Origin of the sequence: Microbacterium testaceum, assembly GCF_029761935.1 — a bacterium.
Classification (GTDB): Bacteria; Actinomycetota; Actinomycetes; order Actinomycetales; family Microbacteriaceae; genus Microbacterium; species Microbacterium testaceum_A.
Genome location: NZ_CP121699.1, coordinates 963,654 through 1,184,581, shown reverse-complemented (window position 1 = coordinate 1,184,581; position 220,928 = coordinate 963,654). Strand labels below are relative to the sequence as shown.

At 70.1% G+C, this 220,928-nt stretch carries 228 protein-coding genes and 1 tRNA gene (2 of these 229 cut by a window edge); 170 read left to right on the top strand and 59 right to left on the bottom strand.

The genetic code is table 11. The features are described from left to right. From QBE02_RS05820 to QBE02_RS05780, 9 genes are all read left to right on the top strand, one after another. A protein-coding gene (locus tag QBE02_RS05820; RefSeq protein ID WP_279367492.1) for an arginine--tRNA ligase crosses the window boundary here: on the top strand, positions 1-578 show its end. 1,087 nt of this gene lie to the left of the window's left edge; the window shows 578 of its 1,665 coding nt (coding positions 1,088-1,665); its start codon lies beyond the left edge, outside the window; the stop codon is at positions 576-578. Positions 579-581: 3 nt separating this feature from the next. Then, the gene (locus tag QBE02_RS05815; RefSeq protein WP_279367491.1) at positions 582-1,352 is read left to right on the top strand and encodes an LmeA family phospholipid-binding protein; all 771 of its coding nucleotides are present in this window, start codon (positions 582-584) and stop codon (positions 1,350-1,352) included. Between the two features lie 157 nt (positions 1,353-1,509). Next, a complete protein-coding gene (gene lysA / locus QBE02_RS05810; protein WP_279367490.1) occupies positions 1,510-2,940 on the top strand; it encodes a diaminopimelate decarboxylase in 1,431 nt (476 codons plus the stop codon). Beyond that, positions 2,937-4,292 carry a homoserine dehydrogenase gene (locus QBE02_RS05805; protein WP_279367489.1) on the top strand — a complete coding sequence of 452 codons (1,356 nt, stop codon included), beginning with the start codon at positions 2,937-2,939 and terminating at the stop codon, positions 4,290-4,292. Before lysA ends, QBE02_RS05805 begins: the two co-directional genes overlap by 4 nt. Before the next feature lies 1 nt (position 4,293). After that, positions 4,294-5,376, top strand: a complete 1,083-nt coding sequence (gene thrC, locus QBE02_RS05800; RefSeq protein ID WP_279367488.1) for a threonine synthase — start codon at positions 4,294-4,296, stop codon at positions 5,374-5,376. Beyond that, a complete protein-coding gene (gene thrB, locus QBE02_RS05795; RefSeq protein ID WP_279367487.1) occupies positions 5,373-6,305 on the top strand; it encodes a homoserine kinase in 933 nt (310 codons plus the stop codon). The genes thrC and thrB overlap by 4 nt, the downstream gene beginning before the upstream one ends. 153 nt (positions 6,306-6,458) lie before the next feature. Further along, positions 6,459-8,591, top strand: coding sequence for a transcription termination factor Rho (gene rho, locus QBE02_RS05790; protein ID WP_279367486.1), 2,133 nt, complete (start codon positions 6,459-6,461; stop codon positions 8,589-8,591). Between the two features lie 18 nt (positions 8,592-8,609). Next, complete coding sequence (gene prfA, locus QBE02_RS05785) at positions 8,610-9,686, top strand: peptide chain release factor 1 (RefSeq protein WP_279367860.1); 1,077 nt, start codon at positions 8,610-8,612, stop codon at positions 9,684-9,686. 9 nt (positions 9,687-9,695) lie between these two features. Further along, on the top strand, positions 9,696-10,289 hold the full coding sequence (locus QBE02_RS05780) for a GrpB family protein (protein WP_279367485.1): 594 nt from the start codon (positions 9,696-9,698) through the stop codon (positions 10,287-10,289). Positions 10,290-10,398: 109 nt separating this feature from the next. On the opposite strand, the gene QBE02_RS05775 is transcribed toward QBE02_RS05780, so the two are convergent. Genes QBE02_RS05775 through cysK form a run of 3 tightly spaced genes read right to left on the bottom strand, consistent with a single transcriptional unit; the run spans position 10,399 to position 13,358 of the window. Next, a complete protein-coding gene (locus tag QBE02_RS05775) occupies positions 10,399-11,799 on the bottom strand; it encodes an amidase (protein ID WP_279367484.1) in 1,401 nt (466 codons plus the stop codon). Positions 11,800-11,848: 49 nt separating this feature from the next. Then, a complete protein-coding gene (epsC, locus tag QBE02_RS05770) occupies positions 11,849-12,418 on the bottom strand; it encodes a serine O-acetyltransferase EpsC (protein WP_144782146.1) in 570 nt (189 codons plus the stop codon). A 1-nt stretch (position 12,419) separates the two neighbouring features. Next, positions 12,420-13,358 carry a cysteine synthase A gene (gene cysK / locus QBE02_RS05765; RefSeq protein ID WP_056227115.1) on the bottom strand — a complete coding sequence of 313 codons (939 nt, stop codon included), beginning with the start codon at positions 13,356-13,358 and terminating at the stop codon, positions 12,420-12,422. Between the two features lie 98 nt (positions 13,359-13,456). On the opposite strand from cysK, the gene prmC reads away from it, so the two are divergent. From prmC to QBE02_RS05680, 17 genes are all read left to right on the top strand, one after another. Next, positions 13,457-14,350: a peptide chain release factor N(5)-glutamine methyltransferase gene (gene prmC, locus QBE02_RS05760; protein ID WP_279367483.1), complete on the top strand. Its 894-nt coding sequence runs from the start codon at positions 13,457-13,459 to the stop codon at positions 14,348-14,350. Between the two features lie 39 nt (positions 14,351-14,389). Beyond that, positions 14,390-15,127 carry an L-threonylcarbamoyladenylate synthase gene (locus QBE02_RS05755; RefSeq protein WP_279367482.1) on the top strand — a complete coding sequence of 246 codons (738 nt, stop codon included), beginning with the start codon at positions 14,390-14,392 and terminating at the stop codon, positions 15,125-15,127. Continuing rightward, a complete protein-coding gene (locus tag QBE02_RS05750; RefSeq protein ID WP_056227121.1) occupies positions 15,124-16,296 on the top strand; it encodes an MraY family glycosyltransferase in 1,173 nt (390 codons plus the stop codon). Before QBE02_RS05755 ends, QBE02_RS05750 begins: the two co-directional genes overlap by 4 nt. Continuing rightward, positions 16,293-16,781: a hypothetical protein gene (locus QBE02_RS05745; protein WP_056227123.1), complete on the top strand. Its 489-nt coding sequence runs from the start codon at positions 16,293-16,295 to the stop codon at positions 16,779-16,781. The genes QBE02_RS05750 and QBE02_RS05745 overlap by 4 nt, the downstream gene beginning before the upstream one ends. Before the next feature lie 355 nt (positions 16,782-17,136). After that, positions 17,137-17,805 carry a F0F1 ATP synthase subunit A gene (atpB, locus tag QBE02_RS05740; protein ID WP_400377686.1) on the top strand — a complete coding sequence of 223 codons (669 nt, stop codon included), beginning with the start codon at positions 17,137-17,139 and terminating at the stop codon, positions 17,803-17,805. Between the two features lie 44 nt (positions 17,806-17,849). Further along, entirely contained in the window at positions 17,850-18,083 is a 234-nt protein-coding gene (atpE, locus tag QBE02_RS05735; RefSeq protein ID WP_043360904.1) for a F0F1 ATP synthase subunit C, read from the top strand. A 35-nt stretch (positions 18,084-18,118) separates the two neighbouring features. Beyond that, complete coding sequence (locus QBE02_RS05730) at positions 18,119-18,676, top strand: F0F1 ATP synthase subunit B (RefSeq protein ID WP_279367481.1); 558 nt, start codon at positions 18,119-18,121, stop codon at positions 18,674-18,676. After that, a complete protein-coding gene (locus tag QBE02_RS05725) occupies positions 18,676-19,464 on the top strand; it encodes a F0F1 ATP synthase subunit delta (RefSeq protein ID WP_279367480.1) in 789 nt (262 codons plus the stop codon). The genes QBE02_RS05730 and QBE02_RS05725 overlap by 1 nt, the downstream gene beginning before the upstream one ends. A gap of 62 nt (positions 19,465-19,526) precedes the next feature. Beyond that, positions 19,527-21,158 carry a F0F1 ATP synthase subunit alpha gene (atpA, locus tag QBE02_RS05720; RefSeq protein WP_056227128.1) on the top strand — a complete coding sequence of 544 codons (1,632 nt, stop codon included), beginning with the start codon at positions 19,527-19,529 and terminating at the stop codon, positions 21,156-21,158. A gap of 24 nt (positions 21,159-21,182) precedes the next feature. Beyond that, on the top strand, positions 21,183-22,082 hold the full coding sequence (locus QBE02_RS05715; RefSeq protein WP_056227129.1) for a F0F1 ATP synthase subunit gamma: 900 nt from the start codon (positions 21,183-21,185) through the stop codon (positions 22,080-22,082). Positions 22,083-22,104: 22 nt separating this feature from the next. Then, complete coding sequence (atpD, locus tag QBE02_RS05710; protein WP_056227133.1) at positions 22,105-23,553, top strand: F0F1 ATP synthase subunit beta; 1,449 nt, start codon at positions 22,105-22,107, stop codon at positions 23,551-23,553. A 1-nt stretch (position 23,554) separates the two neighbouring features. Beyond that, positions 23,555-23,815, top strand: a complete 261-nt coding sequence (locus QBE02_RS05705; protein ID WP_056227136.1) for a F0F1 ATP synthase subunit epsilon — start codon at positions 23,555-23,557, stop codon at positions 23,813-23,815. Between the two features lie 72 nt (positions 23,816-23,887). After that, entirely contained in the window at positions 23,888-24,637 is a 750-nt protein-coding gene (locus QBE02_RS05700) for a YaaA family protein (protein WP_279367479.1), read from the top strand. A 107-nt stretch (positions 24,638-24,744) separates the two neighbouring features. Further along, complete coding sequence (locus tag QBE02_RS05695; RefSeq protein WP_279367478.1) at positions 24,745-25,443, top strand: DUF5684 domain-containing protein; 699 nt, start codon at positions 24,745-24,747, stop codon at positions 25,441-25,443. A gap of 76 nt (positions 25,444-25,519) precedes the next feature. After that, positions 25,520-26,500 carry an aldo/keto reductase gene (locus tag QBE02_RS05690; protein WP_279367477.1) on the top strand — a complete coding sequence of 327 codons (981 nt, stop codon included), beginning with the start codon at positions 25,520-25,522 and terminating at the stop codon, positions 26,498-26,500. A gap of 118 nt (positions 26,501-26,618) precedes the next feature. Next, on the top strand, positions 26,619-27,392 hold the full coding sequence (locus tag QBE02_RS05685; RefSeq protein WP_056227148.1) for a PP2C family protein-serine/threonine phosphatase: 774 nt from the start codon (positions 26,619-26,621) through the stop codon (positions 27,390-27,392). Between the two features lie 43 nt (positions 27,393-27,435). Then, positions 27,436-28,968, top strand: coding sequence for an APC family permease (locus tag QBE02_RS05680; RefSeq protein ID WP_279367476.1), 1,533 nt, complete (start codon positions 27,436-27,438; stop codon positions 28,966-28,968). A gap of 36 nt (positions 28,969-29,004) precedes the next feature. Here the strand turns inward: QBE02_RS05680 and QBE02_RS05675 are convergent, their stop codons facing one another. Continuing rightward, on the bottom strand, positions 29,005-29,988 hold the full coding sequence (locus tag QBE02_RS05675; protein ID WP_056227154.1) for an asparaginase: 984 nt from the start codon (positions 29,986-29,988) through the stop codon (positions 29,005-29,007). 300 nt (positions 29,989-30,288) lie between these two features. On the opposite strand from QBE02_RS05675, the gene QBE02_RS05670 reads away from it, so the two are divergent. The 4 genes from QBE02_RS05670 (at position 30,289) to QBE02_RS05655 (ending at position 35,921) form a co-directional block, all read left to right on the top strand. After that, complete coding sequence (locus QBE02_RS05670) at positions 30,289-31,848, top strand: RICIN domain-containing protein (protein WP_279367475.1); 1,560 nt, start codon at positions 30,289-30,291, stop codon at positions 31,846-31,848. Between the two features lie 26 nt (positions 31,849-31,874). After that, on the top strand, positions 31,875-34,793 hold the full coding sequence (locus tag QBE02_RS05665) for a LamG-like jellyroll fold domain-containing protein (RefSeq protein ID WP_279367474.1): 2,919 nt from the start codon (positions 31,875-31,877) through the stop codon (positions 34,791-34,793). A 124-nt stretch (positions 34,794-34,917) separates the two neighbouring features. Further along, the gene (locus QBE02_RS05660) at positions 34,918-35,388 is read left to right on the top strand and encodes an OsmC family protein (protein WP_279367473.1); all 471 of its coding nucleotides are present in this window, start codon (positions 34,918-34,920) and stop codon (positions 35,386-35,388) included. A 53-nt stretch (positions 35,389-35,441) separates the two neighbouring features. Further along, positions 35,442-35,921: a hypothetical protein gene (locus QBE02_RS05655; protein ID WP_279367472.1), complete on the top strand. Its 480-nt coding sequence runs from the start codon at positions 35,442-35,444 to the stop codon at positions 35,919-35,921. A 95-nt stretch (positions 35,922-36,016) separates the two neighbouring features. Here the strand turns inward: QBE02_RS05655 and glpK are convergent, their stop codons facing one another. From glpK to QBE02_RS05640, 3 genes are all read right to left on the bottom strand, one after another. Further along, positions 36,017-37,528, bottom strand: coding sequence for a glycerol kinase GlpK (gene glpK, locus QBE02_RS05650; RefSeq protein WP_074694199.1), 1,512 nt, complete (start codon positions 37,526-37,528; stop codon positions 36,017-36,019). Between the two features lie 87 nt (positions 37,529-37,615). Beyond that, entirely contained in the window at positions 37,616-38,371 is a 756-nt protein-coding gene (locus QBE02_RS05645) for an MIP/aquaporin family protein (RefSeq protein WP_279367471.1), read from the bottom strand. 121 nt (positions 38,372-38,492) lie between these two features. Then, positions 38,493-40,211: a glycerol-3-phosphate dehydrogenase/oxidase gene (locus tag QBE02_RS05640; RefSeq protein WP_279367470.1), complete on the bottom strand. Its 1,719-nt coding sequence runs from the start codon at positions 40,209-40,211 to the stop codon at positions 38,493-38,495. Positions 40,212-40,323: 112 nt separating this feature from the next. Here QBE02_RS05640 and QBE02_RS05635 point away from each other — a divergent pair, with 112 nt between their 5' ends. Then, positions 40,324-41,289, top strand: a complete 966-nt coding sequence (locus QBE02_RS05635; RefSeq protein ID WP_056227175.1) for a sugar-binding transcriptional regulator — start codon at positions 40,324-40,326, stop codon at positions 41,287-41,289. An 18-nt stretch (positions 41,290-41,307) separates the two neighbouring features. On the opposite strand, the gene dhaM is transcribed toward QBE02_RS05635, so the two are convergent. The 4 genes from dhaM to QBE02_RS05615 form a co-directional block, all read right to left on the bottom strand. Continuing rightward, the gene (gene dhaM, locus QBE02_RS05630; protein WP_279367469.1) at positions 41,308-42,039 is read right to left on the bottom strand and encodes a dihydroxyacetone kinase phosphoryl donor subunit DhaM; all 732 of its coding nucleotides are present in this window, start codon (positions 42,037-42,039) and stop codon (positions 41,308-41,310) included. Further along, complete coding sequence (dhaL, locus tag QBE02_RS05625) at positions 42,036-42,671, bottom strand: dihydroxyacetone kinase subunit DhaL (RefSeq protein ID WP_279367468.1); 636 nt, start codon at positions 42,669-42,671, stop codon at positions 42,036-42,038. The genes dhaM and dhaL overlap by 4 nt, the downstream gene beginning before the upstream one ends. Continuing rightward, positions 42,668-43,663, bottom strand: coding sequence for a dihydroxyacetone kinase subunit DhaK (gene dhaK, locus QBE02_RS05620; protein WP_279367467.1), 996 nt, complete (start codon positions 43,661-43,663; stop codon positions 42,668-42,670). The genes dhaL and dhaK overlap by 4 nt, the downstream gene beginning before the upstream one ends. A 102-nt stretch (positions 43,664-43,765) precedes the next feature. After that, the gene (locus tag QBE02_RS05615; RefSeq protein ID WP_279367859.1) at positions 43,766-44,467 is read right to left on the bottom strand and encodes a lysophospholipid acyltransferase family protein; all 702 of its coding nucleotides are present in this window, start codon (positions 44,465-44,467) and stop codon (positions 43,766-43,768) included. Between the two features lie 204 nt (positions 44,468-44,671). Between QBE02_RS05615 and QBE02_RS05610 the strand changes: the two genes are divergently transcribed. Together QBE02_RS05610 and dxr are read left to right on the top strand one after the other, a co-directional pair. Next, positions 44,672-45,664, top strand: coding sequence for an FKBP-type peptidyl-prolyl cis-trans isomerase (locus tag QBE02_RS05610; protein ID WP_279367466.1), 993 nt, complete (start codon positions 44,672-44,674; stop codon positions 45,662-45,664). 13 nt (positions 45,665-45,677) lie between these two features. Beyond that, a complete protein-coding gene (dxr, locus tag QBE02_RS05605; protein WP_279367465.1) occupies positions 45,678-46,760 on the top strand; it encodes a 1-deoxy-D-xylulose-5-phosphate reductoisomerase in 1,083 nt (360 codons plus the stop codon). A gap of 210 nt (positions 46,761-46,970) precedes the next feature. Here the strand turns inward: dxr and QBE02_RS05600 are convergent, their stop codons facing one another. Then, positions 46,971-48,635 carry a Mur ligase family protein gene (locus tag QBE02_RS05600; protein WP_279367464.1) on the bottom strand — a complete coding sequence of 555 codons (1,665 nt, stop codon included), beginning with the start codon at positions 48,633-48,635 and terminating at the stop codon, positions 46,971-46,973. An 87-nt stretch (positions 48,636-48,722) separates the two neighbouring features. On the opposite strand from QBE02_RS05600, the gene QBE02_RS05595 reads away from it, so the two are divergent. Further along, positions 48,723-50,039, top strand: a complete 1,317-nt coding sequence (locus tag QBE02_RS05595) for a M50 family metallopeptidase (protein ID WP_279367463.1) — start codon at positions 48,723-48,725, stop codon at positions 50,037-50,039. A 144-nt stretch (positions 50,040-50,183) separates the two neighbouring features. Here the strand turns inward: QBE02_RS05595 and QBE02_RS05590 are convergent, their stop codons facing one another. Then, the gene (locus QBE02_RS05590) at positions 50,184-52,163 is read right to left on the bottom strand and encodes an anthranilate synthase family protein (RefSeq protein ID WP_279367462.1); all 1,980 of its coding nucleotides are present in this window, start codon (positions 52,161-52,163) and stop codon (positions 50,184-50,186) included. Between the two features lie 242 nt (positions 52,164-52,405). On the opposite strand from QBE02_RS05590, the gene ispG reads away from it, so the two are divergent. The 8 genes from ispG (at position 52,406) to QBE02_RS05550 (ending at position 59,984) form a co-directional block, all read left to right on the top strand. Beyond that, on the top strand, positions 52,406-53,536 hold the full coding sequence (gene ispG, locus QBE02_RS05585; protein ID WP_056228466.1) for a flavodoxin-dependent (E)-4-hydroxy-3-methylbut-2-enyl-diphosphate synthase: 1,131 nt from the start codon (positions 52,406-52,408) through the stop codon (positions 53,534-53,536). A gap of 74 nt (positions 53,537-53,610) precedes the next feature. Then, the gene (locus tag QBE02_RS05580) at positions 53,611-54,798 is read left to right on the top strand and encodes a benzoate/H(+) symporter BenE family transporter (protein WP_279367461.1); all 1,188 of its coding nucleotides are present in this window, start codon (positions 53,611-53,613) and stop codon (positions 54,796-54,798) included. Between the two features lie 55 nt (positions 54,799-54,853). Then, complete coding sequence (locus tag QBE02_RS05575; protein ID WP_279367460.1) at positions 54,854-55,090, top strand: type II toxin-antitoxin system Phd/YefM family antitoxin; 237 nt, start codon at positions 54,854-54,856, stop codon at positions 55,088-55,090. Next, entirely contained in the window at positions 55,087-55,476 is a 390-nt protein-coding gene (locus QBE02_RS05570; RefSeq protein ID WP_268103611.1) for a type II toxin-antitoxin system VapC family toxin, read from the top strand. The genes QBE02_RS05575 and QBE02_RS05570 overlap by 4 nt, the downstream gene beginning before the upstream one ends. Before the next feature lie 105 nt (positions 55,477-55,581). After that, positions 55,582-56,112 (top strand): RNA polymerase sigma factor, encoded by a 531-nt coding sequence (locus QBE02_RS05565; RefSeq protein ID WP_279367459.1) that lies wholly within the window; start codon positions 55,582-55,584, stop codon positions 56,110-56,112. Then, complete coding sequence (locus tag QBE02_RS05560) at positions 56,109-57,227, top strand: hypothetical protein (RefSeq protein ID WP_279367458.1); 1,119 nt, start codon at positions 56,109-56,111, stop codon at positions 57,225-57,227. Before QBE02_RS05565 ends, QBE02_RS05560 begins: the two co-directional genes overlap by 4 nt. 47 nt (positions 57,228-57,274) lie before the next feature. Next, a complete protein-coding gene (locus QBE02_RS05555) occupies positions 57,275-59,071 on the top strand; it encodes a proline--tRNA ligase (RefSeq protein WP_279367457.1) in 1,797 nt (598 codons plus the stop codon). Positions 59,072-59,162: 91 nt separating this feature from the next. Beyond that, positions 59,163-59,984: an aldo/keto reductase gene (locus tag QBE02_RS05550; protein WP_279367455.1), complete on the top strand. Its 822-nt coding sequence runs from the start codon at positions 59,163-59,165 to the stop codon at positions 59,982-59,984. 9 nt (positions 59,985-59,993) lie between these two features. Here the strand turns inward: QBE02_RS05550 and QBE02_RS05545 are convergent, their stop codons facing one another. Continuing rightward, positions 59,994-60,803, bottom strand: a complete 810-nt coding sequence (locus tag QBE02_RS05545) for a DUF1206 domain-containing protein (protein WP_279367454.1) — start codon at positions 60,801-60,803, stop codon at positions 59,994-59,996. A 174-nt stretch (positions 60,804-60,977) separates the two neighbouring features. On the opposite strand from QBE02_RS05545, the gene QBE02_RS05540 reads away from it, so the two are divergent. The 6 genes from QBE02_RS05540 to rbfA all read left to right on the top strand — a co-directional run bounded on the left by QBE02_RS05540 (position 60,978) and on the right by rbfA (position 69,486). Next, positions 60,978-63,473, top strand: coding sequence for a glycogen/starch/alpha-glucan phosphorylase (locus QBE02_RS05540; RefSeq protein WP_279367453.1), 2,496 nt, complete (start codon positions 60,978-60,980; stop codon positions 63,471-63,473). A 311-nt stretch (positions 63,474-63,784) separates the two neighbouring features. Then, on the top strand, positions 63,785-64,387 hold the full coding sequence (locus QBE02_RS05535; RefSeq protein ID WP_279367858.1) for an HD domain-containing protein: 603 nt from the start codon (positions 63,785-63,787) through the stop codon (positions 64,385-64,387). 215 nt (positions 64,388-64,602) lie between these two features. Next, positions 64,603-65,592 (top strand): transcription termination factor NusA, encoded by a 990-nt coding sequence (gene nusA, locus QBE02_RS05530; RefSeq protein WP_074694211.1) that lies wholly within the window; start codon positions 64,603-64,605, stop codon positions 65,590-65,592. A gap of 34 nt (positions 65,593-65,626) precedes the next feature. Next, complete coding sequence (locus QBE02_RS05525; RefSeq protein ID WP_074694212.1) at positions 65,627-65,878, top strand: YlxR family protein; 252 nt, start codon at positions 65,627-65,629, stop codon at positions 65,876-65,878. A 93-nt stretch (positions 65,879-65,971) separates the two neighbouring features. Next, the gene (gene infB, locus QBE02_RS05520; RefSeq protein ID WP_279367452.1) at positions 65,972-68,782 is read left to right on the top strand and encodes a translation initiation factor IF-2; all 2,811 of its coding nucleotides are present in this window, start codon (positions 65,972-65,974) and stop codon (positions 68,780-68,782) included. A 212-nt stretch (positions 68,783-68,994) separates the two neighbouring features. Further along, on the top strand, positions 68,995-69,486 hold the full coding sequence (gene rbfA, locus QBE02_RS05515) for a 30S ribosome-binding factor RbfA (RefSeq protein WP_056227240.1): 492 nt from the start codon (positions 68,995-68,997) through the stop codon (positions 69,484-69,486). Positions 69,487-69,630: 144 nt separating this feature from the next. On the opposite strand, the gene QBE02_RS05510 is transcribed toward rbfA, so the two are convergent. Next, positions 69,631-70,509, bottom strand: coding sequence for an A/G-specific adenine glycosylase (locus QBE02_RS05510; RefSeq protein ID WP_279367451.1), 879 nt, complete (start codon positions 70,507-70,509; stop codon positions 69,631-69,633). A gap of 184 nt (positions 70,510-70,693) precedes the next feature. Between QBE02_RS05510 and QBE02_RS05505 the strand changes: the two genes are divergently transcribed. Genes QBE02_RS05505 through QBE02_RS05485 form a run of 5 tightly spaced genes read left to right on the top strand, consistent with a single transcriptional unit; the run spans position 70,694 to position 73,866 of the window. Continuing rightward, a complete protein-coding gene (locus tag QBE02_RS05505; protein ID WP_279367450.1) occupies positions 70,694-71,197 on the top strand; it encodes a hypothetical protein in 504 nt (167 codons plus the stop codon). After that, positions 71,197-72,090, top strand: a complete 894-nt coding sequence (gene truB / locus QBE02_RS05500; RefSeq protein ID WP_279367449.1) for a tRNA pseudouridine(55) synthase TruB — start codon at positions 71,197-71,199, stop codon at positions 72,088-72,090. Before QBE02_RS05505 ends, truB begins: the two co-directional genes overlap by 1 nt. After that, a complete protein-coding gene (locus QBE02_RS05495; RefSeq protein WP_279367448.1) occupies positions 72,087-72,455 on the top strand; it encodes a hypothetical protein in 369 nt (122 codons plus the stop codon). Before truB ends, QBE02_RS05495 begins: the two co-directional genes overlap by 4 nt. A gap of 50 nt (positions 72,456-72,505) precedes the next feature. Continuing rightward, positions 72,506-72,925: a hypothetical protein gene (locus QBE02_RS05490; RefSeq protein ID WP_279367447.1), complete on the top strand. Its 420-nt coding sequence runs from the start codon at positions 72,506-72,508 to the stop codon at positions 72,923-72,925. Beyond that, the gene (locus QBE02_RS05485) at positions 72,922-73,866 is read left to right on the top strand and encodes a bifunctional riboflavin kinase/FAD synthetase (protein ID WP_268103625.1); all 945 of its coding nucleotides are present in this window, start codon (positions 72,922-72,924) and stop codon (positions 73,864-73,866) included. The genes QBE02_RS05490 and QBE02_RS05485 overlap by 4 nt, the downstream gene beginning before the upstream one ends. A gap of 150 nt (positions 73,867-74,016) precedes the next feature. Here the strand turns inward: QBE02_RS05485 and QBE02_RS05480 are convergent, their stop codons facing one another. Then, positions 74,017-75,384, bottom strand: coding sequence for an MFS transporter (locus QBE02_RS05480; RefSeq protein ID WP_279367446.1), 1,368 nt, complete (start codon positions 75,382-75,384; stop codon positions 74,017-74,019). A 130-nt stretch (positions 75,385-75,514) separates the two neighbouring features. On the opposite strand from QBE02_RS05480, the gene QBE02_RS05475 reads away from it, so the two are divergent. The 4 genes from QBE02_RS05475 (at position 75,515) to QBE02_RS05460 (ending at position 82,725) form a co-directional block, all read left to right on the top strand. Further along, complete coding sequence (locus tag QBE02_RS05475; protein ID WP_279367445.1) at positions 75,515-77,914, top strand: heavy metal translocating P-type ATPase; 2,400 nt, start codon at positions 75,515-75,517, stop codon at positions 77,912-77,914. A gap of 269 nt (positions 77,915-78,183) precedes the next feature. Next, positions 78,184-80,343 carry a DEAD/DEAH box helicase gene (locus QBE02_RS05470; protein ID WP_279367444.1) on the top strand — a complete coding sequence of 720 codons (2,160 nt, stop codon included), beginning with the start codon at positions 78,184-78,186 and terminating at the stop codon, positions 80,341-80,343. A 210-nt stretch (positions 80,344-80,553) separates the two neighbouring features. After that, positions 80,554-81,582: a 6-phosphofructokinase gene (locus QBE02_RS05465; protein ID WP_279367443.1), complete on the top strand. Its 1,029-nt coding sequence runs from the start codon at positions 80,554-80,556 to the stop codon at positions 81,580-81,582. 747 nt (positions 81,583-82,329) lie between these two features. Beyond that, positions 82,330-82,725, top strand: a complete 396-nt coding sequence (locus QBE02_RS05460; protein ID WP_279367442.1) for a hypothetical protein — start codon at positions 82,330-82,332, stop codon at positions 82,723-82,725. A 184-nt stretch (positions 82,726-82,909) separates the two neighbouring features. Here QBE02_RS05460 and QBE02_RS05455 read toward each other — a convergent pair whose 3' ends face one another. Continuing rightward, the gene (locus QBE02_RS05455; RefSeq protein ID WP_279367440.1) at positions 82,910-85,024 is read right to left on the bottom strand and encodes a S9 family peptidase; all 2,115 of its coding nucleotides are present in this window, start codon (positions 85,022-85,024) and stop codon (positions 82,910-82,912) included. Between the two features lie 210 nt (positions 85,025-85,234). Here QBE02_RS05455 and QBE02_RS05450 point away from each other — a divergent pair, with 210 nt between their 5' ends. From QBE02_RS05450 to QBE02_RS05435, 4 genes are all read left to right on the top strand, one after another. Continuing rightward, entirely contained in the window at positions 85,235-86,452 is a 1,218-nt protein-coding gene (locus QBE02_RS05450) for an inorganic phosphate transporter (RefSeq protein WP_056227283.1), read from the top strand. Further along, positions 86,452-86,781 carry a peptidase gene (locus QBE02_RS05445; protein WP_268103631.1) on the top strand — a complete coding sequence of 110 codons (330 nt, stop codon included), beginning with the start codon at positions 86,452-86,454 and terminating at the stop codon, positions 86,779-86,781. Before QBE02_RS05450 ends, QBE02_RS05445 begins: the two co-directional genes overlap by 1 nt. Positions 86,782-86,832: 51 nt before the next feature. After that, positions 86,833-87,735, top strand: a complete 903-nt coding sequence (locus QBE02_RS05440) for a phosphodiesterase (RefSeq protein ID WP_279367439.1) — start codon at positions 86,833-86,835, stop codon at positions 87,733-87,735. 193 nt (positions 87,736-87,928) lie between these two features. Next, on the top strand, positions 87,929-89,392 hold the full coding sequence (locus QBE02_RS05435) for an aspartate ammonia-lyase (RefSeq protein WP_056227293.1): 1,464 nt from the start codon (positions 87,929-87,931) through the stop codon (positions 89,390-89,392). Between the two features lie 63 nt (positions 89,393-89,455). On the opposite strand, the gene QBE02_RS05430 is transcribed toward QBE02_RS05435, so the two are convergent. Next, on the bottom strand, positions 89,456-90,322 hold the full coding sequence (locus tag QBE02_RS05430) for a fumarylacetoacetate hydrolase family protein (protein ID WP_279367438.1): 867 nt from the start codon (positions 90,320-90,322) through the stop codon (positions 89,456-89,458). An 83-nt stretch (positions 90,323-90,405) separates the two neighbouring features. Between QBE02_RS05430 and QBE02_RS05425 the strand changes: the two genes are divergently transcribed. From QBE02_RS05425 to QBE02_RS05415, 3 genes are all read left to right on the top strand, one after another. After that, the gene (locus QBE02_RS05425) at positions 90,406-91,566 is read left to right on the top strand and encodes a PrsW family intramembrane metalloprotease (RefSeq protein WP_279367437.1); all 1,161 of its coding nucleotides are present in this window, start codon (positions 90,406-90,408) and stop codon (positions 91,564-91,566) included. Positions 91,567-91,739: 173 nt separating this feature from the next. After that, positions 91,740-92,105 (top strand): FKBP-type peptidyl-prolyl cis-trans isomerase, encoded by a 366-nt coding sequence (locus tag QBE02_RS05420; protein ID WP_268103636.1) that lies wholly within the window; start codon positions 91,740-91,742, stop codon positions 92,103-92,105. 150 nt (positions 92,106-92,255) lie between these two features. Continuing rightward, positions 92,256-92,816 carry a YceI family protein gene (locus QBE02_RS05415; RefSeq protein WP_056227302.1) on the top strand — a complete coding sequence of 187 codons (561 nt, stop codon included), beginning with the start codon at positions 92,256-92,258 and terminating at the stop codon, positions 92,814-92,816. 96 nt (positions 92,817-92,912) lie between these two features. On the opposite strand, the gene QBE02_RS05410 is transcribed toward QBE02_RS05415, so the two are convergent. Further along, complete coding sequence (locus QBE02_RS05410) at positions 92,913-93,830, bottom strand: DMT family transporter (protein ID WP_279367436.1); 918 nt, start codon at positions 93,828-93,830, stop codon at positions 92,913-92,915. A 116-nt stretch (positions 93,831-93,946) separates the two neighbouring features. After that, positions 93,947-95,281, bottom strand: a complete 1,335-nt coding sequence (locus QBE02_RS05405) for an MFS transporter (protein WP_279367435.1) — start codon at positions 95,279-95,281, stop codon at positions 93,947-93,949. A gap of 168 nt (positions 95,282-95,449) precedes the next feature. Between QBE02_RS05405 and rpsO the strand changes: the two genes are divergently transcribed. After that, positions 95,450-95,719, top strand: a complete 270-nt coding sequence (rpsO, locus tag QBE02_RS05400; protein ID WP_056227311.1) for a 30S ribosomal protein S15 — start codon at positions 95,450-95,452, stop codon at positions 95,717-95,719. A 270-nt stretch (positions 95,720-95,989) separates the two neighbouring features. Here the strand turns inward: rpsO and QBE02_RS05395 are convergent, their stop codons facing one another. Then, a complete protein-coding gene (locus QBE02_RS05395) occupies positions 95,990-97,006 on the bottom strand; it encodes an isopenicillin N synthase family dioxygenase (protein WP_279367434.1) in 1,017 nt (338 codons plus the stop codon). Between the two features lie 216 nt (positions 97,007-97,222). Between QBE02_RS05395 and efeU the strand changes: the two genes are divergently transcribed. The 6 genes from efeU (at position 97,223) to QBE02_RS05365 (ending at position 103,760) form a co-directional block, all read left to right on the top strand. Then, positions 97,223-98,221, top strand: a complete 999-nt coding sequence (gene efeU / locus QBE02_RS05390; protein WP_279367433.1) for an iron uptake transporter permease EfeU — start codon at positions 97,223-97,225, stop codon at positions 98,219-98,221. A gap of 61 nt (positions 98,222-98,282) precedes the next feature. Continuing rightward, positions 98,283-99,512 carry an iron uptake system protein EfeO gene (gene efeO / locus QBE02_RS05385; protein ID WP_279367432.1) on the top strand — a complete coding sequence of 410 codons (1,230 nt, stop codon included), beginning with the start codon at positions 98,283-98,285 and terminating at the stop codon, positions 99,510-99,512. Between the two features lie 20 nt (positions 99,513-99,532). Next, entirely contained in the window at positions 99,533-100,810 is a 1,278-nt protein-coding gene (gene efeB / locus QBE02_RS05380) for an iron uptake transporter deferrochelatase/peroxidase subunit (protein WP_279367857.1), read from the top strand. A 163-nt stretch (positions 100,811-100,973) separates the two neighbouring features. After that, the gene (locus QBE02_RS05375; protein WP_056227324.1) at positions 100,974-102,206 is read left to right on the top strand and encodes an LLM class flavin-dependent oxidoreductase; all 1,233 of its coding nucleotides are present in this window, start codon (positions 100,974-100,976) and stop codon (positions 102,204-102,206) included. A 1-nt stretch (position 102,207) separates the two neighbouring features. Further along, positions 102,208-102,852: an FMN reductase gene (locus QBE02_RS05370; RefSeq protein WP_279367431.1), complete on the top strand. Its 645-nt coding sequence runs from the start codon at positions 102,208-102,210 to the stop codon at positions 102,850-102,852. A 305-nt stretch (positions 102,853-103,157) separates the two neighbouring features. After that, positions 103,158-103,760: a class I SAM-dependent methyltransferase gene (locus QBE02_RS05365; protein WP_279367430.1), complete on the top strand. Its 603-nt coding sequence runs from the start codon at positions 103,158-103,160 to the stop codon at positions 103,758-103,760. A 62-nt stretch (positions 103,761-103,822) separates the two neighbouring features. Here the strand turns inward: QBE02_RS05365 and QBE02_RS05360 are convergent, their stop codons facing one another. After that, the gene (locus QBE02_RS05360) at positions 103,823-104,605 is read right to left on the bottom strand and encodes a DNA/RNA non-specific endonuclease (protein WP_279367429.1); all 783 of its coding nucleotides are present in this window, start codon (positions 104,603-104,605) and stop codon (positions 103,823-103,825) included. A gap of 46 nt (positions 104,606-104,651) precedes the next feature. On the opposite strand from QBE02_RS05360, the gene QBE02_RS05355 reads away from it, so the two are divergent. After that, positions 104,652-105,413 (top strand): fructosamine kinase family protein, encoded by a 762-nt coding sequence (locus QBE02_RS05355; RefSeq protein WP_279367428.1) that lies wholly within the window; start codon positions 104,652-104,654, stop codon positions 105,411-105,413. Positions 105,414-105,528: 115 nt separating this feature from the next. Here QBE02_RS05355 and QBE02_RS05350 read toward each other — a convergent pair whose 3' ends face one another. Then, on the bottom strand, positions 105,529-106,140 hold the full coding sequence (locus tag QBE02_RS05350) for a DedA family protein (protein WP_279367427.1): 612 nt from the start codon (positions 106,138-106,140) through the stop codon (positions 105,529-105,531). A 133-nt stretch (positions 106,141-106,273) separates the two neighbouring features. Here QBE02_RS05350 and QBE02_RS05345 point away from each other — a divergent pair, with 133 nt between their 5' ends. Beyond that, positions 106,274-108,241 (top strand): GDSL-type esterase/lipase family protein, encoded by a 1,968-nt coding sequence (locus QBE02_RS05345; protein WP_279367426.1) that lies wholly within the window; start codon positions 106,274-106,276, stop codon positions 108,239-108,241. 81 nt (positions 108,242-108,322) lie between these two features. Here the strand turns inward: QBE02_RS05345 and QBE02_RS05340 are convergent, their stop codons facing one another. Continuing rightward, positions 108,323-109,576 (bottom strand): hypothetical protein, encoded by a 1,254-nt coding sequence (locus QBE02_RS05340; protein ID WP_279367425.1) that lies wholly within the window; start codon positions 109,574-109,576, stop codon positions 108,323-108,325. Positions 109,577-109,878: 302 nt separating this feature from the next. On the opposite strand from QBE02_RS05340, the gene QBE02_RS05335 reads away from it, so the two are divergent. The 5 genes from QBE02_RS05335 to QBE02_RS05315 all read left to right on the top strand — a co-directional run bounded on the left by QBE02_RS05335 (position 109,879) and on the right by QBE02_RS05315 (position 115,442). Then, complete coding sequence (locus QBE02_RS05335) at positions 109,879-112,176, top strand: polyribonucleotide nucleotidyltransferase (RefSeq protein ID WP_056227345.1); 2,298 nt, start codon at positions 109,879-109,881, stop codon at positions 112,174-112,176. 233 nt (positions 112,177-112,409) lie between these two features. Next, on the top strand, positions 112,410-113,435 hold the full coding sequence (locus QBE02_RS05330) for an aldo/keto reductase (RefSeq protein WP_056228473.1): 1,026 nt from the start codon (positions 112,410-112,412) through the stop codon (positions 113,433-113,435). 79 nt (positions 113,436-113,514) lie between these two features. Then, on the top strand, positions 113,515-114,117 hold the full coding sequence (locus tag QBE02_RS05325; protein ID WP_056227348.1) for a histidine phosphatase family protein: 603 nt from the start codon (positions 113,515-113,517) through the stop codon (positions 114,115-114,117). Positions 114,118-114,180: 63 nt separating this feature from the next. Beyond that, positions 114,181-114,993 (top strand): 4-hydroxy-tetrahydrodipicolinate reductase, encoded by an 813-nt coding sequence (gene dapB / locus QBE02_RS05320; protein WP_279367424.1) that lies wholly within the window; start codon positions 114,181-114,183, stop codon positions 114,991-114,993. After that, the gene (locus QBE02_RS05315) at positions 114,990-115,442 is read left to right on the top strand and encodes a hypothetical protein (RefSeq protein WP_279367423.1); all 453 of its coding nucleotides are present in this window, start codon (positions 114,990-114,992) and stop codon (positions 115,440-115,442) included. The genes dapB and QBE02_RS05315 overlap by 4 nt, the downstream gene beginning before the upstream one ends. A 116-nt stretch (positions 115,443-115,558) precedes the next feature. Here the strand turns inward: QBE02_RS05315 and QBE02_RS05310 are convergent, their stop codons facing one another. The 4 genes from QBE02_RS05310 to QBE02_RS05295 all read right to left on the bottom strand — a co-directional run bounded on the left by QBE02_RS05310 (position 115,559) and on the right by QBE02_RS05295 (position 118,005). Continuing rightward, positions 115,559-116,479, bottom strand: a complete 921-nt coding sequence (locus QBE02_RS05310; RefSeq protein ID WP_279367422.1) for a TIGR01777 family oxidoreductase — start codon at positions 116,477-116,479, stop codon at positions 115,559-115,561. Next, entirely contained in the window at positions 116,472-116,897 is a 426-nt protein-coding gene (locus tag QBE02_RS05305) for an OsmC family peroxiredoxin (protein WP_056227360.1), read from the bottom strand. The genes QBE02_RS05310 and QBE02_RS05305 overlap by 8 nt, the downstream gene beginning before the upstream one ends. 105 nt (positions 116,898-117,002) lie before the next feature. Further along, positions 117,003-117,575, bottom strand: coding sequence for a DUF4395 domain-containing protein (locus QBE02_RS05300; RefSeq protein WP_279367420.1), 573 nt, complete (start codon positions 117,573-117,575; stop codon positions 117,003-117,005). Beyond that, positions 117,568-118,005, bottom strand: a complete 438-nt coding sequence (locus QBE02_RS05295) for a TlpA family protein disulfide reductase (RefSeq protein ID WP_268103656.1) — start codon at positions 118,003-118,005, stop codon at positions 117,568-117,570. The genes QBE02_RS05300 and QBE02_RS05295 overlap by 8 nt, the downstream gene beginning before the upstream one ends. 151 nt (positions 118,006-118,156) lie before the next feature. Between QBE02_RS05295 and QBE02_RS05290 the strand changes: the two genes are divergently transcribed. The 3 genes from QBE02_RS05290 to QBE02_RS05280 are packed head-to-tail and all read left to right on the top strand — an operon-like array spanning position 118,157 to position 120,220. Further along, positions 118,157-118,966, top strand: a complete 810-nt coding sequence (locus QBE02_RS05290; protein WP_268103657.1) for a thymidylate synthase — start codon at positions 118,157-118,159, stop codon at positions 118,964-118,966. Beyond that, entirely contained in the window at positions 118,963-119,463 is a 501-nt protein-coding gene (locus tag QBE02_RS05285) for a dihydrofolate reductase (protein ID WP_279367419.1), read from the top strand. Before QBE02_RS05290 ends, QBE02_RS05285 begins: the two co-directional genes overlap by 4 nt. 1 nt (position 119,464) lies before the next feature. Continuing rightward, a complete protein-coding gene (locus tag QBE02_RS05280; protein WP_279367418.1) occupies positions 119,465-120,220 on the top strand; it encodes an SDR family NAD(P)-dependent oxidoreductase in 756 nt (251 codons plus the stop codon). Positions 120,221-120,240: 20 nt separating this feature from the next. On the opposite strand, the gene QBE02_RS05275 is transcribed toward QBE02_RS05280, so the two are convergent. Continuing rightward, positions 120,241-120,777 (bottom strand): NUDIX hydrolase, encoded by a 537-nt coding sequence (locus tag QBE02_RS05275; protein WP_279367417.1) that lies wholly within the window; start codon positions 120,775-120,777, stop codon positions 120,241-120,243. Between the two features lie 95 nt (positions 120,778-120,872). Between QBE02_RS05275 and dapA the strand changes: the two genes are divergently transcribed. From dapA to QBE02_RS05225, 10 genes are all read left to right on the top strand, one after another. Beyond that, positions 120,873-121,850, top strand: a complete 978-nt coding sequence (gene dapA / locus QBE02_RS05270) for a 4-hydroxy-tetrahydrodipicolinate synthase (RefSeq protein ID WP_056227377.1) — start codon at positions 120,873-120,875, stop codon at positions 121,848-121,850. 76 nt (positions 121,851-121,926) lie between these two features. Further along, positions 121,927-123,603 carry a ribonuclease J gene (locus QBE02_RS05265; protein WP_279367416.1) on the top strand — a complete coding sequence of 559 codons (1,677 nt, stop codon included), beginning with the start codon at positions 121,927-121,929 and terminating at the stop codon, positions 123,601-123,603. Between the two features lie 82 nt (positions 123,604-123,685). Next, the gene (locus QBE02_RS05260) at positions 123,686-124,177 is read left to right on the top strand and encodes a GNAT family N-acetyltransferase (protein WP_279367415.1); all 492 of its coding nucleotides are present in this window, start codon (positions 123,686-123,688) and stop codon (positions 124,175-124,177) included. 50 nt (positions 124,178-124,227) lie between these two features. Beyond that, positions 124,228-126,957, top strand: a complete 2,730-nt coding sequence (locus tag QBE02_RS05255) for an FtsK/SpoIIIE family DNA translocase (RefSeq protein WP_279367414.1) — start codon at positions 124,228-124,230, stop codon at positions 126,955-126,957. Then, on the top strand, positions 126,957-127,544 hold the full coding sequence (gene pgsA, locus QBE02_RS05250) for a CDP-diacylglycerol--glycerol-3-phosphate 3-phosphatidyltransferase (RefSeq protein ID WP_279367413.1): 588 nt from the start codon (positions 126,957-126,959) through the stop codon (positions 127,542-127,544). Before QBE02_RS05255 ends, pgsA begins: the two co-directional genes overlap by 1 nt. Beyond that, on the top strand, positions 127,541-128,068 hold the full coding sequence (locus tag QBE02_RS05245; RefSeq protein WP_144782061.1) for a CinA family protein: 528 nt from the start codon (positions 127,541-127,543) through the stop codon (positions 128,066-128,068). Before pgsA ends, QBE02_RS05245 begins: the two co-directional genes overlap by 4 nt. Before the next feature lie 171 nt (positions 128,069-128,239). After that, complete coding sequence (locus tag QBE02_RS05240; RefSeq protein WP_055835145.1) at positions 128,240-128,548, top strand: helix-turn-helix domain-containing protein; 309 nt, start codon at positions 128,240-128,242, stop codon at positions 128,546-128,548. Between the two features lie 12 nt (positions 128,549-128,560). Further along, entirely contained in the window at positions 128,561-128,785 is a 225-nt protein-coding gene (locus QBE02_RS05235) for a DUF3046 domain-containing protein (protein ID WP_144782060.1), read from the top strand. Between the two features lie 280 nt (positions 128,786-129,065). Further along, the gene (gene recA / locus QBE02_RS05230; RefSeq protein ID WP_056227400.1) at positions 129,066-130,118 is read left to right on the top strand and encodes a recombinase RecA; all 1,053 of its coding nucleotides are present in this window, start codon (positions 129,066-129,068) and stop codon (positions 130,116-130,118) included. A 272-nt stretch (positions 130,119-130,390) separates the two neighbouring features. Continuing rightward, entirely contained in the window at positions 130,391-131,017 is a 627-nt protein-coding gene (locus tag QBE02_RS05225) for a regulatory protein RecX (RefSeq protein ID WP_279367412.1), read from the top strand. A gap of 117 nt (positions 131,018-131,134) precedes the next feature. On the opposite strand, the gene QBE02_RS05220 is transcribed toward QBE02_RS05225, so the two are convergent. After that, the gene (locus QBE02_RS05220) at positions 131,135-133,690 is read right to left on the bottom strand and encodes a helix-turn-helix transcriptional regulator (RefSeq protein WP_279367411.1); all 2,556 of its coding nucleotides are present in this window, start codon (positions 133,688-133,690) and stop codon (positions 131,135-131,137) included. 198 nt (positions 133,691-133,888) lie between these two features. Here QBE02_RS05220 and miaB point away from each other — a divergent pair, with 198 nt between their 5' ends. The 4 genes from miaB to dapF all read left to right on the top strand — a co-directional run bounded on the left by miaB (position 133,889) and on the right by dapF (position 137,730). Further along, positions 133,889-135,436 (top strand): tRNA (N6-isopentenyl adenosine(37)-C2)-methylthiotransferase MiaB, encoded by a 1,548-nt coding sequence (gene miaB, locus QBE02_RS05215; protein ID WP_279367410.1) that lies wholly within the window; start codon positions 133,889-133,891, stop codon positions 135,434-135,436. Beyond that, the gene (gene miaA, locus QBE02_RS05210) at positions 135,433-136,362 is read left to right on the top strand and encodes a tRNA (adenosine(37)-N6)-dimethylallyltransferase MiaA (RefSeq protein ID WP_279367409.1); all 930 of its coding nucleotides are present in this window, start codon (positions 135,433-135,435) and stop codon (positions 136,360-136,362) included. The genes miaB and miaA overlap by 4 nt, the downstream gene beginning before the upstream one ends. Beyond that, positions 136,353-136,808 carry a GNAT family acetyltransferase gene (locus QBE02_RS05205; protein ID WP_279367408.1) on the top strand — a complete coding sequence of 152 codons (456 nt, stop codon included), beginning with the start codon at positions 136,353-136,355 and terminating at the stop codon, positions 136,806-136,808. Before miaA ends, QBE02_RS05205 begins: the two co-directional genes overlap by 10 nt. Before the next feature lie 67 nt (positions 136,809-136,875). Then, positions 136,876-137,730, top strand: a complete 855-nt coding sequence (gene dapF / locus QBE02_RS05200) for a diaminopimelate epimerase (protein WP_279367407.1) — start codon at positions 136,876-136,878, stop codon at positions 137,728-137,730. 159 nt (positions 137,731-137,889) lie between these two features. Here dapF and QBE02_RS05195 read toward each other — a convergent pair whose 3' ends face one another. Then, complete coding sequence (locus QBE02_RS05195; RefSeq protein ID WP_279367406.1) at positions 137,890-138,534, bottom strand: class I SAM-dependent methyltransferase; 645 nt, start codon at positions 138,532-138,534, stop codon at positions 137,890-137,892. A gap of 86 nt (positions 138,535-138,620) precedes the next feature. Between QBE02_RS05195 and hflX the strand changes: the two genes are divergently transcribed. After that, positions 138,621-140,138: a GTPase HflX gene (hflX, locus tag QBE02_RS05190; protein ID WP_056227420.1), complete on the top strand. Its 1,518-nt coding sequence runs from the start codon at positions 138,621-138,623 to the stop codon at positions 140,136-140,138. Between the two features lie 59 nt (positions 140,139-140,197). Here the strand turns inward: hflX and QBE02_RS05185 are convergent, their stop codons facing one another. Next, positions 140,198-142,096 carry a S9 family peptidase gene (locus QBE02_RS05185; protein ID WP_279367405.1) on the bottom strand — a complete coding sequence of 633 codons (1,899 nt, stop codon included), beginning with the start codon at positions 142,094-142,096 and terminating at the stop codon, positions 140,198-140,200. A 122-nt stretch (positions 142,097-142,218) separates the two neighbouring features. Then, positions 142,219-142,908 carry a transcriptional repressor LexA gene (gene lexA, locus QBE02_RS05180; protein WP_279367404.1) on the bottom strand — a complete coding sequence of 230 codons (690 nt, stop codon included), beginning with the start codon at positions 142,906-142,908 and terminating at the stop codon, positions 142,219-142,221. Positions 142,909-143,165: 257 nt separating this feature from the next. On the opposite strand from lexA, the gene QBE02_RS05175 reads away from it, so the two are divergent. Genes QBE02_RS05175 through QBE02_RS05150 form a run of 6 tightly spaced genes read left to right on the top strand, consistent with a single transcriptional unit; the run spans position 143,166 to position 147,492 of the window. After that, positions 143,166-143,516: a LysM peptidoglycan-binding domain-containing protein gene (locus tag QBE02_RS05175; RefSeq protein WP_144782050.1), complete on the top strand. Its 351-nt coding sequence runs from the start codon at positions 143,166-143,168 to the stop codon at positions 143,514-143,516. Positions 143,517-143,562: 46 nt separating this feature from the next. Beyond that, positions 143,563-144,657, top strand: a complete 1,095-nt coding sequence (locus QBE02_RS05170) for a histidinol-phosphate transaminase (RefSeq protein ID WP_279367403.1) — start codon at positions 143,563-143,565, stop codon at positions 144,655-144,657. Continuing rightward, a complete protein-coding gene (gene hisB / locus QBE02_RS05165) occupies positions 144,654-145,268 on the top strand; it encodes an imidazoleglycerol-phosphate dehydratase HisB (protein ID WP_279367402.1) in 615 nt (204 codons plus the stop codon). Before QBE02_RS05170 ends, hisB begins: the two co-directional genes overlap by 4 nt. Next, positions 145,265-145,915 carry an imidazole glycerol phosphate synthase subunit HisH gene (gene hisH, locus QBE02_RS05160; protein WP_056227436.1) on the top strand — a complete coding sequence of 217 codons (651 nt, stop codon included), beginning with the start codon at positions 145,265-145,267 and terminating at the stop codon, positions 145,913-145,915. The genes hisB and hisH overlap by 4 nt, the downstream gene beginning before the upstream one ends. A gap of 46 nt (positions 145,916-145,961) precedes the next feature. After that, complete coding sequence (priA, locus tag QBE02_RS05155; protein WP_056227439.1) at positions 145,962-146,708, top strand: bifunctional 1-(5-phosphoribosyl)-5-((5-phosphoribosylamino)methylideneamino)imidazole-4-carboxamide isomerase/phosphoribosylanthranilate isomerase PriA; 747 nt, start codon at positions 145,962-145,964, stop codon at positions 146,706-146,708. Next, positions 146,692-147,492, top strand: coding sequence for an SseB family protein (locus QBE02_RS05150; protein ID WP_279367401.1), 801 nt, complete (start codon positions 146,692-146,694; stop codon positions 147,490-147,492). The genes priA and QBE02_RS05150 overlap by 17 nt, the downstream gene beginning before the upstream one ends. Positions 147,493-147,684: 192 nt before the next feature. On the opposite strand, the gene QBE02_RS05145 is transcribed toward QBE02_RS05150, so the two are convergent. After that, positions 147,685-148,110, bottom strand: coding sequence for a DUF1844 domain-containing protein (locus QBE02_RS05145; protein WP_371129300.1), 426 nt, complete (start codon positions 148,108-148,110; stop codon positions 147,685-147,687). 225 nt (positions 148,111-148,335) lie between these two features. Between QBE02_RS05145 and infC the strand changes: the two genes are divergently transcribed. The 30 genes from infC to QBE02_RS04995 all read left to right on the top strand — a co-directional run bounded on the left by infC (position 148,336) and on the right by QBE02_RS04995 (position 178,070). Beyond that, positions 148,336-148,980 (top strand): translation initiation factor IF-3, encoded by a 645-nt coding sequence (gene infC, locus QBE02_RS05140; RefSeq protein WP_279367856.1) that lies wholly within the window; start codon positions 148,336-148,338, stop codon positions 148,978-148,980. A 47-nt stretch (positions 148,981-149,027) separates the two neighbouring features. Continuing rightward, positions 149,028-149,222 (top strand): 50S ribosomal protein L35, encoded by a 195-nt coding sequence (gene rpmI, locus QBE02_RS05135; RefSeq protein ID WP_013583375.1) that lies wholly within the window; start codon positions 149,028-149,030, stop codon positions 149,220-149,222. A gap of 29 nt (positions 149,223-149,251) precedes the next feature. Beyond that, the gene (gene rplT, locus QBE02_RS05130) at positions 149,252-149,635 is read left to right on the top strand and encodes a 50S ribosomal protein L20 (RefSeq protein ID WP_056227445.1); all 384 of its coding nucleotides are present in this window, start codon (positions 149,252-149,254) and stop codon (positions 149,633-149,635) included. 112 nt (positions 149,636-149,747) lie between these two features. Beyond that, positions 149,748-150,545, top strand: coding sequence for a TrmH family RNA methyltransferase (locus QBE02_RS05125; RefSeq protein ID WP_268103685.1), 798 nt, complete (start codon positions 149,748-149,750; stop codon positions 150,543-150,545). Positions 150,546-150,620: 75 nt separating this feature from the next. Further along, complete coding sequence (locus QBE02_RS05120; protein ID WP_094733475.1) at positions 150,621-151,379, top strand: amino acid ABC transporter ATP-binding protein; 759 nt, start codon at positions 150,621-150,623, stop codon at positions 151,377-151,379. A gap of 132 nt (positions 151,380-151,511) precedes the next feature. After that, on the top strand, positions 151,512-152,429 hold the full coding sequence (locus QBE02_RS05115; protein ID WP_279367400.1) for a glutamate ABC transporter substrate-binding protein: 918 nt from the start codon (positions 151,512-151,514) through the stop codon (positions 152,427-152,429). Positions 152,430-152,506: 77 nt separating this feature from the next. Continuing rightward, the gene (locus QBE02_RS05110; protein WP_279367399.1) at positions 152,507-153,157 is read left to right on the top strand and encodes an amino acid ABC transporter permease; all 651 of its coding nucleotides are present in this window, start codon (positions 152,507-152,509) and stop codon (positions 153,155-153,157) included. Then, positions 153,154-154,077 (top strand): amino acid ABC transporter permease, encoded by a 924-nt coding sequence (locus tag QBE02_RS05105; RefSeq protein WP_279367398.1) that lies wholly within the window; start codon positions 153,154-153,156, stop codon positions 154,075-154,077. The genes QBE02_RS05110 and QBE02_RS05105 overlap by 4 nt, the downstream gene beginning before the upstream one ends. Before the next feature lie 55 nt (positions 154,078-154,132). Further along, entirely contained in the window at positions 154,133-155,173 is a 1,041-nt protein-coding gene (gene pheS / locus QBE02_RS05100; protein WP_279367397.1) for a phenylalanine--tRNA ligase subunit alpha, read from the top strand. Next, positions 155,173-157,683 carry a phenylalanine--tRNA ligase subunit beta gene (gene pheT / locus QBE02_RS05095; protein ID WP_279367396.1) on the top strand — a complete coding sequence of 837 codons (2,511 nt, stop codon included), beginning with the start codon at positions 155,173-155,175 and terminating at the stop codon, positions 157,681-157,683. The genes pheS and pheT overlap by 1 nt, the downstream gene beginning before the upstream one ends. A 511-nt stretch (positions 157,684-158,194) precedes the next feature. Further along, the gene (gene argC, locus QBE02_RS05090; protein ID WP_279367395.1) at positions 158,195-159,244 is read left to right on the top strand and encodes an N-acetyl-gamma-glutamyl-phosphate reductase; all 1,050 of its coding nucleotides are present in this window, start codon (positions 158,195-158,197) and stop codon (positions 159,242-159,244) included. Then, complete coding sequence (gene argJ, locus QBE02_RS05085; RefSeq protein WP_279367394.1) at positions 159,241-160,398, top strand: bifunctional glutamate N-acetyltransferase/amino-acid acetyltransferase ArgJ; 1,158 nt, start codon at positions 159,241-159,243, stop codon at positions 160,396-160,398. The genes argC and argJ overlap by 4 nt, the downstream gene beginning before the upstream one ends. Next, complete coding sequence (gene argB / locus QBE02_RS05080) at positions 160,395-161,297, top strand: acetylglutamate kinase (RefSeq protein ID WP_056227473.1); 903 nt, start codon at positions 160,395-160,397, stop codon at positions 161,295-161,297. Before argJ ends, argB begins: the two co-directional genes overlap by 4 nt. Continuing rightward, positions 161,294-162,541 carry an acetylornithine transaminase gene (locus QBE02_RS05075; protein WP_279367393.1) on the top strand — a complete coding sequence of 416 codons (1,248 nt, stop codon included), beginning with the start codon at positions 161,294-161,296 and terminating at the stop codon, positions 162,539-162,541. The genes argB and QBE02_RS05075 overlap by 4 nt, the downstream gene beginning before the upstream one ends. Next, entirely contained in the window at positions 162,538-163,461 is a 924-nt protein-coding gene (gene argF / locus QBE02_RS05070) for an ornithine carbamoyltransferase (protein ID WP_144782038.1), read from the top strand. Before QBE02_RS05075 ends, argF begins: the two co-directional genes overlap by 4 nt. Next, complete coding sequence (locus tag QBE02_RS05065; protein ID WP_279367392.1) at positions 163,458-164,612, top strand: heparan-alpha-glucosaminide N-acetyltransferase domain-containing protein; 1,155 nt, start codon at positions 163,458-163,460, stop codon at positions 164,610-164,612. The genes argF and QBE02_RS05065 overlap by 4 nt, the downstream gene beginning before the upstream one ends. A 10-nt stretch (positions 164,613-164,622) precedes the next feature. Beyond that, positions 164,623-166,053 (top strand): argininosuccinate lyase, encoded by a 1,431-nt coding sequence (argH, locus tag QBE02_RS05060; RefSeq protein WP_279367391.1) that lies wholly within the window; start codon positions 164,623-164,625, stop codon positions 166,051-166,053. Between the two features lie 51 nt (positions 166,054-166,104). After that, on the top strand, positions 166,105-166,752 hold the full coding sequence (locus QBE02_RS05055; protein WP_279367390.1) for a SatD family protein: 648 nt from the start codon (positions 166,105-166,107) through the stop codon (positions 166,750-166,752). After that, on the top strand, positions 166,749-167,462 hold the full coding sequence (locus tag QBE02_RS05050; protein ID WP_279367389.1) for a hypothetical protein: 714 nt from the start codon (positions 166,749-166,751) through the stop codon (positions 167,460-167,462). The genes QBE02_RS05055 and QBE02_RS05050 overlap by 4 nt, the downstream gene beginning before the upstream one ends. Before the next feature lie 59 nt (positions 167,463-167,521). Continuing rightward, positions 167,522-168,403 carry a DUF2510 domain-containing protein gene (locus tag QBE02_RS05045; protein ID WP_279367388.1) on the top strand — a complete coding sequence of 294 codons (882 nt, stop codon included), beginning with the start codon at positions 167,522-167,524 and terminating at the stop codon, positions 168,401-168,403. A 53-nt stretch (positions 168,404-168,456) separates the two neighbouring features. Next, the gene (tyrS, locus tag QBE02_RS05040; RefSeq protein ID WP_279367387.1) at positions 168,457-169,770 is read left to right on the top strand and encodes a tyrosine--tRNA ligase; all 1,314 of its coding nucleotides are present in this window, start codon (positions 168,457-168,459) and stop codon (positions 169,768-169,770) included. Between the two features lies 1 nt (position 169,771). Next, the gene (locus tag QBE02_RS05035; RefSeq protein ID WP_279367386.1) at positions 169,772-170,563 is read left to right on the top strand and encodes a DUF4184 family protein; all 792 of its coding nucleotides are present in this window, start codon (positions 169,772-169,774) and stop codon (positions 170,561-170,563) included. Positions 170,564-170,678: 115 nt separating this feature from the next. Continuing rightward, positions 170,679-171,581 carry a ParA family protein gene (locus QBE02_RS05030; protein WP_279367385.1) on the top strand — a complete coding sequence of 301 codons (903 nt, stop codon included), beginning with the start codon at positions 170,679-170,681 and terminating at the stop codon, positions 171,579-171,581. Further along, positions 171,565-172,503, top strand: a complete 939-nt coding sequence (locus tag QBE02_RS05025) for a segregation and condensation protein A (RefSeq protein WP_279367384.1) — start codon at positions 171,565-171,567, stop codon at positions 172,501-172,503. Before QBE02_RS05030 ends, QBE02_RS05025 begins: the two co-directional genes overlap by 17 nt. Continuing rightward, positions 172,493-173,119 carry an SMC-Scp complex subunit ScpB gene (gene scpB, locus QBE02_RS05020; RefSeq protein WP_279367383.1) on the top strand — a complete coding sequence of 209 codons (627 nt, stop codon included), beginning with the start codon at positions 172,493-172,495 and terminating at the stop codon, positions 173,117-173,119. Before QBE02_RS05025 ends, scpB begins: the two co-directional genes overlap by 11 nt. Continuing rightward, positions 173,116-173,919: a pseudouridine synthase gene (locus QBE02_RS05015; protein ID WP_056227512.1), complete on the top strand. Its 804-nt coding sequence runs from the start codon at positions 173,116-173,118 to the stop codon at positions 173,917-173,919. The genes scpB and QBE02_RS05015 overlap by 4 nt, the downstream gene beginning before the upstream one ends. 52 nt (positions 173,920-173,971) lie before the next feature. After that, positions 173,972-175,105, top strand: a complete 1,134-nt coding sequence (locus tag QBE02_RS05010; protein WP_279367382.1) for a prephenate dehydrogenase — start codon at positions 173,972-173,974, stop codon at positions 175,103-175,105. After that, positions 175,098-175,853, top strand: coding sequence for a (d)CMP kinase (gene cmk, locus QBE02_RS05005; RefSeq protein ID WP_279367381.1), 756 nt, complete (start codon positions 175,098-175,100; stop codon positions 175,851-175,853). The genes QBE02_RS05010 and cmk overlap by 8 nt, the downstream gene beginning before the upstream one ends. After that, positions 175,843-177,366 (top strand): ribosome biogenesis GTPase Der, encoded by a 1,524-nt coding sequence (gene der / locus QBE02_RS05000; protein ID WP_056227518.1) that lies wholly within the window; start codon positions 175,843-175,845, stop codon positions 177,364-177,366. The genes cmk and der overlap by 11 nt, the downstream gene beginning before the upstream one ends. Positions 177,367-177,632: 266 nt before the next feature. Then, the gene (locus tag QBE02_RS04995; protein ID WP_279367380.1) at positions 177,633-178,070 is read left to right on the top strand and encodes a DUF805 domain-containing protein; all 438 of its coding nucleotides are present in this window, start codon (positions 177,633-177,635) and stop codon (positions 178,068-178,070) included. A 166-nt stretch (positions 178,071-178,236) separates the two neighbouring features. On the opposite strand, the gene QBE02_RS04990 is transcribed toward QBE02_RS04995, so the two are convergent. Next, a complete protein-coding gene (locus tag QBE02_RS04990; protein ID WP_279367379.1) occupies positions 178,237-178,650 on the bottom strand; it encodes a GNAT family N-acetyltransferase in 414 nt (137 codons plus the stop codon). 80 nt (positions 178,651-178,730) lie between these two features. Between QBE02_RS04990 and QBE02_RS04985 the strand changes: the two genes are divergently transcribed. Next, positions 178,731-179,633: an NUDIX domain-containing protein gene (locus QBE02_RS04985; protein ID WP_279367378.1), complete on the top strand. Its 903-nt coding sequence runs from the start codon at positions 178,731-178,733 to the stop codon at positions 179,631-179,633. A gap of 140 nt (positions 179,634-179,773) precedes the next feature. Here the strand turns inward: QBE02_RS04985 and QBE02_RS04980 are convergent, their stop codons facing one another. Together QBE02_RS04980 and QBE02_RS04975 are read right to left on the bottom strand one after the other, a co-directional pair. Continuing rightward, positions 179,774-180,157: an RNA-binding S4 domain-containing protein gene (locus QBE02_RS04980; RefSeq protein ID WP_056227533.1), complete on the bottom strand. Its 384-nt coding sequence runs from the start codon at positions 180,155-180,157 to the stop codon at positions 179,774-179,776. Between the two features lie 42 nt (positions 180,158-180,199). Continuing rightward, positions 180,200-180,778 (bottom strand): GNAT family N-acetyltransferase, encoded by a 579-nt coding sequence (locus QBE02_RS04975; RefSeq protein WP_279367377.1) that lies wholly within the window; start codon positions 180,776-180,778, stop codon positions 180,200-180,202. Between the two features lie 124 nt (positions 180,779-180,902). Between QBE02_RS04975 and QBE02_RS04970 the strand changes: the two genes are divergently transcribed. Beyond that, positions 180,903-180,976 (top strand) — tRNA-Pro (locus QBE02_RS04970). A gap of 93 nt (positions 180,977-181,069) precedes the next feature. Here the strand turns inward: QBE02_RS04970 and QBE02_RS04965 are convergent. Next, positions 181,070-181,312 (bottom strand): hypothetical protein, encoded by a 243-nt coding sequence (locus QBE02_RS04965; protein WP_279367376.1) that lies wholly within the window; start codon positions 181,310-181,312, stop codon positions 181,070-181,072. Positions 181,313-181,391: 79 nt separating this feature from the next. Between QBE02_RS04965 and QBE02_RS04960 the strand changes: the two genes are divergently transcribed. Beyond that, positions 181,392-181,898, top strand: coding sequence for a hypothetical protein (locus QBE02_RS04960; protein ID WP_279367375.1), 507 nt, complete (start codon positions 181,392-181,394; stop codon positions 181,896-181,898). A 4-nt stretch (positions 181,899-181,902) separates the two neighbouring features. On the opposite strand, the gene QBE02_RS04955 is transcribed toward QBE02_RS04960, so the two are convergent. Genes QBE02_RS04955 through QBE02_RS04930 form a run of 6 tightly spaced genes read right to left on the bottom strand, consistent with a single transcriptional unit; the run spans position 181,903 to position 187,355 of the window. Then, the gene (locus QBE02_RS04955; RefSeq protein WP_279367374.1) at positions 181,903-182,535 is read right to left on the bottom strand and encodes a hypothetical protein; all 633 of its coding nucleotides are present in this window, start codon (positions 182,533-182,535) and stop codon (positions 181,903-181,905) included. Beyond that, entirely contained in the window at positions 182,532-183,002 is a 471-nt protein-coding gene (locus tag QBE02_RS04950) for a hypothetical protein (RefSeq protein ID WP_279367373.1), read from the bottom strand. The genes QBE02_RS04955 and QBE02_RS04950 overlap by 4 nt, the downstream gene beginning before the upstream one ends. After that, entirely contained in the window at positions 183,002-184,213 is a 1,212-nt protein-coding gene (locus tag QBE02_RS04945) for a hypothetical protein (protein ID WP_279367372.1), read from the bottom strand. Before QBE02_RS04945 ends, QBE02_RS04950 begins: the two co-directional genes overlap by 1 nt. Next, positions 184,213-184,536 (bottom strand): hypothetical protein, encoded by a 324-nt coding sequence (locus QBE02_RS04940; RefSeq protein WP_279367371.1) that lies wholly within the window; start codon positions 184,534-184,536, stop codon positions 184,213-184,215. The genes QBE02_RS04945 and QBE02_RS04940 overlap by 1 nt, the downstream gene beginning before the upstream one ends. A 12-nt stretch (positions 184,537-184,548) precedes the next feature. Then, positions 184,549-184,893, bottom strand: coding sequence for a hypothetical protein (locus tag QBE02_RS04935; RefSeq protein WP_279367370.1), 345 nt, complete (start codon positions 184,891-184,893; stop codon positions 184,549-184,551). Further along, positions 184,890-187,355 (bottom strand): phage/plasmid primase, P4 family, encoded by a 2,466-nt coding sequence (locus QBE02_RS04930; RefSeq protein ID WP_279367369.1) that lies wholly within the window; start codon positions 187,353-187,355, stop codon positions 184,890-184,892. The genes QBE02_RS04935 and QBE02_RS04930 overlap by 4 nt, the downstream gene beginning before the upstream one ends. A 29-nt stretch (positions 187,356-187,384) precedes the next feature. Here QBE02_RS04930 and QBE02_RS04925 point away from each other — a divergent pair, with 29 nt between their 5' ends. Beyond that, positions 187,385-187,684, top strand: coding sequence for a hypothetical protein (locus QBE02_RS04925; RefSeq protein WP_279367368.1), 300 nt, complete (start codon positions 187,385-187,387; stop codon positions 187,682-187,684). A gap of 44 nt (positions 187,685-187,728) precedes the next feature. On the opposite strand, the gene QBE02_RS04920 is transcribed toward QBE02_RS04925, so the two are convergent. The 14 genes from QBE02_RS04920 to QBE02_RS04855 form a co-directional block, all read right to left on the bottom strand. Next, positions 187,729-187,938: a hypothetical protein gene (locus QBE02_RS04920; RefSeq protein WP_279367367.1), complete on the bottom strand. Its 210-nt coding sequence runs from the start codon at positions 187,936-187,938 to the stop codon at positions 187,729-187,731. Beyond that, on the bottom strand, positions 187,935-188,639 hold the full coding sequence (locus tag QBE02_RS04915) for a site-specific DNA-methyltransferase (RefSeq protein ID WP_279367366.1): 705 nt from the start codon (positions 188,637-188,639) through the stop codon (positions 187,935-187,937). Before QBE02_RS04915 ends, QBE02_RS04920 begins: the two co-directional genes overlap by 4 nt. Further along, a complete protein-coding gene (locus QBE02_RS04910) occupies positions 188,636-188,977 on the bottom strand; it encodes a DUF4406 domain-containing protein (protein WP_279367365.1) in 342 nt (113 codons plus the stop codon). Before QBE02_RS04910 ends, QBE02_RS04915 begins: the two co-directional genes overlap by 4 nt. 50 nt (positions 188,978-189,027) lie before the next feature. Continuing rightward, positions 189,028-189,723, bottom strand: coding sequence for a hypothetical protein (locus QBE02_RS04905; RefSeq protein ID WP_279367364.1), 696 nt, complete (start codon positions 189,721-189,723; stop codon positions 189,028-189,030). 24 nt (positions 189,724-189,747) lie between these two features. Further along, positions 189,748-190,782, bottom strand: coding sequence for a hypothetical protein (locus tag QBE02_RS04900; protein ID WP_279367363.1), 1,035 nt, complete (start codon positions 190,780-190,782; stop codon positions 189,748-189,750). Further along, complete coding sequence (locus QBE02_RS04895) at positions 190,779-191,204, bottom strand: hypothetical protein (protein WP_279367362.1); 426 nt, start codon at positions 191,202-191,204, stop codon at positions 190,779-190,781. The genes QBE02_RS04900 and QBE02_RS04895 overlap by 4 nt, the downstream gene beginning before the upstream one ends. A 64-nt stretch (positions 191,205-191,268) precedes the next feature. Next, a complete protein-coding gene (locus tag QBE02_RS04890; RefSeq protein ID WP_279367361.1) occupies positions 191,269-191,652 on the bottom strand; it encodes a hypothetical protein in 384 nt (127 codons plus the stop codon). Continuing rightward, positions 191,649-192,281 carry a hypothetical protein gene (locus tag QBE02_RS04885; RefSeq protein ID WP_279367360.1) on the bottom strand — a complete coding sequence of 211 codons (633 nt, stop codon included), beginning with the start codon at positions 192,279-192,281 and terminating at the stop codon, positions 191,649-191,651. The genes QBE02_RS04890 and QBE02_RS04885 overlap by 4 nt, the downstream gene beginning before the upstream one ends. Positions 192,282-192,293: 12 nt before the next feature. After that, a complete protein-coding gene (locus QBE02_RS04880; RefSeq protein ID WP_279367359.1) occupies positions 192,294-192,824 on the bottom strand; it encodes a hypothetical protein in 531 nt (176 codons plus the stop codon). Positions 192,825-192,829: 5 nt separating this feature from the next. Next, positions 192,830-193,504 (bottom strand): hypothetical protein, encoded by a 675-nt coding sequence (locus QBE02_RS04875; RefSeq protein ID WP_279367358.1) that lies wholly within the window; start codon positions 193,502-193,504, stop codon positions 192,830-192,832. After that, complete coding sequence (locus QBE02_RS04870; RefSeq protein WP_279367357.1) at positions 193,501-193,698, bottom strand: hypothetical protein; 198 nt, start codon at positions 193,696-193,698, stop codon at positions 193,501-193,503. Before QBE02_RS04870 ends, QBE02_RS04875 begins: the two co-directional genes overlap by 4 nt. Positions 193,699-193,763: 65 nt before the next feature. Continuing rightward, on the bottom strand, positions 193,764-193,997 hold the full coding sequence (locus QBE02_RS04865) for a hypothetical protein (protein ID WP_279367356.1): 234 nt from the start codon (positions 193,995-193,997) through the stop codon (positions 193,764-193,766). Beyond that, a complete protein-coding gene (locus QBE02_RS04860) occupies positions 193,994-194,248 on the bottom strand; it encodes a helix-turn-helix transcriptional regulator (RefSeq protein ID WP_279367355.1) in 255 nt (84 codons plus the stop codon). Before QBE02_RS04860 ends, QBE02_RS04865 begins: the two co-directional genes overlap by 4 nt. Next, positions 194,248-194,496 (bottom strand): helix-turn-helix domain-containing protein, encoded by a 249-nt coding sequence (locus QBE02_RS04855; protein ID WP_279367354.1) that lies wholly within the window; start codon positions 194,494-194,496, stop codon positions 194,248-194,250. Before QBE02_RS04855 ends, QBE02_RS04860 begins: the two co-directional genes overlap by 1 nt. Positions 194,497-194,631: 135 nt before the next feature. Here QBE02_RS04855 and QBE02_RS04850 point away from each other — a divergent pair, with 135 nt between their 5' ends. Genes QBE02_RS04850 through QBE02_RS04840 form a run of 3 tightly spaced genes read left to right on the top strand, consistent with a single transcriptional unit; the run spans position 194,632 to position 197,071 of the window. Next, the gene (locus tag QBE02_RS04850) at positions 194,632-195,303 is read left to right on the top strand and encodes a helix-turn-helix domain-containing protein (protein WP_279367353.1); all 672 of its coding nucleotides are present in this window, start codon (positions 194,632-194,634) and stop codon (positions 195,301-195,303) included. Continuing rightward, a complete protein-coding gene (locus QBE02_RS04845) occupies positions 195,300-195,758 on the top strand; it encodes an ImmA/IrrE family metallo-endopeptidase (RefSeq protein WP_279367352.1) in 459 nt (152 codons plus the stop codon). Before QBE02_RS04850 ends, QBE02_RS04845 begins: the two co-directional genes overlap by 4 nt. Further along, on the top strand, positions 195,758-197,071 hold the full coding sequence (locus tag QBE02_RS04840) for a tyrosine-type recombinase/integrase (protein WP_279367351.1): 1,314 nt from the start codon (positions 195,758-195,760) through the stop codon (positions 197,069-197,071). The genes QBE02_RS04845 and QBE02_RS04840 overlap by 1 nt, the downstream gene beginning before the upstream one ends. 17 nt (positions 197,072-197,088) lie before the next feature. Here QBE02_RS04840 and QBE02_RS04835 read toward each other — a convergent pair whose 3' ends face one another. Beyond that, positions 197,089-198,006, bottom strand: coding sequence for a hypothetical protein (locus QBE02_RS04835; protein ID WP_279367350.1), 918 nt, complete (start codon positions 198,004-198,006; stop codon positions 197,089-197,091). A 668-nt stretch (positions 198,007-198,674) separates the two neighbouring features. Here QBE02_RS04835 and QBE02_RS04830 point away from each other — a divergent pair. From QBE02_RS04830 to QBE02_RS04680, 31 genes are all read left to right on the top strand, one after another. Continuing rightward, complete coding sequence (locus QBE02_RS04830) at positions 198,675-198,971, top strand: hypothetical protein (protein WP_279367349.1); 297 nt, start codon at positions 198,675-198,677, stop codon at positions 198,969-198,971. A gap of 2 nt (positions 198,972-198,973) precedes the next feature. Further along, complete coding sequence (locus tag QBE02_RS04825) at positions 198,974-199,147, top strand: hypothetical protein (RefSeq protein ID WP_279367348.1); 174 nt, start codon at positions 198,974-198,976, stop codon at positions 199,145-199,147. A 67-nt stretch (positions 199,148-199,214) separates the two neighbouring features. Then, positions 199,215-199,595 carry a hypothetical protein gene (locus tag QBE02_RS04820; protein ID WP_279367347.1) on the top strand — a complete coding sequence of 127 codons (381 nt, stop codon included), beginning with the start codon at positions 199,215-199,217 and terminating at the stop codon, positions 199,593-199,595. Then, entirely contained in the window at positions 199,592-199,939 is a 348-nt protein-coding gene (locus QBE02_RS04815; protein WP_279367346.1) for a hypothetical protein, read from the top strand. The genes QBE02_RS04820 and QBE02_RS04815 overlap by 4 nt, the downstream gene beginning before the upstream one ends. A gap of 118 nt (positions 199,940-200,057) precedes the next feature. After that, positions 200,058-200,423: a hypothetical protein gene (locus QBE02_RS04810; protein ID WP_279367345.1), complete on the top strand. Its 366-nt coding sequence runs from the start codon at positions 200,058-200,060 to the stop codon at positions 200,421-200,423. Positions 200,424-200,444: 21 nt separating this feature from the next. Then, positions 200,445-202,058, top strand: coding sequence for a hypothetical protein (locus QBE02_RS04805; protein WP_279367344.1), 1,614 nt, complete (start codon positions 200,445-200,447; stop codon positions 202,056-202,058). 11 nt (positions 202,059-202,069) lie between these two features. Then, positions 202,070-203,335, top strand: coding sequence for a phage portal protein family protein (locus QBE02_RS04800; protein ID WP_279367343.1), 1,266 nt, complete (start codon positions 202,070-202,072; stop codon positions 203,333-203,335). After that, positions 203,332-204,651, top strand: a complete 1,320-nt coding sequence (locus tag QBE02_RS04795; RefSeq protein ID WP_279367342.1) for a head maturation protease, ClpP-related — start codon at positions 203,332-203,334, stop codon at positions 204,649-204,651. The genes QBE02_RS04800 and QBE02_RS04795 overlap by 4 nt, the downstream gene beginning before the upstream one ends. Position 204,652: 1 nt before the next feature. After that, on the top strand, positions 204,653-205,012 hold the full coding sequence (locus tag QBE02_RS04790; protein ID WP_279367341.1) for a capsid cement protein: 360 nt from the start codon (positions 204,653-204,655) through the stop codon (positions 205,010-205,012). A 16-nt stretch (positions 205,013-205,028) separates the two neighbouring features. Further along, on the top strand, positions 205,029-205,952 hold the full coding sequence (locus tag QBE02_RS04785) for a hypothetical protein (RefSeq protein WP_279367340.1): 924 nt from the start codon (positions 205,029-205,031) through the stop codon (positions 205,950-205,952). Between the two features lie 2 nt (positions 205,953-205,954). Then, positions 205,955-206,305 (top strand): hypothetical protein, encoded by a 351-nt coding sequence (locus QBE02_RS04780; RefSeq protein ID WP_279367339.1) that lies wholly within the window; start codon positions 205,955-205,957, stop codon positions 206,303-206,305. 174 nt (positions 206,306-206,479) lie between these two features. Continuing rightward, positions 206,480-206,851: a hypothetical protein gene (locus QBE02_RS04775; protein WP_279367338.1), complete on the top strand. Its 372-nt coding sequence runs from the start codon at positions 206,480-206,482 to the stop codon at positions 206,849-206,851. Then, positions 206,848-207,174 carry a hypothetical protein gene (locus tag QBE02_RS04770; RefSeq protein ID WP_279367337.1) on the top strand — a complete coding sequence of 109 codons (327 nt, stop codon included), beginning with the start codon at positions 206,848-206,850 and terminating at the stop codon, positions 207,172-207,174. Before QBE02_RS04775 ends, QBE02_RS04770 begins: the two co-directional genes overlap by 4 nt. 11 nt (positions 207,175-207,185) lie before the next feature. Next, entirely contained in the window at positions 207,186-207,500 is a 315-nt protein-coding gene (locus QBE02_RS04765) for a hypothetical protein (RefSeq protein WP_279367336.1), read from the top strand. Continuing rightward, positions 207,493-207,915: a phage tail terminator protein gene (locus QBE02_RS04760; protein WP_279367335.1), complete on the top strand. Its 423-nt coding sequence runs from the start codon at positions 207,493-207,495 to the stop codon at positions 207,913-207,915. The genes QBE02_RS04765 and QBE02_RS04760 overlap by 8 nt, the downstream gene beginning before the upstream one ends. After that, positions 207,912-208,712 (top strand): IPT/TIG domain-containing protein, encoded by an 801-nt coding sequence (locus QBE02_RS04755; protein ID WP_279367334.1) that lies wholly within the window; start codon positions 207,912-207,914, stop codon positions 208,710-208,712. Before QBE02_RS04760 ends, QBE02_RS04755 begins: the two co-directional genes overlap by 4 nt. Before the next feature lie 2 nt (positions 208,713-208,714). Beyond that, entirely contained in the window at positions 208,715-209,182 is a 468-nt protein-coding gene (locus tag QBE02_RS04750) for a DUF7426 family protein (protein ID WP_279367333.1), read from the top strand. Further along, a complete protein-coding gene (locus tag QBE02_RS04745) occupies positions 209,179-209,442 on the top strand; it encodes a hypothetical protein (RefSeq protein WP_279367332.1) in 264 nt (87 codons plus the stop codon). Before QBE02_RS04750 ends, QBE02_RS04745 begins: the two co-directional genes overlap by 4 nt. 3 nt (positions 209,443-209,445) lie before the next feature. Further along, on the top strand, positions 209,446-212,280 hold the full coding sequence (locus QBE02_RS04740; RefSeq protein ID WP_279367331.1) for a phage tail tape measure protein: 2,835 nt from the start codon (positions 209,446-209,448) through the stop codon (positions 212,278-212,280). Between the two features lie 14 nt (positions 212,281-212,294). Further along, a complete protein-coding gene (locus QBE02_RS04735; protein ID WP_279367330.1) occupies positions 212,295-213,128 on the top strand; it encodes a hypothetical protein in 834 nt (277 codons plus the stop codon). Further along, positions 213,119-214,339: a hypothetical protein gene (locus tag QBE02_RS04730; RefSeq protein ID WP_279367329.1), complete on the top strand. Its 1,221-nt coding sequence runs from the start codon at positions 213,119-213,121 to the stop codon at positions 214,337-214,339. Before QBE02_RS04735 ends, QBE02_RS04730 begins: the two co-directional genes overlap by 10 nt. Beyond that, positions 214,339-214,761 (top strand): hypothetical protein, encoded by a 423-nt coding sequence (locus QBE02_RS04725; RefSeq protein ID WP_279367328.1) that lies wholly within the window; start codon positions 214,339-214,341, stop codon positions 214,759-214,761. Before QBE02_RS04730 ends, QBE02_RS04725 begins: the two co-directional genes overlap by 1 nt. Before the next feature lie 8 nt (positions 214,762-214,769). After that, positions 214,770-215,723, top strand: coding sequence for a hypothetical protein (locus QBE02_RS04720; protein ID WP_279367327.1), 954 nt, complete (start codon positions 214,770-214,772; stop codon positions 215,721-215,723). A gap of 1 nt (position 215,724) precedes the next feature. Then, entirely contained in the window at positions 215,725-216,726 is a 1,002-nt protein-coding gene (locus QBE02_RS04715; RefSeq protein ID WP_279367326.1) for a hypothetical protein, read from the top strand. Continuing rightward, positions 216,723-217,145: a hypothetical protein gene (locus tag QBE02_RS04710; protein WP_279367325.1), complete on the top strand. Its 423-nt coding sequence runs from the start codon at positions 216,723-216,725 to the stop codon at positions 217,143-217,145. Before QBE02_RS04715 ends, QBE02_RS04710 begins: the two co-directional genes overlap by 4 nt. Next, positions 217,132-217,623 carry a hypothetical protein gene (locus QBE02_RS04705; RefSeq protein ID WP_279367324.1) on the top strand — a complete coding sequence of 164 codons (492 nt, stop codon included), beginning with the start codon at positions 217,132-217,134 and terminating at the stop codon, positions 217,621-217,623. Before QBE02_RS04710 ends, QBE02_RS04705 begins: the two co-directional genes overlap by 14 nt. Then, on the top strand, positions 217,623-217,913 hold the full coding sequence (locus QBE02_RS04700; RefSeq protein WP_279367323.1) for a hypothetical protein: 291 nt from the start codon (positions 217,623-217,625) through the stop codon (positions 217,911-217,913). Before QBE02_RS04705 ends, QBE02_RS04700 begins: the two co-directional genes overlap by 1 nt. Before the next feature lie 25 nt (positions 217,914-217,938). Further along, positions 217,939-218,382, top strand: a complete 444-nt coding sequence (locus QBE02_RS04695; protein ID WP_279367322.1) for a hypothetical protein — start codon at positions 217,939-217,941, stop codon at positions 218,380-218,382. A gap of 98 nt (positions 218,383-218,480) precedes the next feature. Then, a complete protein-coding gene (locus tag QBE02_RS04690; RefSeq protein ID WP_279367321.1) occupies positions 218,481-218,744 on the top strand; it encodes a hypothetical protein in 264 nt (87 codons plus the stop codon). 2 nt (positions 218,745-218,746) lie between these two features. Then, complete coding sequence (locus tag QBE02_RS04685; RefSeq protein ID WP_279367320.1) at positions 218,747-220,306, top strand: hypothetical protein; 1,560 nt, start codon at positions 218,747-218,749, stop codon at positions 220,304-220,306. Between the two features lie 38 nt (positions 220,307-220,344). Further along, positions 220,345-220,928 carry the 5' end (the start) of a hypothetical protein gene (locus QBE02_RS04680; RefSeq protein ID WP_279367319.1) on the top strand. Its footprint extends 733 nt past the window's final position, so the window shows 584 of its 1,317 coding nt (coding positions 1-584); it begins with the start codon at positions 220,345-220,347; its stop codon lies off the right edge, out of view.

Genomic DNA, 220,928 nt, shown 5'->3' with positions numbered 1-220,928 from the left:
ACATCGAGGTGCTCATCGGTCAGCTCGTGTCGATCAACGGCGCGCGCCTGTCGAAGCGGGCCGGCAACATCGTCGAGCTCGACGACCTGCAGGCCTGGCTCGGCACCGACGCCCTGCGGTACTCGCTCGCGCGCTACCCGGCCGATTCGCCGCTGACGCTCGACCCCGAGATCCTGCAGAAGCGCACGAACGACAACCCCGTCTTCTACGTGCAGTACGCGCACGCCCGCACCCACAACGTGGCCCGCAACGCCGCCGACTCGGGTGTCGACCGGTCGGAGTTCGCCCCCGAGCTCCTCGCCCACGAGACCGAATCGGCTCTGCTGGGCGCGCTGCAGGAGTACCCGCGCATCGTCGCGTACGCCGCCGAGGTGCGCGAGCCGCACCGCGTCGCGCGCTACCTCGAGGAGCTCGCGGGTCTGTACCACCGCTGGTACGACAACTGCCGCGTCATCCCGCTCGGCGACGCCCCGGTCGAACCCGTGCACCGCACGCGTTTGTGGCTCAACGACGCCACCGGGCAGGTGCTGCGCAACGGCCTCGACCTGCTCGGCGTCAGCGCTCCGGAGCGGATGTAGAGCATGACGGATGCCACGGCTCCCCGTCGCCGGACGGGCCGCTGGATCGCGGTGCTGGTGGTGGCCGTGGTGCTGCTCGCCGTGGCCGCCGTCGCCGCCGAGTTCATCGCGCGCTCCGTGGTGACGAGCACGGTCCGTTCGCTCGTCGTGAAGAACGTCGGTCTCCCCGACGATCAGAACGTCGACGTGTCGGTCGCCGGTCTCGTGCTGCCGCAGCTCATCGGCGGACGCCTCGACGAGGTCGCCGTCTCGTCGAACGATGTGACCCTCGGGCCCATCACCGGTGACGTCCGCGTCGACTTGCGTGGAGTGCCCGTCTCGGGCGGCGGGGCGGCCGACGGCGGCGTCGCGTCGGTCCGCCTCGACCAGGACCAGCTGAAGGCCCTGCTGGCCGAGGTCCCCGACTTCCCGGCGAGCACGATCACCGTCTCCGCCCCCGACGTCAAGCTCGACACCTCGCTCTCGCTCTTCGGCATCGCGATCCCCGTGGGCGTCGGAGTGACCCCGGGCGCGGCCGCGGGCGACCTGACGTTGACCCCGTCGTCGTTCCAGGTGGGCGGCAACGCGATCGACGCCGACACGCTGCGCGGCCAGTTCGGCGGCATCGCCGATTCCCTCCTCGCGGAGCGGAGCCTGTGCATCGCCGACCGCCTGCCGAAGGGGCTGACCCTCACCTCGGCCACCGTGCAGGGACAGGACCTCGTCGCGACGTTCGATGTGGCCGGTGGCATCCTGAACGATCCGGCGCTGCAGAGCGACGGCACCTGCGGCTGATCGACGCGAGGTGGGTCGTCCGCCCCGAGCGACGTGGGAAAGGGGCGGCATACGACGTGCCCTAGACTGCAAGGACTGCCCGCCGCGTGACTCTCCGCGCGGGTGGGAGCCGTGATCCGCGGCCGTCGCGTCGCCGCAAAACCCGATTGGTCCCCCTGTGTCCGCCTCGCACTCCGCGCTCGTGCCCGCCTGGCTCACCGCCCCGGCCGAAGCGAACGAGCTCGTCGCCTCCGTCTGGCCCTCGTCCGCGCATCGTGTCGCGGACGGCTCCGTCGAGGTCGGCGGCGTTTCGGTCTTCGACCTGCGCGACCGCTTCGGCACCCCCCTGTACGTGCTCGATGAGAACGAGGTGCGCGACCACGCCCGCCGTGCGCGCGCCGCCTTCGACGCCGCAGCCGCGCGCCACGGCATCCGGGCCCGCGTCTACTACGCCGGCAAGGCGTTCCTCTCGACCGAGGTCGTGCGCTGGGTCGTCGACGAGGGACTCGCCGTCGACGTCTGCACGCGCGGTGAGCTCGAGGTCGCGCTCGCCGCGGGTGCCGACCCGGCACGCCTGGGCTTCCACGGCAACAACAAGAACGTGTCCGAGCTCGAGCGCGCCGTCGAGGTGGGCATCGGCTCGGTCGTCGTCGACAGTCCCATCGAGATCGAGCGTCTCGCCGCCATCGCCGAGCGCCGCGGCGCCGTGCAGTCGGTGCTCGTGCGCGTGCGCACCGGCGTGCACGCCGAGACCCACGCGTTCCTCGCCACCGCCCACGAAGACCAGAAGTTCGGTTTCTCGCTCGAGGGGGCGGCCGAGGCCGTGGCTCGCATCCGCGAGCTGTCGAGCCTGCGCTTCGTTGGTCTGCACGCCCACATCGGCTCGCAGATCTTCGACTCCTCCGGCTTCCGCGAGTCGGCGGCGCGCCTGGTCGACCTGCACGCCGACCTGCTCGCCGGGGGAGAGATCCCCCTGCTCAACGTCGGCGGCGGCTTCGGCATCTCGTACACCGCGGTCGACGACCCCAAGCCCATCGAAGAGATCGCCGACGGCATCGTCGACGCCATCGCCGACGAGTGCGCGGTGCGCGGCATCCCGATGCCCGACGTCGCCACCGAGCCCGGTCGCGTCATCGTCGGCCAGGCCGGCGTCACCCTCTACGAGGTGGGCACGGTCAAGACGGTCACCGCCGGCGAAGACCTCGACCGCGCCTACGTCAGCGTCGACGGCGGCATGAGCGACAACGCCCGGCCCGCCCTCTACGGCGCCGACTTCTCGGCGCGGCTGGTCTCGCGCACGAGCTCCGCGACCCCGGCCCTCGCGCGCGTCGTCGGCCGGCACTGCGAGTCGGGAGACATCGTGGTGGATGCCGAGTACCTCCCCGCCGACGTCACCCCCGGTGACCTGCTGGCCGTTCCCGCCACCGGCGCCTACTGCTTCTCGCTCGCGAGCAACTACAACTACACGCCGCGCCCCCCGGTCGTCGCCGTGCGCGACGGACAGGCCCGCGTGATCGTCCGCGGCGAGAGCATCGACGACCTCCTCGCGCGCGACGCCGGGATCCCGGCATCCGCTCCTTCCGCTACACCCCACGGAGACACCGAATGACCGACTACCGCACGCTCCGCGTGGCGCTCCTCGGCGCCGGCGCCGTCGGCTCGCAGGTCGCCGACCTGCTGCTCAAGCACGGCGACGAGCTCGCCGACCGCGCGGGCGCGAAGCTCGAACTCGCCGGCATCGCCGTGCGCGACCTCGACGCCAAGCGCGACGTCGACCTGCCGCGCGAGCTGTTCACCACCGACGCCGACACCCTCATCGTCGGCAGCGACATCGTCATCGAGCTCATGGGCGGCATCGAACCCGCCCGCACGCAGGTGCTGCACGCGATCGCCTCGGGCGCCGACGTCGTCACCGCCAACAAGGCGCTGCTGGCCACGCACGGCTCCGAGGTCTTCGAGGCCGCCGACCAGGTGGGCGCCGAGGTGTACTACGAGGCCGCCGCCGCCGGTGCGATCCCCATCATCCGGCCGCTGCGCGACTCGCTCGCCGGTGACCGCGTCGTGCGCATCATGGGCATCGTCAACGGCACGACGAACTACATCCTCGACCGCATGGACACCGAGGGCGCCGACTTCGACGACGTGCTCGCCCAGGCGCAGGCGCTCGGCTACGCCGAGGCCGACCCCACCGCCGACGTCGAGGGCTACGACGCCGCGCAGAAGGCCGCGATCCTCGCGAGCCTCGCGTTCCACACGACGGTTCCCCTCGATGCCGTCCACCGCGAGGGCATCACCTCGGTCGATGCCGCGATGATCGAATCGGCGCGGCACGCGGGGTACGTCATCAAGCTTCTCGCCGTGTGCGAGCGGCTCGCCGCCGAGGACGGCGGCACCGAGTCGATCTCGGTGCGCGTGTACCCGGCCCTCGTCGAGCGCACCCACCCGCTGGCGAGCGTCCACGGCGCGAACAACGCCGTCTTCGTCCAGGCCGAGGCCGCGGGCGACCTGATGTTCTACGGCGCCGGCGCCGGCGGGGTGCAGACCGCGTCGGCCGTGCTCGGCGACGTCGTCTCGGCCGCGCGCCGCCACATCGCCGGGGGAGTGGGCGTCGGCGAGTCGACGCGCGCGAACCTCCCCGCCGTGCCGATCGGTCACGTCATCACGCGCTACCAGATCACGCTCGAGGTCGACGACCAACCGGGAGTCCTCGCCACCGTCGCGGGCATCCTCAGCGAGGGGCGCGTGTCGATCGCGACCGTCGAGCAGACCGTCATCGAGCAGACTCCGGATGCCGACGACTCGGCATCCGCGGCAGGCTCAGCGACCGGAGCGGGATCCGCCCGCCTGGTCATCGGAACACACAAGGCCCGCGAGCAGGATTTGAGCGAGACCGTCGAGCGTCTCGCCGCGAGCGGCGTCGTCGAGCGCGTGGTCTCCGTGCTGCGTGTGGAAGGGAACTGACATGGCACACCTCTGGGGCGGAGTCCTCCGCGAATACGCCGACCGTCTGGGTGTCACCGACGCCTCCACCGTCGTCACCCTGGGCGAGGGCGGCACGCCGCTGCTGCCCGCACCCGCGCTGTCGCGTCGCACCGGCGCCGACGTCTGGGTGAAGTACGAGGGCATGAACCCGACGGGCTCCTTCAAGGATCGCGGCATGACCGTGGCCCTCTCGCGCGCCGTCGAGCACGGCGCGAAGGCCGTCATCTGCGCCTCGACCGGCAACACCTCGGCCTCGGCCGCGGCCTACGCCGCCCACGCGGGCATCACCGCCGCGGTCCTCGTACCCGAGGGCAAGATCGCGATGGGCAAGCTCAGCCAGGCCGTGGCGCACAACGGCCGACTCATCCAGATCCGCGGCAACTTCGACGACTGTCTCGAGATCGCGCGCGAGCTCGCCGACCACTACCCGGTGCACCTGGTCAACTCGGTGAACCCCGACCGCATCGAGGGGCAGAAGACCGCCGCCTACGAGGTCGTCGAGGTTCTGGGCGACGCCCCCGACTTCCACTTCATCCCCGTCGGCAACGCGGGCAACTACACGGCGTACTCGCGCGGCTACCGCGAAGAGGCCGCCCGCGGCGTCGCCACGCGCGTGCCTCGCATGTTCGGCTTCCAGGCCGCCGGTTCCGCCCCCCTCGTGCGCGGCGAGGTCGTCAAGCAGCCCGAGACCATCGCGAGCGCGATCCGCATCGGCAACCCCGCGTCGTGGGAGCTGGCTCTCGAGGCCCGTGACGCCACCGACGGCTACTTCGGCGCGATCGACGACGCCGGCATCCTCGAGGCGCAGAAGATCCTCGCCGGCGAGGTGGGCATCTTCGTCGAGCCCGCCTCGGCCATCAGCGTCGCGGGTCTGCTCGAGCGCGCCGAGTCGGGCGTCGTGCCCGCCGGCGCGAAGGTCGTCCTCACCGTCACCGGCCACGGTCTCAAGGACCCCCAGTGGGCCCTGCGCCGTGCCGACGGCACCGACGTGTCGCCCACGGTCGTCGACGCCGCCACCTCGGAGGTCGCCTCCGTGCTCGACCTGCAGCCGGTGACCGCGTGAGCTCAGGCCCCGGTCGTCGGGTCGCCGTCCGCGTTCCCGCCACCAGCGCGAACCTCGGGCCCGGCTTCGACACCCTCGGCCTCGCGCTGAGCGTCTACGACGAGCTCGTCGTCGAGCAGCTCGACGGCGACCGGCTCGAGATCCAGGTCGAGGGGGAGGGGACGGCGGACGTCCCCCGCGACGCCTCGCACCTCGTGGTGCGCGCGATGGCGCACACGTACGCCTCGGTCGGTCGTTCCCTGCCGGGGCTGCGACTGACGGCGCACAACGTGATCCCCCACGGGCGCGGCATGGGGTCGTCCGGGGCCGCCGTGGTCGCCGGCATCCTGGCCGCGAAGGGGCTGCTCGAGGGAGAGGTCGCTTTGAGCGACGTCGATCTGCTGCGGTTGGCCACCGAGATGGAGGGCCACCCCGACAACGTCGCGCCCGGCCTGTTCGGCGGACTCACCATCGCGTGGATGGATGCCGCCGGCCCCCAGCACAAGCAGCTCATCGTCCACCGCGGCGTCTCTCCGCTGGTCTTCGTCCCGAGCTTCACCATGTCGACCGCGGTGGCGCGGAGCCTGCAGCCCCTGCAGGTGCCGCGCGAGGATGCGGTGTTCAACGTCTCGCGTTCGGCTCTGCTGATCGCGGCGATGACGCAGAGTCCCGAGCTGTTGATGGCGGCGACCGAAGACAAGCTGCACCAGAACTATCGCGCGCAGGCCATGCCCGAGACCGATCGGCTCGTGCGGGCCCTCCGCGCGGAGGGGTACGCGGCGGTCGTGTCGGGAGCCGGGCCCAGCGTGCTGGTGCTGGCCGACGGGCCGGGGCAGCGACTCGAGGCGGCGGATCTTATGGCATCCGTGGTCGACACCCCGTGGCAGGCGCTCATGCTCGCCGTCGACGTCAAGGGTGGTACAGTGAAAAACGCAGAGGGTTCCGCGTAACTTCGCGAATCTGAGCCTCTGCACCACCTGCGAAATCCGCAACACATCGCGAACCCGGTATCGGCTGCAGTCTCCCGAACCGCTGGTGTCCTTCGTCTGCGTTCTGCACGGCGAAGCGCGATCTGATCACGTTTCATTTTCTGAGGAGCACTCGTGGAGTCCATCTCCGAGACCCAGCCCGTCGACGCGCCCGAGGGCGCCGAGACCCCCGCCGACGAGCAGCCCACGGCTGCGGCGGAGGGCACCGACACCGAACAGACCCCCGAGGGCGCCGACGCCCCCGCGGCCGAGGAGCCCGCTGAGGCGGCCGCCGACGCGCAGCCCGAGGCGCTGTTCACCGACGACGCCCTCGCCGCGCAGGCCCCGGCCGAAGCGGTCGCGGACGCGCCCGCCGCCGATGCACCCGCTGCCGATGCTCCCGCCTCGGAGGCGCCTGTCGCCGCTGCTGCCGCGGAGCCCGCCGCCGAAGAGGCGGCCCCGGTCGAGAAGCCCGCACGCGCCCCGCGCAAGCGTGCCCCGCGTCGCGCCAAGAGCGCGACCGCCGAAGAGACGGCCGCCGCCGAAGCCGCCGCCGCCGAAGAGAAGGCCGCCGCTGACGCCGCCGCCGCCGAGGCGCCCGCCGCCGAGGCCGCGACCGACGAGTCCGCGACGACCCCCGTCACCACGGCCGCCGACGTGGCCGCCGACGCCGAGACAGAGACCCCCGCGGTCGCCGCTGACGCGTCCGCCGCCGAGGCGCCCGCCGCCGACACCGCGCCCGCCGAGGGCGACGCCGAGCAGGCCGACGCCGCGCCCGCCGACGGTGCCGCCGAGCAGGCCGACGAGGCCCCGGCCCGCGGCCGTGGCCGCAGCCGCTCGCGCAACCGCAACCGCAACAAGACCGACGCCGACAAGGCCGAGGCTCCGGCCCAGCCCGCCGCCGACGAGGCCGAGGCCCCGCAGCAGCAGGGCGGCCAGCGCGACAACGCCCAGCGCGACAACGCCCAGCGCGACAACGCCCAGAACGGACAGCAGGCCCAGCAGCAGCAGGGCGGGGCGGCAAACAGCCGCAACCGTCAGCGCAACAAGCGCCGCGGCCAGAGCACCACGGGCGACGAGTTCGAGACCGAGATCGGCGAAGACGACGTGCTCGTCCCCATCGCCGGTGTCCTCGACGTGCTCGACAACTACGCCTTCGTCCGCACCACCGGCTACCTGCCCGGCCCCAGCGACGTCTACGTTTCGCTCGGTCAGGTCAAGAAGTACAACCTCCGCAAGGGCGACGCCGTCGTCGGCGCCATCAAGCAGCCCCGCGAGGGCGAGCAGCAGGGCCGCCAGAAGTACAACGCCCTCGTGCAGGTCGACTCGATCAACGGTCTGTCGGTCGACGACGCCGCCACGCGCGTCGAGTTCAACAACCTCACGCCCCTGTACCCCCAGGAGCGCCTGCGCCTCGAGACCGGTCCCGAGAAGCTCACGCAGCGCATCATCGACCTGGTCGCCCCGGTCGGCAAGGGTCAGCGCGGCCTGATCGTCGCGCCCCCCAAGGCCGGTAAGACGATCGTGCTGCAGCAGATCGCCAACGCGATCGCGACGAACAACCCCGAGGTCCACCTCATGGTCGTGCTCGTCGACGAGCGCCCCGAAGAGGTCACCGACATGCAGCGCACCGTGCGCGGCGAGGTCATCGCCTCGACCTTCGACCGTCCGGCCGAAGACCACACCACCGTCGCCGAGCTGGCCATCGAGCGCGCGAAGCGTCTCGTCGAGCTCGGTCGCGACGTCGTCGTGCTGCTCGACTCGATCACGCGCCTCGGCCGCGCGTACAACCTCGCCGCCCCCACCTCGGGCCGCGTGCTCTCGGGCGGTGTCGACGCCTCGGCGCTGTACCCGCCGAAGCGCTTCTTCGGCGCCGCGCGCAACATCGAGAACGGCGGATCGCTCACGATCCTCGCGACGGCCCTCGTCGAGACCGGCTCCAAGATGGACGACGTGATCTTCGAGGAGTTCAAGGGCACCGGCAACAGCGAGCTGCGCCTGAACCGTCAGCTCGCCGACAAGCGCATCTTCCCGGCCGTCGACGTCAACGCGTCGAGCACCCGCCGCGAAGAGATGCTGCTGTCGAACGACGAGGTCAAGATCACCTGGAAGCTGCGTCGCGCGCTGGCCGGCCTCGAGCCCCAGCAGGCCCTCGAGGTCGTGCTCGGAAAGCTCAAGGAGACCCAGTCGAACGTCGAGTTCCTGGTGCAGATGCAGAAGTCGATCCCGGCGCCCGCGCGCGGCGGTGACGACAACAGCATCCGCTGAGCCGTGTCCGACTCCGGCATCTTCGAGTCCGTCCGCGGGCTGCTCGACGAGCACCGGGAGGTCGAGCTCGAGCTGAACGACCCCGCGGTCCACGCTGACGCCGCGCGCGCCAAACGGGTGAACCGGCGCTACGCCGAGCTCAGTCGCATCGTGCACGCCTACGAGGCCTGGCGCGCGGCATCCGACGATCTGGATGCCGCGCGCGAACTCGCCCGCGAGGACTCCGCGTTCGCCGAGGAGGTCCCGGCTCTCGAGGAGCGCGTGGCCGAGACGCAGGAGCGCCTTCGGCGTCTGCTCATCCCGCGCGACCCCGACGACGCCCGTGACGTGATCATGGAGATCAAGGGCGGCGAGGGCGGCGCCGAGAGCGCCCTCTTCGCGGCCGATCTGCTGCGCATGTACCTGCAGTACGCGGCATCCATGGGCTGGAAGACCGAGCTGCTCGAACGCACCGAGTCCGACCTCGGCGGCTACAAGGACGTCCAGGTCGCGATCAAGGGCTCCTCGAGCGACCCCGCGCAGGGCGTGTGGGCGCACCTGAAGTACGAGGGCGGAGTGCACCGCGTGCAGCGCGTGCCCGCCACCGAGTCGCAGGGGCGCATCCACACCTCCACGACCGGCGTCCTCGTCTTCCCCGAGGTCGACGAGCCCGAAGAGGTCGCGATCGACCCGAACGACCTGAAGATCGACGTTTTCCGCTCGTCGGGCCCCGGCGGTCAGTCCGTCAACACGACCGACTCCGCGGTGCGCATCACGCACGTTCCCACCGGGATCGTCGTCTCGATGCAGAACGAGAAGTCGCAGCTGCAGAACCGCGAGGCCGGCATGCGCGTGCTGCGCGCCCGCCTGCTCGCCAAGCAGCAGGAGGAGCGCGACGCCGTCGCCGCCGATGCGCGCAAGTCGCAGATCCGCGGCATGGACCGCTCCGAGCGCATCCGCACCTACAACTTCCCCGAGAACCGTATCGCCGATCACCGCACCGGGTACAAGGCGTACAACCTCGACCAGGTGATGGACGGCGCCCTCGGCCCGATCATCGAGTCGGCGATCACCGCCGACGAAGAAGCGCGCCTCGCGGCCCTCGCCGACTCCTAAGCTCGGGTGGTGCTCACCGCCGCTCAGATCGTGTCGTTCGACGACACCCCGCCCCCGCCCGGACTCTCACCGTGGGTCGGCCCCGCCGAGCAGGTGCGACAGATCGAGATCGTGGATCCGGATGCCGCCTGGCACGGCGTCTTCGAGATGCTCCGCTCCCGGATCGACGACGCCCTGGGCGACCGTGTGCTCGAGATCGAGCACGTCGGCTCGACATCGGTGCCGGGGTTGGCCGCCAAACCCGTCATCGACATCGACCTGACGGTCGCCGACACCGACGATGAGGACGCCTACGTGCCGGCCCTCGAGGCGCTCGGGTTCGTGCTGCGCGTGCGCGAGCCGTGGTGGCTCGGGCACCGCTGCCTGGTCTCGGCCGAGCCGGCCGCCAACCTGCACGTGTGGCCGCCCGACAGTCCCGAGGCCGCGCGGCACCGCCTCTTCCGCGACTGGCTGCGCGCCGACGAGTCGGATCGACAGCGGTACGCCGCGGTCAAGCGCGAGGTCGCGGCCGACGGCCTGATGAGCGAGTACAACGCCCGCAAAGAGGGCGTGATCCGCGAGATCTACGCGCGCGCTTTCACCGCGGCGGGCCTGTTGCCCTGACGGCCGCCCTTCCGAGACCACAACGCAGGATCCACGGCCGTGACCCGTCCGTGGAGCGGCGTCGGCGCTTAGGCGCGGGCGGATCTCCTGCGCTGTGAAGCGATGAGCGTCAGGCGTCCCAGGCGGGCGGGTGGGGGAGCGGGCCCCGGCGCGCCTCGAGCTGAGCGGCGAGCGACAGCAACGTGGCCTCGCCCCCGGGGCGGCCGACGAGCTGCACCGATACGGGGTGGGCCGCGGCATCCGTCGTCACCGGCACGGTGATCGCGGGCAACCCGGCGACATTGACGAAGCTGGAGTACGGCGCGTACTCGACCTGCATCGCGAACGTGCGCTCGGGGCTGTGCCCCGCGTACGAGCCGATCGGCTGCGGGGGCTGCGCGAGAGCGGGGGTGAGCACCGCATCGAAGGCCGAGAAGTCAGCGATGATGCGGCGCTCGAAGGCCCGGGCGGCCGCGAGTCCGCCGAGCAGCTCGAGCGCCGACAGGCGTCGCCCCTCCTGCACGAGCCACGCGGTGAGGGGCTCGACGAGCTCGGCATCGGCGTCGCTCAGCGGGATGCGCGCGGCACTCGCCCGCCAGAGCACGCGGAACAGCTCGGCATACCCGAACGGATGCCAGTCGGCATCCTTCACCGCGTGCCCGGCGTCGTCGAGCCAGGCGGCGGCGGTGTCGAAGGCGGCGCGCGCGTCGGCGTCGAGGACGATGTCCTCGTCGTCGTCCCACGGCGAGACGGTGGTGATCCCGAGGCGCAGTCGACCGGGGTCGCGGCGCGCGGCGTCGACGAAGGGGCCGGCGCCGGGCGCGGCTGTCGCGTACGAGAAGGGGGCGAGCCCGACGAGGGCGTCGAGAAGGAGACCGGCGTCTTCGACCGAGCGCGCGATCGGTCCCGTGACCGACAGGCCGTCGGGGGAGTCGAAGCCCGAGCCGATCGGCAGCCGCCCGCGCGAGGGTTTCAGGCCCACGACGCCCACGGTCGCCGAGGGGATGCGGATCGAGCCGCCCCCGTCCGACCCGACGGCCGCGGGGAGGAGTCCCGCAGCGACCGCCACCGCCGCGCCACCGCTCGAGCCCCCCGCGCCGGCCGCGGGCCGCCACGGGTCGCGCGCCGGGTCGTGGATCAGCGGTTCGGTGAAGCCGGTAAGACCGAACTCCGAGGTGCTGGTCTTGCCGACGTTGATCGCTCCGGCGGTGTCGAGGGCCGCGGCGAGGGGATCGGATGCCGCGGGCACGTGGTTCATCCGTGAGCGCGAGCCGTAGCGCGTGGGGACTCCGGCGCGGGCGACGAGGTCCTTGTCGGCCAGGGGGACGCCCCACAGCGACCCGTCGGCCGGTCGAGGGAGATCGGCCGCACGTCGGAGCGCGGCATCCCGGGTCACCTCGGAGAAGGCGCCGAGACCGCGGTGGCGGTCGATGCGGTCGAGATAGCGGCTCGTCAGCTCGGTGGGCGAGAACTCGCCGCTGCGGAGCCCGTCGATCTGGGCCACGAGCGAGAGATCGTGCAGTCGGGGCATTGTCCGAGCCTACGGCGGGCCGGCCGAACGGAAACAGTCGCCGCGGCGGTCAGATCCAGTACTCCGGGGTGGTCAGCAGCGCGCGGGTGTCCTCGCCGTTGCGGCGCGTGCGCGCCTTGGCCGGGACGCCCACGAGCACGCTGTCGGCCGGTGCATCGCGGGTGACCACGGCGTTCGCCCCCACGACTGACCGCGCACCGAGCGTGATCGGCCCGAGGATCTTGGCCCCCGCGCCCACCGCCACCCCGTCGTGCAGGGTCGGGTGGCGTTTGCCGCCCTCGCGCTGACGACCGCCCAGGGTGACGCCGTGGTACAGCATCACGTCGTCGCCGACCTCGGCCGTCTCGCCGACCACGACACCCATGCCGTGATCGATGAAGAAGCGTCGACCGATCGTGGCGCCGGGGTGGATCTCGACCCCGGTGAGCCACCGGGTCACCTGCGACAGGGCCCGCGCCGGAAAACGCAGGCCCCGTCGCCAGAGCCGGTTCGCGATGCGGTACGACCACACGGCGTGAAGCCCGGGGTACAGCAGGGCGATCTCGAGGCCGCCGCGCGCCGCGGGATCGCGGAGCTTGGCGGAGGAGATGTCTTCGCGGACGCGGGAGAGGGCCCCCACGTCAGTCTTCGCGCAGGTGCTCGTAGAGCGCCGTCGAGAGGTACCGCTCGCCGTACGAGGGGATGATGACGACGATGTTCTTGCCCGCCGCCTCGGGGCGACGCGCGACCTCGAGGGCGGCCCAGATGGCCGCGCCCGACGACATCCCGACGAGGATGCCGTCCTTCGCCGCGGTCTCGCGGGCGAGGCGGATGGCGTCGTCGAACTCGACGTCGATCACCTCGTCGATGATGTCGCGATCGAGGATCGCGGGCACGAAGTTGGGGCCGATGCCCTGGATCTTGTGCGGGCCGGGGTGGCCCTTGGTGAGCACGGGGGAGTCGGCGGGCTCGACCGCCACGACCTTGACCCCGGGCACGCGCTCCTTCAGCACCTGGCCCACACCCGTGATGGTGCCGCCCGTGCCGATGCCGGCCACGAAGTAGTCGACCTTGCCCTCGGTGTCGCGCAGGATCTCCTCGGCCGTCGTCTTGCGGTGGATAGCGGGGTTCGCCTCGTTCTCGAACTGGCGGGCCCACACCGCACCGGGGGTCTCGGCGACGATGCGCTTGGCCTCGTCGACGGCGTGCGACATGCCCTTGGTCGGGTCGGTGAGAACGAGCTCGGCGCCGAACGCCTTGAGCAGGATGCGACGCTCCTTCGACATCGAGGCGGGCATCGTGAGGATGACCTTGTACCCGCGCGCGGCGCCGACCATCGCGAGGGCGATGCCGGTGTTGCCGCTGGTCGACTCCACGATCGTGCCGCCGGGCTTCAGCTCGCCCGAGGCCTCGGCCGCGTCGATGATCGCGATGCCGAGGCGGTCCTTGACGCTCGAGGCGGGGTTGTAGAACTCGAGCTTGGCGAGGATCTGGCCGCCGACGCCCTCCGCGACGCGGTTCAGCCGCACCAGCGGCGTGTCGCCGAATGCAGAGGTGATGTCGGAGTGGATGCCGGGCATGGCTCGCCTTTCGCCGTCGGTCGGGACGCGTTCATTTTAGGTGAGCCCTCCGACACCGCCGGCTGTGTGACGCTGCGCGACTAGGCTGGGCTCCCGTCATGTCAGGAACCGTCCCGCCTCCCGCCCCCACGGCCGTTTCGGTCGCCGACACCGTGCGCGCGGCCGCTCACCGACTGAACGCGGCGGGTGTTCCCGACCCCCAGGTCGACGCCGAACTGCTCGTGGCCCACGTCCTCGAATCCACCCGCGGGGGCGTCCAGGCCGCCGCGATCCGCGGAGACGGGATGCCGGAGCCCGCCGCCCGCGCCCTCGCGCCGCTCGTAGATCGCCGCGCCGCCCGCGAGCCGCTCCAGCACCTCACGGGTCTCGCCCCGTTCCGATCGATGGAGCTCGCGGTCGGACCGGGGGTCTTCGTGCCCCGTCCTGAGACCGAGATGGTGGCTCAGCTCGCCATCGACGCCCTGCGTTCGGCGGCGTCGGAGGCTCCGATCGCCGTCGACCTCGGCACGGGCAGCGGAGCGATCGCGCTGGCGCTGGCGACCGAGGTGCCCCACGCCCGCGTCTTCGCCGCGGAGAACTCGGTCGACGCGTTCGTCTGGACCAAGCACAACGTCGCCCGGATCGGCGCGGACAACGTCACGCTCGCGTTCGTCGACCTCGCCGACGCCTTCCCCGAGCTCGACGGAACCGTGTCCGTCGTGGCATCCAATCCTCCCTATGTTCCCGACGACGCGATACCCCGCGATCCCGAGGTGCGCCTCTACGACCCACCCGCGGCGCTCTACGGAGGACCGGACGGGCTGGATGCCGTGCGCCACCTCAGTCGCGTGGGCCTGCGGCTGGGCCACTCCGGCGCGACGATCGTCATCGAGCACGGGGAGTGGCAGGGCGCGGCCATCCGCGAGATCCTCACCGCCGACGGCTGGCGATCGGCGGCGACCCACCCGGACCTCACGACCCGGGATCGCGCTACGACCGCCGTGCGCCCCTGACGACGCGGGCGGTGGCGCGCGACTAGACTGGCGCGCGTTATGTCACCCGTCTACGACTGCCGTGACGAGTCGCAGCTGCTGTCCGGAATGCGCCACGCGCGTCAAGCGATCGGCCGAGGCGAACTCGTCGTGCTCCCCACTGACACCGTCTACGGAATCGCCGCGGACGCGTTCAACGCGCGCGCCGTCGCCGGCCTGCTCGAGGCGAAGGGCCGGGGCCGCCAGCAGCCGCCCCCCGTGCTCGTGCCGGGGGTGGGGACGCTGCGGGCACTCGTTGCCGAGATCCCGCCCGCCGTCGACGACCTCGTCCGCGAGTTTTGGCCGGGCGGCCTGACCATCGTGCTGCCCGCGCAGCCCTCGCTCTCGTGGGACCTCGGAGACACCCACGGCACGGTGGCCGTGCGCATGCCCGCGCAGAAGATGACGTTGGAACTCCTCGAAGAGACCGGCCCGCTGGCCGTGTCGAGCGCGAACCTCACCGGACGCGCCGCCGCCGTCAACATCGACTCCGCGCGCGACATGCTCGGCGACAGCGTCGCGGTCTACCTCGACGCAGGCGTCAGCGAGACCGGCATCGCCTCCACCATCATCGACGCGACCACGCTCGTCGGGGGAGCGGAGCCGCAGATCCGGGTGCTGCGCGAGGGCGCGATCTCGCGTGACCGGCTGCGCGCCGTCGTGGGCGACCTGCTCGAGCCCGACCCCGTGGACGAGGTCGTCGACCCGCTCGCCGCCCCCGCCGCAACGACCCCGGACGCCGAGGCGCCGGGTCCGTGACCCAATACCTCCTCACCATCCTGTTCACGGCGGCGGTCACGCTCGCGCTGTCGTGGGTGGTGTGGAAGCTCGCGCTGCGGTTCAAGCTGTACCCCGGCATCCGCGACCGCGACGTGCACAAGACGCCGACGCCGCGCCTCGGCGGAGTCGCGATGTTCCTCGGCGTCGTGGCGGCCTTCGCCCTGTCGAGCCGCAACCCCTACTTCGCGATCTTCTGGATCGACCCCGTGCCGGTGCTGTCCCTGCTGGGGGCGGTCCTGCTCATCGTGCTCGTCGGCGTCGCCGACGACCTCTGGGACCTCGACTGGATGATCAAGCTCGGGGCGCAGTTCGTCGCCGCGGGCATCATCGCCTGGTTCGGCCAACTGCAGATCCTCTCGCTGCCGATCGGCGCCCTGACGGTCGGCTCCAGCTGGGTGAGCTTCCTGCTGACCGTGTTCGCCCTGGTGGTCGTGATGAACGCGGTGAACTTCATCGACGGACTCAACGGTCTCGTCGCCGGCGTCTGCCTGATCGCGAACGGCGTCTTCTTCGCGTACTCCTACCTGCTCGTGCGCGACACCGGAGCGAGCACCTACTTCAACCTCGCGTCGTTCATCGCGGCCGTCCTCGTGGGGGCGTGCCTCGGCTTCCTCCCGATGAACTGGACGCCGGCGAAGCTCTTCATGGGAGACGCGGGGGCCCTGATGCTCGGGCTGCTCATGGCCAGTTCGGCCGTCGCCATCACCGGTCAGCTCGACCCGGCAGTGCTCGATCCCGAGAAGATCGGCCGGTCGCAGCTGCTCGGTGCGTTCATCCCGATCCTGCTGCCCGTGGTCATCGTCCTGCTGCCCCTGCTCGATTTCGGTCTCGCGGTCGCCCGCCGGCAGTGGGCGGGCAGGTCGCCGTTCTCGCCGGATCGCAAGCACCTGCACCACCGCATGCTCGACATGGGGCACACCGACCGCGACGCAGTCCTCATCTTCTACAGCTGGACGGCCGTGGTGAGCCTCGCGTTCCTGCTGATGTACATCGGCACCCAGCAGAGCTGGCCCGGCGACTACGCCTTCGGCATCGTCTTCGGTGTCATCGGCGTCATCGCGTGCGTCGTTCTCACCCTTCTGCCCTCCCAGCACCGACTGCGGCTGTCCCGCCGCCCCCGACCCACCCGACCGGAGTCCCCCTCATGAGCAGTGCTTCCCCCGCCCCTCGTCGTCCCCTCTCCAGTACCCCGGTGCTGCGCACCGCCCTGGTCTGGGGCGGCATCGTGACGGCGGTGCTCCTCGTGCTCGGTGCCGTCATCGGATTCCTCGTCGGGGGAGGGGGCGGCCTCGGCAGCGCTCTGTCCGGCGTCGCGGTCAGCGCGATCTTCCTCGCCGTCACGGCCATCAGCATCCTGGTGGCGAACCGGTGGTTCGGCGATCCGCTCTACGTCCCGATCTTCTTCGGCATCGTGCTGGGTGGCTGGCTGCTCAAGCTCATCCTGTTCATCGTGGCGATCGTCGTGCTGCGCGGACAGGGCTGGGTCGACCCCGTGGTGTTCTACGTCGCGCTCGTCGTCAGCGTCATCGCCTCGCTCGCGGTCGACGTGGTCGTCCTGCTGCGCATGCGCATCCCCAGCGTCAGCGACGTGACCCTGCCCACCGACCCCGAGGCGGGCGACCGTCGCTCCTGAGCGGCCGTATCCCATGGTGCGGTCGGCGGCGGCACGTTAGTCCGGTGCCGAGACGATCGCACCGGGCGGACTCATGGATCCGCCGGGAGTTTGATAGGGTGGACGAGTACCCACCCGCGATTGGAATTCTTCTCCAAGCTCGCTCTTCGGGTCACAATCACCGACCATCGTCGCAACGGTTCACACCGATGCCCCGAAGCTGGAGCCAGCGCTGACTACTCAAGCTGCGACCCTGATCACGAACTTCGCGTCTGCGGGTGCGGAATTCCACCCGCCCTCCATCTCGGAGTTCTTCCCCGACGCGGTGCTGTTCGAGGGCACGATGTTCGCGATCACGCGCATCAACCTCATCCAGATGCTCGCGACGGTGGTTCTGGTCACGCTCCTGGTCGTCGGCACGCGTCGCATGACGGTGGTCCCCGGTCGCTTCCAGAGCGTCGTCGAGATGGGCCTGGACTTCGTCCGCGTGAACATCGCCGAGGACATCCTCGGCCGCAAGGACGGCAAGCGCTTCCTGCCGATCCTCACCACCATCTTCTTCATGGTGCTGTTCATGAACATCACGGGTGTCATCCCGTTCCTGAACATCGCCGGCACCAGCGTCATCGCGGTTCCGATGCTTCTCGCGATCGTGGCCTACGTCACCTTCATCTACGCGGGCATCAAGAAGAGCCCCGGCGGCTTCTTCCGCAACTCGCTGATGCCTCCCGGGCTGCCCTGGTTCCTCTACATCCTGATCATCCCGCTCGAGTTCCTCTCGACCTTCATCATCCGCCCCGTCACCCTGACGCTGCGACTGCTGATGAACATGGTCGTCGGCCACCTCATGCTGGTGCTGTTCTTCGCCGCGACGCAGTTCTTCGTGGTGGACCTCAGCGGATGGTGGACCGCGCTCGGCGCCGGCTCCCTCGCCTTCGGCTTCGCCTTCACCCTGTTCGAAATCTTCGTCGCCTTCCTCCAGGCGTACGTCTTCGCGATCCTCACCGCGGTCTACATCCAGCTCGCGGTCGCAGAAGAGCACTGAGCGGCCCGGCGCACGCCGAGCCACCCAACGAAAGGAAAAAACCCGTGGACGCAACTACGGTTCTCGCCCAGGTCACCGGTAACGTCGCCACGATCGGCTACGGTCTCGCCGCCATCGGTCCCGCCATCGGCGTGGGCATCGTCGTCGGCAAGACGATCGAGGGCGTCGCTCGTCAGCCCGAGCTCGCGGGCCGCCTGCAGGTCCTGATGTTCATCGGTATCGCCTTCACCGAGGCGCTCGCCTTCATCGGTATCGCAACCGGCTTCATCTTCACTTGATCCCGGCCGCTCTCGATTCACTGTAAGGAGACAGGATGCTGAACGCTCTTGTCACTCTCGCCGCGGAGCCCGCGGGGGAAGCGCACAACCCGCTGCTTCCCGCGGTCTACGACATCATCTGGTCGGCCGTGTGCTTCGTCGTCATCATCTTCGTGGTGTGGCGCGTCGCTCTGCCGCGCATGGCGAAGCTGCTCGACGAGCGCAGTGCTGCCATCGAGGGCAACATCGCCAAGGCCGACGAGGCTCAGCGACAGGCCGAGGCCGCCCTCGAGGAGTACACCGCCCAGCTCGCCGCGGCGCGCAAAGAAGCCGGTGAGATCCGCGAGAACGCCACTCAGGACGGTCGCAAGATCGTCGCCGAGGCCAAGGAGACCGCGTCGGCCGAGGCCGCTCGCATCACCGCGTCCGCGCACGCTCAGATCGAGGCCGAGCGTCAGACGGCCCTCGTGCAGCTGCGTTCCGAGGTCGGTACCCTCGCGGTCGACCTCGCGGGCAACGTCATCGGTGAGACCCTGACGGACGACGCGCGCGCCAACGCCGTGGTCGACCGCTTCCTCGCCGAGCTCGAGGCTTCCGAGAAGGCGGCCAAGTAATGGGCAGCGCGACCACTCAGGCGCGGACCGCGACCGCGGAGGCCCTGGCCTCCACCTCGGGTGTCGATCTCGACGTCGCGCGCGAACTGTTCGCGGCCGTCGGTGCCGTGAGCGGCTCGGCGCAGCTGAGCGGCGCGCTGTCCGACTCGTCGGTGCCGCCCGCCGCCCGTGCGGGTCTGGTGTCCGGCGTCTTCGGAGCCTCGTACCGGCCCGCGACCGTGGCGCTGCTCACCAGTGCCGCGCAGCAGCGCTGGTCGACCTCCGCGGAGTTCGTCGAAGGACTCGAAGAGCTCGCTGTGCTCGCGACCTCGGTCGCCGAGGACGCGGACATCGAGGCCGAGCTCTTCTCGTTCTCGCGCACCGTCGCTTCCCACGGCGAACTCGAGCTGGCGCTGGGCGGCCGCCTCGGCGGCGCGTCGGCGAAGGGGGCTCTCGTCTCGAAGCTCCTCGACGGCCGGGCGAGCGCGGGCACCGCACTCATCGTGTCGTCGCTGGTCGAGCACGCGCGCGGTCGTCGCGTCCGTGCGCTCCTGCGTCGCGCTGAGCGCATCGTCGCCGAGCAGCGCGCGCGCATCGTCGCGACGGTGTTCGCGGCGACGCCGTTGAACGCCGACCAGCAGTCCCGCCTCCAGAACGCTCTCAGCGCACGTTACGGTTCGGCCGTCACGCTGAACACCGTGATCGACCCGACCGTGGTCGGTGGGCTGCGTGTGCAGGTCGCCGACGACGTGATCGACGCGAGCGTGTCCGCACGCCTCGCGGACCTCCGCCAGCGCATCGCCGGCTGAAGACTTTCCGCCCGAGTGGGCGTGGATCTGGGGGCCGAGTGCCCCACGAACGAAGGAAGACAATGGCAGATCTCTCTATCAGCCCCGACGTCATTCGTGACGCGCTGAAGGACTTCGTCAACGCCTACGAGCCCACCGGCGCCGCGGCGACCGAGGTCGGCGCCGTCGTCGACGCGGCCGACGGTATCGCTCACGTCGAGGGCCTTCCCGGCGTCATGGCCAACGAGCTCATCCGCTTCGCGGACGGCACGCTCGGCCTCGCCCAGAACCTCGACGAGAACGAGGTTGGTGTCGTCGTGCTCGGCGAGTTCTCCGGCATCGAAGAAGGCCAGAGCGTCACCCGCACCGGTGAGGTCCTCTCGGTCGGCGTCGGCGACGGGTACCTGGGTCGCGTCGTCGACCCGCTCGGAAACCCCATCGACGGTCTCGGCGAGATCGCGACCGAGGGTCGCCGCGCCCTCGAGCTCCAGGCGCCCGGCGTCATGCAGCGCAAGAGCGTGCACGAGCCCCTCCAGACCGGCATCAAGGCCATCGACGCCATGATCCCCGTCGGCCGCGGCCAGCGTCAGCTCATCATCGGCGACCGACAGACCGGTAAGACGGCCATCGCGATCGACACGATCATCAACCAGAAGTCGAACTGGGAGTCCGGCGACGTCGACAAGCAGGTGCGTTGCATCTACGTCGCGATCGGCCAGAAGGGCTCGACCATCGCTTCGGTGAAGGGCGCGCTCGAAGAGGCCGGCGCGATGGAGTACACCACCATCGTCGCGGCCCCCGCCTCCGACCCCGCCGGCTTCAAGTACCTCGCCCCCTACACCGGCTCGGCCATCGGTCAGCACTGGATGTACGGCGGCAAGCACGTCCTCATCATCTTCGACGACCTGTCGAAGCAGGCCGAGGCCTACCGTGCCGTTTCGCTGCTCCTGCGCCGCCCGCCGGGCCGCGAGGCGTACCCCGGCGACGTCTTCTACCTGCACTCGCGTCTGCTCGAGCGTTGCGCGAAGCTGTCCGACGAGCTCGGCGCGGGTTCGATGACGGGTCTTCCCATCATCGAGACCAAGGCGAACGACGTCTCGGCGTACATTCCGACCAACGTGATCTCGATCACCGATGGCCAGATCTTCCTGCAGTCCGACCTGTTCAACGCCAACCAGCGTCCCGCGGTCGACGTGGGTATCTCGGTGTCGCGCGTCGGCGGTGACGCTCAGGTCAAGTCGATCAAGAAGGTCTCCGGAACCCTGAAGCTCGAGCTGGCGCAGTACCGCTCGCTCGAGGCCTTTGCGATGTTCGCGAGCGACCTCGACGCGGCCTCGCGTCGTCAGCTTGCACGCGGTGCGCGTCTGACCGAGTTGCTCAAGCAGCCGCAGTACTCGCCGTACCCCGTCGAGGAGCAGGTCGTCTCGATCTGGGCCGGCACGAACGGCAAGCTCGACACCGTCGAGGTCTCGGACGTGCTCCGCTTCGAGCGCGAGCTGCTCGACTACCTCCGCCGCAACTCGACCGTGCTTGACACGCTGCGCGAGACCAACGCGCTGGGTGACGACACCCTCGCCGAGCTCGAGAAGCAGATCGACGCCTTCACCAAGGAGTTCCAGCCCGGCAAGGACCAGGGCGTCGTCGGCGCCGAGAAGGTCGACGCCGCCGAGGCGGAAGACGTGAACCAGGAGCGGATCGTCAAAGGCCGTCGCTGAGGAGCGAGGACACGGACGTAAATCATGGGCGCACAGCTACGGGTCTACAAGCAGAAGATCTCTTCTGCTCAGACGACCAAGAAGATCACCAAGGCGATGGAGCTCATCGCGGCCTCACGCATTCAGAAGGCGATGGCGCGTGTGCGCGCGGCATCCCCTTTCGCGCGGGCCGTCACGAGCGCCGTCTCCGCGGTGGCCACTCACTCCTCCGTCGATCACCCGTTGACCACCGAGCGTGAGAACATCCGTCGCTCGGCCCTGGTCGTCTTCACCTCCGACCGCGGCCTGGCCGGCGCGTTCAACTCGCAGATCCTCCGTGAGGCGCTTGAGCTGGCCGAGCTGCTCCGTTCGCAGGGCAAAGAGGTCGTGTTCTATCTCGTCGGGCGCAAGGCCGTCGGGTACTTCCAGTTCCGTCGCATGGCGAGCGTCGCACAGTGGGTCGGCGACACCGACACCCCGCAGTTCTCGACGGCGGAAGAGATTTCGGATGCCGTCCTGAAGGCTTACCGTGCCGGTGGCGAGAACGACGGCGTCGACGAGATCCACCTCGTGTACAACCGCTTCGTCAGCATGATGACGCAGTCGCCCGAGTCGGTCCGTCTTCTTCCCCTCGAGGTCCTCGAGGCGGACGAGGCTCCGGCCCAGGCCGAGGTGTATCCGCTCTACGAGTTCGAGCCGGATGCAGAGACCGTGCTCGATGCGCTCCTGCCGGTCTACGTCCAGAGCCGCATCTTCAACGCCCTCCTCCAGTCGTCGGCCGCCAAGCACGCCGCGACGCAGAAGGCCATGAAGTCGGCCAGCGACAACGCCGACAAGCTCATCACCGACTACACCCGCCTGCGCAACAACGCGCGTCAGGCGGAGATCACGCAGCAGATCGCCGAGATCGTCGGCGGCGCCGATGCCCTGGCATCCGGCAAGTAAGTTCCCAAGGAGAGAAGAAGCCATGAGCCTCACCGCCGAGAAGACCGACGCGGCCGTCGTCGGACGCGTCGCGCGCGTCACCGGCCCGGTCGTCGACATCGAGTTCCCGCATGACGCGATCCCCGAGATCTACAACGCTCTGAAGACGACGATCACCATCGGTGACGAGTCGACCGAGATCACCCTCGAGGTCGCCCAGCACCTCGGTGACGACCTCGTCCGCGCCATCTCGCTCAAGCCCACCGACGGCATGGTCCGCGGCCAGGAAGTGCGCGACACCGGCGGCCCCATCTCGGTGCCCGTCGGCGACGTCACCAAGGGCAAGGTCTTCGATGTGACCGGCGAGGTGCTCAACGGCGCCCCCGGCGAGACCATCGAGGTCACCGAGCGTTGGGGCATCCACCGCAAGGCGCCCAGCTTCGACCAGCTCGAGTCGAAGACCGAGATGTTCGAGACCGGCATCAAGTCGATCGACCTCCTGACCCCCTACGTGCAGGGTGGAAAGATCGGTCTGTTCGGTGGTGCCGGTGTCGGCAAGACCGTCCTCATCCAGGAGATGATCCAGCGCGTCGCGCAGGACCACGGTGGTGTGTCGGTGTTCGCCGGTGTCGGTGAGCGCACCCGTGAGGGCAACGACCTCATCGCCGAGATGGAGGAGGCGGGTGTCTTCGACAAGACCGCCCTCGTGTTCGGCCAGATGGACGAGCCGCCGGGAACGCGTCTGCGCGTCGCCCTCTCGGCCCTGACGATGGCCGAGTACTTCCGTGACGTGCAGAAGCAGGACGTGCTGTTGTTCATCGACAACATCTTCCGCTTCACGCAGGCCGGTTCCGAGGTCTCGACGCTGCTCGGCCGCATGCCCTCCGCCGTGGGATACCAGCCGAACCTCGCCGACGAGATGGGTGTGCTCCAGGAGCGCATCACGTCGACCCGCGGTCACTCGATCACCTCGCTGCAGGCGATCTACGTCCCCGCCGACGACTACACCGACCCGGCTCCCGCGACCACGTTCGCGCACCTCGACGCCACCACCGAGCTCTCGCGTGAGATCGCGTCGAAGGGTCTGTACCCGGCCATCGACCCGCTGACCTCGACGAGCCGCATCCTCGACCCGCGCTACATCGGTGCCGACCACTACCGCGTCGCCACCAACGTGAAGCAGATCCTCCAGAAGAACAAGGAACTGCAGGAGATCATCGCCATCCTCGGTGTCGACGAGCTCTCCGAGGAAGACAAGATCGTCGTGTCGCGTGCACGCCGCATCCAGCAGTTCCTCTCCCAGAACACCTACATGGCCAAGAAGTTCACCGGTGTCGAGGGCTCCACGGTCCCGATCAAGGAGACCATCGAGTCGTTCGACGCGATCGTCAAGGGTGACTTCGACCACGTCGCCGAGCAGGCGTTCTTCAACGTCGGTGGCATCTCCGACGTCGAGGCTAAGTGGGCGCAGATCCAGAAGGAGAACGGCTGACATGTCGTTGCGCGTGAGCCTGGTGTCGGCAGACGCCGAGGTGTGGACGGGGGAGGCGACGCTCGTCGTCGCCAAGACCGTCGAGGGTGAGATCGGCTTCATGCAGGGGCATGAGCCGGTGCTCGCGATCCTCGCCCAGGGCGAGGTGCGCATCACCCGCACCGACGGCACGAAGATCCTGGCCAACGCCGAGGACGGCTTCCTGTCGATGGCCGACGACGAACTCACCATCGTCGCCGGAAACGCCGCTCTCGTCTCCTGACGCCGCTTCATCGCCGACGCGCGTCGCCCGGATCTCCGGGCGGCGCGCGTCGCTGTTTTCCCGAAGGTTCCCATGCTCGTCCTGCTCCCTCCGTCCGAGACCAAGCGCCCCGGCGGCGTCGGCCCGATGCTGGATCTCGCGTCCCTCGCGCTCCCTTCTCTCCGGGACGCGCGCGAAACGGTCGTCGCCGCGCTGGTCGCGCTGTCCGCCGATGAGGACGAGGCGGCGCGCGTACTGAAGATCAGTGCGAAGCGTCGGCACGAGATCGCCGACAACGCCGCGGTGCGCACGGCGCCGACCATGCCGGCGATCGATCGCTACACCGGGGTCTTGTTCGACGCCCTGGATGCCGCGTCCCTTGATGCGGCATCCCGTTCATGGCTCGGCGAGCACGTCCTCATCCAGTCGGCGCCGTTCGGGCCGGTCGGTGCCCTCGACGGTATCCCGCCGTATCGCCTCGCGGCGGGGACGTCGCTGCCCGGCGCCCCGGCTCTGCGGCGGATCTGGGCGGATGCCGTTCGACAGGCGTGGGCGCAGCGCCGACCCGACTTCGTCCTCGACCTGCGCTCGGAGGCGTACGCGGCTCTCGGGCCGCTGCCGGGGAGTGTCCCCTCGGCCTACGTGCGGGTCATGAGCGAGGACTCGGGTGGTCGGACTCGCGCGCTCAACCACTTCAACAAACACGCGAAGGGTGAGCTTGTGCGATCCCTCGCGTCCCAGGGCGTCCGCATCGCCTCGCTCGACGAGTTCGTGAGCTGGGCGTCCGACGCGGGGTGGGTGGTCCGCCCGGGGGAGGCCGGCGAGGTGGCGCTCATTGCATGACATGGGCGTGCCCCTGTCAGGAAAGTCTCAGCTTCGCTAGCATGTGAGGCGCGGGAGAGCCCCGCCGGTGCCGCGCGACGCGCACGACTCCGTACGAGAGGAACCTCGTGAACACTACTTATCTCGCCTACAGCGACTACGGGACGACGAGCGGAGCCGAAGCCGCTCTGGTCGGCATCGTCTACCTGTTCATCTTCTTGTTCTCCATCGCCGGATACGTCATCAGCGCATTCCTTCTGATGCGCATCTTCGACAAGGCCGGCGTCCAGGGCAAGTGGCGCGCCTGGGTCCCGATCTACAACTACATGGTCTTCGCCAAGCTGGGCGACCTCTCGCCATGGGTCATCCTGGCCCTTGTCGTGGCGACGGCGATCCCGATCCTCAACTTCCTGGCCGGCATCGCGATCGTGGTCGCGCTGATCATGGTGTCGTACCGCGTCAACGCGAAGTTCGGTCGTGAGTGGCCGATCCTGCTGCTGTTCATCCTCGGCCCCCTGGGGCAGTGGATCTTCCTCGCGATCCTCGCGTTCGGCAACAACCCGTGGAACCCCGCCATCCGCCCCGCCCCCTGGGCCAACTCCTTCCTCGCCGACAAGACGGTGTGGAACGGCATCCCCGTGCAGCCCTCCCAGCAGGTCTCCGGCAACGGCGGCCCGGGTGTCGGCGGCTCCGGGTACGGCGCTCCCGGCTACGGCAGCACGCCCCCGGCCCCGCTGTCGTACAACCCGCCGGCCACCGGCACGACTCCGCCGCCGCCCGCGACGGGCACCACGCCCCCGCCCCCGCCGGCCGGACCCGTGGTCTGATACACCGGTCTCGTTCACGAAGGGCTCCTCGCACCCGCGGGGAGCCCTTCGCCGTTCCCGCCGCTAGCGTGGAGGGATGACCCCCGCAGACCTGCCTCTCCGTCCCGTCGGCCGCTCCGGACTCCGCGTCTCGGCGATCGGACTCGGGTGCAACAACTTCGGACGAGCGGGAACCGCCACCGAGACACTCGACGGAACGCGCGCGGTGCTCGATGCGGCGATCGATGCGGGCGTGACTTTCCTCGACACCGCCGACATGTACGGTCGCGAGTTCGGTTTGTCCGAGACGCTGATGGGGGAGGCGCTCGAGGGGCGCCGCGATCAGGTCGTGCTGGCCACGAAGTTCGGGCACGCCGATTTCGCCCCCGCGGTGACCGGGGGGTCCAAGGCATCCCGCGCGCACGTGCGTCGTGCCGTCGAAGACTCGCTCCGACGCCTGCGCACCGACTGGATCGACCTGTACCAGCTGCACACGCCCGACCCGTCGACGCCGATCGAAGAAACCCTCGACGCCCTCGCCGACCTCGTCCGCGAGGGCAAGGTGCGCTACATCGGGCACTCGAACTTCTCGGGGTGGCGGATCGCCGAGGCCGACCATGCCGCCGACGGCGTGCGGTTCGTCTCGGCCCAGAATCAGTACAGCCTGCTGGCCCGCGCCGCCGAGCGGGAGGTGCTTCCGGCCGCCGCTCGTTACGGCCTCGGATTCCTGCCCTTCTTCCCCCTGCACAACGGCCTGCTGACCGGCAAGTTCACGCGCGACGGGGGCCCGGAGGGGAGCCGCATCATGCGTCAGCGCCCCCACCTGTGGCGCGACGCCCCCTGGGACGCACTCGAGCGCTACCAGGCCTTCTGCGATGCGCGCGGCATCACGATGCTCGAGGCGACCTTCGCCTGGTTCCTCGCCAACCCCCTGGTCGCGAGCGTCATCGCGGGCGCGACGAGCGCAGAGCAGGTGCGCGCCAATTCCGCGGCCGCCACCGCCTGGACGCCGAGCGCCGAGGATCTCGCCGAGATCGACGGCATCCTTCCTCTGCCCGCCGATCCGGCCGCGGGATGAATGCCACCGCTGGGATGTGTCGGTGCGGCGCGTCCTCGGATCGTGCCCGAGCGTCGACTAAGATGACAGGGCCGTGCGTTTCTGCCGGCGCAGTCGTCGGCCAACCGGAGGATCGTTCGTGCCCGAGGTGACCACCCACACGCGCACCGTCCCGCTCGGTGACACCGTTCTCGAGCTGTCGTGGGCGGCCAGCACCGAGGTCGGACGCCGCCGCGAGGTGAACCAGGACGCCGTCCTCGCCGACTTCCCGCTGTTCGTCGTCGCCGACGGCATGGGCGGGCATCTCGGCGGAGAGATCGCGAGCGCAAGCACCGTCGAGCGGCTCCGTGCCGTGGTCGCGACGGGCCCGGTCTCGACGAAGAACATCGAGAAGGCGCTCTCGCGGGCGGTCAAAGACATCGTGGCCCACCCCGAGACCACCGACGAGGGCACCGGAACCACCCTTACCGGCGTGTACCTCGAGACCCACACCGAAGAACCGCACTGGGTGACGCTGAACATCGGCGACTCGCGCGTGTATCTTCTGCGCGATGGCGAGATCGTCCAGGTGACGACCGACCACTCCGTGGTGCAAGAGCTCATCGCCGCCGGGCGTCTGAGCCCCGAAGAGGCCGAGAACCACCCCTACGGGAACGTGATCACCCGCGCCGTGGGACCGAGCGACAGCGTCAAGCCCGACTACCTCCGCCTCGACGTGCTCGACGGCGATCGCTTCGTGATCTGCTCCGACGGTCTCACCAAAGAGCTCACGGATTTCGGCATCCGTCATTTCCTCGAGGCGAATACGGACCCGGCTGCAGCCGTCGAGGCCATGATGGCCGCCGCCCTCGAGAACGGCGGACGCGACAACATCTCGATCGTCGTCCTCGACGTCGCCCGCCGCTCCGCCTGAAATTCATCTTGACCGCGGAGACCGCGGATTCTACGTTCGGCATATGACCTCCGCACCCGAACGGACGGCCGGAAAAGGCCTGGCCACTGGCACCCTGGGCCTGTGGGGCTCGACCGTGATCGGTCTGGCATCCACCGCGCCGGTGTACTCCCTCGTCGCAACTCTCGGCTTCGTCGTCCTCGCGGTCGGGGCGTCGGCGCCCATCGCGTTCGTGCTGGCCTTCATCCCGATGCTGTTCATCGCCTTCGCCTACCGCGAGTTGAACAACGAGGTGCCCGACTGCGGCACCACGTTCACGTGGGGGACGAAGGCGTTCGGCCCCTGGGTCGGGTGGATGGGAGGTTGGGGTGTCGCCGTCGCGGGGATGGTGGTGCTCGCCAACCTGTCGCAGATCGCCGGCATCTACCTGTGGTCGCTGATCGGAGACGGTTCCCTCGCCGAGAACGTGCCGCTCGTCACGGCGACGGGCGTGGCCTTCATCGCTGCGATGACCTACGTGAGCTACCGCGGGGTCGAGATCGGCGAGCGGATCCAGAACATCCTGCTCGCCGTGCAGTACCTCGTCCTGGTGCTCTTCGTGGTGTTGGCGCTGTGGAAGTTCTTCGACGGGACGGCGCCGAATCCCACCCCCTTCGATCTCGCGTGGTTCAACCCCTTCGGGTTCACCGACTGGAGCGGATTCACCGAGGCCGTCCTGCTCGCGTTGTTCATCTACTGGGGATGGGACACCTGCCTGGCGCTCAACGAAGAGACCAAGGACCCCAAGCGCATCCCGGGCCGCGCCGCGCTCCTGACCACCGTCATCCTGCTCGGCACCTACGTCACGGTCACGGTGGCGGCGATGATGTACGCCGGCGTCGGCGAGGACGGAGCGGGGCTGGCCAACCCCGCCAACGCCGACGACGTGTTCCTCGCTCTCAAGGACGACCTGTTCGGCCCGTTCGGGTGGGTCCTCATCGTCGCCGTGCTCATCTCGGCGGTGTCGTCGACGCAGACCACGATCCTCCCCACCGCGCGGGGAACGCTCGCGATGGCCGCCTACAAGGCGCTGCCGCACCGCTTCCAGACGGTGCACCCCCGCTTCCGCACGCCGTCGTTCTCGACGCTGGTGATGGGCGTCGTCGCGAGCGTCTACTACGTCGGCATGACGATCATCAGCGACAACATCCTGCAGGACTCGATCCTGTCGCTCGGGCTCGCGATCGCTTTCTACTACGCGATGACGGGGTACGCCTGCGTGTGGTTCTACCGACGCGAGCTGTTCTCGTCGGCGAAGAACCTCGTCTACCGCGGCATCCTGCCCCTGCTGGGAGCCCTCATGCTGACGTACGCCTTCGTGCAGTCGGCCGTCGACATGTCCGACCCCGAGTACGGCAACACCGTGCTCCTCGGCATCGGCGGCACCTTCGTCGTCGGTATCGGGGCGCTGGCGATCGGGGTCGTGCTGATGGTGCTCTGGTACCTGTTCCCGGGATCGAAGCCGTTCTTCCGCGGCGAGAGCCTCAATCGCGAGACCGAGGTGCTCGTCCCGGACGAGCCGATCGCCCACCCGCGCTCGGTCGACGGGGGCATCTGAGCGGCCGCCGCACCGTGGAGGGGCGGGGCGTCGGGGTCAGACCGCGGAGCGAATCGAACCGACCTCGCGACCGCCGCCCAGGATCGACAGCGAGAGCTGCGCCACGGTGTCGTCGACCGCCGCGGCGGTGAGAGCCCCGACCCTCTCGAGCAGGCGCAGCGCGACGACATGTCCGGCGCGATTCGAGCCATCGAGCATCTTGAGGGCGACCGTGGTGCCGTCGGGGGCGGTCATGACCTGCACGCCCTCGGCGCCCATCTTCGAGAAGACCCCGAGGCGTTCGATGACGATCGTGTCGGGCCGGCCGGGGCCGTCGATGGTCCACGGGTGCTCGCGCACGGCGCGCACGAGGGTTCCGGCGCTGCGGTGCAGAGCGAAGGGGGAGCGCTCCGACGACGTCGCGATGCGCTGGATGGCCCGTGCGAGACCGACGAGGCTCATGGCGTAGACGGGGGCTCCGCAGCCGTCGATCGCCGTCGTGGTCATGCGCTCACCCACGAGACGTTCGATGACCTCGCGGATGTGCGCCTGCAGCGGATGCTGCGGATCGAGGTAGTCGCCCGTGCTCCAGCCGTTCGCCACGCAGGTCAGGAGCATCGCGGCGTGCTTGCCCGAGCAGTTCATGCGCAGCGGCGAGGGCGCGGCGTGATCACGCACCATCTCGTCGCGTGACGCGGTGTCGGTGGGCCAGGCCGCCGGGCACCCGAGGTCATCTTCGGTGAGGCCGGCGGACTGCAGGATGCCGCGAGCCACCTCGGCGTGGCGCTCGGTGCCCGCGTGGCTCGCCATCGAGATCGCGAGACGCTCGTCGGCAAGCTCGGCGCCCGCCGAGAGACACGCCAGCGCCTGCAGGGGCTTCATGCTCGAGCGGGGGAGGAAGAGCGCGCTCGCATCGCCGAGGGTCAGCTTCTCGGACCCGTCGGGGGCGAGGACCACGGCGACGCCGTAGTGGCGGGATTCGACGAAATCGTTGCGGTCGACGACGGCGAGTTCGACGGAGGCGGGGGGCGTAGCGGGCATCCGTCCATCGTATCGCGGGGGCCCGCTCCCGACTCGGTCGCCGACGCGGCCGACGGACACGGAAAGGGGTCGTCGGCTGCCGCCCCGCGCACCGAACAGGACGGGTCTCGTTCACCGGTGCGACCGTTCCCGGACCCGCGTCCGGCGGGGGCGCTCCCTACAGTCGGGTCGCCCGCTCTCGCGGGCCGCTCCCCACAGCTCCCGACCACGCGTCCCGCCACCCCGTCGGGAGCCCATGCTCCTCGCGCCGACGTGCGCGCCCCGGGGGGGAGCGCACGCACCAGGAAGGACCCGTCACTCATGACCCCCACCCGATCGCGACTGCTCCGCGCGGCCGCGACCCTCGTGGCCGCCGCGAGCTTGTTGGCATCCGCCCCTCCCGCCCTCGCCGCCACCGAAACGCCCGTCTCCGCGTCGGCCGTCGGCGCAGCGCAGCTCGTGCTCGTCGAGAGCGTCCACGCGAGCGGCAAGGTGCTCCGGATCGGGGCGGGGGACGCTCAGGTCTCGAGCGCGCCCGGCTCGACGACTCCGGCGGTGGCATCGATCTCGTCGATGGCGCAAGCCGACCCTCAGACGCTGTCCGCTCAGGCGCTTCGCCTGTACCCGGTCGTCGGCTCGGCGCGCACGTTCCTCATCGCCGATCAGAAGGACCGCGTCCTCACCCGCTCGCGCAACGACCAGGACGCCTTCCGCTACCTGCAGACGGCCGATGTCGCCGACTCCGCGACCGACCCCTACGCCCAGTGGGAGCTGCGCGACGCGGGCAACGGGGCCGTGAACCTCGTCAACGTGCAGCGCGATCGCGAGGGCAGGGAATCGGCTCTCGACCTCTACAACTGGAAGACGGCCGACGGCTCGGAGGTGCAGACCTACACCCTCAACGCCTCCGCCGCGGTGCAGCAGTGGCGCGTGCACGCTCTCACCCCGACCGTGACCTCTCCCTCGCTCGTCACCACGCCGGGCGTGCTCCCGACCCTGCCGAGCTCACTCAGCGGCCGCTACGGCTGGGGCCGCACGGTGACGCTGTCGCCCATCACCTGGGCGCTGCCGGCTGCGACGACCTGGCTGACGCCCGGAATGGTCTCGGTGACGGGAACGGCGAAGGGTTTCTTCGGTGAAGACGTGGCTCTCACGGCATCCGTCGCCGTCGGCGCCCTCTCGGACGCCGCGGACTCCGCGCTCACCACCTACGCGGGCGCCACCGTCGCCGAGGTCGCCATGCGGGCCCCGGCCACGGTCCAGCGTCGTATCGGCGACACCGGGCAGACCCTGACCGCCCCCGTGCGCTGGGACTTCACGGGCGTGACGGATGCCGCGTTCTCGACGCCCGGAACGGTGAAGGTCCCGGCGGTCTCGGGGCTCGGCTTCTCAGCCACGCTCGTGGTCACGGTCTCGGCCGCGCAGCAGGTGAACGTGCTCCGTCAGTCGGGCGTGCACCCCGACTGGTCGTTCAAGGACTCCACGACCTTCGCCCTCACCGACGGGAACCGCACCGCCACTGGCTTCGCCGACTGGCGCTCGGGGGGCTCGGCGAACCGCGTGAACCCCAACCGCGTGACCTTCTACCTCGACCAGCCGCGGCAGATCTCGAGTGTGAACGTGTACGACATCGGCGGCAAGCAGAACATCGGCTCGGTCACCGTGCAGTACCGCACCACGCGCGGCGGGTGGGCGAACCTTCCCTCCGCCACCGCCTGGCCCGCCGCCAACACGTCGGCCGACCTGCGTCTCGAGGTCACCGCCTCGCGTCCCGTCCTCGCCACGGGTCTTCGCGTGCTGGTGAAGAACAAGACCTCGTCCACCTGGATGACCCTGTCCGAGATCGAGGCCTTCGGGCCCCAGCTCACCCCCGCCTCCTGATCGACCACCCTGACATGAGAAGAGATATGTTCCCTCGTCTACGCCGCTCCGTACGCGGCCTCTCGGCCGGACTGGTCGTCGGCGCGCTCGCCGTGTCGAGCCTCGCCTTCGGCGGCGCTTCGATCGCCGTCGCCGCCTCGGGCACGTCCACCGGCACCACCTCGGGCACGACCCCCTCCGACACGGTCTCGAGCGCGTCCACGACCGCGTCGGCGACGAGCACCACGGGGACCACCGGTTCCGCGGCGACCGGGTCCGCGGCATCCGGAACCTCCTCCGCGACGGGACGCTCGAGCTTCTTGCTGCCGGTGCTGCCCGACACGCAGTTCTACTCGCGGTACAGCGCCTCGCAATTCGTGCCGCAGTACGGGACGAACCCCTTCGAGGTGCAGACCCAGTGGGTCGTCGACAACAAGAAGGCGCTCAACATCCCGTTCACCATGCAGCTCGGCGACGTCGTCGATCAGCAGGGCAAGAGTGATCAGTGGAGCGCCGCGAGCAAGGCGATGAAGATCCTCGAGGACGGCAAGGTGCCCTACTCGGTGATTCCCGGCAATCACGACGTGGCCGACCAGGGCGCCCGCTCGTCGGAGGGCAACGCGTCGAACTACCTCGCCTCCTTCGGGGCATCCACGCTGCAGCGACAGGGCGGTTCGAGCCTGCTCGGCACGTTCCAGAACGGGTACTCGTCGGCGTACCGCTTCTCGGCCGAGGGGCATGACTGGGTCGTGCTGTCGCTCGGCTGGAACGCCTCCGACGACACCTTCGCCTGGGCCCAGGGGATCCTGGACGCCAACAAAGGCGTGCCCGTGATCCTGTCGTCGCACGCGATCATCGGCATCGACCAGGACCAGGTGTCACCGACCAGCTGGTGGTACGGCGACCTGCTGTGGGACAAGCTCATCCGCAAGAACGATCAGATCGTCCTGACGCTCAACGGACACTTCCACGGCGCGACCATGCGCACGCTCACGAACGACTTCGGGCATCCCGTCCACGAGGTGCTGACGGACTATCAGATGGCGGCGGACGGCGGCAACGGCATCATGACGCTGTTCGAGTTCGACCTGTCGGGCGGCAGCATCGACGTCTCGACGATCTCGCCCTGGGTCGGCAAGAAGCACGCCAACTCCCGAACGTCGACGGACGCCCCCGTGCTCACCGGGACATGGCAGCAGTTCTCGCTCGCGATGGACTTCGGATCCCGTTTCGGATGGGGTGCGCCCTCGGCGGCCCAGGCGGACGGTCCCGACCTCACCGCCGCCGCGAAGGCCATGGTGTCGCAGGGGTGGACCGGGTCGTCGACCGGCGAGAAGCTCGCCGCCGCCGGTGACGCGTCGGACTACTTCGCGGTACCCGGAACGGTGGCGCACTGGCGGTTCGGCGACGTCAAGGAGGGCGTCGTCGACGAGAACACCGTCGTCCCCGATATCGCGGGGTCCAGCCCGATGTACCGCCTGCCACTGGACCAGACCGACGCCCCCGACGAACTCGACGACATCGCGGTGACCCACAAGGACGTCCCGTTCTACTCGGCGGACCCGGGCGCGGTGTGCTTCAGCGACGTGCACCGCAACAGCACGGGACCCGACAATCTCGCGTTCCTCACGACCGAGTACGGTGCGCCGGCGACCTCGGCGCACCTCAGCGCGGAGTCGGGGTACACCCTCGAGACCTTCCTGCAGATGGATGCGAACTGGACCGAGGCCGCGAACCGCTGGGGCGCCGCGATCAGTCGAGGCGGCGCGCGCAATTGGATCGGGATCAACGACACCTCCGACGAGGGGGCCGGTGCGGCCTGGCTGGGCATCTCGAACCTGCGCGAGTACCAGTTCTCGGCGGCCGACACGGTCTCGAAGAACTCCTACACGCTCTGGTCGGGCGAGATCATGCCGGGTAGCTGGCACCACGTCGCGATCGTGAACGACCCCGCCGCGGGAACCGTGATCATGTACGTCGACGGCGTGCCGGTGCTGCGCAACGCCTCGGGCGTCGGCGGGATGATGGCCGCCGACCTGATGCCGTGGGTGATCGGCGCCTCGCTGTGGAACACCGAGCCCGAGCACGGCTGGTACGGCTGCGTGGGCGAGACCCGCATCGTCGACCATGCCCTGCCGCGCGAGCAGTTCCTCTTCCAGCGTGCCGACCTCGACGCCACCGCCGCGGCCTTCGCCGTGACCACGGCGCTGTCGGGCGTGCAGGCCTCGACCGCGACGGTTCCGACGCTCGAGGGACGCGGGGTCGCGGGGGCGCAGGTGACGGTGCGGGTCGACGGGGCGGACGCCGGTCGCGCCGCCGTGGGAGCCGACGGCACCTGGCGTCTCGCGCTGAAGACGCCGATCGCCGGCGTCGGTGCGCACGCGGTGAGCTTCGCCCAGTCCATCGGGACCCGGACCGGCTCGGCGCTCGAGATGACGGTCACCATGGGGGTGGATGCCGCCTGGTCTCCGGATGGCGAGCAGTTGGCTGCCGGCAAGGACGGCGCCATCGCGGTGACGCCGAGCACCTTCCGGGCCGGCGACACGGTCTCGGTGAACGTGCCCGCGGGTCTCGACGGGAAGGCGCTCTACGGGTTCCTCTTCTCGCAGCCCACGGGTCTGGGCACCGCGACCGTGGCGAACCGGTCGATCTCGCTCGTCGTCCCGGCGAGCGTCGCTGCGGGCGAGCACCGGCTCGCCGTCTACACGGCGACCGGCGAGCTGGTGGGCTGGGCGCGCGTCACGGTCGCCCCTCCCGTCGCCGCGGTCGATCCGGGGGCCGGCGCCGGCGGCTCCGCGACCGGGGGCGTCGCCACGTCGAATGCGAGCTCCCAGCCCGGGAGCGCGCGTCGCGGCGATCTCGCCGCCACCGGCGTCGCCTCGGGCGCTCTGGCCGCGCTGTCGGGCGCCGCTCTGCTGCTCGCGGGCCTCGGACTGGTGCTGCGCCGCCGACGTCGACACGCCTGAGCACGGCCACAGGGCCCCCGTCCGGTTCGTCCGGGCGGGGGCCTCGTCGTTCGAAGAGTGCCGCGTGTCGCCGTTCCCGCGATTTCCGGTGCCCGCCCCTCCGGCGACGGGCAGACTGGGGGACATGAACGGAGAGCACCACTACCGCCTGCGCTCGACCTGGACCGGCGACCTCGGCACGGGAACGAGCGGTTATCGCGACTACGAGCGGGCCGTGACCCTCGAGGTCGGCGGAAAGCCCGCCATCGCGGCATCCGCCGACAAGCCCTTCCGCGGCGACCCCGCCAAGTGGAACCCCGAAGAACTGCTGATCGCGGCGTTGAGCGAGTGCCACCTGCTGTCGTACCTCTACGCGTGCGTGAAGGTGGGCGTCGTGGTCACCGGTTACGAGGACGACGCCTCGGGCACCCTGCAGGAGGACGGCAACGGCGGGGGAGCGTTCACCGAGGTCGTGCTGCGCCCGCGCGTCCGCGTGGCGGACGCGTCGATGATCGAGGCGGCGCGCGCGGCCCACCGCCAGGCGCGCGAGTGGTGCTTCATCGCCAACTCGGTCAACTTCCCGGTTCGGCACGAGCCCGAGGTGACCGCGGACTGAGTTCGCCGCGTCGCGCGTACGAGGAGCATGCGGCGGCGTCGTACAGTGAGCCCATGCAGCTCGAACCCGCCCTGCGCCGTCTTGATCGGATCGCGGGAGGCCGCCAGGCCGATCATCGCGTTCCCGTCTCCGCCGATCCGAAGGTCCGCCGGGCGTTCCGTGCGATCACCCTTCTGCTCGCGGTCGGTTTCGTCCTCGGCGTGGCCACGGTCGTCATCGCCCTGGTGATGACCGCGAACGGCGACGACGTCGGCTTCGCGGTCTGGATGCGCTGTCTCGTGGTGCTGGCGATCACGACGACCCTGTTCTACTTCCTCTGGCGCGCTCGCGCGGGGTGGTACTGGGCGTTCCGCCGCCTTCAGCTGTTCAGCCGGATCTTCCCGGTCGTCGCTCTCGTGCTCGCGGCGATCCCGGGGCTCTACCCGTTCTGGGTGGTCACCGAGCAGATCCTCTTCGCGATCCTCCTCATCGGCGTCTCGGACTACCTCCAGTCCGACGCCGTCCGGGCGGCGTACCCCAAGCCGCAGCGCTGAGTCCTCGGCATCCGGATGCCGGGAACCCGGTGCCCATCGAACGACGCACCCCCGCCGGCGCGAGGCCGACGGGGGTGCGTTCGTGAGGAGTGGGATCAGCGCACGTCGTCGTCGATCCAGTCCATCGATTTGGTGACGGCCTTCTTCCACAGGCGCAGCTCGCGCTCGCGCTCGCCGTCGTCCATGTTGGGCTCCCAGCGCTTGTCTTCCTGCCAGTTGGCGCGCAGGTCGTCGAGGTTGTCCCAGAAGCCGACCGCGAGGCCCGCGGCGTACGCGGCACCCAGGGCGGTGGTCTCGGCGACGACCGGGCGCACCACGGGTACGCCGAGGATGTCCGCCTGGAACTGCATGAGAGCGTCGTTGGCGGTCATGCCGCCGTCGACCTTGAGCTCGGCCAGGTCGACGCCGGAGTCGGCGTTGACGGCGTCGAGCACCTCGCGCGACTGGAAGGCGGTCGCCTCGAGGGCGGCACGGGCGATGTGGCCGCGGTTGACGTAGCGCGTCATACCGACGATCGCGCCGCGGGCGTCGGGACGCCAGTAGGGCGCGAACAGGCCCGAGAACGCCGGGACGAAGTACACGCCGCCATTGTCGTCCACGCTCTCGGCCAGCTTCTCGACCTCGGGGGCCGAGGAGATGATGCCGAGCTGATCGCGCAGCCACTGGATGAGCGAGCCGGTGACGGCGATGGATCCCTCGAGCGCGTAGCGGGCGGGCTGGTCGCCGAGCTTGTAGCCCAGCGTCGTGAGCAGACCGTTCTTCGAGTGGACGATCTCTTCGCCCGTCTGGAAGATGAGGAAGTTGCCCGTGCCGTAGGTGTTCTTGCTCTCACCCGGGTCGAAGGCCGCCTGGCCGAAGGTCGCGGCCTGCTGGTCGCCCAGGATGCCGGCGATCGGCGTCTCGCGCAGCAGCGACGAGGACTCGACGGTGCCGTAGACCTCGGAGGAGGAGCGGATCTCGGGGAGCATCGAGGCCGGCACGCCGAAGTCGGCGAGGATGTCCTCGCGCCACGACAGCGTCTCGAGGTCCATGAACAGCGTGCGGCTGGCGTTGGTGACGTCTGTCGCGTGCACGCCGCCGTCGATGCCGCCGGTCAGGTTCCACAGCACCCAGGTGTCGGTCGTGCCGAAGAGCAGGTCTCCGGCCTCGGCCTTCTCGCGGGCTCCGTCGACGTTCTCGAGGATCCAGACGATCTTGGTGCCCGAGAAGTAGGTCGCCAGCGGCAGACCGACGATGCTCTTGTAGCGCTCGGGGTCGCCGTCGGCGAGACGGTCGACGATGGACTGCGTGCGCGTGTCCTGCCAGACAATGGCGTTGTACACGGGCTTGCCGGTGTTCTTGTCCCAGACCACCGCGGTCTCGCGCTGGTTGGTGATGCCGACGGCGGCGATGTCGTGGCGGGTGATGTCGGCGCGGCTGAGGGCCAGGCCGATCACCTCCTGGGTGTTGCGCCAGATCTCGGCGGGGTCGTGCTCGACCCATCCCGCGCGCGGGAAGATCTGCTCGTGCTCCTTCTGTCCGACGGAGACGACGCTCCCGGACTTGTCGAAGATCATCGCGCGCGTCGAGGTCGTGCCCTGGTCGATGGCGAGGACGTAGTCGGCCATGGATGGACTCCTTTGTCTGAATTCAGTGAACGGGTGAAGAGGTGGAGAAGGTGGGCGGGAGCGCCGGGCGACGCCCCCGCCGAGGTGTTACTTGCCGAGGCCGAGGAGCAGGGGAGCCAGCAGACCCGCGAGCAGACCACCGACGAGGGGACCGGCGACCGGAACCCAGGCGTAGCCCCAGTCGCTCGAACCCTTGCCCTTGATGGGGAGGATCGCGTGGGCGATGCGGGGGCCGAGGTCGCGGGCCGGGTTGATCGCGTAGCCGGTGGGGCCGCCGAGGGAGGCGCCGATACCGACCACGAGCAGCGCCACGGGGACGGCCGCGAGGCCGCCGATGCCGCCGGGGACGCCGATGTCGGCTACGCCGTAGTCACCGAAGCCGAAGATCACGAACACCAGGACGAAGGTGGCGATGACCTCGGTGAGGAAGTTGAAGCCGTACGACCGGATCGCGGGACCGGTCGAGAACACGCCGAGCTTGGCGGCGGGGTCGGGCTCGTCGTCGAAGTGCTGCTTGTACGACGCCCAGGCGAGGACGGCGCCGATGATGGCACCGACCATCTGCGCGGCCACGGCCACGAGGAACTGGACGAAGGCGATCTTGCCGGCGACCAGGAGGCCGATCGAGACGGCGGGGTTCAGCTGAGCGCCGGAGTACGCGGAGACGATGACACCGGCGAAGACCGCCAGACCCCAACCCCAGTTGACCATCAGGGTGCCGCCGGCGTTGCCCTTGGTCTTGGCGAGGGCCACGTTGGCGACCACGCCACAGCCCAACAGGATGAGCATCGCGGTGCCGACGACCTCCGAGAGGAAGTACAGCCCCAGGTTCACTTCTTGCATGTCGTCATCGACCTTTCTTTCGTCACCCGGACACCTTCGGCTCGGGCGGTAGTGCGGCTCGGTGCTCCGAACCTACGGCTCACGTGCGGGCGCGCAACAGGTGGCGCGCCCGCACGTTCTCTCAGATTCGGGCCACTCCGGCCTGCGCCAGGTCGACACGGTGGGCGGAGCGGAGAATCTCAGTAGTGCGGGCCACTTCTTCGTCGACGCGCGCGGAGTCCCAACCGAGGGGCTCGGCGACCGCCTCGGCGACCTCCTGCAGGGTGCGCTCGGTCATGCCGCCGACGAACGCCAGGTGCGTGCGGCGCAGCAGCACGTCGATCAGGTGCACGACCTGCTCGTTCTCGGCGATGAACGCGAGCTCCTCGCGGAAGTACCCGGCGGCGTCGGGAACCGGCGTCGGCTCGGCGGGCAGGGCGGCGAGGATCGCGTCGGCGCGGGTGCCGTAGCGCTCCAGCATCGCTTCGACGAGCTCCGCGGAGTGCGCATTCGTGCGCGCGGCGATCCAACGGCGACGCTGCTCGGGCGTGGCGGGGAAGCCGGCGCCGCCGCCGATGGGAAGGCCCTGGGTGCTGACGCGGTGGGGGCGACGCAGCTTCTGCAGGGTCTTCATGCTGAGGTGCTCGGCGAGAGCGCGGAAGGTGGTCCACTTGCCGCCGACGAGGCTCATGGCGGGGACGCCCGCGATCTCGTCCTCGACGATGCGGTAGTCGCGCGAGACGAAGCCGGGGGCGGTGTCGTCGTGGCGGGGGAGCGGGCGGATACCTGAGAACGTGTAGACGATCTGCGAGCGGTCCACGCCGATGGTGGGGAAGACGTGTCCGATGAGGTCGAAGAAGTACTCGATCTCGTCGTCGGTGCACACGACCGGCTTCGAGGGATCGGCGTCGATGTCGGTGGTGCCGACCAGGACGCGGTCCTTCAGGGGGTAGATGAGGACGATGCGGCCGTCGGAGTGCTCGAAGAAGATCTCGCGACCACCGGTGGCGGCGAGCAGCTCGGGGTTGTCGAGCACGATGTGCGAGCCCTTGGTGCCGCCCATGAAGGTCGTGTCGAGGCCCATCGCCTGGTTGGCCAGGTCGGTCCAGGGCCCGGCCGTGTTGAGGACGACCTTCGCCTTGACGCTGAACTCCTCGCCGGACACCTCGTCGCGCACCCGCACCCCGTTCGCGTCGGCGCCGACGGCCGAGACGTAGTTGACGGCCTGGGTGCAGCCCGCGCCGGCCTCGATGCCGTCGCGCAGCACGTCGAGGGCGATGCGCTCGGGGTCATGCATCGACGCGTCGAAGTAGGTCGCGGTGTAGGCGAGGTCGGGGTTGAGCTTCGGAAGCTCGGACAGTGACTTCTTCTTGCCGAGGAAGGTGTGGCGGGGGACGGAGCCGCCGTCGCGCGAGAAGGTGTCGTACATGATCAGGCCGACCTTGATGAGCAGCGCGCCGCGCTCGTTAGGCTTGCCGCGACCGTGCGTGACGAGAAGACGGAAGGGTGCCGACAGGATGCCGGAGAACGTCTTGTAGATCGGGATCGTCGTCTCGAGCGGCTTGACGTAGTGGGGAGCGGTCTTGAGCAAGTCGTTGCGCTCGGTGACCGCTTCTTTGACGAGGCGGAACTCGCCGTTCTCGAGGTAGCGGATGCCGCCGTGCACCATGTGGCTGGAGGCCGAGGAGGCGCCGGAGACGAAGTCGCCGCGCTCCACGAGCGCGACGCTCACGCCCTGGAGGGCGAGGTCGCGGAGGGTGGCGAGGCCGTTGATGCCCCCTCCGATGATGAGGACGTCGAGGTTCTCGGCGTCACGGAGCGCCTGGACGTCGGCGCGGAGCGGAGTAGCGGGGGACGACATGTCGACTGCGACCTTTCGTTGTTGGTACGACGATCACAATGCGCTTGTCTGCACGTTGTTGCAAGCCCCTTGAACAAACGTGCAGAATAGTGTTCATGAAGGTAACCGGACGGTGGTGACGCAGGCCGAGGAGCGCTCCCGTGACGCCCTGCGCGCGGCGCAGCTCTACTACATGCAGGACCTCACGATGGATGCCATCGCGCACGAGATGAGGGTCTCGCGCTCATCGGTGTCGCGTCTGCTCCAGCACGCCCGCGACGTCGGCCTCGTCACGATCTCGATCAGCCCGCCCGACGACGCCCGAGGGCAGATGGCCCAGCGGATCGCCGATCGCTTCGGCATCACGGCGCACGTCGTGCCCACGCCCCCGCGCACCTCCGAGGCCGAGCGGCTCGAGCGCACGGCGTTGACCGCCGCGCGCATCCTGGCGGAGCGCGTCGAGTCGTCGATGACGATCGGGGTGGCCTGGGGGTCGACCCTCTCGGCCGTGGCCCGCCACGTCCCCCAGAAGGACGTCCACGACACCCACATCGTGCAGATGAACGGCGCGGCCAACGTGCGCACCTCGGGCATCCCGTACGCGGGCGAGATCCTGTCGAAGTTCGGCGCAGCCTGGTCGTCGTCCGTGCACCAATTCCCGGTGCCCGCGCTGTTCGACGACCCCCTCACCAAGCAGTCGATGTGGCGGGAGCGCTCGGTGCGTTCGGTGCTCGAGATCCAGCAGCGCGTCGGCCTGTTCGTTTTCGGGCTCGGCTCCCCGCACGCCGACGTGCCCTCGCACGTCTATAGCGGCGACTACTTCGACGAGCGCGACCGCGCGGTCATCGAGCGCGAGGGCGTGGTCGGCGACTGCGCCACCGTGTTCTACCGCGCCGACGGCTCGAGCGACATCCCCGAGCTCAACGCCCGCTCGAGCGGGCCGGACCTCGACACCGTGCGGCGCATTCCCCGTCGTTTCTGCGTGGTGTCGAGCCTGTCCAAGCTCGACGGCCTGCGCGGCGCCCTGGCCGCCGACCTCGTCACCGAGCTGGTGGTCGAGGAGTCCCTCGCGCGCCGCCTGCTCAGCGTCACGCGCTGACCTGTTCGGTCGCCCCCGTCATCTCTCGCCGAACCCATCGGCGATGAGGGCGCGCAGCTCGTCGAGCGCTGCTCGCGCCTCGGGACCCGAGGCGCTCACGCGGACGCGCGCACCCTGCCGCACGCCCAGCGCCATCAGAGCGAGCAGGCTCCGCCCCGACACCTCGTCGGATCCGGTCTCGAGGTCGGCGATGCGCACCTCGGCATCGTGGCGCGAGGCGGCCTTGACGAAGGTCGCGGCCGGACGCGCGTGCAGGCCCGAGGGATTGGTCACGACGGCCTCGAACGACAGCGACTGATCCTCCGCCGCCTTCTCCGCAGCCTGCGGAATGGATGCCGACTCCCCGGCGTCGTCGCCCAGCTGACGCGCCTTCGCTCCCGCGGCGTAGGCGCACTCCCGTGAAACGGTCTGGAGGTCCGCCCCGCCCGCGGCGGTCACCACGGCCGCCACGAGACCCTCCACGAAGGGGGCGGGGCTCAGGCGCACACGGTCCGGCGCCGCGACGAACTCGAGGGCCGTCTCGGCGCTGAGGATCGCGGACCCGAGGTCCATCAGGACGAGGACGCCGTCCCCGGAGTCGGCCTCGTCGATCGCGGCGGCGATGGCCACGGCATCCGTTCCGAGATCGTCGTCGGGGCCGCCGGCCGCGACGCGGACCTCGGGCGGATTCGCCCCGCCCATCTGCAGGGCCAGATGCACGGCGGCCTCGGCGAGGGCGCGGGAGTGCGAGACGGCGACGATCCCGATCACGCGGCTCCCGCCAGGGTGTCGCGCAGGGCTTCGAGCAGCAGGGTCGCCGAGGTGGCGCCCGGATCGAGGTGCCCGGCGCTGCGCTCGCCGAGATAGCTCGCCCGGCCCTTGCGCGCGACCAGCGGTTCGGTCGCATCGCGCCCACGGGCCGCGGCGTCGGCTGCGGCGCGAGCGGCTTCAGCCGGGCCCTCAGCGGCCGCGGCGTCCCACGCATCGAGGGCGGGGGAGAGGGCGTCGATCATCGTCTTGTCGCCCAGCTCGGCCTTGCCACGGGCGACGACCCCCTCGACCCCGGCGCGCAGCGCGGCGCCCAGGGTCGCGGCATCCACCTCCGTCTCACTGCCCAGCGCGGGGCCCATGCGCAGGAAGAGCGTGCCGTACAGCGGACCGCTCGCTCCGCCGACCGACGAGACGAGGGTCATGCCGACCGTCTTGAACAGATCGGAGGGGCTCGCGGGAGCGGGATCGAGCTTGGCGACGACCGCATCGAGACCGCGGGCCATGTTCGACCCGTGGTCGGCGTCGCCGATCTCGGAGTCGAGGCGCGTCAACTCGTCCTTGTGGGCATGGACGGCGTCGCGGAACGCGCGCACCCACGCGACGAGGTCGTCGGTCGAGACCGCCCCGCTCATGCGCCCCACCGCAGCCCCGGGGTCACGACGGGCGCATCCCACAGGCGCAGCATCCCGTCGTCGGCTTTCACGACGGTCAACGACGCCCCGGCCATGTCGAGGCTCGTGATGTAGTCGCCGATCAGGACGCGCTGGACGTCGACGCCGGCCTCGGCCAGCAGCGGCGCGATCTCTCCGTACAACAGGTACTGCTCGATCAGCGGGGTGCCGCCCAGGCCCGACAACAGCACGATCGCCGGTCCCACGGGCTCGCCGAAATCGTGCACGATCGGGTCGACCATGAGCTTGGCGATCTCTCGAGCGGATGCCAGCTTCACGCGCGAGCGACCGGGTTCGCCGTGGATGCCGACACCGACCTCCATCTCGTCGTCGGGGAGCTCGAAGGTGGGGCGACCCGCGGCGGGGACGGTGCAGCTCGTGAGAGCCACGCCCATCGACCGGCCAGCGGCCGAGACGCGACGCGCGAGCTCGGCGACCGCCGCGAGGTCAGCCCCTTCTTCGGCGAGGGCGCCGACGATCTTCTCGAGGATGACGGTGGTACCCGTTCCACGGCGACCCGCGGTCCAGGTCGAATCGGTCACGGCGACGTCATCGGCCACGACGACCGATTCCACCTGCACGCCCTCGGCCGCGGCGAGCTCCGCCGCCATCTCGAAATTGAGGACGTCTCCGGTGTAGTTCTTCACGATGTGCAGCACGCCGGCACCCGAGTCGACCGCCTGCGTGGCGGCGAGCACCTGGTCGGGAGTGGGGGAGGTGAAGACCTCCCCGGCGGCCGCGGCATCGAGCATGCCCCGCCCGACGAAACCGCCGTGCATCGGCTCGTGCCCCGATCCGCCGCCGGACACCAGTGCGACCTTGCCCGACCGCGTCGGCTCCGCGCGCAGGATGACGCGGTTCTCGGCATCCACCCGCACGTCCGGATGAGCGACCTGGATGCCGCGGAGGGCCTCGGCCAAGACGTCGGCGGGGTCGTTGACGAACTTCTTCACGGTGCCTCCTCGTTGTGGCGACGACGGTTCGGGCCGTCGGTTTCGACCCTGCTCGCAGGTCGCCGTTCCGTCAAGGAGGAAAAGCCGGTGAGACTCGGGCGCTCAGAGCCGCTCGTGGGGGAGGACCTGCTTGATGCGCTCGATCGGGTTCTGCGCCGGGGCCTCGTTGTAGGCGTTCGCGAGCTCCTGCTCGCTCAAGCCGTGGATCGCGGCCATGATCTCGTCGGTGGCGCCACGGCGCGCGCGGCCCGAGGAAGCGGCCCCGTGCGGGGAGAGATCGAGGGGGGCGCCGAAACGCACCGTGATGCGCTCCTTGGTTGTGGGGATCTTCGCGCCCACCGGCATGACCTTGTCGGTGCCGATGAGACCCACCGGCACGACCGGCGCTCCGGTCTGCAGGGCGAGAAAGGCGACCCCGGTCCGGCCCTTGTACAGGCGACCGTCGAGCGATCGCGTGCCCTCGGGGTAGAGCGCGACGGCGCGGCCGTCCTCGAGCAGGGCGCGCTGCTGGTCGAGGGCCTCGAGCGCCTTCTGGCCCGCGCCGCGCTCGACCGGGATGGCGCCGATCGCCGTGAAGAACTGGCGCGACGCCCACTTCTCGAAGTAGGCCGACTTCGCCATGAAGTGCACCGGGCGGGGAGCGGCGACCGGGATGGCGATGGAGTCGATGAACGACAGGTGGTTGCTCGCGAAGATGACGGGGCCGGTGCGCGGAACGTTCTCGCGCCCCTCGATGCGCGGGCGGTACACGGCGCGCGCCAGGGGGGCGATGAGGAGACGTCCGAGGCGGTAGGTCGCGCCCATCTGCTCCGGCACGGTCACGGGGGTCTCGGCGGGCAGGTCGGAACTCACCCGTCGAGGCTACTCGCCGCCGCATGCCCGGGCGTGCATGGTGCGCGCGTGTACACGACGAACGCGCGCGAGCGAGGACGCGCACCGGCCTCCCAGCCGCGGCAAAGCCGAATGCGCGAGGATGGGGTCTTCCTGTCTTGCTTCGAGAGGTCACCCGTGCGCTTCCGCCCGATCGCTTCCCTGTCCGTCGTCGCCGCCGCGGCCCTGCTGCTGGCCGGATGCTCCGGTTCGCCCGACGAGGCGTCGACGCCCGACGCGAGCGGCTCGGCCGACGCGGGACAGTGCCAGAGCGCGCTCGCCGACGCCCCGGCCCCCGACGGTCTCGTCGTGTCGGGAGACTTCCAGTCGAAGGTCAGTGTCACCCTCCCCGACGGGTACAACCCCACCGCCCTGCAGCGCACGACCCTCGTCGAGGGCACGGGCCAGCAGGTGAAGGCCGGCGACGTCCTCAAGGCGAACTTCACGCTGATCGACACCGCTTCCGGCGCCGTCCAGCTCCAGACGCTCGACACCGAGGCGAACGGCATGGACACGCTCATCTCGCCGCAGCAGATCTTCGGCGCCGCCCTCGAGTGCGCCCCCCTCGGATCGCGCACCGTCTCGTCGTTCCCCGCCGGCACACTCGGCGAGGGCTCGCCCGCTTTCGTGCTCGTCGCCGACTCCATCTCCGAGCTGCCGACCCGCGCCGAGGGCACCGAGGTCGCTCCCGTCGACGGCATGCCCGCGGTGACGTTCGACGACAACGGCGCCCCCACCACCACGACCAACGCCGACGGCAAGCAGATGCTGCCCCAGCCGACGGCTCCGGCGCCCACCGAGGTCCGCATCGAGAACCTGCGCCAGGGCGCGGGCGAGGTCGTCAACCCGGGTGATCAGGTCATCGTGCAGTACACGGGCGCGCTCTACGACAGCGGTCAGGTCTTCGACTCCAGCTGGCAGCGCGGGACCCCGGCCCAGTTCGTCACCAACCAGGTCGTCGACGGGTTCCGCCAGGCGCTCGAGGGGCAGACGGTCGGCTCGCAGGTCGTCGTCGTCATCCCGCCCGCCGCGGGCTACGGCGACAAGGCCCAGGGCGACATCCCCGCGAACTCGACCCTGTTCTTCGTCGTCGACATCCTCGGGGTCCAGCACGCCGACATGGCGGGCTAAGTAGGCTGAGGGAATGCGCCGCGTCCTCATCCTCGGTTCCACCGGTTCGATCGGGACGCAGGCGCTCGACGTCATCGCGAACAACGCCGACCGGTTCGAGGTCGTCGGACTCGCCGCCGGCACCGATCGCGCCGGCGTCGAGTCGCAGGCCGCGGCGTTCGGCGTCGAGCACACGGCCCTCGGCGCGATGGAGGCGGAGCAGCTCGTCCGCGACGTCGAGGCCGACGTGGTGCTGAACGGCATCACCGGATCGGTCGGGCTCGGCCCCACGATCGCCGCGCTCGAAGCGGGGCGCACCCTCGCGCTCGCCAACAAGGAGTCGTTGATCGTCGGCGGCGACCTCGTCACCGCCCTCGCCGCGCCGGGGCAGATCGTGCCCGTCGACTCCGAGCACTCGGCGATCGCGCAGGCGCTGCGATCCGGTCACGCCGGCGAGGTGCGTCGGCTCGTGCTGACGGCATCCGGAGGCCCTTTCCGTGGGCGCTCGCGGGACGAGCTGCAGAACGTCACCCCCGCCGAAGCCCTCGCTCACCCGACGTGGGACATGGGGCGCGTCGTCACGACGAACTCGGCCACCCTCGTCAACAAGGGCCTCGAGGTGATTGAAGCGCACCTGCTCTTCGACGTGCCGTACGACCGCATCGCCGTGACCGTCCACCCGCAGTCGATCGTGCACTCCATGGTGGAGTTCGTCGACGGCTCGACCATCGCCCAGGCGTCGCCGCCCGACATGCGGCTCCCCATCTCGCTGGGGCTCGACTGGCCGAACCGGATCTCGGGTGTCGGGACCCCGCTCGACTGGACCCGCGCCTCGGAGTGGACGTTCGAGCCGCTCGACGAGGAGGCCTTCGGCTCGGTGGCCCTCGCGAAACAGGTCGGACGGGCCGGGGCGACCTACCCCGCCGTCTTCAACGCCGCCAACGAACAGGCCGTCGACGCGTTCCACGAGGGACGGTTGGGTTTCCTCGAGATCGTCGAACTGATCGAACGCGTGGTCGACCGCCACGAGCCGCCCACGACGCTCACCCGCGAGTCCCTCGCCGAGGCCGAGGCCTGGGCGCGTCGCACGGCAGACGCGCTCATCGCCGCGCGCTGAGGCGGGCCGGGCGTCGGGTTCGACGAGCTCAGCCCCCTCGTGATGGGAGAGGTCCCCAAGCCTATCGAAGGGGCCCGCGCGTGCGCTGACCCCGGCGGGCTCGGCCCTCGTAGGGGAAGGTCCCCGAGGGTCAAGCCCTGCGGCTCACCGTCCTCGTCTGGAGGGCCCCTGAGCCGGGCCAGGGGGACGGGATGCCGCGTTACCTGCGCCTCAGGCCGGGAACTCCACCGGACGCTCGGGGTCGGACGACGGGGTGCTGTCGGTCGGGTAGGGCACGGGCCACTGCGGGTCGGGCACGGGCCACCCGGCCGCGCGCAGGGCGCGACGCGACAGCTCGCGCGCCGAGTAGGGCGTGCGCACCCCGCGGATGTCGCGGTAGTCCTGGTGACCGGGGCCGGCCCAGAGGATCGCGTCGCCCTCGCCGACGAGCTTCACGGCCTCGAGGATCGCGCGCTCGGGCGGCGTGAACTCGAGGATCTCGGCATCCGGTCGCGCCCAGCGCGCCCCCTCGACGAGGACCTCGCGGATCGTGTCGGGGTTCTCGTGACGGGGGTGGTGGTCGGTGACGACGAGGATGTCGCTGCCCTCGACCGCCGTGCGGCCCATGTCGTGGCGCTTGGTGGCGTCGCGGTCGCCGTCGGCGCCGAACACCATGACGACCTTGCCCGGGGTCACCCGGCGGACCGCGGCGAGCGTCTTCTCGAACGCGTCGGGGGAGTGACCGAAGTCGACGTAGACCGCGGGGCCCTCGGCCCCCGAGACGAGCTGCGTGCGGCCGGGCAGCGAGGCCTCGATTCGCGAGCCGTCGAGGGTGCTGTAGAGGTGCTCCCAGGTGTAGCCGACCTCGAGGAGCATGACGATCGCGAGACCGGCGTTGGCGGCCATGTGGCGGCCGATCACCGGGACGACGGTGGTCAACGAGCGACCCTTGCCGTCGCTCAGGGTGAACTCGGTGCCCTCCTGGCGTTCGTCGACGATGTCGACGGTCCAATCGGCGGATGCCGCGGCGGCGGTGTCTTCGCTGATGGCGGGGGTCGCGATGGTCACGACCGGGATCTCCGCGCGAGCGGCGATCTCGGCGCCGGGCGCCGAATCGAGGCAGACGACACCGCGGCGGGCGCGGTCGGGGCGGAAGAGGGGGAGCTTCGCCTCGAAGTACTCGCGCATGTCCGCGTAGTCGTCGAGGTGGTCGTGCGTGAGGTTGGTGAACCCCGCGACGTCGAACACCAGTCCGTCGACGCGGTGACGGGTCAGCGCCTGGGCGCTCACCTCGACCGCGACCGCCTGCACGCCGCGTTCGCGCATGAGCGCGAGGAGGGCGTGGAACTCGGAGGCTTCGGGGGTGGTCAGGCGCGAGACGATCACCTCGCCCGCGATGTGCCGCTCCGCGGTGGACGACAGCCCGGTCACGACGCCGAGCTGGTCGAGGATCCCCTCGAGCAGGTGCGAGACGCTGGTCTTGCCGTTGGTGCCCGTGGTGGCCAGCAGCTGGGGGAGCTGGTCGTGGGGACCGGTGCCGTAGACCCACGCAGAGAGCTCGCCGAGGAGCGCGCGGGGATCGTCCACGACGACGATCGGAAGACCCGCGGGACCGGCGATCTCGGCGCCCGCGGCGTCGGTGATGACGGCGACCGCACCGCGTGCGGCGGCGGTGGGCGCGAACTCCGCACCGTGCCGGTTGACGCCGCGGATGGCGACGAAGGCCTCTCCGGCGCGCAGGTCGGCGGTGGCCAGCGTGATGCCGGTGAGAGTCGTGCCGTCGACGTCTCCGACGGTGCGCACGCCGTAGCGTCGGGCGAGTTCGGCGAGGTCGCGTCGCGGCGGGTTCTCCGGTCGGAGGACGGGCGGCAGGTTCGAGGGGGCGTCGGAGGGCATCGGGACCATTCTCTCATCCGGCGTCGCACAGGCACCGCATCGCAGCCGCACGGGCGGTTCAAAGGCGTCCGGCGGTATCGTCGGCGGGTGACTGCGATCGCGTTCCTCATCGGCGTCATCGTGCTCGTGCTCGGCCTGGCCGTCTCGATCGCGCTGCACGAAGTCGGGCATCTGCTGCCCGCCAAGCTCTTCGGCGTGCGCGTCGGCCAGTACATGATCGGCTTCGGTCCGACGCTCTGGTCCAAGCGGATCGGCGAGACGGAGTACGGATTCAAGGCCCTGCCGCTGGGCGGCTTCATCTCGATGGCGGGCATGTACCCGCCGGCTCCCGACGACGCCAAGCCCGGCACCAAGCGCTCGCGCTTCTTCGCGACGATGATCCAGGACGCCCGCGACGCCAACGCCGAGACCCTCATCGCCTCCGACGACCGCGTGTTCTACAAACTGCCCGTCTACAAGCGGATCATCGTGATGCTCGGCGGCCCCGTGATGAACCTCGTCCTCGCCGTCGTGCTCTTCACGATCGCCCTCAGCGGCATCGGCATCCAGCAGGGTACGACGACCGTCGCCTCCGTCTCGCAGTGCGTCATCCCCGCGAGCCAGAACCGCACCGACTGCACCCCGAGCGATCCCGTCGCTCCCGCGGCCGCCGCGGGCATCCAGCCCGGGGACGAGTTCATCTCGATCGACGGCACGCCGGTGTCGACGTTCGCCGAGGCCGCGGCGATCATCCAGCGCTCGCCCGGGCAGCAGCTGTCGGTGGTCATCGACCGCGACGGCGCGCAGCGCACCGTGCAGTTCACCCCCGCGACGACCGACAAGGCCGTCACCGATGCGAACGGCCGGCCCGTGATCGACGCGTCGGGTGCGACCGAGTACCAGACGGTCGGTTTCGCCGGGATCAGCCCGCAGAGCGCCCTCGTCCGCCAGCCGATCGGGACGAGCCTTCAGGCGACGGGCCGGTACATCGGCTCGGTCGCGCAGATCGTGTCGCAGTTCCCCGTGCGCATCTACGAGGTCGCCGTCGACACCCTCAGCGGCCAGCCCCGCGACGCGAACAGCCCCATGAGCGTGGTGGGGGCGGGCCGTCTCGCGGGAGACATCGCCGCCGTCGACGCGCCGATCCTCGACCGCGTGCAGGTGATGATCTCCCTGCTGGGCGGGTTGAACATCGCCCTCTTCGTCTTCAACCTCATCCCGCTGCTCCCGCTCGACGGCGGCCATGTCGTGGTCGCGCTGTGGGACGGCATCAAGAGGCAGATCGCGCGCCTGCGCGGCAAAGTCGCCCGGCCGGTGGATGCCACGAAGCTCGTGCCCGTGACGTTCGTCGTCGTGGTGCTTCTGGTCGCAACCGGCGGTGTGCTGTTCCTCGCGGACATCTTCAACCCGGTGCAGCTGCTCTAGGCGCGCGCTCGCGGTTCGAAGGTCCCTGAGCATGACGAAGGGTCCGGGGTCCGCGAGGGCCGGTGACTTCGACACGCTCAGCCACCTCGGTTCAGGCTCCGCCGCCTTGACGAAGAGGTTCCCGAGCGCGTCCGAAAGCGCGGGTCAGAGCGCGTGGGCGATCAAGCGCTCCAGCGTGCGCATGCCGTCGCGCGACAGGATCGACTCGAGGTGACCCTGCACGCTCGCGAATCCGGGCCCGTGCAGGGCGTAGACGTCGCCGGTTTCGGGATCGGCCGCGACCTCCGCGGGGATGTCGATGCGCCCCTTATTCAGGGGGAGCGCGGCGCTCGTCGCTTCTCCGTTCGCGGTGATCGATTCGACGACGATCCCCCGCTCGGTCGTACCCGGGGCCACGCGTGCCGTGAACGTGTTGTAGAAACCGATCGAGGCGCTCTCGCCGAACACGTCGACGCTCTTCTGCAGGCCCTGGTGCGGCTGTGCGAGAGGGGCGAGGTCGATGCCGAGCTGGTCGGCGAGGATCTGATGGCTCAGACACACCGCGAGGAGCGGAGCGTGGCGGAAGAGCCGCCGCGAGACCACTCGCCGCATCGCCGTCATGCGGGGGCTGTCGTCGCGCGGGTCGCCGGGCCCGGGACCCGAGACGACCAGGTCGGCGGCGTCGATCTCGTCGTCCGTCGCTTCCGACCACGGCACGATGCGGGTGTCCAGGCCCAGGTGACGCAGCTGATGCGCGAGCATCGTGGTGAAGCGGTCCTCGGCATCCACCACCAGCGCCGTACGGCCTGCGAAGGGGCCCGATCCGTCGGGGTCCTGCGGGTTCATCCAGAACGGTGCGAGACGGTCGTTGCGCGAGGTCAGCAGTTCGGCGATCGCGGGGTCTTCGGCCAACGGCCGGCGGGCCGCGGCCGGAGCGTCGGGGTCGGCGTCGGCCGGAACGGCGGGAGCGTCCCGGGGGATCGCTCCGATGGCGCCGAGCACGCCCGCCGCCTTTCCGTGGGTCTCGCCCACCTCGCCGTCGGGATCGGAGTGGCGCACGAGGGTCGCGCCCACGGGGACGCGCAGTCGCCCGTCGACCAGGTACGCCGTGCGGATGAGGATCGGCGCGTCGAGGTCGTGCGTGGGGCCCTCGGTCGAGCCGTTCGGGGTGAACAGCGCCGCGACACCGGAGTAGTACCCGCGGGGGACGGTCTCGTGGCGGGCGATCACCGTGCACGCGTTCTGCATGGGCGAGCCGGTCACGGTGGGGGCGAACATCGTCTCGCGCAGGATGTCGCGGGGGTCGAGGTCGCTCGAGCCTCGCAGCATGTACTCGGTGTGCGTGAGCCGTGACATCTCTTTGAGGTGCGGCCCGGTGATCCGACCGCCGTCGCTGCAGACGGCGCTCATCATCTTCAGCTCTTCGTCGACGACCATGAAGAGCTCTTCGGTCTCTTTGGTCGAGCGCAGGAACTCCGCGAGGGTCTCGGCGGTCGCGCCGCCGGCGGGGTGGCGGAAGGTGCCCGAGATGGGGTTCATCGTGACGACGCCGTCCTTCGCGCTGACGTGCGCCTCGGGGCTCGCGCCCACCGCGATGTGATCGTCGGTGACGACAGCGAACGTCCAGTACGCGCCCTTCTCGTGCTCGAGCAGCGCGCGGAACCACGTCAGAGCGGCGATCCGGGGGTCGACGTCGACGCCGGCGACGAAGTCGCGACGGATCACGAAGTTCGCCCCCTCGCCGCGGCCGATCTCGTCGGCGATCACGCGGCGCACGATGCGGGCGTAGTCCTCGTCGCTGATGTCGAAGCCGGCGTCCGCCAACGGCACGGGGGAGGAGGGGAGGGATGCCATGGCCTCGGCCCGCGGCAGGGACACGCGGTCGCCGATCACCAGACAGCGCAGCGGGGCCCCGTCGTCGTGGCAGACGAAGCCGCGCTCGCGCACCTGTCGGTACGGGACGAGCGCGAGCACCTCGCGGGCGACGCCGTCGGCATCCGTCAACGGGATGTCGGCGAGGAGCTCGACGTCGACGACGTCTCCGGTGAGGACCTCGACGGTCGCCCCGTCACGGGCGATGAGGGCGAAGGGGGCGGAACCTGCGGCGAGGTCCGAGAGCAGGGGAGAGGGGTCGAGCCCGGTCATCGAGATGTCTTTCCGTCTGTGCTGAGCGAGGTTCCGTCGCGGCCGCCGAAAACACGAAGACCGCCGGATTCCCCAGGGGGAGGGCGGTCTGTTGCATGCGTGCGCACCGCCTAAACGGTGGGCCACCAGGATGTGTGAGCGCGCATGGCGCCGAACCTACCACAGCAGCCTTTCGGCACCGGTTCAGGCGCCGTGCGGTGAGGGCGGCGTAGGCTGAGCCCGTGCCTGCTGTGAACCTCGGAATGCCCCGCGTGCCGGAGACCCTCGCGCCCCGTCGCAAGACCCGCCAGATCCGGGTCGGCAAGGTGCTCGTCGGTGGCGACGCTCCCGTCAGCGTCCAGTCGATGACCACGACGCCCACCACCAACATCAACGCCACGCTGCAGCAGATCGCCGAGCTCACGGCATCCGGATGCGAGATCGTGCGCGTCGCCGTGCCGTCGCAGGACGACGCCGACGTGCTGCACATCATCGCGAAGAAGAGCCAGATCCCGGTCATCGCCGACATCCACTTCCAGCCGAAGTACGTCTTCCAGGCGATCGACGCCGGGTGCGGCGCGGTGCGCGTGAACCCGGGCAACATCCGCAAGTTCGACGACCAGGTCGGCGCGATCGCCAAGGCCGCGAAAGACGCCGGCGTCTCGCTGCGCATCGGCGTCAACGCCGGATCGCTCGATCGCCGCCTGCTCGAGAAGTACGGCAAGGCCACCCCCGAAGCACTCGTCGAGAGCGCCGTGTGGGAGGCCTCGCTGTTCGAGGAGCACGACTTCCACGACTTCAAGATCTCGGTCAAACACAACGACCCGATCGTCATGGTGAAGGCCTACCGTCTGCTCGCCGAGCGGGGCGACTGGCCCCTGCACCTCGGCGTGACCGAGGCCGGACCCGCGTTCCAGGGCACGATCAAGAGCGCCACGGCGTTCGGCATCCTGCTGTCGGAGGGCATCGGCGACACCATCCGCGTGTCGCTCTCGGCCCCTCCGGCCGAAGAGGTCAAGGTCGGCCACCAGATCCTGCAGTCGCTGAACCTGCGCGAACGCAAGCTCGAGATCGTCTCGTGCCCCTCGTGCGGTCGCGCGCAGGTCGACGTGTACACGCTCGCCGACGACGTGACCGAGGGCCTGAAGGACATGACCGTCCCGCTGCGCGTGGCCGTCATGGGCTGCGTCGTCAACGGACCCGGTGAGGCGCGCGACGCCGACCTGGGTGTCGCCTCGGGTAACGGCAAGGGTCAGATCTTCGTGAAGGGCGAGGTCGTCAAGACCGTGCCCGAGAGCGAGATCGTGGCGACGCTGATCGCCGAGGCGAACCGCCTCGCGGCCGAGATGGGCCCCGACGCCGCCACCGGTACCGCGCAGGTCATCACCGCCTGACCGCGTACCCGATCCGCTCGGCGCTCATCTGAGCGTCGGCAGTCGGCTTTTGTTCCGATAGCGTCGGAAGTCTCATGACCGACACTGCACGCGCCTCCCTCGCCCGCCCGCTCATCGCCGGCGTGGTCACGGCCCTCGTCGGCTTCACCAGCACCTTCGCGGTGGTCCTCACGGGCCTGCGGGCGGTGGGTGCGACGCCCGCGCAGGCGGCGAGCGGACTGCTCGCCATCACCCTCGTCGTCGGGGTGGGCTGCATCGTGCTGGCCGGTCGCTACCGCATCCCGATCACCGTCGCCTGGTCGACGCCCGGCGTCGCGCTGCTCGCGGCGACCGGCGCCGTCGACGGCGGCTGGCCCGCGGTCGTGGGGGGCTTCCTCGTCTGCGCGGCACTGATCCTGTGCACGGCCCTGTTCCCGCCGCTCGGCGCGCTGATCGCCCGCATCCCTCCCTCGATCGCGCAGGCGATGCTCGCCGGCGTGCTGCTGCCGTTGTGCGTCGCGCCGTTCGTCGGGCTCGTCGACGACCCGTGGGGCGTGGCGCCCGTGCTGATCGTGTGGCTCGTGGCATCCCGTCTGCTTCCCCGATGGGCCGTGCCGCTCGCCTTCGTCGCGGCAATCGCGGTGGTCGCGGTGGAGCTCACCCGCACGGGGGTGAACGCGGATGCCGCCTCGCTCCTGCCCCGGCTGGAGTTCGCCACCCCCGCACTCACGGTCGGCGCGGTCGTCGGGATCGCGTTACCCCTGTTCGTGGTGACGATGGCGTCGCAGAACGTACCCGGCGTGGCCGTCATGCGGAGCCTCGGCTACACGATCCCGTGGCGCCCCGCGATGCTCGTCACCGGCCTCGGCTCGGCGGCCGCCGCGACCTTCGGCGGACACGCGATGAACCTCGGTGCCATCAGCGCGGCGATCGCGGCGGGCCCCGACTCCCACCCCGACCCGAAGAAGCGCTGGGTTGCCGGAGTATCGGCCGGGGGGACATACCTTGTGCTCGGGGCGCTGTCGGCGGCGTTCGCGGCGATCGTGCTGCTCGCCCCCGCCGGCGTCATCCCGGCGGTGGCCGGGGTGGCCCTGTTCGGCGCGTTCGGCTCCGCCGTGCAGCAGGCCATCGACGACCCCGGAGAGCGGGTGCCGGCCGTGGTGACCTTCCTCGTGGCGGCATCCGGGATCGCGGTGTTCGGGGTGAGCGCGGCCTTCTGGGCCCTGCTGGCGGGACTCATCGTGCGCGCCGTGCTGCACGTCGGAAGGCGTCGCGCCGCTTGATCAAATTGACCAAGTGCGGTTGACCAGTGTCGGAGGTGGGTGCGAGTCTGGTCGCATGAAGACGTCGCGAGTGAAAGTGCAGTACGCGAAGACGCACCTGTCTGCCCTCATCGCCTCCGTGCAACGTGGCGACGAGGTCGTCATCGCGCGGGGCGATACCCCGGCTGCGCGGCTGGTCGCTGTCGAGCCGCCCGCGGAGCGGGAGTTGGGCTTCGTGGCCTATGCCATCCCGGAGTCGTTCGCCGATCCCCTTCCCGAAGAGGAGCTCTCCGCCTGGGAGGTCGGTGCGTGAGGTATCTGCTCGACACGCACACGCTTCTCTGGGCCCTGACCGCCCCGGCCCGCCTCGGGCCGGCTTCCTCGGCTGTCCTCGCTGACCCGTCGTCGACGATCGTCGTGTCCGCCGCCTCGGCGTGGGAGATCTCGACGAAGCAGAGGATCGGCAAGCTCCCGCACGCCGATGCGCTCGTCGGGGGCTACGCGCGCCATCTGGATCGCCTCGGCGCGGAGAGGCTTCCCATCGATGAGACCCACGCGCTCCTCGCTGGATCCCTGCAGTGGGATCATCGTGACCCGTTCGACCGGATGCTCGCCGCGCAGGCGATGGTGGAGTCCCTCACGCTTCTCAGCAGCGACGACGCGTTCTCTCGGTTGGCGGGCCTCGCCGTTCAGTGGTGAGACCTGGGTGCCCGGGGGAGGTGAGTAGTCGAGCCGTCACCCTTTCGTTACCGAAATTGCCGCGTCGGTCGTGAACCGATCGACGGATCATGGACATTACAGAGTGTGGATGACGACGACGCCGGGCTGTGGACCCGGGTGCGCCAAGGCGACGAGCTCGCGCTCGCCGCGCTGTTCGATCGGCACGAGACGCGGCTGTTCCGGCACGCCTCGCGGCTGCTGACGAATCGAGAGGACGCGAAGGATGCCGTGACGGTGGCCTTCTTCGAACTGTGGCGCAAACGCGCCTCGGTGCGTCTGGTCGAGGGGTCGCCGCTGCCATGGCTGTTGACGACCGTCGCGCACAGCGCCCGGAATCTCGAGCGGTCGGGCAGGCGTTATCGCGCCCTGCTCGATCGGGCTCCCGTCGCCGCGCAGGTGTCGATGGACACTCACGACGACAGCGGCGTGCTCTCCGCGCTCAAGCGTCTGCCCGAACGGGAGCAGGCGGTCGTCGTTCTGTCGGTGCTCGAGGGCTACGCCGAGCGCGAGATCGCTCAGGCTCTCGGCATCCCGGCCGGAACGGTCAAATCGCGGCTCGCCCGCGCTAAAGCGAAATTGCGCGGCGAGCTCGCGCTGGAAGGGGCACGGGCATGAACGACGAACTGACGCCCTCCGAGCGCGCGGCCCTGCGCGCCCGCATCGTGGGCGGCGCCCACGACATCACGCCCGTCGGTGCGCACCGGAACGCCTGGATCGCGGGCTCCGTGGCGGCGGCTCTGGTGGTCGCGATCGCCGGGGGAGTGGCGGTGACCTCGACGCTGAGCGCGCCCGAGATCGCGACCACGCCGTCGCCGAGCCCGACCGCCACGGCGGAGCCGGTGCTGACGGCGACGCCGACTGTCGCGCCGACCCCGACCCCGACCCCGACGCCGACCTCCTCGTCGCCGGTTCTCGCCTTCGGTGGGGACTGTTCGGCTGTGCTCGATGCCGATGCGGCATCTTCGGTGGTCGGTGTTCCGATGCGTCTGTGGGAGGGGCTGTCCGTCTGGGACGCTCGATCGCTGGGCGGGGTCTCGTGCCACTGGCGGACGCAGGACTCCTCGGGGTGGCAGTCGGTGGGCGTCACCGTTCTTCCCTACTCCGTCGTGCCGGACGCCGTCCGCGCGAGGATCGGCGTCGCCCCGGTCTGCGAGGGCGGACCATGCGACTATTCGGAACGCTTCGGGGACGCGTGGGTGTCCGCGTACGCGAGCAGCGCCTCCGTGGCGTTGGACGCGGTAGCGGCGGTGGGGTCGCGCGCTGCCGCCTCGCCGGGAATCGAGCGGGCGCTTCCGGCGGCGGCCTGGCATCTCGATGGCTGTCAGGACCGTCTCCGTGGCGCCGTCGAGCAGACCCTTGGCCGTGTCGGACTCGAACCGGTGGGAACCGACAACGTGCCGCAGGGTCAGGAGTGGGACATCCTCACCGCTCGCGGTGCGGCCGCCTGGTGCTCGGTCGCCCCTCCCGTGTACGACGAGCCCGACTATTTCACGCTGCGGCTCAGTATCGCCCCCGGCCTGCAATCGGATCCGAGTGAGGTGGAGCGGTTCGGCGGCACTCCCGTTCAGGTCGACGGGGCCCGAGCCGCGTGGTGGATCCCACCGGCGAACGGGGTCGGCGGGCGACTGCGCGCGGACGCCGACGGGGGGATCATCGAGGCGGTGGGCACGGATCTTTCCGAGGAGCAGATGCGCGCGCTCGCCGCGAACATCATCGGCGCGCTCGGGTGACCCCCGGCATCCATTCCTCCCTCCCTCGCGGCCTAGACTCGTCTCTCGTGGTCACCCGTCTGTCGAAGTACTTCCTCCGCACGCTCCGCGAAGATCCCTCGGATGCCGAGGTCACGAGTCACCGCCTGCTCGTGCGCGCCGGTTACATCCGTCGCAACGCCCCGGGCGTCTTCGCGTGGCTCCCTCTCGGTCTGAAGGTCAAGGCCAAGATCGAGGCCGTCGTCCGCGAGGAGATGGCGAACGCCGGAGCGTTCGAGGTTCACTTCCCGGCTCTGCTGCCCCGCGAGCCGTACGAGGTCACGGGCCGCTGGGAGGAGTACGGCGAGGCGCTGTTCCGCCTGCAGGACCGCAAGGGCGCCGACTACCTGCTCGCGCCCACCCACGAGGAGATGTTCACTCTCCTGGTGAAGGATCTGTACTCGTCGTACAAGGACCTGCCGCTGACGATCTACCAGATCCAGGACAAGTACCGCGACGAAGCGCGTCCCCGCGCCGGCCTCCTGCGCGGCCGCGAGTTCACGATGAAGGACGCGTACTCGTTCGACGCGACGGATGCCGGACTCGACGCCTCGTACCAGGCTCAGCGTGACGCCTACGAGCGCATCTTCACCCGCCTGGGTCTCGAGTACGTGATCGTCGCCGCCGACGCCGGCGCGATGGGCGGATCGAAGTCCGAGGAGTTCCTGCACCCGACCCCAATCGGCGAGGACACCTTCGTGCGCTCGGCCGGCGGTTACGCGGCCAACGTCGAGGCCTTCACGACCGTCGTGCCCGACGCGCTGCCGATCGAGGGTCAGCCCGAGGCCGTGATCTTCGATTCGCCGAACACCCCGACGATCGCGACCCTTGTCGACCACTCGAACGCGCACCTCGACGCCCCGGCTCCCGGCATCGCCGGCCCGGCCACGGCCGAGGCCACCCAGTGGACGGCCGCGCACACGCTCAAGAACGTCGTGCTCGCCCTCACGCACCTCGACGGCACGCGCGAGCTGGTCGTCGTGGGTCTTCCCGGTGACCGCGACGTCGACGACAAGCGCGTCGAGGTCGCCTTCGCCCCCGCGGAGGTCGAGGCGGCCACCGAGGCCGACTTCGCGAAGAACCCCCTGCTGGTCAAGGGCTACATCGGCCCCTGGTCGCCGACCGGCGCCGTGCTGGGCGAGGAGTCGGCGACGAAGATCCGGTACTACCTCGACCCCCGAGTGGTCGATGGCACGGCGTGGATCACGGGCGCCAACATCGACCAGAAGCACGTGCACTCGCTCGTCGCGGGCCGCGACTTCGTCGGCGACGGCTTCGTCGAGGTCTCGACCGTGCGCGCGGGAGACCCCGCCCCCGACGGCTCGGGACCTGTGGAACTGGCCCGCGGTATGGAGATCGGTCACGTCTTCCAGCTCGGCCGCAAGTACGCCGAGGCCCTGGGGTTGAAGGTGCTCGACGAGAACGGCAAGCTCGCCACCGTCACGATGGGTTCATACGGCATCGGCGTCACCCGCATCCTCGCGATCATCGCCGAGCTCAACAACGACGACAAGGGCCTCATCTGGCCCGCGTCCGTCGCCCCGTTCGACGTGCACGTGGTCGCGACCGGCCGCGACGCGGTGGCGTTCGAGCTCGCGGCATCCGTCTCCGACCAGCTCGAGGCCGCCGGTCTCGACGTGCTCTACGACGACCGCCCCAAGGTCTCGCCCGGTGTGAAGTTCGGCGACGCCGAGCTCGTCGGCATCCCGCGCATCCTCATCGTCGGTCGCGGCGCGGCCGAGGGCCAGGTCGAGCTCTGGGACCGCCGCACGGGCGAACGCGACACCGTGTCGGTCGACGACGCCGTGGCGGCGCTCACGCGCTGATCCCGCACCGAAACGGCATCCGTCCCGCATCCGCCGGGAGGGGTGCCGTTTCGTCGTCCGCGCGGCTGCTTCCGTCGGTAGCGTGGATGCCATGATCTCGGCTCCCCGTCTGTCCCTGTCCGACGGCTCCACCATCCCGCAGCTCGGCGTCGGCACGTACAAGGTGCCGGCCGACGTCACCGCCGGCCTCGTCGCGGGCGCGCTCGCCGCCGGGTACCGCCACATCGACACGGCCGCGCTCTACGGCAACGAAGCGGAGGTGGGCGAGGGTCTGCGCGCGTCGGGCCTCGAGCGCGACGAGGTGTTCGTCACCACCAAGGTCTGGAACGACGACCAGGGGTTCGACGAGACGCTCCGGGCCTTCGACGCCAGCGCCGCGAAGCTCGGGCTCGACCGGGTCGACCTGTACCTCATCCACTGGCCGATCCCGAGCGCCGACCGCTACGTCGACACGTGGAAGGCGCTCGAGCGCTTGCAGCAGGAGGGGCGGGCGACGTCGATCGGCGTCAGCAACTTCTCGGTCGTGCACCTCGAGCGCCTGCGCGACGAGACCGGACTGCTGCCGGCCGTGAATCAGGTCGAGCTGCACCCGCGCTTCCCGCAGAACGAGCTGGTCGACTGGCACGCCGCGAACGGCATCGTGACCGAGTCGTGGGCGCCGCTCGCGCGCGGCGGCCTGCTCGACGAGCCGGTGCTCGCCGGCATCGCCGAGAAGTACGGCAAGACGCCGGCCCAGGTCGTGATCCGCTGGCACCTGGATCGGGACCTCGTGGTGTTCCCGAAGTCGGTGTCGCTCGACCGCATCCGCGAGAACGGCGACGTCTTCGACTTCACCCTCGACGACGACGACCGCGCGGCCATCGCGGGACTCGACACGGGAGAGCGCACGGGCCGCAACCCCGACCTCGACTGAGGTCCGGGCTCAGGCGTCGAGGCGGGCGTAACGTGCGCGGAAGACCGTGAAGACGCCGTAGGCGAGGAATCCCGCCCCGACGAGACAGGCGAGCACGGGACCGGCGGGCAGCGCCACGACGGCGGCGGTTGCTCCGTCGAGTCCGCCCGCGGTGTCGGGCTCGACGGTGACGGCGGTGACGACCACCAGCACGCCCACGATCAGCAGGGCCACGCCCTTCGCGACGAACCCGAGCACACCGAGCACCGTGAGGGCGAAGCCCCCGGGCCCGGCGGGCGTGCGCACCTTGGAGTGGAACGACCGGCGCAGGCCCATCCAGACGAAGCCGATACCGACCCCGGCCACCGCGAGGCCGACCGCACCGAGCACGAATCCGCCGATCGACCAGGTGAGGACACCCTGGCTGAGGTCTTCGGCCGCCTGTTCCGCCCGCGGTCGGGCGCCCAGGGCGACGGATGCCGAGACGAGGCCGATCGCGACGAACACGAGGCCCTGCGGGGCTTCGGTGAGGATCCGTCCGATGCGTCGCCACACCGACAGGTGGCGCGGCACAAACGCCTGCAGCAGGTGCCAGGCACCGAGGGCGACGAGACCGACGGCGAGGGCCCACAGCGCCGCCGCTCCGAGGGGCACCGCGGCGACAGCGCGGAACGCCCCTGTCTGGTCGCTGTCCTCCGTCGCTCCGAAGCCGACCGCGATCACCAGACTGCCGATGAGCAGGTGCAGGATGCCGTTGGCCGCGTACCCCGCGCGCGCGGCGACGCGGAACGCGGGATTGGCCTCCGCGTCCCGGGCGGCTTCGCGAGCGGAGGTGGACACTCGGGAACCGTACGCGGGTTGGCCGCCGGGCGACAATCCGGTTGTGCGTCCGCGCCTTCCGCGACGAGCGCGGCGAGGGGGTCGGGGGAGGCGTCATGCGGCGCCGGGGTGAAGATCGTGTGTCGTTCCCGTTCCACGTTGGCGTGAGCGGGCCGCACTGATTACGGTCGGATCATGCCCGAGAACACCGCTGAGCTGCGCCCCACTCACCCGCTCGCGATCGCGCCGGTCGTCGCCCCCGCGGCATCCGTCGACGGCTTCGCGAAGCAGTTCCTGCAGAACCTCAACTTCGACCAGGGCGTCACGCTGTCGACCTCCGACGTCAACGACCAGTACCTCGCCCTGGCCTACACCGTGCGCGACTACCTCATGGCGCGCTGGTTCGACGATCGCGCGCAGCAGAAGGCCCAGCAGAACAAGACCGTCTGCTACCTCTCGGCCGAGTACCTGCTGGGGCGCCAGCTCGACAACAATCTCCTCGCGGCGCGTCTGACCGACATCGCCACCGAGGCTCTCGCGCAGTGCGGCATCGACATCGACGACCTGCGTCAGGTCGAGATCGAGCCGGGGCTCGGCAACGGCGGCCTGGGTCGCCTCGCGGCCTGCTTCATCGACTCGCTCGCGACGATGAGCATCCCCACCATCGGCTACGGCATCCGCTACGAGTACGGCATCTTCCGCCAGGCCTTCGCCGAGGGGCAGCAGGTCGAGCAGCCCGACGCGTGGCTGCGCATGGGATCCCCCTGGGACTTCGCCCACCCCGAGGCGGCGCAGACGATCTCGTTCGCCGGCCGCACCGAGACCTACGACGACGAGGGCGTCGAGCGCACGCGCTGGATCCCCGAGTGGAACGTGCTCGCGGTGCCCTACAACATGATGGTCCCGGGCTACCACAACGGTCGCGTGAACACGCTGCGCCTGTGGCGCGCGGTGGCCACCAACGCCTTCGACCTGCACACCTTCAACTCCGGCGACTACGTCGAGTCGGTGCGCGCGCAGACCTTCGCCGAGAACATCTCGAAGGTGCTCTACCCCGAGGACTCCACGCCCCAGGGCAAGGAGCTGCGCCTGCAGCAGCAGTACTTCTTCGTCGCGGCATCCATCGCCGACTTCATCGAGAACGTCCTGCCCGACGACTTCGACCTCGAGAAGCTCCCCGAGCGCGTGATCTTCCAGCTCAACGACACCCACCCGGTGATCGGGGTGCCCGAGCTGATGCGCGTGCTCGTCGACGAGAAGAAGCTCGAGTGGGATGCCGCGTGGGCGATCACACAGAAGTGCTTCGCGTACACGTGTCACACGCTGCTGCCCGAGGCGCTTGAGGTCTGGTCGGTCGACCTGCTCGGCCGCCTGCTGCCGCGCCACCTGGAGATCATCTACCGCATCAACGACGAGTTCCTGCTCGAGGTGCGCGAGCGCTTCGGAGACGACGAGATGCTCATCCGCAACATGTCGATCATCGGCGAGCACCCCTCGCGCTCGGTGCGCATGGCCTACCTCGCCACGGTCGCGGGCTCGAAGGTCAACGGCGTCGCCGAGCTGCACTCGCAACTGCTGCGCGACAACGTGCTGAAAGACTTCGCCACCATGTGGCCCGACAAGTTCACCAACGTCACCAACGGCGTGACGCCGCGCCGCTTCCTGCGCCTGGCCAACCCCGACCTCTCGAGCCTGATCACCGAGGCCCTCGGCGCCGGGTGGACCGTCGACCTCGAACGCCTGCGGGGCCTCGAGGCCCTCGCCGACGACGCCGACTTCCGCGAGCGTTTCGCCGCGGTGAAGGCCTCGAACAAGCGCCGCCTCAGCAACGTGCTCGAGGCCCGGGGCGAGGCGCCGCTCGACGACGGGCACATGCTCGACGTCATGATCAAGCGCCTGCACGAGTACAAGCGCCAGACGCTGAAGGTGCTGCACATCGTCAGCACCTACGAGGGCATCGTCTCGGGTCGCCTCGACGTTCACGAGGTGCAGGCGCGCACGTTCCTCTTCGGAGCGAAGGCCGCGCCCGGTTACGGCATGGCCAAGCGCATCATCCACCTCATCAACGCCGTCGGCGAGGTGGTCAGCGCCGACGAGCGGGTCAAGGGCAAGCTCAAGGTCGTCTACCCGGCGAACTACAACGTCACCCTTGCCGAGCGCATCATCCCCGCCGCCGACCTGTCGGAGCAGATCTCGCTCGCCGGCAAAGAGGCCTCGGGCACGGGCAACATGAAGCTCGCCCTGAACGGCGCCCTCACCATCGGCACCGACGACGGCGCGAACGTCGAGATCCGCAAGCTCGTCGGCGACGACAACTTCTTCCTCTTCGGCATGAGCGAGCCCGAGGTCGAGGCGCTGTGGGCCGAGGGCTACCGCCCCGCCGACTTCTATCAGAAGGACGAGCGGCTGCGCAGCGCGATCGACCTCATCGCCTCGGGCGCCTTCTCGGGCGGCGACCGCACCGTGTTCGAGCCACTCGTGTCGAACCTGCTGTACGAAGACCGTTTCATGGCGCTCGCGGACTTCTCGACCTACCTCGACGCCCAGGAGCGCGTCGACGCGGCGTACGCCGACCAGGACGGATGGGTGCGCTCGGCGATCCTCAACGTCGCGCGCAGTGGCTACTTCTCGTCCGATCGCGCCATGCGCGACTACCTCGACCGCATCTGGCACGCCACCCCGGTGAGCTGACGCGGTTTCCGGATGCCGCGACCCGGGCGCTCGCCCGAGGTTGCGGCATCCGTCGTTTTCGGCGGTGGAACGCGGGGCGGTGGCGCGGGGCGCGGGGCGGTGGCGGGCGGGTCGGGTTCACAACGCAGGAGATTCGGATGCCGTGCGGCCGGCGCCCCGCGGAACCGCGCGGTCGTCGTCGCGTTCGGCGTCCGGATCTCCTGCGTCCTGCCCGCGCGCTGGCGGGAAGGCTGCGAAGGGTGGCCGCCGCGCGTCTGGTCGACGAGCGCGGGTTCCGCGAGAGTGGGGGTCCACCCGATCCCGGAGGCTCCGTGCGCATCAGCGACTTCCCCGTTCCCGACACCCTCGCCGCCCGCGGGGCCCTCGCGCTGGCGCAGAAGTACCAGTCGCCCGCGATCACGGCTCACGTGCTGCGGTCGTGGCTGTGGGCCGAGGCGTTCGGGGTGGTCGACGGCATCCGGGGCATCGACCATGAGCTGCTCTACGTCGCCGCCGTGCTGCACGACATCGGCACGGTGGGGGAGTTCGACAACCACGCGCTGTCGTACGAGCACGCGGGCGGGTACGTCGGCGTCGCGCTCACCGCCGGCGCGGGGTGGGAGCAGCCCCGACGCGAGCGCGTGCTCGAGGTGATCGTGCGGCACAACTGGCCGCGCGTGGATCCGTCGATGGATGCCGAGGGGTACCTGCTCGAGATCGCGACGGGCCTCGACATCTCGGGCGCCCGTCCCGACTCGCTGCCCGAGGATTTCCGCCGCGAGGTGCTCGCCGCTCACCCACGCGGCGCGCTGGCCGCCGAGTTCGGCGCGTGCGTGCTCGACCAGGCGGCGCGCAAGCCCGACACCGCCGCCCGGCGCCTGGTAGACGGGGGAGTGGTGGCCAAGCTCGCGGCGAATCCGCTCGAGCGTCTTTGACGGCGGCGGAGCCGGATCGACACAGCGCAGGAGATGCGGCGTCCGAGGCTGCCGGTTCTCGCGCGACGCGCCATCCCGCCCGGATTCTCCTGCGTCCTGTCGCCGAGCGCGAGGGTCCGATGTCTCGCGGGTCGCGGGGACCGCGGCATCCCGGGTATCGTAGGAGGGTTGTCGGCGCCGGTCGTGCCGACGAAAGCTGAACAACGGAGGGCCTTGTGGACATCGATCTCGCATTACTGAAGACGATCGAACGCGAGAAGGAGATTCCCTTCGACGAACTCGCGCGCATCATCGAGCAGGCGATCCTGACCGCCTACGCCAAGCACATCTCGCCGACCGGTGAGATCCCCACCGGTGCACGCGCCACCCTCGACCGCAAGACCGGCCACGTGGGCATCTTCACGCCCGTGACCGACGACGAGGGCGCGATCATCGGCGAAGAGGAGCAGGCCCCCGACGACTTCGGTCGCATCGCCGCCTTCGCCGCCAAGCAGGTCATCAGCCAGCGTCTGCGCGACATCGCCGACGACGCCGTGCTGGGCGAGTTCCGCGGCAAAGAGGGCGACATCGTCGCCGGCGTCGTGCAGCAGGGCCCGAACCCGCGCATGGTCCACGTCGATCTCGGCACGGTCGAGGCGATCCTCCCGCCCGAAGAGCAGGTGCCCGGCGAGACCTACGCCCACGGCTCGCGACTGCGCGTCTACGTCACGAGCGTCTCGAAGGGCAACAAGGGCCCGCAGATCACCGTGTCGCGCACCCACCCCGGCCTTGTCCGCAAGCTCTTCGCCCTCGAGGTGCCCGAGATCGCCGCGGGGCTCGTCGAGATCGTCTCGCTCGCCCGCGAGGCCGGCCACCGTTCGAAGATCGCGGTCAAGGCCAACGACCCGACAGTGAACGCCAAGGGCGCCTGCATCGGAGAGCTCGGCCGCCGCGTGCGCGCCGTCACCGAAGAGCTCGCCGGCGAGAAGATCGACATCATCGACTACGACGCCGAGCTGCCGCGCTTCGTCGCGAACGCCCTGTCGCCGGCGAAGGTCACCTCGTCGTTCGTCCTGGATGCCACGACCAAGGCCGTCCGCGCCCTCGTGCCCGACTACCAGCTGTCGCTCGCGATCGGCAAAGAGGGGCAGAACGCCCGTCTGGCCGCCAAGCTGACCGGTGCGAAGATCGACATCCAGCCCGACAGCATCCTCGAAGACAACTGAGCGTCCGATCGTCCCCACGATCGCGAGGTGTAGGATGGAACCCGTACGAACGTGCGTCGGATGCCGCGCACGTGCCCCCCGATCCTCGCTTCTGCGTGTGGTCGCGGATGGATCCGTCCTCGTCGCTGACGAGCGGGCGGTTCTTCCCGGCCGGGGCGCGTGGGTGCACGAGACGGACGCGTGTGTGAGCAAAGCGCTCGCACGGCGCGCCTTCGTACGAGCATTGCGTGTGTCAGGCCCGCTTGACACGCAGACCTTCGAATCACACCACCAGCGAAAAGGCTGAACGGCTATGGACACGAAGTGAACGGCTCGAAATGAGACCCGTCCGCAACTAACGGTCTGCCCTGTCCGGGGTAGGCCCTCAGACAGGAGAATTGTGGCAAAACCACGCGTGCACGAGATCGCTTCCGAGCTCGGCGTCGACAGCAAGGTCGCGCTTGCGAAGCTGAAGGAGCTCGGCGAATTCGTCAAGAGTCCCTCATCCACCATCGAACCCCCGGTGGCCCGTAAGCTCCGCGCTGCGCTGGCCTCCGAAGGCTCGTCTTCCTCTTCGGATGCCAAGCCCGCCGCCTCCGCGGCGCGCCCCGGCGCCCGTCCCGGTCCGGCTCGTCCGGCCGCGACCCCCGGCAACCGTCCGTCGGGTCCCACGCCCGGACCCGCGAAGCCCGCGGCCCCCGCCGCTCCCGCAGCGGCTCCGGCCGAGGCTGCACCCGCGGCATCCGCCCCGGCCTCCGAGGCCCCCGCGGCCGCGTCGGCGGCGAAGCCGTCGTCTCCGCCGAGCCCCGGCTCGACCCCTCCGACCCCCGGTGCCGCTGCACCCGGTGCCGGTGGCCCCAAGCCCGGCCCGAGCGCGCCCCCGCGTCCGGGTGGAGCCCGTCCGGGCAACAACCCCTTCGCGTCCTCGCAGGGCATGGGCCAGCGTCCCGCCGGCCCCCGTCCGGGTAACAACCCCTTCGCTTCGGCGCAGGGAATGGGCCAGCGCCCGACCCCCGGCAACATCCCGCGTCCGCAGGCTCCGCGCCCCGGCGCCCCGCGTCCCGGTGCCCCGCGCCCCGGTGGTGCCGGTCGCCCCGGTGGCGGCGGTCGTCCCGGCGCTCCGTTCCAGCAGCGTCCCGGCGGTCCCGGTCGTCCCGGCGGCGCCGGTGGCGGCTTCCAGCGCCCCGGTGGCGGCGCTCCGGCCGGTGGTTTCGCCGGTCGTCCCGGTGGCGGCGGTGGCCGTGGCCGTGGTCCCGGCGGTGGTACCGCAGGTGCCTTCGGTAAGGGTGGCGGCAAGTCCAAGCAGCGTAAGTCGCGTCGGGCGAAGCGGCAGGAGTTCGAGATGCGGTCGGCGCCGGTCGTCGGCGGCGTCAACGTCTCGAAGGGCAACGGCGAGATCATCCGCCTGCGCCGCGGTGCCTCCATCGCCGACTTCGCGGACAAGCTCGAGGCCCTGCGCGGCTACACCGTGCAGCCCGGCACGCTCGTGACCATCCTGTTCAACCTGGGCGAGATGGCCACCGCGACCGAGTCGCTCGACGAGGCCACCTTCGAGGTGCTCGGAGCCGAGCTCGGCTACAAGATCCAGATGGTCTCGCCCGAGGACGAAGACAAGGAGCTCCTCGAGGGCTTCGGTCTCGACCTCGACGCCGAGCTCGAGGCCGAGAGCGAGGACGATCTCGAGATCCGTCCTCCCGTGGTCACCGTCATGGGCCACGTCGACCACGGTAAGACGCGACTGCTCGACGCCATCCGCCAGACCAACGTGGTCGCGGGCGAGGCCGGCGGCATCACGCAGCACATCGGTGCGTACCAGATCTGGACCGAGCACGAGGGCATCGAGCGCGCGATCACCTTCATCGACACCCCGGGTCACGAGGCGTTCACCGCCATGCGTGCCCGTGGTGCGCAGGTGACCGACATCGCGATCCTCGTGGTCGCGGCCGACGACGGCATCATGCCCCAGACGGTCGAGGCGCTGAACCACGCCCAGGCGGCGAACGTGCCGATCGTGGTCGCGGTCAACAAGGTCGACAAGCCCGACGCCAACCCAGCCAAGGTGCGCCAGCAGCTCACCGAATACGGTCTGGTCGCCGAAGAGTACGGCGGAGACGTCATGTTCGTCGACGTCTCGGCTCGACAGAACCTCAACATCCAGGCCCTCCTGGATGCGGTCCTGCTCACCGCCGATGCCGGCCTCGACCTCACGGCCAACCCGAACAAGGCGGCCCGCGGTGTCGCGATCGAAGCGAAGCTCGACAAGGGTCGCGGTTCGGTCGCCACGGTGCTCATCCAGTCCGGAACCCTCCGCGTCGGTGACGCGATCGTCGCCGGAACGGCCTACGGCCGCGTCCGCGCGATGATGGACGAGAACGGCGAAGCGGTCGAAGAGGCCTACCCGTCGCGTCCGGTCTCGGTTCAGGGCCTCAACTCCGTGCCCCGCGCCGGCGACGTCTTCATCGTCACCGAAGAGGACCGCACCGCCCGTCAGATCGCCGAAAAGCGTGAAGCGGCCGAGCGCAACGCCCAGCTGGCCAAGGCCCGCAAGCGCATCTCGCTCGAGGACTTCACCCGCGCTCTCGAAGAGGGCAAGGTCGAGTCGCTCAACCTCATCATCAAGGGTGACGTGTCGGGTGCCGTCGAGGCACTCGAGGAGTCGCTGCTCAAGATCGAGGTCGACGACAGTGTCCAGCTGCGCATCATCCACCGCGGTGTGGGTGCGATCACCGAGTCGGACATCAACCTGGCCACGATCGACAACGCGATCGTGATCGGCTTCAACGTCCGTCCCGACACGAAGGCCCGTGAGCGCGCCGCCCGCGAGGGTGTCGACGTGCGGTTCTACTCGGTCATCTACAACGCGATCGACGACGTCGAGCAGTCGCTCAAGGGCCTGCTCAAGCCGGAGTTCGAAGAGGTGCAGTCGGGTGTCGCCGAGATCCGCGAGGTGTTCCGCTCCTCGAAGTTCGGCAACATCGCCGGTGTCATCGTGCGATCGGGAACGATCACGCGAAACGCCAAGGCTCGCGTCATCCGCGACGGTGTCGTGCTGGCCGACGGCCTGGCCATCGAGTCGCTGCGTCGCTTCAAGGACGACGTCACCGAGGTTCGGACGGACTTCGAGGCCGGTATCGGTCTCGGCAAGTTCAACGACATCCAGATCGGCGACGAGATCGAAACGACGGAACTCGTCGAGAAGCCGCGAGGCTGATTGTCGTGCGGGAGTCGCGCCTTCGGGTGCGGCTCCCGCTTCGGCCTGCGGGGTGTGCATCTCCGAGAGCAGCGCGGGGCCCCTACCCCGATGCTCTCGGAGATGCACAGCCCTCCGGCCTACGCTGGTGCGGCTGCCGTGACGGGACTCCCGCCCGGCGATGAGCCACGGGGGCACTCGTACTCGCGGCGGTATGAAAAAAGGAGAAGGTTGTGGCAGGGGAACGACAGGCCCGAGTGGCGGACCGGATTCGCGTGGTGCTCGCCGAGCGTCTCGAGAAGGGGCTGCGCGACCCGCGGCTCGGATTCGTCACCATCACCGACGTGCGGGTCACGGGTGACCTCCAGCACGCGTCGGTGTTCTACACCGTCATGGGCGACGAGGCGCACCGCGCCGACACCGCCGCGGCGCTGAAGTCCGCGACCGGCATGTTGCGCAGCGAGGTCGGCAAGAACCTCAACACGCGCCTGACGCCGTCGCTCGAGTTCATCCTCGACGGAATCCCCGAGAACGCCGACCACATCTCGGCCCTCCTGCGCGAAGCGCGCGAGCGCGACGAGTCCGTCGCCGGTCTCGCCGCCTCGGCCGCGTACGCCGGCGACGCCGACCCGTACGTCAAGCCGCGCGACGAAGACGACGAGGACGACGTCGACGACGATGAGGATGACGACGACCTCGACGAGGAAGACGCCCCGCGCGCCTGACCCTCGACACGACACGGCCGGACCCCGCCACATCGGCGGAGTGCGGCCGTTCGTCTTGCTGTGGCATCCGGACCGCTGTCCGTGGATGAGAAGAGCGACGTGCCGGGGCGGGATCGAGGCGGCGGGCGTCGGACCGGACTGGACTCAGGATGCCGGGTGGCCCGGCAAGCGCAGGTACTCGTCGGCCGCTTCGACGAGGCCGTCGGCGATGAGGGAGTCGATGGCGCGGTCGCGCTGCGCGGGGTCCGGCCATTCGGGGATCACCGCGAACGCCGGGACCGCCGCGGGCGCCGCCTCGCGCAGGGTCTTCAGTACCGCCCCGCGGGTCTGGCGATCGCTGCCCTCGTACGTGGCCTGCTTGCGTCGGCGGTCTTCGGATGCCGGGTACCCGGCCGCCCGCCATGCGCACTGGGCCGCGAGGGGGCATGCCTCGCACTTCGGCGCTCGGGCGGTGCAGACGATCGCGCCGAGTTCCATCGCGGCGGCGTTGACGATCGCGGACTCGGCGATGTCGGCGGGGAGCTCGGCCTCCATCGCTTCGAGATCGCGGCGGTGCGGCGGACCGGGCTGCGCGCGACCCTCGATGGCGCGGGCGAGCACGCGGCGGGTGTTCGTGTCGACGACCGGATGCCGATCGCCGTACGCGAAGACCGCGACGGCCCGCGCGGTGTAGTCGCCGATCCCGGTGAGGGCCAGCAGCGCCTCGACGTCGCGGGGGACGACCCCGTCGTGACGATCGCGGATCTCGACGGCGGCGCGGTGCAGCCACAGCGCGCGGCGAGGATAGCCCAGGTTCGCCCACTGCGTGACGGCGTCGCCCGGGGGAGAGGCGGCGAGATCGGCGGGCGTCGGCCAGCGCGTCAGCCACGCCTCGAGGTGCGGGACGACGCGGTTCACCGGCGTCTGCTGCAGCATGAACTCGCTGACGAGCGTGCCCCACGCCCCGAACCCCTCGCGGCGCCAGGGGAGGTCGCGGGCCGCGTCGCGGTACCACGCGATGAGCGGGGCGGCGAGTCCTGGCATCCGTCCAGCCTACGGTCGTCAGCGGGGCCGAACTTCACGCGTGAACGCTGTTCGCGCGCGTGAACGCGGGCTGCTCGCGTTTCTGCGCGCCATCGCGTTCGCGCATGCCGCGGGGCGCTGCGGCGGGGCCCTCGGGGGGCGGCGGGAGCGGTCGCGTGTCGGTGGTCGAAAGTAGGCTGGGGGCATGTCGAGTGAGAACCCCGTCGAGACCCTGCAGCGGAGCCTGCGCGACCTGATGCGGCAGAACGCCCGCGCGGGGCGCGTGGTGGTCGCGATCGATGCGCTCGACGCCGAGGCCGCCTCGGCCTTCGCCGACGCGTTCGCCGCGGCGATCGAGGCCGAGGGAACCGCGGTGCTCCGCGAGAACCTCGCCGACCACGCCGACGACGTGCGCGAGCGCCTCGTCGCGCCGTTCCGTTCGGGTGAGCCCTTCGGTGACTCGCCGGCCGCGCCGGCCGATGCGGTGCTCGTCGTATCGGGCCGCTTCCTGCACACCGCCGAGCTGCGCACCCTCTACAACTTCTCCGTCTGGCTCGAGAGCAACCCGCCCATCGGCGCTGCGCGCCCGGAGCTTCCGGAGGCCGAGAAGCACTACCTCCGCGAGTCGCGGCCCCGCGTGGCGGCATCCGTCATCGTCGAGAACTCCGACCCCTCGCACCCGGTGCAGGTGTTCGGAGACTTCTGCTGATGGTGCGTCCCGGAATCCTCCTGGTCGACAAGCCCGGAGGCATCACCAGCCATGACGTCGTGTCGCGGGCGCGGCGCGCGCTCGGCACCCGCAAGATCGGACACGCCGGCACGCTCGACCCGATGGCGACGGGCCTGCTCGTGCTCGGCGTCGAGGGCGCGACCCGCCTGCTGACCTACATCGTCGGCGCCGACAAGACGTACGAGGCCACCGTTCTGCTCGGAGTCGCCACCGACAGCGACGACGCCGACGGTGTCGAAACGGCCAGGGCGGATGCCGCTGCCGTCGCCGCCGTGACCGATGAGGCCATCGCGGCGGGCATCGCCGACCTCACCGGCGACATCCAGCAGGTGCCCAGCACCGTCTCGGCCATCAAGGTCGCGGGCCGTCGCGCCTACGACCTCGCGCGCGCCGGCGAAGAGGTCGAGCTGAAGGCGCGGAGCGTCACGGTGTCGCACTTCGAGGTGCGCGAGACGCGCCGCGGCGAGGGCGCGATCGAGCTCGATGTGGTCGTGGACTGCACGAGCGGCACCTACATCCGCGCTCTCGCTCGCGACCTCGGGCGCGCGGTCGGCATCGGAGGACACCTCACGGCTCTCCGTCGCACGCGCATCGGGGCGTTCGACGTCGCCGCCGCCGCATCCGTCGACGACATCGCCGAAGACGCCCTCGTCGCACCCGCCACCGCGGCCGCCGTCGTGATGGGCGTCCTCGCCGTGGGCGACGACGAGGCGCGAGATCTGCGGCACGGCAAGCGCATCGACGGGGGAGGCCGACTGACCGGCGCGGTCGCGGCCGCGATCGACCCCGAGGGACGCCTGATCGGCGTCGTCGAGAAACGCGGCACGCAGGTGAAGAGCGTCATGAACATGCCCGAGGAGGCCGCCCGATGATCCTGTGGTTCACGTTCGCACAGGTGGGCGTCGCCGTGCTCGCGGGCCTCGTCGCCATCACCGCGGGGCTCATCGGCCGCCGGCCGGGAGACGTGACGGTCGGCTCGCTCGCCCTCATCGAGCTGCTGCTGATCGTGCAGATCGTCGTCGCGATCATCTCGCCGTTCGCGGGTAACCCCCCCTCGGGCAGTCTGCTCGAGTTCTGGACCTACCTCGTGTCGGCCGCCCTCGTCCCGGTCGCCGGAGCCGCGTGGGCGCTGATCGAACGCAGTCGCTGGAGCACCGTCATCATGGGCGTCGCGGCCCTCGCCGTCGCGGTCATGGTGTGGCGCATGCACATCATCTGGACCGTGCAGCTGGCGTGAGGGCGCACCGCCGCTCGGCCCCGGCGCGGGCGAACTAGAATCGACAGGTCATGGCATCCACCACTCCCTCCCGCTCCCGGGGGATGACCGGCATCGGCCGTGTCCTCGTCGTCGTCTACGGCATCATGGCGCTCGCCGCCACGGGCCGCTCGTTCGTGCAGATCGTGCGCGAGTTCGACGACGCCCCTCTCGCGTACTCGCTGTCGGCTCTCGCCGCCGTCGTCTACATTCTCGCGACCCTCGCGCTCGTCTTCTCGGCGCGGCCCGCGTGGTACCGCGTCGCCTGGATCGCGATCGGCTTCGAGCTGGTGGGCGTGCTCGTCGTGGGCACCCTGAGCCTCGTTCTTCCCGCGCTGTTCCAGCACCCCACCGTGTGGTCGGTCTACGGCTACGGGTACCTGTTCATCCCGCTGGTGCTGCCCTTCCTCGGGCTCTGGTGGCTCACGCGCCATCGCCGGGCGACGCGATGATCGTCTTCCGCGATCCCTCCGAGGTCCCGGCGGACTTCGGGCCCTCGGTGGTGGCGATCGGAAAGTTCGACGGTGTGCACGCCGGCCACCGCGCCGTGATCGATCGTGCACGCATCGACGCGTCCGACGGCGCACGCGTCGTCGCGGTGACGTTCGACCGCAACCCGCTCAGCATCCTCCGCCCCGAGAAGTGCCCCCCCGACGTGATCGGGCCGCACCAGAAACTCGAGTTGCTCGAGCGCGCCGGCGTCGACGCGACGCTGCTGCTGACCTTCGACGAGGAGCTCGCGGCGATCCCGGCCGACGAGTTCGTGCTCGCCGTGCTCGTGGAGGCGCTGCAGGCGCGCACGGTGCTCGTGGGCCGTGACTTCCGCTTCGGCGCCGGGGGAGCGGGCGGACCCGACCTCTTGGTCCGCATGGGAGCCGAGTACGGGTTCCGCGTCGATGTGGTCGACGACGTGCGGGCCGTCCACGCCGACCGGCGCGTGTCATCCACGTGGATCCGCGAGGCCCTCTCGGCGGGCGATGTCGCGACGGCCGCACGCCTTCTGGGCCGCGCTCCCTCGGTGTGGGGCGAGGTCGTGCACGGGCTGAAGCGGGGGCGCGAGCTCGGTTACCCGACCGCGAACCTCTCGCCCGAGCTCGAGGGCTTCGTCCCCGCCGACGGCGTGTACGCGGGCTGGCTCGTCGACGTCGACGGGGCTCGGCGCATCAGCTACCCGGCCGCGATCAGCGTCGGCACCAATCCCACGTTCGACGACGTGCACGCGCGGCAGGTCGAGGCGTACGTGATCGACGAGACCGGGCTGGACCTGTACGGCCACCACGTCGAGGTGCGTTTCGTGGAGCGGGTGCGCGAGATGACGGCGTTCGACGGCATCGACGCGTTGCTCGTGCAGATGGCGGACGACGTGGAGCGAGCGCGGGCGATCCTGCGCTGAGGTGCGGGCCGGGGCCGGGCTGGGTGGTTTCGGGCCGCGTTGCATGGCTACGGGGCGGTGGACGTGGCCGCGGGGCCACCCGCGAACGACGGTTGCGGGGTGTTTCCGCACCGCGCCCGAGCGGCCCCGGAACACCCCGCCGCGCCCGCGTCAGTCCGGCCGCGACAGGTGATTCCGGATGCCGAGGAACGACGCCGCGGCCCCGAGCAGCATCAGCGCGGCGGTGAAGACGGCCGCGCGGTGGAAGCCGCCGAGGTCGAGCGAGCCGCCCACGATCGCCGAGACGGCCGCGATCGCCAGGAGCCCCGCGACGCGAGAGACGGCGTTGTTGACGGCCGAGGCGATGCCGGAGCGCTCGGTGTCGATGGCGCCGAGCACGGCCGCGGTGAGCGGTGAGACGGTGGCGGTGAGCCCCAGGCCCCACACGACGACGCCGGGCAGGATCTGCGTCCAGTAGTCGAAGTCGCCGCTGACGTTCAACAGCAGCAGAGCCCCCGACGCCATCACGATCGGCCCGAGCGTCATGAACAGGCGCGGGCCGAAGCGCCCCGCGAGGGCGCCCATCCGCGAGCTGAGCAGGATCATCAGCACCGTGCTCGGCAGCGACGCGAGCCCGGCGAGGGTGGCGGGCAGCCCCGCGCCCTGCTGCAGGTACACGCTCACCACGAAGCCGTTGAGCGACAGCGCGGCGTAGACGAAGACGGTTGCGAGGTTGCCCGCCCAGAAGTTGCGCGAGCGGAAGAGGTCGAGCGGCATCATTGGGTCGCGCGCCGTGCGTTGACGCAGGAGGAACCCCGCGAACGACAGGATGCCGATCACCCCGGGGAGCCAGATGACGGGGGACGCCCAGCCGAGGTTCGGCTGCTCGATGAGGGCGAAGACGATGCCGCCGAGGCCGAGAGCGCACAGGACCGCGCCGAGGATGTCGACGCGGGCCCCGGGCCGGCGGTGATCGCGGTGACCGAGACGGGCGAGCAACCACATGGTCACCGCGATGGGGAGCACGTTCACCAGGAATACGAGGCGCCACGACAGCGTGTCGACGAAGATGCCGCCGACGAGGGGCCCGGCGATCATGGCGACGGTCGTCGCTCCGGTCCAGATGCCGATCGCGCGGGCCTGGGCGGGCCCGCGGAACGTCGAGGTGATGAGGGCCAGCGAGCTCGGGACGAGGAGGGCGCCGGCGATGCCCTGCAGCGCGCGGGCGACGATGAGGAACTCGGCGGTGGGGGCGGCGGCGATCGCCACCGACGTGAGCCCGAAACCGATCAGGCCGATCCGCAGCACCACGATGCGTCCGAGGACGTCGCTCAGTGATCCCGCGACCAGGATGAAGGCGCCGAGGGTCACCAGGTAGGCGTCGACGACCCATTGCTGCGTCGACAGTCCGCCGCCGAGTTCGCCCGCGATCGCGGGGAGGGCGACGTTGACCACCGTCCCGTCGAGGAACGACACGAACGAGGCCAGGACGGCGATCGACAGGACGACCCGCTGCTCGCGTGTCATCGTCTCGGCCATGGCCCCAGCGTACGGTTCCCGCTGGTCGTGCGCGTGGGGTGGACAGCATCTCCGTCGGTGTCGGGGGACACGCCCACGGAATACCCCCAGGGGGTATCGTGTTCTGGACGGAGTGACCGGAGGAGAAGCCATGCGCGACAACACCGAGCCCGCGACGTCGACCGCCGAAGCCGTGCTCGACATCGAGGGCATGACCTGCGCCAGCTGCGTCGCCCGGGTCGAGAAGCGGCTCGGCCGCGTCGACGGCGTCGAGGCCGCGGTCAACCTCGCGACCGAGACCGCGCGGGTCCGGTACCCGGCCGACCTCGACCCCGCGGCTCTCGTCGCCGCCGTGCGCTCCGCCGGCTACGACGCCACCGTGCGTCCGCGCTCCTCGTCCCGTGATGCAACCGCAGGGGCCGCGGCATCCCTCCCGCTCCCTCTCCCGACGGAGGAGCGACCGGATGCCGGCACCCCGGCGCCGCAGCCCGTCGCGGTTCCCGCTCCCGGCGGCGACATCGACGCCACCACCGGCCACGCCCTCGACGGGGTCTCCGACCACGGGGGCCACGTCCACGACACCGCCGACGCCCCGGGCTCCACCCCGCTGCGCGTGCGGCTGTGGGTCTCGCTCGCGTTGGCCGCCCCCGTCGTGGCCCTCGGCATGATCCCGGCGTGGCAATTCCCCGGCTGGCAGTGGGTCTCGCTCGCGCTCGCGACGCCGATCGTGCTCTGGGGCGGATGGCCGTTCCACCGCGCGACGCTGCGCAATGCCCGCCACGGCGCGGCGACCATGGACACCCTGATCACCCTGGGCACCTTCGCCGCCTACCTGTGGAGCGTGTGGGCCCTCGTGTTCGGGTCGGCCGGGCGGATCGGCATCCGGCACGAGGTCGCCCTGTTCGGCCCCGTGCACGACGCGAGCTCCGTCGTCTACTTCGAGGTCGCGGCGGCGGTGACGGTGTTCCTGCTGCTCGGCCGCGTGATCGAGCAGCGTTCCACTCGCCGCGCGGGAGCAGCGCTGCGTTCCCTGCTCGACCTCGGCGCCCGCGAGGCCGAGCTCGCGGACGGGAGCCGCATCGACGTCGATCGCCTCGCCGTGGGCGACGTGTTCGTCGTCCGGCCGGGAGCGACCGTCGCCACCGACGGCGAGGTCCTCGAGGGCACAGCCTCGGTGGATGAGAGCATGCTCACCGGCGAGGCGGTTCCGGTCGACGTCGGTCCCGGATCGATCCTCACCGGAGGCACGATCGCGGCGGGCGGGCGCCTGCTGGTGCGCGCGACCGGCGTGGGCGAGCAGACCCGCCTGGCCCGCATCGCGCGCCTGGTCGAAGACGCGCAGCTCGGCAAGAGCCGCGTCCAGCGTCTCGCCGATCGCATCTCGGGCGTCTTCGTCCCGGTCGTGATCGTCCTGTCCGTCGCGACCCTCGTCGCCTGGCTGCTGGCGGGGCAACCCGTGGCCGCCGGCTTCACTGCGGCCGTCGCGGTGCTCATCATCGCGTGCCCCTGCGCGCTCGGCCTCGCCACCCCCATCGCGATCCTCGTCGGCACCGGCCGCGGAGCGCAGCTCGGGATCCTCGTGACGGGACCCGCGGCCCTGGAGTCGGCCGAGCGCATCGACACGATCGTGCTCGACAAGACCGGGACCCTCACCTCGGGCCGGATGAGCGTCACGCAGGTCACGACCGTCGGTGCCCAGGATGCCGCTGACGCCCTCGAGCGCATCGCCGCCGTCGAGCGCGGCTCCGAGCACCCCGTCGCCCACGCCATCATCGCCGCCGCAGGAGACGGGCCCGTCGCCACCGCCCTCGAGGCCCTGCCCGGCCGCGGCGTCACGGGGACCGTCGACGGCGTGCGCGTGTTCGCGGGGCGTCCGGCCCTGGCCGCCGAGTTCGGCGCCGAACTGCCGGTCGCTCTGGCGGACGCCGTGACGGCGGGGGAGCAGCGTGGCACCGTCGTCGTGGCCGGGTGGGCCGACACCGACGGCGCCCTGCATGCACGGGTCGTGATCGAGGTGGCCGACACCGTCCGCACCGAGAGCGCGGAGACCGTCGCCGAGCTGAAGGCGATGGGCCTCGAGCCGATCCTGCTCACCGGCGACAACGAGCACGTCGCTCGGGCGGTCGCCGCCGACCTCGGAATCGACCGCGTGCGCGCCGGCGTCCTCCCCGAGGGCAAGGTCGAGACGATCCGGGCGCTCCGCGCCGAGGGGCGCACCGTCGCGATGGTCGGAGACGGGGTCAACGACGCCGCCGCTCTGGCATCCGCTGATCTGGGCATCGCGATGGGCGGAGGGACCGATGCCGCGCTGCACGCGAGCGACGTGGCGCTCATGCGCGACGACCCGCGGGGCATCGTCACCGCCCTGGCGCTCAGCCGGCGCACGATGCGCGTCATCCGCGGCAACCTGTTCTGGGCCTTCGCGTACAACGTCGCCGCCCTGCCGTTGGCGGCGCTGGGACTTCTGAACCCGATGCTGGCGGGGGCCGCGATGGCGTTCTCGAGCGTCTTCGTCGTCCTCAACAGCCTGCGCCTGCGACGCGCGGTCTGACCCATACGCGTGACGGTCGCGGAGCGTCGTTTCGCGGCCCGCGCGGCGACAAATTCCGGTCCCTCACGCGGAAAGCGGCTCGCGGACGCTAGAATGGTGGCGATCCCGATCTCCGCTGTCATCGCGAGCCGTTCCGGCGTAGACGCGTTGCGGGTCGCCGACACCGCTTCTTCGGCGGCGGTTCGAGCGACGAACTCCCGGGGTCACTGATCCACCGGCATTCGCCGGACGCTCCGGATTGTCATCCGGACGACACGCTCAGGAGGAGCATGCCGACTACGGCAACCGCGTCCCGAGGCTCGAGCCAACGACGCAGGAAGACCACGTCATCCCGACGAGACGACGAAGCACCCGTCATCCCGATTCTCGCCCGCAAGGTGCGCGAGATCGAGGCGAAGGCGCAGCGCGGAAAGCTCGGGCCCACCAACCGCGTCAAGTTCCAGGTGATCGCGTTCCTCGTGCGCGAGGAGCGCGCCCGGGTCAAGGCCGACACCGAGATCACCGACGCCGCGCGCGCCGAGCTGCTCAAGCGCCTCGACGGGGTCGCCACGATCCTCGCCAAGACCGCCGCGCGCGACACCTCGCTCATCCAGCTGCTCGAGGTCGACCAGGCCACATCTCCTGTCGCCCGCCGCATGCGCCGCGACTGGTTGCTGGAGTCCGGGGCCGAGCTCCCGCCCGACGAGCTCATCATCACCGACAACACGCCCAAGATCGCCCCCGTGGTGCCGGCGGCGCTGGCCGAGAAGCAGGTCGTCCCCGCCTCGATCGAGGCGCGCCAGATGTCCAACCCCTTCCTCGCCCCCGATCTCACGCCGCGCGCGAGCGGAGACGCCCCGCGTCGCCGCCTCGACGGCTGGGAGCTCATGGGCCCGCTGTACAAGGCGTTCGAGACCGGCGCCGGAGGATCGGCGGCCAGCATGGAGCTGCCGCCCGTCCCCGAGTTCGACCGGCTCTCGCCGCGCGGGCTCGAGGTCATGCCGCACCAGTCGCGCTTCCTCGAGGCCGTGCGCACCGGTCACCGCTCGTTCCTCCTCGCCGACGAGCCGGGCCTGGGCAAGACCGCCGAGTCGGTGCTCGCGGCATCCGTCGCCGACGCGTATCCGCTGCTGGTCGTCGTGCCGAACGTCGTCAAGATGAACTGGGCCCGCGAGGTGCAGCGGTGGACGCCGCAGCGCCGCGCGACCGTCATCTCGGGCGGTGGCGCCGACATCGACGCCTTCGCCGACGTCTTCATCGTCAACTACGAGATCCTCGACCGGCACCTGTCATGGCTGTCGTCGATCGGCCTCAAGGGCGTCGTGGTCGACGAGGCGCACTTCATCAAAAACCTCACGTCGCAGCGCTCGCAGAACGTGCTGGCCCTGGCCTCCCGCGTCCGTCAGCAGACCCGCGACCCGCTCATGCTGGCGCTCACGGGCACCCCGCTGATCAACGACGTCGAGGACTTCGACGCGATCTGGCGCTTCCTCGGCTGGACCAACGGCGAGAAGCCCGGTCCCGAGCTGATGGAGAAGCTGGATGCCACCGGCCTGACCCCCGCGGACAAGGCGTTCTACCCCGAGGCGCGCGAGGCCGTCATCTCGATGGGCATCGTGCGGCGCAAGAAGAAGGACGTCGCCGCCGACCTCCCCGACAAGCTCGTCGCCGACCTCCCGGTCGAATTGGACGACGAGTTCGGGCGGTCCATCCGTCAGGCCGAACGCGAGCTCGGCGCCCGCCTCGCGGCGAAATACCACCGGATCATCGAGGCGCGCGGGGACCGCGGTCTCGCCGCCGGAGAGATCGACGAGGACATCGTTCGCCTCGTCGCCCACGGCGAGCTCGAGGAGTCCAAGGCCGCGGGCTCGGGGAACGAGAACGTCTTCACGATGGTCCGCCGCATCGGCCAGGCCAAGGCGCACCTCGCCGCCGACTACGCCGTGCAGCTGCAGCGCTCGGTCGGCAAGGTGGTGTTCTTCGCCAAGCACATCGACGTGATGGATGCCGCGGAGGCCCACTTCAAAGCCTCCGGCCTCAAGGCCGTCTCGGTGCGCGGAGAGCAGACCTCCACCGCCCGCCAGGCCGCGATCGACGCGTTCAACGGCGACCCCGACGTGGGCATCGCGGTATGTTCGCTCACCGCCGCCGGTGTGGGCCTGAACATGCAGGCCGCCTCGAACGTCGTGCTCGCCGAGCTGTCGTGGACCGCCGCCGAGCAGACCCAGGCGATCGACCGCGTGCACCGTATCGGTCAGGAGGAGCCCGTGACCGCGTGGCGCATCATCGCCGCGCACACGATCGACACCAAGATCGCGGAGCTCATCGACTCGAAGGAGGGGCTCGCCGCGCGCGCCCTCGACGGCCAGGCGATCGAGCCCGGCTCCAGCGACTCGGTGCAGCTCTCGGCGCTCATGCACCTGCTGCGTCAGGCGCTCGGCAAGGCCTGATCCTCGCCGCACGAACGCCCCGGTCGATTCGGCGCCGGGGCGTTCCTGCGTTCCCGGGGAGGAGCTCGCCCCTCGGCGGGGTCGCGGGGGTCCCGGCATCCGGCGCCCCTCCGTCACCGTGTGGCAGCGTTCCCGCCCGCGGCGATAGGGTCGAAGACGGCAACGGCGCCGACCCCTTCACCCGAATCACAGCACCAGAGGACTCTGCCCATGAAGATCGGCATCCTGACCAGCGGCGGCGACTGCCCCGGGCTGAACGCGGTCATCCGTGGCGTCGTGCTCAAGGGCACGACCAACTACGACATCGAATTCGTCGGCATCCGCGACGGCTGGCGCGGCGTCGTCGACGGCGACTTCTTCCCGCTCACGCGTCACGAGGTCAAGGGCCTGTCCAAGGTCGGCGGCACCATCCTCGGCACGAGCCGCACCAACCCCTACGAGGGTGCGCGCGGCGGCGCCGAGAACATCTCCAAGACGATGTACGGGCACCGGCTCGACGGCATCCTGGCCATCGGCGGCGAGGGGACCCTGGCCGCGGCCGACCGCCTGTCGAAGGACGGCATCAACGTGATCGGCGTGCCGAAGACGATCGACAACGACTTGCGCGCCACCGATTACTCGTTCGGGTTCGACACCGCCGTGAACATCGCGACGGATGCCATGGACCGCCTGCGCACCACGGGTGACTCGCACCAGCGCTGCATGGTGGCCGAGGTCATGGGCCGCCACGTCGGCTGGATCGCCCTGCACGCCGGCATCGCCGCGGGCGCGCACGTGATCTGCATCCCCGAGGTGCCGATGTCGATCGACGAGATCGTCGAGCAGGTCACCCGCGCTCACGACCGCGGCCGCGCGCCCCTGGTCGTCGTCTCGGAGGGGTTCAAGCTCACGGGCATGGACGAGGCGTTCAGCGACAAGGGCCTCGACGCCTTTAACCGTCCCCGCCTCGGCGGCATCGGCGAGCTGCTGGCGCCCGAGATCGAGCGCCTCACCGGCATCGAGACCCGCTCGACCGTGCTCGGCCACATCCAGCGCGGCGGCTCGCCGTCGGCCTTCGACCGCGTACTCGCGACGCGCCTGGGCCTGCACGCCGCCGACGCGCTGCACGAGGGCGCCTGGGGCCAGATGGTCGCGATGCGCGGCACCGACATCGTGCGCGTCCCCTTCGCCGACGCCCTCGGTGAGCTCAACAGCGTCCCGCTGTATCGCTACGAGGAGGCCGCCGCGCTGTTCGGCTGAGCCTGCTGCTGGTGCGACGCCCCGTCCTGCCGTGTGCGGGGCGGGGCGTCGTGCTGCGGCGGGCCCGGACCATGTCCCCGTTTGTGTGAGCCATGTCCCACTTTTGGTTGCCTAAGCGCCCTCCAGGCAGCCGAAATTGGGACATGGTCGCGGCATCGGCCCGGCTTCTCGCGCGGTGGCCTGTGGACAACCGTGGATGGGGCTGGCAGAGGCGAGAAGCTGAGGGATGCCGCGTCGTCGACCTCTGCCTGACCAGCTTCCCGAGCACTTCTCCGTCGGCGCCGCCGGTGAGCTGGGGGTGACGCGTGCTCGGTTGCGCGCCGCAGATTTGGGTTCGCCGTTCCATGGCATCCGATCGTCCACGACCGCTCCGCCCTCGTCTCTGATCCAGCAGTGCCTTGTGTACGCGCCGCGCCTGATGCCCTGGCAGTTCTTCAGCCACGAGACGGCGCTTGCTCTGCGGGGAGTATGCACTCCGGAGTGGCCGTACGTGCCGCGGATCCATGTTTCCGCACACCGACCGGCGAGGGAGCCGCGGACACAGGAGTCGTCGGCCACCGTCTGCAAGCGCGCGCACCGGCGTTCTCGGCCGGCCTGCTCGACCTGCCGGTCGAGCACCCCGTGCGGGCGTGGAGACAATGCGGTCGGCTCTGGCCTCTTGATGACCTGGTCGCTGCGGCCGATGCGCTCCTGAGCGGGCGGCCGCCGATGGCCGACGCAGAGCAGCTGCGGTCTGAGGTCAGAGAGATGGGCGACGTTCGAGGCGGTGTCCTGCGTGCGGCGGTCGACCTCGCCCGACCCGGCGTCCGGTCACCGAGAGAGACACGTCTGCGACTTCTGCTGGGTCGGAACGGGCTCCCGGCGCCCGAGGTCAACGCCGACATCTTCGACTCGCGGGGCATGTTCGTCGCGGAGATCGACCTCGCCTTCCCTCGATGGATGGTCGCCGTCGAGTACGACGGACGCGTCCACGCCGAGAACGAGCGACAGTTCGCCCGAGATGCCGACCGGTGGGTCGCCATCCGGTCGGCGGGGTGGGATCACGTGCGCGTGCTGAACCATCACCTTCGAGATGGAGGTGCCTCGGCCGTCGCCCTCGCCCGCGAGGCGCTCGTCAGAGCCGGTTGGCGGCCGGGGCTATGAGCGGATGTGCGCTGACCCATGTCCCGAAAAAGGTCGCCTGAGCGGTGTGCGGACAGCCGAAAGTGGGACACGGTCTGCACAAATCGGGACATGGGTCGGCAACCGAGCGACTGCGAACGCCCCCACACACACCGAACGCCCCGCCGCGCGAGGCGACGGGGCGTTCGAGAGCGGCGCGCGCGGGTCAGTCGGTGAGGCCGAGCACGTCGAGGAGCCACGCGAGCTCGAAGGCGCGCTCGCGCCAGGCGTTGTAGCGACCGCTGACGCCGCCGTGGCCGGCGATCATCTCGCACTTCAGCATCGCGTCGGCGCCGACCTCGCGCAGGCGCGCGACCCACTTCGCGGGCTCGACGAACAGCACGCGGGTGTCGTTGAGCGAGGTGACCGCGAGGATGCGGGGATACTCGACACCCTCGCGCACGTTCTCGTACGGGGAGTACGACTTCATGTAGGCGTAGACGTCGGCGTCGTGCAGGGGGTCGCCCCATTCGTCCCACTCGATCACCGTGAGCGGCAGCGAGGGGTCGAGGATCGTGGTCAGGGCGTCGACGAACGGCACGTCGGCCAGGATGCCGGCGAACAGCTCGGGTGCGAGGTTGGCCACGGCCCCCATGAGCAGGCCGCCCGCGCTGCCGCCCTCAGCGACCATGCGGTCGGGGGTGGTGTAGCCGCTGTCGACGAGGTGCCGTGCCGCGGCGACGAAGTCGGTGAAGGTGTTGCGCTTCGCACGCATCTTGCCGTCTTCGTACCACTGCCGGCCCATCTCGCCGCCCCCGCGCACGTGCGCGACGGCGAAGACGACGCCGCGGTCGAGCAGCGACAGGCGGGCGACCGAGAACCCGGGCTCGATCGAGTGCTCGTACGAGCCGTAGCCGTACAGGTGCACGGGGCGAGGGGCATCACCCGGCTCGCCGAACGAGCGCTTCCACACGAGCGACACCGGAACCTGCGTGCCGTCGTCGGCGGGAGCCCAGACGCGCGCCTGACCGTAGTCGGCGGGGTCGAAGCCGCCCAGCACGGGCTGGCGCTTGCGCAGCAGCAGTTCGCCGGTCTCGACGACGTAGTCGTACACGGTGCCGGGGGTGACGAACGAGCCGTAGCCCAGGCGCAGCACCGGGGGAGCGTACTCGGGATTGCCGCCCGTGCCGACGCTGTAGAGCGGCTCGTCGAACGCGATCTCGGTCACGGCGCCGTCGGCGTACGACAGCAAGCCGAGGCGGGCGAGGCCGTCGCGGCGGTAGCCGACCACGCCCCAGTCGCGGAACGTGTCGACGCCCAGCAGACGGTGGCCGGGGTGATGGGCGATCACGGTCTCGCGGGCGCCCTGGGGATCGGATGCCGACACCCGGACGAGCTCGAAGTCGAGCGCGCCGTCGTTGTGCAGGACGTAGAGCACGTCCTCGCCGTCGACGACGGCGTGCGAGGAGGAGTACTCGACGCCCTCGCGCCGCGGCCACACCACGCGGGGCTCACCGCGCAGGTCGTTGGCGTCGAGGATCCACTCCTCGCTCGTGATCGACGAGCCCATCTCGATCATCAGGTACCGATCGCTGCGCGTGAAGTCGGCGCCGACCCAATAGCGGTCGTCGGGCTCGTGGAAGAGCTTCACGTCGTCGTCGACGGGCGTGCCGATCTCGTGCAGCCACACGGTGTCGGGGCGCCAGGCGTCATCCACCGTGGTGTAGACGATGAAGCGCCCGTCGGGAGAGAACGTCGCCCCCGAGAAGGTCCCCGGGATCTTGTCGGCGAGCGTCTCGCCGGTGGTGAGGTCGCGCAGGCGCACGGTGTAGCGCTCGTCGCCGGCGACGTCGATGCCGTAGAGCATGCGCGTGCCGTCGTTCGAGATCTCGAAGCTCCCGAGCGAGAAGAAGTCGGTGCCCTCGGCCTCGACGTTGCCGTCGAACAGCACCTGCTCGCCGGGCACGGGGGAGCCGGGCGAGAGGGTGGGCGGGGTCCAGTCGTCGGGGGACTCGAGGGGGGCGCGGCACTGGATGCCGTATTGCGCGCCGGCGACCGTGCGACCGTAGTACCACCAGTCGCCGCGACGGGCGGGCACCGACAGGTCGGTCTCGAGCGTGCGCCCCTTGATCTCGCCGAAGATCGCGTCGCGCAACGGACCGAGGTGAGTGGTGCGCTCTGCGGTGTACGCGTTCTCGGCCTCGAGGTGCGCGATCACCTCGGCGTCGTCCTTCGCGCGCAGCCATTCGTACGGGTCGTCGAAGGTGTCCCCGTGATGCGTGCGCGCGACGGGGCGGCGGTCGGCAACGGGTGGGGTGGGCTTCGGGTCGAGATCGGTCACCGTTCCACGGTAGTGCGCCCCTGAGCCATCGGTGCGCAGAGAAGACACGGGATGCCGTGCCCCGGCCACCGGGCAAGTTTGACCGCCGCGCCCCTCGGTGAAATGATGTCGAGGCGACACCGATGAACAGGTGTCGAACTCCAGGTGAACTCTTCGTTCGTCGCGCCGATCCCGTCGGCATCCCTTCTTCCTTCTCACGGAAAGCGAACGGTGGAGAGCGCAGCCCTCATCATCGTGCTGGTCATCGCGCTGGCACTGTTCTTCGATTTCACCAACGGATTCCACGACACCGCGAACGCGATGGCCACGCCCATCGCGACGGGTGCGCTGAAGCCGAAGGTCGCGGTCCTGTTGGCGGCCAGCCTCAACCTGGTCGGGGCGTTCCTGTCGACCGAGGTGGCCAAGACGATCTCGGGCGGCATGATCCGCGAGGAGCAGCTCAGTCCCGACATCTTCCCGCCCATCATCTTCGCGGGCCTCATCGGCGCGATCACGTGGAACATGCTCACGTGGCTGCTCGGCCTGCCGTCGAGCTCGTCGCACGCCCTCTTCGGCGGCCTGATCGGCGCGACTCTCGTGGGCGTCGGCGCGTCGGCGATCGACACCGGGGTGGTGCTGAGCAAGGTCATCCTCCCGGCGCTCATCGCGCCGCTCACGGCGGGGATCATCGCCTTCGTCGTGACGAAGATCGCTTACGGCGTCACCCGCCGCTACGACATGAAGGCCGACGGCCGCGACGGCTTCCGCTGGGGCCAGATCTTCACCTCGTCGCTGGTCGCGCTGGCGCACGGCACGAACGACGCGCAGAAGACCATGGGCGTCATCACCCTCGCCCTCATCACGGTCGGCTGGCAGTCGTCGGCCAACCCCGACCCGCAGCTCTGGGTCGTCTTCGCGTGCGCCCTGACGATCGCTCTCGGCACCTACATGGGCGGCTGGCGCATCATCCGCACCCTCGGCAAGGGCCTGACCGATGTGAAGCCCGCGCAGGGCTTCTCGGCCGAGACCTCGACCGCGGCGACGATCCTCGCCTCCAGCGCCCTGGGCTTCGCACTCTCGACCACCCAGGTGGCATCCGGATCCGTCATCGGCTCGGGCCTCGGCCGCCGCGGATCGACCGTGCGGTGGAACACCGTCGGTCGCATCATGATCGGCTGGGTGCTGACGCTCCCCGCCGCCGGTGCCGTCGGCGCCGCCGCGGCCCTCATCGTCGTCTGGCTGGGCGGCTGGGGCGTGGCCGTCGACGCGGTGATCGCCGTCGTCATCATCCTCGGCCTGTTCCTGCGCTCGCGTCGCGACTCGGTCACCTCGGCCAACGCGATGAGCGAGGTCGCCGACTCCGGCGCCGCGGTCAAGGTGCCGCGCAAGCCCGGCCCGACGCGTCGCCAGCGCCGTCTCGAACGCGACAAGGCCGGAAAGGACGCCTGATGCTGATCAACTGGGAAGCCTTCCTCCAGGTCTTCGTCGCGGCCATCGTGGGCGCCTCGATCGTCGTGACGTTCTACTCGCTGGGTCTGCGCCTGCTCGTGACCGGCGGGCGTCCGCCCCTGGTCTCTCCGGCGGAGTTCACGGATGCCATCACCGTGATCACCGACAAGCAGAGGCGCCGCGCCGAGAAGGCGGTGGCCAAGGCGGCCAAGAAGAATCCGCTGAGCGACGGACAGAAGCGGCTGGCGCTCGTGGGTGCCTACGCGTGCTTCGCGGTGTGCGCCGCCGCCGTGCTGGGTGCTCTGCTGCTCATCCTGTTCAACCACTGAGCGGCCGACGCCGCGGCGGCGGATGTCGGAGGCCCCTCCTAGGCTGAGGACATGGCATCCGTGCAGTTCGGTCAGCACGCGCCCGCTGCGCGCGTGATCCTCCACCTCAGCGATACGCATCTGCTGGCCGGCGACCGCCTGCTCGGCGATCGCTACGACACCGCGCGCCACCTGCGGCGCACGCTCGAGGCCGCCGAGGCGACGGGGGTGAGACCGGATGCCGTGGTGTTCACCGGCGACCTGACCGATCTCGGCGAGCCCGAGGCCTATCGGGTGCTGCGCGCCGAGGTCGAGCCGTGGGCGGAGCGCCTGGGGGCTCCCGTGGTGTGGGTCGCGGGCAACCACGACGAGCGCCCGGCCCTGCGCGAAGGTCTCCTCGACGGCGAGCCGACGCAGGAGCCGGTGACCGGCGTGTGGGACCTCGGGGGGTTGCGCCTCATCGCGCTCGACTCCACGGTGCCCGGGTGGCATCACGGCGACCTCGACGCGGCGCAGCTCGACTGGCTGCGCGCCGAACTGTCGACCCCGGCGCCGCTCGGCACGATCCTGGCGCTGCACCATCCGCCGCTGCCGTCGCACATCCCGTTCTTCGACATCCTCGAGCTGCGCGATCAGCGGGGTCTCGCAGCGGCCATCGCGGGGAGCGATGTGCGGGCGATCCTCGCCGGTCACCTGCACTACTCGACCTCCGGTACCTTCGCCGGGGTGCCGGTGAGCGTGGCCTCGGCCTCCTGCTACACGATGGATCTCGCGCGCCCCGCCGACGAGGTCAACGGGATGGATGCCGGACGCTCCTTCCACCTGGTCCACGTCTGGGACGACACGATCACGCACGCCGTCGTCCCGGTGGTCGACGACGAGGCCTCGGGCTTCTTCACCCCGGAGTGGACGGCGCGCATGGCGCAGCTCACGCCCGAGCAGCGACTCGAGGCGTTCTCGCGCAAGCGCTCGTGATGACCGGTCACGGCCGACTCGGACGACCGCTCGGCGGCGATCCGTCGGGCGTCGACAACCCCACGACCACCGGCAATAGACGTGACGGATGGTGCGGATGAGGCGACCGGCCGCCGTGTCCACCGGCCCTCACTGTCCCGCTCGTTAGGCTCGTGGCATCCCTCTTCACCATGACACCCACGAGGACCCCCACATGGCTTTGGACGCAATGACGCGCACCCGTACCGAGACCGACTCCCTCGGATCCCTCGAGATCCCCGCCGACGCGTACTGGGGAATCCACACCGCCAGAGCGCTCGAGAACTTCCCGATCGCCAAGCGACCCATCTCGGTGTACCCCGACCTCGTGCGGGCCCTGGCGATGGTCAAGCAGGCCTCGGCCCGGGCCAACCGCGAGATCGGCGTGCTCGACCACGAGAAGGCCGACCTCATCGATCGCGCTGCCCAGCGCGTGATCGACGGCGAATTCCACGACGAGTTCACCGTCGGCGTCATCCAGGGCGGTGCCGGCACCTCGACCAACATGAACGCCAACGAGGTCATCACCAACATCGCCCTCGAGATGGCCGGGCGCGAGAAGGGCGACTACGCCTTCCTGTCGCCGATCGACGACACCAACCGCAGCCAGTCCACGAACGACGTCTACCCGACCGCGATCAAGATCGGGCTCGCGCTCACTCTCCAGAGCCTGCTCGAAGAGCTCAAGCTCCTGCGTCAGTCGTTCCTGTCGAAGTCGGAGGAGTTCCACGACGTCCTCAAGGTCGGGCGTACGCAGCTGCAGGATGCCGTGCCGATGACCCTCGGTCAGGAGTTCCACGGTTTCGCGACGACGCTCGGCGAGGACTACAACCGCCTCACCGAGAACGCGTACCTGCTCTACGAGATCAACATGGGCGCGACCGCCATCGGCACCGGGATCACCGCCCACGCCGGCTATGGGGGAGCGGTGCTCAGGCACCTGCGCCAGATCACCGGCCTGGATCTCGAGACGGCGACCGACCTCGTCGAGTCGACGAGCGACACCGGTGCGTTCATGTCGTTCTCGTCGTCGCTCAAGCGCAACGCGGTCAAGCTGTCCAAGATCTGCAACGACCTGCGTCTGCTGTCGAGCGGCCCCCAGGCGGGCCTCGGCGAGATCAACCTCCCCGCACGCCAGGCGGGTTCGAGCATCATGCCGGGCAAGGTGAACCCCGTCATCCCCGAGGTGGTGAATCAGGTCGCATTCTCGGTGGTCGGCGCCGACATGACCGTCACGATGGCCGTCGAGAGCGGTCAGCTGCAGCTCAACGCCTTCGAGCCGGTCATCGCGCACTCGATCTACCAGTCGATCACGTGGATGCGGCAGGCGATGTGGACGCTCCGCGTCAACTGCGTCGACGGCATCACGGCCAACCGCGAGCGTCTGGGCGCGATGGTGGGCTCGTCGGTCGGCGTCGTCACGGCGCTGACGCCGTTCATCGGCTACGCCGCCGCGGCGGCCCTCGCCAAGACCGCGCTGCTCACGCACCGCAACGTCGCCGACCTGGTCGTCGAGGCCGGGCTCATGACGCGCGACGAGGTCATGAAGCAGATCTCTCCCGCCCGTCTCTCCGGCCTGCAGGCGGTGACGGCCGCGATCCCGATCGTGCGCGCGGCGGACAGCGTCGTCGAGGGCTGAGCGCTCGAGAACATCGAAGGGCCGGGACGCGATCGTCCCGGCCCTTCGCCGTGCGTGCAGACCTCAGTCGAGGATGCGGCAGTGAGTGGTCAGCTCGCCGATGCCGTCGATCCCGACGGTCACGGTCGAGCGGTCGCGCAGGAAGATCTGCGGGTCGCGCGAGTAACCGGCACCTCCGGGGCTGCCGGTGGAGATGAGGGTTCCGGGGAGCAGCGTCACCGACTCCGACAGCTTGTTGATGAGGGTCGCGACCGAGCGCACCATCTGGCCGGTGCTGGCATCCTGAACCGTGTGACCGTCGACGACGGTCCAGATGTGCAGGTCCTGCGGGTCGGGGATCTCGTCGGCGGTCACGACGAAGGGACCGGTGGGGGTGAAGCCGTCGAACGACTTGCAGCGCGACCACTGAGCCTCGGAGAACTGGATGTTGCGCGCGGTCACGTCGTTGACCACCGTGTAGCCCCAGACGTGATCGAGCGCGTCCTCCTCGGAGATGTCGCGGCCGGGACGCCCGATGATGACCCCGAGCTCGGCTTCGTAGTCGACGGCCTCGCTGAGCGAGCGCGGCCACGACGTGGTCTCGCCGTGCGCGGTGAGCGAGTTCGGCCACAGCACGAACACGGTCGGACCGGCGTCGGTCTTGAGACCCAGCTCGCCGGAGTGCGCGGCGTAGTTGAGGCCGACGGCGAGGATCGAGGGCGGAGCGAGCACCGCGGACGCGTACCGGATGCCGGTGAGGGGATGCCGCGGGGCGCTCGCCGCAGCGTCGCGCACGCGCGCCAGCAGGTCGTCACCGCCGGCGATGAGCTGCTCGAGGGTGCGCGGGGCACCGGCGAAGAACTCGTCGACGAACGACAACTCCTCGCCGTGGACGCTGACGAGACGGGGGGCTTCCGCCCCCTCCTGTGCACGGACGTGGGCGAAGCGCATGCCTCCACGCTACCGGGCTCGGCGCGGTGGGGGAGCCTGCAAGCCCCGGATGCCGTGTCGTCCACCACCCCTAGGCTGTGCGCATGACCTCCCCCTCGCCGCTGTCGCGGCCCGGATCCGCCGAGCCGCCCCGCATCACGACGGCTCCCCAGACGGCGGTGTCGGCGACCCCGCCCGGCTCGCGCCGCGGAGGCGTGGCGCTGTGGATCGTCGCCGTGCTGCTGGTGCCGCTCCTCGCGCTGCTGGTGCGCTACTTCACCGCGTTCCTCGGCACGGCAGCGTCGTTCATCGGGCTCGTCCTGGCCGTCATCCCCTTCGTCATCGTGTGGTTCGCCGTGCGCTACATCGACCGGTGGGAACCCGAGCCCCGTCGTCTTCTCGTCTTCGCGGTGGCGTGGGGCGCGATCGCCTCGGTCGCGATCGCTCTGGGTGTCGATCTCGTCATCACCCTCGCCGTGGGGCCCCTCCCGGGCGCCGTGAGCAGCGTCATCCAGGCGCCTCTGGTCGAGGAGGTCGCCAAGGGGCTCGGGGTGCTGTTGATCTTCGCCTTCGCCCGTCGCGCATTCGACGGTCCGGTGGACGGCATCGTCTACGGAGCGCTCATCGGGGCGGGCTTCGCGCTGACCGAGAACGTGCAGTACTTCGCGATCAGCTACCTCGAGGGCGGCCCCGCGCAGGTCGCGAGCACGTTCTTCCTGCGCGCCGTGCTCTCGCCGTTCGCCCATGTCATGTTCACGAGCCTCACGGGGTTCGCTTTCGGCCTCGCCGCGCGCCAGGGGCTGCGCGCGGGGGCCGCGCTCCGATACGGCGTCCCGGGCCTGCTGGGCGCGATCGTTCTGCACGCGCTGTGGAACGGTTCGGCCACCTTCTTCGACTTCTTCGAGGTGTACGCCGCGCTGCAGGTGCCACTGTTCGTGCTGTTCATCCTCGGCATCCTGGCTCTGCGTCGCGAGGAGTCCCGGCTGACCAGGGCCCGGCTGGGGGAATACGCCGCGGCGGGGTGGTTCACCCCTCAAGAGGTGGACATGCTGGCGACCGGCCCGGGTCGACGGTCGGCCCTGGCGTGGTCTCGGACCTTGCCGGGGGACCGCGCCGCCGTGATGAAGGGTTTCATCGCGGATGCCACGGCTCTCGCCGCCGCGAGACAGCGTTCGCTGTCGGGACGCGACCCGAACGCCCCCGCCACGGAGCGCTACCTGCTCGAGCGCACGACCGCCGCCCGCGCGGCGCTGCTCCGCCCCTGACGGGAACCGGAGAGGGGGTCTTGACAGCATCGCGGCGCGGGAGCACCATCGGTGTAGGCCAACTCAGCGCCCGGTAGACACGCAGGCATCGCCGCGGCACCGGGCGCTGAGTCTTTCTCCGGCCGGATTGTCCAGGGGGCTCGCGGGCGGCGCGTCCGTGCTTGGATGGAGTCATGACTGATCGCACCAAGCCGGAGTTCGACGCTCCCAGCGGCCCCGCCCCCTCCGACCTCGTCATCCGCGACATCACCGTCGGCGACGGCGACGAGGCGAAGCCCGGCGACACCGTCACCGTGCACTACGCCGGTGTCGAGTACGAGTCGGGTGAAGAGTTCGACTCCTCGTGGGGTCGTGGCGAGAGCATCCAGTTCCCCCTCCGCGGCCTGATCCAGGGCTGGCAGGACGGCATCCCGGGTATGAAGGTCGGCGGACGCCGCGAGCTCGTGATCCCGCCGCACCTGGCCTACGGTCCCGCCGGCGGGCACTTCCTCGGTGGAAAGACCCTCATCTTCATCATCGACCTGCTGAAGGTGGGCTGATCAGCCGTTCTTCATCGTCTGTTCACGAACCCGAGGGGGCTGCGGCCTCCTCGGGTTCGTTGTTTTGCTCGATCGTGGAATACATTCGTGTGAATGAGAGTTGGACCCCGGCAGGACGCCGGTACGGCTCCCCAGACCTTTAGGAGTGACATGACTGACACCACCGCCCTCGACATCCCCGGTTACAAGGCGGGGACCTGGGTGCTCGACCCCTCGCACAGCGAGGTCACCTTCTCGGTGCGCCACATGATGATCTCGAAGGTGCGCGGCACCTTCGGCATGAAGAGCGCCACGATCGTCGCTCCCGAGAACCCCCTCGAGGCCACCGTCGAGGCATCCGTCGACGTCACCTCGGTCGACACCAAGGACGAGGGTCGCGACCAGCACCTCCGTTCGGCGGAGTTCTTCGACGTCGAGACCTACCCGACGATGGACTTCCGCTCCACCGGTGTCCGCCTCGAGGACGGCGACTTCCTCGTCGACGGCGACCTGACCATCCGCGGCATCACCAAGCCCGCGACCTTCGCGCTCGACTTCGGCGGCTTCGGCACCGACCCGTGGGGCAACTACAAGGCCGGTGCGACCGCCAAGACCGTCATCAACCGCGAAGACTTCGGCCTCACCTGGAACGCCGCCCTCGAGACCGGTGGCGTGCTCGTCGGCAAGGACGTCACCATCGAGCTCGACCTGCAGCTCTCGCTCCAGGCGTGATCGCCCCGCAGCTGACGCTGCGGATGTGAACTCCTCGAAGGCCCCGGGTGCTCGGCATCCGGGGCCTTCATCGTGCCGGCGGAGGCGGGGGTCCGCTCAGGCGCGAGCGTGACGCCGCAGGCGGATGCGCTGCTGCACGAGCAGAATGCCCACGAACACCACCGCCGCGCCCACGGGCTCGTTCCAGGAGATGCGCTCGCCCAGGACCAGGATGCCGAGAGCCACCCCGACCACCGGGGTGATGTACGTGACGGTCGAGGCGCGGGTCGGCCCCCAGGCGCGCAGGGTGTTCTGGTTCCAGACGTAGGCGATCCCGGTGCCGAGAACGCCGAGGGCGACGATGCTCCCGACCACCGGCAGGGTCAGCTGCATCGGCTCGACCAGGATGAACGGCGACAGCAGGACCATGAACGCCGCCGCCGGACCGATGTAGCCGAACGCGAAAGCGATGCCCGAGAGGCCGGTGTCGCCGAGGAAGCGGCGCATGTACGCGAGGCTGAAGCCGTAACAGGCCGTCGCGCCCAGGAGGGCGACCTGCGCGATCGTGCTGTCGCCCACATCGGCCACGGCGCCCGGCGCGATGATCACGACGACGCCCGCGATGCCCACGGCGATGCCGATCAGCTGTCCGAGCTTCAGGCTCTCGACGCGGAAGACCGCCCACGCCATGATCGCGGTCATGATCGGCGTGGTCGCGTTGAAGATGCTCGCCAGCCCCGAGGAGACGTGCTGCTCCGCCCACGCGAACAGCAGGAACGGCACCACGCAGAAACTCAGCGACAGCACGCTCAGGTGCCCCCACACCCAGCGATTGCGGGGCAGACGCTCGCGGCGGATCGCCACGATCGCGGCCAGCGCGAGAGCGCCGAACAGCAGGCGGCCGCCGGCGACCTGCGCCGGGGTCATGCCAGTCAGGGCGATCGCGATGAAGAGGAAGCTCGAGCCCCACACGATGCCGGTGAGCACGAACTGCACGGCGATCGAGACGGGCGAGGGAGCGGAGGGGGATGCCACGGAGCCGACACTACGGCCGACCGCCGACATCGCGCGGGCCGGGCGAGTGCGACGGCCGGAATCCGCCGACGATCGGCAGCTCGGGGTCGCACGACGAGAAGGGGTGGGCCGAGAAGTCAGGGCTGAGGGTCGAGCGCGTCGTACGCGCGGAAACGCGGCGAGAACCGCACGAGGGTGCCGACGAGACCGAGGATCAGGATGCCGCCGAACAGCGGCGGCACCCACAGGGCGGCGAGGGTCGCCAGGGTGCCGGCGTAGAGGGCGCCGACGCGAGGGCCACCGGCCACCACGACGACGAAGATGCCCTGGAGGCGCCCGCGCATGGCATCCGGAACCGCCGCCTGCATCATGGTCGACCGATAGATCGCGCTGACGTTGTCGGCGGCGCCGGACACCGCCAGGACCACCGCGGCGAGGGCGATGAGGGCGACCGCCGCGTGGGTCTCGTCCACCAGGGCCGGGCGGAGCCAGCCGAGAGTGGCCGCGAGAAGCACGAGACCGAAGAGGCCGATGGACAGACCGTAGACCTGGATCGCACGTTCGATGCCGAGCCCCTGCCGGCGCACGCGCCCGATCGGGCCCGAGAACAGGCTGGAGAAGAAGGCCCCCGCGGCGACGGCCGCCGTCAGGATGCCGGTGGTGATCGCCCCGCCGCCCAGCAGCACCGCCCCGATCGCCGGGAACAGGGCCACCGGCTGCCCGAAGGTCATCGCGATGATGTCGAGGATGTACTGCAGCCGGATGTTCGGAGCCCGACGGAGGAAGCGCACGCCGTCGCGGAACGACTCGAGTCCGGGTCGGACGACCTCACCCTCGGGGCGGAGCTTCGGCAGCGACCAGAGGCCGAGGAACAGCGAGGTCATCAGGAGGACGTCGAGAGAGTAGGTCCAGGCGTAACCCGCGACGGCGACGAGCACGCCGGCCAGGGCCGGGCCCGCCATCACCATGACCCCGACGGTGACACCCTGCAATGCGGCGGCGGCGGGCAGCAGATCCCGGGGGATGAGGCGGGGGGTGATCGCGGACTTCGTCGCCATCACGATGGAGTTCGCCGCGGAGTTCACCACGCTGAGCACGAACAGCCACCCGACGGTCTCGAGACCCGTCCACGCGAGGGCGGCGAGCAGCGCGGTCGAGGCGAACGTGACCACCGCGGACAGCAGGGCGACGGTGCGTCGGTCGAAGGCGTCCGCGAGCATGCCGCCGTACAGGCCCGCCGCAACCATGGGGAGCAGCCCCGCGACCGCGATCATCGACACCGCGAACGTGCTCTGGGTCAGCTCGAACACGTGGAGCATGACGGCGACGACCGTCAGCTGGCCACCGAGGCCGGCGAGCGTCGACCCCACCCAGAGTCGCGCGAAAGCCGGCGAGGTCGTCAGGGGCCGCAGATCGATGAACGCACCGCGGGCGCCTCGGCGCGGGGGAGCGGCGGGATCGGTCTGACTCACGGCTCGAGGCTACGCCAGCCCTCCGACACCGGACGCCGCGGACCGGTGCGGTGTCGGCATCCCGATGCTGGTAGACTCATGCGGTTGCCGTTCGATCGGCCGCGGATAAAGAGAGCTCGCACATCGTGTGACGGGCGCCGCGCAATGAGAAGGAAGGGGATCCCATCTATGGCACTCGAAGCAGACGTCAAGAAGGCGATCATCGAAGAGTACGCGACGCACCCCGGTGACACCGGATCCCCCGAGGTGCAGGTCGCGATGATGACGCAGCGCATCAAGGACCTCACCGAGCACCTCAAGACCCACAAGCACGACCACCACTCGCGCCGTGGGCTCTTCCTGCTCGTCGGTCAGCGCCGCCGCCTGCTGGGTTACCTGCAGGACGTCGACATCAACCGTTACCGCTCGCTCATCGAGCGTCTCGGTCTGCGTCGCTAATCGCACCAGCGTTCTATCGCGCAAAACATTCTTGGAAGGCCGCCCCACGGTGTGGGGCGGCCTTCGTCATTCCCGGATGCCGTGGCCCCGTGGCGTCCGCTCCGCCTTCGCCAGACGGCGGCGGGGCCCCCTTCGCGAGACGGCGGCGGGTTTGCTTCCGCGATAAACGCCGCCTCGAGTGAGACACGCGCCGTTCGGGCGTGCCTCACTCGGGAGGGCGTTTATCGGTGCGGGTGGTCACGACCACGACCGGGGCGCGGCGGACGAGACTCAGGATGCCGTGCGGGCGGCGACCAGGTCGGGATGCCAGCGCTCGGCCACGTCGGGGTGGGCGCGCAGCCGCGACTTGAGGGCGTTCTCGCCGTAGGTCGCGTGGATGGGGTTGTCGGGGTCGTCCTCGACGCCGCGAGACTGGGCGGCGAGTTCGGCCGGCAGCTCGATGATCGGCAGGCGCGCGTCGAGGGCCGGGTTGAAGAAGAACGGCACCGAGATGCGCTCGTCGGGGAACCGCGGCGAGATCACCCGGTGGTTCGTCGCCCGCAGGTAGCCCTGCGTGGCGTACTCGAGCAGTTCGCCGATGTTGACCACGAAGGCGCCCGACACCGGGGGAGCGTCGACCCACTCGCCGTCGCGCTCGACCTGCAGGCCGCCCTTTCCGGGCTCGACCCACAGCAGGGTCAGCACGCCCGAGTCCTTGTGGGCGCCCACCCCTTGCTGGGGAGTGGGGTCGTCCTTGCCGGGGTAGCGGACGATCTTGATGAGGGTCTGCGGGTCGCCGAAGTGGCGGTCGAAGTACTGTTCCTCCGCGCCCAGGGCGAGGGCCCACGCGCGGAGGAGCTTGCGTGCGACGCCCGTGAGGTGGTCGTGCCACTCGGTCACGACGTCCTGCAGCTCGGGCTGCGCCGCGGGCCACAGGTTCGGGCCGACGAGACGGTTGTACCCCGGGCCGTCGGGGTCGGTCAGGGGGGCCCGCTCGGGTCCGATGTCGATCTGCTCGCGCCAGTCGACCCGGCCCTGCGTGCGCTCGCCGCCGACGCGCGTGTACCCGCGGAAGTGGGGGCTCGTGACGTTCTCGATCGAGAGCTTCTCGGCCTCGGGCAGGGCGAAGAAGTCCTTCGCCGCCCGCAGCAGCCGCGCCTCGAGATCGGCGCTCACCCCGGTGCCGGTCAGGTAGAAGAACCCGACGTCGTGGGTGGCGGCGCGCAGCTCGTCGCGAAAGCGGGCGGCGGCGTCGGGGCCCTGGTCGAGGAGCGAGAGGTCGAGAACGGGGAGGTTCAGGTCGGACATGGATCGAGGCTAGGTCGGCCCACGCGATGCCGCCCGAATGTTGCCGACGATTACCGCTCGGCGGGTGACGCCCGCGTCGAGAGGAGTGATCCCGCCGATTCCTGGTGGGAATCGTCCCGGGTATTGCGTATTGTGTAGTGGTCAGGTGAGGCTGTCCTTACCTTCCGCAGTGCCGCGGCGTCCTCACCCCCATCGTGAAAGTCGGGTCCTCCGCTCGTGCTCGCAAGCTTCTTCGCCACCTTCCTCATCGGTCTGCGTGAGGGCCTCGAGGCGGCCCTGGTCGTCGGCATCCTCGTCGCCTACCTCACGCGTCTCGACCGCCGCGACGCGCTCCCCACGCTGTGGACCGGTGTGGGACTCGCCGTCGCCCTCGCCCTCGGCGTCGGGGCGATCTTCACCTTCGGCGCGTACATGCTGACGTTCGAGGCGCAGGAGTTGCTCGGCGGCGGGCTGTCCCTGGTGGCCGTCGCGATGGTCACGTGGATGATCTTCTGGATGCAGAAGGCGGGGCGCACGCTCAAGGCGGGCCTCGAGGGCGGCCTCGACAAGGCGCTGCGCGGGGGCGTCTGGGCGCTCGTGGCCATCGGGTTCGTCTCGGTCGCGCGCGAGGGCGTCGAGACGACCCTTCTGCTGTGGTCGATGGTGCAGTCGTTCGGCGAATCGCCCGTCGCCCTGTTGGGCGCACTGCTCGGGCTGATGACGGCCGTCGTGCTCGGCTGGTTCATCGCGCGCGGCATGCTGCGCCTGAACCTCGGCCGCTTCTTCACCTGGACCGGCGGCGTCCTCGTCATCGTCGCGGCCGGTGTCCTCGCGTACGCCTTCCACGATCTGCAGGAGGCGGGAGCCCTTCCGGGACCCTTCGGAGCCGGGGCGCCGCTCGATCCCGCGACCGGTGCGGTCGCCACAGGGTGGGCCGGCTTCCCCTTCGGCTGGGCGTTCGACGTCTCCACCACCATCGCGCCCGACAGCGCGCTCGCCGTACTGCTGCAGGCGACGGTCGGCTTCATGCCGCAGATGACCTGGCTCCAGGTGATCGCCTGGGTGGTGTACATCGCCATCGTCGCGCCCCTCTTCTTCCGCGGCGTCCGCGCAAACCGCCGCCCACCGTCGACGGGTGCTGCGGCATCGGATGCCGCACCCCGCCCCACCGTCGCGGTGGAGCCGGCACGGGTCGGGTCCTCGCCCACCGCCCCGCCCGCCACCGCCACCCCGTAGACCCCCGGCACCGCCCGCGTTCCCGACGCCGCGGCATCCCTCTCTCATCGATCGGAGAACCATGAACTCGACACGCCTCCTCGCGGCGACCGCCGCGGCCGGCGCGACCGTCCTGCTCCTGTCCGGCTGCGTCGCCAAATCCGACGCGGCGGCCTCGGGTGCACTGTCCGTCACCTCGACCGGCGACGGCTGCGCGGTCTCGGCCGCCAGCGCGCCCAGCGGCACCGTCGCGTTCGACGTGAGCAACAAGAGCGACCAGGTCACGGAGTTCTACCTTCTGGCGTCCGACGGTCTGCGCATCGTCGGCGAAGTCGAGAACATCGCCCCGGGTGCCTCGCGCAACCTCACGGTCGTCGCGCAGCCCGGCGACTACTTCACCCTCTGCAAGCCCGGTATGGTCGGCGACGGGGTGGGCAAGGCGAGCTTCACCGTCACCGGAGACGCCGTCGCCGTCAGTGGTCCGGATGCCGAGCAGAAGCAGAAGGCCGTCGACCTCTACGCCGCCTTCGTCAAGGACCAGGTCGGACAGCTGATCCCCGCCGTGCAGACGTTCACCGCCGCCTACGAGTCGGGCGACGACGCCGCGGCGAAAGAGCAGTTCCCGCGCGTGCGCGCCTTCTACGAGCGCATCGAGCCGATCGCCGAGGCGCTCGGCGACCTCGATCCGCGCATCGACTACCGCGAGGTCGACGCCGTGGCCGAGGGGCTGGACTGGACCGGGTTCCACCGCATCGAGAAGGACCTCTGGGTTCCGGCGCAGGACGCACTGAACGCCGACGGCGAGACCCCCGCGTGGAAGGACTGGGCGCCCTCGACCCCCGCCGAGCGCGCGACCTACGGTGACAAGCTCGTCGCCGACACCCAGGAGCTGTACGACTACGTACACTCCGACGCCTTCACCCAGGCGCTCGACGCGCAGGGCGTCGCGGGGATCTCGAACGGGGCGATCTCGCTGCTCGACGAGGTTGCCACGGGCAAGATCAGCGGCGAAGAGGACTGGTGGTCGGGCACCGACCTCAACGACTTCGCGGCGAACGTCGAGGGCTCGAAGATGGCCTTCTCGCTCGTGCGCGATTTCGCCGATTCGAAGGGCGACAAGGGCATCGCGCTCGTGTCGCGCATCGACGGCGGCTACGCCGATCTCGAGGCGGCCCTGGCGAAGTACGGGTCGCTCGACGCCGGCTTCGTCCCCTACAGCCAGATCACCGAGGCCGACAAGCGCCAGCTCACCGACCTCATCAACGCCCTCGCCGAGCCGCTCTCGCAGCTGACGGTGACGATCCTGGAGTGAGGGTGAGCGACGCGCAGAACATGCCGGAGGAGCAGACCCCGGATGCCACGGGCTTGTCGCGCCGTGGGCTGATGGGCCTCGCCCTCGGCGCCGGGGCCACGGGGCTCGTCGTCGGCGCCGGAGGCGGCCTCGTCGGCGGTCAGGCCTACGCCCTCGAGCAGCAGAAGGCGGTGAAGGATGCCGCGGCGGTGACGACCGGCATCCATCAGCCCGGGATCACGACGCCGGTGCAGGAGCACCTGCACTTCGCCTCGTACGACATGATGGCGCGGACCACGCACGACGACCTCGCCGAGTTGCTCTCGGACTGGACGTACGCCGCGACCCGCATGATGCAGGGGCTCGAGGTGACCGCCACGGGTGCCGTGGGCGGCTCTCCCCAGGCGCCGCCGGACGACACGGGCGAGGCCCTGGGTCTGCCGGCGAGCAACCTCACCATCACGTTCGGATTCGGGCCGTCGCTGTTCGACCAGCGCTTCGGACTCGAGGGGCAGCGTCCCGACGGGCTCGAGCGGCTGCCGGCGTTCCTCGGCGACGATCTCGACCCGCTGCGTTCCGACGGCGATCTCTGCATCCAGGCCTGTGCGGACGACCCGCAGGTGGCGGTCCACGCCATCCGCAACCTCAGTCGGATCGCCTTCGGTCGGGCGACGATCCGGTGGTCGCAGCTCGGGTTCGGTCGCACCTCGAAGACGACCTCCGAGCAGACGACCCCTCGGAATCTGTTCGGGTTCAAGGACGGAACGGCCAACATCCTCGCCGACGATGCGGCCGCTCTCGACGAGAACGTGTGGGTGTCGGCATCCGAGGGTCCGGCCTGGCTCGCGGGCGGGTCGTACCTGGTCGCGCGGCGCATCTCGATGCTCATCGAGACGTGGGACCGCACGCGTCTGGCCGAGCAGGACCGCGTAATCGGTCGTGACAAGGCGAACGGCGCACCGCTCTCGGGCGGCGACGAGTTCACCGCGCCGGACTTCGCGGCGGCGGGCGCCACCGGGGCCCCGGCGATCGACCCGCGCAGCCACGTGCGCCTCGCGCACCCCGACATGAACGGCGGTATCCGACTGCTGCGTCGCGGGTACAACTTCGTCGACGGCACGACCGACCTGGGGCGACTCAACGCCGGCCTGTTCTTCCTGTCGTTCCAGAAGAGCCCGCAGCGGTACATCACCGTGCAGAAGGCCCTCTCGACGGATGCCATGAACGAGTACGTCCGCCACGTCGGCTCGGGGCTGTGGGCCGTGCCGCCCGCACCGGCCGCGGGGGCATCGGTGGGGGCGGGGCTGCTCGGGGCGTAACGCCTGTGCCGACTCGTAAACGCTTCCTGCACCGGAAAACGCCCGCTGAACGCGTTTCCCGGTGCGGGGAGCGTTTCTCGCTGATGGGGGGGTGGCCGGAATAAAGCTCGGCGCTGCGCGTTCCACCATGTATATTCAGATGCATACAAATGGAAGAGGCATCATGAGCGAGACGAACACCTGGCCCGGAATGCAGTTCGGTGTCATGACGGTGAGCGACATCACCCAGGACCCGACCACCGGTACGACGCCGAGCGAAGCCCAGCGCATCAAAGACACCCTCACGATCGCCAAGCACACCGAAGAGGTCGGCCTGGACGTCTTCGCCCTCGGCGAGCACCACAACCCGCCGTTCTGGTCGTCGTCGCCCACGACGACGCTCGCGTACATCGCGGCCCAGACCGAGCGCCTCATCCTCACGACCTCCACGACCCTCATCACCACGAACGACCCGGTGAAGATCGCCGAGGACTTCGCGATGCTGCAGCACGTCTCGGGCGGTCGCGCCGACCTCATGCTCGGCCGCGGCAACACCGGCCCGGTCTACCCCTGGTTCGGCAAGGACATCCGCCAGGGTCTGCCCCTGACCATCGAGAACTACGACCTGCTGCACAAGCTGTGGCGTGAAGACGTCGTCGACTGGGAGGGGAAGTTCCGCACCCCGCTGCAGGGCTTCACCTCGACCCCGCGTCCCCTCGATGGTGTGCCCCCGTTCGTGTGGCACGGCTCGATCCGCACGCCCGAGATCGCCGAGCAGGCCGCGTACTACGGCAACGGCTTCTTCGCGAACAACATCTTCTGGCCCAAGGAGCACTACCAGCGCCTGATCACGCTGTACCGCGAGCGCTTCGCCCACTACGGACACGGCACGCCCCAGCAGGCGATCGTCGGCCTCGGCGGCCAGGTGTTCATGCGCGCCAACTCGCAGGACGCCGTGCGCGAGTTCCGCCCGTACTTCGACAACGCCCCCGTCTACGGCCACGGCCCGAGCCTCGAGGACTTCAGCGAGATGACCCCGCTGACCGTCGGCTCGCCGCAGCAGATCATCGACCGCTACGCCGCGATGCGCGAGACGTTCGGCGACTACCAGCGCCAGCTGTTCCTCATCGACCACGCGGGTCTGCCGACCAAGACCGTGCTCGAGCAGCTCGACATCCTGGGCGGCGAGGTCGTTCCGGTGTTGCGCAAGGAGCTGCAGAAGAACCGCCCCGCCGAGGTGCCGGACGCCCCGACGCACGCCAACCAGGTCGAGAAGATCTACGCCGGCGCGGCCCCGCGTCAGGCGGTTCCCGGCGCGAATCGCGGCGACAACATGGTCTCGGGCAGCCCGTACCAGGATGCCGCGCCTCGCTCGGGCAGCGCCTTCGGTGCGGCCGCGTCGAAGGTCGGTGCCTGAGATGGCCGCCCGTCGCATCGCGGTCGTGACCGCGGGCCTGTCGACGCCCTCGTCGACCCGTATGCTCGGCGACCGGCTCAGCCACGCCGTGCTCGCGGAGCTGCGCGAGCGCGGCATCGAGGCCACCGCCGACGTGTTCGAGCTGCGCGACTACGCGCACGACCTGACCGACAACCTGCTCACCGGCTTCGCCCCTCCCGCCCTCGAGCAGATGATCAACACGGTCGTCTTGGCCGACGGCATCATCGCGGTGACCCCGATCTTCTCGACGAGCTACTCGGGCCTGTTCAAGTCGTTCATCGACGTGCTCGACCCGCAGGCGCTCACCGGAACCCCCGTGCTCCTCGGCGCGAACGCCGGAACCGCGCGGCACTCGCTCGCGATCGACTACGCGATCCGCCCGCTGTTCACCTACCTGCACGCCAACCCCGTGCCCACCGGCGTGTTCGCCGCCTCGAGCGACTGGGGCGCCAACGCCGACGAGGTCGCCCCGCTCGGGTCCCGCGTCGACCGCGGTGCCCGGGAGCTCGCGGATGCCATCGCCGCCCGCGAACCCGTCCGCGACGCCGATCCGTTCGACCCCTCGTCATACCTCGGCGAGGGCCGCTCGTTCGGCCACCTGCTGGGTGGACTGTCGGGGGAGTGACCCTGTGACGAAGCCCCGTCGCCCGTTGGTTCGGGCGGCGGGGCGTCCTGCTTCTCGCCGGGCGGCGCAGAGTGGCCGATTCGCGCGATCTCGGTTGGCATCGGGGGTTTCGGGCTGAGGTTGTGCGAATCGCCGAGGTTGCTGTGCGCCGCCGGCCGGTCGAGGCCGGCGCGGGACGCGGAGGATGCGGCGGATGCCGAGCGGTAAGGCGACGGCATCCGTTCTGCTGCTTCGGGTCGAACGCGACGTGAGCGCCGGGGCGCCCGCGCGCGGATCTAGGGTGGGAGCGAGCCGGAGGAGACCGAATGGATGCCACGCAGTGGGACGAGCGCTACCGCGCCTCCGCCGGGGGAGTGTGGGCGACCCAACCTCCCGCCGTCGTCCGCGCGATCGCCGGCGCGCTGCCGCCGGGCTCCGCGATCGACGTCGCAACCGGCGACGGACGCACGGCCCTCTGGCTGGCGCAGCGCGGCTGGACGACGACCGGCATCGACTTCTCGGAAGCGGGTCTGGCGCTCGCGGCAGCCCGCCCGGGCGGCGACGCCGTCTCGTGGGTGCGTGCCGACGTGCACGAGTTCGAGCCCGCGGCATCCGTCGATCTCGTGGTGTCGTGCTACCTGCACCTGGGCGACAACGCCGCCGCGATCGCGCGCATCGCCGAATGGGTGGCGCCCGGGGGAACCCTCATCGTCCTCGGCCACGACGTCGACAACATCGCCGCGGGCGGGCACGGACCCTCTGACCCGGCGATCCTCTATACGCCCGAGCTGCTGCGCGGCGCGCTCGACGACCGTTTCCGCGTCGAGCGTTGTGAGCAGGTGACGCGCGGCTCCGCTGATTCCGAGCTGCGCGACGGGCACACGAGTCCCGCGATCGACACGGTGCTGCACGCGGTGCGGGTGCGCTGAGGAGCGCCGCCGCTCCGCCCGCGACCGGGGGCTTCGACGGGCTCAGCCGCCTGCGTTGCGCCTCACAGCACGATGTCGTCGGTGCTGCGCAGTTCGCGCGCAGCGACCGGTCGCAGGCCGCGACGAACGAAGGTGTCGGCGTCGACGAGCTGTCCGACGTCGACGCCCGCTTCGGCCGCTATATCGGCGATCGGGACCTGGAACGTGCGGAACGCGCCGAGGGGCGGCACCACGAGCCCTTGCCGCGTGTCGACGAGGTCGCTCTGGTCGAGCACGAAACCGGCCGCGGCGGGCGTGTCGTCCTGGCGCCACGCGGCGATCTTCCAGAAGCGCAGCGGCACCCGGATGCCGCGGTACGGCGGGTCGTCGTCGGCGAGCACCGGCGCGGTGAACACGGCGAGGCGCTGGTCGGTCGTCTCGGCGTAGGCCAAGACGTGGTCTTCGAGACCGAGCCAGAGCTCTTTCGACTGGTTGAAGCCGGCGGCCTGCGGGGCGGCGTTCGTGTAGAAGAACGTGGCCTCGGTGGCCGCGCGCGCCTCAGCGGTGGCGCCCCAGCCCGGATCGCGCCGACGCACGAGGTGCCCGCGGTCGAGATCGTTGCGGCTGTAGGCCTCGGGTCCGGCCTGGCTCTCTTCGGGTACGCGGGGATCGAGTCGCCACTCACCGGTGCGCGCGAGGTCGAGCAGGCGAGCGCCGTCGATGACCACGGCGGTGACCGCCGCGAAGCGCCGCTGCTCATCGAGCAGCACCGAGAATCGCGGATAGTCGATCTGCGTCGTCGCTCGCGCGGGAGAGGGAAGGGGCAGGGGGATGCCGAGGAAGTCCGGGTCGTAGCCGTCGCTCATGCCCCCATCGTGCCGGTGACCTCCGACATCGCGACAGACTGGGTCGATGGAACAGCACGTGAAGACCCGCCCCGACGCCCCCGCGGGGTTCTTCGCCGCCGAGGCCGCGGGGCTGGAATGGCTCGCCGACGCGGGCGGCGCGCGCATCGCCGAGGTGATCGAGGTCGCGGACCGGCGGATCGTGCTGGAGCGCATCGCCGAGGCGCGTCCCTCCGCGGAGGCCGCCGACGCCTTCGGCGCCGCGCTCGTCGCGACCCACGACGCGGGGGCTGAGGCGTTCGGCTCGCCGCCTCCCGGCTGGACGGGCGACATCTTCATCGGCAGCAGACCGCAACCCGCGCGGCCGAAGCCCACCTGGGGCGTCTTCTACGCGGCGCAGCGCGTCGAGCCGTTCGTGCCGATCGCCGTCGCGGCCGGCAACCTGTCGGCATCCGGAGCCGAGGTCGTCGCGCGCGCGTGCGCGCTGATCGCGGCCGGAGCCTTCGACGACGACGAACCGCCCGCGCGGCTGCACGGCGACCTCTGGGCGGGCAACGTGCTGTGGGGCGAGGACGGTGTCGTGCTGATCGACCCGGCAGCGCACGGCGGTCATCGCGAGACCGATCTCGCGATGCTCGCGCTGTTCGGATGCCCCTTCCTCGAGCGGATCGTCGACGCCTACGACCGCGCGCACCCGTTGCGCGAGGGCTGGAGCGAGCGCGTGCCCGTGCACCAGTTGCATCCCCTCGCCGTGCACGCCGCCGGACACGGGCCGTCGTACGGGCGGGCCCTCGTCGAGGCCGCCGAGCGGACGCTCGCGTTGGTCTGAGGCGCCGGGCGCCGGCATCCGGGATCGGTGCGAGCAGAATCGCAGACTCGCGCCGGAATCGGACGCACGGCCGCGTGAGATCCGACACCGGCGCGATCGTCCGATTCCGCGAGGGTCAGGAGCGCGCGGCCGCCCGGCGCTTCGCCCGCCGCGCGAGCACCAGATCGATGCCGACGCCGATCCCCACGGCCACGACGATCGACACCACCACCGCCACCACCGGACCGCCCGGCACGAGCGCCGCGACGACCGCCCCGACCACCGCTTGGTACGCCGCCCACGCGAGGGCCGCGAGCGCCGCGACGCCCAGGTACCGCGCCGGATTCACCCGCGCCGCCCCCGCCGCGAGGTTGACCGCGAGCCGCGCGAAGGGCACGAACCGCGCGGTGAAGAGCACGACGGCGGCGTTGCGTTCGAGGCGCGCCCGCGCCCAGTCGAGGGCGGCGGAGACGCGGGGCCCGCGCATCCAGGCCCAGCGCTCGACGCCCACGAGACGTCCCACCAGATAGCAGCCGAGGTCGCCGGCGAAGGCCGCGGCCCCCGCGACGAGGATCACCGCTGCGAGCGGGGGAGTGCCGTGGGCGACGGCGAGGGCACCGAACGCCGTGACCGCGGCCTCACCGGGGATCACGACGAGGAACGCGTCGGCGAACACGAGCAGTGCCATCGCGGGCAGGGCCCACGGGCTCGCCGCGATCGCCTGTAGCCAGGCGTCGACTCCGTCCATTCCGTCACTCTCCGCCGCTGATCGAGACGCCCCGCCGACGCGGGGGTGACGCCCGGCGGAGCATCCGGTGAACATCGCGAACGTCGGGCGCGAACGGCCCCCGCGAGGCCGCGACACGCCTCACCCTGGTCTCGTGAGAGTCGCGCTGCTGGCCGAATCCTTCCTCCCGCACATGAACGGGGTCACCGGTTCCGTTCTCCACGTCCTGCGCCATCTGGCGGAGGCGGGCCACGAGACGCTCGTGATCGCCCCCAGATCCGGCGACGTCACCGCCGACCTGCACGGAGCCCGCACCGAGCTGCTGCGTTCGGTTCCCCTGCCGTCGTACCCCGAGGTGCGCGTGGTCTTCGCCCGGGCCGCGCGCCTGGGAGCCCTGCTGCGCGACTTCGCCCCCGACGTCGTGCACCTGGCATCGCCGTTCGTGCTGGGGTGGCAGGGTCTCGCGGCCGCCGACGCGCTGAAGATCCCCTCGGTCGCGGTCTACCAGACGGACGTCGTCGCCTACTCGCAGAAGTACGGACTGCCGCACGCGACCGCTCTCGTCGCCGGACACGTCTCGCGCCTGCACCGCCGGGCGACTCTCACGCTCGCGCCCTCGTCGGCGTCGACCCGGCAGCTCGAGGACCTCGGCGTCGACCGCATCCGTCGGTGGGGCAGGGGAGTGGATGCCGTGCGCTTCGCCCCCGAGCACCGCGACGACCGGTGGCGGGCGCGGATCGCCCCGAACGGCGAGCGCATCATCGGCTACGTCGGTCGCCTGGCGCCCGAGAAGCAGGTCGACGACCTCCGCGCCCTCGCCGACCTCCCCGACACGCGGCTGGTCATCGTCGGCGACGGCCCCTCGCGTCCCGCCCTCGAGAAGGCGATCCCGGATGCCGTGTTCACCGGCCACCTGGGCGGTTCGGAGCTCGCGTCGACCCTCGCGGGCTTCGACGTGTTCGTGCACCCGGGGGAGAGCGAGACCTTCGGTCAAACCATTCAGGAGGCGCTCGCCAGCGGTGTTCCGGTGGTCGCGACGGGTGTCGGTGGTCCCCTCGACCTCGTGCGCTCGAGCGTCGACGGGTGGCTCTACAAGCCCGGCGACCTCGACGACCTGCGCGCGCGCGTCGCGGACCTCGTGGGCGACGACGCCAAACGCCGCGCCTTCGCCCGCGCGGCGCGCGGCTCGGTGGAGGGACGCACGTGGGCGGCGCTGACCGGGTCGCTGATCGAGCACTACCGCGACGCCATCGCCCTGCGCCGCGTCGACGACAGCCTGCTGCGGCGCGGCAGTCCACGACCGGCCGGCACCGCGGCATCCCGCACTCGAGGACGGTGGACGCGTTTCGTGGCCCTCGGGGACTCGCTGACCGAGGGGCTGTGCGACGCCTCGCGGATGCCGTCGGGGCAGTTCCGCGGCTGGGCCGACCGTCTCGCCGAGCTCCTCGCCGGAACCACCGACGAGGGGCCGTTCCGCTACGCGAATCTCGCCGTGCGCAGCCGTCGGGTGCGGCACCTGATCGACGAGCAGATCCCCGCGGCTCTCGCCCTGAAGCCCGACCTGGTGTCGATCCTCATCGGTGCGAACGATCTCGTGGGGCCGGCGCCCGTGCTCCCGGCGCTGGTGGCCGAGGTCGAGTCGGCGGTGCGCGCGGTGCGCCGGACCGGTGCCGATGTGCTGCTGGTGACGACGTTCCTTCCGCGACGGCCCGCCGCGCGCATCTTCGCCCGACGGTTCGCGGCGTACAACGTGCACTTGCGTCGGATCGCGGCGGAGCAGGGCGCGATCCTGCTCGACCTCGAGGCCGTGGGCGAGATCGGCGAGGCGCCGATGTGGGCCGATGACCTCGTGCACCTCAGTTCGGCCGGGCACCGCCTCGTCGCCTACCGCGGGGCGGAAGCCCTGGGCGTGCCCGACGCGCGGGCGCTGCTCGGTCTCGATGAGGCGCTGCACGCCGACGAGGCCGAGCGTCCGCGCGGAACCTGGCTCACGCGCGACGCTCTGCCATGGGTGTGGCGCCGCGTGCGCGGGCGGACGGCGGGAGACGGGATCGTCGCCAAGCACGCGGGCTACATCGAGCTGCCCATCCGCGGTGATCGGGAGCGCGCCGACGCGGTCTGAGTCATCCGCTGGATCGCGGCGGGCGCGTGCACCGGGCGACCCGGTGTTCGTTCGCGTCGCCTGCGCGCTCGCGGCGAGGCGTCAGTACCAGCCGGTGCGCTGGGAGTGGTCCCACGCGCCGCAGGGGGAGCCGTACCGCGAGCCGATGTACGACAGGCCCCAGGAGATCTGGGTGACGGCGTTGGTGCGCCAGTCGAGTCCGGCGGAGGCCATCTTGTCGCCGGGGAGAGCCTGAGGGATGCCGTAGGCACCGCTGCCCGCGTTGTAGGCGTCGGCCCGCCATCCCGATTCGCGATTCCACAGCGAGACGAGGCAGGAGAACTGGTCGTCGCCCCAGCCGTAGCGGCCGATCGCGCCGCGCGCCGCGGACCGCGCCTCGCTCGGGCTCATGATCGGACCGGCCGGAGCCGTCGACCCCGCCCCCGAGCCGCCGCCGCCCGAACCGCCGGTCGATCCGCTTCCCCCGCCCGAGGAGCCGTTGTTCGCGCCGCCCCCGGTCGAGGTGGAGCCGCCGCCGGTCGCTCCACCACCGCTCGTCGTCCCGCCGCCCGGAGCCGCGCCGCCACCGGTGCTCGCCCCGCCGGCGGATCCGCCGGACTGCGCCGCATCGCGCTGCACCTTCTGCTCTTCGCGCGCCGCGCGCTCCTGAGCGGCGGTCGTCGCCCGGAGGGCCGCGAGCTGGGCGTAGAGATCGTCGAGGCGGCCCTGCGTCTCGCGCACCGTCGCCGCCTCGGCGTCCGCATCGCTCTGCGCCGCCGCCGCGGTGGCTCGAGCGTCGGCGGCCACACGCGCGGCTTCGTCCCGCGCCTGCTCGGCCTGCTCGCGCAGCGACGTCGCGACGTCGGCCGCACTGCGGGCCCGGCCCGCGGTGCGCGCGGCGACCTCCGAGACCCGATCCAGGATGCCGAGCCGTTCCAGCAACGAATCGGGATCGGCGTCCGTCAGCAGCTGCGCCACCAGCGGGCCGCCGCCCACGGTGCGGTACAGCCGCGCGGCGCTGGCACCGGCGGCCGTGGCGCTCGAGGTCTCGGCGGCGTCGGCCGAGGCGCTCTCGGCGCTCAACGCCGCCGCGCGCGCAGCGGTCGTCTCGGCCAGCAGTCGCGTCTGCTCGGCGGTCGCCGACGCATCGAGGGCGCGGCGCGACGCCGCCACGGCGACGGCCTCCGCGGCATCCAACTCCGCCTGCACCCGGGCGACGGCGCTCTCGTCGACCGCGGCGGCGGGAGTCACGGACCCCGTGCCGAGAATCGCCGCGGAGGCGGGGACGGGGGCGAGGGTCAGGCCGGCGAGGACGCACGCGAGAAGCGTGTGACTCGTGCGACGGATGAGGCCCATGAGGTCACGGTAGAGCACGACGCCGTGCGCTGCCCACCCGGAAGGGGTCGTCGCTGGTAGGGTGGCGAGGGATGCCGTCGTGGCATCGGCTCAACTACATATGAGCTCACGGAGCAGGCCGGCAGACGCTGGTCCCCTGTGGTGGACTCCCCGTCGTATGCCGGGTGGTCGTCTACTGGTGGCCAGTCGCCGGGATTCCGGGTCGATTCGTCGGCGCGCCCTTTCTGCCTGTTCCTGCTCCTTCGCATGTCAGCTCGTCGCCCACACGGGGCGGCGAGCCTAAACAAAGAAGGAGGGACCTCTTGGAAGGTCCAGAAATCACCGCCGCTGAAGCCGTTCTCGACAACGGCCGTTTCGGCACCCGTACCGTCCGGTTCGAAACCGGACGCCTCGCTCAGCAGGCTCAGGGCGCAGTCGCCGCCTACCTCGACGAGGAGACCATGCTGTTGTCGGCCACCAGCGCCGGCAAGCACCCGCGTGAAGGATTCGACTTCTTCCCGCTGACCGTCGACGTCGAGGAGCGCTCGTACGCCGCCGGCAAGATCCCCGGCTCGTTCTTCCGCCGCGAGGGTCGCCCCTCCACCGAGGCCATCCTCGTGTGCCGCCTCATCGACCGCCCGCTGCGCCCGTCGTTCGTCGACGGCCTGCGCAACGAGGTGCAGATCGTCGTCACCGTGCTGTCGATCGCCCCCGGCGAGTTCTACGACGCGCTGGCCATCAACGCCGCCTCGCTGTCGACCCAGATCTCGGGTCTGCCGTTCTCGGGTCCCATCGCGGGTGTGCGCCTGGCGCTCATCCCCGGCCAGGGCGAGAACGCCGACCAGTGGGTCGCCTTCCCGACCGTCACGCAGCTCGAGGACGCCGTCTTCGACCTCATCGTCGCGGGCCGCGTGCTCGACGACGGCGACGTCGCCATCATGATGGTGGAGGCCGAGGCCACCGAGGGCAGCTGGAACATGATCAAGGGCGGCGCGACCAAGCCGAACGAGCAGGTCGTCGCCGAGGGCCTCGAGGCCGCCAAGCCCTTCCTGCGCCAGCTCGTCGACGCGCAGAACGAGGTCGCGCGCACCGCGGCCAAGGAGATCCAGTCGTTCCCCGTCTTCCCGGCCTACAGCCAGGAGACCTACGACTTCGTCGCCGGTCGTGCCTACGACCGTCTGGTGCCCGTGTACCAGATCGCCGACAAGCAGGAGCGTCAGAACGCCGATGACGAGGTCAAGACCTCGGTCAAGGAGCAGCTCGTGGCCGCCGTCGAGTCGGGCGAGCTGCCCGCCGTCGCGACCCTCGAGTTCAACGCTGCCTACAAGTCGGTCACCAAGACGATCGTCCGCGGTCGAATCCTGGCCGAGGGCGTCCGCATGGACGGCCGCGGACTCGCCGACATCCGCCCGCTCGATGCCGAGGTGCAGGTCATCCCGCGCGTTCACGGCTCGGCGATCTTCCAGCGCGGCGAGACCCAGATCCTGGGCGTCACCACGCTGAACATGCTCAAGATGGAGCAGCAGATCGACTCGCTCTCGCCCATCACGAGCAAGCGCTACCTGCACCACTACAACTTCCCGCCGTACTCGACCGGTGAGACCGGTCGCGTGGGTTCGCCGAAGCGTCGCGAGATCGGTCACGGCTTCCTGGCCGAGCGCGCGCTCGTTCCGGTGCTCCCCAGCCGCGAGGAGTTCCCCTACGCGATCCGTCAGGTGTCCGAGGCCCTCGGCTCCAACGGCTCGACGTCGATGGGCTCGGTCTGCGCCTCGACCCTGTCGCTGCTGAACGCGGGTGTGCCGCTGCGCGCCCCCGTCGCCGGTATCGCCATGGGTCTGGTCACCGACGAGGTCGACGGACAGACGCGCTACGCCGCCCTGACCGACATCCTCGGCGCCGAAGACGCCCTCGGCGACATGGACTTCAAGGTCGCCGGCACGAGCGAGTTCATCACCGCGATCCAGCTCGACACCAAGCTCGACGGCATCCCGTCGTCGGTGCTGGCCGCCGCCCTCACCCAGGCCAAGGAGGCTCGCCTCACGATCCTCAACGTCCTGAACTCGGCGATCGACGCTCCCGACGAGATGGCGCCCACCGCGCCCCGCGTCATCAGCGTGCAGATCCCGGTCGACAAGATCGGCGAGCTCATCGGACCCAAGGGCAAGACGATCAACTCCATCCAGGACGAGACCGGCGCCCAGATTTCGATCGAGGACGACGGCACCGTCTACATCGGTGCGACCGACGGCCCCTCGGCCGAGGCGGCCCGCGCCCAGGTGAACGCGATCGCCAACCCGACCAACCCCGAGGTGGGGGAGCAGTTCCTCGGAACCGTCGTCAAGATCGCGACCTTCGGTGCGTTCGTCTCGCTGCTTCCCGGCAAGGACGGCCTGCTGCACGTCAGCGAGGTCCGCAAGCTCGCCGGTGGCAAGCGCGTCGAGAACGTCGAGGACGTGCTCTCGGTCGGTCGCAAGATCCTCGTGCGCATCACGAAGATCGACGACCGCGGCAAGCTCTCGCTCGAGCCCGTGCTCGACGAGGAGGCCACCACGCCCGAGCCCGCCGACACGCAGAGCTCGGCCGCCGCGAGCGAGGGCCCCGAGGCTCCCGCCGAAGGCTGATCCTTCTCGCTGACCGGATGCCCGTCCCGCTTCGTGCGGGGCGGGCATCCGTCGTGTGACGGGTGTGACGCACGTGGCGAGCGACGCGGAAGCGTTACGCAATGTTTATCGGCGCGGCGGGGCAATCGACGGAGCGGTCACGAGGAAGGCCTAGCCTCGTAGTACGTCGGGGGGCGTGGTGATACGGGCGCTGTTCCGTACCGTCACCCGGCACTGTGGGAGAGGACCTCACCATGAGCGGCTCGGGCGTCGATGAGACGGCCACGCCGCGCCTGCGTCGAGATCGAGCCCCGCACCCGTCGTCACCCATCACCCTGCAGGGGCCGGGGTTGGGTTCGCACGTGCGCGTTCCGCTGGGCGAGACGGGGTTCGATGTCTTCCCGCTGTTCCTCGGCGGGGGAGAGTTCGGGTGGAACGTCGACGCGCGCGCGAGCCACGAGATCCTCGACGCCTACGCCGAGCTCGGCGGCAACGCGCTGCACACCGCCGACAGCTACGCAGCGGGGCGCAGCGAGTTCATCATCGGCGAATGGTTGCGCACCCGCCGCATGCGCGACGACACCGTCCTGACGGTCCGCATCGGCGGTCACCCCGACAACCCCGGGCTCGACTCCGTCAACCTCGTGCGCGCCGTCGAGGCCTCGCTCACGCGCCTCGGCACCGATCGCATCGACGTGCTGTCGCTCGACGCCGCCCGGGGCGACAAGGCGCTCCTCGAGGACACCCTGGCCACGAGCGAGTGGCTCGTCGACGCGGGAAAGGTGCGCGCGATCGGCGCGCACGGCTACACCGCCGCCCAGCTCGTCGAGGCTCGCATCCTGTCGTCGGCGGGGTACCCGCGCATCACGGTGCTCGACGTGCCGTACAACGTGCTGCGCCGCTCGGAGTTCGAAGGCGACGTGCGTCTCATCGCCTCGGCGCAGAACATGGCCGTGACCCCCTCGCATCCGCTCGCTCACGGCTTCCTGGCCGGCGAGACCCGCACTCGCGGTCAGTCCTCGCAGTCGGTGCGCGGCACGCAGGTCGCCGCGCACTTGAACCGGCGGGGCTCGCGCGTACTGCGCGCCCTCGACGCCGTGGGCAGCGAACTCGGCCTCCCGGATGCCGCGGTGGCGGTGGCCTGGCTGCTGGCTCAGAAGATCGTGACGGCGCCCATCGTGAACGCCTTCGCGCCCCGGCACGTCGTGGAGTGCATGCGCGCCGTCGGCGTGCGGCTCAGCCGGGCGCACCTCTCGGATATCGCGCGCGCCGCGGAGTGATCGGCTCCCTGTCGGGGGTGTGACGTAGGCTGGTCGATGAGGGCCGGGGGACGGCAGATCGACGACGGAGTGAGCTGACGTGACGCACTACATCTACCTGGTGCGCCATGGCGAGCACCAGGATGCCGAGCACGGCCTCACCGACGGCCCGCTGTCGCCGCGGGGTCAGCGTCAGGCCGCCCTGCTGGCCGACCGTCTGTCCGGACTCCCGCTCGACGCCGTCTGGCACTCGCCTCTCGAACGCGCGGCGCAGACCGCCCGCGCCGTCGCCGACCGTCTGCCCGCCGTCACTCCCGAGTCCTCGGCGCTTCTGTTCGATTGCATCCCCACCGGTATGACGCCCGAGACGCCCTCGGTGTTCGAGCCCTTCTTCGGCTCGGTGACCGAGGCCGAGATCGATGCGGGCCGCGCGCAGATGGCCGATGCCACCGCCGAGTTCCTCGCCCGCAAGGCCGGTGAGGTCCATGAGCTGGTCATCACGCACAACTTCGTCATCTCGTGGTTCGTCCGCGAGGTGCTGCAGGCGCCCGAGTGGCGCTGGATGACCATCAACCAGGCCTACTGCGGTCTGACGGTCATCGCGCAGAAGAAGGGCCGGCCCTGGACCCTCCTGTCGCACAACGACCTCGCGCACCTGCCGGTCGAGCTGCGCACGGGGCTGGTCGACCCGCTTCCGGTCTGAGCCTCGCGCGGCGCGTCTGTGGATAACGCCGCGACGCCGTGCGCTCGCGCCTAGGCTGGACGTATGACGACGCGTGTGGCCATCGTGGGCGGAACCGGAAAGCTCGGCGGGGTGATCAGGGCGGTCGTCGAGGCCGAAGAGGGCTACGAGGTCACCGCGGTGCTCACCTCGGCCTCTCCGCTCAGCGGGATGGACGGCGCCGATCTCGTGATCGACGCGACGACCCCCGCCGTCTCGATCGACGTCGTCCGTGCGGCGGTCGAGCGCGGCATCAACGTCCTGGTGGGCACGTCGGGTTGGTCGAACGAGCGCATCGCCCTCGTCCGATCGTTGGTGGATGCCAGCGGAACGGGCGCCGTGTTCATCCCCAACTTCTCGCTCGGTTCGGTGATCGGCAGCGCCCTCGCGGCGGCGGCGGCCCCGTTCTTCCCCTCGATCGAGATCGTCGAGGCCCACCACGAGACGAAGATCGATTCTCCCAGCGGGACGGCGGTGCGCACCGCCGAGCTCATCGCGGCGGCGCGGGCCGACGTCGGCCCCGTCGAGTCTCCCCACGTCGACCAGCGTGCCCGCGGACAGCGCGTCGCATCCGTCCCCATTCACTCTCTGCGTCGCCCGGGTGTCGTCGCCCGCCAAGAGACGGTGCTCTCGGGGGCGGGGGAGTCGCTGACGATCCTCCACGACACGATCGAGCCCGCCAAGGCCTACGCTCCCGGCATCCGGATCGCCCTGGCCGCAGCGCGCGACGCGCGCGGCGTGCACGTCGGTCTCGACAGCTTCATCGACATCGGCGTGCGGACGCGTCCCCTGGCGCCCGAGGCTCCGATCGCCGACGGCGACGTGTCGGGCCAGGTCGCGGGCGTCACCAGCGCATGAGAGTGCGCGTCGCGGTCGCCGTCATGACGGTGCTGCTGCTGATGTACGTCGTGCTCGCGGGGCAGCGAGCGATCGTTCTGCTGACGAGCGGAGAGACCGTCGGCGTCGTGATGGGCGTGGCGCTACTCGTGCTCCCGGCCCTGGCGATCTGGGCGATCGGCCGCGAACTGTGGTTCGGTGTGCGCGCCCAGCAGCTGGGGGAGCGGTTGGATGCCGAGGGCGGACTGCCCGACGAAGACCTCCCCGTGCGCCCGAGCGGACGCATCGAACGCGAAGACGGCGACGCGCTGTTCCCGCGCTACCGGGCGGACGTCGAAGAACACCCCGACGACTGGCGCGCGCGCTACCGGCTGGGCCTCGCGTACGACGCGGCGGGCGACCGTCGGCGCGCACGTGATGCGATCCGCACGGCCATCCGTCTCGAGACGTCCGAGCGCCGCGCCGCCTGAGAGCTTCTGCGCGGAACACCGCTCTACGGCTCCGACGAGCCGCTTCCGCCCCCTGGTGCCCCGGGCGGCAGAGGGGAGGGGGCCGCAACAAGCGTCCGCCCTCCCCCCCCGTCCCGTCAGGCGGCGTCGTGCGCCGGCACGGCCGAGGCCACGGCCTCTTCGACCGTGCGGTGAGAGAATCTGAACCCGCTGTCCTCGAGGGCTGTCGGGCGCACGTCGGCGTCAGAGGTGAGCAGCGCCTCGGTCGCGTCGGAGCCGAGGGCGAGCTTCACGCCCCAGATCGGCGCGCGCACGAGGTACGGACGATTCATGCGGCGGGCGAGGGCGAAACCGAGGTCGTTCGCCGTCGCGCGCGTGGGACCGGTGAGGTTGACGGGTCCCGACAGATCGGAATCGATGACGTGGCGGATCGCGCGCACCTCGTCGTCGAGCGAGATCCACGGCCACACCTGGGTGCCGCGGCCGATCGGGCCCGAGATGCCGAGCTTGGTCAGCAGGAGGAGGGGCTTGAGCACTCCCTGCTCGTGCACGACGGGGGCGGTGCGCAGCATCGCCACCCGCGCCGAATCTCCGGCGGCACGTGCCTCGTGCTCCCAATCGACGCAGATGTCGGCGAGTAGGCCCGTGCCCCGCTTCGAGGCCTCGGTCAGGACGGCTCCGGGCTGCGAACCGTAAAAGCCGGTCGCGCTTGCGTTCACGAGCGCCGGGGCGTCTGCGCCCAGCGCGCGGACCGCGGCGGCCAGGGTGCGCGTCGGGGTGATACGCGACCAGAGCAGGGTGCTCTTGTACGAGGGGGTCCAGGGGAAGTGCCCGATCGACGCGCCGTTCAGGCACACCACGGCGTCGGCCCCGGCGATCACGTCGGGGTCGAGCGGGGTGGCATCCTGCAGCCACTGCACCTCGTGCGGGGCGGTCGGCTCGTGGCGCACGAGCGAGGTGACTTCGACGCCGTCGCCGCGCAGCGAGTCGAGCAGGGCCGACCCGATGAGGCCCGACGCGCCGGCAAGGACGACGCGTCGGGCCGGGGTCTCAGGCAAGCGTGGCCTCGAGGGTGATGTCGATGCCCGCGAGCGCCTGCGACACGGGGCAGTTCGCCTTGGCATCCGCGGCGATCTTCTGGAACGTCTCGTCGTCGAGCCCGGGCACGACCGCGTTCACGTTGAGGTGGCTGCCGGTGATGCCGGTGCCGGGCTTGAAGGTGATCGACGCGGTCGCGTCGACCGACTCGGGCGGGGTGCCGTTGTCGGCGAGGGCGTTCGAGAGCGCCATGCTAAAGCACGACGAGTGCGCACCGGCGAGAAGTTCCTCGGGGGTGGTGACCGAGCTCGAGCCTTCGCTGCGGGCCTTCCAGTTCACGTCGAACGTGCCGATGCCCGAGGAGGTGAACGTGACCTCACCCGATCCTTCGAACAAGCTGCCCTTCCAGGCGGTGGTGGCTTCGCTCGTGACGGCCATGGGAACCTCCGTTGTCTCGGCGCGGTCGGGGCGACCGCGACGCGGCCAGCCTAGTGAGCGCGGACGGCACTCTTCGGGTCTTGACAGGCCTTTGCTCGACGACGCTCAAACAGCGGCGGGGCCGCGTCGCCCGATGAGTCCCGCGCGCTGCAGAACGAGGTAGAGCTGGCATCCGAGGCACAGTCCGAAGACCGCGTTGAGGAACGCCGCGACGAACGCCATGGCCGCCGCGATCGGCAGCGCCCAGGGCACCCCGGCGAGGTGGAGGAGAAGTCCGGCTGCGGTGACGACGAGCCCCACGCCCTGGGCGAAGCGGGGCGGGCGCGGGTCTTCGAACTCGGTCGGCGCCGCGAGGCGGGGCTGCACGACCCGTCGGTAGAGCACGCCCCACGGCGCTGTGCGCGGAGAGGCGACGCCCCAGACGAACAGCAGCGCGATCACGAGCACCAGGACGAAGCCCGGGTCCGCGATGCGGTCCAGAAGGGGTAGCTGCTGCACGGCCCAGCCATCGGGGCGGAAGGTCGCGTCGGCCAGAGGTTGGTAGGCGAACCACCCGTAAGCGCCGCGCCGCGTCGAGATGCCGATCAGGCTGAGGACGGTCGCCACGAGGAGGAGGACGGCGGTGATGGATGCCGCGAAGCGCGGGCCGCGAGCATCGATGCGCGAGGTGTCAGGCACGGGTGGGCTCCTTCTGCAGGCGGGTCAGCTCGTTCTCGACCGCGGCGCGTTCGAGAGTGCCCCCGAAGCGGGTGCGGATCACCCCGCGCCGGTCGAGGACGAGGGTGGTGGGGGTCTGCAGCACGCGGAAGTGCTGAGCGAGGTCGGGCCGATGGGTGAGGTCGACGTCGACGTAGCTGACGCCGTCGCGAGAGTCGGCGATCTGCGTGAGCACGCGGCGCACCCCGGGGCAGCGGGAGCAGATCTCGGTGCTGAACTGCACGAGGGTCGCCTCCGGCCCGAGACTCGCGGCGCCGAGCAGGGCGGGATCGACCGCCTCGACCGAATCGACGGTGCGCGCGCGCCCCTGGCGGCGCCGGAACACGAGACCGGCGATCGTCGTCAGTACGACGAGCGCCCCGGCGGCCAGAAGAGCGAAGGTCACGTCCACGACCGTCAACGCTAACGGGCGAGAGCGCGGGGAGGGCCGATGAGTCCTCCCGTGACGAACCCTTCTCCCCACGGCGTGCGCAGGCCTCCACCGTCCACCGTCGTCGCCCCGCGCCCCCCGTCGCGAGCCCGTCGCGGGTATCGTGAAGGCCGTGACCGCCGACATCCCGACCCCCTACGAAGACCTTCTCCGCGACGTGCTCGAGACGGGCGTGCACAAGTCCGATCGCACGGGAACAGGCACCACGAGCGTGTTCGGGCGCCAGATCCGTTTCGACCTCGCCGAGGGGTTCCCCCTCATCACCACCAAGCGCGTGCACCTGAAGTCGATCGTGTACGAACTGCTGTGGTTCCTGCGTGGCGAGTCGAACGTGTCGTGGCTGAAGGACAACGGCGTCACGATCTGGGACGAGTGGGCCGACGCCGACGGCGAGCTCGGCCCCGTGTACGGCGTGCAGTGGCGATCGTGGCCCACCGCCGACGGCGGCACGATCGATCAGATCTCACAGGTGATCGAGCAGATCCGACGCGACCCCGACTCGCGCCGGCTCATCGTGTCGGCCTGGAACCCGGCCGACATCCCCGACATGGCGCTGGCGCCCTGTCACGCCCTGTTCCAGTTCTACGTCGCCGACGGCAAGCTCTCGTGCCAGCTGTACCAGCGCAGCGCCGACATGTTCCTCGGGGTGCCGTTCAACATCGCCTCCTACGCGCTGCTGACCCTGATGGTCGCGCAGCAGACGGGCCTCGAGCCCGGCGAGTTCGTCTGGACCGGCGGCGACTGCCACGTCTACGACAACCACCGCGAGCAGGTCGCCGAGCAGCTCACGCGCGACCCCTACCCCTACCCGACCCTGCGCTTCACGCGCACGCCGGAGTCGATCTTCGACTACACCTACGACGACATCGTGGTCGAGGACTACCAGCACCACCCGGCGATCCGCGGAGCCGTCGCGGTATGACCACGGTCGGCCTCGTCTGGGCCCAGGCGCACGACGGTGTGATCGGCGCCGACGGCGGCATGCCGTGGCACGTGCCCGAAGACATGGCCCACTTCCGCGAGATCACGGGACAGGCCGAGGTCGTCATGGGGCGTCGCACCTGGGAGTCGCTCCCGCCGCGCTTCCGCCCCCTGCCGGGGCGGCGCAACATCGTCGTGACGCGCGCCGCCGACTGGGCCGACGACGGTGCCGAACGCGCGGGATCGCTCGACGAGGCCCTCGATCTCGCCACGGGCGACGAGGTCTGGGTGATCGGCGGGGGCATGCTCTACGCCGCCGCGATCGACCGCGCCGACCTGCTCGAGATCACCCGCCTCGACGTCGCGGTCGAGGGCGACACGCGCGCGCCCTCCACCGACGGGTGGAGCCTCGCTGCCGCCGACCCCGAAGAGGGGTGGCACACCTCGCGCAGCGGCATCCGGTATCGCTTCGAGACCTACCGCAGACCGGGGGAGTGACATGGCCACCGCGCTCATCACGGGAGCGAGCTCCGGCCTCGGCGCCGAGTTCGCCCGCCGGCTCGCCGCACGGGGAGCGGGACTCGTGCTGGTGGCGCGCGACCGCGCGGCGCTCGACGAGGTCGCAGAGGGGATCCGCGCGGCGCACGGCGTCGACGTCGAGGTGCTCGCCGCCGATCTGCTCGACGCCGACGCGCTCGCCGTCGTCGAAGAGCGACTTGCCGCGGGAGGCATCGACGTGCTCGTCAACAACGCGGGCTTCGGCCTCGACCTGGCCTTCGAGAAGAACGCCGTCGACGACGAGGTGCGCCACCTGCGCCTGCACGTCGAAGCGGCGATGCGGCTGATGCACGCAGCGCTCCCCGCGATGCTCGAGCGGGGGAGCGGCCGCATCGTGAACGTCGCCTCGGTGGCGGGATTCGTCCCGCGCGGCACGTACGGCGCCGTGAAGGGGTGGCTCATCTCGTTCAGCCGCTGGGCGAACGTGGTCTACCGCCCGCGCGGGGTCACGGTGACGGCGGTCTGCCCCGGTTTCGTCCACACGGACTTCCATGCCCGCCTGGGGCTGCCGCCGGGGCAGGAGGGCGTGCCGAACGGCATGTGGCTCGACGCCGCGACCGTCGTGCGCGAGGGGCTGCGCGACGCGGCCCGCGGGCGATCGGTCTCGGTGCCGTCGTGGCGGTACAAGGCGCTCGTCGGCGCGTCTCGGCTGCTGCCCGACGCGGTGGTGGTCGCGGCGGCGTCGCGCGGGCGCTGACCGCTCGACCCGGGAACGGCTCAGCGGAAGCGGCCGAGCCGGATCCCGGCGAGAGCGAGCGCGCCGATCGTCTCGCCGTCCGTGACGGTGCCGTCGGCGACGAGGGCGAGCGCCTCGGCGAACGGCACCCACCGGACCGCGTCGATGCCCTCCTCGGACTGCGACTGCGTGGCATCCGTCGTCTTCAGCCCTCTCGCGAGGAAGACGTACTCGGGGGCGTCGGCGATGCCGTTGAGGGCGTTCATCCGGCCGAGGGGGATCCACTCGGATGCCGTGACCCCGGTTTCTTCGAGGAGCTCGCGCTTCGCGGCCACGAGCGGATCCTCCCCGTCGGAACCGCCCGCGGGGATCTCGAGCGATCGTCCCGTCGTGTACCGCTCCAGTTCGACGAGGCACACGCGCTCGTCATCGTCGATGGCCACGACGAAGACGGCCGGATGCTGCATCCGCACGACGCCGTAGATGCCGTCGCCGTGGGGACCGGTCACCTCGTCCTCGCGCACGTGGATCCAGCGGTTCTCGTAGACGGTGCGCGATGCGCGGGTGGTCCAGGCCATGACGCCACCCTAGGACGCGGGCCATGTCACGCGATGTTCACCGGGGCTGTGGACGACGCCGCGGGCGGCACGCCGCGAACCGATATCCTGGGCACATGACGCACTCCGGCAATCCCTTCGGTCAGGTGCTCGTCGCGCTCATCACCCCGATGACCGCCGACGGCGAAGTCGATTGGCCCGCCACCGAGAAGCACATCGACGACGTCATCACCGCCGGAGCGGACGGCATCGTCGTCACCGGCACCACCGGTGAGACCTCGACCCTCACCGACCCCGAGAAGCTGCGTCTCGTCGAGGTCGGCAAGAGCGTGTCCGCCGGTCGCGCGAAAATCATCACGGGCGGTGGCTCGAACGAGACCGCGCACGCGATCGAGCTCTACAAGGCCAGCGAGAAGGCCGGCGCCGACGGCATCATGATCGTCACGCCGTACTACAACAAGCCGACGCAGGCCGGCATCCTGACGCATTTCCGCCTGGTCGCCGACGCGACCGACCTGCCGGTCATCCTCTACGACATCCCCGGCCGCACGGGCGTGCCGATCAAGTACGAGACCATCCTGCGTCTGGCCAAGCACCCCAACATCCTCGCGATCAAAGACGCCAAGGGCGACTTCAGCGAGGTCAGCCGCGTGCTGAACCAGACCGACCTCATGTACTTCTCGGGCGACGACGCCAACGTGCTCCCGCACCTGTCGATCGGGGCTTCCGGCCTCATCGGGGTGACCGCCAACATCGCCGCCGCGCCCTACCGCACGATCGTGGATGCCGTGAACTCCGGCGACCTGGCCTCGGCCACCGCCGCGCACAAGGGCCTCGAACCGCTCGTCCGCGCCGTGATGACCCACGTGCCCGGCACGGTCGCCGCGAAGTACATCCTGCATGGCCTCGGCCGCATCGGCAGCCCCCGCGTTCGCCTGCCCCTGGTGGGGCCGGAGGAGTGGGAAGCCGCCGTCATCGAAGACGAGCTGGCCCTCGTGAAGAACGTGGCCGGCGCCGACTTCTCCAACTTCCGCCCCGACCGCAACGCGGCCGCCGGCGGTGCCCTGCCGAAGGTGCACGGCACCACGAGATAAGCATCGGCGTCCGCCGAACCGCGGCCAGGGACGCCATACAGAGGGATGCCGCGAGGCGGCATCCGAGGAGGCTCATATGCCCGCTACCCCGTTCGACCCGCCCGCGCTCGCCGCGGGCACTCTCCGCGTCATCCCGCTCGGCGGTCTGGGCGAAGTCGGTCGCAACATGACCGTCTTCGAGTACGAGGGCAAGTTGCTCGTCGTCGACTGCGGCGTGCTGTTCCCCGAGGAGCACCAGCCGGGCGTCGACCTGATCCTGCCGGACTTCGAGCCCATCAAGCACCGCCTCGACGACATCGTCGGCGTCGTGCTCACGCACGGTCACGAAGACCACATCGGAGCGGTGCCCTACCTGCTCAAGCTCAAGAGCGACATCCCCCTCATCGGCTCGGGCCTCACGCTCGCCCTCATCGAGGCGAAGCTCAAAGAGCACCGCATCCGCCCGTACACGCTGACGGTGAAGGAGGGCCAGCTCGAGAAGGTCGGTCCCTTCGACCTCGAGTTCGTGGCGGTCAACCACTCCATCCCCGACGCGCTCGCCGTCGCGATCCGCACTCCCGCGGGGCTGGTGCTCGCCACCGGCGACTTCAAGATGGACCAGCTGCCGCTGGACGGCCGCATCACCGATCTCCGCGCTTTCGCCCGCCTCGGCGAAGAAGGAGTCGACCTGTTCCTCGTCGACTCGACCAACGCCGACGTCCCCGGTTTCACCCCCACCGAGCGGGCCATCGGCCCCGTGCTCGATCAGGTGATCGCCAAGGCCCCGCGTCGCGTGGTGGTCGCGAGCTTCTCGAGCCACGTGCACCGCGTGCAGCAGGTGCTCGACGCCGCTCACGCGAACGGCCGCCGCGTGGCGCTCCTCGGGCGCAGCATGGTGCGCAACATGGGCATTGCCGCCGACCTCGGCTACCTCAACGTGCCCGACGGCGTGCTGATCGACTACAAGAAGGCGCGCGAGCTGCCCGACGACCAGATCGTTTACATGTCGACCGGTTCGCAGGGCGAGCCGATGGCGGTGCTCAGCCGCATGGCCAACCTCGACCACGCGATCGAACCGGGCGAGGGCGACACGATCATCCTGGCGTCCAGCCAGATCCCCGGGAACGAGAACGCGATCTACCGCGTGATCGACGGACTCACCAAGCTCGGCGCCACCGTCGTCCACAAGGGCAACGCGAAGGTGCACGTCTCGGGTCACGCCGCCGCCGGCGAGCTGCTGTACTGCTACAACATCCTCAAGCCGAGAAACGTCCTCCCCGTGCACGGCGAGTACCGCCACCTCATGGCCAACGCCAAGCTCGCGCGCGAGACCGGCATCCCCGAAGAGAACACGATCCTCGGCGAGAACGGCACGGTCGTCGACCTGCGCGACGGCGTCGCGAAGGTCGTCGGTCAGGTCGACATCGGCTTCGTCTACGTCGACGGTTCGTCGGTGGGCGAGATCACGGATGCCGACCTCAAGGACCGCCGCATCCTCGGCGAAGAGGGCTTCATCTCGGTCATCGTCGTCGTCGATTCGGCGACCGGCAAGATCGTGTCGGGCCCCGACATCCACGCGCGCGGTGTCGCCGAGGACGACAAGGTGTTCGACAGCGTCAAGCCGAAGATCGCCGCGGCGCTGGCCGAGGCGGCGAAGTCGGGCGTCCGCGACAACCACGCCCTGTCGCAGGTCGTGCGCCGCACGATCGGCCGCTGGGTCAATCAGTCGCTGCGTCGTCGGCCCATGATCGTGCCGATGGTCATCGAGGCCTGACCCTCGTGAAGCGCCGCGGGTTCGCCCGCGGCGCTTCGTCGTACCCTCCCCGCGCGCGCCGGACGCTCGCTATCATGCGGGCATGCCCGGTCTCCCGATCCGCGCGGCGCTCCCCTCGGACGGCGCCTTCCTCGCCGACATGACGGTCGAGGCCGCCACGTGGCGAGCCGGCGTCTCTCGCCCTCGGCACGAGATCGTCAGCAGTCCCGAGCACCGCCGTTACATCGCGGGGTGGATGCGTCCCGGCGACGCGGGCTTCGTCGCGGAGTCGCCGACCGGCGAGCCCGTGGGGGCGGCCTGGTACCGGATGCTCCCACGCGACGAGCCCGGGTTCGGGTGGATCGGGACGGGGGTACCGGAGCTGATTATCGGCGTGCGTCCGCTCTGGCGCGCGCACGGCACCGGTCGAGCTCTGCTGCAGCGCCTCGCCGACCACGCGCGGGGCCAGGGGTACGCGCGGATCAGTCTGAGCGTCGAGCGCGACAACTACGCGGTGTCGCTCTACCGGTCGGAGGGTTTCGCCGTCGTCCGCAAGGGGATGGGCCGCGACGTCATGGTCAAGCGCCTGGCCTGAAGTCCGCGTCGGTACGCCCGAATGTCGGAGCTGCGGCCTACCGTGGAGGAATGCCTCGTACCTCGTCACCGTCCGGCGGCCGCGCTCCCGCCAAGAGGTCGTCGCGCGCGAAGGCCGCGGCGCCCGCGTCGAAGCGCGCCGCCCCCGCGCCCAAGCGCTACGTCGACGAGCCCGACAAGCCCGCCGCGGCCGTCCGCGCGTGGATGGCCGTGGCCCACGGTGTGGGCGGCATGTTCCGCGCTTTCGGTCCCGAGAACCTCGAGCGCGACCAGCGCCGCGACGGCTTCCCGTTCTTCCTCGTGGTGCTCGCCGCTCTCGGCGCGGTGGTCGAGTGGTTCTTCATCGGAACGGATGCCGCTGCGCTGATCAGCGCATACAGCTTCGGCGGACTGGTGGGCCGGGTGGCCTTCGTCCTCCCGGTGCTTCTGCTGCTTCTCGCGGGGTGGCTTTTCCGGCATCCGGCCTCCGTGCACGACAACGGGCGTGTGGGCATCGGTTTCGCGTTGTTCATCGTGACGGTGGCGGGTTTCTGTCACGTCGCGGGCGATCGTCCTGCGCCCAACGTTGGCGGTCTGCCGGCGCTCAGTCCCGCCGGCGGTCTCGCCGGCTGGATCATCGGCGAGCCCCTCGCCCTGGTCCTCACGAACATCGGGGCGTACATCGCCCTCTCCGTGCTCGCGGCGCTGAGCATCCTCATCCTCACCAAGACCCCGCCGAACCGCATCGGTCGCCGCCTCGGAGACCTCTACGCGTGGATGTTCGGGGCCGAGCGCGCGGACCGCGACGACACGGCCGCGACGCAGGTGACGCCCGCCGACGACTCCGACGACGAACCGGCCGAGAAGTCGTTGCCGTGGTGGCGTCGAAACAAGACGGGTCGCGAAGAGGAGACCGACGGATCGCTCGGATCGAACGATCTCACAGAACTGCTGTCGCCCGGAACGCCTCAGGGCGGCTTCGAGTCCGCCGTCGTCGCGCCCGAGCCCACGACGCGCCCGACCCCGCCGCCGCTGCCTCCCGCACCCGACGCCCTGACCGAGGTGTTCGACGCCACGGCTCTCGCCGGTGCCGCGGCGGGCCGTGGCCTGCACGACGACTCGCCCCTCGAGGACGCCGTCGACGACGACCTCCCCGGGATCTCGGGTCTCGGCGGCGACCACGCCGGTGCGCCTCCCGCGGCGAACTATCGTCTTCCCGCGGTGACCGCCCTCGCCGCCGGAACGCCGCCCAAGGCACGTTCCGCCGCGAACGACGCCGTGGTCAAGGCCATCGAGAGCGTCATGGAGCAGTTCAAGGTCGACGCGCGCGTGACCGGGTTCTCGCGCGGTCCGACGGTCACGCAGTACGAGATCGAGGTGGGCCCGGGCGTCAAGGTCGAGCGCATCACCGCCCTGACCAACAACATCGCCTACGCCGTCGCCTCGAACGAGGTCCGCATCCTCGCGCCCATCCCGGGCAAGAGCGCGATCGGTGTCGAGATCCCCAACGCCGACCGCGAGATCGTGACCCTCGGCGACATCCTCCGCTCGGACGCCGCGACCACCTCCACGCACCCGATGACCATCGGCGTCGGCAAAGACGTCGGCGGCGGATTCGTCGTGGCCAACCTCGCGAAGATGCCCCACCTTCTCGTGGCCGGTTCCACGGGTTCGGGTAAGTCGAGCTTCGTGAACTCGATGATCACGAGCCTGCTCATGCGAGCCAAGCCGTCCGACGTGCGCATGGTGCTCATCGACCCCAAGCGCGTCGAGCTGACGTCCTACGCGGGCGTGCCGCACCTCATCACTCCCATCATCACGAACCCCAAGAAGGCCGCCGAGGCGCTGCAGTGGGTCGTGAAAGAGATGGACATGCGATACGACGACCTCGCGTCGTTCGGTTTCCGCCACATCGACGACTTCAACAAGGCAGTCGTGGCGGGCGAGATCAAGCTGCCGGCGGGCAGTGAGCGGGTGCTCAAGCCGTACCCCTACCTCCTGGTGGTCGTCGACGAGCTCGCCGACCTCATGATGGTCGCCCCGCGCGACGTCGAGGACTCGATCGTGCGCATCACGCAGCTCGCCCGCGCGAGCGGCATCCACCTGGTGCTGGCCACGCAGCGCCCCTCGGTCGACGTCGTAACGGGCCTCATCAAGGCCAACGTGCCTTCGCGCCTGGCCTTCGCGGTGACGAGCGTCACCGACTCGCGCGTCATCCTCGATCAGCCCGGCGCCGATCGACTGATCGGGCAGGGCGACGGGCTCTTCCTGCCGATGGGGGCGTCGAAGGCCCTGCGTGTCCAGGGCGCGTGGGTGAGCGAGCAAGAGATCGAGAAGGTCGTCGCGCACGTCACCCAGCAGGCGCGTCCCGAGTACCGATCCGACGTGCAGGCCGCCGCCGAGAAGAAAGAGATCGACGCCGACATCGGTGACGACCTCGAGTTGCTCCTCGCCGCCGCCGAGCTCGTCGTGTCGACCCAGTTCGGTTCGACGTCGATGCTGCAGCGCAAGCTTCGCGTCGGCTTCGCCAAGGCCGGTCGCCTCATGGACCTTCTGGAGTCCCGAGAGATCGTCGGACCGTCCGAGGGATCGAAGGCACGCGACGTCATGGTGACCAACGAGCAGCTCCCCGCGGTGCTCGCTCGACTCCGTGGCGACGATGCACCGCCGGCCCCTACGCCCGACGCCGACGACCGCTACGGCGCCGACCCGATCGAGGCGCAGTTCGAGGGCCTCCCGGTCGTGAACGCCGACGACGACGAGGGCTCCGAAGACGCCTGGCAGCTGACGGGTCGCGACTGATGGCCGTTCACCCGCAGCTGCCCAACGCGATCACCATCGCGCGCATCGTCTGCGCGCCGATCTTCCTCTGGCTTCTCCTCGCGGATGCGGGTGCGGACGGCAGCCTGCGCTGGGCTGCCGCCGTTCTCTTCATCGTGGCGATCGCCACCGACGGCGTCGACGGGTACATCGCCCGCAAATACGAGATCGTCAGCGATCTGGGAAAGCTGCTGGATCCCATCGCCGACAAGGCCCTGACCGGACTCGCGTTCGTCGGCCTGTCGATCCTCGGTGAGCTTCCGTGGTGGGTCACGATCGTCGTCCTCGTGCGCGAGATCGGGATCACCGTCTACCGCTTCCTCGTGGTCAGCGACCACGTGCTCGCCGCCGCCTGGATGGGCAAGCTCAAAACCGTGTTCCAGGCCATCGCCCTGTCGATCGCCCTGATCCCCTTCGCGGCCCTGTCCGACGCCGCGGTGTGGCAGTCCACCGTCTGGTGGGCGGGCGTGATCACGATGACGATCGCCGTCGTCCTCACGATCGCCTCCGGGATCGACTACATCGCGACCGAGGTGCGCGCGGCGCAGAAGGCGCGAGGATCCCGATGATCGACGGCATCCCCGACGATCTCGACGAGACGCTCGTGCGGACACCGCGAGAGAGCGCCGCTCTCCTGCTGGAGCGTCTGGGGGAGCTGGGGTGGACGATCGGCGTTGCCGAATCCCTGACCGGCGGGCTGGTGGTGTCGTCTCTCGTCGACGTGCCCGGGGCCTCTCGAGCCGTCCGCGGGGGAGTGGTGGCGTACGCGACCGATCTCAAGCACGGACTGCTCGGCGTCGATCAGACGCTGCTCGATGCGCACGGAGCCGTGCACCCCCGCGTCGCGCGACAGATGGCGCGTGGAGTGCGTGATGTCCTCGGCCGCGACGGGGTTCCGACCGATGTGGGGATCGCCACCACGGGAGTCGCGGGACCCGACGAACAGGACGGGCAGCCCGTCGGCACCGTGCACATCGCCGTGTCCACTCCGCTCGGAACGCGCGTGGACTCTCTCGTCATCGCCGGTGACCGCGAACGCATCCGCCGTGAGACCGCGCACCTCGCCATCCGACGGGCGCTGGCGGCGCTTTGATGGCTCCTTCAGAGGCCGTCGCGAGAAACGGGAACAAATGATCGCACATCCCGGTTTCGAGTATCGATTCCCATCCGGTGCACAGCGCGCGGCATTAGGGTGACCATAGAAGGTGTTTCACAGTCGTCCACAGAGGGCGGCGACGGAATCAGCAGTGAGGAGGGCCCCAAAATGATCCTGGTTCGTCAAGAGATCGGCGAAGTCCTGCGTGACCTCCGCCAGCAGAAGGGGCGCACCCTCCGCCAGGTCGCCAGCCGCGCGAGCGTCGCCCTCGGCTACCTCAGCGAGGTCGAACGTGGGCAGAAAGAAGCGTCGAGCGAGATCCTCGCCTCTGTCGCCGAAGCCCTCGACGTCCCGATCTCGACGATCATGCGCGAGGTCGGCGACCGACTCTCGGTCCTCGAGGGCCTGCAGACCTTCCCCGACGTCGTGCCCGACGAGCTCGTCGCGTCTGTCGAGCCCGAGCTCTCCCTCCGCTGATCGCCGCGGTCCATGCGGCGTAGCGAGTTCGATCGTGCCGTCGACGACGAGTTCGGGCCGCGCGGTGGATCCCTTCTGACGGACCTCGTGCTGTCTGCCGTGGGCGGACGCACCAGCATCGATGCCCTCGCGGCGGGTGTCGACCCACGCGACGTGTGGCTGGCGCTGTGCGAAGAGACCGACGTCCCGGCGAACCGTCGTTACGGTGTCGGCCGTTTGGAGCCGCGCCGGTCGTGACCTCCGCGCGCTCGGCTGTCGGCGCGAAGTGTTTCGGTCGTCGCCTCACTCTGATCGGCGTGTCATCGAACCTACGTTCGATTCGGGCGTAGGCTCCTTCACATCAGGGCTTGTTGCTCGTTCATCCCCATTCGGGGGCTCCTCCGGCGTCAATGTCGGAGGCCCTCCCTAACGTGGAAGATGTCGAACGACACTCTGAACGCCTTGTCGGGCACGACCACCGTCGGTGGGAGGCGCGACAGCCTATAGGCGACCGGAACGCGAGAAGAAGGAAGACGTCATGCCCTCACCCGCAGAGCGCGAAAAGGCCCTCGAGTCCGCGCTGGCTCAGATCGATCGGCAGTTCGGAAAGGGCTCGGTCATGCGACTGGGCAGCGACGACCGTGCGCCCATCGAGACCATCCCCACCGGCTCCGTCGCGCTCGACGTGGCCCTCGGCATCGGCGGTCTGCCTCGCGGCCGCATCATCGAGATCTACGGCCCGGAGTCGTCCGGAAAGACGACCCTCACGCTTCACGCCATCGCCAATGCGCAGCGCGCCGGTGGCATCGCGGCGTTCATCGACGCTGAGCACGCTCTCGACCCCGAGTACGCGAAGAAGCTCGGCGTTGACATCGACGCGCTTCTCGTGTCTCAGCCCGACACCGGCGAGCAGGCCCTCGAGATCGCCGACATGCTGATCCGCTCCGGTGCGATCGACCTCGTCGTCATCGACTCGGTCGCCGCCCTCGTCCCCGAGGCCGAGATCAAGGGCGAGATGGGCGATTCGCACGTCGGACTCCAGGCCCGCCTCATGTCGCAAGCTCTGCGAAAGCTGACCGGTGGGTTGAACACCACGAAGACCACCGCGATCTTCATCAACCAGTTGCGCGAGAAGATCGGTGTCTTCTTCGGTTCCCCCGAGACCACGGCCGGCGGAAAGGCGCTCAAGTTCTACGCGTCGGTGCGCCTCGACATCCGTCGCATCGAGACGCTGAAGGACGGCACCGAAGCCGTCGGCAACCGCACGCGTGTCAAGGTCGTCAAGAACAAGATGGCCCCACCCTTCAAGCAGGCAGAATTCGACATCCTTTACGGCGTCGGCATCTCGCGCGAGGGGAGCCTCATCGACTTCGGTGTCGAGCACGCCATCGTCAAGAAGTCGGGCGCCTGGTACACCTACGAGGGCGAGCAGCTCGGACAGGGCAAAGAGAACGCCCGTAACTTCCTCATCAAGAACCCCGACATCGCCGAAGAGATCGAGACCAAGATCAAGACCAAGATGGGCATCGGCGGTGCGCCCGCGGTCGCTCCGGCGGCGGACGACGAGTTGGCCGCGCGTCGCCCGGCCTGATGATCGACGAGACCTGGGGCTCTGATCGTCGTCCCTCTGCGGACGCGGGCGACGATCAGGGCCGCGGCCACATGGCCGATGATGTCGAACGCTCAAACGAGCCGGAGAACCCGGGCTCTCCCGATGGGGCGTCCACTCGTTCCGGCACGCTCCGCGCTCTCGGAAAGGCCGATCTCGCTCCGGTCATCCCCCTCTTCGGATCCCCGCCCCGTGCGGATCGCGAACACCCTTCCCGTCGCGGTGCCGTCCACGATGCGGCAGCAACGGGTCCGATGAGCGACGACATCGACGAGCGACCGTCGTCGGTGAGTCGTCCACGGCTCTCCGTCGTGGGCGACCGCGACGAGGGCGTCGAGTCGTCCCCCGACCGAGCGGAAGCTCGCGAACGGGCCGAAGCGGTGCTCTTGCGAAAGTTGCGTTCGCGATCCCTGTCGCTCGCGGAGGCCCGCACCGTGATTCGGGGGGTCGACGACGCCGACGATGCGATCGCGGACGAGCTCATCGATCATTTCGTCGATCTCGGGTATCTCGATGATGCGGCATTCGCCGAGCAACTCGCCATGTCCGCGGTCGAGCGCAAGGGCGAGGGGCGGCGCGCCGTCGCAGAGACGCTGCGTAAGCGGGGGATTCCTCGCGACATCGCCGAAGCGGCTCTCGCCGAGCTGCCCGACGATGACGCGGAACGAGCACTCGATTTCGCCCGGTCGAAGGTTCGCGGCGTCGACGGCGCAGAGTACGACGCCGCTCTGCGCAGACTCGCCGGCCAGCTGGCGCGTCGCGGATACCCGTCGTCGATGGCTCTCACGGCTGCGCGAACGGCGCTGCAAGAAGCGGGGATCGGGCGGAGTCGTTCGTTCCCTCGTCCCTCCTCGGGTGTGAGGTTCACGCCGGATCGATGAACACCGGCCCGCCCTGCCGCGGGCACGAGAGCGATCGCGCGCCCCGTCTTCGACCGGCCACACCCTCGCTCCCCGTGGGGCTCAGCCCTCGCCCCGGTGCCGTTCTTCGTTGAGTGCTCAGGCTCCGCGCGACGCCAGCGCGACGACGCGGCCGAGCTCCCGCCGGGTCGGCGCGCCGACTTTCATCCGAGCCTGGTAGACGTGCGACTCCACGGTGCGGATCGAAAGGAACAGACGCGCGGCGATCTCACGGTTGGTCAAGCCCTCGCCCGCGAGCAGGGCGATCTCGCGTTCGCGGACGGTGAGCTCGTCGATCGCATCGTTCGACGTCGACCGGACGGTCGAGGGGACGGCGCTCGTGGTCTCCCGGGGAGCCGACGATTTCGTCGGCGTCCACAGCGCGTGCAGGCGCAGCTCGTCGACGGGCAGCCCCTCTTCGTCGCTGGTTCGAGCCGCTGCTCGCCGCCCCGCCGACACCGCCAGAGGAAGATCGGTCGTGGCGGCGAGCTGGACCAGCTCGTCGACCTCGTTCTCGTCCGCCTCGCCCAGAGCGACGAGCCGGAAGAGATCGCGAATGCGCAGGGCAGCAGCGTTGGCGCCACGCGAGAGCTCGGCGGTCGCTCGTGCGGCTCGTCGCGCCTCGTCGGTACGGCCCTCCGCGGTCAGGACGGTGGTCTCGACGTAGAGGCGACTGCGGACGAGCAGGGGCTCGTTCTCGGTGCGAAGCCGGCTAAGGATCGTGCGTGCCTCGTCGGTCCGACCCGCGGTCGCCAGTTCATCGGCGACGCCCAGCTCGATCATGGTGGCATCCAGCCGTGACACCGCCGAGGGTTCCCGTGACAGAGCGGAGGCGAGCTCTCTCTTCGACTCCGCCGGGCACCCCGCGCCCGCGAAAGCGATGGCGGTGGCCGCCCCCGCGATCGTGAGATCGGCTGCTCCTCCTTCGCGTGCGGTGGTGCTCACCTCCCGGTCGAGGCGCGCCCGGACGGTCGATCCGTCCGCCCCCGCGATCTGATGCGCGGCGAGCATGGACATGAGAGCGATGAGCCGATCGCGAACGGTGACGCCGGTCGGCTGTTGCCGCGCGTCGAGCAGGCGTTCGACCCGGCGGAAGAATTTCTGGGCCTCGCCCCATCGCCCGCGGAAAGTCTCCGCCGAGCCGGCGGCGACCAAAGCCCGCACGTGCGCCGCGGGCGAGGCGTCCGGCTCATCGGCGGCAGAGGTCGCGATGTCAGCGGCGCGTGCCCAATCCATGTTCGCGGTTGCGCGGTTCGCGTCGGCGAGAGCTGCGTCGATACGTGAGTCGGCGTCGTCGCCCTTGTCGAGGGGGCCGTCGGCGGTGCCGTCGATCGAGCGTGCCGCGCGCGATCGAGCGAGGCGTCGGAGCGCATCCGCGGATCCGATCTCGCCACGATCATCCAGTGACAGCATGGGCGCGGGTGTCGCGAGCTCGGCCTCGAGTCGGAGGGCCGGATCATCCTGCGCGCGCAACCCGCGCGCGGCGTGGGCGGCGGCGTGAGCGCTGTCACCCCGGTCGTTCGCTTCTCGCGCGGCGTCCAGCGCGACTCGAGTCCGCAGAGCGGGGGAGTAGGTCAGCTCTCCCGATGCCTCGATTCCCAATCGATGCCACCGTTCCGACAGGGAGACGGCGACGGTCGAACTCCACCACTCATCGGCTTCGGCCAGCATCCGGGCGCCCGCCGTGTCGATGAGCGATTCGACGTGCGCATCGCCGAGCTGACGTTGTGCCTCTTGCGCGACCAGATCGTTGACGGTGAGGCGGCGATCGACCGACGCGTCGGCGTGCAGAAGGCCGCCGGCGATGAGGGCGGCGACGCTCTCGGCGTCGAACAGTCGCGTCGCGACAGCGAACTCGAGGTGAGGCAGGCGACGGATCCCGGCGAGGCATTCGAGATCGACGCGAGGAAAGTCGGCGACGTGCCGCGCGAGCGTGATCGCCAGCCTGCTGTCCCGGGCGACGACGCGCAGGGCCGTGAGGGGATCGCGTCCCGCGCGCGCGGCGCTCGTCGACTCGATGATCAGCTGCCGGAGCAGCGTCCGCGACCCGTCCGCTCGCCAGACGATCCCCGCGCGGCTCGCGCTGTCGAGCAGCTCGGCACCCGGGAAGAGCTCGATCATGGCGAGGGCATCGTCGTCGCTCAGCTCGGAGAGATCGATTCGGCGCGCGAGACCGTCGAGCCAGAGGTCGAGGACCGTGCGACGGACGACGGCCGAGTCATCGGGTCTGTCGATCGAGCGCGGCCGGGCCGTGCGCAGGCCGATGACCGCGGTGACGCGACGAGCGGCGATCCCTCGGGCGAGAGCCCGAGTCGACTGGACATCGAGGGAGTCGACGTCGTCGACCACGACCACGCCCTCGACGGTAGCCGTCGTGGGATCGTCACGGAGGGATCGGAGCTCTGGGCGCCCCGAGGCATCGAACGCCCCGAAGTCGACGGCGGACAGCGCGCACGACGTCCGCAGCTCGACGGCCAGCTGCCCGTGTCGCTCCAGCTCGGCGGCGATCGTCCGCAGCAGATAACTCCGCCCGCTCCCGCGCGGTCCCGCGATGACGAGGGACGCACCCCCTCGTGCTCGTTCCGCAAGCGTCGCGGCATCCCGATCCGCTCCGACAAGCCCTCTCGACCACTTCGTCGAACGGTCTTCCCCCATGCTCTTCTCCCCCCGGAGACCGGCCGCAGACCTCGCGGACGGTGACGTGTCCCCCAAAATACCGACATGGGGCGCACCCGATCAGCCGTTTTGCGCACCCTTTGACCCAGAATGCGTCAAAAGGTGCGCGCCTTGCGGACCGAGCATTTCAGCGTCCCGTCGGTCAACGCAAGGGCGGCGTTTAGACTTGCTCGCATCATGACCACCCCCGTTTCGACCCCGACCCTGATCGCGCCGTCCGCCGCCGCGCAGGGCGCCGCAGGGCCTCGCACCTACGAAGTGCGCACCTTCGGGTGCCAGATGAACGTGCACGATTCCGAGCGCCTGTCGGGCTCGCTCGAGAGCGCCGGGTACGTCCGAGCCGATGCCGGCACCGAAGCCGATGTCGTCGTGATCAACACGTGCGCCGTGCGCGACAACGCCGCCGGCAAGCTCTACGGAACGCTCGGCCACCTCAAGTCGCGCAAGGACGCGCGCGCGGGCATGCAGATCGCCGTCGGCGGCTGCCTGGCGCAGATGGACAAGGACGCCGTCCAGCAGAAGGCCCCCTGGGTCGACGTGGTGTTCGGCACGCACAACATGGGCTCGCTTCCCGGCATGCTCGAGCGCGCGCGCCACAACGGCGAGGCCGAACTGGAGATCCTCGAGTCGCTCGAGATCTTCCCCTCCACCCTCCCGACCAAGCGCGACTCCGTCCACAGCGGCTGGGTCTCGATCTCGGTCGGCTGCAACAACACGTGCACGTTCTGCATCGTGCCGAGCCTGCGCGGCAAAGAGAAGGACCGCCGCCCCGGCGACATCCTGAACGAGATCCGCCTGCTCGTCGACGACGGGGCGATCGAGGTTACCCTTCTCGGTCAGAACGTCAACTCGTACGGCGTCGAGTTCGGTGACCGCCTCGCCTTCGGCAAACTGCTGCGCGCCGCGGGCGAGATCGAGGGGCTCGAGCGCATCCGCTTCACGAGCCCCCACCCCGCCGCCTTCACTGACGACGTCATCGCCGCGATGGCCGAGACCCCGGCCGTCATGCCCCAGTTGCACATGCCGCTGCAGTCGGGCTCCGACCGCATCCTCAAGGCGATGCGCCGCTCGTACCGCAGCGAGAAGTTCCTCGGCATCCTGGATCGGGTGCGCGAGCGCATCCCGAACGCCGCGATCACCACCGACATCATCGTCGGCTTCCCCGGTGAGACCGAGGAGGACTTCCAAGAGACGCTTCGCGTCGTCGAGGCCTCGCGTTTCTCGAGCGCCTTCACGTTCCAGTACTCGATCCGCGAGGGGACTCCCGCGGCGACGATGGCCGACCAGGTGCCCAAGGCCGTCGTGCAGGAGCGCTACGAGCGACTGACCGCTCTGCAGGATCGGATTGCGGCGGAAGAGAACCAGAAGCAGCTCGGTCGCACACTCGAGGTGCTCGTCTCCGCGGGCGAGGGCAAGAAGGACGCCGAGACGCACCGCCTCACCGGTCGCGCCGAAGACAACCGTCTCGTCCACTTCGAGCTGCCGAAGGGTTCGCCTGTCCCGCGTCCCGGCGATGTCGTCTCGGTGACGGTCACCCACGCGGCTCCCTTCCACCTGCTCGCCGACGCACCCGACGGGGCTCCGCTGCGCATCCGCCGCACCCGCGCGGGCGACGCGTGGGACCGTTCGCAGGCGGAGTCGTGCGGCGTGCCCGCTCCGGCGGGCGAGTCCGGTGCTCCGCGCGCGGTCTCTCTCGGCCTGCCCACCCTGCGCGTCGGCGTGTGACCGGCCCGGCCCTCTGGGCCGTCGTCGGCGCCACCGGCACCGGCAAGACGGGTCTGTCGCTCGACCTCGCCGAAGCCTTGTCCGCACGGGGCCGGCCCGCCGAGATCGTCAACGCCGACGCCATGCAGCTGTACCGCGGCATGGACATCGGGACGGCCAAGCTTCCCGAGGGTGAGCGGCGCGGCATCCCGCACCATCTCTTCGACGCGCTCGCGGTGACCGACGAGGCCGCGGTGGCCTGGTATCAGGATGCCGCGCGCGCGGCGATCCGCGAGATCAACGGTCGCGGCGCCGACGCGATCCTCGTCGGCGGGTCGGGGCTGTACGTTTCGAGCGTGCTGTGGGACTTCCGCTTCCCGCCGCGCGACGAGGCTCTGCGCGCCGCGCTCGAGCGCGAGCTCGACGAGCGCGGACCGGGTGCGCTCTACGCGCGCCTGCGGGAAGAGGATCCGGATGCCGCTGAGCGCATCGATCCCCGCAACGGGCGTCGCGTCGTGCGCGCGCTCGAGGTCTTGGCGCAGGGCGGTGAGACGCACGGCGGTGCTCTTCCCGAGGCGCCGGAGCTCTGGCATCCGCGGACTCGGATCATCGCCACCGCGATCGAGCGAGCCGAGCTCGTCGCCCTCCTCGACGCCCGCGTGGAGGGGATGTGGGCAGCCGGTCTCGTCGCCGAGGTCGAGGCCCTGATCCCGGCCGGGCTCGAGCGCGGCGTCACCGCCGGTCGCGCGATCGGGTACGCGCAGGCGTTGCAGCAGATCCGCGGAGAGGTCACCCGCGACGAGGCGATCGCTGAGACCCAGGCACTCACGCGCCGCTACGCGCGCCGCCAGGTGTCGTGGTTCCGGCGCTACGCCGAGGCCGAGTGGGTCGACGCGCGGACGGTGGATGCCGGCATCCTGGCATCCCGATCGGAGGAATGCCCGTGACGGTCGACATCCGCGCCTTCGCGCTCGACGACGAAGACGCCGTCGTCGCCCTCTGGGAGGAGGCGGGCCTCACGCGCCCGTGGAACGACCCGCGCGCCGATATTCAGCGCAAGCTCACCGTGCAGCCGGAGCTGTTCCTCGTCGCGGTCCAGGGGGAGCGGGTGGTCGGCAGCGTGATGGCGGGCTACGACGGCCACCGCGGCTGGCTGTACTACCTCGCGACCGCCGCCTCGCACCGCGGGCAGGGGATCGGGCGTCGCCTGGTGGCGGAGGCCGAACGCCTGCTCGAGGCGATGGGCTGCCCCAAGGTGCAGCTCATGGTGCGTCCCGACAACACCGGCGCTCGGGGTTTCTACGACGAGCTCGGGTACGAGCCCTTCGTCACGTGGGCGACCGGCCGTCGGCTCATCGTCGACGGGCCCGGGGGCCCTTCGTCCTCGGCCTGAGCGGGGTCGTCAGTCGCGGATGCACTCGCACGCGAGTCTCGCTGCCACCCGACCGTAGACTCGACGCATGGCGACTCTCCCGTTCACCAAGGGCCACGGAACCGGCAACGACTTCGTGGTGATCGCCGACCCCGACGGCGAGCTCGACCTCTCCGACGCGCAGATCTCCGCCCTGTGCGACCGTCACTTCGGCATCGGCGCCGACGGCCTACTGCGCGTGGTGCGCTCGCGCGCCATCGACGAGGGGGCGGATGCCGCGGCATCCGGGGCCGAGTGGTTCATGGACTACCGCAACGCCGACGGTTCGAAGGCCGAGATGTGCGGCAACGGAACGCGGGTCTTCGCGCGCTACCTGAGCGACACCGGACTCGCCTCGCTCGAGGGAGGACTGCGCATCGGCACGCGCGCGGGCATCAAGACGCTGACACGCAGCGATCGCGGCTACGAGGTCGATCTGGGCCAATTCGCGATCGAGCCCGGCGAGACGCTGGTTCGCGCGAAGGGCCTGCCGGTCGCACGCCCCGGCGTCGGCGTCGACGTGGGCAACCCGCACGTCGTGGTCGCGCTGTCGTCCGACGCCGAACTCGAGGGTCTCGATCTCGCCTATCAGCCGGTCCTCGACCCGTCGCCGCGTCACGGCGCGAACGTCGAGTTCGTCGTCCCCGCCGACCCGCTCGTGCGCGACGGCGTCGGTGCGATCCGCCTGCGCGTGTTCGAACGCGGGGTGGGCGAGACGCTGAGTTGCGGGACCGGAGTGGCGGCAGCGGCCCTGGCCGTCCGTCACTGGGCGGGATCCGCCGCACCGGACTGGTGGGTCGTCGACACCCCGGGCGGCACGCTCGGCGTGCGCGTCGCCGATGGCCGGGTCCACCTGTCGGGCCCTGCCTCGCTGGTGTTCACCGGCGAGGTCGCACTCGCCTGACGAGGGCGCACAGCGGGGTCGGCGAGGTCCGACCGTCGGTTGCCGCCGGCGGACCGGGGTAGGCACTCATCACCGGACCGCGATCAGCACCCACACGAGCGTGCGATCTCGCGTCGAGCTCGCGATGCCGGCATCCGCAGTCCCCGTGCCGGGCGCGTCTCAGGGGACGACGTCGATCAGCTCGCTCGGCGGCGAGCCGTGCTTGCGGACCCGCAGCACGCGGAACCCCCGACCGGTGGCCGCTCGCTGCACGCTGTACCCCTCGGGGAACGTGGCGGCGAGCCAGCGCTGCAGCGAGTCCGAACCGAGGTTGCGCTGGACGACGAACCACCCGTCGCTGCGTTCCGACAGGCGGGGGATCCAGTGCTGCAGCATGCCGTGCAGCTCGGACTTGCCGACGCGGATGGGCGGGTTCGAGCGGATGGTGCGGAAGGTCACGTCCTCGGGAACATCCTCCGGACGCACGGCGTTGATGTTGGTGAGGCCGAGGGACTCCGCGTTCCGCCTCACGAGATCGAGAGCACGCTCGTTGATGTCGACCGCCCACACGGTCGCGTGCGGTGACGCGAGCGCCAGCGACAGCGAGATCGGACCCCACCCGCACCCCAGGTCGAGGAAGTTCCCACCGGCGGGAGGGGGCGGGGTGTTCGCGAGCAGCACCGAGGTGCCGGCATCCACGTGGTCGGGACTGAAAACGCCGCCGGCCGTGACCACCTCGAGCTCGCGACCGGCCAGCGTCACGCGAAGGTGGCGGAGCTGCTCGGGACTCGACGGCGACGCGCTGAAGTAGTGCTCGCTCCCCATCACGTCAGGATATCGGACCGGCCCCCTGGGTGCTGGGCCGGATACAGTGCCAGAACACGCGGAAACTGCCGCGACGGAAGGAACACATGACCGAACAGACCACACCCCCGAGCACGGACGCGTCTCCGGTGGATCCGGTGGACCGCGTGCTCTCGCGCGCCGAAGCGCACCGCGGGGTCCGGGTCTTCGGTGCGGCACAGGCTCTGCAGGACGCCACGACCGCGTACGGCGGCGACGCCGACGGAGATCAGTGGGACCGCGAAGAACGTGCGGCGCTGCGCCGCGTCGCGGGCCTGTCCACCGAGCTCGAGGACGTCACCGAGGTCGAGTACAGACAGTTGCGCCTCGAGAACGTCGTCCTCGTCGGCGTACACCCGCAGGGGGAGCAGGCGGATGCCGAGAACTCGCTGCGCGAGCTGTCGGCCCTTGCCGAGACGGCCGGTGCCGTCGTGCTCGACGGCGTGCTGCAGCGGCGCCCGCACCCCGACCCCGCGACCTACGTCGGTCGCGGCAAGGCCGCCGAGCTGCGCGACATCGTCGCTGCCGTCGGCGCCGACACGGTCATCGCCGACACTGAACTCGCTCCCAGCCAGCGCCGTGCGCTGGAGGACGTCGTCAAGGTCAAGGTGATCGACCGGACCACGGTGATCCTCGACATCTTCAGCCAGCACGCCAAGAGCCGCGAGGGCAAGGCGCAGGTCGAACTCGCGCAGCTCGAATACCTCCTCCCGCGTCTGCGCGGGTGGGGTGACTCGATGTCGCGTCAGGCCGGTGGCCAGGTCGGTGCCGGCGGTGCCGGTATGGGCTCGCGCGGTCCCGGTGAGACGAAGATCGAGCTCGACCGTCGTCGCATCCGCACCAAGATGGCGCTGTTGCGCAAGCAGCTGCGCGATTTCGCCCCCGCCCGTGAGGCGAAGCGGGCCGAACGCAAACGTCACACGATCCCCTCGGTCGCGATCGCGGGGTACACGAACGCCGGCAAGTCGAGTCTGCTGAATCGCCTCACGAGCGCGGGAGTGCTCGTCGAGAACGCGCTCTTCGCGACCCTGGATGCCACGGTCCGCCGCTCCGAGACCAGTGACGGCCGCGTCTACACGCTGACCGACACCGTCGGCTTCGTGCGGAACCTTCCGCACCAGCTGGTCGAGGCGTTCCGGTCGACGCTCGAGGAGGTCGGCGACGCCGACGTCATCCTGCACGTCGTCGACGCCTCGCACCCCGATCCGGCCGCGCAGCTCATGACGGTGCGCGACGTGATGGGCGACGTCGATGCGAACTTCGGTCAGGAGATCGTCGTCTTCAACAAGGCCGACCTCGTCGGCGAAGACGACCGCCTCGTACTGCGGGGTCTCGCCCCCAACGCGAAGTTCGTGTCGTCCCGTACGGGCGAGGGCATCGACGAGCTGCGTGCAGCGATCGAGGACGCACTGCCCCTGCCGGCCGTCGAGGTGCAGGCCGTCGTCCCGTACGACCGCGGCGACCTCGTGTCGGCCGTGCACGAGAGCGGGCTCATCGTCGCGCAGGAGCACCGCGAGAGCGGGACGTTCCTGCACGCGCACGTGGGCGCTCGTCTCGCGGCCGAGCTCGCACCGTTCGGAGCCTGAAACCCTCGTGAGGGCCCCGTCGACCTGCCGGTCGGTGGGGCCCTCACGAGATTTGGCGGTCAGCCCTTCTCGCCCTCGAGCGCGAGCGGAGGGATGCCGGGGGTGTCGAATCCGAAGACCGCGCCGAGGAAGCCGAGTTCACGTTGGAGTGAGTCGATCACCGTCTCGGACCGTCGGAACCCGTGGCCCTCGCCCTCGTAGAGCACGTAGGCGTGGGGCACGCCGTGCGCGGCCAGGGCGTCGCGGATCGCCTCGGCCTGCGACGGCGGGACCACGCGGTCCTCGGAGCCCTGGAGGATGAGCAGGGGCACGCGGAAGAGATCGGGGCGGCCCAGGGGCGAGCGCTCGATGTACACCGGCTCGGCCTCGGGGAGCGGTCCGATGAGTCCGTCGAGGTAGCGGGCCTCGAAGTCATGGGTGTCCTCGGCGAGGGCGCGGGCGTCTCCGACGCCGTAGCGCGAGATGCCCGCCGAGAACACGTCGGTACGCGTCACCGCGGCCAGGACGGTCCAGCCGCCCGCCGAGCCCCCCGCGATGGCGAGGCGTTCATGATCGGCCAGGCCCGCATCGGCCAGAGCGGATGCCGCGGCCGCGACGTCGTCGACGTCGACGACACCCCACTGCCCCTTCAGTCGATCGCGGTAGGCGCGGCCGTATCCCGTGGACCCGCCGTAGTTGACGTCGAGCACGCCGATGCCTCGACTGGTGAAGAAGGCGGTCTTCGCGGAGGGGGCGGGACCCACGTGCGAGGTCGGTCCGCCGTGCACGAGGACCACGTAGGGCGGGCGCTCGCCCGCGACCGGGGTGACGTCGGGGTTGGTGGGGGCGTACGCGAAGGCGTGCACCGGCCCGTGCGGGCCGTCGGTGGACAGGGCGCGGGCTGCCGGCATCCATTCGTCTCCCCACGAGCCGGCGCCGCCCGTGACGAGCTCGACCGCGCCGGATTCGAGGTCGACGAGCCACAGGCCCGCGCGTCCGCCCGCATCGGACCCCGAGACGAGGGCGCGTGTGCCGCGGACGTCGTCGATCGCGGCTCCCGCGACGACGGGGACGTCGACCGGGCGCACGCCGCTCGGGGCGATCTCGACGACCTCGTCGGAGCCGTTCGTGCGGACCGCGATGACGCGACCGTCGGCGGCGGCCCCGAACCACCGCGTGCCGAGGACCCAGAGACCTCCGCCGGTGTCGGCGTCGGCGGGGGCGAGGGGGTGGGCGTCTCCGCCGAGAGGCCGGTGGAAGAGGTTCCAGCGACCGTCGGGGTCGTCGGCGTAGAGCAGCTCGTCGTCGGCGATCCAGACGGGTTGCAGGGGCGCACGGTGCTCGCCGCCGGCGATGTCGAGAACGGAGCCCGTCTCGAGGTCGGCCACGCGGAGGATCGTGGCGTCCCAGGGCATGTCGGGGTGGTTCCACGCGACCCACGCCAGGCGGCGGCCGTCGGAGGAGAGGGCGGGCTGCGCCAGGAAGTCGCTTCCCTCGGCGAGCACCTCGACCGGCCCCTCGAGCGGGATGCGCACGATCGCGCGGAGGGGCACGCGGGCGGAGCCGTGGGTCTCGCGGATGGCGAGGAGGACGCCGTGCTCCCACCTCAGGCCGCCGTGACGGACGGCGTCGTCGGCGGGAGTGAGGGGGCGCGCGGTCTCGCCCGGGCGGAGCGCGTACACGCGCTGGTCACTCTTCTCGACGTAGTACAGCTCGCCGTCGTCGGACGCCGTCCAGGCGCTTCCGCCGTACTCATGGACGGCCGAACGGGCGTTGGCGGGGGCAGGGAGCACCGTCTCGACCGAGCCGTCCGTGCGGCGACGCTTCACCGCGACGCGACCCGCCTCGTGCGGGACGGATTCGCCCCACCAGATCTCGTCGCCCACGAGTCGGGCCCCGTCGACGCGCGGCGATGACTGCGCGACGGACTCGGGCGTGATCGGGGAGGGCCAGGAACCGTAGGGGAGGGTGTCAGCCATGACTCCACCCTAGGCAGGGCCTCCGACATCCGCCCGGGTGCGCGGTCGTCGCGGCTTTTACGACGGAACGGAAGAGGCCGGATGCCACCCCTCGGTGGACATCCGGCCTCGAGCCGTGCGCGTCAGACGGTGCGCAGCACCGCGACGACGCGACCGAGGACGACGGCCTCGTCGCCGAGGATCGGCTCGAACGCGCTGTTGCGGGGGAGCAGCCAGGTGTGACCGTCACGGCGTCGGAACGTCTTCACCGTCGCCTCGCCGTCGAGCATCGCGGCGACGATCTCGCCGTTCTCGGCGGTCGCCTGAGAACGGATGACGACCCAGTCACCGTCGCAGATCGCCGCGTCGATCATCGACTCGCCCGACACTTTGAGCATGAACAGGTCGCCCTTGCCCACGAGCTGACGGGGGAGGGGGAAGATCTCCTCCACCTGCTGATCGGCGGTGATCGGCACTCCGGCAGCGATGCGACCCACCAGCGGCACCAGAGCGGCGTCGCCCAGGGCGGGGGCGGCGTCGGCGGGGTTCTCGGCGGCGGCGCCGGGCAGGTCGATGAGGACCTCCATCGCACGCGTCTTGCCCGGGTCGCGACGCAGGTAGCCGCTGAGCTCCAGCTGGTTCAGTTGATGCGTGACGCTCGAGAGCGACTTGAGTCCGACCGCGTCGCCGATCTCGCGCATGCTCGGCGGGTAGCCGTGCCGGGCGATCGAACGCTGGATCACTTCGAGGATCGCCAGCTGCTTGTCGCTGAGATTCTTCCGCCGCCGGGTCTGCGTCCGCTCGCGTCCGGCGGCGGTCGTCGCGTCGGTCATCTGTGCTCCCCTCGCGCCGCGGAAATCACGGCGGAAATTCGAATGTCGGAGGTTGGTGATGAGGTCTCCGTGTCGAAACCGTATCCGGTCGACGACCCGAATGACACGGAGCCTCGCGCGTGTCGCGTTCGATTCGTCTCCGATACACGAGGTGTTGACACTCGAACAGGTTCGAAGATAGATTCGGAATACAGATTCGCACCACCGCCCCCCGGCCGAGGGCGGGGTGCGAATCTCTCCCCACCAAGGAGCACATCATGAGCAGCATCGCCCTCACCGCCCCGTCCACCCGCCTGCGCATCACCGCGCGCGGTCGTCGCGTCGTGGCGTTCCTCGTCTCCCTCCCCATCGTCGCCGTACTCGCCGTGGCGATCGTCGGCGGCGGATCCGCACTCGCCTCCGGCGACGCGGGCGCTCCCGCCGGCTCGTTCACCGAGATCACCGTCATGAGCGGCGAGACCCTCTGGTCCATCGCCGAAGACGTCGCGCCGTCCGCCGACCCGCGTGATGTCGTCGCCGAGATCACGCGTCTCAACGCCCTGCCCGGCGGCTCGGTCTCGGCGGGACAGCGCATCGCGATCCCCGCCGAGTACGCTCCCGCGGCCTGAGCGCAGACCTCCCGCTCGCGCGCCTCGACCTTCCTCGACGCCTACGATGGGTGAGGTGACCGTACGCCTCGACGACCTTCCTCTTCGCGACGATCTGCGGGGCATGACCCCGTACGGAGCTCCCCAGGCAGCACTGCCCGTGGCACTCAACGTGAACGAGAACACGCATCCCGTTCCGCCCGAGGTCGCAGACGACATTCTGGATGCCGTCGCCCGGGCGCTCCGCGACGTCAACCGCTACCCGGACCGGGAGTTCACCGGTCTGCGCGAGGCCTTCGCCGGCTACCTCGGCCACGGCCTCAACCCCGACCAGATCTGGGCGGCGAACGGCTCGAACGAGGTCCTTCAGCACATCCTGCAGGCGTTCGGCGGTCCCGGCCGGACGGCGATGGGCTTCGCGCCCACGTATTCGATGTACCCGATCCTCACGCGGGCCACGGGGGCCCGCTGGATCGCGGGTGAGAGAGAGCACGACTTCTCGCTGTCTCCCGAGTCGGCGGCCGCGCAGGTGCGCGAACAGCGACCCAACATCGTGTTCCTCTGCGCCCCGAACAACCCCACCGGCACTCCGCTGTGCCTCGATGTCGTCGAAGCGGTCTACGACGCCACGGACGGAATCGTGATCGTCGACGAGGCTTACGAGGAGTTCGCTCCGCGGGACGAGCCCTCGGCCGTCTCGCTGCTGCCCGACCGCCCTCGTCTGGTCGTCTCGCGCACGATGAGCAAGGCCTTCGCCTTCGCCGGTGCCCGCGTCGGCTATCTCGCGGCCGATCCCGCGCTGGTCGACGCTCTGCGTCTTGTGCGCTTGCCCTACCACTTGAGCGCTCTCACCCAGGCGGCCGCCACCGCCGCGCTGAGCCACGCCGAGACGATGCTGTCGATGGTCGACGAGATCGTCGCTCAGCGTGACCGGATCTCGGCGACGGTGTCGGCGCTGGGGTACACGGCGCACGAGTCGTGGACCAATTTCGTGCTGTTCGGGGGCGTCGAAGACCCGGCTGCGACGTGGAAGGCGCTCTACGACCGCGGCGTCCTCATCCGCGACGTCGGCATCGCCCACCACCTGCGCGTGACCGCGGGCACGGCCGACGAGACCACCGCGTTCCTCGACGCGCTGGCCTCGGTAGGATCGCGATCATGACCGGCCCCGCCTCGCCCCGCACCGCATCGATCACGCGAGAGACGAGCGAGTCCCGCGTCGAACTCGAGCTCGACCTCGACGGCCGCGGCGTGAGCGACATCTCGACGAGCGTGCCATTCTTCGACCACATGCTCACCGCGTTCGCGAAGCACTCGCTGACCGACCTGCGGGTCCGCTCCACGGGTGACACGCACATCGACGCCCACCACACGGTCGAGGACACCTCGATCGTGCTCGGGCGGGCCATTCGTCAGGCGCTCGGCGACAAGTCCGGCATCGCCCGTTACGGAGACGCGCTCGTGCCGCTCGACGAGGCCCTCGCGCAGGCCGTGGTCGACATCAGCGGCCGTCCCTACCTCGTGCACACCGGCGAGCCCGCGGGCTTCGAGCACCACCTCATCGGCGGTCACTTCACCGGTTCGCTCGTGCGTCACTCGTTCGAGGCGATCTCGATCCACGCCGGCCTCACGGTTCACGTGCGCGTCCTGGGCGGACGCGACCCCCACCACATCGCGGAGGCCGAGTACAAGGCGCTCGCCCGCGCGTTCCGACAGGCGAAGGCCCTCGACCCGCTGGTCGACGGGATTCCGAGCACCAAGGGCGCGCTGTGACGCGGAAACCCGTCGTCGCGGTCTTCGACTACGGCTCGGGCAACGTCCACTCCGCCGTCAAGGCGCTCGTCGAGGCCGGCGCCGATGCGCGCCTCACCTCCGACCGCGGTCTGCTTCTCGACGCCGACGGGCTGCTGGTCCCCGGTGTCGGGGCGTTCGGCGCGGTCATGGGGGCTCTGAACGACAGCCGTGGCGGCGAGATCATCGACCGTCGTCTGGCGGGCGGTCGGCCGGTGCTCGGCATCTGCGTGGGCATGCAGGTCATGTTCGAGCGCGGCATCGAGCGTGGCACCGACACCACGGGTCTGGGGGAGTGGCCCGGAACCGTCGCCGAACTCGAGGCACCGGTTCTGCCGCACATGGGCTGGAACACGGTGAGCGCGGGGGAGGGATCTCGCCTGTTCGACGGCATCGAGAACGAGCGCTTCTACTTCGTGCACTCGTACGCGGCGCAGGACTGGTCGCTCGAGGTGACTCCGCCGTTCCCGCAGCCATCGGTCACGTGGTGCACCTACGGCTCGCCGTTCATCGCCGCGGTCGAGAACGGGCCGCTCTCGGCCACCCAGTTCCACCCGGAGAAGTCGGGCGAAGCCGGCATCCGGCTCCTGTCCAATTGGATCGACGGCCTGCGCACGACTACTGTGTGACCTCGTGCCCCGGCTCGGCGAGATGCGCCGAAGGGTGCGAGGAGCCATGAACGATTTCGCGTCCACGCCCGAACTTGTGCTGCTTCCCGCGGTCGACGTCGCCGACGGCAAGGCCGTCCGTCTGACCCAGGGTGAGGCCGGTACCGAGACCAGCTACGGCGACCCCGTCGACGCCGCCGCCGATTTCGCCCGCCAGGGCGCTCAGTGGATCCATCTCGTGGACCTCGACGCGGCCTTCGGGCGCGGCAGCAACGCGAGCGTCATGCGCAAGGTCATCAAGCAGGTCAAGGGCGTGCAGGTCGAGCTCTCGGGCGGCATCCGCGACGATCGTTCGCTCGAGGCCGCCCTCGAGAGCGGCGCGAGCCGCATCAACCTCGGCACCGCCGCCCTCGAGAACCCCGAGTGGGCCGCCGACGTCATCAACCGCTACGGCGAGGCGATCGCGGTGGGCCTCGACGTGCGGGGAACGACCCTCGCGGCCCGCGGGTGGACCCGCGAGGGCGGCGACCTGTGGACCGTGCTCGACCGACTCGAGGACGCCGGCTGCAGCCGCTACGTCGTCACCGACGTCACCAAAGACGGCACGCTCCGCGGCCCCAACATCGAGCTGCTCCGCGAGATGACGCAGCGCACCCCCAAGCCGATCGTCGCTTCGGGCGGCGTCTCGAGCCTCGACGACATCGCGGCTCTGCGCGACCTCGTTCCGCTGGGTGTCGAGGGCGCGATCGTCGGCAAAGCGCTCTACGCGGGCCAGTTCACCCTGGCCGAGGCGCTGGATGTCGCCGGACACTGACGGTCCGCACGACCACGCCCCTGGAGCCCACGCGGATTCGGCGGGGGTTCCGTGGGAGGGCCGCAGCTTCCAGGCGAACCCGCATTCGGGTGACGACGGTTCGGCCGACCCCGCGCTGCTGGCCGCGCTCCTGGCGTTCCGCGCGGGCGAGGGGGACGCCCGCGCCATCGTCGACGCCTATCGCGATGCGCGTCTGCTGATCCCGCTGGTCGCCGACAAGGGCGACCACGGCGTCGGAGCGCACGGCCTCGAGGTCGACAAGACCCAGGAGTTGTCGATCGTGACGGTCGCCGCCCCCGACGGCCGCAAGGTGCTCCCGGTCTTCACGTCGGTGACGGCGCTGCAGACGTGGGATGCCGCCGCACGACCGGTGCCGGCCGACGGGCGGCGCACGGCACTGGCGGCGGCCTCGGACGACACCGAGCTCATCGTCATCGACCCTGCGTCCGAGACGGAGTTCGTGATCCGCCGCCCCGCCGTGTGGGCGATCGCGCAGGGCGAGACGTGGGAGCCCGCCCACACGTCGCCGTCGATCTTCACCGGCCTGCAGGAGAGCATCGCCGGAGAGCTGGCGGTCCTCGATCTCGCCGTCGAGTCGGGCGACCCCACCGGTCGTCTGCGCGGACCCGAGCTCGTCGTGCACCTGCAGCTCATGTCGGGCCTCGAGCAGGAGGAATTGGATGCCACGCTGGCGCGCCTCGCCCGGCGCTGGTCGGCGGACGATCGCATCGCCGTCCTCGTGGACTCCCTGACGGTCAAGCTCCACCGCAGCACGGAGGCCTGATCGCGGCGCCGTCACCAGAACAGCACGGCGCGTCGAGAACAGGCCGACCCGCCCGCCAAGCGCCTGTTCTCACGGCGTCCCCTGTCCTCATGCCGAATGGGCCCCGCTCATACCCCCACGGGTGTCACGGAGGATGTGCCCTGCGGCGGGAGGGGGCATTCCGGAGCCCGGGACCACCCCAGAACGACAGAACTACGTGACGGGACCCGTCCACTTCTCGCCCGGCCCCTTACCGATCGGGTCCTGAATCGTCGACGCCTCGCGGAAGGCCAGCTGCAGCGACCGCAGGCCGTCGCGCAGGGAACGCGCGTGCATGTCGCTGATCTCCGGCGCTCCGGCGGTGATGAGTCCGGCGAGGGCGTTGATGAGCTTGCGGGCCTCGTCGAGGTCGAGCTGCTGGCCGGGGTCGTCGGCGAGTCCGGTCTTCACGGCGGCGGCGCTCATGAGGTGGACGGCCGCGGTGGTGATGACTTCGACGGCGGGGACATCGGCAATGTCGCGGGTGGCGGAGGACGCGGCGCGCTCCTGTTCCTCCCAGCGGGCGAGGCGCTCGTCCTCGGCTCCGTGGCGGTGTGCGCCCTGGTCGTCGGCGGGCTGGTCGGAGGGGATCGTGTCCACGTGAATCTCTCTGCTAGACTATGGCGGGCTTCGGAGTGTTTCACTCCGTACGAAAGAGGATCACATCCCACCCGCGCTTGCCGCTCCAGGCTACCGGGTTCCCGCACTCCGCTCCGTTTCGCACGGGGTTGCCTGGGTGCAGAAGCCGGTGCCGAAAGCACCGTGCCGGGTGGCGTGTCTCCTCTTCGCCCGCGATTCCGACGGATCGCGGCGGCCACCATCCGTATGAAAGAGGAGTTCCGCATCAGCGATCCCCGCACCAACGAGCGCATCCGAGTCCCGGAGGTCCGTCTCGTCGGACCCAACGGCGAGCAGGTCGGCATCGTCCGAATCGAAGCTGCGCTGCGCCTGGCCCAGGAAGCGGACCTCGACTTGGTCGAGGTCGCGCCGAGCTCGAAGCCGCCCGTGGTCAAGATCATGGATTACGGCAAGTTCAAGTACGAGGCCGCTCAGAAGGCCAAAGAGACGCGTCGTAACCAGGCGAACACCGTCCTCAAAGAGGTCCGGTTCCGTCTGAAGATCGAGGCTCACGACTACATCACCAAGCTCAAGCGCGCCGAGGGGCTCCTGCAGGCGGGCGACAAGGTGAAGGCCATGATCCTGTTCCGCGGTCGCGAGCAGTCGCGTCCCGAGCAGGGTGTCCGTCTGCTCCGCAAGTTCGCCGAAGACGTCGCCGAGTTCGGCACCGTCGAGTCGAACCCCACGATCGACGGCCGCAACATGGTGATGGTGGTCGCCCCTCACAAGAACAAGTCCGAGGTCAAGACCGAGCAGAACGCGCAGCGCACGGCGAACCGTGAAGCCGCGCGGAGTGCCGCTCGAGGCGAATCGGCACCCACAGACGAAGCTGCCCCGGCGTCCGCCGAGTAAAGCTCCCCGACTCCCGCTCCGCCGGGAACCCCAACGAAGGAAGACAGATGCCGAAGCAGAAGACCCACTCGGGCGCCAAGAAGCGCTTCAAGCTCACCGGTAGCGGCAAGCTCATGAAGCAGCAGGCCGGCATGCGCCACAACCTCGAGGGCAAGGCCTCCAAGCGCACCCGTCGCCTGAACCAGGAGCAGGTCCTGGCCAAGGGTGACTCCAAGGTCGCCAAGAAGCTCCTCGGCCTCTGAGCGCCGACGCACGTTAGGAAGAATGAGAAATGGCTAGAGTCAAGCGGGCAGTAAACGCCCACAAGAAGCGTCGCGTCATCCTGGAGCGCGCGTCCGGTTACCGCGGTCAGCGTTCGCGCCTGTACCGCAAGGCCAAGGAGCAGGTCACCCACTCCCTGGTCTACGCGTACCGTGACCGTCGCAAGCGCAAGGGCGACTTCCGTCGTCTGTGGATCCAGCGCATCAACGCCGCGTCGCGCGCCAACGGCATGACGTACAACCGCTTCATCCAGGGTCTCGGCCTCGCGGGTGTGCAGGTGGACCGTCGCATGCTCGCCGAGCTCGCCGTGAACGAGCCCGCCGTGTTCGCGTCGCTCGTCGCGACCGCGAAGGCTGCGCTGCCCACCGACGTCAACGCGGCGAAGACCGCGTAAGACACGTCTTCCGAAACGGGCGTCCTCCCCGGAGGGCGCCCGTTTCGTCGTTCCCGCGGGTCGTTCGCGCGGCGTCCCGGGATGCATTCCTCCGGGGCCATACACTGGGGACGTGCTCGAGAACCCCCGTTCGCCGCGGGTGCGCGCCGTGGCCAAGCTCAGTAAGCGCGCCGCCCGCCAAGAGACAGGTCTGTTCCTGCTCGAGGGTCCGCAGGCCGCTCGCGAGGCGCTCGCGTGGGCGCCCGAGACCGTGCTGGAGGTCTACGCGACCCCGTCCGCCCTCGAGAAGCACACGGATGTGCGTGACGCTGCGGAGCAGGCGGGTGTCGATCTGCAGATCACCACCGAGGCGGTGCTCGACGCCATGGCCGATACCGTGACGCCCCAGGGCATCGTGGCGGTGGCCCGTCAATCGCCCACCGCGTTGAAGGACATCCTGGCGGGGGAGCCGCGCCTCATCGCGATCTGCGAAGAGGTGCGCGATCCCGGCAACCTGGGCACGATCATCAGGGCCGCGGATGCGGCGGGTGCCGACGCCGTGATCCTGACCGGCCGGACCGTGGACCCGTACAACCCGAAGGTCGTGCGCTCCACCACCGGCTCGCTCTTCCACCTGCCGGTCGCGGTCGATCTCGAGCTCGCTGATGTCGTCGCCCGCGCGCACGAGGCGGGCCTGCGCATCGTCGCCGCCGATGTCGAGGGCACCGACTTCCTGGCATCCCGAGAGCTGCTGTCGGAGCCGACGGCCTGGTTGTTCGGCAACGAGGCGCGGGGGCTCGACGAGTCCGCCCTCGCGCAGGCCGACCTCGCTCTGCGCCTGCCGATCTACGGTCGCGCCGAGTCTTTGAACCTGGCCACCGCGGCGAGTGTCTGCCTCTACGAGACGGCTTTCGCGCAGCGCGCGCGCTGACCCCTGCTGTTACAGAACGGTTAAGGCGTGCGCAGGAATGTGGTCGGGCGCCCAGCATCCTCATAGGGTGAAGGCATGGCATCCGTTCCCCCGAAGACCGAGCCCCTGGTCGTCGTCGCCGACGTCCAGAAGCACTATGGGCAGTTCCAGGCTCTGAAAGACATCGACCTCACCGTCGACCGCGGAGAGGTCGTCGTGGTGATCGGCCCGTCGGGTTCCGGCAAGTCGACGCTGTGCCGCACTATCAACCGGCTCGAGACCATCACGAGCGGATCGATCACCATCGACGGCAAGGAGCTTCCCAAAGAGGGGAAGGGCCTGGCCGAACTGCGTGCCGATGTCGGCATGGTGTTCCAGTCGTTCAACCTCTTCGCGCACCTGACGATCCTCGAGAACGTCACGCTCGGGCCCATCAAGGTCCGCAAGATGAAGAAGGCGGATGCCGAGAAAGAGGCGCGCGCGCTTTTGGATCGCGTGGGCGTCGGCCACCAGGCCGACAAGCTCCCCGCCCAGCTCTCGGGCGGACAGCAGCAGCGTGTGGCGATCGCCCGCGCGCTGGCGATGAAGCCCAAGGTCATGCTCTTCGACGAGCCGACCTCGGCTCTCGACCCCGAGATGATCAACGAGGTGCTCGACGTGATGGTCGGCCTCGCCAAGGACGGCATGACGATGATCGTCGTCACGCACGAGATGGGCTTCGCACGCAAGGCCGCGAACCGCGTGGTGTTCATGGCCGACGGGCAGATCGTCGAGCAGGCGACCCCGGAGCAGTTCTTCACGCACCCCGAATCCGATCGCGCGAAGGACTTCCTCTCGAAGCTCATCACGCACTGAGGCTTTCACCTGACGGCGATGAACGAGGAGGTTCTTCCGCCGACCGCATACGCACCGTTCCCCCCGGTCGATCTCGCGCGCCGTCACCGACGACCCTTATCCGCACAGCACACGTAACCAAGGAGATATCACATGCGTAAACCTCGTCTTCTCGCCGGCGCGAGCATCGTCGCCGCCGGCCTGCTGGCCCTGACGGCCTGCAACAGCGGCACCCCGGGCGCGGCACCCGGTTCCGACGGCGGCAGCTCCGACGCTCCCGTCTACGGCGCGGTCGCAACCGGCGTCACGATCGAGAACAGCCCCACCTTCGACAAGATCCAGTCCGCGGGCAAGATCGTCATCGGCGTGAAGGAAGACCAGCCCGGTCTCGGCTACCTCGACCCCGTCACGGGGGAGCGCAAGGGCTTCGACGTCGACACCGCGCGCTGGATCGCCGCGTCGCTCGGCTACGACCCGGCCGACACCTCGAAGGTGGAGTACAAGGCCATCGCCTCGGCGAACCGCGAGCAGGCCATCATCAACGGCGACATCGACTACTACGTCGGCACCTACTCGATCACCGACAAGCGCAAGGACCAGATCTCCTTCGCCGGGCCCTACTTCCTGACCGGTCAGGGCCTGCTGGTCGCTGCCGACAACGACACCATCACCGGCAAGGACTCGCTCACGGCCGAGACCACCGTCTGCTCGGTGACCGGTTCGACGCCGATCCAGCGCATCCGTGAGCAGACTCCCGCCAAGGTCGTCGAGTTCGACACCTACTCGCAGTGCGTCGAGAAGCTGAAGAACGGCGAGGTCGACGCGGTCACGACCGACGAGGCCATCCTGCTCGGCTACGCCGCTCAGGACCCCGACAAGCTCAAGATCGCGGGCGAGCCCTTCAGCGAGGAGCGCTACGGCGTCGGCATCGCCAAGGGCGACACCGCTTTCCAGGAGTTCGTGAACACGATGTTCACCGACGGCGGCTCCACCTGGGAGGCCATCTTCGAGAAGAACCTCGGCGCCTCGGGCGTCAAGGGCGAGCAGCCGGCGGTCGACCCCGTCAGCTGATCACCCGGGTGCGGGCGGCCGCGACGCGCCGCCCGCACCACCCGTAGAGCACGACGAGAGAGAACGGACAGCGTACGGTGAACCAGATTTTCGACTACCCCGACCTGTGGGCGCAGGCGCTCTGGGGAACGGTCGTGCTCTTCGTGGGCGGCGGCCTGATCGCGCTCGCACTCGGCTTCATCGTCGCGGCCATGCGCGTATCGCCCGTGCCCATCGCCCGGGCGGTCGGTGCGGTGTACGTCAACTGGATCCGGAACACGCCCCTCACGCTGGTGCTGTTCTTCTTCGCGTTCTGCGTCCCCCTGCTGATCGATGTCCCGCGCGGAAGCTTCCTGACGCTCGCCGTGTGCGGTCTCGGCATCTACACGGCGACCTACGTGGCCGAGACGCTGCGCTCCGGCATCAACACCGTGCCCGTCGGTCAGGCGGAGGCCGCACGCGCCCTCGGCCTCGGCTTCGGCCAGGTGATGACGCTCGTGGTCCTACCCCAGGCGACCCGTTCGGTCATCCCGCCGATGATGAGCGTCTTCATCGCCCTGCTCAAGAACACCACCGTGGCGGCCGGTTTCTCGGTGGTGAACCTCGGCAACATCCGCGCCACGATGAGCGAGAACGGCGAGAACCAGCTCGTCACCATCCTGTTGGTGATGGCGGTCTTCGTCATCCTGGTGCTGCTGCTCGCGGCCCTGCAGAACGCGGCCGAGAAGAAGTGGAAGGTCGTCCGATGAGCTCCTCCGTCCTCTATGACGTTCCGGGTCCGCGCGCGCAGGTGCGCAACCGCATCCTCGGCGTCATCACCCTCCTCGTCGTCGCCGCCGTCATCGGCTTCGTCGTTTGGCGTTTCATCGACACCGGGCAGTTCTCGGCGGCGAAGTGGAACGTCTTCACGTACACCGCGATCTGGGAGCGATTCGGGCAGGCGACCCTGGCCACTCTCGCGGCCTTCGCCGTCGCCGCCGTCGGTGCGCTCGTGCTGGGCTTCGTCCTCGCGATCGGGCGCATGTCCGACCACCGGTGGGTGCGTCTCCCCGTCGGCTGGGTCGTCGAGATCCTCCGCGCCGTCCCCGTCCTCGTCTTCATGCTGCTGCTGTACTACGGGCTCCCCGTCATCGGCATCCGCATGTCGTCGTACTGGGCCGTCGTCATCGCGTTGATCCTCTACAACGGCTCCGTGCTGTCCGAGGTCATCCGCGCCGGCGTCGAGGCGCTGCCCCGCGGCCAGAGCGAGGCAGGCTACGCGGTGGGTCTGCGCAAGGCCGGCGTGATGCGCCTCATCCTGCTTCCGCAGGCCATCCGCGCCATGCTCCCGGTGATCATCGCCCAGCTCGTGGTGACGCTGAAGGACACCGCCCTCGGCTTCATCATCACCTATCCCGAACTGCTGTACTTCGCGCGTCTGCTCGGCTCGAACGGCGAGTACGGATCACCGCTGATCCCCGCGGCCATGATCGCCAGCGTCATCTACGTCGCGATGTGTCTCGCGCTGTCGTTCGCCGCGCACCGCGTCGAGGTCGGCCTGCGCCGCTCGCCGAAGGCCGGGGGCGTCGCTCCCGCGGAGCCGGCGGGCCAGACCGGCACCGACACCGAGCTGATCGTCGCCCAGCGCGGCCTCGGCAAGTACGACGCGGGTAGCGGCGGCGGAATCTGAGTCATCGGTCCGACGGGCGGGGGAGTGTCCCCGCCCGTCGGTAGACTCTCATCTCGTGTCCGACGCACCCGAGATCACCCCTGAGGCCGTCGCCTCCGCGGTCGATGAGGCCCTTGCCGCCATCGCCGCCGCCGCGACCACGGCCGAGCTCAAGTCCGCCCGTTCCGCCCACACGGGGGAGCAGTCCTCCCTCGCCCAGCTGAACGCCCAGATGCGCAACGTCGCCCCCGACCAGAAGGCCGCCTTCGGCAAGCTCGTCGGACAGGCGCGCGGCCGGGTGAACCAGGCGCTCGCCGCCCGCGAGGGCGAGCTGGCCGCGGCCGAAACCGCGGCGCAGCTCGAGGCCGAACGGGTCGACGTCACGGCGCTGCCGCAGCGTGCGCGCGTCGGGGCACGGCATCCGATCTCGCTCCTGCAGGAGCAGGTGTCCGACATCTTCGTCGGCATGGGCTGGGAGATCGCAGAGGGCCCCGAGCTCGAGCACGAGTGGTTCAACTTCGACGCGCTCAACTTCGACGTGGATCACCCCGCGCGCCAGATGCAGGACACCTTCTTCGTCGACCCGGTCGCGCGTCACCTGGTTCTGCGCACGCACACGAGCCCCGTGCAGGTGCGGTCGATGCTCGAGCGCGAGCTGCCGATCTACGTGCTGTGCCCGGGGCGGGTGTACCGCACCGACGAGTTCGACGCGACGCACCTGCCGGTGTTCACCCAGTTCGAGGGCCTGGTCATCGACAAGAACATCACGATGGCGCACCTCAAGGGCACGCTCGACCACGCTGCGCGCGTGCTGTTCGGCCCCGAGGCCAAGACGCGCTTCCGCGCCAACTTCTTCCCCTTCACCGAGCCGAGCGCCGAGCTCGACCTGTGGCACCCCACCTTCAAGGGCGGGGCGCGCTGGATCGAGTGGGGCGGCTGCGGAATGGTGAACCCCAACGTGCTGCGGGCCGCGGGCATCGACCCCGAGGAGTACTCGGGCTTCGCCTTCGGCATGGGCATCGAGCGCACGCTCATGTTCCGCAGCGACGTGCAAGACATGCGCGACATGGCCGAGGGCGATGTCCGCTTCAGCGAGCAGTTCGGAATGGTGGTCTGATGCGCGTCCCGCTCTCCTGGTTGCGCGAGTACGTCGACGTGCCCGCAGAGGCCACGCCCGACGACGTCCTCGCCGCCCTCGTCTCGGTCGGTTTCGAAGAAGAGGACGTGCACCGCTTCGAGCTGTCCGGTCCGATCGTCGTCGGCGAGGTGAAGGAGTTCACCCCCGAGCCCCAGTCCAACGGCAAGACCATCCGCTGGTGCCAGGTCGACGTCGGCGCCGAGAACGGGGGAGTGCGCGGCATCGTCTGCGGTGCCGGCAACTTCTTCGAGGGCGACAAGGTCGTGGTGACCCTGCCCGGTTCGGTGCTGCCCGGTCCCTTCCCGATCGCGGCCCGCAAGACTTATGGTCACGTGTCCGACGGCATGATCGCGTCGGCGAAGGAGCTGGGCCTGGGCAGCGAGCACAGCGGCATCCTGCGTCTGATCGATCTCGGGATCGACGCGCCGGTCGGAACGGATGCCATCGGACTGCTCGGTCTGGACGACCTCGCGGTCGAGATCAACGTCACCCCCGACCGCGGCTACGCCCTGTCGCTGCGCGGGGTCGCCCGTGAGTACTCGCACGCGACGGGAGCGGACTTCCGCGACCCGGGTCTCGGCCACGACGAGGCCGCGGCGCGCACGCCCTCGGGCTTCCCGATCACGGTCGCCGACCAGGCGCCCATCCGCGGCCGCCGCGGCGCCACCGAGTTCGTCGCGCGCATCGTCCGCGACGTCGACCCCTCGCGCCCGACGCCGCCGTGGATGATCACGCGCCTGTCGCTCGCCGGCATCCGCTCGCTCGGGGTGCTCGTCGACATCACCAACTACGTCATGCTCGAGCTCGGTCAGCCCCTCCACGGCTACGACCTCGACCGTCTGCAGGGTGGCATCACGGTGCGTCGAGCGGAGCAGGGCGAGAAGCTCGAAACCCTCGACGGGCAGGTGCGCACACTCAACGCCGAAGACCTCCTGATCACCGACGAGTCGGGACCGATCGGACTCGCCGGTGTGATGGGCGGCGGCCCCACCGAGATGAGCGACGCCACGCGTAACGTGCTGATCGAGGCGGCCACCTTCGACCAGATCTCGATCGCGCGCACAGCGCGTCGTCACAAGCTGCCCTCCGAGGCCTCGCGCCGTTTCGAGCGCGGCGTCGACCCGCTCGTCCCGTATGTGGCGGCCGAGCGTGTCGCCTCACTGATGGTCGAGCTCGCAGGCGGCACTCTCGACACCGAGCTGGGCGGGTCGCTCGGCTCGACGTACCGTCGCGAGGCGATCACGCTGCCCGCGGGCTTCGTCCCCGGTCTGATCGGCGTCGAGTACACCGACGACGAGATCGTCTCGGCCCTGCGCCTCATCGGCTGCGTGGTCGACGAGCGCGAGGGCGGCTGGGCGGTCACGGCACCGTCGTGGCGCCACGACCTCAGCGACAAGTGGACGCTCGCCGAAGAGGTGGCGCGTATCGAGGGCTACGACCGGATCCCGTCCGTCCTCCCGACGCCCCCGTCGGGCCGCGGGCTCACCGACGCACAACAGGGGCGCCGTCGCGTGGCGAACGCTCTGGCCTCGGCCGGCTTCGTCGAGACGCCGTCGTTCCCGTTCACCACCGAGGAGCAGAACGCCCTGCACGGCTCGCCGTCGGGTGATCCGCTCCCGAGCGTGAAGCTCGCGAACCCGCTCGACGGACTCGCTCCGTTCCTGCGCCGTTCGTTGATCCCCGCTCTGCTGCAGGTCGCGCATCGCAACGTCTCGCGCGGCATCGTCGATCTCGCGCTGTTTGAGGCCGGCACCGTCTTCCTCCCGAAGCCGGGCATGCAGTACGGCACCGCGTCGGTGCCGCCGCTGGCGGTGCGGCCGGATGCCGCGACCCTCACGGCCCTCGACGCGTCCATTCCGCCGCAGCGACGTCACGTGGCCGTTCTGCTGACCGGTCACACGGTCGCGAAGCAGCCGGGTCAGCCCGCGGTCGCGGCGGATCTCGCCGATGCCGTGGACGCCGTGCGCGTGTTGACCGCCGCCGCAGGACTCGACATCGAACTCGTGCAGGCGCAGCGTGCGGCGCTCCACCCGGGGCGCACGGCCCGTGTCCTTTCCGCGGGGACCGACATCGGCTACGTCGGCGAGCTGTTGCCGGCTGTCGCGGCCGCGGCGGACCTGCCCGGACGCGTTCTCGTGGCCGAGCTCGACCTCGACGCGATGCTCGAGCTGGCGCAGGCGCGCCCGGTTGCGGCATCCCTGTCGGGATTCCCGGCGGCCACCCAGGACGTGTCGTTGACGGTTCCGACCGACGTCGCCGCGGGTGCCGTGCGCGCCGCGCTGATCGAGGGGGGCGCCCCGCTGCTCGAGGGCGCCCGGCTCGTCGACGACTACCGCGGCCCCGGTCTCTCAGAGGGGACGAAGAGCCTGACGTTCGCGTTGCGGTTCCGTGCTGACGACCGCACCCTCACCGCGGCCGAGGCGACCGAGGCGAAGCTCGCCGGTGTCGCCGTGGCGGCAGAACGTTTCGGTGCGGCGATCCGCGACTGATCGACCACGCGTGACCTGGAGCGCCGACGGCCTACGCCGCTCGGCGCTTCGGCGTTTTCACCCGCTCCACAGCGGGGGAGGCGGCGTCCTCGCACGCCTGACGTTCGGCATACACTCAGGTGCGCGTTCGCGCACGAGGGCCTGCCCTCATCGCCGGTAAAGGGGGCAGTCGGAAGTGCCCGGCGATGAGGGCAGGTTCCACAGCATAACCCGACCTTGTCCCCCATTTGGGGGACAAGGTCGCCGAGGGGCGTGTCGGCCCGGATCGCCGGGCGTCACAGCGGGGCGGGGGACGATTTGCCCCGTGCCCTCCGCGGCGGATACCCTCGCCACATGTCGTCGATCACCGTGCGCACCGAGGAGCTCTTCGTGAGCACCGGTGGCGAGCGTCGACGTCGGGTCGCGCGCCGATTCTCGGCGACCTCGTAACCCGCCTCCGGTCGGGCATACGGGCGTCGCCGCCCCGGTACACGCTGCTTTCAGCACCAGCCCCGACTCGTAAGGTGGATACATGACCCTCTCGGTCGCCGTCTCCGGCGCTTCCGGCTACGCGGGTGGCGAGATCCTTCGCCTCCTGGCCGCTCATCCCGACGTCGAGATCCGCACCGTCACCGCGCACTCCAGTGCGGGACAGTCGCTCGTCGCCCACCAGCCGCACCTGCGCTCCCTCGCGCACCTCGAACTCCAGCCCACGACGCCCGAGGTGCTCGCGGGTCATGACGTGGTGTTCCTCGCCCTGCCGCACGGCCAGTCGGCGCAGTACACCGACGCGCTGGCCGATACGCCCCTCGTCATCGACGCCGGAGCCGATCACCGCCTGGTCTCCGCGGAGGACTGGGCGCAGTTCTACGGGGGGCCGCACCCCGACCCCTGGGCCTACGGAGTACCCGAGCTCCCGGTCGCGGGCGGGAAGCAGCGCGAGAAGCTCCGCGGTGCCACGCGCGTCGCCGCCCCGGGCTGCAACGCCTCGACCGTGGCCCTCTCTCTCGCCCCCGGTGTCACCGCCGGGGTCATCGACCCCGCGGACATCGTCTCGGTGCTCGCGGTCGGACCGAGCGGGGCCGGCAAGTCGGCCAAGACGAACCTTCTCGCCAGCGAGATCCTCGGCTCGGCGAACCCCTATGCCGTGGGCGGCACCCACCGTCACATCCCCGAGATCCGGCAGGCCCTTGTCGCCGCGGGGGCGTCGAGCGACGGCATCCGTCTGTCTTTCACTCCCGTGCTCGTGCCGATGGCGCGGGGCATCCTCGCCACGTCGTCGGCTCCGATCCGCGAGGGGGCGACGGATGCCGAGATCCGCGGCGCGTGGGAGAACGCGTACGGTGACGAGCCGTTCGTCGAGCTGCTGCCCGCGGGGGTGTTCCCGCGCACGGCCGACGTGCTCGGCGCGAACGTCGCCTCGATGGGGCTCGCGATCGACCGCGCGGCGAACCGCGTGACGGTGGTGGCCGCCGTCGACAATCTCGTCAAGGGCACCGCCGGTGCGGCCATCCAATCCATGAACCTGGCGCTGGGTCTCGCCGAGACCACCGCCCTTCCCCTGAACGGAGTCGCCCCGTGAGCGTGACCGCCCCCGCAGGTTTCGAGGCGGCCGGAGTCGCCGTCGGGCTCAAGTCGACCGGCGCGCGAGACGTCGCCGTGGTGGTGAACCGGGGGCCGCTCAAGGTGGGCGCCGCGGTGTTCACGTCGAACCGCGCGAAGGCGAACCCGATCCTGTGGTCGGAGCAGGTCGTCACGGACGGCACGATCGAGGCCGTGGTGCTCAACTCGGGCGGGGCCAACTGCTTCACCGGATCGTTCGGCTTCCAGACGACCCATCAGACCGCCGAGCGTGCGGCCGAGCTCCTCGGCGTCGGCGCGGGCGATGTGGTGGTGTGTTCCACCGGTCTCATCGGCACCGGAGACGAGGTGTTCCGCGCGAAGGTCCTGCAGGGCGTCGACGAGGGCGTCGCCGCTCTCTCGGTCGAGGGTGGAGAAGACGCGTCTCTGGCGATCATGACCACCGACTCGAAGCCCAAGCGCGCGGTCCACGCGGGCGACGGATGGTCGATCGGCGGCATGGCGAAGGGGGCCGGGATGCTGGCCCCGGGCCTGGCGACGATGCTCGTCGTGCTGACGACCGACGTCGTTCTCGACGCCGCGGAGGCCGACGCGGCGCTCCGCTCGGCGACGCGTGTGAGCTTCGACCGGCTCGACTCCGACGGCTGCATGTCGACCAACGACCAGGTCACGCTCATGGCCAGCGGTGCCAGCGGCATCCGAGTGGATGCCGAGGAGTTCGCCGCGGCCCTCGCCGGGGTGTGCGACGACCTCGCCGCGCAGCTGCAGGGCGACGCCGAGGGGTCGAGCCATGACATCACGATTCGGGTCGTGCACGCCGCGAGCGAGGACGACGCCGTCGAGGTCGGTCGCTCGGTCGCCCGCAACAACCTCTTCAAGGCCGCGATCTTCGGCAACGACCCCAACTGGGGGCGGGTGCTCGCCGCCATCGGCACCACCGACGCGGCCTTCGACCCCTACGACGTGGACGTGTGGATGAACGGCGTGCGCGTGTGCACGGCCGGTGGTCCCGATCGCCCTCGCGAGGACGTCGACCTCACCCCCCGCGCCACCGACCTCGTCATCGACCTCAAGGTCGGCGAGGCCGCGGCCACGATCCGCACCAACGACCTCACGCACGATTACGTCCACGAGAACAGCGCCTACTCCTCATGACCCACGTCGATCTGCAAGACACCGATCCCGCTGAAGCCAGTGAACGGGCGGTCACGCTCGTCGAGTCGCTACCCTGGGTGCGCAAGTACCGCGACCAGGTCGTGGTGGTGAAGTACGGCGGCAACGCCATGGTCAGCGATGAGCTGCAGGACGCCTTCGCGGCCGACATCGCGTACCTGCGGTACGTGGGCGTGAAGCCCGTCGTCGTGCACGGCGGTGGACCCCAGATCTCGTCGATGCTCGATCGTCTCGACATCCCCAGCGAATTCCGCGGCGGCTACCGCGTCACCTCGACCGAGGCGATCAGCGTGGTGCGCATGGTGCTGACGGGCCAGATCAACCCGCAGCTCGTGGCCAAGGTCAACGCGCACGGACCGCTGGCCACCGGTCTGAGCGGAGAGGACGCGGGCCTGTTCGGCGGTCGACGTCGCGGCGTCGTCGTCGACGGTGTCGAGCACGACCTGGGCCGCGTCGGCGATGTCGTCACGGTCGACCCGCAGCCGGTTCTCGATCACCTCGCCGCGGGCCGTGTGCCGATCGTGTCGAGCATCGCGCCCGACCTCGACAACCCCGGGAACTCGTTGAACGTGAACGCGGATGCCGCGGCGGCGGCGCTCGCGACGGCACTCAATGCCAAGAAGCTCGTCGTCCTGACCGACGTCCCGGGGCTCTACGCCGACTGGCCGAACCGCGACTCGCTCGTGTCGCACCTGACCTCGACCGAGCTGCGCGCGATGCTGCCGACGCTCGAGTCGGGGATGATCCCGAAGATGCAGGCGTGTCTCGACGCCGTCGACGGGGGAGTGCCGACCGCGGCCATCATCGACGGACGCGTGCCCCACTCGGTGCTCGTCGAACTGTTCACCAGCAAGGGAATCGGAACGGAGGTGGTCGCATGACCGCGGACACGACTCAGGAAACCGGGGCGCAGCGCGCCGCCTGGCAGGATGACGCGGGACGCGACCTCGTGCGCAGCTTCGGCGACCGCATGGCGCTGTTCGTCCGCGGCGAGGGGGCGTACGTCTGGGACAGCGAGGGCACGAAGTACCTCGACTTCCTCGCGGGCATCGCCGTGAACGCCCTCGGTCACGCGCACCCCGTGTTCGTGAAGGCCGTCTCGGAGCAGGCGGCGACGCTCGCTCACGTGTCGAACTACTTCGCCACGCCCCCGCAGCTGGCGATGGCGGCGCGGCTGAAGCGCCTCGCCGGGACGGGCGAGTCGGGTCGCGTGTACTTCGGCAACTCCGGCGCCGAGGCCAACGAGGCTGCGCTCAAGCTCGCTCGCCTGCACGGTCGCGGCACCGACCGCACCCGGATCCTGACCCTCAAGGGCGGGTTCCACGGCCGCACGATGGGTGCCCTGGCTCTCACCGGCAAGCCCGCGCTGCAGGCCGACTTCCTGCCGATGGTCCCGGGCGTCGAGCACATCGACGCCACGATCGAGGCCCTCGAGGCCGCGATGGACGAGCGCGTCGCCGCCTTCCTCGTGGAGCCCATCCAGGGCGAGGCCGGAGTGGTCGAGCTGCCCGAGGGCTACCTGCAGGCGGCGCGCGAGATCACGGCGCGCCACGGTGCGCTGCTGATCATCGACGAGATCCAGACCGGCGCGGGCCGGACCGGCGCGTGGTTCGGCTTCCAGCACGCCGGGATCGTTCCGGATGCCATCACGGTGGCCAAGGGCATCGGCGGCGGCTTCCCGATCGGCGCGCTCATCACCTTCGGTGCGGCCAGTGACCTGTTCTTCCCCGGCACCCACGGCTCGACCTTCGGCGGCAACGCCCTGGGTACCGCCGTCGGAGGGGCCGTGCTCGAAGAGATCGAGTCCGCCGGCCTCGTCGAGAACGCCGCGCGGCGCGAGACGCAGCTGCGCGAGGGGATCGCCGCCCTCGGCTCGCCCCTCGTCGCGGGCGTGCGCGGTCGTGGTCTGCTCCTCGGCATCGGACTCACGAGCCCCGTCGCCAGGGCCGTGGTCGCCGCCGCCCAGCAGCACGGTCTGGTCGTCAACGCCGCGAACGACGACACGATCCGCATCGCGCCGCCCCTGACGATCCAGGATGCCGAAATCTCGGACTTCCTGCACCTCTTCGGTGCCGCGCTCGCCACGGTGTCCGACGCCCTCATCCTGGAAGGAGCCCCCGCGTGACCCGCCACCTGCTGCGTGACGACGACCTGACCCCGGCCGAGCAGGCCGAGATCCTCGACCTCGCGATCGAGCTGAAGAAGGATCGCTGGGCGCAGAAGCCGCTCGAAGGCCCCCAGACGGTCGCCGTCATCTTCGACAAGTCGTCGACGCGCACCCGTGTCTCGTTCGCCGTCGGCATCGCCGACCTCGGCGGCTCGCCGCTGATCATCTCGACCGCCAACAGCCAGCTCGGCGGCAAGGAGACCCCCTCCGACACCGCGCGCGTGCTCGAGCGTCAGGTCGCCGCGATCGTGTGGCGCACCTACGCCCAGGCGGGTCTCGAAGAGATGGCGCGCGGGACGCGCGTGCCGGTCATCAACGCCCTCAGCGACGACTTCCACCCGTGCCAGCTGCTGGCCGACCTGCTCACGATCCGCGAGCACAAGGGCGAGCTGAAGGGTCTGACCCTGTCGTTCTTCGGCGACGGCCGCAGCAACATGGCGCACTCCTACGTCCTCGCCGGCGTCACCGCGGGCATGCACGTGCGCGTTGCCGCGCCCGACGACTACGCGCCCCGCGCCGACGTGATCGCCGATGCCGAGCGCATCGCCGCCGAGACCGGTGGGTCGATCTCGCTGGTCAGCGATCCGGAGGCTGCGGCATCCGGAGCCGACGTCGTCGTCACCGACACCTGGGTGTCGATGGGCAAAGAAGAGGAGAAGATCGCGCGCATCCGCGACCTGGGCGGGTTCAAGGTCACGACCGAGCTCATGACCCGCGCCGCCGACGACGCGATCTTCATCCACTGCCTTCCCGCCGACCGCGGCTACGAGGTCGACGCCGAGGTCATCGACGGCCCGCAGAGCGTGGTGTGGGACGAGGCCGAGAACCGGCTGCACGCCCAGAAGGCCCTTCTGGTGTGGCTTCTGCGCCAGCAATGACCTCGTCGCCGATCGGCCGTGCCTGGTCCCGTTTCGACGGGGCGGGCCGGCTGGTCGGCGTGGACCTCGCGCGGGGTCTGGCGGTGCTGGGCATGCTCGCCGCACACCTGCTCGACACCGAGCGCACTCTCACCCCCGATCCGAGCACATGGATCACCCTCGTGAACGGTCGCTCGTCGATCCTCTTCGCCGTGCTCGCGGGGGTCTCGATCGCCCTCGTCACCGGCGGTCCCCGCCCGCTCGAGCCGCAGCGGCGACCGCGTGCGGCGGCGCGGCTGGCGCTGCGCGGAGCCCTGCTCTGGGTGATCGGGCTGCTGCTGGTGATGACGGGGGTGCCGGTCTACGTCATCCTTCCCGCCTACGCGCTGCTGTTCGTGCTCGCGCTGCCGTTCCTCGGGATGCGCGCGCGCAGCCTCTTCGTCGCCGCGGGCGTGCTCGCGCTGGTCATGCCGTGGATCCAGCCGATCCTCGACGCCGCACCCGTCTGGGCCGGTCTCGGGGGCGCGGAGCTCGAAGCGGCGGTCGGGTGGGCCTACCCGTTCACGGTGTGGATCGCGTTCCTCCTCGCGGGGATGGGGGTGGGGCGACTCGATCTGCGGAGCCTCGCGGATCAAGGGCTCCTCGCGATGGCGGGGCTCTCGCTCGCGCTCGCCGGGTACGGCTTCGCGATCGCCACGCGCCCGGTCGCGGCGGGCGACCCCTACCTCGCCGCCGTGCTGACCGCCGAGGATCACTCCTCGGGGCTGTGGGAGGTCCTCGGCTCGGGCGGCTTCGCCCTGCTGACGATCGGGGTGTGCCTGCTGCTGTGCCGTACCCCGCTGCGCTGGGTGGCGGTGCCGCTGCGCGCGGTCGGCTCGATGCCACTCACCGCGTACGTGCTGCAGCTGGTGGTCTGGGCCGTCGTGGCGCTGGTGCTGTTGGGTGACACCTCCGACCTCGGGGGCATCCGCGAGGCGGGATTGTTCGTGCCCCTCACCCTGGGGCTCCTCGTGGGCTGCACGGTCTGGGCGCTCACGATCGGCCGCGGCCCGCTCGAGATGTTCATCGACGCCGTCGTGCGCCGGATCGTGGGGCGGGATGCCGCGCCGGGGGCGCCGACGCGGGGTCCGGCGCCCGTCATCGGCTCCGGCGGTGTCGGCGGCCCTCGCTAGGCTGGACGACATGAGCAGCGAGACCGGTCAGTCGACGAACGAGGGCGCCCTGTGGGGGGCCCGTTTCTCGGGCGGACCGTCTCCCGAGCTGGCGGCCCTGAGCCGCTCGACCCACTTCGACTGGGATCTCGCTCTGTACGACATCCAGGGCTCGCACGCCCACGCCGCCGCCCTTGAGGCCGCGGGCTACCTCACGGCCAATGAGGCGCAGGCCATGCACGACGGCCTCGACGACCTCGCGGCCCGCGTGCAGGACGGCTCGCTCGTCGCGGCCCCCGGTGACGAAGACGTGCACGGAGCGCTCGAGCGCGTGCTCATCGAGACGGTGGGTCCGGCCCTCGGCGGCAAGCTCCGCGCCGGTCGCAGCCGCAACGATCAGATCGCCACCCTCGTCCGGCTGTATCTGCTGGATCACTCGCGCACCCTCACCCGCGAACTGCTGCGTCTGATCGACGCCCTGGTCGCCCAGGCCGAAGCGCACGAGGGCGCGATCATGCCCGGTCGCACCCACCTGCAGCACGCGCAGCCGGTGCTGCTCGCGCACCACCTCCAGGCCTACGGGTGGGCCTTCGTCCGCGGCCTCGAGCGCCTGCGCGACTGGTCGGTGCGCGCCTCGGTGTCGCCCTACGGCGGCGGCGCCCTCGCCGGAGCGACCCTCGGCCTCGATCCGCAGCTCGTCGCCGACCGCCTGGGGCTCGCCCGCCCCGCCGAGAACTCTCTCGACGGCACGGCCTCGCGCGACGTGGTCGCCGAGTTCGCGTTCATCACCGCGATGATCGGCGTCGACCTCTCGCGCCTCGCCGAAGACGTCATCCTCTGGAACACCCGCGAGTTCGGCTTCGTCACTCTCGACGACTCGTACTCCACCGGCTCGAGCATCATGCCGCAGAAGAAGAACCCCGACATCGCCGAGCTCGCTCGCGGCAAGGCCGGTCGCCTCATCGGCAACCTGTCGGGGCTGCTCGCGACGCTGAAGGGGCTTCCGCTCGCCTACAACCGCGATCTGCAAGAAGACAAAGAACCCGTCTTCGACTCGGTGCGCACCCTCGAGCTCGTGCTTCCGGCGTTCTCGGGCATGATCGCGACGCTCCGCTTCCACACCGACCGCATGGCCGAACTCGCTCCGCAGGGCTTCTCGCTCGCGACCGATGTCGCCGAGTGGCTGGTGCGCCAGGGTGTGGCCTTCCGCGACGCCCACGAGATCTCGGGCGCGCTCGTGCGGGCGTGCGAGGAGCGCGAGATCGGTCTCGAAGACGCCGACGACGCCCTGCTGGCTTCGGTGTCGCCCGCTCTCACCCCTCAGGTGCGCGAGGTGCTGACGATCGAGGGCTCGGTGTCGAGTCGAACGGGCGTCGGAGGCACGGCGCCGGCGCGGGTGGGGGAGCAGCGCGAAGAGCTCGTGGCCCGGGCACAATCGGCATCCCGCACACTCGCCGCCTGAGTATCAGTTATTCGCTTATCATTTGACGAAAATAAGCGTTAAACTTATCTCATGACCGTCGCCGTGATCGCCGACATCGTCGCCTCGCGGCGACTCGATGACCGTGCCGGGGCGCAACGCGCCATCGAAGACGCCGTCGCCACCGTCCAGAACGATCTGCCCCTCGCCACCGCCCCGCTCACGGCCGTGGTCGGCGACGAGCTACAGGGCGAATACGACGACCTCTCGAGCGCTCTCGCGTCCCTGCTCCTGCTGCGCCTCGCGCTGCCCGATGACGTCGACTGCCGATTCGGCGTCGGTGTCGGCGACGTGCGCCCCATCGAACTGGCCGACCGCACCGTCCCCGAGGGGCCGGCCTGGTGGGCCGCTCGAGAGGCCATCGACCACATCGAGCGCCTGCAGCAGCGCGCCGCGCCGCTCGCCCGCACGTGGATCGTCCTCGGCGAGGGGGAGGATGCCACCATGACCGAGACCATCGCGCTCGCCCGCGCCTACGCCCTGAGTCGCGACCAGCTCGTGTCGGCCATGAGCGAGAGGTCGCGCAGACTCACGTACGGTCGCTGCCTCGGCCGCTCCCAGCGCGACCTCGCCGACGCCGAGGGTGTCAGCCAATCCGCCGTGTCGCAGGCACTCGCGACGGCGGGGGCGGCGTCGCTCGTCGAGGGTTTCGTGGCGCTGACCGCGGGGGCTCGATCGTGATCGCGGCCGGGCTTCTGCTCCTCGCGGTCGGCGCGGTCGATCTGCTGCGCCAGATGATCCGCTCGCGTCGGTGGCTCGCCTTCGCGGTGTCATCCGTGCTCCTCGTGCTGTTCTCGGCCGGACTCGACGCCGTGATCGCCGGGCTCCTCGCCGTCGCGGTCGCCGCCATCTGGACGTGGGTCGTGCCCGAGGACGGTCCCGCCCGCGCGGGCCTGTGGCCTGTCGCCCTGCTCGCGCTCGCTGCGGCGGCGTGCGTGGTCATCGCCCCGGGGCGGGAGCGGCCGGGTCTGCTCGGCGAGGCGTGGGCGGCGTATCGCCCGGGAGCGTCGGTGTCGATCGACGTGGCCGTCCTCGTCATCGGCTGTCTGGTCTTCCTGCTGGAGTCGGGAAACGCGGTGGTGCGCATCGCGCTGCGTTCCGAGATGGGCGGGCGCGCGGCCGACCCCGAGGGCGCCACCGTGCCGACCCTCAAGGGCGGTCGGCTGATCGGGCCGCTCGAGCGCATCCTCGTCTTCGTGTTGACGCTGACCGGTGCGTACACGCTTCTCGCCGCGGTCCTGGCGGCGAAGGGGATCGTGCGCTTCCCCGAGATCTCGAGAGACCGTGACGACGGCGACCGCGCGGAGTACTTCCTCATCGGCAGTCTGGTCAGCTGGGTCACGTCGCTTGCCGCGGCGTTCCTCGTGTGGTGGGGCGTGCACGCGGGCTGACGCCTCACGCCCGCGCGGAGCGGCTACGGTCGAAGCACATCACAGGGGGAGATGGACGCATGAACGTTGCGCCGGGCTGGTACGACGCGGGGACGCCGGGGCGCGTCCGCTGGTGGGACGGAACGCAGTGGACGGTGCACGAGGCACCGGTCGCCGCCGCGGCCCCGGTCGCTGCGCCGCCGCAGCCGGTCGCGGTGCCCGCGCAGTCCGGGCCGCAGCCGGGCTGGTACCCCACGACAGCGGTCGAGCTGCGCTGGTGGGACGGCACCATCTGGACGGGCTCCCGCGTGCGCGGCGGCAGAGCGGGGATCGACTGGGCGACGCTGGAGCGGCCGGTCTTCGGATGGGTCGCGGGAGGGATGTTCCTGTTCGCGGGTCTGTGCTTCGTGCTGTCCGGCGTCCTCACGCGGAACCTCACGATCCTGCCCTTGTTCTTCGTCGCGTTGTCGGCGTTGTGGTTGGCGATGGCCGCGCAGAGCACGCGTGTACGACGGATCCCGACCCCGGTCGGAGACCCCGTCGCTCCTGAGCAGGTGCGTCCGCTGCCCGGAGAGGTCGACGGACCCGGCGCGGGGTGGTACCCGATCAGCCGCGTCGCCCATCGGTGGTGGACGGGTCAGCGGTGGGGGGCCTACCTCTCGTCGACCTTCGGGGTGCGTCCCACCTTGCACGCCGAGCAGTCGATGCGGACGCTCCGCATCGCGATGACGGTGATCGCGGCGTTGACGGGGATCGCGATCGTCGTCGGCATCGTCCTCATCTCGATCGCGGCCGGGCCCGTGCAGCTGGCCATCGGCGTGCTCGTGACGGTGTGCGCGGTCCTGTTCGGGGTCGCCATCGCGGTCATCTGGGTGGTCGCGCGCTCGCAGACCCGCGTTCTGCTCCTCCCGACCGATCCGCCCGCGACCGCCGCCGGTCACCCGCCCCAGCGACCCTGGTGAGCGCCCGGGTCGTGGCATCCGGAGTCGGACACCCCCGCTGATACCCTGAACCGGTGTCTGCCTCCACCGACGCGGCGCCCGTGAGCGCCCTCGCCCCCGCCATCGATCCGACCTTCGACAACGTCTGGGACGAGCTCGTCTGGCGCGGTCTGGTGCACGTCTCGACCGACGAGGGCGAGCTGCGCGAACTGCTCGGCGGAGACCCCATCACGTTCTACTGCGGCTTCGACCCGACCGCGCCGAGCCTGCACCTCGGCAACCTCGTGCAGCTGCTCACGATGCGTCGCTTACAGCTGGCCGGTCACCACCCGCTCGGACTGGTCGGCGGGTCGACCGGTCTCGTCGGCGACCCGCGCCCCACGGCCGAGCGCACACTCAACGCGCGCGAGACCGTCGAGGAGTGGGTGGGTCTGCTGCGCGGTCAGGTCGAGCGTTTCCTGAGCTTCGAGGGCGACAACGCCGCGCGGATCGTCAACAACCTCGACTGGACCGCACCTCTCAGCGCGATCGACTTCCTCCGCGACATCGGCAAGTACTTCCGCGTCGGCACGATGCTGAAGAAGGACGCGGTCAGCGCGCGCCTCAACTCCGAAGCGGGCATCAGCTACACCGAGTTCAGCTACCAGATCCTGCAGGGCCTCGACTACCTCGAGCTGTACCGCCAGTACGGCTGCGTGCTGCAGACCGGCGGTAGCGACCAGTGGGGCAACCTCACCAGCGGCACCGACCTGGTGCGCCGCGCCGAGGGCGTCTCGGTGCACGCGATCGGCACCCCGCTGATCACGAACAGCGACGGCACGAAGTTCGGCAAGAGCGAGGGCAACGCGATCTGGCTGGATGCCGAGATGTGCAGCCCCTGGGTCATGTACCAGTTCTGGTTGAACACCGACGACCGCGACGTGGTCGAGCGCCTGAAGGTGTTCACCTTCCTCACGCGCGCCGAGATCGCCGAGTACGAGGCCCTGGTCGAGGCGGAGCCCTTCCGTCGCGCCGCGCAGAAGCGTCTCGCCCGCGAGGTGCTCACGACCGTGCACGGGGTGGAGGCCACCGAGGCCGTCATCGCGGCCACCGAGGCATTGTTCGGGCAGGGCGATGCGACGGTCCTCGACGCCGCGGTGCTCCGCAGCGCGCTCGAAGAGCTGCCGCACGCGACCGTCGCCGCCGGCTCCACCGTGGTCGAGGCGCTCACGGCCACAGGCCTGTGCGCGAGCCTGAGTGAGGCCCGTCGCGCGATCTCGCAGGGCGGTGTCTCGCTCGACGGCGAGAAGGTCACCAGCGACGAAGCGGTCGTCGAGGGGACGCTCCCCGGCGGCGTCTCGGTGCTGCGCCGCGGAAAGAAGACCCTCGCGGGGCTCTTCCTGAGCTGACATGCCGTTCACGCCGAGCCACGCCGTCGTCGCGCTGCCCTTCCTGCGCACGCGGCTGGTTCCGGCGGCGATCGCGATCGGGGCGATGACTCCCGACCTGCCGCTGTTCGTGCGCGGGATGTGGCCCGGCTACGGCCTGACGCACGATGCCGCGTGGCTGCCGGTCACCGTCGTCGTCGCCTTCGTGCTGCTGCTGGTCTGGCGGTGCGTGCTGCGTCCGGCCACCCGAGAGCTGCTGCCGCGACCGGTGGCGGAGCGGTTGCCGGCGCAGTGGGATGCCGGCGCCCGCACGGCGCTGCGCGAGAGCGTCGGCGGGGGAGCCATCGGCATCCTGTGGCTCGTCCTCTCGCTCGCGCTCGGCGTCGCCTCGCACATCGCCTGGGACCTGTTCACGCACGAGGGTCGGGTGGGCGAGCAACTGCTGCCCGCTCTCGCGGGTCAGTGGGGGCCGTTCACGGGGGCCAAGTGGTTGCAGCACGCCTCGAGCGCTTTCGGGCTGGCCGCGCTGGGCGTCTTCGCGCTGGTGTGGCTGTCGCGGCACGCGCCCGCGCCCGTGCGGAGGCAGATTCCGGATGCCGCCCGCTGGGCGTGGTGGCTCTCGCTCCCGGTCGCGTTGATCGTGGCATCCGTCATCGCGCTCGCGGTGAACGGCGGGTTCGACGTGGAGTACACGACCACGCACCTCATCTACGGCGTGCTGACGAAGGTCGCCGCGGCGTGGGCGGGGCTGACGTTGGCTCTGGCGCTCTTCCTGCAGGTGCGGCGCGCGCGGGTCGCGGTGCGCGCGGGCTAGCGGCGTTCGGTCCCGCGACAGGCTCGGAGACCTCGGTTGTCGCACGGTGCGACCTCGGCCCGGCCCGCGGGTCACACGGGCGCGGGGACGGGCGGCGGCTAGACTCGGGGACGTTATGACGAAGGCAGGAGACTCGGTGTCGGCGAGCACAAAGGGCCAGAAGACGGGCGCAGACGAGGTCATCCTCGGACCCACCGGTCGCCCCTATCAGGGGTTCCCCACCCCGAAGCCGCTCGACAGCCACGGTCCCGCCCGCATCATCGCGCTCTGCAACCAGAAGGGCGGCGTCGGAAAGACGACGACCACCATCAACCTGGCGGCCTCTCTCGCCGGGTACGGGCGACGCGTGCTCGCGATCGACTTCGACCCGCAGGGTGCGCTGTCGGCGGGTCTCGGCATCCAGACGCATGACGTGCCTACCATCTACGACCTGCTGCTCGACACCAAGCGCGACCCGCGCGAGGTCATCGCGTCGACGCGGGTCGAGGGTCTCGACATCCTGCCCGCGAACATCGATCTGTCGGCGGCCGAGGTGCACCTCGTCAACGAGGTCGCCCGCGAGACGATCCTCGCCCGGGTCCTGCGCAAGGTCGCGGCGGACTACGACGTGATCCTCATCGACTGCCAGCCCTCGCTGGGTCTGCTGACCGTCAACGCCCTGACGGCGGCCCACGGCGTGCTGATCCCGCTCGAGTGCGAATTCTTCGCCCTCCGCGGTGTCGCGTTGCTCGTCGAAACGATCGACAAGGTGCGCGACCGCCTCAACCCGGCGATCGAGCTCGACGGCGTGCTCGCCACGATGTACGACCCCCGCACCCTGCACTCGCGCGAGGTGCTCGAGCGGGTGGTCGAGGCGTTCGGCGACGACGTGCTCGAGACGGTCATCGGTCGCACGGTGAAGTTCCCGGATGCCTCGGTCTCGGGCATGCCGATCACGGAGTTCGCGCCCGAGCACGCCGCCGCCCAGGCCTACCTGCGGTTGGCGCGGGAGCTGGTCGCCCGTGGCGCCGTCGCCTGACGACACCCCCGACGCCGTCGCCCTCGCGACGGCCCCCGAGCCCGCGTCGGACGCCGAGATCGCGACGCCGGACGCTGAGCCCGCGTCGGTCCCCGAGTCGACGTCGATCCCCGAGCCTGCCGAGACGGCCGGATCCGACGCACCCGGCTTTCGCGTCACCCTCCCCGTCTTCGACGGGCCGTTCGACCTGCTGCTGACCCTGATCTCGCGCGCCGAGCTCGACATCACCGAGGTCGCGCTCAGCCGGGTCACCGATGAGTTCATCGCCTATCTCCGGGAGATGGGGCCCGAGAGTGATCTGGACGAGGCGTCGGAGTTCCTCGTGGTGGCCGCGACCCTGCTCGATATGAAGATCGCCGGGCTCCTCCCGCAGGGTGAGCTGGTGGATGCCGAATCGGTGGCCCTCCTCGAGGCCCGCGACCTGCTGTTCGCCCGTCTGCTGCAATACCGCGCGTTCAAGGAGGTCTCGGCGTGGTTCGCCCGCTGCCTGCAGCGCGAGGACAAGCGGCACACGCGCAACGTGCGGCTCGACGAGAAGTACCGCAGCGCCGTGCCGGAGCTGAAGTGGACGCTCAGCGCCGACGATTTCGCCGCGCTCGCGGTGGTGGCCTTCGCGCCGAAGCAGATCCCCACGGTGGGACTCGACCACCTGCACGCGCCCCTGGTCAGCATCCGCGAGCAGGCCGCGATCGTGGTGACCCTGCTGCGTTCCGCGGGGACCCTGAACTTCCGCGACCTCGTCGCCGGGGTCGCCGAGACGGGGGTCGTCGTCGCGCGATTCCTGTCAATCCTCGAGCTCTACCGCCACGCCGCGCTGTCGTTCGAGCAGCTCGAGCCGCTCGGCGAACTCACCCTGCGCTGGACCGCCGAGCGCTGGTCGGAAGAGAATCTCGCCGCCCTGGGAGCCGACTATGACCGATGACTCCGTGATCGACACCGCGTCCGCGCAGGCCCCGATCCCCGCGCAGCGCCCGAGTGATGCGGCATCCGTTGCCCGTCGCCTCGAGGCGATCCTGCTGGTCCTCGACGAGCCGCAGAGCCTCGTGAGCCTCGCCGCCGCCGTCGGCGCGCCCGTGCCGGCCGTCCGACAGGCCGTCGAGGCGCTCGTGGCCGACTACGACGGTCGGACCGGGGGACCGGTTCGCGGCTTCGAACTGCGCGAGGTCGGCGGCGGCTGGCGCCTGTACGTGCGCGAGGAGCACGACGACGTCGTCGGTGAGTTCGTCAACACGCAGGCGCCCTCGCGCCTGTCGCAGGCGGCGCTCGAGACCCTGGCCGTCATCGCCTACAAGCAACCCGTCACGCGGGGGCAGGTGGCATCCATCCGCGCGGTGAACGTCGACTCGGTGGTGCGCACGCTGCTGTCGCGCGGTCTCATCACGGAGGTCTTCACCGACTCCGACACGGGCGCGATCCACTACGGAACGACCGACCAGCTCCTGGTCAACCTCGGCATCAACTCGCTCGACGAGCTGCCGCACATCTCGCCGTTGCTCGACGACGGCTCGGACGGATTCGACGGAGAGGTACTGAAATGAGCGACGCTTCAGACGCAGCGACAGAGGGCGCGGGCTCGGCGAGCGAGGACGGCATCCGCCTGCAGAAGGTGCTGGCGAACAGGGGAGTGGCCTCGCGCCGCGTCGCCGAGCAGATGATCGTCGAAGGACGCGTGCGCGTGAACGGTCTCGTCGTCACCGAGCTCGGTCGCCGCATCCACCCCGAGACCGACCTGGTCGACGTCGACGGCACGGCCATCCAGCTCGACGAGTCCAAGCGCTACGTCATCCTCAACAAGCCCACCGGGGTCGTGAGCTCGATGAGCGACGACCGCGGTCGCCCCGACCTCCGTCAGTACACGAAGGACTGGGACGAGCGGCTCTACAACGTCGGACGACTGGATGCCGACACGAGCGGCCTGCTCGTGCTGACCAACGACGGCGACCTGGCCCACGTGCTCGCGCACCCCTCGTTCGGGGTGACGAAGGTGTACATCGCCAAGGTCGAGGGGCAGGTGCTGCCGCAGACGATCCAGCGCCTCATCAAGGGCGTCGACCTCGAGGACGGGCGCATCGTCGCCGACAAGGCGCGGCTGCTCGACTCCTCGCGGGGCGAGAGCCTGGTCGAGCTGACCCTGCACTCGGGCAAGAACCGGATCGTCCGACGGATGATGGCCGAGGTCGGTCATCCGGTCGTCGAGCTGGTCCGTCGGCAGTTCGGGCCGCTCCACCTGGGAACTCTCCCGGTGGGGAAGGCCCGCGAGTTGACTACAGTAGAACGCGGTGCCTTGCTCACGCTGTCCCGTCAGGACGACAGCGCTCCGGCCGATCCGGCGGAGTGAGCCTCTCGGGCGCTTCGCGGTGCGAGCGGCGCCGCCCAGGGCAGGAGACCCGATGAGCGAACCGAACGGAACGTCCGCGCGCGCGGCCGGGCCTTTGGCGACCCGCACGAGCGGCACCGTCCGCGTCGTCGGCTCGGGCCTGCTCGGCGCCAGTATCGGTCACGCGCTGACCGCCCGCGGCGTCGACGTCGTACTCGTCGACGCGTCTCCCTCGCAGCTGCGCCTGGCCATCGACTACGGCGCCGGTCGCGCCGAGCGCCCGGATGACCGTCCCTCATTGATCGTGGTGGCCGTGCCGCCCGACGTGACGGCCGACGTCGTGCAGCGCGAGCTCGAGACGTTCCCGGATGCCGTCGTCACCGACGTCGCGAGCGTCAAGCTCGAACCGCTGCGCACCCTTCGCGAACGAGGGGTCGATCTCACGCACTACATCGGCTCGCACCCCATGGCCGGGCGCGAGCGCGGGGGAGCGATCTCGGCCCGCGCCGACATCTTCGTCGGCCGCCCCTGGGTCGTGTGCCGTGACGGCGAGACCTCGGCCTACGACCTGTCCCTCGTCGAGGGCCTCGCCCTCGACCTCGGCGCCACGCTCATCGAGATGACACCCGAAGAGCACGACGAGTCCGTCGCGCTCATGTCGCACGTGCCGCAGCTGGTGGCGAGCCTCCTCGCCGGCCGCTTCGTCGAGGCGCCGGACGGGTCCCTGCGTCTCGCGGGCCAGGGCGTGCGCGACACGACCCGCATCGCAGCATCCGCTCCCGAACTCTGGGTGCAGATCCTGGGCGCGAATGCGGCGCCCGTCGTCGCGGTCCTCGATCAGCTCGCGGCCGACCTCACGGATGTCTCCGAAGCCCTGCGCGATCCCGAGGTGCCCGGTGCCCGCCGCGCGGTGGCCGACACCATCCGCCGCGGCAACGAGGGCGTGGAACGCCTGCCCGGCAAGCACGGCCAGAACCGCCGCTTCGATACCTTCGTCGTCATGGTCGACGACACCTCCGGCCAGCTGGGGCGCCTGTTCGGCGAGCTCGGCGACCTCGACGTCAACGTCGAAGACCTACGCCTCGAGCACTCGCCCGGTGCCCCGTTCGGCCTGGCCGAGATCAGCGTCGTCCCCGACGCGGTCCGCCGCGCCGTCGACGGCCTCCAGCAGCGCGGTTGGCGGATTGCGAGCACTACCCATGACTGATCCCACCCCCGCCCTGTTCCGGCCCGGCCTCGCCGCGCCCGGCTTCGCGGCCCCCGCCGAGGGGTCGTCCGCGCCCGTCATCGTGGCGATCGACGGCCCCGCCGGCAGCGGCAAGTCGAGCGTGTCGAAGGCCTCCGCCGCCCGTCTCGGCTACGGCTTCCTCGACACGGGGGCCGCCTATCGCGCCCTCGCGTGGCACGCCCTCGCCCACGGTGCCGACACCTCCGACGCCACCGCGGTGCTCGAGGTGTTCGGCGACTTCGACTACGCGATCTCGCTCGACACGACCGACCGCTGGGTGCGTGTCGGGGGCGTCGACGTGACCGCTGCGATCCGCGAACCACGCGTGACCGATGCCGTGAGCGGCGTCGCCCGCGTCGCCCCCGTGCGTCAGGCCGTGAACCAGTTGTTCCGTCGGCTCGTGGCATCCGCCGGTCTTCCCGGTGTCGTCGTCGAGGGGCGGGACATCACCACGGTCGTGTTCCCCGACGCGCCCGTGCGCATCCTGCTGACCGCCGCTCCCGAGGTGCGTGCGGCGCGCCGCAGCGCGGAGATGACGGATCAGGATGCCGCCAAGGTCGCCGCAGCCCTCCACCAGCGCGACGCCGCTGATTCCACGGTCGTCGACTTCCTCACCGCCGCCCCCGGCGTCGAGGTGGTCGATTCGACCCACCTTGATTTCAAACAGACCGTCGACGCCGTGCTGAGCGTCGTCGACTCCACGATGGGAGCCCGCGATGGGCGTTGAAGACGAGTACGAAGGCGGGCCCGACCAGCTCGCCGAGAAGATGGAGCAACTCGACGAGGTGCTCGCCGAACAGCGGGCCGAAGCGCTGCGCGCGGGCCTCGAGGACTTCGACCTCGACGAGGAAGACGCCGCCCTCCTCGCGGGTCTCGCCTCGGGCGAGGGAGCGATCGAGTTCCTGCCGGCGCTGCCGGTGGTCGCGATCGTCGGTCGCCCGAACGTCGGCAAGTCGGCGCTGGTGAACCGTATCCTCGGTCGCCGCGAGGCCGTGGTCGAAGACACCCCGGGTGTCACCCGCGACCGCGTGACCTACAAGGCCGAGTGGCTCGACCGGCGCTTCTCGCTGGTCGACACCGGTGGCTGGGAGCCCGACGCGAAGGGCATCGACCGCTCGGTCGCCGCGCAAGCCGAGGTCGCGATCGACCTGGCCGACATCGTCCTCTTCGTGGTGGATGCCACGGTGGGTGCGACCTCGACCGACGAGCACGTCGTGAAGCTGCTGCGCAAGAGCGGCAAGCCGGTCTTCCTCATCGCGAACAAGGTCGACGACGCCCGCCACGAGCCCGAGGCCGCTGCCCTGTGGAACCTCGGACTCGGCGAGCCGCACCCCGTCTCGGCGATCCACGGCCGCGGCGTGGCCGACCTGCTCGACGAGATCATGAAGGTGCTGCCCGACGTGTCGGCGGTCGCCAAGTACGAGATCGGCGGACCGCGCCGCGTGGCGATCCTCGGTCGCCCGAACGTCGGCAAGTCGTCGCTCCTCAACAAGGCGGCCGGCGAAGAGCGCGTCGTCGTCAACGAGCTCGCCGGCACGACCCGCGACCCGGTCGACGAGGTCGTGGAGCTCGGTGGCAAGCTCTGGACGCTGGTGGACACCGCCGGCATCCGTCGCCGCGTGCACCTGTCGCAGGGCGCCGACTTCTACGCGTCGCTGCGCACCTCGACCGCTCTGGAGAAGTCCGAGGTCGCGGTCGTCGTCATCGACGTCTCGCAGCCCATCAGCGTGCAGGACCTCAACATCATCGACCTCGTGCTCGAGTCGGGTCGCGCGCTCGTGCTGGCGTTCAACAAGTGGGACCGCCTCAACGACGACGACATGGAGAACCAGGACCGTCGCCGCTACCTCGAGCGCGAGATCGAGCAGGACCTCGCGCACGTCGCGTGGGCCCCGCGCGTGAACATCTCGGCCCGCACCGGTCGACACCTCGACAAGCTCGTGCCCGCCCTCGAGCAGGCGCTCGAGTCGTGGGACACCCGCATTCCGACCGGAAAGTTCAACGCCTTCCTCTCGGAGCTCGTCGCCGAGCACCCCCACCCGCTGCGCGGCGGCAAGCAGCCGCGCATCCTGTTCGGCACGCAGGCGGCCACGCGTCCGCCGACATTCGTGCTGTTCACGACCGGGTTCCTCGACCCGGGCTACCGCCGGTTCATCCAGCGGCGCCTGCGCGAGATCTACGGCTTCGAGGGCACCCCGATCGTGCTCAACATGCGCATTCGCGAGAAGCGCCAGCGCTGATCCGCGTCGAAAGCGCCCCGTCCCCGTCGTGGGGGCGGGGCGCTTTTGCGTGCGCGGGGTCTGCGGGCGCGGATTTCTCGCGAGACTGCACCTCGCTGACACCTTCGCTGCAGGCTGACGCGGGTTCACCAGCGAAATGCAGGCTCAAGCGCGCCGGGGCCGCGAGGCGCGACGCAACCGGGCCCATATCCGACCGGGTGGTCGATACAGTGCTCTCGCGACGGCGACGCCGTGGCATCCGCCCTCTGCTGACGCCGGGAGACCCCATGACCACCGCCGCCCCGCCGCTCGACCAGCCGTACGACGGCGCGCCGCTGGGCGCCGCGGTCCGCCGCGTCTTCGCGAAGTACGCCACCTTCGGCGGGCGTGCGAGTCGCAGCGAGTACTGGTGGTGGGTGCTGACCGCCGCCGTCGTGGGCACGGTGCTGAACGCGCTGCCGACGCTGACCGACGGCATCCGGATCGAAGCCGACGGCTCGACGACCATCACCGGACCGCACGGGGTGATCCTCGGGGCGATCTGGCTCGTGTGGGCTCTCGCGACGATCGTCCCCACGTTCGCCGTGCTCGTACGGCGCCTGCACGACACCGGTCGCAGCGGTTTCTGGGTGTTCATTGGGCTGGTGCCGTTGATCGGCGCCCTGGTGCTCTTCGTGTTCACGCTGCAGGGGCGGCGACCCGAGGGTGCGCGCTTCGACGCCTGAGACCCGAGCGAACGCCCCGGCCCGAGTGGTCGGGGCGTTCGTCGTCTCCGGAGGCCACGACCCGGTCGCCCCGCTCACGCACCGGTCGCTGCCGGCCGAGGGAGCCGGGCGCTGACCGGGTGACAGCGGAATGCGGAGTCGGTGTGGGGAGCCGGTATCCGGTGCGTCAGAGGGGTGCGGCGGGGCGGACGAGAGCCGTCCGGTCGGGCTCGGCGAAACCGAACTGACGGTAGAGGCCGTGCGCGTCGCTCGTGAAAAGGGTCCAGCGGAAGTGAGGGCCCGGGCCCTCGTCGATCATCAGTGAGACCAGGCCCTTGCCGAGGCCGTGACCGCGGTGCGCGGCGACGACGAACACGTCGGCCAGGTAGGCGAAGCCGACGCCGTCGGAGATCGCCCGCGCGAAGCCCACCAACGCACCCGTCTCACGGTGGTGGGCGGCGACGACGCGCCACGCGCTGTCGAGCTGCGTGTCGACGTCGGCGCGGGTGCGCCAGCGTCCCCAGTACGCCTCGGTGCTCAGCCACTGCCAGACCGCGTCGCGGTCGATCCGTTCGGGGTCGTCGTCGAGGTCGTACTCCATCCGACCAGTGTTCCGTGTTTCGCGGCGCGATGTGACGCCCGGCGGCGCCCTCGCACGAGGGGTGTGCCAGGCTGGAGACGATGACGATCGAGCCCCCCGCCCCCGGCGAGCCGCGACGCCCGCACGGGGCTCGCGACCCGGGCGATGCCTGGGTCGTCGCGCCCACGGGCGAGAAGTACTGGGGTCGTTTCGGCGCCGCGGGGCTGCTCGCCCTCGACCCCGAGCGCGGAGTGCTGCTGCAGCATCGCGTCTCGTGGAGCCACTTCGGCAACACGTGGGCCCTACCGGGTGGCGCGCGGCACGAGGGCGAATCCGCTCGCGACGGCGCCCTGCGCGAGTCGGGCGAAGAGGCCGGAGTGCCGGCGGATGCCGTGCGGGCGCGCTTCGAGAGTGTGCTCGACCTCGGCATCTGGTCGTATTCGACCCTGGTGGCCGACGTCACGACACCCTTCGAGCCCGTGATCAGCGACCCCGAGAGCGTCGCCCTGGAGTGGGTTGCCGTCGACGAGGTCGACTCGTTGCCGCTGCACCCCGGCTTCGCCGCATCATGGCCGGCCCTGCGTGAGGCTTTGACCGTGCGTCCGGCGATCGTCGTCGACGTGGCGAACGTCATGGGCTCGGTACCCGACGGCTGGTGGAAAGACCGCGCCGGCGCCGCGACCCGCCTGGTGACGAAGGTCTCGCGGCTGACGGAGCGGGGAGTGGATGCCGAGGCCCTCGGGGTCTCCGCGACGCGCTGGTTCCCCTCGGTCACCGCGGTGCTGGAGGGTCAGGCGCGGTCCGCCCAGCCCCTGGCACCCGCGATCGAGGTGCGGCACGCGCCGGGGGAGGGTGACGACGAGATCGTCGCCGTCGTGCGCGAGGTCGCGGGGGCGTTTCGTCCGGTGGTCGTCGTGACGAGCGACCGCGAACTGGCGGCGCGCGTCGAGCAGCTCGGGGCTGTTGTGCGCGGAGCGCACTGGCTGCTCGACCAACTGACCTGACGGCTGCGTCAGCGGCGTCGGCGGTCGTAGGTCTGACGACAGGTCGGCGATTTCGCCGGGTCGGTGATTTGCACAAGCTCAGTCGGTGGGCGAGGGATGCGGCTGAGGTTGTACGGATCGCTGAGGGTGTGACGCGACGGTCAGTCGAGTTCGCGGCCGCGGAGCTTCTCGATATCGCGGCGGTCGCGCTTGGTGGGGCGGCCGGCGCCGCGATCGCGCACCGGGACGAACGGCATGCTTTCTTTCGAGGGCGGCGGGGGAGTGCGGTCGTCAACCGACTCCGCGACGAGGGCCGCCCCGACACGCTTCGCGATCGTCTTCTTCACGACGAGGATCCGGTCGAAACCCTGGATCCGCACCCGCAACTCGTCGCCCGGGCGCACGGGTTGCGCCGCCTTGGCGCGTTCGCCGTTGACTCGGACGTGGCCCGCACGGCACGCCGTTGTCGCCGCGGACCGAGTCTTGTAGACGCGCACCGCCCAGAGCCACGCGTCGACGCGTGCGGTGGTCGTGGCATCCGTCATGTCAGGTCTCTCGTCGGCGAACCTCCATCGTAAGACGGGCTCTCACTCGCGCAGGGTCAGTGAGACGAGAGCGCGGTCGGGTTTGGGGCGCTCGACGATATCGAAGCCCGCCTGTTCGAACATCGACACGGTGCCGCGGTACAGCTGGGTGGCGGAGCGCTTCGTGACGGTGGGGTCGAGGGGGTACGCCTCGACGACGCGGGCGCCGGCGTCGCGGGCGGTCGAGACCGCGGCATCCAGGAGTTTCTTCATCAGACCCTGACCGCGGTGAGCCGTGCGGACGACGAAGCACGAGATCGACCAGACGTCGTCGGCGTCGAGGGGCTCGTCCGTCGCGGTCGTCACGTCGCGGGTGCGCAGGAGGCGCGCCTGGTCGATGCGGGGACCGACGCGCACCCAGCCCGCCGGCTCGCCGTCGACGTAGGCGATGAGTCCGGGAGCGCGATCGCCCTGCATCTCGGCGTGGAAGCGCGTGGCGAGGTCATCGCGCGAGGTCTTCTGGAACTCGGCATTGGTGAGCAGCCACCACTGGCATTGGCAGCCGGGACCGTCGCCGCTGTCGAGCGCCGTCTCGGCGTCGTCGAAGCGGTCACCGGTGGCGGGCAGGATCTCGATCGTCATGCCCGAGACCGTAGCGAGGGTCTCCGACATCGGACAAGGGCGTGCGCACACGCCCGGGGTGGGCGTTGGTTCGCGGGGGCGTCGGCGAGGGGCTAATATAGGGGAGTTGCCCGCTCGCGGGTAACGGGATGTGGCGCAGCTTGGTAGCGCACTTGACTGGGGGTCAAGGGGTCGCAGGTTCAAATCCTGTCATCCCGACAGATAGGGCCGGAATCCTGCGGGATTCCGGCCCTTCGTCGTTTCACCGTTGGGCGCCAGACACGACGCAGACACGATGACCCATCCTGGACATCACCTCCCTGCGGCTTGGATGGCGGCCTGCGCGCGCCGGCGGCGGAGTCGGTACTGATGCACGGGGTCCGCGTCGAGGCGGTCGCGGAGCGTCGCGAACAGGAGATCTTCGTCGACGACGCGGACCCGTTGGCCCTGCCGGATCTCCCACGTCATGGTCATACCGGCGCTGCGCCATCGCTTGATCGTGCGCACGGAGCGGCGCACCGTGCGCGCCGCCTCGCGGTACGACAAGGTGGCCACCGATCAGCCGTCCGTGACTCGAAGCGATCGCTGGGCGCACGAACCCGGTACCGCTATCTTGCTAATGGTGGACGGGACCGTGAGCAACATAATCAACGCGGGGATATTCGTCGCGACCGTGATCGCCGCGATTATTGCGTGGCGCGGTGTGCGTGATGCGCAGCGGGCACGAGACGATGCAAGTGACCATGAAACCAAAGCGCTGGGGTACGCAGAGGAGGCGTCAGCAGCTGCTACGGCCATAGCTGGAGCGCAGCAGCGCGCCGCTACTGCATTGGAGCAGGCCAACCTCCGAGAGACGGCTCGTGATGCGGCCAAAGTTCCTTGGGTCGTAGAGCGCCGTTCGACGGAGCGCTGGGCGGTGAGGAACAACACCGGTTCCGATGCCGATTTCGTATCTTTCGAAGCACATCCGCCGGCACACGTTGAGATGGAAGATGGCCTCGAATTTCGAGACGTGCCGAATGGACAGATGGTGTTCCTGCGCTTCGGCGGCGGGTTCTCCGATCCTTCCTCTGCGACCCTAACCGTGGTTTGGCGAGACAGCCTCCGTGAAGGGCGCGAGGCCACGGTCATCCTGGGTTGACGCCTCACTGGGGCACCTGCTCTGAAGTCGTCGTGGGGGTGTGGTCGGTGCGGCAGACGATGCAGACCTTCGACAGCAGGGAGGTGCCGTCGGGGCCGTCGATCCAGTCGACGAGGACGCCGTGCTCGCCGCACCGGTCGCAGAACTCGGGCCGCGCGCGGCGCGCGGTCGACAGGTCGAGGCGCTGCCGGGCACGACGGATGAGGCGGAACAGCTGGTCTTGCAGGGCGGTGAGGTCGTCCCAGTCCTCGATGAGTTCCACGACGTCGGAGAGCCACGCGTTCGCGGCGTACGCCCACTCGCGCGCGAGCTCCACATCGGGGAGCTGTGACGGGAGCTGTGGCGCTTCGACGCCGAGGCGGGACGTCGCGACGACGAGGTACCCACGGAGGGTGTCCCACACGGCACGCGCGTTGCGGGACTCGGGACCGTCGACGACGGGCATGTTGTCGTAGTACCCGCCGCCAGACACCCGCTCAGTGAGCGGGGCGGCGCGGACGCCGCGCGCGGCCATGACGATCGTGCCGGTCGTCTCGACGACGTAGGGCAGCTGGTCGACGTGCCAGAGGAACTCTTCGACCCAGAGCGCGCGGGCGGCGTGCGGGTCGATCGCGTCGGCCGGGGCGAGGTCGCTCACTGGGGTTCTCCGATCTGCGCGAGGATGTGTGCGGTCGTGTCGTCGTCGAGGTGGCGGAGGCCGAGGGCGCCGCGGTACGGGATCGGCTCGGCCAGCGCGCGCGGGCGGGTCAATTCGAGGTGCCAGTTCCGAGGCTCGGCCCAGTCGGAACACTGGCCGTTGTAGCCGCAGAGGTTGCGACCGCCGGGGTTGTCTCCGAACGCACGGTGCGCGCCGATCAGGTCGACGACGCCGAGAATCACGCCGTGCGCCTGGCCCGTGGACCAATCCACCAATGACGCTCGACGCTTCGTCAGTACGCGGTGCGCAACCACCTGGGCGTCACCCGCGGTCGCGCGCGCGAGAGCGGCGTGGATTGCTACGGGGCCGCGGTAGTCGCCGGCGATGTTGCGGACGCGGTTCTCGACGTCCTTGCCGCCGTGGATGATCGCCCACGCCCACGGCTGGCGAACGGTGAGGATGCGCATCAGGCCACCGCCCTCACGGCGAGGATCAGCTCGGCGCGTTTCGCCTCGAGTTGCGCGGGGAGATCGCCGCCGCGGTCGCTGCGCCCGTAGATGAGCTCGCCGAGCCGGTTACGCGGGACGCCTGCGTGGAGCGCGACCGCTTCGAGGGTCATGCCGGCGGCCATCAGCGCGCGCACGTGCGCCCGGGCGGGCTCGGCGTCGACGCGAGGTGCCGCCTCGGGCACCCCGGCCGCGCGGCGTCGGCGGCGTTCCTCGGCGAGTGAGGCGTCCGCGCACGAGGGCGTGGCGGGGCAGAGCTCCCTCGAGCGGCATCCGAGTTGGTAGCCGTACGCGGTGCCGTGGTGCTCGGCCGCGATCATCTCGGTCGTCTCACGCCGGTTGGCCATCCACTCGCGGTGGTACTCGCGTGCGGCGTCCTTGCACGCGTCGCACCGGCATCCGCGGGCGTAGGACGCGTTCGTGCCGTGGCCGAGCACCTGGCGCGGCGCGCGTGGCTCACGGGGGATCGCGGTCGACCGGCGCTTCACGTTGGCCGCGAGGTGCAGCTCGCGGCGGATGATGCCGACGTACGCGACGCTGATGCTGAGGTCGTGGGCGATCTCGGCGTCGGAGAGCCGCGAGGCGTGAAGGCGTCGCACCTCGGTCTGCGTGCGTTCGCGTGCACCTGCGCGGGGGTCCGCGGCCTTGGGCTTCAGCGGTTCGCCTGCCGCGGCGAACTCATCGAACGCGGTCTGCGCGCGGTCGCGCTCGGCGGTGGCCGTGGCGAGGGCGCGCTCGGCGGTGCGAAGGTCGGCATAGAGCGCCTTGCGGCGTGCGCGCCACGCGTTCCGCGCCTGCTCCCACTCGGCCACCGGGTCGAGCTTCACGACCGGCGCCAGCGGCGGGGTCTTCGGCTTCGCGGTTGCCTTGGCCGGCGTCTTCGTGCGCGGCGCGGCGTCGGTCTTCGTCGCGACGGGGCGCGCCTTGGTGCCGCGGTTGGCGGCGCGGTCGCGCTGCTCGATGCCGGCGCGCTCCTCGGCCTCGCGGGCCAGGATGTCCTCGAGCGGGACGCCCTGGTCGACGAGGCGGCGGAAAGAGTAGTCGCCGGAGTACCGCCGGTACACGTCGCGGCATGCGAGCGGTGCGGGGCAGTTGGCGTCGCGGCATCCGTGTCGGTAGCCGTCGACGGTGCCGTGGGGGAAGTCGTCGCCGAGGCGATCTGCGGCGCGCATCAGAGGTCCGCCTTGTCGATGACGGCGGTGTGGAAGGTGGGAGTCACGTGTCGCCAGCCGTTGCTGCTGTGCTCGTCCCGCTGGACAGGCTTGTGGCACGCCCGGCAGAACGCTTCCACCAGGACGCCGGCGGGATCTGCGGCGGGCTTGGCCTGCTCGGCGGCGTACTCTTCGCCCGCCTTTGCCGCGACGATGATGGCGGCGGCGGCGTCTCGCGCTTCGTCGGGGGTGAGCGGGTGGGGTGCGTGGATGGTGACGAGTCCGTCGTCGTCGACGTCGATGTCAGCGACGAGCTGCTGGACGGTGCGGGTGATCTCGGTCATGGCGTGGTCCTCTCAGAAAGGGGGCTGGTCGGGGTAGACGACCTCGTCGGGTGCGAGGTCGAGGGCGGGTGCGTCCCAGGTGCGGGTGCAGGTGTGTTCGGGGGCGGTGTGCCCGTCGACGGGCCGCGTCGGCCAGTAACGGGTACGGAGGCTCGTGGCGGTCTTCCCGGCCCGCTCCTGGATCTGCCAGACACGGATGCCGGTGAGCACGCACGCGAGCACCTGGTCGCGGGTGAGGCCGACAGGGTCGAGGCGGGGTGCGCCGATGAGCACGCCGAGGTGGTGATCGGCGCGGACCTCGAGCACGCGGCGGGAGCAGCGCCCGCAGCGGGCGGCGAGCGGGGCCTTGGCGGTCATCGTTCGTGCCAGGGGGTGTCGCGCGGGTCGTCGGACTCCGTCTCGGTCTCGGGGGCGTAGAGAGTGACGTTCGTGTAGAACCGGCGCCCGTTCGACTTGGCCGTGCCGACGTCGAACCGCTGCTTGAGCTGCCGACCGAACGACTGCGCGGTGAGCGCGTCCTCCCGCTGCTCCTTGCACCACGCGTCGTACGCCTTCCGCAGCTCCGCCATCTCGACGCGCGCGTACTCGCCGCCGCCGGTGGAGCACCGGTCCTCGATGAACCGACCCAGGTGGTCCTCCTCAGCGCGGTACGCGTCGGTCGCGGCGAGCACCTCAGCCGGGGTGTCGAGCCCGTCGGCGGCGTACCCGACGGCGCCTCGGATGATCCACGCGAGGATGCCGGGGCCTTCCTCGTCGACGAGCCGCTGCTGCAGGTCCTCGATCCGCTCGGACTCGGGCACCGAGTGGGTGAACGGGATGAGTCGGAGTCGCCGCCAGACGCTGTCTCCGCCGGTCTCGACCTTCGGTTGGCTGTTGCCGAGGAGGAGGAACGTGTGCGACGGGGCGAAGTCGAAGAAGTCCTTGCCCATGAAGCGGGCGGTGATCGTGTCGCCACCGGTGAGGGCCTTCATCTTCGCCTCGTCGAACTTCGTGTCCTCGTTGATCTCGGACGTGATGACCAGCCGCCGGCCCTGCAGCATGGCGAGCTCGGTGGGGTGCTTCTCCCGCCCGACGACGAGGAACCCCTGCGGGGCGGAGGTGGCGTAGTCCCCGGCGATCGCGGACAGCACCTCCGCGAAGACGCCCTTGCCGTTGCCGCCGGCGCCGTGCGCGAACGGGAGGATGTGCTCGCGTACCTCGCCGATGAACATCAGCCCGGCGAGGCGTTGCATGTACCGTTCGACGGCCGCGTTCGACTGGAACGTGGTGGCGAGGAACCTGTCCCACAGCGGGGTTTTCATGGTCGCGTCGGGCGTGACGGTCGTCTGCTTCGAGTGGAACAGTGCCGCGGTGGGGGTGGCGATCGCGCCGGTGCGGAGGTCGACGACACCGCCGGGGGTGTTGAGCTGCCACGGGTGCCGGTCGAACTCGGCCGCGGCGACGCGCATGGCCGGGGTTGCGCGGGCCAGGCGCACGGCGTCGCCGATCGCGCGTGCCCGCATCGACTTGAGCCGCCACGCCTTGAGCGCGGTGTTGTCGGTGGGGATGCGGCGGATGACGTCGCGGGCGGCTTCGATCGCGGGCCCGTCGTCGGGGTGCCACGCCCACCGGGTGCCGTCCCAGGTGACCCACCGGCCGGCGTCGGGGACGTACCGCATGGTGCCGGAGTACTCGGCGACGAGGAGGCGGGCGTTGCCGTCGTCGGTGAGGTCGGCGCTGTCGCCGCCAACGGTCGCCGCGGGGGCCGTGGCCGTGGCGGGCGCGCCGACGGCGCTGATCTGAGTGCCGGTCGACGTGGTGCGTGACGCGGCAGGGGTGGCGGGTGCGAGCTCGCGGGGTGCGCGGTGGCCGTAGTCGACGTCGGCTAGGGCTTTCGCGGCGGCGGCGTGGTCGCCGTGGTGGTTGAGGAGGGCGTACGCACCGAACTTCGTGTACGGCACCTCGGGTTCGAACTCGGTCGATGAGGTGAAGACGTAGAGGCGGTCGCGGTCGCCGGCGTGGCCGGTGGTGGCGCTGATGCCGTCGTTCTTGCCGGGGCGGCGCCAGTACTTCGTCGCACCGCGGGTGAACACATGCACCCACCCGACAAGGATTTCAGTCCAGTCGGTGCGGGCTTCGTAGTCGTCGCCAGGGGTGATGTCGCCGTCGGCAGCGTGGAACGTGGTCGACCATTTCGCGTCGACGGGCCCGCCGGCGCTGGCGGGGGTTTCGTCGGGCATGGTGTCGAGCGCGGCGTGCACGATCGCGTGGACCCGGTCGCGTTCCTCGCGGGTGAGGGTGGGGAGCCCGGCGGGCCCGCCCACGAGCCGCACCCACGGGCGGCCGGTCGGGTGCACGTCACCGTTCGAGGGGGCGAGGACGACGAACCCGCCGGTGCCGCGCGTCTCCGCGAGCGTCTCCCGCCCGGTCGCGCCTTCGGTCGGGCGCTGCGCGACCTTCGTGTTCCCCGGGACCGTGCCACCCTCGACGCGGTACAGCAGGTGCAGGCCACCGGAGGGAGACTGTTCGGACCATCCGTTGATGAGGCGGTCGTAGACGGGGCGGAGGCCGGTGCCGTCGAGCAGTTCGAGCACGTCGCTCATCTGGGCCATAGCGACGCCCTCGACTTCGAGGAGTTCGACGTCGCCGTACCCGGTGACGATGCCGATGCCCTGCTCGAGGTCGTTGTCGAACCAGGCGCGCAGCTGCGTCTCGTCGGCGGCGGTACCGGTGTGCTGCTTCCACGCGATGCGGGGACGCTTGGTGCCGTCGGCGGCGACGGGCACGACGGAGAGCCCGGCTGCGTGCAGCTCGAGGGCGGTGGCGAGAAGTGTGGTCATCGGCTGACCTCCGCCGATAGGGTGCGGGCATGAGCGAAGACATGCAGCGCAAGTCCTATGAGGAGTACGTCAACGATCGGCGCAAGCTCGCTGGCCTCCAGGCACCAGCCATGCGCGTGACGATCGGCAGCGATCGGGACGTGGAATTCCAGAAGGAAGCGACGCTTACCTACACCCTCAACATGGTGGGTCATCTTCTCGAACGCATCGAGGTGCTGGAGAAGCGTCTCGCGGAGAAGGAGACCGCTGCCGACGACGGCGACGACATTCCCATGGGCGGAGGCATTGAGAGCCCCTTCGACCCGAACGACCGGCCCTGGGAAGGCTGATCGCTCACGCCCACGGCGTGGGGTCTGGTTTTCTGTGATGAGTCTCATGCGCAGTTGCAGGCTCCGGTGGTGGCGCGGACGGTGAAGCAGTCGGGGCAGACGGTGGCGGGGTCGAAGTCGAACTTCGTGCGGGAGCAGGACGCGTGCCGCCACGACTCGAACGGATTCGGGCGGGTGATGCGGTCGCCGACCTGGATCCAGGTGTCGCAGTCGGGGCAGGGCGCCGGGTGCTGCGCAACCGTCAAGGTGCTCATGATTCGAGCTCGGAGAAGTCGAAGGCCTGCTGCGACAGTCGGCGGACGATGAGCTCGCAGTACTTCTCCTCGACCTCGACGCCAATGGCGCGGCGTCCAAGGTTTCGAGCAGCGATGAGCGTGGATCCGGACCCAGCGAAGGGGTCGGCGATGACGCCTGGCGGGGCGCATTCGATGAGCGACTCCATGAGGGCGACGGGCTTAGCGTGGATGTGCAGCGACTGGTCGGCGGGAAATGCGGTCATGACGGAGAAGTTGCTGTTGCTCGACCGAACGAAGCCGCGCGCGTAGATGGACTCGTGGGTGTAGCGCCAAGGTCCGCCATTCATGCCGGGGCGCCGCTTGTCCCACACGAGGCGGTCGTCCCAAGGTCCAGGCGGGTCCGGCAGGCGAGGTGACCCGAACACGAGCGCGGGCCGATCTCCCCAGAGCTCGAGGGCGAGGTCTCGACTTTCCGTATCCATGTCGCCGGCAATGACGTATCCCTCGCGGCCCACCCCGGGTCGCTTGGAGGCGTGCTTGCTGTCGCGCGCGGCATTTTGGCGACGGCCGTAACCGCCGTGATTGACGTCGCCGACGCCGAGTACTTGCGTCCCGTAGGGAGGGTCGGTCACGAGCACGTTGGCGGCGGTCCAACCACGTATCGCTCGGCAATCTCCGAGGTGCAGCTGCACGTATTGGTCTTCGTAGTAGAGGCTCATCGGGGCACGACCGTTTCGGCGAGCCATGCAGTGAGTGGCGCGACGCGCAGCCCGAGTGTGGCGGCGACGTTCACCTCGAGGCGGGCGCCGCCCGACGCTTCCCACCCGTCGAGGAGGGCGACGCCGTCGCAGCGGATGAGCTGCGCGAGACCGGCGCGCAGCCACCCGTGGTAGTCGCCGGGGGTGGGGTTCTCGTTCGTGGACGGGTCTTCGACGAGGTGGCCGAGCTCGCGCAGTCGTTCGGCGGCGGAACGGAAAGCGGGGTAGTTGAAGTCGGGGAGCCCGGTCATCGGGCCCGCGACGTAGATCGTCAGGGGTGTCGTGGTGTCAGTGCTCATGTGCCCGGGCGCGGAGTCGAACCGTGCCTGCGACCATCCGGGCTGCCCGTTCAGAACGGGGTGTTGTCGAACGCGGCGATCTGCTCCGCCGTGGCGCCGATCGCGGTGGCGATCGTCTCGGGCGGGATACCCGCGCCGCGGAGCTGCTGCAGCTGCGAAACCTGCTGATCGGTGAGGCCGCCGGCGTGCGTGGCGGTCTGCTGCTGGAACGGCTGCTGCACGGCCTGCTGCTGCTGCACGGCGGCCGGTGCCTGCGGGATGGGCGCGGCGACCGGCTGCTGCACCGGCTGCGCCACCTGCGCGGGCTGAGCCACGGCGGGCGCCGCGGCGGCGGGCTGCTGCACGAACGCCGACGTCGGGGCCGTGTACTGAGCGGTGTACATCTTCGCCGGGTTCGCGGGGTTCGCGGACGCCGGGTCGTTGCCGATGTACTGCACCGTCAGCGTCCCACCGGGCAGGATGTCCGACGCGCCCGCCGCGCGGATCGCTTCACCGATCGCGCGCTTGAGGTTCTTCGACGCGACGTAGAGCGTGCGCTCGCCGGTGTCGCTCGCGTCGAGACGCTGGTCGGTTTTGAGGTCGACGAGGATCTGCATCTTGGGGTCGCCGTTGGGCCAGAAGTCGGGCTCCTGGCTGCCGAACTTCGTCTGCTGCCGCTCGCACGGTGCAGACTGCACGACGCCGGTGTGCGTCGCGCCGACGGTGTCGAACTTGAGGCCCTTGCTGGACGATTCGAAGAGGGACATGTTTCTCCTTGGGGTTGGTCTTGGTCAGCGGTCGAACAGGTTGCGGATGGGGGCGGGTGCGGCCGCCGCTGGCTGCGGCGTCGCGGGGATAGGTCGAGGGGCGGGGTAGGCGCACGTCGGGTGAGTCGTGTGGCCTTCGGCGATGAGCACGGGGTGCATGACGGTTCCGCACGCCGTGCACAGCGGCGTCGGCGCGGCGACCGCGACCTCGGGGCGGATGGGGGTGACGCGCGCGACGGGTGCCGGCGGGATGAGCTCGGCGAGAGGGGGGATCGCGTTCCCCGGCGACGGTGTCGGCGCGGCATCCGGCACGACGCGCAGCTCGCCTACGTCAAAGAGGGAGCCGCCGGCGGCGCGCTGCTGCGCGCGTTGCTCCGTCTTGCACCAGGTGCACCACTGGTCATCGCACAATGGCGCCGCCTGCAGCGCCGCGTCGATGCCGACGACCTGCAGCATCAGGTTCAGCCGGTTCGCGCGGAGCATCGCCTCCCCGGCGAGGTGCGGGTTGTACGGCTCGGACCAGAACACGGCGTTCTGCAGCTCACCGTCGCGGGGGAGGAACGCGATCGCCACGGTCCGGCACGGGCCCCAGCCACCGTCGTCGGTGAAGCCCTTGCCGTAGAGGTGGGCCTGTACGCGGTACTGCTCGCTGGGGCCGTGGATGCGGTACTTCGTGAGCTGCTTAGGGCCTACGATCTTGTGGTCGATGACGGTGCCGGTGGGGACGTGGAACAGGTCGGAGTGCCCGGTGATGCTGGTCCCGCCGATGGTGCCGACGGTGACCTGCCACTCGGTGATCCACTCGGTCTTGTCGACCTCGCCGCCACCGCGGTTCGCTTCGTCGAACCACCGCTCGAGCTGATCGTGCACCGCCGTGCCGATCGCCGGCTTCCACGCGGGCCCACGGTCAGGCTCGCCGTCACCGTTCAGCTTGTGAAGGATCCAGCGGTCGCAGGGCTTGCCGATCTCCGACGGGCCGATGCGCTTCTGCAGCGACCGCGGGTGCCGCGTGATGCTGTCGCGGATGACCCCGAGGTACAGGTCCTCGACAGTCGTCATGCTCCGATCGCCTTCTGCGTGGAGCGGTAGACGGCGTACATCGTCTGGCCGCCGCCGTCGACCATGTACGGCAGCATCACCTCGTCGAGCGTGGCGAGCTGCGCGTCGATGAGAGCGGCCTGCGCTTCGAGCCAGTCCTTCGCGATGCGCCACGCCACGCGCGCGGCCTGCGCGGTGTTCTTCTGCGCGGGCTTCACCGCGGGGTCGGCCTTCATCGCGGCGAGGACACCGTCGGTGCGCACCGGGAGTTCGAAGTCGCGGACGCCGTAGTCGGTCTTCATCGTGAAGGCGAGGCCTGCGGCGACGCCGTGGTCGTCGTAGAGCGTCGAGATGCGGGTGACTCCGCGTCGGGCGAGGGCGCGGTTGATCTCGCCCATCGTCTTCTCGACGTCGATGGTGGTCGTGTAGTTGAGGATCGGCATGATCACTCCTTTCCGTGCCGCCCCGGGACTCGAACCCGGCGTGTATGCCCTCGCGGCGATCGCGCTACTTGACGACGACGGACTTCGCGCCGCGCACCTGGTGCTCCTCGAGCACGGCCGGCGCGAACTGCTTCTTCACCGCAGCCAGATCGACACCCGTGGTCGTCTTGTACAGCTGCGGGTAGTCCGCCTGCGGGTACTCGGCCGCGACCCAGTCGGTGTCGAGCCGGGAGTACTCCCGCACCTGGACCTTCGTCCCGTCGACGTCGTGCGTGCCGACCGGCAGCCGCTCGACGAGCTGCGCGTCGATCTCCGCGATCCGCTCGGCGATGTGCTCGGCGTCGGCCTTGAGCGACGCGCGGTCCGCGACGAGCTCCTCGGTGCTCTGCTGCCGCTGCTTGGCCTGGTTGATGGGGGTGATGGGTGCTGCGTTGCTCATGGTGCTCATGCCTCCTCGGCGTCGGTGGTGGGGGTGATGTCTTCGACGAGTTCGGCGTCGACGACGTCGTCCTCGGGGCCGGTGGTGAAGCCCTGCTCGAACTCCTGCACGAGCAGCGCCGCGAGCTCGCCCAGCGGGCCACCAAGCTGACCCACCTGGTACGTGCCGGGGAACGGGACGTCATAGTCCGCCGTCGGCAGTGCGCTGCGGGTGAGGGCGAGCGCACCCGACGGGGCGCGCAGCTCGACACCGAACTTCCCCGCGGGCTGGTCGACGACGGTCAGCGTGTACTGCCCGGTCGACGCCTCCAGCTCGAGCGGGGCAACCGCCTCCCGCTCGGCATCCGGGTCCGGCAGGTCCAGCGGGACCTTCACGTGCTGAATCCGCGCGTCGTGCAACCGCTGCAACAGGGCGCGCGCCGTGTCCTGGTCGTCGTCGTCGACGGCGAGTTCGATCGCGACGATCTCGATCTTCGGGATCCGCTCGAACGAATCGTTCTGCGTGATCTCCTTCGTGCGCACGAGGGCGACGACGGGCAGGTACGTCTGGCTCGGGTAGATGCCGAGCAGGTGCCGCCCGTTCGACTCGATGCCGTTGTCGTCGTACTCCTTCGGGAGCGACGATGCGAGCTTGACCATAGGGGTGTCCTCTCAGTGGGCCGCGGTGACGCGGGTGGGCCAGTCGAGGCGCGAGTACGCCTCCGCCTGCTCGGGCAGGTAGTCGGGGGTGGGGATGCCTGCCCAGCGTGCGCCGGCCCACATGAGCCCCGCCGCGTCGGCGACGTTGTCGTCCGGGATCGTCGCGGCCGGGAACGCGGCGCGAAGGGCCGTGGTGACGTCGTCCTTGCTCGCGCGGCCGTTGCCGGTGGCGAGCTTCGCCCGGCTCGACGGGGACACAGCGACCACGGGGCCGCGGGCGAACATCTGGTCGACGAGCCACCAGTAGAAAGCCATGCGCTCGCCGTGCGCACCGAACTGCTTCGTCGACGTCGGCACCTCGATCAGCGTGACGTCGACCCGGGCGGGGATCGGTGCGAGCACGCCCTCGATCGCGCGCCGCAGTCGCAGCCTCTTCGCCGTGAGCGTGGTGCCGATGTTCGGCGTGCGCACGCGGCGGGTGGTGATCTCGCCGTCTTCGTTGATCGCGATGCCGGTGCACGTGAGCGAAGGGTCGATACCCACCGCGATCACGAGCGGACCTCCCGTGCGGCTTCGAGCGCGGCGCGGTGCCGGTTGACGAGCTCGACGACGTACTGGGTCGTGGACCGGTCGTAGGACGGGCCCATGACGGGGCCCGGTCCCAGGAGCAAGCCCTGCTTCTCCTCGACGATGAAGTTGTCGGCCTGAACCGTTTCGTGCGCCTTCCACGGGCCAGGTCGGGCCGCGTCGCTCAGCCGTGCGAGTTCCTCGTCGGCGTCGGCGACCGTCCCGTGCGGGCGGACCTCGAAACGTTCCATGATGTCGCGGGCCAGAACGGCGCCCTCGCCCCACTCTTCGAGCAGGGACACCAGCGCTTCGCGTACGTCGACGGCGGGCGGGCCCCAGACGCGCCCCGGGATTTCATCCGCGGCGGGCTCGCCGCTCAGGATGCGCTTCGCGATGTCGTCGCAGTTCTCATTCCCTCGGTATCCCTCGCGGGCATGCGCGGCGGCGCGCTGACGCTCGGCCTCAACGGCGGCGCGTACGTCGTCGGCGGGCAGGGTGAACAGGCGCTCATCGATCGCCGCCCGCAGTCGCACCAGCTCGCCAGCGGACACGTTCAGCGCGGTCTCGTAGCGGCCGTGCACGACGGTAATGTCCACGCGCCCCGCGCCGCGGGCATCGTCGCTGACGAGAACCTCGTCGGCCTCGCGGGCGTTCACAGGATCACCGCCAGAGCGACGATCAGCTCGAGCAGCACCGCGCCACCCATGACGCCGACGAGGACGATCAGCCCGCGGGGGACCGGTGTCGCCTCGATGACGGCGGCTACGACGTCGGCGTGCTGGGGTGCGCGGCGGGCGCGGTACGGGCGGCGGACGAGGGGCCGCGGGGTGCGAATGAGAACGCGAGACATCGGTACTCCTGCCAAGGACTTCAAAACGATGAGGTGGTGCCCGGGTGGGCGGGGGTGCTGCGGGGTCAGGGGGTGGTGTCTGCCGGGGGCTCCGTGATGTGGGGCACATCGGTGGGGGCCGACGAGACCCCGGCAGACAGTTCGGGACGCGCCCGCGGGGCGCACAGCCACAGCAGCGCGACGGGGGCGAAGATGACGATCAGGTCGCCGCCGCCGAACCCCGGGGCGATTGCCGCGGGAGCGACCAGCAACGCCAGGCCGACGACGGCCGCCGCGGCGAGCACGCGGAGGAGGCTCACGGGGTCACCTCGACGCGGGACGCGGTCAGCCACGCGACGACGTCGGCGCGGCCGTACCGGATGAGGCTCGACCCGGGCAGCGTGTAGTAGGCCGGGCCGGTCTTCGTGATCCGCCACCGCTCGAGCGTCCGCGGGTTCACGTCCAGCAGCTCGCCGAGCTGCTTCGGCGACATCACCGCCGGCACGCCCTCAAAACCGGGAGGCGCGGCGTCGACCACGGCGTCCGCCTGGGGGAGTGCGTGGAGAGACATCAGGCCACCTGCAGCGTGAGAAGGTCGTCGAGACTGCAGAGCGGAAAAGCGAGCTTGAGGCCCGTGATGAATCGGTTGCCGGGGACCGCGTCGCCTTTGGTCAGTCGGTAGAGGGTGGCGGCGTCGACGCCCAACCGCCGAGCCAGCTCGGCCTCGGAGCGGATGCCGCTCGCGCGGCGCAGCTCGTCGAGCTTGGCCCGGTTGAGCATGAGCTTCGGCTCCGTTGCGGTGGTGGAATCGGATTGCATGACAGCGACGGTAGGCCGTCCGTCGCAGTTTCGCAATCGCTTTGCGTGTCTGCAATTGCTGGTCTGGCGGAATTTCGCGTATCTGCGGCGCAAAGTGATTGCGTGCACGCAATGGTTTAGCTACGCTCAGGACACGTGAGCAACGAGACCTGGACGCGATACATGGCCGCGACCGCACGACCGGACAACGACAAGGTGATCGCCCAGAAGGTCGGCGTCAGTCCCTCGACAATCGGCCGGTGGCGTAGCGGAGATATCGACCCAAAGCCTCGGCAGGTCGTGGCCTTCGCCCGGGCATACGGAAAGAGCCCGCTCGGTGCTTTGGTGTCGGCGGGTTACCTGAGCGAGGAAGACCTTGAGGAGGAACTTTCCCTCGGGCTCCCCGCCGATCTCGACGAGGTCTCCACCTACGACCTGTTCGATGAAGTGAGACACCGTCTAGAGATCATGGGGGACCTGGTCGGCTGGGTCGGCAGCATTGGTGAGCACAGAGGGAGCTCCGCCAACCTGGCCGCGCGAGCGCTCCGCTACGCGCACCCCGCAACTCCGCCCGCGGACGCTGACGGTGAGATCTACATCCGTGCACTCGAGCCCCACCTCAAACAGACGGCGGAATACGAGGGCAACCCGATTTTCGGCCTTCGCGAGGAGTACCACGGCTCGATCGATGACCTGCCGGCCTACCAGAAGGAGCGAGTGATCGCGCATCTGGCCGAACGTCGCGCCGCCAATGTCGGAACCCCTACGCAGGATGACCTGAAAGCCGTAGCCCGTGAAGCTGACCTAGAACCGACCGACGAGCAATGACACCCATCGACGCATACCTCGAGGACCTCGCCCGCCAGGGCGGCATCCACATCGAGTACGGCCGCGTCCCCACCGGACGCGACGGTCAGTCCTGGACCGACCGGAAACTCACCCGCCTACGCCCCGGCATGGCCGCACGTCTCCACCGTTGCGTGCTCGCGCACGAGCTCGGACACCACGCCCTCGGCCATCAGCCCACCCAGTTCGGCCCCGTGCACGCCAAGCAAGAACGCGCCGCCGAGGAGTGGGGCGCGCTGCGCCTCATCACCCTCGACGACTACCGGCACGTCGAGGAGATCCGAGACGGCCACGTCGGCGCGATGGCGATCGACCTTGGCGTCATGCGCACCACCCTCGAAGCGTTCCAAGCCGTTCTCCTGCGCATCGGCGACACCGTCTACGTGCAACCCAAGATGGGCGCTGGCCAGTGGACCCACCGCGTCGAGGTCGCCTAATGGCCCGCGCCTGGATCACCGACCTCTGGGTCAAAGACGCCGTCGTCGACCTACCCGACGGCACCACCACCAAGATCAGCCCCACCAGCGCGCAACTCCGCGCCCTGAAAGCCCTGCCCGACCACTTCCGCACCACCCGCTACGGGCAAGGACAACGCTGGTCCGCCCGCTGGCACGACCCCCGCACCGACAAACCCCGCTCCCGCGCCTTCACCCGCCGCAGCGACGCCGAAGCGTTCATCGCCTCCCTCGAAGACGACATCCGATCTGACCGGTACATTGACCCATCCGCCCGCGAACAGACGTTCGCCGCGATCGCCGAAGCCTGGCTCGCCTCCAAAGGCCGCATCAAAGACTCCACCTGGCGCCGCTACCGCCGCGAGCTCGACAACTACGTCCTTCCCAAATGGCAGCACACGCCCGTCGGATCCATCTCCCGCCCCCAGATCGATGCATGGGTCCTCCAACTGCGCGACGGCACCGCACCCCACGTGTTCGACGTCAACCAGCACATCAAAACCACCGCCCGCACCCCCGCGAAAATGGCGCCCGCCTACCTCGGACACATCGTCCGCTCCACCTTCGGCGGCGCCATCCGCTACGCCGTCGCCGAAGCCATCATCGGCCGCAACCCCCTCGCCAACGTCGAACTCCCACGCGACGAAGGCGACATCGAAAACGACCTCCCACACCTGTCGTACCCCGACATCGAAACCCTCGCCGACACCGCCCACGAACTCACCGGCCGCCCCGACGACGAACTCCTCCTCGAGCTCCTCGCCTACAGCGGCCCCCGCATCGGCGAAGCCACCGCCCTCAAAGTCCGCGACCTCGACCCCGACAACGACCGCGCCCGCATCCACCGCACCTGGACCGTCGACCGTGAAGGCCGCCGCAAGCTCGGACCCGTCAAGACATGGGAGAAACGGTGGCTGCCCGTCATGCCATCACTCATGCGCGAACTCGTGAAGCTCACCGCCGGCCGCGGCCCCGACGACTTCGTCTTCACCGCCCCACGCGGCGGACCCATCGACGGCGGCAACTGGTACACCCGCGTCTGGACCAAGACCCGCACCAACGCCGGCCTCGCCCACACCATGTCCGTCCACGACCTCCGCCATGTCGCCGCCACCAACGCGATCGCCGCCGGCGCTGACGTGAAACTCGTGCAACAGATGCTCGGCCACAAAGACGCCACCGAAACCCTGAACACCTACGCGCACCTCTGGCCCGACCGCGTCGCCGAAGTCATCGCCGCCGTCGAACAACGCCGCGCCGAAGCGCTCCGTGCTGAGAGTCGTGACGCGGCCTGAGCATGAGCTGAGGTGGTTCAGCCCATGGGTCTCATTCGACGACGTGGGTCGACCATGACACGAATGGTGTCGCCCTCATCCTCGACGCTCTCCACGCGATAGCCGCGAGCGGCCAACGCGTCACTGATGGCAGCAGAGATTTCCGCGAACGGGAGCACGGAAGATTTCTTTTCGAGCACCGCCCGATAGAGACCGCTTGCGGATCGGCTGAGAACCACGGGATTGGCTCCAGTAGCGGGGGCTATTTCTGCGAGGGTGTCGCGAATAATTCTCATCCCGCCGGCGGGAGCCGACGTGTCCCCAGCTGGCGAATCAGGTGCGCTGGCAGCAGCAACCGCGGAGTTCAGCTTGCTCATCTCGACGCGCATGTCGTTCAAACTCTCCGTTATGAGCTCAAGCCGCGCATCAGAGGATGACCCTTCCACACTGGGCGCATCAGCGGCGATCGTCAGGCCAAAGTGGCGCCACATCGGGTTGCTCCCCTCGCAGCTCTCAGCGCTATCGGCCAGGTGTTGAGCCAGACGCTCCACCTCCCGTTTCGTGTCCCAGGCGTTCAGCGTGGACGAGTACGAGTGAGTGTTCAGACCCGACGTGTCGAAGGGAATGCCGGTGTGCTCATCACGAACGAGCGCGACTGGCAGGTTGAGCGACGTGCGGACACCCAATTCGAAGAACACATTCGGGTTGTGCCCGCTGAGGTCACAAAGGACCATGTCCGCCGTCGAGAGGTGACGAATTATCTGGCCATGGATCATATGCGCGCCGACGGCGGCCGGACGAACCGGCGTAAATCCCGCCTTCTCGATGGCGGGGACGAAGATCGTCTCCATGACGTGATCCCAGTGAGCGCTGTCCCCGTTGTAGCGCTCGGCCTCGTCCTCATGGGTCGTGATGGGCATGGCTATGAAGCATGTCTTCTTGTCTTCGGCGGTCACGTCACGACCCTATCGGCGAGACACAGTTGACACGGTCACGTTGTCACCCCCTACCTTGATGGTTGGAACGGTGTCGCACACGGCACCAGGCGTCGAGACCCCCGGACGAGCACACAGTGCCCCGGGGGTCTCGTGCTCACCACCACCGGCCCCCAGACCGGTGTCAACGCGGAAACCTGCCAAGACCGCGAAGGACTCCCGCACACCGCACCGCCGGCACGGACTTCACCGGCGCGGAGTACCTGCACCGCCTCGAGAGGCGCCCCGCCACACCGCGCCGGCGCCTCTCGAGAAACGCGCCCTGCGAACGCGCCCTGCCCACCACCCGACAGGGCGCGATATCCACCAACAGGGCGCAATAGGGCGCGATCAAAAAACGGCAACGGACCCTCATATAGCCGCGTAATCCTGCGGTTCTACTACCCACAGGGCGCGATAGGGCGCATTTATGTGGATCGTGTCAGCTCTTTGAATAGTTACTAAGGGACTGAGTTAAACGCGCGCAGGGCAGCACCAGCTACCGAAACCCGAAAAACGCGCCCTGCCCACCCTTGAGGAGGCTCAAAGATGATGCCCTCCGAGATGCACGAATGCACCAGCTGCGGCTCCATGTACACCAGCCCCCTCGCCGCCGCACTCTGCTGCGACCCCGAACTCGAGCAACCCTGATGGCACGCACCAACACCCGCCGCCAGCACAAGCAGCGCGCCGAGTACCGAGCCGAATGCGAAGCCACCAACGCTCCCTGCTGGATCTGCAGCCTCACCATCGACTACACCGCAGCGTGGGACGACTGGACCAACGACGACCGCTTCCAAGAGGACCACTTCTGGCCCGTCTCCACGCACCCCGAACTGCAAGAGGACCCCAGCAACAAACGCCCCTCCCACGCCGGATGCAACCGCGAGCGCGGCAACGGTGCCCCCATCGTCGACCTCGGCACACCCTCGAGGGAGTGGACCTGAGCATGGCCCCCCAATTCGTTGCGCACCTCGTGCCGACCCACGTCCGCCTCGACACCGACTGCCCCGTCTGCGGATGGGCCGACCTCTTCCACATCACGGTCCACTCGCTCACCTCGAGCGGCGTGAGCATCGTCGCCGAGATGATCCGCTGCGCACGATGCGAGAACACCCGATGAGCTGCCGCTGCGACGACCCCGGCTGCGCACTTCCGACGCCACCACCACGACCACCCGAGGAGAAGCCATGACCGCGACCACCGCAGACCTCACCGCCGCCGAAGCCGGCGCCCGCATCGCCGTCATCGCCCCCACCCACGCGGCAGCACGCGACGACCTCGACCGCCTCGCCCCCTTCACCGGACCCGACGCCACCACCCGCCGAGCCAAGGACCGCGCCGCCATCAGCTTCCCCAGCGGGGGAGCCATCCACTTCCACTCCGCCGCAGGCAACGGACTCCGCGGGCGCACGTACGACCGCATCCACCTCGCCGAAGACGCCGCCACCGACGACACCATCACCCACGCCCGCCTCGCGCTCACCACCACCGGCGAGCTCTACATCGGCACCCACCTCGTTGCCGAACCGCGCACCCTCGACCCCGACCGAGACGACGCCGCCCAATGAGTGGACGCGAACTCGACTCCGACGGCACCGACAGCTACCACCCCGAGCACCCATGGGAGCAGACACCGCACCCGCTCTACCTACCGCCCGAACAGCGCACCTCGCTGAACTGGCCGCCCGAGCCCGCCTACCCCCACGGCCCGCACGAGGCGAAGCAGTGGGACCAACTGCCCGTCAGAGTGCAGCCCGAACCGGCGTGGCGACGCGAGTACGGCTACGCCCACCCCAAGGCACCCACACCGCTGCTCTGCCAGCTCGGTCTCCACGCGTGGCCCGCGCACGTCAACGCCTACACGCAGGCACCAGCACCTATCCGCTGCGACCGCTGCGGCAAAGCCCGCTGACCCCCCACCCCCGAAAAATCCAGCACCCATGCCGGAGGGGGGACCACCACCGGGGAGGCGGTCCTCTCTCCCCGCCTCTCCGCGACGGAGGGGGGTCGCGCGCGCAGAAAGGAGCGTCATGGCTCGCAACAAGGATCCGTTCCCGGCGCAGAGCGTCCACGCGGCGTTGAACTCGGCGGTGCGGTCGGCGCCGCACCTGACGGACGACCATCGTCCGGTGGTGGCGCTCGCTCGGGTGCTCGCGAAGCGCGTGGACAAGCTCGACAAGCAGGGCTTCGTCATTGACGGGCGCTTCGACAACGTGTCGGCCGGGATGTTGCTGAAGGCTTTCGACGCGCTGGGCCTGACGGTGAAGGAGCCGCGGGGTGCGCGTCGCGCGCCGGCGCGTGAGGAGTCGCTGGTGCCTCCGTCGGCGGAGGCCGAAGAGACGACGCCTCCGCCGCCGACGGATATGGAGAAGTTCCGGCGCGGTCGCGCGGGGTAGTAGTGGATGGGGGTCGGATCGTTGACCCTCACACACGGCATCACCGAACCGCGCGTGTGGACGAAGCCGCTCGTCGAGTTGACGCCAGCGACGTCGCGCGGGTTCGACGTGATCAAGTTCGCCCGCGAGGACCTGGGCGTGCGCCTGCTGCCTTGGCAGGAGTGGCTGCTCATCCACATGCTTGAGCTCGACTCGTTCGGGCTGCTCCGCTTCCGCAAGGCCCTCGTCATCGTCGGTCGACAGAACGGGAAGACCGCGGTCGCCGCGGTCCTCGCGGCGTACTGGATGTACGTCGACGCGGGCCGCTGGCCTGAGCAACTGCCCGAGCAGGACTTCATCATCGTCGGGGCCGCGCAGAAGCTCGACGTCGCGATGAAGCCGTGGAAGCAGGTGCGGCGGTGGGGTGGGCCCGACGACGAGAAGCTCGGCATCGCGCACGACCGCCGGCCCGAGCTGCAGAAGCTGACCTACCCGCCCCGCACCGTCAACGGCGACGTCGACATCCGCACGCTCGGCGGCGGCATGTACATGCCGCGCACCTTCGAGGGCGCGCGCGGTCACTCGGCCGCACGACTGCTCCTCGATGAGCTGCGTCAGCAGTACGACTACGAGGGCTGGTCGGCGATCGAGAAGTCGGCGAACGCCATGTACGACTCGCTGCTCGTCGCGTTCTCGAACGCCGGCACCTCCCGCTCGATCGTGCTCCGCGACGTGCGCGACATCGCGACCGAGGGCATCGACGACCCGGACACGGAGTGGTTCCTGGCCGAGTGGTCAGCCGACCCGAAAGCATCGCTGTACGACCCGAACGCATTCGCCCAGGCGAACCCGTCAGCCGGGCACCTGCCGGGCATGACGATCGCGGGACTGATGCGCACCGCGGCGAAGGCGAAGAACAAGAGCGTCGAGCGCATCGAGGTGCTCGGCCAGTGGGTCACGTCCCTCGTCGTGCCGTTCCTCGACACGGAGGAGTGGCAGGCATCCGCCGACCCGAGGCTGCTCGACGAGGACGGCCAAGTCGAGGAACCCGGGTCGACCGTCGCTGACGGATCCCGCATGGTGCTCGGCATCGACGTGCACCGGGAGAAGCGCACCGCGCGCACGAGCGTCGGCGTCGCCGGCTACCGGGCCGACGGTCGCGCACACCTCGAGGTTCTGGCGCAACGCACCGGCACCTCGTGGGTGGTGAAGTACGCGAAGGCAGTCCGAGCGAAGACCGGCATCACACAGGTCGCCCTGCAGACAAAGGGCTGCGACGCGGCCGACCTCGTCGCCCCGCTCAAGGACGCCGGGTTCGACATCGTCGACATCTCGGCCACCACCCTGCTGCTCGCCGCCGGACGTCTGCGGGATCGCGTCCGCGAGGACAAGGTCCGCCACCGCGGACAGGGCCCACTCGACCTCGCCGCCGACAACGCCACCACCCGCCAGCTCGGCGGTATGCCTGTCTGGGACCGCGACGCATCACCCGTCGACATCGCGCCCATCGTCGCGCTGTCCTTCGCGCTCGTCGGCCTCGAGTCGTTCGTGCCGCCGAAGAGAGAACCCGCCCCGCCGCCACCGGCGGCCAAGGTCCTCGCCCGAGAAGAGGACGAGGACGTCGACGAGAAGAACCTCGCAACCGCGTCGTTCTGAGAGGAGGTCCCGTGTCCGAGATCGGCTACCAGACCGGCGGCAGTGTCCGATCCTGGGCGGGGCTCACCGCGGAGATCAATGAGACCAACCGTGAGTTGCAGTGGCCCCAGTCGCTGAACGTCTTCGACCGGATGCGGCGCGAAGACCCTCAGGTCAAGTCGGTCATCCGCGCGGTGACCCTCCCGATCATGCGCACCGAATGGGCCATCGACGGGACGGGATGCCGCGAGGAGGTCACACGTCTCGTCGCCGAAGACCTGGGCCTCCCCATCAAGGGACAGGCACCGGTCGCCCCGCTCCGGACCAAGGGGCGGTTCTCATGGAAGGAGCACCTGCGGCTGGCACTTCTTGAGCTCGTATACGGCCACTCCTTCTTCGAGCAGGTGTACGACCAGTCGACCGGCCGCACGCGCCTCTCGAAGCTCGCATGGCGGCCGCCGCGCACCATCCGCGAGATCAAGGTCGCCCGCGACGGAGGCCTCGAAGGCATCCATCAGTACGACGTCGAACAGCTCATCCCCGTCAGCGCGCTCGTCGCGTACGTGAATGAGCGCGAGGGCGCCAACTGGATCGGTGAGTCCCTGCTGCGGTCGGCCTACAAGATGTGGCTGCTCAAGGACCGGGTGCTGCGCATCCAGGCGCTCACCGCCGAACGAAACGGACTTGGGCTTCCGACGTACACCAGCGCCCCGCCCGCCGAGGGCGCTGAGTACGAGCAGATCATCGCGTGGGCAGACGCCGAGATTGCCCGCGGTCTGGACATCGCGAAGAACGCGCGCGCCGGCGAGGCCTCGGGCGCGTCGCTGCCAAACGGAGCATCGCTGAAGTTCCTCGGCGTCGAGGGTGACCTGCCCGACACCGACAAGCCCATTCGCTACTACGACGAGCAGATCGCGCGCGCCGTGCTGGCACACTTCCTCAACCTCGGGACCGAGACCGGTTCCTGGGCTCTGGGATCGACGTTCGCGAACTTCTTCACCGACTCGCTGAACGCCGTCGCCCAGCACATCGCCGACGTCACCCAACAGCACGTCATCGAGGACCTCGTCGACAAGAACTGGGGGCCGACAGAACCCGCACCCCGGCTCGTCGCCGCCGAAATTGGCGAACGCCAGCCCGTCACCGCGGCATCGCTCGCGCAGCTCATCCAGTCCGGCGCCGTGCGCCCCGACGACAAGCTCGAGGACTTCGCCCGCGATCGCTTCGGCCTGCCCATCGCTGACGTCAGCACCCGGCGCGCCGCACCCGTCACGCCAGCAGCCAAGGAGGCCGCATGAACGACATCCGACCGGCCATCGCCGACCGCAAGGCGCGGGACAGCGACCGGGAGCACCAGCCGCGCCGATTCTGGGGCTCGATGGAGCCCCCGGAGAGCAAGGCCCAGTTCTTCAGCGCCGTCACCGCACCGACGGCCGAGGGCGGCGACGCGACCGTCGCGACGATCCGCATGTACGGCCCCATCGACTCGTGGGGCGGCTGGTGGGGCATCTCGACCGAGGACGTCGGACGCGTACTCGACTCCCTGCCGGACTCCGTCGCGCAGATCGTGCTTCGTATCAACTCGCCTGGCGGCGAGGTGTGGGAGGCCATGGCCATCCTCAACATGCTCGGCGCGCACAAGGCGACCGTCGTCGCCGTCGTCGACGGCCTCGCGGCATCCGCCGCATCGTTCATCGCGGCGAGCTGCGACGAGACCGTCATGAGTCCCGGCAGCCAGATGATGATCCACTCGCCCTCGTCGATCACATGGGGCAACGCCGTCGAGATGCGCAAGACGGCCGACTTCCTCGACACCGTCGAGCGCTCGATGATCGAGGTCTACACCGAGAAGGCTGGCGCGAAGGACTGGGCGAGTCTGCTCGCCGCCGAGACGTGGCTGACGGCCGAAGAGACGGTCGAGTTGGGCCTTGCCGACCGTCGAGGCGTCGTCCCGGACGCCGGCACCGCCACCACCGTCGGCGTCGAGGAAGACCTGGTGATCATCACCGTCACCCCCGAAGAGGACGACGCCGACGCGGACGCCCGCATCCACGCCGCAGCCGCCTCCGCGCGCGCCGCGGCCCCCAAGCCCCCGAGCTCGTCCGAGCCGGGAGAACCCAACCAGAAGGAGAAGCTCCCCATGAGCGACACCATCAAGGCTGGCCTCATCGAACGGCTCGGCGTGAAGGACGCCGACATCTCGGACGAGGCGCTTCTCGAAGCGCTCGACGAGTCGCTCGAGGAACAGGCCGACCCCACTCCCGCCCCGGCTGCCGCCGCCCTCCCGAAGGGCTTCATCGCCATCGACGAGAACGTGTGGAACGAGACCCAGGCGAACGCTCGCCAGGGCGCCGACGCACGCAAGCAGCAGGACAAGGACCGCCGCGACGGCATCGTCGACGCCGCCCTCCGCGCGGGCCAGATCAGCACTGCATCGGCCGCGGCGATCCGCGAGCAGCTCGAGAGCGACGAGAAGGGCACCGTCGCGTTTCTGGCCACCGTGCCGAAGAACACCGTGCCCGTCACCGAGATCGGCAAGGCCGACACGCTGACGAGCTCCGACGACGCGCTCTACGCCTCCGCGTGGGGCGCCGAAGAGAAGCAGGAGGCCTGAGATGGCTGACCACATCCACACCTTCGAGCCCGGCGCGAGCATCACGTGCATCGCCGGCGCCGACGTCATCGGCGGACGCCTCGTCGAAATCACCGGCCCGCGAGAGGTGTCGCACGCCGCGGCCCTCAGCGTGAAGGTCTTCGGCGCAGCCGCACGCGACGCCAAGGACGGCGAAGACGTCCTCGTGCTCCGCGGCGGCGTGCAGAAGCTCGTCGCGAGCGGCGCCATCACCGCCGGCACCCGCATCAAGCCCGCTGCCGGCGGCAAGGTGCAGGCCGTCGCCAACGGTGAGACCGGCAACGGCCTCGCCATCACCACCACCACCGCGGCGGACCAGCTGGTCCAGGTCGCACTGGACTGAGAAGGAGAACGAACCGATGGGAAGCTCCCTGACGTACCCGGTCCCGGCGATCGACAACACCGGAGACCTGTCCACCGAGCAGATCCACCAGCTGCTCAGCTCGCAGACCGCCATCGGCCGTCGCATCCGCACCCTCGCAGCGCAGCGCTTCATCTCCGACGCGTTGCTCAAGGGTCGGTTCCGCAGCGCTGGCGGCTCGGTGCTCTACGAGAACGGCGAGCCGCTGTTCGCGCCCGACGACCCCGAGTCGATCGAGCCCGGCGGCGAGTACCCGCGCTCCCAGGTCACCGCTGGCGACCTCGCGGCCGCGCGCGTCTCCAAGTGGGGTCGCGACACGCCCGTCACCGACGAGTCCATCAAGCGCCGCGGCATCGACGTCGTCAACCGCGCGCTGCTGCAGCTCGTCAACCGCATGGTGAAGTTCGTCGACTCGGCGGCGCTCGGCGTCATCGCATCGAAGATCACCGCCACCTTCGCCTCGCCCGGCACCTGGGACGACGTCGAGAACATCGTCCTGTCCGTCGAGGGCGCGAAGGCCGTGGCCGAGGAGTCCGGTGAAGGGCACGTGCTCGACACGATCGTCCTGAAGCCGACCGCCTACGCCAAGGTGATGGCCGCGTTCCTCAAGGCGGGGCTCCTGCCCCGTGAGGCCGCGAACCCGCTCATCACCGGCACCTGGCCGACCGTGCTGGACCTGATCTGGCTCCGCTCGCCCCACGTGCCCACCGCCGCCCCGCTGCTGGTGAACAGCGACGAGCTCGGCGGCATGGCGGACGAGGACCTCGGCGGGCCCGGCTACACCCGGGCACTCCCCGGCGTGGAGACGAAGTCGATCCGCCAGGACGAGACGGACAGCTACCTGCTCCGCTCGCGCCGCGTCACCGTCCCCGTCGTCACCGACGCCACGGCTGGCGTCACGATCACCGGAACGGGGCTTTGAGCATGGCCAGCAAGACCCGTAACCGCGTGACCGCGACGATGATCGTGGTCAAGGTCCCCGGCGCCCAGGGCGGCGAGACCTACCTCAATAAGGGCCGGTTCCTCCCGGAGTCGGTCACGGCCAAGGAGGTGAAGCGCCTCAAGGATCTCGGCCTCATCGAGACCGTCACCGCCGAGGGCTCCACCAGCGCTCCTGGAGACGAGCCCTACAAGGGCGTCACGGTTCCCGATCTCACCACCGAGATCGAGAAGCGCAACGAGGGGCGCGACGACGACAAGAAGATCGCGCCGTCCGGAACGAAGCGCGAAGACCTCGTCGCGGCGCTCGTCGCCGACGACGCGGTCAACGCCTGACTTCGATCACCCGTCGGGGCGGTCTCGTGCGCATCACGCGCCGGGACCGCCCCGCATCACCCCATGGCGAGTGCCACGTGCCTCGCCTGCGCGCTCACGCGCGCGCCAGCACCTACGAGACGGGTCCGCCGTTCTCGCGCGCTCTACGGGGCGCTCACCGCGGAGGGACGTTCCATGGTCGACGGCATCACGCACAGCGACATCACCCCCGACGAAGACCTCGGCCGGGTGATCCTCCTCCGCGCGGCGGACATCGCCCCGCAGGTGCGCACCGTCCCCGACGCCACCGAGGCGAAGAAGGACGCGATCGCCGTGCTCAAACGCGTCGCGAACCGGTGGGCCGAGACCGGCACCGGCGCCGTCCAGTCGATGAGCCGCAACGGCACCAGCATGACCCTCCGCGACGTCGGCCACGCCTTCGCCCCCACCGACCTCCGCGACCTCCGCCTCATCTTCGGCATCCCCGAATCGACCCATGCGGGCCCGCTCGGCAGCTTCCCCACCGACCGCCCCCTCTCGCGCATCTGGCCGGAGGGCAAGCCGTGAGCTGGGCGTCCCCGTTCTGGTTTCCCCACACCGTCACCGTCGAAGACGCCATCCCCGCAGGCGGATCCGGTACCCGCTTCGCCGAACCCCGCACCGTCGCGGCTGAGGTGAAGGACCAGCAGCGCATCGTCGTCGGCGCGGACGCGAACGAGCACGTTTCCAACACGCAGGTCACCGTCCCCATCAGCGCAGCCGTGCCGGTCGGGTCGATGGTCACCGTCTGGGCCGGACGAGTGGGTGCCCGCCGCGCGCGCGTCATCGCCGTGCAGCGCGACGAGAACCTCCCGCCGCTGCCGTCCCACCTGATCCTGTCCCTGCAGTGAGGAGACCGCTCGTGGCGAGATTCAACCCCATCAAGACCCAGCTCGAAGCGTCCATCCAGAAGGGCCTCCGCAAGGGTGGCGCCGCGGTGCTGAAGCGGATGAAGGAACTCAGCCCCACCGACACGGGCGAGTCCGACAAGTCCGGGTTCGTCACCGTCGAGGACCTCACCGTGCAGGTCGGTTTCAAGTCGCCGATCTCTCGGCTGCAGAACGAGAACCTCGACTACCAGCACACCAACGGGCAGCCTAAGTTCGCGGAGGCCGCGGTCGACCAGGTCGACATCGGACCCATCATCGCCGCGCAGAACCGAGCCGACCTTGGATGACGCCGACCTGACCCGGTGGCTCGTCGAGCAGCTCGGAACGATCCACGGCTGGCTGTGGTCCGCCGACGACCCGTACGACTTCACGGACGACGTCACTCACGTCTTCGAAGGCGGCATCCCGGCGGACGCCCGTCGCGCCATCGGCGCCCGCATCTTCGGCGGCGAAGACGACGACGAGACCGACACCAAGACCCGCCGCGTACAGCTCCGCTCCCGCGGCAACGAGGGTGACCCGAACGACGCGAACCGTGTCGCGGACGCCGCCTTCGCCCACCTTCGGCGCCTGCTGCGGGAGGGCGTCGTCAGCGCAGTCACCCGCACCTCGTTCGATCCCGCCGGGGTCGACCAGAACGGGCGCGAAGGGCGCACCGACAACTACCTGATCATCTTCGACAATGAGGAGGCTCCGTCGTGAGCAACAAGCGTGTCCCCATCCCCGCCGGCTTCGTCCGGGGCAAGTCCTACGAGTACGGCGTCCGCGTCAACGTCGCCGCCCGCGACGAGCCCGCCGACTTCATCGACGTGCGCCGCCTGTTCGGCTACAGCCCCACGTTCACCCCCACCACCAGCGACGCCCGCACCTACGACGACGCCGGATCCCAGAACAACAGCGTCGACGGATGGTCGTTCGCGCTCGCGTTCTCGACCCACGTCAACCGGTCTCTCACGACCGGCGAGTACCTGCCCGAGATCGAAGCGCTTCGCGCGCGGACGCTCCCGTCGGCACTCGACCTGGACGCCGAGATCGAGGTGCAGTTCTTCCACAAGCCCGCCAAGGGCGCCCCCAACCTGGAAGACGCCGGCCAGGGCTTCGCCACCGTCAGCTACCAGCGTGGGCAGACCGCCCCCGACGGTCAGACGGAGACGTGGAACTGGACCCTCACCGGTGTCGGCGCCTACGAGGAGATCGAGAACCCGTTCATCGGGTGGCCCGGAGACGCGCCCATCGTGTCCCTGCTCGAGCCGGCCACCGGCCCGGCCGGGGTGCTCGTCACCATCCGCGGCACCGGGTTCAAGGACGCCGCCGGCACGGTGCTCGTCACCGGCGCGGACGGCGTGAAGTTCGGCGCGACCAACGCGACCGACTACAACGTCGTCAGCGCGACCGCGCTCACCGCGATCGTCCCGGCCGGCGCGGCTGGTGCGGCCAACGTGGTCGTGAAGTCCACCGCCGGCACCGCCGCGGCTCGTCCCTTCACCCGGACGGCCTGACCGTGTCCAGCGCGGTCGACTTCTCGGAGTGGGTCGCGCCCGGACTCAAGATGCCGCTGGGGGACCGGACCTACACGGTTCCGGCCCCCAGCGTCGAGCGGGCGAAGAAGATCCTCGCCCTCGCCGTCCGAGCAGAGATCGACTTCAAGATCGTCACTGGCGATTTCCCTCAGGGGGTGGCCGATGTGCTCGCCACCATCACGGGGGAGGAGCGCCCCGGCCTCGGCACGGCCGCCGCCGAGATGGTCGCCGACGGGGTGGACGTCTTCACCCTCAGCCGGATGCACACCTACTCGGTGTTCTACTGGGCCCGAGGTCGCGAGTACGCCGACGCGTTCGCCACTCTCGTCTGGGCCCAGCGTCCCGACGTCGACGACGAAGCGGACGGTGACGCCCCAAAAGCGTTGACGCGCTTACTCCTGAGGAGTGGGCGCGGTACGGCGTCGGAGAGCTCATTGACCACGACGTGACCGGCGTCCCCATCTACGCCGACTACCGCGTCCCGCCGGAGGTGCAGGCGAAGACCGCGCAGGCCGACGGCCCCACCCTGGACACGTCCTGGCTGGCGATCGTCTCCCACTGGCGGCTCGTCGTCGCCGAGCTTCTCACCCGCGGCATCGACCTACACCGCCGCGACGTGCTCGACGGCCCCTGGCTGAGCGTCCGCGCCGCCATCTTCGACCTCATCGACTCGCCCACACGGCTGCGGGAGGTCCTGAAACGGAGGTGACCCGTGGCCCTACGCGCCGCCGAACTCGAGGTGCTGTACACCGCAAACACCTCCGACATCGACAAGGGCGAGCAGAAGGTCAAGGCCTCCGCCCAGCGCATCGAGTCGAACGCCGTCACCCAGAAGGTCGACGGTGACGCGAGCGAAGCCCTCGCGGACCTGGACCGGGTCGCCGCGGAGGCGAGGAAGCTCGTCTCCGAGCGGGCCGTGCTGCAACTCGACGCCGACATCACCCGCACGGACAAGGCGCTCGAGCGCGCGAAGGCGAAGGTCGAGGACCTCACCATCCGCGGCGAGGCGGGGTTCGAGGTCACCGCCGAGGTGAAGCGAGCCGAGGCCAACCTCGCCCGCCTCGAGCAGCAGTCCGATCGGCTCAAAAGCCTCCGCGCGACCGTCGAGGTGGACGCCGACACCGTCAAGGCCGTCTCCCAACTCGACAAGCTCGAGCCCGCCGCGAAGAGCGCCGCCGACAAGGCCGGCGCCGCCGGTGGCTCTTCGCTCGTGTCGTCGCTCGACGGCGCCACCCGCGGCGCGGGGGAGAAGGTCGGCACCGTCATCGGCTCCGGCGTCGAGGATTCCCTCGTCTCCGCGCTGACCGCCATCCCCGTCGCCGGCGGGATCATCCTCGCCGGTGTCGCTATCGGCAAGGCCATCACCGGCGCCATCCAGGATGGGCTGCAGCAGGAGGTCGGCTTCGACCGCCTCGAAGCGCTCACCGGTATCAGCCCGGCATCGGCGCTGCGCATCGGCCGGGCCGCGGGGGAGGCGTACGCGAACGTCTTCGGCGACTCCATCGAGGCGAACCTCGACACCGCCCGGCTCGCGCTGCAGTTCGACATCATCGACGACAAGAGCACCACCGCCCAGGCAAAGCGTGTCGTCGAGGGCCTGTCGGGGATCTCCAGCGCCCTCGAAGAGGACGTGCGCCCCACGGCCACTGCGGTCACGACGCTGCTCAAGACGGGCCTCGCATCCTCCGCGCAGGAAGCGTTCGACCTCCTCGCCGCCGGACAGCGCGAAGGCGTCAACCGTGGCGAGGATTTGCTCGACACGTTCACCGAGTACCCCGTCGTGCTCAAGCGCCTCGGGCTCAGCGGTGCCGAATCTCTCGGTCTCATCAACCAGGGACTCGAGGCCGGCGCGCGCAACAGCGACGTCGTCGCCGACGCGCTCAAGGAATTCCAGATCCGCGCCACCGACGGGTCCAAGGCATCCGCCGCCGGGTTCGAGCGCCTCGGCCTCTCCGCCGAGGATATGACGGCGAAGATCGCCCGCGGCGGCGGCGACGCCCGCGACGGTCTGCAGGAGGTGCTGAACAAGCTCCGCGAGATCGAAGACCCCGTGCAGCGCAACGCTGCCGCTGTCGAGCTCTTCGGCACGAAAGCCGAGGACATGGGCGACGCGCTCTTCGCACTCGACCTGTCGAACGCGGTCGACCAGCTCGGCCAGGTGCAGGGTGCCGCGCAGAAGATGTTTGACACCATCTCAAACAACGACGCGACCCGCATCGAGCAGGCCGGACGCAACATCGAAGTCGCCATGGACGGCATCAAGGGCACGCTCGCCGCCGGCTTCTCGCAGCCGCTGGCAGACGTCGCCACGTTCATCTCCGAGAACCGGGGACCGGTGACGCAGTTCTTCCTCGACCTCGTCAACGGGGCACTCGACTTCGGTGAGTCCATGGTCAACGCCGCGGCCGACGGAGCCGCCGGGTTCGGTGACCTCATCGCAGGCCCGGGCGCCGACATGGTCGACCTGCTGATCGGACTGCAGAAGGCCATCAACCCGTTCGCAGACACCTCGCAGCTCGAGGGTCTGCGGGACGGGATGCGCGACTTCGACGAGAAGACGCAGGCGGCGTCCGACACCATCCGGGGTCGACTGCTCGGTGGGCTCGAGGTCGTTCGCTCAAAGGTCAACGAGTTCGGCGAGGGCGCCGTCGCGATGGGGTACCTGAACGACGCCTCCCTCCGACTGGCCAGCGCGCTCGAGACCGTCGGCCTCGACGGCGACGGCGCGCGACTCTCGCTCGAGGGGGTAGACCTCGCCCACCTCAACGCGTCCGCGTCCGGGGCGGCGCTCGAAACGCAGATCCGCAACGCGGCATCCGCGCTCGAGTCGGAGCTCGACGCAGCACAGCGGGCGGGGGAGGGACAGGACGAGCTCACCGGGCGGTACAACACCGCTCGTGATGCGCTGATCGGCCAGATCGAGCAGATGGGCATCGGTCGTGACGCGGCCGCCGCGCTCATCGACCAGGTGCTCCGCACCCCGCCGTCGGCGCGCACCGAGTTCTCATCGAACGCCCCAGAGCAGCAGGCTCTCGCGCAGAGCCTCGCGCAGCGGATCGAGACGTTGCCCGACGGCAGCGTCGTAATCAAGGCGGACACGTCCCCGGCGAGCAACTCGATCGACCGTCTCGTGCAGCTCAACGACGGTCGCGAGATCGTCGTCCGCGTTCGTGGTGACGGGTCGGTGCAGCTCCCTGGTGGGCGCGTCGCACTCCCGAACGCGAAGGGCAACCTCGTCGAGTTCATGGCCAGCGGCGGCATCCCCGACCTGACCCCGCTCTCGGGCGGCGCGACGGTCGTGTCGCCGAACACGTGGCGCGTCGTCGGCGACCGCGGGGACGTCGCTGAGGCGTTCATCCCGCTCGACGGATCACCCCGGTCGATCGGCATCCTCGCCGAAGCGATCCGCCGCATGCCTGGCATCGACACCAGCAGTGGTGGCGGTGGCGGGACGAGCGTGCACGTCGACGCCCGCTTTGAGCAGCGGGACGAAACCCTGCAGGTGCGGGCTCTCACCCGAGTGATCAAGCAGGCGTTCAGCGATTGACGGAAGGGGGCGCGATGGCTCGCACCACGATCCAGCTCGGACACCTCACCTTCCTCGACGGTGCTGACCGCGGCGGCTACGGGTGGTTCTTCCGTGAGTTGACCGATTGGTGGGGTGGGACGGCCAACCGGCAGCGTCCCGTCGCGCGCCCTCAGCGGCACGGTGCGTTCACGCGAGCGCGTGCCACGCGTGCTGAGAAGGTCGTGTCGTTCGAGGCGCTGTATCGGGGCCGTAGCGCCTCTGAGGTGGAGCGCGCGTTCGACGAGCTCTCCGCCGTCGGGGCTGAGACGCCCGTGCTGATGACCGTGAGCACCGACGACGGCCCCACCTGGCGGTCGGTGATCGTCGAGGACACGTCGGCGCGGTCGACTCACAACCGCCCCCGCGGGTGGCAGACGGTCGACGTGTCGAGCGACGACCCTCGCCGGTACCGCACCGGGACACCGGTCACCACGGGACCGCCCTCACCGGGGCAGGGTCTCGTGTTCCCGGCGAAGTTTCCCGCCATCTGGCCGGGTGGTGGATCGACGGGGCGCGTCACCCTTCCCAACGAGGGCCGCGCCCCGTCCGCCGTGTCGCTCATCCTCGCCGGTGGGTTCTCCTCGGCGCTGATCACCTGCGTCGAGACCGGCGCGCGGGTCGGCATCGCTCGCCCTGTCGCCGCCGGTCAGTCGGTGGTGATCGAGAACGGGCGCGCGACCCTCAACGGGCAGGACATCTCCCGGTGGCTCCGCTTCCGTGAGTGGACCGAGGTGCCGGGGCTCCTGTCTCGCACGTTCCAACTCGAGGCATCGGACCCGGTGGGACAGCCCACCCTCACCGGAAGGGTGGATCACGCGTGGTGGTGACCCGGTTCTTCCTGTTCGAGACCCGCGGCGGGCAGCAGCTCACCGAGCTCGAACCGTCATCGTTCGACTGGCAGGAGCAGTCGAACATCGCCGAGACGGTCAACCTCCGCTTCGTCGACCACGTCGACGAGTGGCGGAACCTGTTCACCCCGTGGAAGCACTCCATCGCTGTCGACGTCGGCGGGCACTTCCTCGGCGGGCCGATCCTCCCGCAGGACTTCGACCGCGACAACGGGATGCTGTCTGTCACGGCGCGCGGACTACGGCGCATGCTCGACGAGTTCCCTGTGCTGCCTCCGCCGCCCGGGTTGCTCACGACCACGCCCCCGGATTGGCTCGCACCAGATGGGAAGCCGGCGGCCGGGTTCGACACCGTCGTCACCGGCGTCGACCACGGCACGATCGGCAAGCGAATCCTGCAGCAGGCGTGCCTGTGGCCCGGGTGGACCGACATCCCCATCCGATTCCACGCCGACCGACCCGGCACGCGCAGTGAGACGTACGTCGCTGTCGAGCGGAAGAAGATCGGCGCCGCCCTCACCGACCTGTCGAACCAGGATGCCGGCCCCGACATCCGCCTCCGCCTCGAGCGGACCAGCGAGGACACCTTCGGGTGGGTGTACGAGTCCGGCACCGAAGCGCAGCCCCGGCTGCAAGGCGAGGCTCCGTTGACGTGGGAACCGTCCGACGTCACCGGCGTCGGCACCCGAATGGACCCGACCCGCATGGGCTCCGTCTCGTGGGCGTCCGCGGGGCGGTCGTCCGACACGACCCTGCTGCGGATGCTGTACGACCCGTACCTCGTCGACCGGGGGTTCCCGCTGCTGCACCTCGATGCTGACGTGTCGACGAGCACGAAGGACCCAACCACCCTCGACTCCGGGAACGTGGAGACGCTGCGCACCGCGCGGCATCCGTGGGAGTTCTGGGAGTTCGACGCACCCATCGACGCGTCCCCGTTCCCGCACGAGTACGGGTGCGGCGACGTCGCGGAGATCTTCCTCTCCGAGCGACAGCAGATGAACCTCGGACTCCTCACCGGGCCCGGGACGCTCACCGGCCCGGGGGTCCTCACCGGCGGCACCACAACCGATCCGATCTACGACTACCTGGCTGCCGGCTCGTACCGGCGCCGCATCGTCGGACTGTCGGGGTCGGACCGGTCGGAGTTCATCAAGGTCACCTGCGGCGAAATCTACGAGGAGGTCTGATGGCCGACCCGTCCCCTTCCCGTGACGGGCTCGCGCAGATCGCCGATCAGATCAACGCCCTGTGGCGTGCAATTGGCGAGCTCAAAGCACCGTCCGGGACGCAGCAGGCGAACGCCGTCGCGCAGCTCGAGGCGGCGGTCATCGAACTGCAGGCGCAACAGGCGCAGATCACCGCGCAGCAGGAAGTGATCGTCGACCTCGTCGACGGCATCCAGCAGACGCTGACCGACTTCATCGCCAACGACGTCGCCGCGATCGTCAACGATGCCGTGAACGCCAAGCTCGCGTCCTCCGACATCACCATCGGTACCGCCAACGGTGTCGTCCGCATCCCGTCCATCTTCAACACCGACGTCGTTGCGACGCTCCGGCCCCGTGTCGCCGTCTGGGCGAACGATCAGGGCGTCGTCGGACACACGTAGGAGGCATCATGCTCACCCTCTCGCTTCCCACGGAAGACCCGGCGGGTCTGTCCGTAGCAGCCTGGCGGCGCATTCAAGCCGGTCTCGTCACCACGTCGGCGGCTGGGGCGCCGCGCACGGGTGTGCTGGCCGCCGCGTCGCCCCTGCTGGTGACCGGCACCAGCGACACGGCGATGACGTACCGCATCGGCCAGTTCGTTGGTACCTCGTCGCGCGATGGTGTCGGAGTCGAGCTCACCGCGAATGACGGTTCCGACACGGTCGGGACGGATGCCGCCCCGACTGCGAACAGCCGCATCGACGTGATCTGGTTCCGGTCGCGGTTCCCGTCACTCACGGATACCGAGCAGACGACACCCTACTTCGGTGTTACCCGCGGCGTCCCGAACGCGAACCCCCAGAAGCCGACCAACGTCCCCGCCGGTGCGGAGGAGCTGGCGACGGCCGTCGTCACGTCGACAGATCTCACGACCCAGACGGTCGTCATCACGAACACGTTCCGATGGACGGCCATGGCGGGCGGCGTGGTGCCCCTGCGCAGCCAGGCGGAGATGACCGCGTGGACGCCGGCGAACGGGGCGAAGGCGTTCCGCCTCGACCTCGGGGTGGAGTTCACCCGTGTCTCCGGCGCGTGGGTGCCGTCGAGCAATCTCGGTGTCGTCACGGATGGCAACGTCATCGCAGGGGTTTGGGATTCGCAGAAGCCGCTCCGTCGGGTGTTTCTCGCGGGCTCGCCGCAGGTGAACAGCGACTCGGTTACGACGCTGACGTTCCCCGGTGGCGCGTTCTCCAAGTTCGTGCTGACCGCGAGGCCCACGCTCACGTCGGCGGGTGTGGCGAAGCAGGTGGTCGTTTCGGGCACCGAACTCGACCGCATCCAACTGCAGATCTTGAACGGGTCCGGCGGCAGTCTCCCGTCGGGGACGGCTGTGCCACTGACCCTCGAAGTGATCGGAGGGTGACATGTCGCAGCGCTACCGCGGACGCAACGGTGAGGTGCCCGAGTCCGAGCTGACCATCTTCCATCGCGGGCGGAACAGCGTGGATGGGGACTGGTTCTGGGGTCTTCCGCCGGCGTCGTACGCGAAGCACCTCAACCTGCTGACGCTGGCGCGTCGCCGCGGGCGGGGCGAGCTGTCGCCGTCCGACGGGTGGGGCACGTACCGACCGAAGGTGCCGGCGCAGGTTATCGCGCGTCGCATTTATGGCAACGGCGCAGCCGTCCCGGGCACCTCGAGCCACGGCCTGTATTGGGAGGGTCAGGACACCGCCGCCGTCGACTACTCCAACTGGGGCGAGATCTACGGCTGGGACATCCTCGCGTTCGCCGCCGACTGCCGTGCGGTCGGCCTCACCCCGCTGATGATCGTGCCCGCCCGCGGCTACCCCTACGAGCCGTGGCACGTCATCGACCTCAACCCGCTCGGCCCCGTGCCCGCCCTGCTCGGGCTCGGCGCGATCAACTTCGACCCCCAGGGAGATGACATGTACGACGACAAGGCCCGCGAGGAGCTGATGCACCGTCTCGACGTGGTGATGACGCCCGCGATCGCGCGCATCGAGCAGATGGTGCAGCAGGCGCGCGGAGGCGCGTACTCCTTCATCAACATCGAGGGCTCCGACGACATCGTCGTGGTGTCCCTCATCAACGGGAACATGCACCGCATCGGCAACCCGTACCACGCGTCCCTGCTGGACCGGGTGAAGCGGGGCTACTTCGACACCGCCGACATGCTCACCGCCGAGCTCGACATCGTGCGCGGCTACCTCACCGCCATCAACCCGCCGCCGACGGCGATCGTCGACAGTGACGCGCTCATCGCGGAACTTTCCCGCATCCTCCCCGCTGAGGCTCAGGGCGAGCACCGCGTCGAGGTCGACCCCGCGTCGGTGAAAGCCGCCGTGGACGCCGCGATCGACGCGCACACCTCGACCATCGCGTTCGTGCAGAAGCCCGCATCGTGATCGCCATCCCCTCCGCCTGGCGGTACAAGCTCGCGGCGATCTACCTCACCGAGGTCATCACCGTCATCCTCGGGACCGTGGGGGCCGTCTTCGGTGCGTCGATCGTCGCGGCCCCGAAGGACTACGCGCGGATCCCGTCCTTCGCGCAGGCGTTCGCGTTCGTCGCCCCGCCGTGGTGGGGCCTCACGATGGTCGTCCTCGGGGTGCTGATGGTGGCGTTGCTCGTGCATTCGCGTGCGGCGGCCGCGGTGCCGGCGTTCCTGCTCGGCATCGTGTGGGTGCTGTGGGTGCTGCCGATCGCGTTCTCCCCGAACTTCGCCCCGTCCGCACCGATCGTGTACACGGCGCTCGCGCTGCTCACCCTCGTCGCGGGAATGTCGTGCCTGGTCGAACGGGGGGAAGCCGATGGACGAACCTAAGCCCGTCCGCCTCACTTCGCCCGACAACGCGTGGGCGGCCGGCGCGATGCTCATCTCTACCGGCATCCCGATCCTGTCCGTCGCCGAGGTGTACCAGCCGGTCGCGCTCGAGGCGTGGAGTCACCTCCTCGCCGATGTGTGGCAGTGGGTGCTGCTAGTGGCTGCTGTCGTCGCGTTCTCCACCCTCCCGCTGATGAAGCGTGCTGAGGGGCACGGGAATCGTATGCGGGCCGTGCAGCGCGTGGAGGCGGTCGCCACGGCCGTCGTGTCGCTCTGCTACCTGCTGCTGTGGGGCGCGCTCGTCCACGAGTACGGGTTCGGTACGAACCCGCTCACGCAGCTCATGGTCGCCGGGCTCGGCATCACCGCCGGGGTGCGGGTCGTGCAGATCGTCCGCGGCCTCGGGCGGTACCGGCGAGCTCTCCGAGCTGGACGCACCACCCACGTGGAGGCGATCGCCCAGTCGAAGGAGACCTGATGACGGTGGACGCGTGGGTGGCGGTCGCCGGAGTGGGCGCGGTCGTACTCACCGCCATCGCCGGTCTCTTCAAAGCCGTCGCGGACCTGATCGGTGCGTGGCGTCGACCCGACCGGGCACCCGCGCCGGAGGTCGGTATCCCTGCGGTCGCTGAGTCGCGTGACGACGACATCGACTACCGGGCGTACCTCGACATGAAGGAGCGCGCGGAGAGGGCCGAGAAGGCGCTCAGCGACTACCTCGACGACCGGCGCCGCGCCGCGCCCGACGAAGACACCCACCCCATCTGACCCCTCGTCCCGAAAGGACAGCCACATGCTCACCCGCCAGGCGATCATCCTCGCCACCATCCGCACCGCCGTCCCCGCCGCGATCGGCTGGCTCCTTGCGCTGCTCATCAGCCGCATCCCCCTCGTCGCCGACATCATCGGCACCATCGACTCGACCCTCGCGACCGCCGCCCCCGGGGTGCCCGGCCTCACCGTCGCCGCCCTGCTGAACGCCGCGGCCATCGGTGCCGTCGTCGCGGCCTACTACTGGCTCGTGCGCCAGGTCGGTCGCCGCTGGCCCAACGTCGAGCGGTGGCTGCTCGGATCCGCGCAGCAGCCCGTCTACGCGAAGCAGAACGCCGACGGCGTCTACGTCATCACCGGCCTCGAGCCGAACGCCGCGACGATGACCCGCGCGGAGTACCGCGCCTCGCTCGACCCGCACAACCCGGCCGCGTTCCGGGACCCCGGCGCGCACAACGAACCGTGATCCTCCGTGCCGCGGCGGCAGTCCTCCTCGTGTGGGCTGTCGCCGCGGTCACCTATCCGGCGCTCTCTCGGGCGCACGCCGACCGCTGAGGAGACGCCATGCCGTTCCCGGAACCCGATTGGGCTGACGGAGACCCGTCGAAGCCCGTCACGGCTGAGAAGCTCGCGCAGCTCGGCAAGCAGTACGCGACCGTCGCCGAGGACGCCGACCAGCCCGACACTCCCGTCGGCGCCGCCATTACCCGTGCGATCGCCGCGGCCGGTGTCGGCGGCGGCTGGACCGACAACGGTGACGGCACCATCACTCTCAACCCCGGCACGTTCATCGACAACGGTGACGGCACGATCACCCTCGGAGGCTGACCATGGCTGGCGACATCTACAGCAAGACCGGCGCGGATGCCGCGTTCGCACCGAAGTCTGTTCAGCAGACCGTCGAGACGGGGCGGCTCTCGGCCGCGGGCGTGTCGAGCACCGTCGACGCTGGTCTGGCCCAGGCGCTCATCCTGTCCGCGAAGAACGGGATGATCGCCGACGGCACGACCGACTGCTCTGCTGCGTTCCAGGCACTCATCGACGCATCCGCGGCGGCCATGCGCCCCATCGAACTCACCCCCGGCGTCTACTACATGGGGACGACGAACATCGGCGCCCCCGTAGGAACGCGCATCCGTGGTCTCGCCTCCGGCCTCAACCGATTCGGAGCGAACGGCGTCATCCTCAAATGGTCCCCGTCGACGACCGGTACATGCTTCACTGTCAACGGCGACAACACGTGGCTCGAGAACTTCGCCATCGATGCAAACGGTGCCAGCGCGACAGGACTCTCCGTGCTGTCCGGCTTCGAGAGCCGATTCGAGAACATTCGCGTCATCCGCAGTGCCGCCCGGGGCCTATGGATTCGAGCTATCTCGAACTCGTCGTACCGGAACATCTACATCGACAACTGCGGATCCGCGACGCTCCCGTCCGTGCAGATCTCGTCGGTGTCGAAGTCGCTGAACACCATCGACGTGTCCGGCATCCACATCGAACGCCAGCCCGGCACGGCGCTACAGATCGGACCCTCCACGCTCACAGGCACGAGCGACATCGTCCCGGAGTTCTTCCGCATCCACGGGCTGCACATCGAAGCCGTGACAGACAACGGCGGCGCACCGAACACGGAGCCCCTCGTGCTCATCACCCTCGGCCGAAGCATCGCGCTCGTCGACCCGTTCCTCTTCGGAGGACCGGGGCCCCTGCTGAAGCACGCAGCCCTGACGGGGCATGCCGCCAACGCCGTCCTCGGCGGCCTGCAGATCATCGGCGGAACGCTCCTCGGGAACGCATCGCCCAACGCGCCGACGAACCTCATCCAGCTCGTCACCGGCAACGAGTTCTCCGTCGTCGGCACCCGCTTCGACGGCTGCACAGGCGCCGCGATCGACGTCGGCTCCGCCTACGGAGACCGAGTCTTCATCTCGCCCGAGTGCATCTTCACGTCCCGCGTTGGGTCGGCCCGTGCAGACGCTCGGACCGTCTTCGACCAAGCGTCGGTCGTGCGAAACCCCATGCGCGTGCAAGGACACCTGCACCTGAACGCCACGGCGAAGACCGCGCCCTCGGTATCGACTGCTCTCGCGGGTTCCACTGGCGCACCGTCGTTCGTGGCTGGGTCGTCGGACATGCTCGGCGGAGTGAAGTTCGGATCGGGGACTGCCCCGGCCGCCGGACAGATCATGTTCCACGTGACGTTCAGCACCCAGTACAACAACGCGCCGATGGTGCTCCTGACGCCGAACAACAACGACACGCGCCTTCTCGGCCTGTACGTCGTGCGCACCGCGTCGGGCTTCGACGTCTACGCGGGCAACGCGCCCGCCGCGAGTCAGCCCGCGACGCAGTTCGAGGTCACCTACATGGTGGTCGGCGTCACGAGCTGACCCGCCACCGCGAGGTGGCCCTGGGTATGATCCCAACCATGAGCTCACCCACCGCGCCGACCGCCACGCTGGTGCCGGTGGGTGAGCGCTTCCTGGCCGGGGCCGTCATGCTCCTGCTCGTCGTACACGTCCCCGGCTTTTCGCTCGTGCCGGTGTCGGTCTTCCCCGCACTGCTGCTGGCGGTGCCGTTCTTGTACGGTGCCCCCGTGGCGGTGAAGAGGCTGGCGGCGGCGACGGCTATCGCGCTCGTCTCGGGTGCGGCCGTTGCGGGCGTGACGACGTCAATGGGGAACCGGACGTCGTCCGTCGCGGTGTGGGGACCGATCGTCCTCTGGGTCATCTGCATCCCCGTGCTTGTCGCGGCTGCGGCGTGGTCCCTCCGGCGCATCTCGGTGCGCACCGGCGTGCTGCTCATGCTCGCTGGTGGTGTCGTCAGCTCCGCGATCGCGTCGCTCGAGTGGAAGGGCACGCTTGGCATCTTCGCGACGGCGTTCATCCTCGTGCTGTTCGCCGGCCGCGGCTTCGTGTCGTTCCTCGCTCTCGGCGCGGTGCTCGCCCTCAGCGCGACGAACGACGCGCGCTCGATGGCGCTGGCGGCACTGGCGTCGCTGCTCGTTCAGTG

What these genes read in the sequence shown, in the direction of transcription:
- QBE02_RS05815 (WP_279367491.1), top strand. Translation starts at nt 582, where the DNA reads ATGACGGATGCCACGGCTCCCCGTCGCCGGACGGGCCGCTGGATCGCG.
- QBE02_RS05805 (WP_279367489.1), top strand. Translation starts at nt 2,937, where the DNA reads ATGACCGACTACCGCACGCTCCGCGTGGCGCTCCTCGGCGCCGGCGCC.
- thrC (WP_279367488.1), top strand. Translation starts at nt 4,294, where the DNA reads ATGGCACACCTCTGGGGCGGAGTCCTCCGCGAATACGCCGACCGTCTG.
- QBE02_RS05775 (WP_279367484.1), bottom strand. Translation starts at nt 11,799, where the DNA reads ATGCCCCGACTGCACGATCTCTCGCTCGTGGCCCAGATCGACGGGCTC.
- cysK (WP_056227115.1), bottom strand. Translation starts at nt 13,358, where the DNA reads ATGCCCGGCATCCACTCCGACATCACCTCTGCATTCGGCGACACGCCG.
- prmC (WP_279367483.1), top strand. Translation starts at nt 13,457, where the DNA reads ATGTCAGGAACCGTCCCGCCTCCCGCCCCCACGGCCGTTTCGGTCGCC.
- QBE02_RS05755 (WP_279367482.1), top strand. Translation starts at nt 14,390, where the DNA reads ATGTCACCCGTCTACGACTGCCGTGACGAGTCGCAGCTGCTGTCCGGA.
- QBE02_RS05745 (WP_056227123.1), top strand. Translation starts at nt 16,293, where the DNA reads ATGAGCAGTGCTTCCCCCGCCCCTCGTCGTCCCCTCTCCAGTACCCCG.
- atpB (WP_400377686.1), top strand. Translation starts at nt 17,137, where the DNA reads ATGCTCGCGACGGTGGTTCTGGTCACGCTCCTGGTCGTCGGCACGCGT.
- QBE02_RS05730 (WP_279367481.1), top strand. Translation starts at nt 18,119, where the DNA reads ATGCTGAACGCTCTTGTCACTCTCGCCGCGGAGCCCGCGGGGGAAGCG.
- QBE02_RS05725 (WP_279367480.1), top strand. Translation starts at nt 18,676, where the DNA reads ATGGGCAGCGCGACCACTCAGGCGCGGACCGCGACCGCGGAGGCCCTG.
- atpA (WP_056227128.1), top strand. Translation starts at nt 19,527, where the DNA reads ATGGCAGATCTCTCTATCAGCCCCGACGTCATTCGTGACGCGCTGAAG.
- QBE02_RS05715 (WP_056227129.1), top strand. Translation starts at nt 21,183, where the DNA reads ATGGGCGCACAGCTACGGGTCTACAAGCAGAAGATCTCTTCTGCTCAG.
- atpD (WP_056227133.1), top strand. Translation starts at nt 22,105, where the DNA reads ATGAGCCTCACCGCCGAGAAGACCGACGCGGCCGTCGTCGGACGCGTC.
- QBE02_RS05705 (WP_056227136.1), top strand. Translation starts at nt 23,555, where the DNA reads ATGTCGTTGCGCGTGAGCCTGGTGTCGGCAGACGCCGAGGTGTGGACG.
- QBE02_RS05700 (WP_279367479.1), top strand. Translation starts at nt 23,888, where the DNA reads ATGCTCGTCCTGCTCCCTCCGTCCGAGACCAAGCGCCCCGGCGGCGTC.
- QBE02_RS05690 (WP_279367477.1), top strand. Translation starts at nt 25,520, where the DNA reads ATGACCCCCGCAGACCTGCCTCTCCGTCCCGTCGGCCGCTCCGGACTC.
- QBE02_RS05680 (WP_279367476.1), top strand. Translation starts at nt 27,436, where the DNA reads ATGACCTCCGCACCCGAACGGACGGCCGGAAAAGGCCTGGCCACTGGC.
- QBE02_RS05675 (WP_056227154.1), bottom strand. Translation starts at nt 29,988, where the DNA reads ATGCCCGCTACGCCCCCCGCCTCCGTCGAACTCGCCGTCGTCGACCGC.
- QBE02_RS05670 (WP_279367475.1), top strand. Translation starts at nt 30,289, where the DNA reads ATGACCCCCACCCGATCGCGACTGCTCCGCGCGGCCGCGACCCTCGTG.
- QBE02_RS05665 (WP_279367474.1), top strand. Translation starts at nt 31,875, where the DNA reads ATGTTCCCTCGTCTACGCCGCTCCGTACGCGGCCTCTCGGCCGGACTG.
- QBE02_RS05660 (WP_279367473.1), top strand. Translation starts at nt 34,918, where the DNA reads ATGAACGGAGAGCACCACTACCGCCTGCGCTCGACCTGGACCGGCGAC.
- QBE02_RS05655 (WP_279367472.1), top strand. Translation starts at nt 35,442, where the DNA reads ATGCAGCTCGAACCCGCCCTGCGCCGTCTTGATCGGATCGCGGGAGGC.
- glpK (WP_074694199.1), bottom strand. Translation starts at nt 37,528, where the DNA reads ATGGCCGACTACGTCCTCGCCATCGACCAGGGCACGACCTCGACGCGC.
- QBE02_RS05645 (WP_279367471.1), bottom strand. Translation starts at nt 38,371, where the DNA reads ATGCAAGAAGTGAACCTGGGGCTGTACTTCCTCTCGGAGGTCGTCGGC.
- QBE02_RS05640 (WP_279367470.1), bottom strand. Translation starts at nt 40,211, where the DNA reads ATGTCGTCCCCCGCTACTCCGCTCCGCGCCGACGTCCAGGCGCTCCGT.
- dhaL (WP_279367468.1), bottom strand. Translation starts at nt 42,671, where the DNA reads ATGAGCGGGGCGGTCTCGACCGACGACCTCGTCGCGTGGGTGCGCGCG.
- QBE02_RS05615 (WP_279367859.1), bottom strand. Translation starts at nt 44,467, where the DNA reads ATGGGCGCGACCTACCGCCTCGGACGTCTCCTCATCGCCCCCCTGGCG.
- dxr (WP_279367465.1), top strand. Translation starts at nt 45,678, where the DNA reads ATGCGCCGCGTCCTCATCCTCGGTTCCACCGGTTCGATCGGGACGCAG.
- QBE02_RS05600 (WP_279367464.1), bottom strand. Translation starts at nt 48,635, where the DNA reads ATGCCCTCCGACGCCCCCTCGAACCTGCCGCCCGTCCTCCGACCGGAG.
- QBE02_RS05590 (WP_279367462.1), bottom strand. Translation starts at nt 52,163, where the DNA reads ATGACCGGGCTCGACCCCTCTCCCCTGCTCTCGGACCTCGCCGCAGGT.
- ispG (WP_056228466.1), top strand. Translation starts at nt 52,406, where the DNA reads ATGCCCCGCGTGCCGGAGACCCTCGCGCCCCGTCGCAAGACCCGCCAG.
- QBE02_RS05580 (WP_279367461.1), top strand. Translation starts at nt 53,611, where the DNA reads ATGACCGACACTGCACGCGCCTCCCTCGCCCGCCCGCTCATCGCCGGC.
- QBE02_RS05575 (WP_279367460.1), top strand. Translation starts at nt 54,854, where the DNA reads ATGAAGACGTCGCGAGTGAAAGTGCAGTACGCGAAGACGCACCTGTCT.
- QBE02_RS05560 (WP_279367458.1), top strand. Translation starts at nt 56,109, where the DNA reads ATGAACGACGAACTGACGCCCTCCGAGCGCGCGGCCCTGCGCGCCCGC.
- QBE02_RS05550 (WP_279367455.1), top strand. Translation starts at nt 59,163, where the DNA reads ATGATCTCGGCTCCCCGTCTGTCCCTGTCCGACGGCTCCACCATCCCG.
- QBE02_RS05540 (WP_279367453.1), top strand. Translation starts at nt 60,978, where the DNA reads ATGCCCGAGAACACCGCTGAGCTGCGCCCCACTCACCCGCTCGCGATC.
- QBE02_RS05525 (WP_074694212.1), top strand. Translation starts at nt 65,627, where the DNA reads ATGGAACCCGTACGAACGTGCGTCGGATGCCGCGCACGTGCCCCCCGA.
- QBE02_RS05510 (WP_279367451.1), bottom strand. Translation starts at nt 70,509, where the DNA reads ATGCCAGGACTCGCCGCCCCGCTCATCGCGTGGTACCGCGACGCGGCC.
- QBE02_RS05505 (WP_279367450.1), top strand. Translation starts at nt 70,694, where the DNA reads ATGTCGAGTGAGAACCCCGTCGAGACCCTGCAGCGGAGCCTGCGCGAC.
- truB (WP_279367449.1), top strand. Translation starts at nt 71,197, where the DNA reads ATGGTGCGTCCCGGAATCCTCCTGGTCGACAAGCCCGGAGGCATCACC.
- QBE02_RS05495 (WP_279367448.1), top strand. Translation starts at nt 72,087, where the DNA reads ATGATCCTGTGGTTCACGTTCGCACAGGTGGGCGTCGCCGTGCTCGCG.
- QBE02_RS05490 (WP_279367447.1), top strand. Translation starts at nt 72,506, where the DNA reads ATGGCATCCACCACTCCCTCCCGCTCCCGGGGGATGACCGGCATCGGC.
- QBE02_RS05485 (WP_268103625.1), top strand. Translation starts at nt 72,922, where the DNA reads ATGATCGTCTTCCGCGATCCCTCCGAGGTCCCGGCGGACTTCGGGCCC.
- QBE02_RS05480 (WP_279367446.1), bottom strand. Translation starts at nt 75,384, where the DNA reads ATGGCCGAGACGATGACACGCGAGCAGCGGGTCGTCCTGTCGATCGCC.
- QBE02_RS05475 (WP_279367445.1), top strand. Translation starts at nt 75,515, where the DNA reads ATGCGCGACAACACCGAGCCCGCGACGTCGACCGCCGAAGCCGTGCTC.
- QBE02_RS05470 (WP_279367444.1), top strand. Translation starts at nt 78,184, where the DNA reads ATGCCGACTACGGCAACCGCGTCCCGAGGCTCGAGCCAACGACGCAGG.
- QBE02_RS05465 (WP_279367443.1), top strand. Translation starts at nt 80,554, where the DNA reads ATGAAGATCGGCATCCTGACCAGCGGCGGCGACTGCCCCGGGCTGAAC.
- QBE02_RS05460 (WP_279367442.1), top strand. Translation starts at nt 82,330, where the DNA reads ATGGGCGACGTTCGAGGCGGTGTCCTGCGTGCGGCGGTCGACCTCGCC.
- QBE02_RS05445 (WP_268103631.1), top strand. Translation starts at nt 86,452, where the DNA reads ATGCTGATCAACTGGGAAGCCTTCCTCCAGGTCTTCGTCGCGGCCATC.
- QBE02_RS05440 (WP_279367439.1), top strand. Translation starts at nt 86,833, where the DNA reads ATGGCATCCGTGCAGTTCGGTCAGCACGCGCCCGCTGCGCGCGTGATC.
- QBE02_RS05435 (WP_056227293.1), top strand. Translation starts at nt 87,929, where the DNA reads ATGGCTTTGGACGCAATGACGCGCACCCGTACCGAGACCGACTCCCTC.
- QBE02_RS05430 (WP_279367438.1), bottom strand. Translation starts at nt 90,322, where the DNA reads ATGCGCTTCGCCCACGTCCGTGCACAGGAGGGGGCGGAAGCCCCCCGT.
- QBE02_RS05425 (WP_279367437.1), top strand. Translation starts at nt 90,406, where the DNA reads ATGACCTCCCCCTCGCCGCTGTCGCGGCCCGGATCCGCCGAGCCGCCC.
- QBE02_RS05420 (WP_268103636.1), top strand. Translation starts at nt 91,740, where the DNA reads ATGACTGATCGCACCAAGCCGGAGTTCGACGCTCCCAGCGGCCCCGCC.
- QBE02_RS05415 (WP_056227302.1), top strand. Translation starts at nt 92,256, where the DNA reads ATGACTGACACCACCGCCCTCGACATCCCCGGTTACAAGGCGGGGACC.
- rpsO (WP_056227311.1), top strand. Translation starts at nt 95,450, where the DNA reads ATGGCACTCGAAGCAGACGTCAAGAAGGCGATCATCGAAGAGTACGCG.
- QBE02_RS05395 (WP_279367434.1), bottom strand. Translation starts at nt 97,006, where the DNA reads ATGTCCGACCTGAACCTCCCCGTTCTCGACCTCTCGCTCCTCGACCAG.
- efeO (WP_279367432.1), top strand. Translation starts at nt 98,283, where the DNA reads ATGAACTCGACACGCCTCCTCGCGGCGACCGCCGCGGCCGGCGCGACC.
- efeB (WP_279367857.1), top strand. Translation starts at nt 99,533, where the DNA reads ATGCCGGAGGAGCAGACCCCGGATGCCACGGGCTTGTCGCGCCGTGGG.
- QBE02_RS05375 (WP_056227324.1), top strand. Translation starts at nt 100,974, where the DNA reads ATGAGCGAGACGAACACCTGGCCCGGAATGCAGTTCGGTGTCATGACG.
- QBE02_RS05370 (WP_279367431.1), top strand. Translation starts at nt 102,208, where the DNA reads ATGGCCGCCCGTCGCATCGCGGTCGTGACCGCGGGCCTGTCGACGCCC.
- QBE02_RS05365 (WP_279367430.1), top strand. Translation starts at nt 103,158, where the DNA reads ATGGATGCCACGCAGTGGGACGAGCGCTACCGCGCCTCCGCCGGGGGA.
- QBE02_RS05360 (WP_279367429.1), bottom strand. Translation starts at nt 104,605, where the DNA reads ATGAGCGACGGCTACGACCCGGACTTCCTCGGCATCCCCCTGCCCCTT.
- QBE02_RS05355 (WP_279367428.1), top strand. Translation starts at nt 104,652, where the DNA reads ATGGAACAGCACGTGAAGACCCGCCCCGACGCCCCCGCGGGGTTCTTC.
- QBE02_RS05350 (WP_279367427.1), bottom strand. Translation starts at nt 106,140, where the DNA reads ATGGACGGAGTCGACGCCTGGCTACAGGCGATCGCGGCGAGCCCGTGG.
- QBE02_RS05340 (WP_279367425.1), bottom strand. Translation starts at nt 109,576, where the DNA reads ATGGGCCTCATCCGTCGCACGAGTCACACGCTTCTCGCGTGCGTCCTC.
- QBE02_RS05330 (WP_056228473.1), top strand. Translation starts at nt 112,410, where the DNA reads ATGAGCGGCTCGGGCGTCGATGAGACGGCCACGCCGCGCCTGCGTCGA.
- dapB (WP_279367424.1), top strand. Translation starts at nt 114,181, where the DNA reads ATGACGACGCGTGTGGCCATCGTGGGCGGAACCGGAAAGCTCGGCGGG.
- QBE02_RS05315 (WP_279367423.1), top strand. Translation starts at nt 114,990, where the DNA reads ATGAGAGTGCGCGTCGCGGTCGCCGTCATGACGGTGCTGCTGCTGATG.
- QBE02_RS05305 (WP_056227360.1), bottom strand. Translation starts at nt 116,897, where the DNA reads ATGGCCGTCACGAGCGAAGCCACCACCGCCTGGAAGGGCAGCTTGTTC.
- QBE02_RS05285 (WP_279367419.1), top strand. Translation starts at nt 118,963, where the DNA reads ATGACCACGGTCGGCCTCGTCTGGGCCCAGGCGCACGACGGTGTGATC.
- QBE02_RS05280 (WP_279367418.1), top strand. Translation starts at nt 119,465, where the DNA reads ATGGCCACCGCGCTCATCACGGGAGCGAGCTCCGGCCTCGGCGCCGAG.
- QBE02_RS05275 (WP_279367417.1), bottom strand. Translation starts at nt 120,777, where the DNA reads ATGGCCTGGACCACCCGCGCATCGCGCACCGTCTACGAGAACCGCTGG.
- dapA (WP_056227377.1), top strand. Translation starts at nt 120,873, where the DNA reads ATGACGCACTCCGGCAATCCCTTCGGTCAGGTGCTCGTCGCGCTCATC.
- QBE02_RS05265 (WP_279367416.1), top strand. Translation starts at nt 121,927, where the DNA reads ATGCCCGCTACCCCGTTCGACCCGCCCGCGCTCGCCGCGGGCACTCTC.
- QBE02_RS05260 (WP_279367415.1), top strand. Translation starts at nt 123,686, where the DNA reads ATGCCCGGTCTCCCGATCCGCGCGGCGCTCCCCTCGGACGGCGCCTTC.
- QBE02_RS05255 (WP_279367414.1), top strand. Translation starts at nt 124,228, where the DNA reads ATGCCTCGTACCTCGTCACCGTCCGGCGGCCGCGCTCCCGCCAAGAGG.
- pgsA (WP_279367413.1), top strand. Translation starts at nt 126,957, where the DNA reads ATGGCCGTTCACCCGCAGCTGCCCAACGCGATCACCATCGCGCGCATC.
- QBE02_RS05245 (WP_144782061.1), top strand. Translation starts at nt 127,541, where the DNA reads ATGATCGACGGCATCCCCGACGATCTCGACGAGACGCTCGTGCGGACA.
- QBE02_RS05240 (WP_055835145.1), top strand. Translation starts at nt 128,240, where the DNA reads ATGATCCTGGTTCGTCAAGAGATCGGCGAAGTCCTGCGTGACCTCCGC.
- QBE02_RS05235 (WP_144782060.1), top strand. Translation starts at nt 128,561, where the DNA reads ATGCGGCGTAGCGAGTTCGATCGTGCCGTCGACGACGAGTTCGGGCCG.
- recA (WP_056227400.1), top strand. Translation starts at nt 129,066, where the DNA reads ATGCCCTCACCCGCAGAGCGCGAAAAGGCCCTCGAGTCCGCGCTGGCT.
- QBE02_RS05225 (WP_279367412.1), top strand. Translation starts at nt 130,391, where the DNA reads ATGAGCGACGACATCGACGAGCGACCGTCGTCGGTGAGTCGTCCACGG.
- QBE02_RS05220 (WP_279367411.1), bottom strand. Translation starts at nt 133,690, where the DNA reads ATGGGGGAAGACCGTTCGACGAAGTGGTCGAGAGGGCTTGTCGGAGCG.
- miaB (WP_279367410.1), top strand. Translation starts at nt 133,889, where the DNA reads ATGACCACCCCCGTTTCGACCCCGACCCTGATCGCGCCGTCCGCCGCC.
- QBE02_RS05205 (WP_279367408.1), top strand. Translation starts at nt 136,353, where the DNA reads ATGCCCGTGACGGTCGACATCCGCGCCTTCGCGCTCGACGACGAAGAC.
- dapF (WP_279367407.1), top strand. Translation starts at nt 136,876, where the DNA reads ATGGCGACTCTCCCGTTCACCAAGGGCCACGGAACCGGCAACGACTTC.
- QBE02_RS05195 (WP_279367406.1), bottom strand. Translation starts at nt 138,534, where the DNA reads ATGGGGAGCGAGCACTACTTCAGCGCGTCGCCGTCGAGTCCCGAGCAG.
- hflX (WP_056227420.1), top strand. Translation starts at nt 138,621, where the DNA reads ATGACCGAACAGACCACACCCCCGAGCACGGACGCGTCTCCGGTGGAT.
- QBE02_RS05185 (WP_279367405.1), bottom strand. Translation starts at nt 142,096, where the DNA reads ATGGCTGACACCCTCCCCTACGGTTCCTGGCCCTCCCCGATCACGCCC.
- lexA (WP_279367404.1), bottom strand. Translation starts at nt 142,908, where the DNA reads ATGACCGACGCGACGACCGCCGCCGGACGCGAGCGGACGCAGACCCGG.
- QBE02_RS05175 (WP_144782050.1), top strand. Translation starts at nt 143,166, where the DNA reads ATGAGCAGCATCGCCCTCACCGCCCCGTCCACCCGCCTGCGCATCACC.
- QBE02_RS05170 (WP_279367403.1), top strand. Translation starts at nt 143,563, where the DNA reads ATGGGTGAGGTGACCGTACGCCTCGACGACCTTCCTCTTCGCGACGAT.
- hisB (WP_279367402.1), top strand. Translation starts at nt 144,654, where the DNA reads ATGACCGGCCCCGCCTCGCCCCGCACCGCATCGATCACGCGAGAGACG.
- priA (WP_056227439.1), top strand. Translation starts at nt 145,962, where the DNA reads ATGAACGATTTCGCGTCCACGCCCGAACTTGTGCTGCTTCCCGCGGTC.
- QBE02_RS05150 (WP_279367401.1), top strand. Translation starts at nt 146,692, where the DNA reads ATGTCGCCGGACACTGACGGTCCGCACGACCACGCCCCTGGAGCCCAC.
- infC (WP_279367856.1), top strand. Translation starts at nt 148,336, where the DNA reads ATGAAAGAGGAGTTCCGCATCAGCGATCCCCGCACCAACGAGCGCATC.
- rpmI (WP_013583375.1), top strand. Translation starts at nt 149,028, where the DNA reads ATGCCGAAGCAGAAGACCCACTCGGGCGCCAAGAAGCGCTTCAAGCTC.
- rplT (WP_056227445.1), top strand. Translation starts at nt 149,252, where the DNA reads ATGGCTAGAGTCAAGCGGGCAGTAAACGCCCACAAGAAGCGTCGCGTC.
- QBE02_RS05120 (WP_094733475.1), top strand. Translation starts at nt 150,621, where the DNA reads ATGGCATCCGTTCCCCCGAAGACCGAGCCCCTGGTCGTCGTCGCCGAC.
- QBE02_RS05115 (WP_279367400.1), top strand. Translation starts at nt 151,512, where the DNA reads ATGCGTAAACCTCGTCTTCTCGCCGGCGCGAGCATCGTCGCCGCCGGC.
- QBE02_RS05105 (WP_279367398.1), top strand. Translation starts at nt 153,154, where the DNA reads ATGAGCTCCTCCGTCCTCTATGACGTTCCGGGTCCGCGCGCGCAGGTG.
- pheT (WP_279367396.1), top strand. Translation starts at nt 155,173, where the DNA reads ATGCGCGTCCCGCTCTCCTGGTTGCGCGAGTACGTCGACGTGCCCGCA.
- argC (WP_279367395.1), top strand. Translation starts at nt 158,195, where the DNA reads ATGACCCTCTCGGTCGCCGTCTCCGGCGCTTCCGGCTACGCGGGTGGC.
- argB (WP_056227473.1), top strand. Translation starts at nt 160,395, where the DNA reads ATGACCCACGTCGATCTGCAAGACACCGATCCCGCTGAAGCCAGTGAA.
- QBE02_RS05075 (WP_279367393.1), top strand. Translation starts at nt 161,294, where the DNA reads ATGACCGCGGACACGACTCAGGAAACCGGGGCGCAGCGCGCCGCCTGG.
- QBE02_RS05065 (WP_279367392.1), top strand. Translation starts at nt 163,458, where the DNA reads ATGACCTCGTCGCCGATCGGCCGTGCCTGGTCCCGTTTCGACGGGGCG.
- argH (WP_279367391.1), top strand. Translation starts at nt 164,623, where the DNA reads ATGAGCAGCGAGACCGGTCAGTCGACGAACGAGGGCGCCCTGTGGGGG.
- QBE02_RS05055 (WP_279367390.1), top strand. Translation starts at nt 166,105, where the DNA reads ATGACCGTCGCCGTGATCGCCGACATCGTCGCCTCGCGGCGACTCGAT.
- QBE02_RS05045 (WP_279367388.1), top strand. Translation starts at nt 167,522, where the DNA reads ATGAACGTTGCGCCGGGCTGGTACGACGCGGGGACGCCGGGGCGCGTC.
- QBE02_RS05035 (WP_279367386.1), top strand. Translation starts at nt 169,772, where the DNA reads ATGCCGTTCACGCCGAGCCACGCCGTCGTCGCGCTGCCCTTCCTGCGC.
- QBE02_RS05030 (WP_279367385.1), top strand. Translation starts at nt 170,679, where the DNA reads ATGACGAAGGCAGGAGACTCGGTGTCGGCGAGCACAAAGGGCCAGAAG.
- scpB (WP_279367383.1), top strand. Translation starts at nt 172,493, where the DNA reads ATGACCGATGACTCCGTGATCGACACCGCGTCCGCGCAGGCCCCGATC.
- QBE02_RS05015 (WP_056227512.1), top strand. Translation starts at nt 173,116, where the DNA reads ATGAGCGACGCTTCAGACGCAGCGACAGAGGGCGCGGGCTCGGCGAGC.
- QBE02_RS05010 (WP_279367382.1), top strand. Translation starts at nt 173,972, where the DNA reads ATGAGCGAACCGAACGGAACGTCCGCGCGCGCGGCCGGGCCTTTGGCG.
- cmk (WP_279367381.1), top strand. Translation starts at nt 175,098, where the DNA reads ATGACTGATCCCACCCCCGCCCTGTTCCGGCCCGGCCTCGCCGCGCCC.
- der (WP_056227518.1), top strand. Translation starts at nt 175,843, where the DNA reads ATGGGCGTTGAAGACGAGTACGAAGGCGGGCCCGACCAGCTCGCCGAG.
- QBE02_RS04995 (WP_279367380.1), top strand. Translation starts at nt 177,633, where the DNA reads ATGACCACCGCCGCCCCGCCGCTCGACCAGCCGTACGACGGCGCGCCG.
- QBE02_RS04990 (WP_279367379.1), bottom strand. Translation starts at nt 178,650, where the DNA reads ATGGAGTACGACCTCGACGACGACCCCGAACGGATCGACCGCGACGCG.
- QBE02_RS04985 (WP_279367378.1), top strand. Translation starts at nt 178,731, where the DNA reads ATGACGATCGAGCCCCCCGCCCCCGGCGAGCCGCGACGCCCGCACGGG.
- QBE02_RS04980 (WP_056227533.1), bottom strand. Translation starts at nt 180,157, where the DNA reads ATGACGGATGCCACGACCACCGCACGCGTCGACGCGTGGCTCTGGGCG.
- QBE02_RS04975 (WP_279367377.1), bottom strand. Translation starts at nt 180,778, where the DNA reads ATGACGATCGAGATCCTGCCCGCCACCGGTGACCGCTTCGACGACGCC.
- QBE02_RS04950 (WP_279367373.1), bottom strand. Translation starts at nt 183,002, where the DNA reads ATGCGCATCCTCACCGTTCGCCAGCCGTGGGCGTGGGCGATCATCCAC.
- QBE02_RS04945 (WP_279367372.1), bottom strand. Translation starts at nt 184,213, where the DNA reads ATGCGCGCCGCAGATCGCCTCGGCGACGACTTCCCCCACGGCACCGTC.
- QBE02_RS04940 (WP_279367371.1), bottom strand. Translation starts at nt 184,536, where the DNA reads ATGACCGAGATCACCCGCACCGTCCAGCAGCTCGTCGCTGACATCGAC.
- QBE02_RS04935 (WP_279367370.1), bottom strand. Translation starts at nt 184,893, where the DNA reads ATGACCGCCAAGGCCCCGCTCGCCGCCCGCTGCGGGCGCTGCTCCCGC.
- QBE02_RS04930 (WP_279367369.1), bottom strand. Translation starts at nt 187,355, where the DNA reads ATGACCACACTTCTCGCCACCGCCCTCGAGCTGCACGCAGCCGGGCTC.
- QBE02_RS04925 (WP_279367368.1), top strand. Translation starts at nt 187,385, where the DNA reads ATGAGCGAAGACATGCAGCGCAAGTCCTATGAGGAGTACGTCAACGAT.
- QBE02_RS04920 (WP_279367367.1), bottom strand. Translation starts at nt 187,938, where the DNA reads ATGAGCACCTTGACGGTTGCGCAGCACCCGGCGCCCTGCCCCGACTGC.
- QBE02_RS04915 (WP_279367366.1), bottom strand. Translation starts at nt 188,639, where the DNA reads ATGAGCCTCTACTACGAAGACCAATACGTGCAGCTGCACCTCGGAGAT.
- QBE02_RS04910 (WP_279367365.1), bottom strand. Translation starts at nt 188,977, where the DNA reads ATGAGCACTGACACCACGACACCCCTGACGATCTACGTCGCGGGCCCG.
- QBE02_RS04905 (WP_279367364.1), bottom strand. Translation starts at nt 189,723, where the DNA reads ATGTCCCTCTTCGAATCGTCCAGCAAGGGCCTCAAGTTCGACACCGTC.
- QBE02_RS04900 (WP_279367363.1), bottom strand. Translation starts at nt 190,782, where the DNA reads ATGACGACTGTCGAGGACCTGTACCTCGGGGTCATCCGCGACAGCATC.
- QBE02_RS04895 (WP_279367362.1), bottom strand. Translation starts at nt 191,204, where the DNA reads ATGCCGATCCTCAACTACACGACCACCATCGACGTCGAGAAGACGATG.
- QBE02_RS04890 (WP_279367361.1), bottom strand. Translation starts at nt 191,652, where the DNA reads ATGAGCACCATGAGCAACGCAGCACCCATCACCCCCATCAACCAGGCC.
- QBE02_RS04885 (WP_279367360.1), bottom strand. Translation starts at nt 192,281, where the DNA reads ATGGTCAAGCTCGCATCGTCGCTCCCGAAGGAGTACGACGACAACGGC.
- QBE02_RS04870 (WP_279367357.1), bottom strand. Translation starts at nt 193,698, where the DNA reads ATGTCTCGCGTTCTCATTCGCACCCCGCGGCCCCTCGTCCGCCGCCCG.
- QBE02_RS04860 (WP_279367355.1), bottom strand. Translation starts at nt 194,248, where the DNA reads ATGTCTCTCCACGCACTCCCCCAGGCGGACGCCGTGGTCGACGCCGCG.
- QBE02_RS04855 (WP_279367354.1), bottom strand. Translation starts at nt 194,496, where the DNA reads ATGCAATCCGATTCCACCACCGCAACGGAGCCGAAGCTCATGCTCAAC.
- QBE02_RS04845 (WP_279367352.1), top strand. Translation starts at nt 195,300, where the DNA reads ATGACACCCATCGACGCATACCTCGAGGACCTCGCCCGCCAGGGCGGC.
- QBE02_RS04840 (WP_279367351.1), top strand. Translation starts at nt 195,758, where the DNA reads ATGGCCCGCGCCTGGATCACCGACCTCTGGGTCAAAGACGCCGTCGTC.
- QBE02_RS04830 (WP_279367349.1), top strand. Translation starts at nt 198,675, where the DNA reads ATGGCACGCACCAACACCCGCCGCCAGCACAAGCAGCGCGCCGAGTAC.
- QBE02_RS04825 (WP_279367348.1), top strand. Translation starts at nt 198,974, where the DNA reads ATGGCCCCCCAATTCGTTGCGCACCTCGTGCCGACCCACGTCCGCCTC.
- QBE02_RS04820 (WP_279367347.1), top strand. Translation starts at nt 199,215, where the DNA reads ATGACCGCGACCACCGCAGACCTCACCGCCGCCGAAGCCGGCGCCCGC.
- QBE02_RS04815 (WP_279367346.1), top strand. Translation starts at nt 199,592, where the DNA reads ATGAGTGGACGCGAACTCGACTCCGACGGCACCGACAGCTACCACCCC.
- QBE02_RS04810 (WP_279367345.1), top strand. Translation starts at nt 200,058, where the DNA reads ATGGCTCGCAACAAGGATCCGTTCCCGGCGCAGAGCGTCCACGCGGCG.
- QBE02_RS04795 (WP_279367342.1), top strand. Translation starts at nt 203,332, where the DNA reads ATGAACGACATCCGACCGGCCATCGCCGACCGCAAGGCGCGGGACAGC.
- QBE02_RS04790 (WP_279367341.1), top strand. Translation starts at nt 204,653, where the DNA reads ATGGCTGACCACATCCACACCTTCGAGCCCGGCGCGAGCATCACGTGC.
- QBE02_RS04785 (WP_279367340.1), top strand. Translation starts at nt 205,029, where the DNA reads ATGGGAAGCTCCCTGACGTACCCGGTCCCGGCGATCGACAACACCGGA.
- QBE02_RS04780 (WP_279367339.1), top strand. Translation starts at nt 205,955, where the DNA reads ATGGCCAGCAAGACCCGTAACCGCGTGACCGCGACGATGATCGTGGTC.
- QBE02_RS04775 (WP_279367338.1), top strand. Translation starts at nt 206,480, where the DNA reads ATGGTCGACGGCATCACGCACAGCGACATCACCCCCGACGAAGACCTC.
- QBE02_RS04735 (WP_279367330.1), top strand. Translation starts at nt 212,295, where the DNA reads ATGGCTCGCACCACGATCCAGCTCGGACACCTCACCTTCCTCGACGGT.
- QBE02_RS04725 (WP_279367328.1), top strand. Translation starts at nt 214,339, where the DNA reads ATGGCCGACCCGTCCCCTTCCCGTGACGGGCTCGCGCAGATCGCCGAT.
- QBE02_RS04720 (WP_279367327.1), top strand. Translation starts at nt 214,770, where the DNA reads ATGCTCACCCTCTCGCTTCCCACGGAAGACCCGGCGGGTCTGTCCGTA.
- QBE02_RS04715 (WP_279367326.1), top strand. Translation starts at nt 215,725, where the DNA reads ATGTCGCAGCGCTACCGCGGACGCAACGGTGAGGTGCCCGAGTCCGAG.
- QBE02_RS04705 (WP_279367324.1), top strand. Translation starts at nt 217,132, where the DNA reads ATGGACGAACCTAAGCCCGTCCGCCTCACTTCGCCCGACAACGCGTGG.
- QBE02_RS04700 (WP_279367323.1), top strand. Translation starts at nt 217,623, where the DNA reads ATGACGGTGGACGCGTGGGTGGCGGTCGCCGGAGTGGGCGCGGTCGTA.
- QBE02_RS04695 (WP_279367322.1), top strand. Translation starts at nt 217,939, where the DNA reads ATGCTCACCCGCCAGGCGATCATCCTCGCCACCATCCGCACCGCCGTC.
- QBE02_RS04690 (WP_279367321.1), top strand. Translation starts at nt 218,481, where the DNA reads ATGCCGTTCCCGGAACCCGATTGGGCTGACGGAGACCCGTCGAAGCCC.
- QBE02_RS04685 (WP_279367320.1), top strand. Translation starts at nt 218,747, where the DNA reads ATGGCTGGCGACATCTACAGCAAGACCGGCGCGGATGCCGCGTTCGCA.